General features: G+C 47.9%; 219 protein-coding genes, 3 pseudogenes and 1 riboswitch (2 of these 223 only partly in view). Of the genes and pseudogenes, 201 read left to right on the top strand and 21 right to left on the bottom strand.

Annotated features, from left to right (window positions below):
• The 3 genes from VSQ62_RS15720 to VSQ62_RS15710 all read left to right on the top strand — a co-directional run.
• Window positions 1-300, top strand: the end of a protein-coding gene (locus tag VSQ62_RS15720) for a transposase (protein WP_334633611.1). The gene continues 1,161 nt to the left of window position 1, outside the view; the window shows 300 of its 1,461 coding nt (coding positions 1,162-1,461); its start codon lies off the left edge, out of view; it ends in the stop codon at window positions 298-300.
• A 260-nt stretch (window positions 301-560) separates the two neighbouring features.
• On the top strand, window positions 561-752 hold the full coding sequence (locus VSQ62_RS15715) for a hypothetical protein (RefSeq protein WP_334635760.1): 192 nt from the start codon (window positions 561-563) through the stop codon (window positions 750-752).
• A gap of 461 nt (window positions 753-1,213) precedes the next feature.
• A complete protein-coding gene (locus VSQ62_RS15710) occupies window positions 1,214-2,812 on the top strand; it encodes an AAA-like domain-containing protein (RefSeq protein WP_334635759.1) in 1,599 nt (532 codons plus the stop codon).
• 60 nt (window positions 2,813-2,872) lie between these two features.
• On the opposite strand, the gene VSQ62_RS15705 is transcribed toward VSQ62_RS15710, so the two are convergent.
• The 3 genes from VSQ62_RS15705 to VSQ62_RS15695 form a co-directional block, all read right to left on the bottom strand.
• Window positions 2,873-3,925 carry a PTS sugar transporter subunit IIC gene (locus VSQ62_RS15705; protein ID WP_334635758.1) on the bottom strand — a complete coding sequence of 351 codons (1,053 nt, stop codon included), beginning with the start codon at window positions 3,923-3,925 and terminating at the stop codon, window positions 2,873-2,875.
• Window positions 3,926-4,108: 183 nt separating this feature from the next.
• On the bottom strand, window positions 4,109-4,963 hold the full coding sequence (locus VSQ62_RS15700; protein ID WP_334635757.1) for a response regulator: 855 nt from the start codon (window positions 4,961-4,963) through the stop codon (window positions 4,109-4,111).
• A 41-nt stretch (window positions 4,964-5,004) separates the two neighbouring features.
• Window positions 5,005-6,333, bottom strand: coding sequence for an ATP-binding protein (locus VSQ62_RS15695; RefSeq protein WP_334635756.1), 1,329 nt, complete (start codon window positions 6,331-6,333; stop codon window positions 5,005-5,007).
• A gap of 207 nt (window positions 6,334-6,540) precedes the next feature.
• Here VSQ62_RS15695 and VSQ62_RS15690 point away from each other — a divergent pair, with 207 nt between their 5' ends.
• The 3 genes from VSQ62_RS15690 (at window position 6,541) to VSQ62_RS15680 (ending at window position 11,593) form a co-directional block, all read left to right on the top strand.
• Window positions 6,541-8,127, top strand: a complete 1,587-nt coding sequence (locus tag VSQ62_RS15690) for a sodium:solute symporter family protein (RefSeq protein WP_334635755.1) — start codon at window positions 6,541-6,543, stop codon at window positions 8,125-8,127.
• A gap of 168 nt (window positions 8,128-8,295) precedes the next feature.
• Window positions 8,296-10,284 (top strand): 2-isopropylmalate synthase, encoded by a 1,989-nt coding sequence (locus VSQ62_RS15685; protein WP_334635754.1) that lies wholly within the window; start codon window positions 8,296-8,298, stop codon window positions 10,282-10,284.
• A gap of 70 nt (window positions 10,285-10,354) precedes the next feature.
• Complete coding sequence (locus VSQ62_RS15680; RefSeq protein WP_334635753.1) at window positions 10,355-11,593, top strand: amidohydrolase family protein; 1,239 nt, start codon at window positions 10,355-10,357, stop codon at window positions 11,591-11,593.
• Window positions 11,594-11,731: 138 nt separating this feature from the next.
• Here VSQ62_RS15680 and VSQ62_RS15675 read toward each other — a convergent pair whose 3' ends face one another.
• Together VSQ62_RS15675 and VSQ62_RS15670 are read right to left on the bottom strand one after the other, a co-directional pair.
• Complete coding sequence (locus tag VSQ62_RS15675) at window positions 11,732-11,926, bottom strand: hypothetical protein (protein ID WP_334635752.1); 195 nt, start codon at window positions 11,924-11,926, stop codon at window positions 11,732-11,734.
• A gap of 48 nt (window positions 11,927-11,974) precedes the next feature.
• Window positions 11,975-13,333, bottom strand: coding sequence for an MATE family efflux transporter (locus tag VSQ62_RS15670; protein WP_334635751.1), 1,359 nt, complete (start codon window positions 13,331-13,333; stop codon window positions 11,975-11,977).
• 171 nt (window positions 13,334-13,504) lie between these two features.
• Here VSQ62_RS15670 and VSQ62_RS15665 point away from each other — a divergent pair, with 171 nt between their 5' ends.
• The 3 genes from VSQ62_RS15665 to VSQ62_RS15655 are packed head-to-tail and all read left to right on the top strand — an operon-like array spanning window position 13,505 to window position 18,616.
• Window positions 13,505-15,292, top strand: a complete 1,788-nt coding sequence (locus VSQ62_RS15665) for an aminopeptidase P family N-terminal domain-containing protein (protein ID WP_334635750.1) — start codon at window positions 13,505-13,507, stop codon at window positions 15,290-15,292.
• Window positions 15,293-15,321: 29 nt separating this feature from the next.
• Window positions 15,322-17,841, top strand: coding sequence for an FtsX-like permease family protein (locus tag VSQ62_RS15660; RefSeq protein WP_334635749.1), 2,520 nt, complete (start codon window positions 15,322-15,324; stop codon window positions 17,839-17,841).
• A 4-nt stretch (window positions 17,842-17,845) separates the two neighbouring features.
• Window positions 17,846-18,616 carry an ABC transporter ATP-binding protein gene (locus tag VSQ62_RS15655; protein ID WP_334635748.1) on the top strand — a complete coding sequence of 257 codons (771 nt, stop codon included), beginning with the start codon at window positions 17,846-17,848 and terminating at the stop codon, window positions 18,614-18,616.
• 71 nt (window positions 18,617-18,687) lie between these two features.
• On the opposite strand, the gene VSQ62_RS15650 is transcribed toward VSQ62_RS15655, so the two are convergent.
• Window positions 18,688-20,046: a peptide MFS transporter gene (locus tag VSQ62_RS15650; RefSeq protein ID WP_334635747.1), complete on the bottom strand. Its 1,359-nt coding sequence runs from the start codon at window positions 20,044-20,046 to the stop codon at window positions 18,688-18,690.
• 485 nt (window positions 20,047-20,531) lie between these two features.
• Between VSQ62_RS15650 and VSQ62_RS15645 the strand changes: the two genes are divergently transcribed.
• The 20 genes from VSQ62_RS15645 (at window position 20,532) to VSQ62_RS15550 (ending at window position 39,372) form a co-directional block, all read left to right on the top strand.
• Complete coding sequence (locus VSQ62_RS15645) at window positions 20,532-20,759, top strand: hypothetical protein (RefSeq protein WP_120397181.1); 228 nt, start codon at window positions 20,532-20,534, stop codon at window positions 20,757-20,759.
• Window positions 20,760-20,779: 20 nt separating this feature from the next.
• The gene (locus VSQ62_RS15640; RefSeq protein ID WP_334633801.1) at window positions 20,780-22,498 is read left to right on the top strand and encodes an IS66 family transposase; all 1,719 of its coding nucleotides are present in this window, start codon (window positions 20,780-20,782) and stop codon (window positions 22,496-22,498) included.
• 212 nt (window positions 22,499-22,710) lie between these two features.
• Window positions 22,711-24,150, top strand: coding sequence for an acyl-CoA carboxylase subunit beta (locus VSQ62_RS15635; RefSeq protein ID WP_334635746.1), 1,440 nt, complete (start codon window positions 22,711-22,713; stop codon window positions 24,148-24,150).
• 14 nt (window positions 24,151-24,164) lie between these two features.
• Entirely contained in the window at window positions 24,165-24,956 is a 792-nt protein-coding gene (locus VSQ62_RS15630; RefSeq protein WP_334635745.1) for an OadG family transporter subunit, read from the top strand.
• A 20-nt stretch (window positions 24,957-24,976) separates the two neighbouring features.
• Window positions 24,977-25,342, top strand: coding sequence for a biotin/lipoyl-containing protein (locus tag VSQ62_RS15625; protein ID WP_334635744.1), 366 nt, complete (start codon window positions 24,977-24,979; stop codon window positions 25,340-25,342).
• Between the two features lie 43 nt (window positions 25,343-25,385).
• Window positions 25,386-26,537 (top strand): sodium ion-translocating decarboxylase subunit beta, encoded by a 1,152-nt coding sequence (locus VSQ62_RS15620; protein ID WP_334635743.1) that lies wholly within the window; start codon window positions 25,386-25,388, stop codon window positions 26,535-26,537.
• A gap of 33 nt (window positions 26,538-26,570) precedes the next feature.
• A complete protein-coding gene (locus VSQ62_RS15615; protein ID WP_334635742.1) occupies window positions 26,571-27,980 on the top strand; it encodes an oxaloacetate decarboxylase subunit alpha in 1,410 nt (469 codons plus the stop codon).
• Window positions 27,981-28,106: 126 nt separating this feature from the next.
• The gene (locus VSQ62_RS15610; RefSeq protein WP_334635741.1) at window positions 28,107-29,051 is read left to right on the top strand and encodes a MurR/RpiR family transcriptional regulator; all 945 of its coding nucleotides are present in this window, start codon (window positions 28,107-28,109) and stop codon (window positions 29,049-29,051) included.
• A complete protein-coding gene (locus VSQ62_RS15605) occupies window positions 29,044-30,273 on the top strand; it encodes a BaiN/RdsA family NAD(P)/FAD-dependent oxidoreductase (RefSeq protein ID WP_334635740.1) in 1,230 nt (409 codons plus the stop codon). The genes VSQ62_RS15610 and VSQ62_RS15605 overlap by 8 nt, the downstream gene beginning before the upstream one ends.
• A gap of 21 nt (window positions 30,274-30,294) precedes the next feature.
• Window positions 30,295-30,951: a (d)CMP kinase gene (cmk, locus tag VSQ62_RS15600; protein ID WP_334635739.1), complete on the top strand. Its 657-nt coding sequence runs from the start codon at window positions 30,295-30,297 to the stop codon at window positions 30,949-30,951.
• Window positions 30,952-31,027: 76 nt separating this feature from the next.
• On the top strand, window positions 31,028-31,885 hold the full coding sequence (gene ispH / locus VSQ62_RS15595) for a 4-hydroxy-3-methylbut-2-enyl diphosphate reductase (RefSeq protein ID WP_334635738.1): 858 nt from the start codon (window positions 31,028-31,030) through the stop codon (window positions 31,883-31,885).
• Window positions 31,866-32,972 (top strand): 30S ribosomal protein S1, encoded by a 1,107-nt coding sequence (gene rpsA, locus VSQ62_RS15590; RefSeq protein WP_334635737.1) that lies wholly within the window; start codon window positions 31,866-31,868, stop codon window positions 32,970-32,972. Before ispH ends, rpsA begins: the two co-directional genes overlap by 20 nt.
• Before the next feature lie 188 nt (window positions 32,973-33,160).
• A complete protein-coding gene (rsxC, locus tag VSQ62_RS15585) occupies window positions 33,161-34,480 on the top strand; it encodes an electron transport complex subunit RsxC (RefSeq protein WP_334635736.1) in 1,320 nt (439 codons plus the stop codon).
• 54 nt (window positions 34,481-34,534) lie between these two features.
• Window positions 34,535-35,464 (top strand): RnfABCDGE type electron transport complex subunit D, encoded by a 930-nt coding sequence (locus VSQ62_RS15580; protein ID WP_334637681.1) that lies wholly within the window; start codon window positions 34,535-34,537, stop codon window positions 35,462-35,464.
• Window positions 35,464-36,045: an RnfABCDGE type electron transport complex subunit G gene (locus tag VSQ62_RS15575; protein WP_334635735.1), complete on the top strand. Its 582-nt coding sequence runs from the start codon at window positions 35,464-35,466 to the stop codon at window positions 36,043-36,045. The genes VSQ62_RS15580 and VSQ62_RS15575 overlap by 1 nt, the downstream gene beginning before the upstream one ends.
• 19 nt (window positions 36,046-36,064) lie before the next feature.
• Window positions 36,065-36,790, top strand: coding sequence for an electron transport complex subunit RsxE (gene rsxE / locus VSQ62_RS15570; RefSeq protein WP_334635734.1), 726 nt, complete (start codon window positions 36,065-36,067; stop codon window positions 36,788-36,790).
• A gap of 13 nt (window positions 36,791-36,803) precedes the next feature.
• Window positions 36,804-37,379 (top strand): electron transport complex protein RnfA, encoded by a 576-nt coding sequence (locus VSQ62_RS15565; RefSeq protein ID WP_334635733.1) that lies wholly within the window; start codon window positions 36,804-36,806, stop codon window positions 37,377-37,379.
• 14 nt (window positions 37,380-37,393) lie between these two features.
• A complete protein-coding gene (locus VSQ62_RS15560; RefSeq protein WP_334635732.1) occupies window positions 37,394-38,185 on the top strand; it encodes an RnfABCDGE type electron transport complex subunit B in 792 nt (263 codons plus the stop codon).
• A gap of 9 nt (window positions 38,186-38,194) precedes the next feature.
• Window positions 38,195-38,632, top strand: a complete 438-nt coding sequence (locus VSQ62_RS15555) for a DUF2752 domain-containing protein (protein WP_334635731.1) — start codon at window positions 38,195-38,197, stop codon at window positions 38,630-38,632.
• 128 nt (window positions 38,633-38,760) lie between these two features.
• A complete protein-coding gene (locus VSQ62_RS15550; RefSeq protein WP_334635730.1) occupies window positions 38,761-39,372 on the top strand; it encodes a hypothetical protein in 612 nt (203 codons plus the stop codon).
• 61 nt (window positions 39,373-39,433) lie between these two features.
• Here VSQ62_RS15550 and VSQ62_RS15545 read toward each other — a convergent pair whose 3' ends face one another.
• A complete protein-coding gene (locus VSQ62_RS15545; RefSeq protein ID WP_334637679.1) occupies window positions 39,434-40,426 on the bottom strand; it encodes an FAD:protein FMN transferase in 993 nt (330 codons plus the stop codon).
• A 191-nt stretch (window positions 40,427-40,617) separates the two neighbouring features.
• On the opposite strand from VSQ62_RS15545, the gene VSQ62_RS15540 reads away from it, so the two are divergent.
• The 18 genes and pseudogenes from VSQ62_RS15540 to VSQ62_RS15455 form a co-directional block, all read left to right on the top strand.
• Window positions 40,618-40,989 (top strand): NusG domain II-containing protein, encoded by a 372-nt coding sequence (locus VSQ62_RS15540; RefSeq protein WP_334635729.1) that lies wholly within the window; start codon window positions 40,618-40,620, stop codon window positions 40,987-40,989.
• 4 nt (window positions 40,990-40,993) lie between these two features.
• A complete protein-coding gene (locus tag VSQ62_RS15535; RefSeq protein ID WP_334635728.1) occupies window positions 40,994-41,485 on the top strand; it encodes a Gx transporter family protein in 492 nt (163 codons plus the stop codon).
• Window positions 41,486-41,512: 27 nt separating this feature from the next.
• Window positions 41,513-42,121, top strand: a complete 609-nt coding sequence (gene ruvA, locus VSQ62_RS15530; protein ID WP_334635727.1) for a Holliday junction branch migration protein RuvA — start codon at window positions 41,513-41,515, stop codon at window positions 42,119-42,121.
• Between the two features lie 21 nt (window positions 42,122-42,142).
• Window positions 42,143-43,150 (top strand): Holliday junction branch migration DNA helicase RuvB, encoded by a 1,008-nt coding sequence (gene ruvB, locus VSQ62_RS15525; protein WP_334635726.1) that lies wholly within the window; start codon window positions 42,143-42,145, stop codon window positions 43,148-43,150.
• 64 nt (window positions 43,151-43,214) lie between these two features.
• The gene (locus VSQ62_RS15520; RefSeq protein WP_016219266.1) at window positions 43,215-43,628 is read left to right on the top strand and encodes a cell division protein ZapA; all 414 of its coding nucleotides are present in this window, start codon (window positions 43,215-43,217) and stop codon (window positions 43,626-43,628) included.
• 36 nt (window positions 43,629-43,664) lie between these two features.
• Window positions 43,665-45,884: a peptidase U32 family protein gene (locus tag VSQ62_RS15515; RefSeq protein ID WP_334635725.1), complete on the top strand. Its 2,220-nt coding sequence runs from the start codon at window positions 43,665-43,667 to the stop codon at window positions 45,882-45,884.
• 8 nt (window positions 45,885-45,892) lie between these two features.
• On the top strand, window positions 45,893-47,320 hold the full coding sequence (locus VSQ62_RS15510; RefSeq protein ID WP_334635724.1) for an FtsW/RodA/SpoVE family cell cycle protein: 1,428 nt from the start codon (window positions 45,893-45,895) through the stop codon (window positions 47,318-47,320).
• Window positions 47,253-48,731, top strand: a complete 1,479-nt coding sequence (locus VSQ62_RS15505) for a peptidoglycan D,D-transpeptidase FtsI family protein (protein WP_502957755.1) — start codon at window positions 47,253-47,255, stop codon at window positions 48,729-48,731. Before VSQ62_RS15510 ends, VSQ62_RS15505 begins: the two co-directional genes overlap by 68 nt.
• A 37-nt stretch (window positions 48,732-48,768) precedes the next feature.
• Window positions 48,769-49,089, top strand: coding sequence for a hypothetical protein (locus VSQ62_RS15500; RefSeq protein ID WP_334635723.1), 321 nt, complete (start codon window positions 48,769-48,771; stop codon window positions 49,087-49,089).
• A 1-nt stretch (window position 49,090) separates the two neighbouring features.
• The gene (locus VSQ62_RS15495) at window positions 49,091-50,275 is read left to right on the top strand and encodes a DUF2953 domain-containing protein (RefSeq protein ID WP_334635722.1); all 1,185 of its coding nucleotides are present in this window, start codon (window positions 49,091-49,093) and stop codon (window positions 50,273-50,275) included.
• A gap of 14 nt (window positions 50,276-50,289) precedes the next feature.
• Window positions 50,290-50,694, top strand: a complete 405-nt coding sequence (locus VSQ62_RS15490; RefSeq protein ID WP_334635721.1) for a GerW family sporulation protein — start codon at window positions 50,290-50,292, stop codon at window positions 50,692-50,694.
• Between the two features lie 80 nt (window positions 50,695-50,774).
• Window positions 50,775-50,912 carry a hypothetical protein gene (locus VSQ62_RS15485; protein ID WP_334635720.1) on the top strand — a complete coding sequence of 46 codons (138 nt, stop codon included), beginning with the start codon at window positions 50,775-50,777 and terminating at the stop codon, window positions 50,910-50,912.
• Window positions 50,913-51,109: 197 nt separating this feature from the next.
• The gene (gene rpmB / locus VSQ62_RS15480) at window positions 51,110-51,298 is read left to right on the top strand and encodes a 50S ribosomal protein L28 (protein WP_070089066.1); all 189 of its coding nucleotides are present in this window, start codon (window positions 51,110-51,112) and stop codon (window positions 51,296-51,298) included.
• Between the two features lie 122 nt (window positions 51,299-51,420).
• On the top strand, window positions 51,421-51,780 hold the full coding sequence (locus VSQ62_RS15475; protein WP_334635719.1) for an Asp23/Gls24 family envelope stress response protein: 360 nt from the start codon (window positions 51,421-51,423) through the stop codon (window positions 51,778-51,780).
• Between the two features lie 20 nt (window positions 51,781-51,800).
• Entirely contained in the window at window positions 51,801-53,492 is a 1,692-nt protein-coding gene (locus tag VSQ62_RS15470) for a DAK2 domain-containing protein (RefSeq protein WP_334635718.1), read from the top strand.
• A 2-nt stretch (window positions 53,493-53,494) separates the two neighbouring features.
• The gene (gene recG, locus VSQ62_RS15465) at window positions 53,495-55,525 is read left to right on the top strand and encodes an ATP-dependent DNA helicase RecG (protein WP_334635717.1); all 2,031 of its coding nucleotides are present in this window, start codon (window positions 53,495-53,497) and stop codon (window positions 55,523-55,525) included.
• Window positions 55,526-55,591: 66 nt separating this feature from the next.
• Window positions 55,592-55,798, top strand: coding sequence for an alpha/beta-type small acid-soluble spore protein (locus VSQ62_RS15460; protein ID WP_334637676.1), 207 nt, complete (start codon window positions 55,592-55,594; stop codon window positions 55,796-55,798).
• Window positions 55,799-56,265: 467 nt separating this feature from the next.
• Window positions 56,266-56,820 (top strand): annotated as a pseudogene (locus VSQ62_RS15455) (D-alanyl-D-alanine carboxypeptidase family protein); the annotation flags it as partial.
• A gap of 85 nt (window positions 56,821-56,905) precedes the next feature.
• Here VSQ62_RS15455 and VSQ62_RS15450 read toward each other — a convergent pair.
• Window positions 56,906-60,082 (bottom strand): ATP-binding protein, encoded by a 3,177-nt coding sequence (locus VSQ62_RS15450; protein WP_334635716.1) that lies wholly within the window; start codon window positions 60,080-60,082, stop codon window positions 56,906-56,908.
• Window positions 60,083-60,247: 165 nt separating this feature from the next.
• On the opposite strand from VSQ62_RS15450, the gene VSQ62_RS15445 reads away from it, so the two are divergent.
• The 45 genes and pseudogenes from VSQ62_RS15445 (at window position 60,248) to VSQ62_RS15225 (ending at window position 110,078) form a co-directional block, all read left to right on the top strand.
• Window positions 60,248-60,454 carry a hypothetical protein gene (locus VSQ62_RS15445; protein WP_334635715.1) on the top strand — a complete coding sequence of 69 codons (207 nt, stop codon included), beginning with the start codon at window positions 60,248-60,250 and terminating at the stop codon, window positions 60,452-60,454.
• A 28-nt stretch (window positions 60,455-60,482) separates the two neighbouring features.
• Complete coding sequence (locus VSQ62_RS15440) at window positions 60,483-62,114, top strand: recombinase family protein (protein ID WP_334635714.1); 1,632 nt, start codon at window positions 60,483-60,485, stop codon at window positions 62,112-62,114.
• A gap of 158 nt (window positions 62,115-62,272) precedes the next feature.
• Window positions 62,273-63,097: pseudogene (locus tag VSQ62_RS15435) on the top strand (D-alanyl-D-alanine carboxypeptidase family protein); the annotation flags it as partial.
• A 571-nt stretch (window positions 63,098-63,668) separates the two neighbouring features.
• Window positions 63,669-64,175, top strand: coding sequence for an antiterminator LoaP (gene loaP / locus VSQ62_RS15430; RefSeq protein WP_334635713.1), 507 nt, complete (start codon window positions 63,669-63,671; stop codon window positions 64,173-64,175).
• A gap of 204 nt (window positions 64,176-64,379) precedes the next feature.
• Window positions 64,380-64,919, top strand: coding sequence for an antiterminator LoaP (loaP, locus tag VSQ62_RS15425; RefSeq protein ID WP_334635712.1), 540 nt, complete (start codon window positions 64,380-64,382; stop codon window positions 64,917-64,919).
• Between the two features lie 49 nt (window positions 64,920-64,968).
• Window positions 64,969-66,210, top strand: a complete 1,242-nt coding sequence (locus tag VSQ62_RS15420) for a DegT/DnrJ/EryC1/StrS family aminotransferase (RefSeq protein WP_334635711.1) — start codon at window positions 64,969-64,971, stop codon at window positions 66,208-66,210.
• Window positions 66,200-66,886, top strand: a complete 687-nt coding sequence (locus VSQ62_RS15415) for a sugar transferase (RefSeq protein WP_334635710.1) — start codon at window positions 66,200-66,202, stop codon at window positions 66,884-66,886. The genes VSQ62_RS15420 and VSQ62_RS15415 overlap by 11 nt, the downstream gene beginning before the upstream one ends.
• Window positions 66,887-66,917: 31 nt before the next feature.
• Window positions 66,918-68,231, top strand: a complete 1,314-nt coding sequence (locus VSQ62_RS15410) for a nucleotide sugar dehydrogenase (RefSeq protein WP_334635709.1) — start codon at window positions 66,918-66,920, stop codon at window positions 68,229-68,231.
• 34 nt (window positions 68,232-68,265) lie between these two features.
• Window positions 68,266-69,240: an SDR family oxidoreductase gene (locus VSQ62_RS15405; protein WP_334635708.1), complete on the top strand. Its 975-nt coding sequence runs from the start codon at window positions 68,266-68,268 to the stop codon at window positions 69,238-69,240.
• 19 nt (window positions 69,241-69,259) lie between these two features.
• A complete protein-coding gene (locus tag VSQ62_RS15400; protein WP_334635707.1) occupies window positions 69,260-70,321 on the top strand; it encodes a glycosyltransferase family 2 protein in 1,062 nt (353 codons plus the stop codon).
• Window positions 70,322-70,343: 22 nt separating this feature from the next.
• Window positions 70,344-71,549, top strand: a complete 1,206-nt coding sequence (locus VSQ62_RS15395; protein ID WP_334635706.1) for a TolB family protein — start codon at window positions 70,344-70,346, stop codon at window positions 71,547-71,549.
• Between the two features lie 15 nt (window positions 71,550-71,564).
• Window positions 71,565-72,545, top strand: coding sequence for a glycosyltransferase family 2 protein (locus VSQ62_RS15390; RefSeq protein WP_334635705.1), 981 nt, complete (start codon window positions 71,565-71,567; stop codon window positions 72,543-72,545).
• Between the two features lie 11 nt (window positions 72,546-72,556).
• Window positions 72,557-73,681, top strand: coding sequence for a glycosyltransferase (locus VSQ62_RS15385; RefSeq protein ID WP_334635704.1), 1,125 nt, complete (start codon window positions 72,557-72,559; stop codon window positions 73,679-73,681).
• A gap of 16 nt (window positions 73,682-73,697) precedes the next feature.
• The gene (locus tag VSQ62_RS15380) at window positions 73,698-76,250 is read left to right on the top strand and encodes a glycosyltransferase (protein ID WP_334635703.1); all 2,553 of its coding nucleotides are present in this window, start codon (window positions 73,698-73,700) and stop codon (window positions 76,248-76,250) included.
• Window positions 76,251-76,271: 21 nt separating this feature from the next.
• Entirely contained in the window at window positions 76,272-77,807 is a 1,536-nt protein-coding gene (locus VSQ62_RS15375) for a lipopolysaccharide biosynthesis protein (protein ID WP_334635702.1), read from the top strand.
• A 15-nt stretch (window positions 77,808-77,822) separates the two neighbouring features.
• Window positions 77,823-79,298 (top strand): MBOAT family O-acyltransferase, encoded by a 1,476-nt coding sequence (locus VSQ62_RS15370; protein ID WP_334635701.1) that lies wholly within the window; start codon window positions 77,823-77,825, stop codon window positions 79,296-79,298.
• A gap of 12 nt (window positions 79,299-79,310) precedes the next feature.
• Window positions 79,311-80,366, top strand: a complete 1,056-nt coding sequence (locus VSQ62_RS15365; protein ID WP_334635700.1) for a hypothetical protein — start codon at window positions 79,311-79,313, stop codon at window positions 80,364-80,366.
• A 494-nt stretch (window positions 80,367-80,860) separates the two neighbouring features.
• The gene (gene ltrA / locus VSQ62_RS15360; protein ID WP_334635699.1) at window positions 80,861-82,489 is read left to right on the top strand and encodes a group II intron reverse transcriptase/maturase; all 1,629 of its coding nucleotides are present in this window, start codon (window positions 80,861-80,863) and stop codon (window positions 82,487-82,489) included.
• 494 nt (window positions 82,490-82,983) lie between these two features.
• Window positions 82,984-83,757, top strand: coding sequence for a polyphosphate polymerase domain-containing protein (locus VSQ62_RS15355; protein ID WP_334635698.1), 774 nt, complete (start codon window positions 82,984-82,986; stop codon window positions 83,755-83,757).
• 19 nt (window positions 83,758-83,776) lie between these two features.
• On the top strand, window positions 83,777-84,451 hold the full coding sequence (locus tag VSQ62_RS15350; RefSeq protein ID WP_334635697.1) for a DUF4956 domain-containing protein: 675 nt from the start codon (window positions 83,777-83,779) through the stop codon (window positions 84,449-84,451).
• Between the two features lie 50 nt (window positions 84,452-84,501).
• Window positions 84,502-86,373, top strand: a complete 1,872-nt coding sequence (locus tag VSQ62_RS15345; protein ID WP_334635696.1) for a carbohydrate-binding domain-containing protein — start codon at window positions 84,502-84,504, stop codon at window positions 86,371-86,373.
• A gap of 121 nt (window positions 86,374-86,494) precedes the next feature.
• Window positions 86,495-87,781 carry a 5-bromo-4-chloroindolyl phosphate hydrolysis family protein gene (locus VSQ62_RS15340; RefSeq protein WP_334635695.1) on the top strand — a complete coding sequence of 429 codons (1,287 nt, stop codon included), beginning with the start codon at window positions 86,495-86,497 and terminating at the stop codon, window positions 87,779-87,781.
• Window positions 87,778-88,911 carry a toxic anion resistance protein gene (locus VSQ62_RS15335; RefSeq protein ID WP_334635694.1) on the top strand — a complete coding sequence of 378 codons (1,134 nt, stop codon included), beginning with the start codon at window positions 87,778-87,780 and terminating at the stop codon, window positions 88,909-88,911. Before VSQ62_RS15340 ends, VSQ62_RS15335 begins: the two co-directional genes overlap by 4 nt.
• 134 nt (window positions 88,912-89,045) lie before the next feature.
• Entirely contained in the window at window positions 89,046-89,513 is a 468-nt protein-coding gene (gene rimP / locus VSQ62_RS15330; RefSeq protein WP_334635693.1) for a ribosome maturation factor RimP, read from the top strand.
• 17 nt (window positions 89,514-89,530) lie between these two features.
• Window positions 89,531-90,904: a transcription termination factor NusA gene (nusA, locus tag VSQ62_RS15325; RefSeq protein ID WP_334635692.1), complete on the top strand. Its 1,374-nt coding sequence runs from the start codon at window positions 89,531-89,533 to the stop codon at window positions 90,902-90,904.
• Between the two features lie 32 nt (window positions 90,905-90,936).
• Window positions 90,937-91,191 (top strand): RNase P modulator RnpM, encoded by a 255-nt coding sequence (rnpM, locus tag VSQ62_RS15320; protein ID WP_334637674.1) that lies wholly within the window; start codon window positions 90,937-90,939, stop codon window positions 91,189-91,191.
• A gap of 10 nt (window positions 91,192-91,201) precedes the next feature.
• Window positions 91,202-91,501 carry a L7Ae/L30e/S12e/Gadd45 family ribosomal protein gene (locus VSQ62_RS15315; protein WP_502957820.1) on the top strand — a complete coding sequence of 100 codons (300 nt, stop codon included), beginning with the start codon at window positions 91,202-91,204 and terminating at the stop codon, window positions 91,499-91,501.
• 14 nt (window positions 91,502-91,515) lie between these two features.
• On the top strand, window positions 91,516-94,491 hold the full coding sequence (gene infB / locus VSQ62_RS15310; RefSeq protein ID WP_334635690.1) for a translation initiation factor IF-2: 2,976 nt from the start codon (window positions 91,516-91,518) through the stop codon (window positions 94,489-94,491).
• Between the two features lie 42 nt (window positions 94,492-94,533).
• Window positions 94,534-94,911, top strand: a complete 378-nt coding sequence (gene rbfA, locus VSQ62_RS15305) for a 30S ribosome-binding factor RbfA (protein ID WP_334635689.1) — start codon at window positions 94,534-94,536, stop codon at window positions 94,909-94,911.
• Complete coding sequence (locus VSQ62_RS15300; protein ID WP_334635688.1) at window positions 94,901-95,842, top strand: DHH family phosphoesterase; 942 nt, start codon at window positions 94,901-94,903, stop codon at window positions 95,840-95,842. The genes rbfA and VSQ62_RS15300 overlap by 11 nt, the downstream gene beginning before the upstream one ends.
• A gap of 34 nt (window positions 95,843-95,876) precedes the next feature.
• Window positions 95,877-96,788: a tRNA pseudouridine(55) synthase TruB gene (gene truB, locus VSQ62_RS15295; protein WP_334637672.1), complete on the top strand. Its 912-nt coding sequence runs from the start codon at window positions 95,877-95,879 to the stop codon at window positions 96,786-96,788.
• 33 nt (window positions 96,789-96,821) lie between these two features.
• Window positions 96,822-97,748, top strand: coding sequence for a riboflavin biosynthesis protein RibF (ribF, locus tag VSQ62_RS15290; RefSeq protein ID WP_334635687.1), 927 nt, complete (start codon window positions 96,822-96,824; stop codon window positions 97,746-97,748).
• 12 nt (window positions 97,749-97,760) lie between these two features.
• The gene (locus VSQ62_RS15285; protein ID WP_334635686.1) at window positions 97,761-99,413 is read left to right on the top strand and encodes a Na/Pi cotransporter family protein; all 1,653 of its coding nucleotides are present in this window, start codon (window positions 97,761-97,763) and stop codon (window positions 99,411-99,413) included.
• Between the two features lie 153 nt (window positions 99,414-99,566).
• Entirely contained in the window at window positions 99,567-99,833 is a 267-nt protein-coding gene (gene rpsO, locus VSQ62_RS15280; RefSeq protein ID WP_334635685.1) for a 30S ribosomal protein S15, read from the top strand.
• Between the two features lie 62 nt (window positions 99,834-99,895).
• Window positions 99,896-101,983, top strand: a complete 2,088-nt coding sequence (locus VSQ62_RS15275; protein ID WP_334635684.1) for a polyribonucleotide nucleotidyltransferase — start codon at window positions 99,896-99,898, stop codon at window positions 101,981-101,983.
• 130 nt (window positions 101,984-102,113) lie between these two features.
• A complete protein-coding gene (gene spoIIIAA / locus VSQ62_RS15270) occupies window positions 102,114-103,064 on the top strand; it encodes a stage III sporulation protein AA (RefSeq protein WP_334635683.1) in 951 nt (316 codons plus the stop codon).
• A complete protein-coding gene (locus tag VSQ62_RS15265; RefSeq protein ID WP_334635682.1) occupies window positions 103,055-103,576 on the top strand; it encodes a stage III sporulation protein AB in 522 nt (173 codons plus the stop codon). Before spoIIIAA ends, VSQ62_RS15265 begins: the two co-directional genes overlap by 10 nt.
• Window positions 103,577-103,589: 13 nt before the next feature.
• Window positions 103,590-103,784: a stage III sporulation protein AC gene (gene spoIIIAC, locus VSQ62_RS15260; protein ID WP_334635681.1), complete on the top strand. Its 195-nt coding sequence runs from the start codon at window positions 103,590-103,592 to the stop codon at window positions 103,782-103,784.
• A 15-nt stretch (window positions 103,785-103,799) separates the two neighbouring features.
• Complete coding sequence (gene spoIIIAD / locus VSQ62_RS15255; protein WP_334635680.1) at window positions 103,800-104,186, top strand: stage III sporulation protein AD; 387 nt, start codon at window positions 103,800-103,802, stop codon at window positions 104,184-104,186.
• Complete coding sequence (locus tag VSQ62_RS15250; protein ID WP_334635679.1) at window positions 104,183-105,415, top strand: stage III sporulation protein AE; 1,233 nt, start codon at window positions 104,183-104,185, stop codon at window positions 105,413-105,415. The genes spoIIIAD and VSQ62_RS15250 overlap by 4 nt, the downstream gene beginning before the upstream one ends.
• A 20-nt stretch (window positions 105,416-105,435) precedes the next feature.
• A complete protein-coding gene (locus tag VSQ62_RS15245; protein WP_334635678.1) occupies window positions 105,436-105,774 on the top strand; it encodes a stage III sporulation protein AF in 339 nt (112 codons plus the stop codon).
• 11 nt (window positions 105,775-105,785) lie between these two features.
• On the top strand, window positions 105,786-106,361 hold the full coding sequence (locus tag VSQ62_RS15240) for a SpoIIIAG-related protein (RefSeq protein WP_334635677.1): 576 nt from the start codon (window positions 105,786-105,788) through the stop codon (window positions 106,359-106,361).
• Window positions 106,362-106,385: 24 nt separating this feature from the next.
• A complete protein-coding gene (locus VSQ62_RS15235; RefSeq protein WP_334635676.1) occupies window positions 106,386-107,021 on the top strand; it encodes a SpoIIIAH-like family protein in 636 nt (211 codons plus the stop codon).
• Between the two features lie 82 nt (window positions 107,022-107,103).
• Window positions 107,104-107,295, top strand: a complete 192-nt coding sequence (locus VSQ62_RS15230) for a hypothetical protein (protein ID WP_334635675.1) — start codon at window positions 107,104-107,106, stop codon at window positions 107,293-107,295.
• A gap of 221 nt (window positions 107,296-107,516) precedes the next feature.
• Window positions 107,517-110,078 (top strand): cell division protein FtsA, encoded by a 2,562-nt coding sequence (locus VSQ62_RS15225; RefSeq protein WP_334635674.1) that lies wholly within the window; start codon window positions 107,517-107,519, stop codon window positions 110,076-110,078.
• Window positions 110,079-110,147: 69 nt separating this feature from the next.
• On the opposite strand, the gene VSQ62_RS15220 is transcribed toward VSQ62_RS15225, so the two are convergent.
• Together VSQ62_RS15220 and VSQ62_RS15215 are read right to left on the bottom strand one after the other, a co-directional pair.
• The gene (locus VSQ62_RS15220; RefSeq protein ID WP_334635673.1) at window positions 110,148-110,546 is read right to left on the bottom strand and encodes a type II toxin-antitoxin system HicB family antitoxin; all 399 of its coding nucleotides are present in this window, start codon (window positions 110,544-110,546) and stop codon (window positions 110,148-110,150) included.
• 19 nt (window positions 110,547-110,565) lie between these two features.
• On the bottom strand, window positions 110,566-110,766 hold the full coding sequence (locus VSQ62_RS15215; RefSeq protein ID WP_334635672.1) for a type II toxin-antitoxin system HicA family toxin: 201 nt from the start codon (window positions 110,764-110,766) through the stop codon (window positions 110,566-110,568).
• A gap of 545 nt (window positions 110,767-111,311) precedes the next feature.
• Here VSQ62_RS15215 and VSQ62_RS15210 point away from each other — a divergent pair.
• From VSQ62_RS15210 to VSQ62_RS15145, 14 genes are all read left to right on the top strand, one after another.
• Window positions 111,312-113,639: a Helicase associated domain protein gene (locus VSQ62_RS15210; protein ID WP_334635671.1), complete on the top strand. Its 2,328-nt coding sequence runs from the start codon at window positions 111,312-111,314 to the stop codon at window positions 113,637-113,639.
• 233 nt (window positions 113,640-113,872) lie between these two features.
• Window positions 113,873-115,183 carry a DegT/DnrJ/EryC1/StrS family aminotransferase gene (locus tag VSQ62_RS15205; RefSeq protein WP_334635670.1) on the top strand — a complete coding sequence of 437 codons (1,311 nt, stop codon included), beginning with the start codon at window positions 113,873-113,875 and terminating at the stop codon, window positions 115,181-115,183.
• Window positions 115,090-115,770, top strand: coding sequence for a sugar transferase (locus VSQ62_RS15200; protein WP_334635669.1), 681 nt, complete (start codon window positions 115,090-115,092; stop codon window positions 115,768-115,770). The genes VSQ62_RS15205 and VSQ62_RS15200 overlap by 94 nt, the downstream gene beginning before the upstream one ends.
• Before the next feature lie 13 nt (window positions 115,771-115,783).
• Window positions 115,784-117,004, top strand: coding sequence for a glycosyltransferase family 4 protein (locus VSQ62_RS15195; protein WP_334635668.1), 1,221 nt, complete (start codon window positions 115,784-115,786; stop codon window positions 117,002-117,004).
• 17 nt (window positions 117,005-117,021) lie between these two features.
• Window positions 117,022-118,335, top strand: a complete 1,314-nt coding sequence (locus VSQ62_RS15190) for a nucleotide sugar dehydrogenase (protein ID WP_334635667.1) — start codon at window positions 117,022-117,024, stop codon at window positions 118,333-118,335.
• A 24-nt stretch (window positions 118,336-118,359) separates the two neighbouring features.
• Window positions 118,360-119,463 (top strand): non-hydrolyzing UDP-N-acetylglucosamine 2-epimerase, encoded by a 1,104-nt coding sequence (wecB, locus tag VSQ62_RS15185; RefSeq protein WP_334635666.1) that lies wholly within the window; start codon window positions 118,360-118,362, stop codon window positions 119,461-119,463.
• Complete coding sequence (locus VSQ62_RS15180) at window positions 119,460-120,533, top strand: Gfo/Idh/MocA family protein (RefSeq protein WP_334635665.1); 1,074 nt, start codon at window positions 119,460-119,462, stop codon at window positions 120,531-120,533. Before wecB ends, VSQ62_RS15180 begins: the two co-directional genes overlap by 4 nt.
• Complete coding sequence (locus tag VSQ62_RS15175; RefSeq protein WP_334635664.1) at window positions 120,533-121,039, top strand: acyltransferase; 507 nt, start codon at window positions 120,533-120,535, stop codon at window positions 121,037-121,039. Before VSQ62_RS15180 ends, VSQ62_RS15175 begins: the two co-directional genes overlap by 1 nt.
• Entirely contained in the window at window positions 121,002-122,768 is a 1,767-nt protein-coding gene (locus tag VSQ62_RS15170; RefSeq protein ID WP_334635663.1) for a glycosyltransferase, read from the top strand. The genes VSQ62_RS15175 and VSQ62_RS15170 overlap by 38 nt, the downstream gene beginning before the upstream one ends.
• Before the next feature lie 4 nt (window positions 122,769-122,772).
• The gene (locus tag VSQ62_RS15165) at window positions 122,773-123,750 is read left to right on the top strand and encodes a glycosyltransferase (protein WP_334635662.1); all 978 of its coding nucleotides are present in this window, start codon (window positions 122,773-122,775) and stop codon (window positions 123,748-123,750) included.
• The gene (locus VSQ62_RS15160) at window positions 123,747-124,922 is read left to right on the top strand and encodes a glycosyltransferase family 4 protein (protein ID WP_334635661.1); all 1,176 of its coding nucleotides are present in this window, start codon (window positions 123,747-123,749) and stop codon (window positions 124,920-124,922) included. Before VSQ62_RS15165 ends, VSQ62_RS15160 begins: the two co-directional genes overlap by 4 nt.
• A 40-nt stretch (window positions 124,923-124,962) precedes the next feature.
• On the top strand, window positions 124,963-126,141 hold the full coding sequence (locus tag VSQ62_RS15155; protein ID WP_334635660.1) for a hypothetical protein: 1,179 nt from the start codon (window positions 124,963-124,965) through the stop codon (window positions 126,139-126,141).
• Between the two features lie 14 nt (window positions 126,142-126,155).
• Window positions 126,156-127,649: a murein biosynthesis integral membrane protein MurJ gene (murJ, locus tag VSQ62_RS15150; RefSeq protein WP_334635659.1), complete on the top strand. Its 1,494-nt coding sequence runs from the start codon at window positions 126,156-126,158 to the stop codon at window positions 127,647-127,649.
• A gap of 527 nt (window positions 127,650-128,176) precedes the next feature.
• Complete coding sequence (locus tag VSQ62_RS15145) at window positions 128,177-129,313, top strand: DegT/DnrJ/EryC1/StrS family aminotransferase (RefSeq protein ID WP_334635658.1); 1,137 nt, start codon at window positions 128,177-128,179, stop codon at window positions 129,311-129,313.
• 99 nt (window positions 129,314-129,412) lie between these two features.
• Here the strand turns inward: VSQ62_RS15145 and VSQ62_RS15140 are convergent, their stop codons facing one another.
• Window positions 129,413-129,838 carry a type II toxin-antitoxin system HicB family antitoxin gene (locus VSQ62_RS15140; RefSeq protein ID WP_334635657.1) on the bottom strand — a complete coding sequence of 142 codons (426 nt, stop codon included), beginning with the start codon at window positions 129,836-129,838 and terminating at the stop codon, window positions 129,413-129,415.
• Window positions 129,839-130,167: 329 nt separating this feature from the next.
• On the opposite strand from VSQ62_RS15140, the gene VSQ62_RS15135 reads away from it, so the two are divergent.
• Window positions 130,168-131,859: an AAA family ATPase gene (locus tag VSQ62_RS15135; protein ID WP_334635656.1), complete on the top strand. Its 1,692-nt coding sequence runs from the start codon at window positions 130,168-130,170 to the stop codon at window positions 131,857-131,859.
• Window positions 131,860-132,159: 300 nt separating this feature from the next.
• Here the strand turns inward: VSQ62_RS15135 and VSQ62_RS15130 are convergent, their stop codons facing one another.
• On the bottom strand, window positions 132,160-133,494 hold the full coding sequence (locus tag VSQ62_RS15130; protein ID WP_334633440.1) for an IS110 family RNA-guided transposase: 1,335 nt from the start codon (window positions 133,492-133,494) through the stop codon (window positions 132,160-132,162).
• Window positions 133,495-134,232: 738 nt separating this feature from the next.
• Here VSQ62_RS15130 and VSQ62_RS15125 point away from each other — a divergent pair.
• The 24 genes from VSQ62_RS15125 to VSQ62_RS15010 all read left to right on the top strand — a co-directional run bounded on the left by VSQ62_RS15125 (window position 134,233) and on the right by VSQ62_RS15010 (window position 162,350).
• Window positions 134,233-135,834: a peptide chain release factor 3 gene (locus tag VSQ62_RS15125; RefSeq protein WP_334635655.1), complete on the top strand. Its 1,602-nt coding sequence runs from the start codon at window positions 134,233-134,235 to the stop codon at window positions 135,832-135,834.
• A 159-nt stretch (window positions 135,835-135,993) separates the two neighbouring features.
• Window positions 135,994-136,377, top strand: a complete 384-nt coding sequence (locus VSQ62_RS15120) for an Asp23/Gls24 family envelope stress response protein (protein WP_334635654.1) — start codon at window positions 135,994-135,996, stop codon at window positions 136,375-136,377.
• Window positions 136,378-136,776 (top strand): transcription antitermination factor NusB, encoded by a 399-nt coding sequence (gene nusB, locus VSQ62_RS15115; RefSeq protein WP_334635653.1) that lies wholly within the window; start codon window positions 136,378-136,380, stop codon window positions 136,774-136,776.
• 62 nt (window positions 136,777-136,838) lie between these two features.
• Window positions 136,839-138,044, top strand: coding sequence for an exodeoxyribonuclease VII large subunit (xseA, locus tag VSQ62_RS15110; RefSeq protein ID WP_334635652.1), 1,206 nt, complete (start codon window positions 136,839-136,841; stop codon window positions 138,042-138,044).
• A 48-nt stretch (window positions 138,045-138,092) separates the two neighbouring features.
• Complete coding sequence (gene xseB, locus VSQ62_RS15105; protein WP_334635651.1) at window positions 138,093-138,326, top strand: exodeoxyribonuclease VII small subunit; 234 nt, start codon at window positions 138,093-138,095, stop codon at window positions 138,324-138,326.
• Window positions 138,316-139,227, top strand: coding sequence for a polyprenyl synthetase family protein (locus VSQ62_RS15100; RefSeq protein WP_334635650.1), 912 nt, complete (start codon window positions 138,316-138,318; stop codon window positions 139,225-139,227). Before xseB ends, VSQ62_RS15100 begins: the two co-directional genes overlap by 11 nt.
• A gap of 48 nt (window positions 139,228-139,275) precedes the next feature.
• Window positions 139,276-141,138, top strand: a complete 1,863-nt coding sequence (gene dxs, locus VSQ62_RS15095; RefSeq protein WP_334635649.1) for a 1-deoxy-D-xylulose-5-phosphate synthase — start codon at window positions 139,276-139,278, stop codon at window positions 141,136-141,138.
• Between the two features lie 86 nt (window positions 141,139-141,224).
• Window positions 141,225-142,034, top strand: a complete 810-nt coding sequence (locus VSQ62_RS15090; RefSeq protein ID WP_334635648.1) for a TlyA family RNA methyltransferase — start codon at window positions 141,225-141,227, stop codon at window positions 142,032-142,034.
• A 26-nt stretch (window positions 142,035-142,060) separates the two neighbouring features.
• The gene (locus VSQ62_RS15085) at window positions 142,061-142,906 is read left to right on the top strand and encodes an NAD(+)/NADH kinase (protein ID WP_334637671.1); all 846 of its coding nucleotides are present in this window, start codon (window positions 142,061-142,063) and stop codon (window positions 142,904-142,906) included.
• A gap of 4 nt (window positions 142,907-142,910) precedes the next feature.
• Window positions 142,911-143,360, top strand: coding sequence for an arginine repressor (argR, locus tag VSQ62_RS15080; protein WP_334635647.1), 450 nt, complete (start codon window positions 142,911-142,913; stop codon window positions 143,358-143,360).
• 8 nt (window positions 143,361-143,368) lie between these two features.
• Window positions 143,369-145,051, top strand: a complete 1,683-nt coding sequence (gene recN, locus VSQ62_RS15075) for a DNA repair protein RecN (protein WP_334635646.1) — start codon at window positions 143,369-143,371, stop codon at window positions 145,049-145,051.
• 120 nt (window positions 145,052-145,171) lie between these two features.
• Window positions 145,172-146,239, top strand: a complete 1,068-nt coding sequence (gene spoIVB / locus VSQ62_RS15070; protein ID WP_334635645.1) for a SpoIVB peptidase — start codon at window positions 145,172-145,174, stop codon at window positions 146,237-146,239.
• Window positions 146,240-146,355: 116 nt separating this feature from the next.
• Window positions 146,356-147,147 (top strand): sporulation transcription factor Spo0A, encoded by a 792-nt coding sequence (spo0A, locus tag VSQ62_RS15065; protein ID WP_334635644.1) that lies wholly within the window; start codon window positions 146,356-146,358, stop codon window positions 147,145-147,147.
• Between the two features lie 66 nt (window positions 147,148-147,213).
• Window positions 147,214-148,650 carry a glycogen synthase GlgA gene (glgA, locus tag VSQ62_RS15060; protein ID WP_334635643.1) on the top strand — a complete coding sequence of 479 codons (1,437 nt, stop codon included), beginning with the start codon at window positions 147,214-147,216 and terminating at the stop codon, window positions 148,648-148,650.
• Window positions 148,651-148,686: 36 nt separating this feature from the next.
• The gene (gene metF, locus VSQ62_RS15055; protein ID WP_334635642.1) at window positions 148,687-149,556 is read left to right on the top strand and encodes a methylenetetrahydrofolate reductase [NAD(P)H]; all 870 of its coding nucleotides are present in this window, start codon (window positions 148,687-148,689) and stop codon (window positions 149,554-149,556) included.
• A gap of 25 nt (window positions 149,557-149,581) precedes the next feature.
• Window positions 149,582-150,241, top strand: a complete 660-nt coding sequence (locus tag VSQ62_RS15050; RefSeq protein WP_334635641.1) for a Vitamin B12 dependent methionine synthase activation subunit — start codon at window positions 149,582-149,584, stop codon at window positions 150,239-150,241.
• A complete protein-coding gene (locus tag VSQ62_RS15045; protein WP_334635640.1) occupies window positions 150,238-152,619 on the top strand; it encodes a homocysteine S-methyltransferase family protein in 2,382 nt (793 codons plus the stop codon). Before VSQ62_RS15050 ends, VSQ62_RS15045 begins: the two co-directional genes overlap by 4 nt.
• 38 nt (window positions 152,620-152,657) lie before the next feature.
• On the top strand, window positions 152,658-153,665 hold the full coding sequence (gene asnA, locus VSQ62_RS15040) for an aspartate--ammonia ligase (protein WP_334635639.1): 1,008 nt from the start codon (window positions 152,658-152,660) through the stop codon (window positions 153,663-153,665).
• 119 nt (window positions 153,666-153,784) lie between these two features.
• Window positions 153,785-155,296 (top strand): 4Fe-4S dicluster domain-containing protein, encoded by a 1,512-nt coding sequence (locus tag VSQ62_RS15035; RefSeq protein ID WP_334635638.1) that lies wholly within the window; start codon window positions 153,785-153,787, stop codon window positions 155,294-155,296.
• An 82-nt stretch (window positions 155,297-155,378) separates the two neighbouring features.
• Window positions 155,379-157,145: a flagellar assembly protein A gene (locus VSQ62_RS15030; protein WP_334635637.1), complete on the top strand. Its 1,767-nt coding sequence runs from the start codon at window positions 155,379-155,381 to the stop codon at window positions 157,143-157,145.
• Between the two features lie 113 nt (window positions 157,146-157,258).
• The gene (alaS, locus tag VSQ62_RS15025) at window positions 157,259-159,895 is read left to right on the top strand and encodes an alanine--tRNA ligase (RefSeq protein ID WP_334635636.1); all 2,637 of its coding nucleotides are present in this window, start codon (window positions 157,259-157,261) and stop codon (window positions 159,893-159,895) included.
• Between the two features lie 133 nt (window positions 159,896-160,028).
• Window positions 160,029-160,205, top strand: a complete 177-nt coding sequence (gene rpsU, locus VSQ62_RS15020) for a 30S ribosomal protein S21 (protein WP_004054229.1) — start codon at window positions 160,029-160,031, stop codon at window positions 160,203-160,205.
• 417 nt (window positions 160,206-160,622) lie between these two features.
• Entirely contained in the window at window positions 160,623-161,462 is an 840-nt protein-coding gene (locus VSQ62_RS15015; RefSeq protein WP_334635635.1) for a DUF3114 domain-containing protein, read from the top strand.
• Window positions 161,463-161,513: 51 nt separating this feature from the next.
• Window positions 161,514-162,350, top strand: a complete 837-nt coding sequence (locus VSQ62_RS15010) for a KilA-N domain-containing protein (RefSeq protein ID WP_334635634.1) — start codon at window positions 161,514-161,516, stop codon at window positions 162,348-162,350.
• 88 nt (window positions 162,351-162,438) lie between these two features.
• On the opposite strand, the gene VSQ62_RS15005 is transcribed toward VSQ62_RS15010, so the two are convergent.
• Genes VSQ62_RS15005 through VSQ62_RS14995 form a run of 3 tightly spaced genes read right to left on the bottom strand, consistent with a single transcriptional unit; the run spans window position 162,439 to window position 165,272 of the window.
• Window positions 162,439-163,029 (bottom strand): Maf family protein, encoded by a 591-nt coding sequence (locus VSQ62_RS15005; RefSeq protein ID WP_334635633.1) that lies wholly within the window; start codon window positions 163,027-163,029, stop codon window positions 162,439-162,441.
• Window positions 163,026-163,715: a P-II family nitrogen regulator gene (locus VSQ62_RS15000; RefSeq protein WP_334635632.1), complete on the bottom strand. Its 690-nt coding sequence runs from the start codon at window positions 163,713-163,715 to the stop codon at window positions 163,026-163,028. The genes VSQ62_RS15005 and VSQ62_RS15000 overlap by 4 nt, the downstream gene beginning before the upstream one ends.
• A gap of 18 nt (window positions 163,716-163,733) precedes the next feature.
• Complete coding sequence (locus VSQ62_RS14995; RefSeq protein WP_334635631.1) at window positions 163,734-165,272, bottom strand: DUF1538 domain-containing protein; 1,539 nt, start codon at window positions 165,270-165,272, stop codon at window positions 163,734-163,736.
• Between the two features lie 270 nt (window positions 165,273-165,542).
• On the opposite strand from VSQ62_RS14995, the gene VSQ62_RS14990 reads away from it, so the two are divergent.
• The 5 genes from VSQ62_RS14990 to VSQ62_RS14970 all read left to right on the top strand — a co-directional run bounded on the left by VSQ62_RS14990 (window position 165,543) and on the right by VSQ62_RS14970 (window position 169,587).
• Window positions 165,543-166,079 carry a prolyl-tRNA synthetase associated domain-containing protein gene (locus VSQ62_RS14990; RefSeq protein WP_334635630.1) on the top strand — a complete coding sequence of 179 codons (537 nt, stop codon included), beginning with the start codon at window positions 165,543-165,545 and terminating at the stop codon, window positions 166,077-166,079.
• A 67-nt stretch (window positions 166,080-166,146) separates the two neighbouring features.
• The gene (locus VSQ62_RS14985; protein WP_334635629.1) at window positions 166,147-167,856 is read left to right on the top strand and encodes an ABC-ATPase domain-containing protein; all 1,710 of its coding nucleotides are present in this window, start codon (window positions 166,147-166,149) and stop codon (window positions 167,854-167,856) included.
• A 47-nt stretch (window positions 167,857-167,903) separates the two neighbouring features.
• Window positions 167,904-168,473, top strand: coding sequence for a 16S rRNA (guanine(966)-N(2))-methyltransferase RsmD (gene rsmD / locus VSQ62_RS14980; protein ID WP_334635628.1), 570 nt, complete (start codon window positions 167,904-167,906; stop codon window positions 168,471-168,473).
• On the top strand, window positions 168,467-168,961 hold the full coding sequence (gene coaD / locus VSQ62_RS14975) for a pantetheine-phosphate adenylyltransferase (RefSeq protein ID WP_334635627.1): 495 nt from the start codon (window positions 168,467-168,469) through the stop codon (window positions 168,959-168,961). The genes rsmD and coaD overlap by 7 nt, the downstream gene beginning before the upstream one ends.
• On the top strand, window positions 168,961-169,587 hold the full coding sequence (locus VSQ62_RS14970) for an ATPase (protein WP_334635626.1): 627 nt from the start codon (window positions 168,961-168,963) through the stop codon (window positions 169,585-169,587). The genes coaD and VSQ62_RS14970 overlap by 1 nt, the downstream gene beginning before the upstream one ends.
• Here VSQ62_RS14970 and VSQ62_RS14965 read toward each other — a convergent pair.
• A complete protein-coding gene (locus VSQ62_RS14965) occupies window positions 169,576-170,514 on the bottom strand; it encodes a nucleoside recognition domain-containing protein (RefSeq protein WP_334635625.1) in 939 nt (312 codons plus the stop codon). The two genes, VSQ62_RS14970 and VSQ62_RS14965, sit on opposite strands and share 12 nt — an antisense overlap.
• 122 nt (window positions 170,515-170,636) lie before the next feature.
• Between VSQ62_RS14965 and VSQ62_RS14960 the strand changes: the two genes are divergently transcribed.
• The 30 genes and pseudogenes from VSQ62_RS14960 (at window position 170,637) to VSQ62_RS14815 (ending at window position 197,288) form a co-directional block, all read left to right on the top strand.
• Window positions 170,637-172,085 carry an aminoacyl-histidine dipeptidase gene (locus VSQ62_RS14960; protein WP_334635624.1) on the top strand — a complete coding sequence of 483 codons (1,449 nt, stop codon included), beginning with the start codon at window positions 170,637-170,639 and terminating at the stop codon, window positions 172,083-172,085.
• A 97-nt stretch (window positions 172,086-172,182) separates the two neighbouring features.
• Window positions 172,183-172,899, top strand: a complete 717-nt coding sequence (locus VSQ62_RS14955) for a M23 family metallopeptidase (protein WP_334635623.1) — start codon at window positions 172,183-172,185, stop codon at window positions 172,897-172,899.
• A 68-nt stretch (window positions 172,900-172,967) separates the two neighbouring features.
• Window positions 172,968-174,377 carry an RsmF rRNA methyltransferase first C-terminal domain-containing protein gene (locus VSQ62_RS14950; RefSeq protein ID WP_334635622.1) on the top strand — a complete coding sequence of 470 codons (1,410 nt, stop codon included), beginning with the start codon at window positions 172,968-172,970 and terminating at the stop codon, window positions 174,375-174,377.
• On the top strand, window positions 174,377-175,096 hold the full coding sequence (locus tag VSQ62_RS14945) for a pseudouridine synthase (protein WP_334635621.1): 720 nt from the start codon (window positions 174,377-174,379) through the stop codon (window positions 175,094-175,096). The genes VSQ62_RS14950 and VSQ62_RS14945 overlap by 1 nt, the downstream gene beginning before the upstream one ends.
• Window positions 175,097-175,112: 16 nt before the next feature.
• Window positions 175,113-175,796, top strand: coding sequence for an HAD family hydrolase (locus VSQ62_RS14940; RefSeq protein WP_334635620.1), 684 nt, complete (start codon window positions 175,113-175,115; stop codon window positions 175,794-175,796).
• Window positions 175,797-177,623 carry a YgiQ family radical SAM protein gene (locus VSQ62_RS14935; protein ID WP_334635619.1) on the top strand — a complete coding sequence of 609 codons (1,827 nt, stop codon included), beginning with the start codon at window positions 175,797-175,799 and terminating at the stop codon, window positions 177,621-177,623.
• Window positions 177,624-177,636: 13 nt separating this feature from the next.
• Window positions 177,637-178,401, top strand: coding sequence for an SDR family NAD(P)-dependent oxidoreductase (locus VSQ62_RS14930; RefSeq protein ID WP_334635618.1), 765 nt, complete (start codon window positions 177,637-177,639; stop codon window positions 178,399-178,401).
• A gap of 21 nt (window positions 178,402-178,422) precedes the next feature.
• On the top strand, window positions 178,423-178,998 hold the full coding sequence (locus VSQ62_RS14925) for a hypothetical protein (RefSeq protein ID WP_334635617.1): 576 nt from the start codon (window positions 178,423-178,425) through the stop codon (window positions 178,996-178,998).
• A 42-nt stretch (window positions 178,999-179,040) separates the two neighbouring features.
• Window positions 179,041-180,051, top strand: a complete 1,011-nt coding sequence (locus VSQ62_RS14920) for an RluA family pseudouridine synthase (protein ID WP_334635616.1) — start codon at window positions 179,041-179,043, stop codon at window positions 180,049-180,051.
• On the top strand, window positions 180,009-180,557 hold the full coding sequence (locus VSQ62_RS14915) for a Holliday junction resolvase RecU (RefSeq protein ID WP_334635615.1): 549 nt from the start codon (window positions 180,009-180,011) through the stop codon (window positions 180,555-180,557). Before VSQ62_RS14920 ends, VSQ62_RS14915 begins: the two co-directional genes overlap by 43 nt.
• An 80-nt stretch (window positions 180,558-180,637) precedes the next feature.
• Window positions 180,638-181,897 carry an ATP phosphoribosyltransferase regulatory subunit gene (hisZ, locus tag VSQ62_RS14910; RefSeq protein WP_334635614.1) on the top strand — a complete coding sequence of 420 codons (1,260 nt, stop codon included), beginning with the start codon at window positions 180,638-180,640 and terminating at the stop codon, window positions 181,895-181,897.
• 1 nt (window position 181,898) lies between these two features.
• Window positions 181,899-182,534: an ATP phosphoribosyltransferase gene (hisG, locus tag VSQ62_RS14905; RefSeq protein WP_334635613.1), complete on the top strand. Its 636-nt coding sequence runs from the start codon at window positions 181,899-181,901 to the stop codon at window positions 182,532-182,534.
• Window positions 182,535-182,573: 39 nt separating this feature from the next.
• Window positions 182,574-183,872: a histidinol dehydrogenase gene (gene hisD / locus VSQ62_RS14900; RefSeq protein WP_334635612.1), complete on the top strand. Its 1,299-nt coding sequence runs from the start codon at window positions 182,574-182,576 to the stop codon at window positions 183,870-183,872.
• A 2-nt stretch (window positions 183,873-183,874) separates the two neighbouring features.
• On the top strand, window positions 183,875-184,462 hold the full coding sequence (hisB, locus tag VSQ62_RS14895) for an imidazoleglycerol-phosphate dehydratase HisB (protein ID WP_334635611.1): 588 nt from the start codon (window positions 183,875-183,877) through the stop codon (window positions 184,460-184,462).
• A gap of 13 nt (window positions 184,463-184,475) precedes the next feature.
• Window positions 184,476-185,759: a bifunctional phosphoribosyl-AMP cyclohydrolase/phosphoribosyl-ATP diphosphatase HisIE gene (gene hisIE / locus VSQ62_RS14890; RefSeq protein ID WP_334635610.1), complete on the top strand. Its 1,284-nt coding sequence runs from the start codon at window positions 184,476-184,478 to the stop codon at window positions 185,757-185,759.
• A 54-nt stretch (window positions 185,760-185,813) separates the two neighbouring features.
• Window positions 185,814-186,116, top strand: a complete 303-nt coding sequence (locus VSQ62_RS14885) for a hypothetical protein (protein ID WP_334635609.1) — start codon at window positions 185,814-185,816, stop codon at window positions 186,114-186,116.
• A gap of 118 nt (window positions 186,117-186,234) precedes the next feature.
• Entirely contained in the window at window positions 186,235-186,606 is a 372-nt protein-coding gene (locus VSQ62_RS14880; protein WP_334635608.1) for a GntR family transcriptional regulator, read from the top strand.
• A gap of 45 nt (window positions 186,607-186,651) precedes the next feature.
• Complete coding sequence (locus VSQ62_RS14875) at window positions 186,652-187,497, top strand: ABC transporter ATP-binding protein (protein WP_334635607.1); 846 nt, start codon at window positions 186,652-186,654, stop codon at window positions 187,495-187,497.
• Window positions 187,494-188,153 carry an ABC-2 transporter permease gene (locus VSQ62_RS14870; RefSeq protein ID WP_334635606.1) on the top strand — a complete coding sequence of 220 codons (660 nt, stop codon included), beginning with the start codon at window positions 187,494-187,496 and terminating at the stop codon, window positions 188,151-188,153. The genes VSQ62_RS14875 and VSQ62_RS14870 overlap by 4 nt, the downstream gene beginning before the upstream one ends.
• A gap of 96 nt (window positions 188,154-188,249) precedes the next feature.
• Window positions 188,250-188,390 carry a hypothetical protein gene (locus VSQ62_RS14865; protein WP_334635605.1) on the top strand — a complete coding sequence of 47 codons (141 nt, stop codon included), beginning with the start codon at window positions 188,250-188,252 and terminating at the stop codon, window positions 188,388-188,390.
• Window positions 188,391-188,440: 50 nt separating this feature from the next.
• Window positions 188,441-189,646 (top strand): threonine/serine exporter family protein, encoded by a 1,206-nt coding sequence (locus tag VSQ62_RS14860; RefSeq protein ID WP_334635604.1) that lies wholly within the window; start codon window positions 188,441-188,443, stop codon window positions 189,644-189,646.
• 102 nt (window positions 189,647-189,748) lie between these two features.
• Complete coding sequence (locus tag VSQ62_RS14855; protein ID WP_334635603.1) at window positions 189,749-190,774, top strand: LacI family DNA-binding transcriptional regulator; 1,026 nt, start codon at window positions 189,749-189,751, stop codon at window positions 190,772-190,774.
• Between the two features lie 36 nt (window positions 190,775-190,810).
• Complete coding sequence (locus tag VSQ62_RS14850; RefSeq protein ID WP_334635602.1) at window positions 190,811-192,175, top strand: MATE family efflux transporter; 1,365 nt, start codon at window positions 190,811-190,813, stop codon at window positions 192,173-192,175.
• Window positions 192,176-192,326: 151 nt separating this feature from the next.
• Window positions 192,327-193,550, top strand: coding sequence for an AAA-like domain-containing protein (locus VSQ62_RS14845; RefSeq protein WP_334635601.1), 1,224 nt, complete (start codon window positions 192,327-192,329; stop codon window positions 193,548-193,550).
• A gap of 19 nt (window positions 193,551-193,569) precedes the next feature.
• On the top strand, window positions 193,570-194,058 hold the full coding sequence (locus VSQ62_RS14840; RefSeq protein WP_334635600.1) for a xylulokinase: 489 nt from the start codon (window positions 193,570-193,572) through the stop codon (window positions 194,056-194,058).
• Between the two features lie 13 nt (window positions 194,059-194,071).
• Window positions 194,072-194,644, top strand: a pseudogene (locus VSQ62_RS14835) (1-phosphofructokinase family hexose kinase).
• A gap of 34 nt (window positions 194,645-194,678) precedes the next feature.
• On the top strand, window positions 194,679-195,533 hold the full coding sequence (locus tag VSQ62_RS14830; protein ID WP_334635599.1) for a class II fructose-bisphosphate aldolase: 855 nt from the start codon (window positions 194,679-194,681) through the stop codon (window positions 195,531-195,533).
• A 209-nt stretch (window positions 195,534-195,742) separates the two neighbouring features.
• Window positions 195,743-195,910, top strand: a complete 168-nt coding sequence (locus tag VSQ62_RS14825) for a hypothetical protein (protein ID WP_334635598.1) — start codon at window positions 195,743-195,745, stop codon at window positions 195,908-195,910.
• A gap of 150 nt (window positions 195,911-196,060) precedes the next feature.
• On the top strand, window positions 196,061-196,288 hold the full coding sequence (locus VSQ62_RS14820) for a dihydrofolate reductase family protein (protein WP_334635597.1): 228 nt from the start codon (window positions 196,061-196,063) through the stop codon (window positions 196,286-196,288).
• A gap of 214 nt (window positions 196,289-196,502) precedes the next feature.
• Window positions 196,503-197,288, top strand: a complete 786-nt coding sequence (locus tag VSQ62_RS14815) for a nitroreductase family protein (RefSeq protein ID WP_334635596.1) — start codon at window positions 196,503-196,505, stop codon at window positions 197,286-197,288.
• Between the two features lie 117 nt (window positions 197,289-197,405).
• Here the strand turns inward: VSQ62_RS14815 and VSQ62_RS14810 are convergent, their stop codons facing one another.
• From VSQ62_RS14810 to VSQ62_RS14795, 4 genes are all read right to left on the bottom strand, one after another.
• On the bottom strand, window positions 197,406-198,020 hold the full coding sequence (locus VSQ62_RS14810; RefSeq protein WP_334635595.1) for a DUF3267 domain-containing protein: 615 nt from the start codon (window positions 198,018-198,020) through the stop codon (window positions 197,406-197,408).
• 14 nt (window positions 198,021-198,034) lie between these two features.
• Window positions 198,035-198,307 carry a hypothetical protein gene (locus VSQ62_RS14805; protein WP_334635594.1) on the bottom strand — a complete coding sequence of 91 codons (273 nt, stop codon included), beginning with the start codon at window positions 198,305-198,307 and terminating at the stop codon, window positions 198,035-198,037.
• Between the two features lie 144 nt (window positions 198,308-198,451).
• Window positions 198,452-199,198: a LytR/AlgR family response regulator transcription factor gene (locus VSQ62_RS14800; protein ID WP_016293823.1), complete on the bottom strand. Its 747-nt coding sequence runs from the start codon at window positions 199,196-199,198 to the stop codon at window positions 198,452-198,454.
• 10 nt (window positions 199,199-199,208) lie between these two features.
• On the bottom strand, window positions 199,209-200,582 hold the full coding sequence (locus tag VSQ62_RS14795) for a sensor histidine kinase (RefSeq protein WP_334635593.1): 1,374 nt from the start codon (window positions 200,580-200,582) through the stop codon (window positions 199,209-199,211).
• Between the two features lie 248 nt (window positions 200,583-200,830).
• On the opposite strand from VSQ62_RS14795, the gene VSQ62_RS14790 reads away from it, so the two are divergent.
• Together VSQ62_RS14790 and VSQ62_RS14785 are read left to right on the top strand one after the other, a co-directional pair.
• Window positions 200,831-202,426: an AAA-like domain-containing protein gene (locus VSQ62_RS14790; protein ID WP_334635592.1), complete on the top strand. Its 1,596-nt coding sequence runs from the start codon at window positions 200,831-200,833 to the stop codon at window positions 202,424-202,426.
• Window positions 202,427-202,644: 218 nt separating this feature from the next.
• Window positions 202,645-203,100, top strand: a complete 456-nt coding sequence (locus VSQ62_RS14785) for a GyrI-like domain-containing protein (protein ID WP_334635591.1) — start codon at window positions 202,645-202,647, stop codon at window positions 203,098-203,100.
• Window positions 203,101-203,118: 18 nt separating this feature from the next.
• Here VSQ62_RS14785 and VSQ62_RS14780 read toward each other — a convergent pair whose 3' ends face one another.
• Complete coding sequence (locus tag VSQ62_RS14780) at window positions 203,119-203,709, bottom strand: sugar O-acetyltransferase (RefSeq protein WP_334635590.1); 591 nt, start codon at window positions 203,707-203,709, stop codon at window positions 203,119-203,121.
• Window positions 203,710-204,010: 301 nt separating this feature from the next.
• Between VSQ62_RS14780 and iolC the strand changes: the two genes are divergently transcribed.
• The 33 genes from iolC to obgE form a co-directional block, all read left to right on the top strand.
• The gene (iolC, locus tag VSQ62_RS14775; protein ID WP_016219140.1) at window positions 204,011-205,045 is read left to right on the top strand and encodes a 5-dehydro-2-deoxygluconokinase; all 1,035 of its coding nucleotides are present in this window, start codon (window positions 204,011-204,013) and stop codon (window positions 205,043-205,045) included.
• Window positions 205,046-205,133: 88 nt separating this feature from the next.
• Window positions 205,134-207,065, top strand: a complete 1,932-nt coding sequence (gene iolD, locus VSQ62_RS14770; RefSeq protein ID WP_334635589.1) for a 3D-(3,5/4)-trihydroxycyclohexane-1,2-dione acylhydrolase (decyclizing) — start codon at window positions 205,134-205,136, stop codon at window positions 207,063-207,065.
• 41 nt (window positions 207,066-207,106) lie between these two features.
• Window positions 207,107-207,892 (top strand): 5-deoxy-glucuronate isomerase, encoded by a 786-nt coding sequence (locus VSQ62_RS14765; protein ID WP_334635588.1) that lies wholly within the window; start codon window positions 207,107-207,109, stop codon window positions 207,890-207,892.
• Window positions 207,893-207,956: 64 nt separating this feature from the next.
• On the top strand, window positions 207,957-209,477 hold the full coding sequence (gene mmsA, locus VSQ62_RS14760; RefSeq protein ID WP_016219137.1) for a CoA-acylating methylmalonate-semialdehyde dehydrogenase: 1,521 nt from the start codon (window positions 207,957-207,959) through the stop codon (window positions 209,475-209,477).
• Window positions 209,478-209,638: 161 nt separating this feature from the next.
• Window positions 209,639-209,887 (top strand): hypothetical protein, encoded by a 249-nt coding sequence (locus VSQ62_RS14755; protein ID WP_334635587.1) that lies wholly within the window; start codon window positions 209,639-209,641, stop codon window positions 209,885-209,887.
• On the top strand, window positions 209,844-210,680 hold the full coding sequence (locus VSQ62_RS14750; protein ID WP_334635586.1) for a class II fructose-bisphosphate aldolase: 837 nt from the start codon (window positions 209,844-209,846) through the stop codon (window positions 210,678-210,680). The genes VSQ62_RS14755 and VSQ62_RS14750 overlap by 44 nt, the downstream gene beginning before the upstream one ends.
• Before the next feature lie 111 nt (window positions 210,681-210,791).
• A complete protein-coding gene (locus VSQ62_RS14745; protein ID WP_334635585.1) occupies window positions 210,792-211,502 on the top strand; it encodes a LytR/AlgR family response regulator transcription factor in 711 nt (236 codons plus the stop codon).
• Entirely contained in the window at window positions 211,499-212,797 is a 1,299-nt protein-coding gene (locus VSQ62_RS14740; protein ID WP_334635584.1) for a sensor histidine kinase, read from the top strand. Before VSQ62_RS14745 ends, VSQ62_RS14740 begins: the two co-directional genes overlap by 4 nt.
• A 33-nt stretch (window positions 212,798-212,830) precedes the next feature.
• On the top strand, window positions 212,831-213,013 hold the full coding sequence (locus tag VSQ62_RS14735) for a hypothetical protein (RefSeq protein ID WP_334635583.1): 183 nt from the start codon (window positions 212,831-212,833) through the stop codon (window positions 213,011-213,013).
• A 77-nt stretch (window positions 213,014-213,090) separates the two neighbouring features.
• Window positions 213,091-214,050, top strand: a complete 960-nt coding sequence (locus VSQ62_RS14730; RefSeq protein ID WP_334635582.1) for a hypothetical protein — start codon at window positions 213,091-213,093, stop codon at window positions 214,048-214,050.
• 110 nt (window positions 214,051-214,160) lie between these two features.
• Window positions 214,161-214,274, top strand: a riboswitch (TPP riboswitch).
• 141 nt (window positions 214,275-214,415) lie between these two features.
• Window positions 214,416-214,712 (top strand): thiamine-binding protein, encoded by a 297-nt coding sequence (locus tag VSQ62_RS14725; RefSeq protein WP_334635581.1) that lies wholly within the window; start codon window positions 214,416-214,418, stop codon window positions 214,710-214,712.
• Window positions 214,681-215,448 (top strand): ABC transporter permease, encoded by a 768-nt coding sequence (locus VSQ62_RS14720; protein ID WP_334635580.1) that lies wholly within the window; start codon window positions 214,681-214,683, stop codon window positions 215,446-215,448. Before VSQ62_RS14725 ends, VSQ62_RS14720 begins: the two co-directional genes overlap by 32 nt.
• On the top strand, window positions 215,445-216,485 hold the full coding sequence (locus VSQ62_RS14715; protein ID WP_334635579.1) for an ABC transporter substrate-binding protein: 1,041 nt from the start codon (window positions 215,445-215,447) through the stop codon (window positions 216,483-216,485). Before VSQ62_RS14720 ends, VSQ62_RS14715 begins: the two co-directional genes overlap by 4 nt.
• 5 nt (window positions 216,486-216,490) lie before the next feature.
• The gene (locus VSQ62_RS14710; protein WP_334635578.1) at window positions 216,491-217,225 is read left to right on the top strand and encodes an ABC transporter ATP-binding protein; all 735 of its coding nucleotides are present in this window, start codon (window positions 216,491-216,493) and stop codon (window positions 217,223-217,225) included.
• Between the two features lie 475 nt (window positions 217,226-217,700).
• Window positions 217,701-218,768 carry an anthranilate phosphoribosyltransferase gene (gene trpD, locus VSQ62_RS14705; RefSeq protein ID WP_334635577.1) on the top strand — a complete coding sequence of 356 codons (1,068 nt, stop codon included), beginning with the start codon at window positions 217,701-217,703 and terminating at the stop codon, window positions 218,766-218,768.
• Window positions 218,765-219,559, top strand: coding sequence for an indole-3-glycerol phosphate synthase TrpC (trpC, locus tag VSQ62_RS14700; RefSeq protein ID WP_334635576.1), 795 nt, complete (start codon window positions 218,765-218,767; stop codon window positions 219,557-219,559). Before trpD ends, trpC begins: the two co-directional genes overlap by 4 nt.
• Window positions 219,553-220,161 (top strand): phosphoribosylanthranilate isomerase, encoded by a 609-nt coding sequence (locus tag VSQ62_RS14695; protein WP_334635575.1) that lies wholly within the window; start codon window positions 219,553-219,555, stop codon window positions 220,159-220,161. The genes trpC and VSQ62_RS14695 overlap by 7 nt, the downstream gene beginning before the upstream one ends.
• Window positions 220,158-221,348 (top strand): tryptophan synthase subunit beta, encoded by a 1,191-nt coding sequence (gene trpB / locus VSQ62_RS14690; protein WP_334635574.1) that lies wholly within the window; start codon window positions 220,158-220,160, stop codon window positions 221,346-221,348. Before VSQ62_RS14695 ends, trpB begins: the two co-directional genes overlap by 4 nt.
• Window positions 221,341-222,117, top strand: a complete 777-nt coding sequence (gene trpA / locus VSQ62_RS14685) for a tryptophan synthase subunit alpha (RefSeq protein ID WP_334635573.1) — start codon at window positions 221,341-221,343, stop codon at window positions 222,115-222,117. Before trpB ends, trpA begins: the two co-directional genes overlap by 8 nt.
• A gap of 52 nt (window positions 222,118-222,169) precedes the next feature.
• Window positions 222,170-222,313, top strand: a complete 144-nt coding sequence (locus VSQ62_RS14680; RefSeq protein WP_334635572.1) for a hypothetical protein — start codon at window positions 222,170-222,172, stop codon at window positions 222,311-222,313.
• Window positions 222,313-222,534, top strand: a complete 222-nt coding sequence (locus tag VSQ62_RS14675; protein WP_334635571.1) for a hypothetical protein — start codon at window positions 222,313-222,315, stop codon at window positions 222,532-222,534. Before VSQ62_RS14680 ends, VSQ62_RS14675 begins: the two co-directional genes overlap by 1 nt.
• The gene (locus VSQ62_RS14670; RefSeq protein WP_334635570.1) at window positions 222,531-222,701 is read left to right on the top strand and encodes a hypothetical protein; all 171 of its coding nucleotides are present in this window, start codon (window positions 222,531-222,533) and stop codon (window positions 222,699-222,701) included. The genes VSQ62_RS14675 and VSQ62_RS14670 overlap by 4 nt, the downstream gene beginning before the upstream one ends.
• Before the next feature lie 54 nt (window positions 222,702-222,755).
• Window positions 222,756-224,621: a TIGR03960 family B12-binding radical SAM protein gene (locus tag VSQ62_RS14665; RefSeq protein WP_334635569.1), complete on the top strand. Its 1,866-nt coding sequence runs from the start codon at window positions 222,756-222,758 to the stop codon at window positions 224,619-224,621.
• Window positions 224,605-225,339 carry a TIGR03936 family radical SAM-associated protein gene (locus VSQ62_RS14660; RefSeq protein ID WP_334635568.1) on the top strand — a complete coding sequence of 245 codons (735 nt, stop codon included), beginning with the start codon at window positions 224,605-224,607 and terminating at the stop codon, window positions 225,337-225,339. Before VSQ62_RS14665 ends, VSQ62_RS14660 begins: the two co-directional genes overlap by 17 nt.
• The gene (ybaK, locus tag VSQ62_RS14655; RefSeq protein WP_334635567.1) at window positions 225,336-225,815 is read left to right on the top strand and encodes a Cys-tRNA(Pro) deacylase; all 480 of its coding nucleotides are present in this window, start codon (window positions 225,336-225,338) and stop codon (window positions 225,813-225,815) included. The genes VSQ62_RS14660 and ybaK overlap by 4 nt, the downstream gene beginning before the upstream one ends.
• A 28-nt stretch (window positions 225,816-225,843) precedes the next feature.
• Entirely contained in the window at window positions 225,844-226,428 is a 585-nt protein-coding gene (locus tag VSQ62_RS14650) for an HAD family hydrolase (RefSeq protein WP_334635566.1), read from the top strand.
• A gap of 48 nt (window positions 226,429-226,476) precedes the next feature.
• Window positions 226,477-227,808 carry an aspartate kinase gene (locus tag VSQ62_RS14645; RefSeq protein ID WP_334635565.1) on the top strand — a complete coding sequence of 444 codons (1,332 nt, stop codon included), beginning with the start codon at window positions 226,477-226,479 and terminating at the stop codon, window positions 227,806-227,808.
• A gap of 12 nt (window positions 227,809-227,820) precedes the next feature.
• A complete protein-coding gene (locus VSQ62_RS14640; RefSeq protein ID WP_334635564.1) occupies window positions 227,821-228,231 on the top strand; it encodes a CBS domain-containing protein in 411 nt (136 codons plus the stop codon).
• 1 nt (window position 228,232) lies between these two features.
• A complete protein-coding gene (locus tag VSQ62_RS14635; RefSeq protein ID WP_334635563.1) occupies window positions 228,233-229,027 on the top strand; it encodes an amidohydrolase family protein in 795 nt (264 codons plus the stop codon).
• Window positions 229,028-229,173: 146 nt separating this feature from the next.
• Window positions 229,174-229,482, top strand: coding sequence for a 50S ribosomal protein L21 (gene rplU / locus VSQ62_RS14630; RefSeq protein ID WP_334635562.1), 309 nt, complete (start codon window positions 229,174-229,176; stop codon window positions 229,480-229,482).
• A gap of 15 nt (window positions 229,483-229,497) precedes the next feature.
• Window positions 229,498-229,833, top strand: a complete 336-nt coding sequence (locus VSQ62_RS14625; RefSeq protein ID WP_334635561.1) for a ribosomal-processing cysteine protease Prp — start codon at window positions 229,498-229,500, stop codon at window positions 229,831-229,833.
• 5 nt (window positions 229,834-229,838) lie between these two features.
• Window positions 229,839-230,120 (top strand): 50S ribosomal protein L27, encoded by a 282-nt coding sequence (gene rpmA / locus VSQ62_RS14620; protein ID WP_016219110.1) that lies wholly within the window; start codon window positions 229,839-229,841, stop codon window positions 230,118-230,120.
• 131 nt (window positions 230,121-230,251) lie between these two features.
• On the top strand, window positions 230,252-230,686 hold the beginning of the coding sequence (obgE, locus tag VSQ62_RS14615; protein ID WP_334635560.1) for a GTPase ObgE. The gene runs 849 nt beyond the window's last position; 435 of the gene's 1,284 nt are visible here — the first part of the coding sequence; its start codon is at window positions 230,252-230,254; the stop codon falls past the right edge of the window.

Below are 230,686 nucleotides of genomic sequence, written 5' to 3'. Positions count from 1 at the left end.
GTGGAGCGCGGAAGGATGAGATGGAGAATCGAGAATGATGGGTTTAACGCGCAGAAAAGGCAGGGATACCATCTGGAACACCAGTACAGCAGGAATTATCAGGCACTGAAAAACCATTATTATCTGATCCAGATTGGGCACATGATCAGCCAGATCATGGAGGCTTGGGAAAAAATATGGAAAAAGGTAAAGCAGAGTAGGGAGCAAAAGCACAGGAGGATACTGGAATCCATGAAAGAGACTCCATTGAGAGAATACAAGGAAGAGATCGCTAAAAAGATACAAATACGGTTGATATAGAGGACCATGTGGAAAGGTGGTGAAGGAGCAGATAACAACAAAAGTTAAAAAAGCAGAATACAGGGATTTTATGGCTTAAATAAGATTGCGTTGATAAAGCAAAATGAGAAAATAAAATCCAATGTACTCTGAGAGTGTAAGTATAAATTTAAGCGTCAGAGCTGGGTAAGCGAATAGAGGCTTTACACTCAAATACTCTTTTGCTATAATGAAGATATCACAAGATATTTCATATTCTTCACAGAGGAGGTGGCGGTTTTATGCCGAGTACAGGTGAAGTCATTAGAGATGCTATCAATGATTTTCAGAGGATACAGCATCATATGAAAAATGCGAAGTCAGAAAACGCAGAAAAAACATATGAAGATTTAAAGGCTGACTATAAGTCTTTGAAAGCGATATTAACTTCTTTAGGCGTGAATCTGACAGATATTGATGTGATAAAAGAGTAATTATATTAAAAAATAGTTAGCGTGTAATCAAAAGGTGTAAGTTCTTTCATTCAGTTGTTAAGGGCTTTACACCTTTTTATTTAGTAAATGTTAGATCTGCCGTTTACGATTTAGTAAGCTTATGGGGCGGAGGATATGGATGAGACAGATTTTATATAGGTGTACTAGTAACGGCAATCGGATTCCTGGTTTTTACTTTATTCGTGGGCATGAATTGGTTTCACTCTTTCCATAGAGCGTGTCAGGGGCGCAGCCGTTATTACGCGGTGACAGAAGGATGCCGCATGATGAATCTTCTGGGTGTAGTATTTAATATGTATGGACGAATGAGACCGCCGCTTGTCTTTCGATAGCGATTAAAGTGTAGGAAGGATGCAGAAAAATTCAATTAATGTCATTGTCTGTAGTACTATTTTTTGTTATAGTAAATTTATAAGGAATTTTATCCAAGGAGTGTGCATGTGAGAAAATATTTTAATACAACAGGATTGTGCTATCCGAAAGAGCACTATATGGTAGATATGAAGGAACGCCTGGAAGAGATCAGGACTTTGGTCGATAGAGGGGAATATTTTGCCGTGAACAGGGCGCGTCAGTATGGCAAGACGACGATGCTTCATTTGCTGGCTGAGAAATTAATGCCGGATTATGCTGTATTTTCCATCAGCTTTGAGGGGATAGAAGATGAGACGTATGAATCATCAGAGAGATTCTGCAGAAGATTCTGCCGCCTTCTGTACCGGTATATGGTGTATCATACGGTATCGGGGGTTCCGGAGTCGTTGAAGGATGAGTTGAAACAGTTGGGTTCCAGGGAAATGGATATGGAGGACTTGGCAGATCTTATTTCTGAGATCTGTGCCGGATCGCAGAAGCCGGCGGTCCTTATGATCGATGAGGTGGACCAGGCGGGGAATCATAAGCTGTTTCTCACTTTCCTGGGAATGCTCAGACGCAAATACCTGGCGAGAAAGGCGGAACCGACGTTCCAGTCTGTAATATTGGCAGGAGTTTATGATATTAAGAATCTGAAATTGAAGATCAGACCCCAGGAAGAGCATCAGTATAACAGCCCATGGAACATTGCGGCTGATTTTGCGGTGGATATGAGTTTTTCCAAATCGGATATCGCCGGAATGCTCATGGAGTATGAGTCGGATCAGAATACAGGGATGGATAGATCAGAGATGGCGGATTTGATCTGGGAATATACTTCCGGATATCCGTTTTTGGTGTCGCGGCTTTGTAAGATTATGGATGAAGATATTCCTGACGCAGAGAAAGAGTTAGGATTGACATCTGCGTGGACGAGAGAGGGATTCTTAGAAGCTGTTAAGATGCTGTTGTTGGAATCGAACACATTATTTGACGATATGGTGAAGAAGTTAGCTGATTTTCCGGAACTTAAGCAGGCTTTATACAGCATATTATTCCGAGGTGAACGTGTCCCATATAATGCTTATAATCATGCGATTAATCTTGGGGTTATGTTTGGATTTATAGAAAAAATGAAAGAAAATGGGAGTATTGCGATTTCTAATCGAATATTTGAAACACAGTTGTACAACATGTTTATTTCAGAAGAATTGCTTGAAAGCACAATGTATAAAGCGGCATCCGCGGACAAGGACAGCAATCGTTTTATCCGGGATGGGAAGCTCGACATGGAGCAGGTGTTGGAGCGGTTCGTGGAATCATTTACGGATATATATTATGATGCAGACGAGACGTTCGTGGAGGAGAATGGACGCCGGTTTTTCCTGCTGTATCTGAAACCGATCATCAATGGCGTGGGGAATTTCTATGTGGAAGCCAGGACCAGGAATATGCGGAGGACCGATGTAGTCATTGATTACCGAGGACAGCAGATTGTGTGTGAGTTGAAGATCTGGCATGGGCAGGAATATAATACGCGAGGGGAAGAGCAATTAATGGATTATTTGGATTCGTATCATCTGACGACGGGATACATGCTGAGTTTTAACTTTAATAAAAAGAAGAAGGTAGGGGTGCAGAGGATACAACTGGGAGAGAAATTGCTTATTGAAGCTGTAGTGTAGAGATTGTTGACAGTATATGAGCCTGTGCAGGCGTGATCTGCACAGGCTCATATGATAATCTTAATCTACAGCTTCTGCTCCAAGACCCACAGGCAGGACCGCTTCGGCAGACAGCGCAGGTATTTTCACCCTGCTCTTGAACACAACGCTGCCTGCGAGTCCAGCTGCGGTGCCGCCAATCACGGCGAAGGCGAGCGCAAGCACCACCTTAAGCGGCGGATTGAATGCGAACGGCGCGAGAAGTCCCGGTATAGGAGAGGCGGTTCCGGGAGCATTGTTCACAATGTGGAACACTGCCGCAGAGATACCGGCGAGTCCGCCTCCAAAGAAGTTGGAGCAATAGATCGGGATTGGGTTGGCGGTAATGATATCTGCCTGTGTCAGTGGTTCAAGCATAACAGCGAGGACATTGCTTCTGTCTCCTAATTTTAATTTGGCGAAGATCAGTCCGTTGGTGAAGGAGCCGCCCACGCAGGCGATCGCGGCGATTCCCATGGCGAGTCCGTCGAGCCCAAGCATAGCGGTCAATGCCATAGAGCTTAGCGGCGAGGTGCAGATCATCTTGATGATGCCGCCGAGTAGGAAGCCCATAACGATGGGGGACTGCTCGGTTGCGGCGGAGATGGTATCTCCAATGCGGGTCAGGATGATGTTGACGGCAGGATTGACGGCAACCACGATCAGGTGTGACAGCGGAGCGATGATCAGCGCGCCAAGGATGATATTCAGTCCTTCCGGCAGTTTCTTTTCTACGATCGGAGCGATCAGGCCGATCAGGTATCCGGCGATGAATCCGGGAAGGATACCGTATCCCCCGGCAGCGACTCCCGCGACCACTGCGAATACGGGATTAGCGCCCATACAGATCGGAACCATCATAGCTGCGGCAACACCGCCGAGACTGCCCGAGGTTTCCCCTACGGTCCGGAAGAAATCCATACCCATCAGATCCCCGGTGATGTATTTATGGACTGCTTCTACAAGGAAGGTAGCGATCGCGGCATTAGCCATACCAGACATGGCAAGCTGTCCTTTGGGCATTTTCAGGCTGAACAGAGAAAAACCGGCCAGTGTGATTAGTAATAATCCGACTCCAGATAAAATAGTTAACATAGACATACCTCTCTTTTTCACTTGTTATATTGATAAAATCAATATAAAACGGTGGTTTCAAAAAGTTTCAGAAAGTATCAAGATGGTTAAAAAAAATAACAGTATCAACTGAAATTTGTAGGAATTCACAAAAACAGGTGATTGATACTGTTAAATATGCCTATGACTTTTCACAAGGCGTTTCTATTTACAATGGGCCGTCAGTGCATTCAGAAAGTTTTTGATCTTTACGTTGCCATGTTTGTCACTTTTACCGCGGATGAAGTCCATTTCCTTGCGTACCTGTTCGAAATTATACAGAGTATTGGAATACTCGGTAAATATTTCGTTGGAATAATCCTCGATCCCCAGATGAGCCAGATTCACAAGGCCTGCGGCTGCGGCACGGCGGATCCGCTGCTCCATGGACTTGGGGGAATCGCTGAAACGGCTGCACAGTTCATGCAATGTTGTATCGTCCAGGTGTTCATGATTGGCGATCATGTATTCTGCGACGGTGATGATATCCTTACTTCCAAGTACCCCGATGATCCCAAGCCTTTGCAGGATATTGGAGAGGGCGGGAGAGGACGTATAAGTAGATACGGAAGCAGAGGAAGCGACAGGCGCCGGCTGCCTGGGTGCGTTATCCTCGAGGAAAATATTCTGTATCCGGCTCATGGTGCGGCGCATGGAGAGATTCTCCTTTATTCTGCGTATGACGGATTCCACCTCGATACTGTTGACCGGCTTCTGGATGAAGAATTCGATGCCTGCTTCGTAGGCGGAGGCAACCATATCCTTGGAGGTCACCTGGGATAGCATAATAAATGCCGTGTCGGGAAGAAGCGGGCGCATCTGCCCAACGAGTGTGATCCCGTCTGTATCGGGCATGAGGAGATCGACAATGACGATATCCGGATGAAGGACGGAGATGTCCTCAAGGGCATCCTGTGCATTTCCCGCGTTTCCGCACACGGTTCCAAGCTTCTGTTTTGTGATAATGATCTTCAAAATATTTCTTATATTCTTGTCGTCGTCAATGAGATAAAAATTCATGTGTTCCCTCTTTCTGTTACATCTGCAAAGCCCGTGCTGCATTATGGTTCCGATAGGTCTGCGTATTCACTGCGCTGACTGTGAGAACGTGGTTCAGGCATGAAAAATCTTTCAGGTATCTGTATAGTAAAGGTTGTCCGGCCTGGAACGGAAGTCAATGTGATCCGGCCTTTGAGCTGTGTCTCGATCAGATCCTTCACCAGATTAAGCCCAAGCCCCCGGTTGATCTCACCGGTCGCACAGTTGATCTTAGTGGAGAAGCCGGCTTTGAATATATCGGTTCTGTATTCTTCCGGAATTCCCGGACCGTTGTCAGTGATCGTAAAGACATAGATACTTCCGGCGTCGGACGATTCTGTCCGGGTCTGTGAGATCTGGATGGATACCGGGGATGAGATCCCCGCTTCCAGTGCATTTACAGACAGATTCCGGAAGACGGACAGCAGTGCATAGTGCTGCTCGGTATATAGACTGTCCCGGCAGAAGAAGGAAAAATCAAGGGATTTCTTCTGTTCTGCCGCGGTAAGCCGCAAGAAGTCATGGAGGATCCGGAAAATGTCGTCTAAGTACATCCCGTCAGACTCTAACTCTTGATCGAGCGCCTCGGAAATTCCGCGCATGATCAGAAAGTATTCTTTCTTTATCTCATGGATATCCTTGGCTACGGAGAGCGCCTGGGTGTAGAGCGGATCCTCTGGAAGGAGTTCCTTTAAGGTTCGGTATAACTGGTAGGCGGTGCTCATGGTATCTTCGATCAGGGCGGTATTCTTCTTCATCCAGACGATCTCGCCGTTCAGTCTGGAAATGAGAAGAAGCAGCCGCTTATAGCGTTCTTCGTGTTCCTGCTTTAAGAGGAATAACCGGTACTGCCGGAAGGTCATGAGGATACATCCGATGATGAGTACACGAAACAGGGCAACCAGAAGGATACCGGTCTGTGCCTGAAGATCGGGTACATTTCCCCTAAGCCGCAGAAGCAGTTCACAGAGATTCGCTGCGTAATCGACAAAGAATAGTACGAGGAGCGATTGTCGGATATGATTACGGAAATCAGAATGCAGGCGGATATACAGATATAGGAGCAGTCCATAGCTGATATAGAAAGCAATCTCCGGCATATAGGCAAGCGGCATCTGATCTAAGCGGCCGTTTTTGAACCAGTAGAGCGTAAGACGTATGAGAAAAACACCGGCGGCAGAGCACCCGGCAGCCGGAAGCAGCGGGAAATCCTCTGTCATGAATAATAGGACAGAGAAGCAGATGATTCCCATAGATATCTTAAAATCCGCGATAAACAGGTTCATACTGAACTGAGCGGCAAGGATTGTAAACAGACTGTAAAATAAGGTTTTATGCAGGCAGCTTTTCATAGGCATCTCCTTCAAGATCTTCCATTTTAAATATACGGGAAAATGTGCAGCTTCGCAAGTGGTAAAAGATATTTCTGCCTGCAAAAAGGTGTTGACAGATAGAGTCCGGTATGCTAATATATTCAAGGATAATTTAGCACTTTAAAGCGTAACGCTTTAAAGTGAATGGTTGATGTATCGAAAGTTACAGCTTGGAGGGAATGAGAGATGTCAAAGGAAATATTATGTGTGATCATGTTGGTTGTATTTTTTGCCGTCATGATCTATGTTGGATTTTACTCAAGGAAGCATGCGACGGACGTGGACGGATTCGTGCTGGGAGGCCGGGGAGTCGGTCCGTGGTTGACTGCATTTGCATTCGGTACGTCGTATTTTTCTGCGGTTATTTTCGTGGGGTATGCAGGGCAGTTCGGCTGGAACTTCGGGATGTCTGCCACCTGGGCAGGGCTTGGCAACGCATTTATCGGATCATTACTTGCATGGAATGTTCTTGGAAGAAGGACCCGTGTTATGACCCAGCATTTGGATGCGAAGACGATGCCGGATTTCTTCGGGAAACGGTTTGATTCGGTTCCGCTTAAGGTGGCGGCGTCTATTATCGTATTTATCTTCCTGATTCCGTATACGGCCTCACTGTATAATGGATTATCAAGTCTGTTCGGTCTGGTGTTTGATATTCCTTACTGGGTGGTGATCGCGGTGATGGCGGTGCTGACGGGATTCTATGTGATCTTCGGCGGATACATGGCGACGGCGATCAATGATTTTATCCAGGGAATCATCATGCTGTTCGGGATCTGTGCGGTGATCGGAGCGGTATTGTCGGAGAATGGCGGTCTGCTTGCGGCGACTAAGTCACTTGCATCTATTACGGGAGATGCTGGCTGGGAGGGGGCGTATTCCGCGTTCCTCGGACCGGACCCGCTTGCGCTTCTCTTTGTGGTCGTTCTGACTTCTCTTGGTACCTGGGGACTGCCTCAGATGGTCGGGAAGTTCTACGCCATCAAGAGCGAGAAGGATATACATAAGGGGACCGTGATCTCAACGGTATTTGCGATCATTGTAGCCGGAGGCTGCTATTTTCTTGGAGGATTCGGAAGGCTCTACGGCGACAAGGTAGTGATGAATGAGGCGACAGGGAAGCCCCTGTTCGATACGATCGTACCGACCATGCTTTCTGCATTGCCGTCTATCATTATAGCGGTGGTGATCGTACTGGTGTTATCGGCCTCCATGTCTACCTTGTCTTCTCTGGTTCTGACGTCCAGTTCTACCTTTACATTGGATGTCATCAAGCCGGCGGCAAAACAGGGAATGTCTGAGAAGAAGCAGGTTTCCATTATGAGGTCGTTCATTGTGTTCTTTATCCTGATATCGGCTGTGATCGCGATCTTCAAGGATGCGCATCCGGAAGTGACCTTTATCGCACAGATGATGGGTGTATCCTGGGGAGCGCTGGCAGGAGCATTCCTTGCGCCGTTCATGTATGGCCTGTACTGGAAAGGAATCACCAAGATCTCTGTGGTGGTGTGCTTTGTCTGGGGATGCGGGATCGCGTTGCTGCAGCTTTTTGTGACACTTGGCGGAGTGGATGTCACAGGCTGGGGAGCGGTTCTTGGATATATCTTCAAATCATCCATTAACTCCGGTGTGATCGCTATGGTGGGCGGTCTGGTCATCGTGCCGGTCATCAGTTTATTTACGAAGAAGCAGGATGATGCCAAGCTTCAGGAGATCTTCTCCTGTTATGATGAGACGGTAACTATCACGAAGAGATCTTCTCTTCAGGAATAAAATACATCAAGGAAAGTGATTAAAATTATCACTTTCCTTTTTTTTATATATGTGTTAGGATAAGAAGGTGTTAAAAATGTGCAACATGGTTGATGATTATTATTATACTGGCAGGGCATTTGGCTGATGTCTTGCGGGTAGGAAATATGGAAGGAGAGAATGAAGATTATGAAGAATTGTCAGAAATATGAGAGAACATATTTTATGCCCCCTGAAGTCACCTATGACTGGGTGAAAAAGGAGTATATCGACAAGCCTCCGATCTGGTGCAGCGTCGACTTGCGCGACGGCAATCAGGCGTTGATCGAGCCTATGAGCCTGGAGGAGAAGTTAGAATTCTTCCAGATGTTGGTGGATATCGGTTTTAAGGAGATCGAGGTAGGGTTCCCGGCAGCATCGGAGACGGAGTATCAGTTTATGAGAACGCTGATCGAGAAGAAGATGATTCCGGATGATGTGACGGTGCAGGTGCTGACTCAGGCGAGAGAGCATATAATCAAGAAGACCTTCGAGGCGGTCAAGGGTGCGCCCCATGCGGTGGTGCATCTGTATAATTCGACTTCCGTTGCGCAGCGGGAGCAGGTATTCAGGAAGAGTAAGGAGGAGATCAAACAGATTGCGATTGACGGAGCGAAGCTTTTGTTAGATTTGGCTTCTGAGACGGACGGGAATTTCACTTTCCAGTACAGCCCGGAGAGTTTCCCGGGGACGGAAGTGGATTACGCGGTGGAGGTCTGCAATGCGGTCTTAGACATATGGAAGCCAACGGCAGATAACAAGGCGATCATCAACATCCCTACGACGGTGGAGAACGCTATGCCCCATGTGTTTGCATGTCAGTTGGAGTACGTGAACAAGCATCTGAATTACAGGGACAATGTAATCCTCTGCCTGCATCCGCATAATGACCGCGGCTGCGGTGTGGCGACGGCGGAGCTTGGGATACTTGCGGGGGCAGACCGGATCGAGGGAACGTTATTCGGCAATGGAGAGCGCACCGGTAATGTGGATATCGTGACTATGGGAATGAATATGTATTCTCATGGTGTGGATCCGGGACTTGACTTCTCTGATATGAAGCATATCCGCGAGACCTATGAGCGTCTGACGAGGATGGAAGTGTATGACCGTCAGCCGTATGCGGGCGATCTGGTATTTACCGCATTTTCCGGTTCCCATCAGGATGCTATTGCCAAGGGTATGACCTGGAGGGAGGAGAAGCAGTGCGATACCTGGACGGTTCCGTATCTTCCGATCGATCCTCAGGATGTGGGAAGAAGGTATGACTCTGATGTGATCCGCATCAATAGCCAGTCCGGCAAGGGCGGCGTGAACTATATCCTGAAGCAGAGCCATGGCATCAACCTGCCGCAGAAGATGCGCGAGGAGGTTGGATATCTGGTGAAGGACGTATCCGACAAGGCGCATAAGGAGCTGAATCCGGAGTGGGTATACCAGATTTTCTCAGATCATTATATCAATACCAAACCGGTATTCCATATAGATGAGTGCCATTTCAAACAGGTGGACGGGATCACGGCAGAAGTGACGATCAATCATGGCGGCGAGACCAGGGTGATCACTGCCATGGGAAATGGACGTCTGGATGCGGTGAGCAATGCGATCAAGCAGTATTTTAATATCAGCTATGAGCTTCGGTTCTATGAGGAGCATTCTCTGACCAGAGGTTCCTCATCCAAGGCGGTTGCCTACGTGGGTATCGTGTGCAGCGGCAGGAACTTCTGGGGCGTGGGAATCGATGCAGATATCATCAAGGCTTCCATCGAAGCGCTGACCGTTGCTGTCAATAAGATCGAGGAGATCGGGAGCGCCGACGGATGCAAAGATGAGAGAATGATCGAGATCATGAATTACATCCAGGCGAACTATGTCGATATTACGTTGGATGATTTGGCTGAGAAGTTCTATCTGTCGAAGCCGTATATTTCTAAATATGTGAAGGAGAAATCGGGTCTGACATTCGGGGAGCTGGTTAAGAAGATCCGGATGAAGAAGGCGAAGGCATTGTTAAAGAGCAGTAATATGACGGTGGAGAATATCGCGTTGTCGGTAGGATATCAGAATGTGGAGCATTTCAACCGGATGTTCAAGAAGGCATATAATACAACGCCGATGCAGTTTCGGAATCAGAAGTAGATATATCAAAAGCCGTCTCTGGAAAATATTTAGAATTTACGGCGCAAAAGCATAGGGGGATGAGAGAAAGATGATCATAGCAGCCAGACATTTGATAACGGGGGACGGCAAGACGGTCCTTGAGAACCGCGCCGTACTTGTGGGAACAGACGGCAAGATCCAGAGGATCGGGGAGCCATCGGTTCTTATGAGGGAGTTTCCCCAAGAGGAAGTGAAGGATTACGGGGATGCAACGCTGCTCCCGGGTCTCTGCGACATGCATGTCCACCTGGGATACTGGTATTCTCAGCCGGACAGTTTCAATTATGGTCCGCAGCTTATCATGCTTTATGCCCTGCAGCATGCCCAGGCGGCGTTCGAGCGGGGGATCACATCAGTAAGGGATATGTCGTCGGCACATGGGGTCTGTAAGAATCTGAAGCTTGCGGCCGAGAAGGGATTTGTTACCATTCCGCGGATCACTCACACGGATACAGGGATCTGTATGACCGGAGGGCATGCCTGGGAAGAGGTGGAGCAGGTGGACGGTCCCTGGGAGGTACGTAAGGAGATCCGTAAGCAGATCCGTGACGGGGCGGAATGGGTGAAGGTATTGACGACGCACCGGACCCATACGCCGGAGCTGACCCAGGAAGAATTAGACGCGGCGGTGGATGAATGTCATAGAAGGGGGATCAAATGTGGAGTGCATGCGGGAACCAATCCGGGGATCCAGATGTGTATTGACGCCGGATTTGATACCATAGAGCATGCGACCTTCATGACGTTGGATCATGCGAAGCAGATGGCCGAGAAGGGGATAGCGTGGACACCGACTATTATGGCGTATACACTGCTGTATGATATCTGTAAGGAGAATATTGAGAAGCATGCAGGTGCGCCGGTGAACGATCCGGTCATGCAGAAGGAGATGAAGGATTATCAGTATTTTGAGCCGGCATATAAGGCTTACAGGAATCATTTCAAGGAATTCTATGATACGGGTGTGACGGTGATCGCAGGTACGGATATGGTGATGTATCAGTCGCCGCTTCTGCCGCTTGCCAGGGAACTTCAATATATGGTGGAATACGGGATTACGCCGGTACAGGCGATTGAGACCGCCACCTCGAATCCGGCAAAGGTGCTGGGGGTAGAAGAAGACAGGGGGCTGGTGAAGGAAGGACTGGATGCGGATCTTCTGGTAGTCGGCGGGGATTTGAGTAAGGATATTACGAGACTTAATGATGTGAAGCTGGTTACCCTGGGCGGAAAGAGAGTATTTGAGAATGGAGTCCGGTATGTAGGGACAGGGAATATGAAGATGTAGTTACAGCAGCGCATGGTCAGCACCGGCCGAAGCACAAGCGCAGACCCAATACCCCGCTGTTTAGCAGTGTTACAAGCTTAATGTTCGCTGCTTGTAGCGGGGTATTTGACTGTGTGAAATCATATTGTATTGGCAGCCTTAGGAATTCAGCTTATGCATGATCTTGCAGGTTTTCTTATAGCATGCGATTCCGTAAGAGTGGATTTCCTGAATTCCATGCTGCTTCAGAAGTGAAATATAATCATTGTCTTCAATCTGTCTCATGGCTTCTGCTTTGGTCTGTAATAATCCAAGCAGCAATCTTTCAGGAAGTTTCTTTTTCTCCAGTTCCATGACTTACACCACCTATTAAAAGTTTATATACTCTATGGCATAAAATGCTTATCGCTTCAACAGCCTCTCCATCCTGCGGATCACGGCGAAATAGCTGATCACCAGGATTACTGTCGCCCCGGTCCATGCCATGATCTCCGCGTAGAAGATCCCGTTCTCTCCGACCACCATGGGAAGGAAGATAGCGGTCAGCGCCCGCATCAGGAATTCGGCGATGCCGGATACAAGGGGCAGGATGGTATTGCCCATCCCCTGAATAGCAGACCTTGTGATATGCAGGGTATAGAGGATCGGCAGGCACAGGCTCATGATGGCCAGATAGTAGTAGGCGATCGCCAATGTCTGCGCGAATTCTTCAGGTGTGCCTGAGATGAAACAGCCAAGGATCATCTTTCCGCCGAAGATCATCAGAAGCGCAATGACAAGGGAGGTTGCAAGTGCAATCAGAAGAGCGGACCTCACTCCCCGGCGGATGCGGTCAGTCTGGCCGGCACCCAAGTTCTGCCCGGTGTACGTGACCATAGAATATCCGTAGGAGGTAGCTGCAACTTCCAGTACGCCGTATAGCTTGTTGGTGGCGGTGAAGCCTGCGATAAAGATGACGCCGAATCCGTTGACTACAGACTGCACGATCATGCCGCCAATGGATATGATAGCGTTCTGAAACGCCATGGGGAAGCCCAGCGTCAGCAGCCGGAGGGAGAGATTCTTATCTCTGAGGCTGAAATCCGACGGCTGAAGATTCAAGATCTCAATCTTTCGGATATGATACAGGCAGAACAGGCTTGAGACCAACTGGGCGATCAGCGTTGCGGCGGCGGCTCCGGCAATACCAAGCCCGAAGCCCAGCACGAACAGAAGATCCAGCGCAATATTGGTGACGGCGGCTACGATCATGGCGTTAAGTGGCGTCTTGCCGTCTCCGAGGGAACGGAGGATCGAGGCCAGCAGGTTATATGCCATCACTACCGGAATCCCAAGATACATGATACGCAGGTACAGCAGGGTATCGGGAAGGATCTCGGAAGGCGTCTGCAGGAGATGCAGGACCGGGCGTGCCGCCAGTTGTCCAAGCGCCAGCAGTACGATGGAAGACAGGAAAGCAAGGACCGTGGAGGTACCGATGGATTTCCTCAGGTTATCGTGCCTGCCCGCGCCGAATTCCTGTGCCATCAGGATACCGAAGCCCTGGGTGAAGCCCTGGATGATACCAAGCATCATCCAGTTGAGCCAGTCCGCCGCGCCAAGGGCGGCAAGGGCGCCGACACCTAAGGCTTTGCCTACGACCATGGTGTCTACGACGGTATAAAGCTGTTGAAATACATTGCCGATCATAAGCGGCAGTGCAAATGAGAAAATCAGGGAAACAGGTTTTCCCTGGGTCATGTTTTTAATGTGTGATGCCATAGCGGTACCTCTGTTATTCCGTAATCTGTGATGGAAAAGTTTCTGCCAAATCATAGCATAATATTGAGCGGGCTTCAAGACAAAACAAGACAAAAATTCGGTAAAAAATTGTACTTTGGACGGGTTTATGGTACATTATAGATATAGTATAATTTTAGGAGGTTTATTTTTATGAACATAGCAGAAAGGATTTCCGAACTTCGTACTCGCATGGCGTCTAAGGGGATCGATGCGTATATAGTTCCCACCGCTGATTTTCACCAGAGTGAATATGTAGGGGAACATTTTAAAGCGAGGAAATATATTTCCGGTTTCAGCGGATCTTACGGGACGGTCGTCATAACCAGAGATGATGGGGGGCTCTGGACGGATGGAAGGTATTTCTTCCAGGCAGAGAATGAGCTTGCCGGAAGCGGCATCCGTCTGATGAAGATGTTTGTGGGAGATACGCCGTCAATCACGGAGTATCTGACTGATCGTGTTCCAAGAGGCGGAACGGTTGCGTTTGACGGACGGGTACTTTCCATGGGAGAGGGCCGGGAGTTTGAGGAAGCGCTGGCGGCGAGACAGATCCGGATCCACTATTCCGTCGACCTGGTAGGGGATATCTGGGAAGACCGTCCGCCGCTTTCGGACAAGCCGGCGTTCTTCCTGGAAGAGAAGTATTCTGGTGAGAGCACGGCGTCCAAGCTTAAGCGTGTGCGGGAAGTGATGGAGGAGCATGGGGCGACCGCCCATATCATTGCGTCCCTGGACGATGTATGCTGGCTTTTGAATATCCGGGGGGACGATATTGATTTCTTCCCGCTGCTTCTGTCCTACGCGATCGTGAAGAAGGACGGAGTAGAATTATATGTGGATGATTCCAAGCTTGACGACCGTATCCAGGTAGAGCTGGCTAAGAATCAGGTGACCATCCATCCTTATAATGCAATCTATGATGACGTGAAGGGACTGAGTGGTTCCGAGACGGTGCTGATCGATCCGATGAAGATGAACTATGCGCTGTATAAGAATATTCCATGCAGGATCGTGGAGGCGGCGAATCCAACCATCCTTATGAAAGCGATGAAGAATGAGGTGGAGCTTGCGAATATCAGGGAAGCCCACATCAAGGACGGCGTTGCTGTCACCAAGTTCATGCACTGGATCAAGACACGCTATGACAAGGAGACGATTACGGAGCTTAGTTCTGCCGCAAAGCTGACGGAATTACGCGCTGCACAGGAAGGATATATCCGTGACAGCTTCGAGCCTCTGTGTGCATTTGCGGACCATGCGGCGATGATGCACTATTCGCCAAGCGCAGAGACGGATGTGCCGTTAAGTTCAGGCGCATTCTTCTTGAATGATACTGGCGGCGGTTATTACGAAGGTTCCACCGATATCACCAGAACTTTCGTTCTTGGTTCTGTGGAGGCACAGATGAAGAGGTATTTTACTGCTGTTGTGAGGGCGATGATGCGGCTGTCCCGCGCACGTTTTCTCTATGGATGCTATGGATATAATCTGGATGTGCTGGCGAGAGGGCCGATCTGGGATCTGGATCTGGATTATCAGTGCGGTACCGGGCACGGCGTAGGGTATCTTGCCAATGTCCATGAACCGCCGACCGGATTCCGCTGGTATGTGGTTCCAAGTAAGAACGAGCATCATAAGCTTGAGGAGGGCATGGTCATCACCGACGAACCGGGGATCTATGAGGACGGACAGTTTGGTATCCGTATTGAGAATGAGTTCGTGGTGAGAAAGGGCGTACAGAATAAGTACGGGCAGTTTATGTATTTCGAGACGATCACGTTTGCGCCGATCGACTTAGACGGGATCGACCCGGAGGAGATGAGCCGGGATGAGCGCGAGTGGCTGAACCATTATCATGAACAGGTATATGAGAAGATCGGGCCGCGTCTGACCGAAGAGGAGCGGGAATGGCTTAAGGAGTATACACGGCCGATTTAGCAATGCAGTACAGGCAGCGGAGGAAGACTATGAAGAGATCAGGCAAAATATATCAGATCATATCTGTCCTGATTTATATATTTATCGCTGCGGCTATCTGGCTTCCGTGGATCGCTTATGCCGGGCAGACTTATCATCTGCCCGGCTATATCTCAGAGGCCGGGAAGAACGGGGGCATCGTGGCGATGACGGGCGGGGATCCGGAGCTGGTAGCGTCCTATTATATGTTTTTTCTGTCGATTCTTAGCGCCGTCCTTGCCCTGATCTATGTGATCGGCACTCTTGCGGGGAAGAAGGTAAGGCTTGTCTATCGAATGGTGCAGTGGTGTGAGTTCCTGTATACGGCAGCGGCAGTCATATTCTTCCCCTTGGTTCCTATGGGGTGGACTTACCTGCTTCCTATAATGTGCTTGGCGGAATTCGTGCTGAAGCAGTACGTGGAGCAGCGTGATGAGATCCGAAAAGACGCAAGAGTGCGTGAGGAACGCGACAGGCTTGAGAGGGAAGAGCGGAAGCGGAGACTGTATTTTCCGGGAAGATACAGTTCTTCGTATTACAGGATGATATGGAAGAATGTAAAGTATCATATTCGGAATTATGTGATGCTGATCGCGAGCAGTGTATTTTTGATGCTTTTTTTGTTCCTGGTATTTGCGCTCAGGTCCGCGTTCCTGGGAATCCACAGTGCGGAGGCGGTCACGGGAGGAGGGACGCAGAAGGTCCTTCTGAACGCGGTATGGATGGGACTTCTCCTGAATGCGGTGCTGATGGGGCTTTCCTTCTCTTATTATATCCGCAGTAAGATGCGGGAGGAAAATATACTGGCAGTGCTTGGGATTCGAAGCAGATCTCTGCGCTCTATGATGCTGATGGAATATGCAGGATGTCTGGTATGCTCCGGAATTATCGGGATCATCCTTGGGAATCTGGTCTTTGGGATCATCATGCGGGTGATCGCACGGGAGCTTCCGGTGTCAGTGCAGGGAATGCCGGCCGGGACATATCTTATGGTCTGCGGGATATTTACCGCGGCTGCGCTGATTGCGGCGATGGTGAATTCCCATGTGTATGACCATATGCGCTGGTCTGCGTCGGGGCTTATCGCGCCGAAGAAGAACCATATACCAGGGGTATCAGGCTGGATATGCGGTGTCCTGGGCGTCATATGCATGGCATGGTCTCTGGCACAGATGACGGGAAGAAGCGGAGGAGAGAGCGAAGATGCGCAGGCCGTCTATCTGCTGGGACTGATTCTGGTGCTTCTGTGTGTGCGCTCGGCGCAGATCAGAAGGATCAAGGGAGAAGACGGCAGGTATTATCAGAACATATTCGATAAATTTCCATTTCTCACCGGATTTGGGCAGAATATGAAGAAGGTCTACCTGCTGACAGTGACTGCATTCCTTGTTATGTATACGCTGTCTTCCGCTTATGGGGGAAACGTGTTGGCTCAGGCGCTTGAGGGGCAGTTCCCTTATGACTTTGTCTGTACGGCGGGGAAGGCCGCGGATGAAAAGCTGCAGGAATTAAGCGGGCAGCCAGGACTTAAGGCAGAACGGTATCCGATGACGACTGTATATTCGCTGATGCCGGAGAACATATCACTGGTCAACTCCGTGAAGGATATCTTCGCGTTGGATTATAAATCTGTTGCAGGCGGAAGGCAGGTTATGGCAGAACCGCCGGTTCAGATCGGTATCCCGGAGTCTGCCTATCTTGAGCTTAAGAGAGCAAGATCTGGAGATGAGGGGGAAGCGATTGGCTTGTCCGGGGAGGAAATCGCGGTCATTTATCAGGAAGATGTGTCGGCGAGAGCTCATCTTCTGGACTGGTCGGGGGCGGCGGATACGCTGAACCTGCAGACAGCGGGGCCGGGGGCAGAGCTTTGGAGTTACCGGGCCTATACGCCAAGGAAGGTCGTAAGAGAAGAACGGGCGGTATTGACGGGGATATATAAAGGAGGGAAGGAGCAGAATCTGGTGGTATTCTCTGATGAATTTTTTGAGGAGATCTATCAGGGGGAGCAGTTGTATCTGTTCTGTGCGGCAGGCGGAGATTATGAGTATGTGGAGGACAGCCTCTTCGCGCTGTCGAAGCAGGATGGGGGAATCCGTTATTACAGCAGCAAAGTGATGATGCAGGATACGGCGACGGAGCGTTATCTGAAGCAGGTAGTATGGCTGTTTATGATGATCATGGCAGGCGTATGCGGGATCTATCTGATACTTATTAAGTTCTGTTTTGAGATGGATGAGATCGTGGCAAGATACCGTTTCCTTGATTGTATGGGGATGCATGAGAAGACCATTATGAAAGCGCTTCGTCAGGAGATGCTGCCCTTTTTCCTGATCCCGCTGACAGTGGGCGGCTTGTCGGCGGTTGTATTTACACTGCTCATGTTCAGAGTCAGGATGTATAACGGTGCGGAGATCCTTGGCTATATCCGGTATGTGCTTCCGGTATGGGTAATCTACTGGCTGGCACAGGGGGCGGTTTATCAGGCGTTGAAGAAGGTCCTGACAGGCAAAATCTTTGATACGATGGAGTAATGTGATGGCGGAGATTATAAGAACAGAGAAACTCGTGAAGAACTATTACAGGAATCAGGAGAAGAAGAATCCTGATGCGAAGATAGAGGTGCTGAAAGGCCTTGACCTTACTATAGAAGAGGGGGAATATGTCGCTGTCATGGGAAGCTCGGGAGGCGGCAAGACTACGCTGCTTAAGATCCTGGGAATGATGGAGCCTTTAACAGAAGGGAAGCTTTATTTCAAGGGGAAGGATGCGTCAGAGCTTTGGAAAGATGAGCTTGCGGATATTCGAAGGCGGGAGATCGGATTTGTATTCCAGGATTTCTATCTGATGGACAGTCTGTCTGTGGGGGAGAATATCATGGTTCCCATGATCCTTGACAAAGCACCGGCAGAAGAGATGAAGCAGAAGATGCTGAGCCTGGCGGCAAGATTCGGTGTGGAGAGGCTGATCGGCAAGTCTCCAAGGGAATTGTCCGGCGGAGAGAAGCAGAGAATTGCCATATGCAGGGCGCTGATCAATGATCCGGGTATTATCATGGCGGATGAGCCTACAGGCAACCTGGATGCGAAGTCAAGCAGAAGGCTTATGGATACCTTCGACAATATCAACAAGGAGATGGGGAAGAATATCATTCTTGTGACCCATGACCCCAAGATTGCACGGTGCAGCGATAAGATATTCTTTATCGATGACGGCGTGATCGTGAAGATTCTTGAGAAGAAGGATGAGGATACGTCCGAATTCTATAAGGAGATCTTACGGGAGATGGAGGAGATGGAAGAGGAGTAGAGTAGAAACGATTCAGATAAGATTACAAACGGGCTGTCAGGATCATATACCTGACAGCCCGGATATTTTGGTTAGTCTTCTTTCTCCAGAGCGTCCAGCTTGCCGCTGCATGCCCAGAGGATCAGGCCGAATACGATTACGACCGCGCCAACCACGCCGTATGCGATGAACGGCAGGGTTGCAAGCCAGGAGTATACCTTCGGGTAAATCTGCTGTGCCAGGAATACCGCGATTGGCCAGAAGCCCAATAACAGACCCAGAACCTTAGCTGGAGCCAGCTTAGATACGAAGGAGTTGCCAAGCGGGGAGAATACCATCTCACCTACAGACATCAACAGACATACAAGTGCAAGCCAGAATACGGAGCACTGTCCGTCGCCTCTGATCATGTCGGCGAGAACCATAACGAGATAAGATACACCTACCAGCATGGTACCAAGAGCCGTCTTCTTGAACATGCTCATGTCACCCTTCGGTCTTAACGCCATCTTAGCCCATACACCGGCAAGAACAGGTCCCAGGATGATACAGGTCAGAGCGTTCACAGAGTCGAACCAGGATGTAGGGATCTGGAAGCTTCCAATGTACCAGTTCGCATGGTTCAGGAAATCTGCGCCGTCGCCCCATCCGAAGTAATAGTAAGCCGGCATGTATGCCATATACCATACCATCCAGAAGATTGCGGAGAAGATGGTTACAAGGATGATCGCAACGATCTTCTTCTTGTCGCTTGCGGTAAGCGGAGCAGACTCGGCTGCAGCTTTCTTCTCAGCGGATACGAACTCTCGCTGGTCGTTCTTGAAAGGCTTCTTGCCGGCATCGCCGAGCGCCTTGCCGTTCAGGATGAACCATGCGGCGTCAATGAATAAGAAGATCGCACAGATCAGAAATACGGTGTTGAAACTGCACTTGATCCCGAACAGACCTGTGGTTGCCAGCATGGCAATAAAGGTCGTACCGATGAAGGAACCGATGTTAACAAAAGAATACTGAATAGAGAACGCTGAGTTCAGTTCTTCTTCGTCGTGGAATAACAGTCCGTTCACACCGGACAGATTCCCCTTGAACAATCCGGTACCAACGGATACCAGGATAACCATTGCCCACACCATCCCCATAGAGTGAGCCTGCCAGGTACACAAGTATCCCGCGCCCATCAGGATCATACCCAGAGCCACGCAGAGTCTCGGGCTTAACCAGTAGTCGGCAATGTAACCGCCGAAGATCGGTGTGATGTAGGTCCATGCCACGAAAGAAGCGGACATGGCTGCACCTTCTGCATCTGATAATCCCAGACCGCCGGAAGTAACTTCCGTTGCAAGCCAGATGGCAAGTAAGTATTTTACGGTGTAAAATGCGAGACGCTCAAAGGTAAATCCCATCGCACACACATAAAAGCCAAATGGTCTGCGCTTTTTTGCTGTTTCCATATATTTTACCCTCCATATAGATGTATTTTTCCACCTGTATTACATATGGAAAAATATGTAATATTCAGTGAAAAGCTATTGTAAATATATCATAAAACCGACCAAAGTACAACTGTTATGTTAAGAAAATATTAAGTAATTTTATAAATTGTTACTTTTCACACCCACGCCAGTAATAGGCTTTTTAGAAAGTGTTGGTAAATGTGCTGAAATTGAAAAAATTTTTATCCACAGTAAATGATACGTTTGAGGACAAAATGTTAATAATATTTTGTCCTCAGGTATTTCTTGTGGATAACATTTTCTCCTTTCTGTTTTTCGTCTTAAAATCCCCTTCTCACATCTTTTTCTGCGTGGTTTGATATCCATTTGTCTTGAAAAATCAACGATTTATCCCTGGCAAAATGACGAATACCAGATTTCCTTCATTCGCTTTTTTTCCAGATTTCTGCTATACTTTTTTTATTACAAGTGCGGAGGCAGCAATGAGTAAAGAAACATCACTTATAAAAAAATATGAATTACAGATCTCTAAATTGGAGAATGCTCTTAAAGAAGCAGAAAATGTAATCCGAATCCAGGAAAAATGCATTCGGACTTCGGAAGAGCTTCTTGAACAGAAAGAAGAATATATTTCCATGCTGACATTACAACTGGAAGAGACAATAGAATTAAGCAGAACGATGGCACAGGTATTAGATTCCCGCCCCTAATTCATCAAAGGAGAGTACAGATGAATCCATTTGAATATACAAGTGCATTACAGTACAAAGTGAAATCACTGGCACAGCAGATCGCCGAATTTAAATCCGGCGAGAGATACCGGAAATTAGAAGAAGAATATAAGAGTATTATTCGGAAACTTGAAAAAAATATCCGGGAATTAAAACAAGAATTAGCACAGGCACGTAAGGAGATCCGGTCTGTCCGGAAGCAATGGATGGAAGCAAATGATGATCTTTACCACGAATGCCAGAAAGAACTTGACAGGAAGGACCGTCTCATTGCAAAGCTCAAAAAAGAGAATCTGGAAGTTGTTCGCCAGAGAGATGAAGCATTAGATAAATGCCGTGATATAAGACAGGAATTCTACAGGGTAGGGGCTGAACTGGAGGAAGAAAAAGGCCTGAACCAAAAACTGACTGCGCAGGTCAATATGGATTTTGAGAATTCATCCATCCCCTCTTCCCAGCAGAAACCCGGCAGGAAAAAAATCCCGAACAGCCGGGTAAAAACTGACCGGAAACCAGGCGGACAGCCAGGCCATGCCGGACACCGCAGGAAGCTCCATGCCGTAACAGAGACACATGAAATCCCTGCGCCTGCAAAATACCTGGATAAAGAGAATTATTATGAGACAGGAAAAATCATTCGGAAACAGAAAGTGGTCATCCAGATGTCTGTAGCGGTCATGGAATATACGACAAAGGAATACCGTGACAAAAGAACCGGAGCCCGTGTACATGCTCCATTTCCAGAAGGATATATCAATGAAGTGAACTATGACGGGACGGTGAAGGCACTTGCCTTTCTCCTGAGCAATGAATGCAACGTATCCCATGGAAAAATAAGAAAGCTAATCTCAGAATTGACAAAAGGCGAGATCGAACTGTCCGACGGCATGATCAATGGTCTTACCAGGGAATTTTCAGAGAAAACAGCGGAAGAGAAAAAAGAGATTATAAAGAAACTAATGCAGTCTCCGGTCATGAATGCAGATTTTACAAACGCATCTGTAAATGGGCACAGTGCGCAGGTCCTTATACTTGCATCCCCGATCGCAGATGTGGCACTTTATATAGGCAGGGAGAAAAAAGGGCATAAAGGAATAGAAGGAACGCCGCTTGAGAATTATGTTGGGATTGTCTTGCATGACCATGACAAGACATTTTACCGTTATGGAACAAAACATCAGGAGTGTACCCAGCATGACTGCCGCTATCTGATCGGCAGCGAGCAGAATGAGCCGCAGCTGGAATGGAACAAGGAGATGCACGGATTGTTCCAGGAGATGCTGCATTACCGAAATGGGTTGGGGGAGAAAGAACTTGATCCGATAATTGTTGAGGGATTCGAGAAAAGGTATGATGAAATCCTGAACAAGGCGGAGAAAGAATATCAGGATGAGCCGCCAACTGAGTATTATAGGGAAGGGTATAATCTATTTCTCCGGTTAAGGGAATATAAAGAAAGTGAATTATTGTTCCTGCATGACAAACGGGTTCCAGCCAATAATTCCCTATGTGAAAGATTGGCAAGAGTCTACAAACGAAAACAGAAGCAGGCAATTACTCTGCGGAGCCAAGAAAGTTTAAACGATATTTGTAATGGCTTAAGCATAGTCTATTTGTTACGCTCACAAAATGTAGATGTATATCAGAAGATATCAGAAATATATGAACGGAAACGCCCGCCCAAAATAAAACAGGAAAAGGTTGTTGCTAAAGCTTAACGCCAAAGCAGCAACCTTTTCTTTATTTTGCAGATGGCGTGGGTGTGAAAAGTAACTATAAATTGGATATAACTGGAATGCAGTCTAGTTTTATCCTGGCTTCGGGGAGTCCGTGAGGTGAAAAAAAGTATTGCAGTAAAACATCAAAAGGGATATAATATAATTGGCAAAAATTTGGTTTTGTAATATATAAGAAGATGGAGGGCTTGACTATGGGCAACATGGCAACAGAGAGTGCAGCAAGTATCAGGATTGCGACGTTACTTGATGCAGGAAGCTTTGTTGAGATCGGCGGGGCGGTAACTGCCAGGAGCACAGATTTCAACATGCAGGAAAAAGAGACTCCGGCTGACGGTGTAATCACCGGCTACGGAGTGATTGACGGGAATTTGGTGTACGTGTACAGTCAGGATGCATCGGTTTTGAATGGAGCAGTTGGTGAGATGCATGCGAAGAAGATCGCGAATATCTATGATATGGCGATGAAGATGGGAGCACCGGTAATCGGACTTATAGATTGTGCCGGGATCAGGCTTCAGGAGGCGACGGACGCGCTGAACGCGTTTGGGAATCTTTATCTGAAGCAGACGATGGCTTCAGGAGTGATCCCTCAGATCACGGCAATATTTGGGACATGCGGCGGCGGACTTTCCGTTGTGCCTGCTTTGACGGATTTCACATTTATGGAAGCATCCAAGGCTAAGTTATTTGTGAATTCACCCAATGCCCTTCCAGGCAATAATATTACGAAGCTTGATACTTCCTCTGCGAAGTACCAGAGCGAGAACGCAGGTCTTGTAGACGGGATCGGGACAGAAGACGAGATACTGACGGATATCCGTACTCTGGTCTGCATGCTGCCGGGCAATAACGAGGAGAATGCTTCCTATGACGAGTGTACGGACAGCCTGAACCGTCTGTGCGACGGGATCGAGAATGCGGCGGAAGATACAGCTATCGCGCTGTCTATCATCTCTGACAGCGGTGTATTCTTTGAGACGAAGAAGGATTATGCGAAGGATATGGTGACCGGCTTCATCCGTCTGAACGGTATGACGGTGGGAGCGGTTGCGAACCGTTCCAAGATATATAATGAGAAGTCTGAGGTTACGGCACAGTTTGACGGCTCTCTGTCTTCCGACGGAGCGAAGAAGGCCGCCGGGTTCGTGAACTTCTGCGATGCCTTCAATATCCCGGTTCTTACGCTGACCAATGTAACCGGGTTCAAGGCGTGTGAGTATGACGAGAAGAATCTTGCAGGAGAGACGGCAAAGCTTACGTACGCATTTGCCAATGCCACCGTTCCGAAGGTGAACGTGGTGATCGGCAAGGCATTCGGAAGCGCTTATGTCATGATGAACAGCAAGTCTGTCGGCGCGGATATGGTGTATGCATGGCCGACGGCTGAGATCGGCATGATGGAAGCGGACCTTGCGGCGAAGATCATGTACGCAGGCGCGGATGCCGATACACTGAGAGAGAAAACTGCCCAGTACAGACAACTGCAGTCAAGCCCGTTATCTGCTGCAAGAAGAGGCTATGTGGATACCATCATTGAGCCGGATCAGACGAGAAAATATGTGATCGGCGCATTCGAGATGTTATTCACAAAAAGAGAAGACCGTCCGATGAAAAAGCATGGATCGGTTTAGAGAGGTGAGGCAAAGTGAGGAAAAAAATTAGTTTATTACTCTGTGCTGTCGCTGTAATGCTCTGCTTTACCGCGTGCAAGAGCAGCGAGGAAGCGGTTGAGTATAACACGGCAGCCATTGACCAGACCACAGAATTCATGATCAACTATTGTGCGAATGCCGACGCGGCCATGCTTGAGCAATGGAGGAGCATGAGAGAATTTACCATGGAACTCCAACTGACGCAGGCAGGGATTCCTGTGACGCCGGAGAGTTTCCTTGGCGCGCTTGACGCGTGGGAAGCGGCGATTGATGAGTGCGGAGCCTATGTAAGCCATGGCGATTTCACATCGGAGGAGACGAATGAAGGGCTTAAGGTGTCTGCAGCGGCACAGTTCGCGGACAGGGATGCGACCATCAGTTTCGTGTTTGACGAGAAGTCCTATATGGAGAGCATGACTGTAGACGGGGAGTATTCATTGGGTGAGATCTTAGAGAAGGCAGGGCTTAATACGGTGCTTGGAATGGGAACGGTATTCGCCGTACTGATCTTTATCTCGTTCCTGATCTCTCTGTTTAAGTTTATCCCGGCGCTTACGGGTGCGAATAAGAAGAAGGAAGAGAAGACAAGCACTGCTGCGGCAGCCCCGGCGCCGGTAATGGTTCCTGCAGCCCCAGAGACAGAAGAAGACGATACGGAATTGATAGCGGTTATTGCAGCGGCAATCGCGGCGGCCAGAGAAGAGGCTGGCATGGAAGAAGCGGCTGCGGGCGGATTCTATGTGAGAAGTATCAGACGCCGTCCATCAAATAAATGGAATTCATAATACTAGGAGGATTATTTAAGATGAAAAATTATACGATTACAGTTAATGGAAATGTATACGATGTTACGGTAGAGGAGAATACTTCAGGAGCGCCTCAGGCGGCAGCACCAAGAGCAGCAGCGCCGAAGGCGGCTCCGGCGGCGCCAAAGGCAGCGCCGGCAGCGGGAGTAGGGTCGATCGAAGTGAAGGCAGGCGCGGCAGGCAAGGTATTTAAGATTGAGGCGAATGTAGGCCAGAGTGTGAAGAAAGGCGACGCAGTTGTTATTATTGAGGCGATGAAGATGGAGATCCCGGTTGTGGCGCCGGAAGACGGAACTGTGGCAAGTATCAATGCAGCAGTAGGAGATGCAGTTGAAGCAGGTGCTGTTCTTGCGACATTGAATTAAGATATAATCGCTGTGATTATATGACACGACTGGAGGTTAAAAAATGGAATATATAACAACGACATTGGGAAACCTCGTGCAGCAGACGGCATTTTTCAGTCTTACAGGCGGCAATCTGATCATGATTGCAGTTGCATGTTTTTTCCTATATTTAGCAATCAGACATGAGTTTGAACCTCTGCTCCTGGTACCGATCGCATTTGGTATGCTGCTCGTTAATATCTTCCCGGATATTATGCTGCATGCGGAGGATGCGGCGAACGGGACAGGCGGACTGCTCTATTACTTCTATATGCTGGATGAGTGGTCGATCCTTCCGTCCCTGATCTTCCTTGGAGTAGGAGCAATGACAGACTTCGGACCGTTGATTGCCAATCCTAAGAGCTTCCTTCTGGGTGCGGCGGCGCAGTTCGGTATCTTCGCAGCATATCTCGGAGCCATGGCTATGGGCTTCTCAGATAAGGCGGCGGCGGCAATCTCGATCATCGGCGGTGCGGACGGACCTACTTCTATCTTTCTTGCAGGCAAGCTGTCTCAGACGGCGATCATGGGACCGATCGCGGTGGCGGCATATTCTTATATGTCTCTGGTGCCGATCATCCAGCCTCCGATCATGAAGCTGATGACGACGGAGAAAGAGCGTAAGATCAAGATGGAGCAGTTAAGGCCGGTTACGAAGCTTGAGAGGATCCTCTTCCCGATTATCGTAACGATTGTAGTCTGCGTGATCCTTCCTACGACGGCGCCGCTGGTAGGTATGCTGATGCTGGGTAATCTGTTCCGTGAGTCAGGAGTGGTACGCCAGCTTACAGATACGGCGAGCAACGCTTTGATGTATATCGTAGTTATCCTTCTGGGTACTTCCGTGGGGGCGACCACGAGTGCGGAGGCGTTCCTGAATGCGGATACCCTTAAGATCGTTGCGCTTGGTCTGATCGCCTTCATGTTCGGTACGGCGGCAGGCGTGCTGTTCGGTAAGATCATGTGCGTCGCTACAGGCGGCAAGGTGAATCCTCTGATCGGTTCTGCCGGTGTGTCTGCGGTTCCGATGGCGGCCCGTGTATCTCAGAAGGTGGGCGCGGAGGCAGACCCGACCAACTTCCTGCTGATGCATGCCATGGGTCCGAACGTAGCGGGCGTTATCGGTACGGCAGTTGCTGCGGGAACATTTATGGCGATTTTTGGGGTAATGTAGAATTATAAGAATCATTTTAATGGAGGATAGAAAATGGCTGAGAAAAAACCAATTAAAATAACAGAAACCATTCTGCGTGACGCGCACCAGTCTCTGATCGCCACACGTATGACGACGGAACAGATGCTTCCGATCGTGGAGAAGATGGACAAGGTTGGATACCACTCCGTAGAGTGCTGGGGCGGAGCCACCTTCGATGCGTCCCTTCGTTTCCTGAAGGAAGATCCGTGGGAGAGGCTTCGTAAGTTCCGCGACGGATTCAAGAATACCAAGCTTCAGATGTTGTTCCGCGGACAGAATATCCTGGGGTATCGTCCATATGCGGATGATGTGGTAGAGTATTTCGTACAGAAGTCAGTGTCCAACGGTATCGACGTGATCCGTATTTTCGACTGTCTGAACGATCTCCGTAATCTTCAGACGGCGGTGAGCGCGGCGGTGAAGGAGAAGGCGGACGCCCAGGTTGCGCTGTCTTATACCCTGGGAGACGCTTATACGATGGAATACTGGATCGACATAGCCAAGAGGATTGAGGATATGGGAGCTACATCTATCTGCCTTAAGGATATGGCGGGACTTCTGGTTCCTTATAAGGCGACGGAGATGATCGAGGCGCTGAAAGACGCGACGAGCCTTCCGATCCAGTTACACACGCACTATACGTCCGGCGTGGCGTCTATGACCTATCTGAAGGCAGTAGAAGCCGGGGTGGATGTAATCGATACTGCGATGTCGCCGTTTGCCCTTGGCACTTCACAGCCGGCGACGGAGGTTATGGTGGAGACCTTCAAGGGTACGCCGTATGATACCGGATTTGACCAGAATCTTCTTGCGGAGATCGCTGATTACTTCCGTCCGATCCGTGACGAGGCGCTGGAGAGCGGGCTTCTGAATCCGAAGAATATGGGCGTCAATATCAAGACCCTCCTGTATCAGGTTCCGGGCGGTATGCTGTCCAACCTGACATCCCAGCTCAAGGAGCAGAATGCAGAAGACAAATATTACGACGTTCTGGAAGAGGTTCCAAGAGTGCGAAAAGACCTTGGAGAGCCGCCGCTTGTTACACCTTCCTCTCAGATCGTTGGTACGCAGGCAGTATTTAACGTGCTGATGGGTGAGCGCTATAAGATGGCGACCAAGGAGACCAAGGATATCTTAAGCGGTAAGTACGGCGCGACGGTGAAGCCGTTTGACGAAGAGGTGACGAAGAAGGTTCTCGGCGAGAATGCGGAAGTGATCACCTGCCGTCCGGCAGATCTGATCCCGGATGAGCTGGATACTCTTCGCAAAGAGTGTGAACAGTGGAGCCAGCAGGATGAAGATGTGCTGTCCTATGCATTGTTCCCGCAGGTTGCCACGGACTTCTTCAAGTATAGAGAGGCGCAGCAGACGAAGGTTGACCAGACGGTTGCCGATACGGAGAACGGAAGTTATCCTGTCTAGCAGTGTTTATAAAGATGTTGGAAATCATTGATTTCCGACATCTTTTATGATGAGAAGTCAACTGCGGCCGTCTGACGCTCCAAAGCCGGCAATGAGAGAAGAGAATGTGGAAAAGAGACAGGCAATATGCAAAATAATAATGAATTATTGCAGAAGATTAATGAAGGATATCCCAGATTCAGCAAGGGTCAGAAGAAGCTTGCTGAATTCATCCGGGAGGATTATGACAAGGCGGCGTTTCTGACGGCTGCGAAGATGGGAGAAGAGGTTGGAGTCAGCGAGTCAACGGTGGTCCGGTTTGCCATGGCTCTTGGATATGACGGATACCCGGGATTCCAGAAGGCGCTTGGCGAACTGGTGCGCACGAAGCTCAATTCTATCCAGCGTATGGAGGTGACCTACGGCAGGATCAGTCAGGGAGAGATCCTGGCTTCGGTGCTGCAGTCGGATATCGAGAAGATCAAGCTGACGATGGAGACCATCGACCATGGTGCTTTTGAGATGGCGGTGGATACCATTTTAAAGGCCAGGAAGATCTACGTGGTGGGGATTAGGAGCTGTGCGCCTCTTGCCAGTTTCTTATGCTTCTATCTGAACCTTGTGTGTGATGATGTGACGGCAGTGAATACCAGCAGCCCCAGTGAGATTTTTGAACAGATGCTCAGGATCGGGGAAGAGGATGTGATCATCGGCATCAGCTTTCCCAGATATTCCATGCGTACCCTGAAGGCGCTTGAGTATGCCAGTAACCGCAAGGCGAAGGTCATCACACTGACGGACAGCGTACACTCGCCGATGACGCTGTATTCCTCCTGTAATCTGATCGCAAGAAGCGATATGGCGTCGATCGTGGATTCTCTGGTGGCGCCGCTCAGCGTGGTGAACGCGCTGGTGGTCGCGCTGTGCATGAAGAAGCAGAATGAAGTGATCACGACGCTTACAACACTGGAAGGGATCTGGGATGAATATCAGGTGTACAATAAGGATGAACTGAACATGGTCGGAGAGAAGATGGAACTGTCAGGAGCATCCGAGAATATGAATTGGTCAGGGGAAAGAGAATATGAGTAAAGTTCTGATCGTTGGCGGCGGAGCGGCAGGTATGTTTGCGTCGATCACGGCTGCAAGGAACGGGCATGAGGTATGTCTGTTTGAGAAGAATGAAAAATTAGGAAAGAAGCTTTTTATCACAGGAAAGGGAAGATGCAATATCACAAATGCCTGTGATATGGAGACATTATTTTCGTCGGTGACAAGCAATTCGAAGTTCCTGTACAGCAGTTTTTACGGATGTACCAACGGAGATGTGATACAGTTCTTTGAAGGGCTTGGAGTGCGGACGAAGGTAGAACGGGGAGACAGGGTATTTCCGGCGTCAGACCATTCTTCGGATGTGATCGGTGCGATGGAGAAGGAGATGCGGCGGCTTCATATCGACGTGCATCTAAGTACAGGGGTTTCTCGTGTGAAGGCGGAAGACGGAAGATTTTCCTGTGTCGAGCTGGCGAATGGAAAGAGAGTGTACGGGGATTCCTGTATTATTGCCACCGGAGGACTCTCTTATCCATCCACAGGTTCTACCGGGGACGGTTACAGGTTTGCACGGGAGTGCGGGCATGAGATCACAGCGTGTATGCCGTCGCTTGTGCCTATGGAAGTGAGTGAGCCGTGGGCGGGCCGCCTTATGGGACTCTCTCTTCGCAATGTAACGGTTTCTGTCTCTTCGGATAAGAAGCTGTTATACCGCGAATTCGGGGAAATGCTTTTTACGCATTATGGGGTCAGCGGACCGCTGATCATCAGTGCGAGCAGCCAGGTGGGCGGTATACTGAAGGAACAGAACCTGAAACTTGCCATAGACTTGAAGCCTGCCCTCAGTGAGGAGCAGCTGGACCGGAGAGTACTGAGAGACTTCGAAGAGAATCTCAACAGGCAGTTTAAGAATGCAATTGGAAAATTGTTCCCGTCCAAACTGGTTCCGGTTATGGTAGAATTAAGCGGGGTCGATCCGGAGAAGAAGGTAAATGTCATATCCAGGGAGGAGAGACAAAGGCTGGTACACCTGACGAAGAATCTGGAGATGACGCTTACCGGGCTTCGGGGTTATGATGAGGCGATCATCACCCGCGGCGGTGTGAAGACGAAGGAGATCGATCCGGGAACTATGGAGTCGAGATATGTCGGGGGACTTCATTTTGCCGGAGAGGTGCTGGATCTGGATGCGCTGACCGGAGGATTTAACCTGCAGATTGCCTGGTCTACGGGATATGCCGCCGGCAATGGTGTGCAATGAAAAGTGTAAAGGAGAAGAATAATGGGATATAATGTGGCAATTGACGGACCGGCAGGAGCGGGGAAGAGCACGATCGCGAAGCTGGTTGCAGAGGAGAAGGGATTTATCTACGTGGATACGGGAGCCATGTACAGAGGGCTTGCGATCCATTTCCTTGACAGAGGGATACAGGCGGAGGAGACGGATAAGGTCATCGAGGCGTGTAAGGATGCGGATGTGAAGATCCGGTATGAGGACGGAGTTCAGCAGGTGTTCCTGAATGGTACTAATATTACGGGGCGGCTAAGGGATGAGGCGGTAGGACAGATGACTTCCAAGTGTTCTGTGATCCCGGAGGTCCGCGCGAAGCTTCTGGACCTTCAAAGAGATCTTGCAAGGACTCAGGATGTGATCATGGACGGAAGGGATATCGGCACCTGCGTGCTGCCTGACGCCGATGTGAAGGTCTATCTGACGGCGAGCGTGGAGACGCGCGCGAAGCGGCGTTATGATGAATTGACGGCAAAAGGGGAGGCCTGTGATCTCGATGAGATCGCAAGGGATATCAAGGAGCGCGACGAGCGGGATATGAACCGGGAGACGGCGCCCTTAAGGCAGGCTGAGGATGCGGTGCTGGTGGATAGTTCGGATATGACGATCGAAGAGGTCGTGAAGGAGATCGCGGGGCTTTGTATGTAACAAAGCGGCTTGTCCGAACTGCTACGATATCGCCTGCATGGGCCTGGATATTACGAAGAAAGAGAAGGAACGGAATGTGAAGGTTGAATTAGCGAGGACCGCCGGCTTCTGCTTTGGAGTGAAGCGCGCGGTAGATATGGTCTATGAGCAGGTCCGGCGTTATGAGGGACAGAAGATCTATACATACGGCCCGATCATCCATAATGAGGAAGTGATCAAGGATCTTGCGAAGCAGGGCGTGAAGGTGATCCATTCGGAAGAGGAGCTTGCGCAGATCAAGGAAGGCGTTGTGGTCATCCGTTCTCACGGCGTGGCAAAGAGCGTCTATGACCGCATGGAAGAAAAAGGGATCATCTGTGTTGACGCAACTTGTCCGTTTGTAAAGAAGATTCATGACATTGTGGCAAAAGAAAGTGAGAAAGGGTCACATATTGTAATTATCGGAGACGGCGCACACCCCGAAGTAGAAGGGACCAGAGGATGGGCTGGAGACCGGGCGGACGTCATACAGACGCATGAGGAAGCAAGGCAATTCGTGCACGAAAATAAGAGCCAAAAGCTGTGCATCGTTTCTCAGACGACATTTAATTACAATAAATTCAAAGATTTAGTTGAAATTATCGAAGAAAAGGGTTATGATATAATTGTTTTAAATACGATCTGCAATGCGACGAAGGAGAGACAGGAGGAGGCGCGCCGGATTGCGGGGAGAGTCGACGCTATGGTGGTTATAGGGGACGAGCATAGTTCGAATACTCAGAAGTTATTTGAAATATGTAAGAACGAATGTTTGAATACGTACTATATACAGACACTTGACGATTTGGATATGAATCAATTAAGGTCCGTGGAAACAGTAGGTATTACAGCAGGGGCATCCACGCCCAATATTATAATTGAGGAGGTTCAAAATTATGTCAGAATTAACTTTTGAACAAATGTTGGAGGAGTCTTTCAAGACAATAAGAAATGGAGAGGTTGTAGATGGTACTGTCATCGACGTTAAGCCTGATGAAATCATCTTGAATATAGGATACAAGGCAGACGGTATCATCACAAGAAACGAGTACACGAATGAGACGAACGCAGATCTGACTACGATGGTATCAGTGGGGGATACTATGACTGCGAAGGTCTTGAAGGTTAATGATGGCGAAGGTCAGGTGTTATTAACATATAAGCGTCTTGCTGCCGAGAAGGGTAATGAGAGGCTTAGAGAAGCATATGAGAATCATGAAGTGCTGAAGGCTCCGGTAGCACAGATTCTTGGAGGCGGGTTGAGCGTTGTAATCGAAGAGGCAAGGGTATTTATCCCGGCAAGCCTTGTATCTGATACCTATGAGAAGGATCTGAGCAAGTATCAGGATCAGGAGATCGAGTTCGTGATCAGCGAGTTCAATCCAAGAAGGAACCGTGTGATCGGCGATAGAAGGCAGCTTCTTGTTGCGGAGCGTGCAGAGAAGCAGAAGGAACTGTTTGCGAAGATCCAGGCGGGAGACCGGATGGAAGGTGTTGTTAAGAATGTAACGGATTTCGGTGCATTTATTGACTTGGGAGGAGTTGACGGACTTCTTCATATCTCAGAGATGTCATGGGGACGTGTCGAGAATCCGAAGAAGGTGTTCAAGGTCGGTGAGACAGTAGAAGTGATGATCAAGGAGATTCACGATACCAAGATTGCTCTGAGCCTTAAGTTCCCGGAGAGCAATCCATGGGCGAATGCTGCCGACAGCTATGCAGTAGGAACCGTATTGGACGGCAGAGTTGCCAGAATGACAGATTTTGGCGCGTTTGTTGAACTTGCACCCGGAGTGGATGCATTACTCCACGTTTCACAGATTTCAAGGGCACATGTAGACAAGCCGTCAGATGTATTGTCCGTAGGTCAGGAGATCACTGCCAAGGTAGTAGACCTGAATGTGGCAGAGAAGAAGATCAGCCTTAGCATGAAGGCTTTGGAGTCGGCATCTGATGCACCGGAGAAGGCAGAAGGCGAGAATGAAGCTGCAGAAGAGGTATAAGGTTAAGGCAACGGCAACGGAATACTACATGATTATTGGATAGAGGCCTGTCGGCCTCTATCTTTTATGCGTTAAAAAATCAACAAGTTGTTCACGGAAATATACAAAGAAATCCTCGTATTTACTGGATAATTGGGGAATTTTGATGTATAGTAATAAAGAGTAAAAAGGAAGGAAGGAAAAAAGGGATGGCATTGTTAACTTTTAAGGGTGGTATTCATCCGGATGACGGCAAGAGCCTGGCAAAAGAGAAGGCCATTGTCGAAGTAAAACCCAAAGGGGATCTGGTATATCCGGTATCCCAGCATATCGGCGCTCCGGCCAGTCCGGTAGTGGCGGTAGGCGACCGTGTCCTTAAGGGGCAGATGATAGCGGAAGCCGGAGGCTTCGTCTCCGCGCCGATCTATGCGTCTGTATCCGGTAAGGTTAAGGCGATCGCGCCGCATCTGAATCCGACAGGCGGGACAGTGAACAGTATTGTCATTGAGAATGACGGTGAGTATGAAGAGGTGGAATATCCGGCTGTCAAACCGTTGGACGAGATGACGAAGGAAGAGATCTTGAATACGATCGGCAATGCAGGAATTGTAGGTATGGGCGGTGCGGGATTCCCGACCAGGGTTAAGCTCTCGCCTAAGGAACCGGATAAGATTGATTATATTATTGCGAACTGCGCGGAATGTGAGCCGTATATCACGGCTGACTACAGATGCATGCTGGAGATACCGGAGAAGCTGGTGGGCGGTATGAAGATTATCCTTAAGCTCTTTGACAACGCGAAGGGTATATTTGGGGTAGAGGATAATAAGCCGGATTGTATTGAGAAGCTCAGGGAGCTTACGAAGGATGAACCGCGGATCGAAGTGCTTGCGCTTAAGACGAAGTATCCGCAGGGCGGTGAGCGTCAGCTTATCTACGCGACGACAGGAAGGGCGATCAATTCCGCGATGCTTCCGGCAGACGCGGGATGCGTGGTTGATAACGTAGCGACGATCATCAGTATCTATGAGGCCGTAGCGGAAGGCCGTCCGTCCATGGAGCGCGTGACCACAGTAAGCGGTGACGCCGTGAACGAACCGGGGAACTTCCGGGTTCCGTTCGGGCTTAATCAGGCAGAGCTGATCGAGGCTGCCGGCGGATATAAGAGCGAACCTGAGAAGGTGATCTCGGGCGGACCGATGATGGGATTCTCCATGTTTACTCTGGATGTCCCGATCACGAAGACCTCTTCGTCGATTCTCTGTCTTACGAAGGACGAGGTCGCAAAGTTTGAGCCGACGGCATGTATCAACTGCGGACGCTGCGTGGACGCCTGTCCGAGCCGTCTGATCCCGTCAAGGCTTGCGGACTATGCGGAACATCAGGATGAAGCGGCATTTACGAAGCACGAGGGCTTAGAGTGTATGGAATGCGGTTCCTGCAGTTTTGTGTGTCCGGCGAAACGGCCGCTTAAGCAGGCGATCGGTTCCATGAGAAAGATCGCGCTTGCGAACCGCAAGAAGAAATAAAGAATCTAATAGAAGAGGAAGAGGTGAACAAACGTGAGTGAAAACAAGTTGAAAATGTCATCTTCACCACACATACGTTCCAAAGTTACTTCAGCCAATATCATGCTCTATGTGACGATCGCATTGCTGCCGGCTTCTGCCTTTGGTGTATGGAACTTTGGAGTGTCAGCGCTTGTGATGCTGATCTGTACGACGGCGTCATCTGTCCTGACAGAATACATATATGAGAAATTAATGCACAAGAAGATCACCGTGAATGATTTCAGCGCGGTGGTTACCGGACTATTGCTGGGGCTTAATATGCCTGCATCCGCACCCTGGTGGATGGGCGTGCTGGGCGGCGTCTTTGCGATCCTGATCGTGAAGCAGCTCTTTGGAGGACTGGGACAGAACTTCATGAACCCGGCTCTCGGTGCAAGGTGTTTCCTGCTGATATCATTTACAAGCCAGATGACTACATTTGTCTATGACGGAGTAACAGGACCGACCCCGCTGGCACAGTTAAAGAGCGGTGAAACGGTTGACAGCATGAGCATGCTGCTTGGACGGATTCCGGGAACGATCGGCGAGACGTCGGTGATCGCGATCATCATCGGAGCGATCTTCCTGATCCTTTTGGGCGTCATCGATCTTCGGATCCCTGGAACCTATATTGTGTCATTTGTTATATTTGTCGGTATATTCGGACATTTTGCGAATCCGAATATCGGATTTTTCGATCCGCAGTATATTACCGCGCATCTTTGCGGAGGCGGTCTGATGCTCGGTGCATGGTTTATGGCGACTGATTATGTAACCTCGCCGATCACGAAGAGAGGACAGCTTGTCTACGGCGCGCTTCTCGGTATCCTGACCGGTCTGTTCCGTCTCTTCGGCGGTTCCGCGGAAGGCGTATCTTATGCGATCATCATCAGCAACCTCTTAGTGCCGTTGATCGAGAGAGTTACTCTTCCAAAACCATTCGGTAAAGGAGGAGAGAAATAATGAATAAGATTCTGAAAAACACATTGATCCTGACGGCGATCACTCTGGTTGCCGGCCTTGGCCTTGGTCTTGTGTATGAGATTACGAAGGCTCCGATCGCCCAGGCTCAGGAGACGGCCAAGAAAGAAGCTTGGCAGAAGGTATTCCCGGAAGCGGATATCAATGATTTTGAACAGGTTGAGATTGACCAGGCAGCCGCGGATGCGGCGATCGCCGATATGGGAGTCAACGGGACTGTCGATGAAGCCTGTACCGTGGGCGATATGGGATATGTCGTTACTGCGACGGATAAGGACGGCTTCGGCGGCAGTATTCAGGTGACGGTTGGTATCACCAGCGACGGTACGGTGAACGGCGTATCGATCCTGTCCATCAGTGAGACGGCAGGTCTTGGAATGAAGGCCACGGAGCCCGCTTTCTATGGGCAGTATGAAGGGAAACAGGCAGAGAAGTTTGCAGTATCCAAGGACGGCGGGGATGGAGAACCCATCGACGCGTTAAGCGGTGCGACCATCACGTCCAGATCTGTGACGGGTGCGGTCAATGCGGCGCTAGGATATTATCAGGCTGCATTTCAATAAAGAATAGGAGGTAGTTAAGATGAATAATTGTACCGAAAGAATCTATAACGGTCTGGTCAAAGAGAACCCTACCTTCGTTCTGATGCTGGGTATGTGTCCGACCCTGGCGGTAACGACGTCCGCCATTAACGGCGTAGGTATGGGTCTGTCTACGACGGTCGTACTTGTGCTGTCGAATATGCTGATCTCCATGCTGCGTAAGATCATTCCGGATTCTGTCAGAATGCCGGCGTTCATCGTAGTCGTGGCGTCATTCGTAACGATTGTACAGTTCCTTCTGGAAGGTTTCGTTCCAAGCCTGTATGCTTCGCTTGGACTGTACATTCCGCTAATCGTAGTGAACTGTATCATCCTTGGCCGTGCCGAGAGTTATGCGTCCAAGAACCCGGTTCTTCCGTCCATCTTCGACGGTGTCGGTATGGGGCTTGGATTTACCGTGGGTCTTACCGCGATCGGTATCGTGCGTGAGGTGATCGGTACGGGCGCGATCTTCGGCCAGCAGCTCCTTCCTCTGGCAGACGCTGCCGCAGGTAAGGGCGGTTATGTGCCGGTGACCATCTTCATCCTTCCGCCGGGTGCGTTCCTGGTTCTTGCATTCCTTGTAGCGCTGCAGAACAAGGTAAGGAACAATGCCGCGAAGAAGGGCAAGAAGGTGCCGGAAGCGGCGGGATGCGGCGAAGGATGTGCTTCCTGCGGTAACAGTGCGTGCGGCGGGAAGGTCTTCCCGACAGGAAATGAGGAATAGGAGGAGTACATAGATGAAAGAATTATTGATCATTGCGATAGGCTCGGCTCTTGTGAATAACGTTGTACTCAGCCAGTTCTTGGGAATCTGTCCGTTCCTTGGGGTATCCAAGAAGGTGGATACCGCTGCGGGTATGGGCGGAGCGGTAGTGTTCGTTATCACGATAGCTTCATTGGTAACAAGTTTGATCTACAAGTTTATCCTGATGCCGTTAGGATTTGAATATCTGCAGACCATCGTATTCATCCTGATCATCGCGGCGCTGGTTCAGTTCGTAGAGATGTTCCTTAAGAAGGCGATGCCGCCGTTATACAATGCGCTCGGCGTATATCTGCCGCTGATCACCACGAACTGTGCCGTGCTTGGCGTGGCGCTTACCAACGTTCAGAAGGAATACAGCATCCTTCAGGGTGTGATCAACGGTATCGGAACATCTGTGGGATTCCTGATCGCTATCGTGATCATGGCAGGAATCCGTGAGAAGATCGAATACAACGACATTTCAGAGTCCTTCCAGGGGACGCCGATCGTGCTGGTAACGGCAACACTTATGGCGATCGCGTTCTGCGGATTCTCAGGACTGATATAGGAGGGGGCATAACGATGAGTGTTACAGGTATTATCATTGCTGCTGTGATCGTGGGCGGCACCGGTTTGTTCATTGGTGTGTTCCTTGGTGTGGCAGGCAAGAAATTTGCAGTAGAGGTTGATGAGAGAGAAGAGGCGATCCTTGGCGTGCTTCCGGGCAATAACTGCGGCGGCTGCGGATATGCCGGATGTTCCGGACTTGCGGCGGCTATCGTCAAAGGCGAGGCGGAGATCGGCGGCTGTCCGGTAGGCGGCGCGCCGGTTGCGGAGAAGATCGGCGCGATCATGGGCGTCGAGGCAGGGGCGCAGGCGCGTCAGGTTGCATTCGTCAAATGTGCCGGAACCTGTGATAAGGCTGGCAAGGACTATGAGTATTATGGATTGAACGACTGCGTGATGGTCAACATGATGCAGGCGGGAGGTCCGAAGTCCTGTAATTACGGATGTCTCGGCGAGGGAAGCTGTGTGAAGGCGTGTCCGTTTGACGCGATCCATGTTGTGGATGGCGTTGCCGTTGTGGATAAGGAAGAGTGTAAGGCCTGCGGCAAGTGTATCGCCGCGTGTCCGAAGAAGCTTATAGAGCTTGTACCGTACGACCAGAAGCATCTGGTTGCCTGCAGCTCTCACGACAAGGGCAAGGATGTGATGAAGGCATGCTCCGTTGGATGTATCGGCTGTAAGATGTGTGAGAAGGTCTGTGAATCCGACGCCATCAAGGTTGAAGGCAATGTCGCGCACATTGACCCGGAGAAGTGTACCAATTGCGGCAAATGTGCTGAGAAGTGTCCGAAGAAGGCGATTTTGTAGGGGACGCGGATGAGACGTGCTTTAAAATTATTGTGGAAAGACATAAAAGACATAAAATGGGCGATTATAATAATAATCGCCTATTTTGCGTTGGGGAGATATTTCCTGTACAGCTTATGTCCGATGGTGATGGTGACAGGGCTTCCCTGTCCGGGCTGCGGGCTTACGAGGGCGGGGTTCGCGCTGCTCAGGCTTGACCTTGCCGGCGCGTACCGGATCCATCCCTTTATCTATCCGATCGCAGGGTATATTGCAGTGTTTGGATGGAACCGTTATATCATGGGGCGCCGGATGGGAAAGAAGCTTAAGGCAGGGCTTACTGTGCTCATGGTTCTGGTGATCCTGTTCTATGGGTGGAGGATGTGGATGTATTTCCCGGGAGAGCCGCCAATGAGCTATTATGAGAGGAATTTACTGCGATTTTTGTCCGGACGGATGTTACGGTGATTGAAATTACAAGCTTTCCGTGGTAGAATGAGGAGGAAGGCAAATGCGAAGCATTTTTAAGATGCCTTCCGACGACGTGCCGCCGAACGAAGGTGAGGGGGCGATACCATAAATAGGAGGATATTACGATGGACAATAATTATGATAATACACCGAAGGAGAATGAGACTTCCGGTCAGCCGTCAGGTGATTCGGCGGGGAATGATTCTATGAACCTGAATGCGGGCGCTTCTGATGATCAGAATCAGTATACGGATCCGAATGCGGGACAGCAGACGAATTACCAGCAGTACCAGTATGCGAGCCAGAATCAGAACAGCCAGCAGAGCGCGTATAATTATAACCAGCAGAGCAACGGTTATAATTATGGACAGCAGAACAGCGGTTATAATTACAGCCAGCAGAACCAGAACGGCAGTTATAATTACAATCAGAACAATGGATATAACTATCAGGATAACTATAGTTATAATACCGGGAACAATAATCAGATCTATGAGCCGGGACAGGACACTTCACCGATGACCATGGGAGACTGGCTGCTCACACTGTTGGCGGCGATGATCCCGTGTGTGGGTATCGTGCTGTATTTCGTGTGGGCGTTCAGCAAGACGACGAATGTTAACCGCAGGAACTTCTGCCGTGCCCAGTTGATCATGATGGGCGTGGTTCTTGTGATCTACCTGATCTTTATCGCGATGTTCGGAACCATGATCTTCAGAAGCGGGTTCTACTATTAGAGACAGTGCAATATAAGAGAGACTGCCGATACGGACAGTCTCTCTTATTATCGTTATATAATTATTTCTTGATCTTGTGCTGAAAATTCTTGGAATAGTGGATCTTATTGTCCTTAGTGATGAAGACGGCGTCCACGTTGTCTAACTGGTCGATGAGCTGCATACTCTTGTCAAGTCCGAGCAGAAAGCAGGTAGTGCTCAACGCGTCGGCGGTGAGCGACGAATCGGTGATGACCGTAACGCTGTTAAGGCTGTTCTCACAGGGAAGTCCCGTGTTAGGATCCAGGATGTGGTGATATAGCTTACCGTCTGCTTTGAAGTAGCGCTGGTAGGTTCCTGAGGTCACGACGGACTTGTTGGAGATCCGGACAGAGGTGATCGGTTCTCCCGCATCGTCGAAGGGCTTCTGGATACCGATGTTGTAGTCGGAACCGTCAAGCCGGCTGCCCATTGCAAGAACGTTGCCCCCCAGGTTGATGATGGCGTGCCTGACGTCCTGTTCTTTCAGGTATTCCTTGAGGCGGTCTGCGATATATCCTTTGGCGATGCCGCCCACGTCGATGGAGGCATGAGGATCCTTAAGCTGGATCGTATTGTCCTTCACAATAATATTCTTATAATCAACGTGGCTTGCTGCTTCATTCAAGACCTCCGGCGGAGGAGGAGCCGGCGTCTCTGAATGGAAATCCCATAGCTTGGATACGGGAGCGATGGTAATATCAAAAAGTCCGTTGGAGAAATCACTGTAGTAGAGAGCCTTCTTAATCAGCTTGACCGTCTCGCCGGATACTTCGACCGGGTTGCCGCCTGCGGCGTTGATCCGGGAGATCTCGCTGTCTTCGATCTTATTGGAAAACATGGCGTCATATTTCTTGCAAATCTCTTCGCAGCCTTTTAATACATCATCGTCAACGGAATCAAGGATCTCAATGCGGATCACCGTATCAAAAAGCGTGTCCGTGTAGATCTGGTCCCGCTCTCTTGGAAGCCCGGAACACCCGGACAGAAGAATGGCAATAGATGTAATTGCTGCAGCTAGTCTCTTATGTCTCATGGGATAGTATACCTCGATCATCATTTCTGTTAATTTTGCGCCTGAACTGTAACCATTATAACATAAAAAAGAAGATATGCAATCGAACATGTGGTTGAAGAGATGGATTTCTTGTGTTAAAATGTTTTTTGAGATGTTGCTGTTCGGTGCAGACGAGTTGAGGCAACAGTAAGGCGGAAAGGTGGATAGATATGAAGACTGGTTTGAAGAAGAAGGATTGGGTTTTGATCATGATCATCATCTGCGTAGCATGGCTTACGATCCTTGTCCATATATTTATCGGCGGGAAGGGTGCGAACCGGGTGATCGTTAAGATAGAGGGTGCGATACAGGATACATACAATCTGTCGGAAGAAGGGGAGTATGAGATCAACGGGGGGACGAACGTCCTTCTTATCAGGAACGGGAAGGCTTCTATGCTGGAAGCGGACTGCCCGGACCAACTCTGTGTCCATCAGAAGCCGATCGCCCTGAACCGTGAGAGTATTATCTGCCTCCCCAATAAGGTCGTTGTGGAGATAGAGTCGGGGACAAGCAGAGAATTCGACGCGGTAACGAGGTAGATATATGCGGGGCAGAGTAGCTTATTTTGGTGTTTTTACGGCGCTGGCGCTGATCTTCAGCTATGTTGAGACCCTGATCCCGTTTCATTTCGGTATCCCCGGGATGAAGCTTGGACTTGCAAATATCATCATTGTGCTGGTATTATATAGGCTTGGAGTGAAGGAAGCATACCTGCTGTCTGTGGTGCGGGTGCTGCTCTCCGGTTTTTTGTTCGGCAATTATTTCAGCATCATATACAGCCTAGCAGGCGGTATCTTAAGCCTAAGCGCCATGGCGCTGCTTAAGAGGAACGGCGGGTTCAGCGTGATGGGAGTCAGTATTGCAGGCGGCGTATTCCATAATATCGGTCAGTTAGCTGTGGCGATGCTGGTGGTCGAGACCTTCAGCGTGGTCTATTATGTTCCGGTGCTTCTGGTCGCAGGGATGTTTACAGGGCTGTTGATCGGGATCGCGGCGAATGAGATGCTGAAGAGGCTTGTTAATTTGAATGAGTAATTTGAATGAGTAATAGGAGGAGTATGGATGATTTCTTATCTGAGAGGTACAGTCGCGGCGTTTGAGGAGGATAAGGTGATCGTAGATGTGGGCGGCGTGGGCTATGGCGTCTATATGTCGGGGCAGGCGATGGGGAAGCTTCCGGCCGTCGGCAGGGAAGTGAAGCTGCATACATACTTGAATGTGAAGGAGGATGCGATGCAGTTGTATGGATTCCTTACCAGGGACGATCTGACGGTGTTTAAGCTGCTGATCGGGGTAAATGGGATCGGGCCTAAGGGAGGGCTTGGGGTTCTGGCAGTGTTAAGCCCCGACGATCTTCGGTTCGCAGTTCTGGCCGGCGATGTGAAGGCGATCTGTGCGGCGCCGGGGATCGGGAAGAAGACGGCTGAGAAGCTGATCTTAGAGCTTAGGGACAAGCTTAAGCTTGAGGATGCGCTGGAGCATATCGCGGCCGATCCGGGAGCGGCTGAAGGGGCGGCTTATCACAGTGAAGTGCAGGGTGAGGCGGTGCAGGCTCTGGTGGCGCTTGGATATGGAAGTACAGAGGCATTGAGGGCCGTGAAGCAGGTGGATATCGGCGAGGCCATGGAGGTAGAAGAGGTCTTGAAGCTTGCACTTAAGGGGCTGTCATGATAGGGGGAGAGAGTAAGGAGTATGGGCAGACGAATCATTACGACAGAGAATCTGGAAGAGGATGTTAAGATAGAGAGCCACCTGCGGCCGCAGATGCTTGCGGATTATGTGGGGCAGGAGAAGGCGAAGGAGACTTTGAAGATCTATATCGAGGCGGCGAAGGCAAGGAAAGAATCGCTGGACCATGTGTTGTTCTACGGTCCGCCCGGGCTTGGCAAGACGACGCTTGCCGGTATTATTGCCAATGAGATGGAGGTCAATCTTAAGATCACCTCCGGCCCGGCAATCGAGAAGCCGGGGGAGATGGCTGCGATCCTTAACAACCTGCAGGAGGGAGATGTGCTGTTCGTGGATGAGATCCACCGGCTGAACCGGCAGGTGGAGGAGGTGCTGTATCCGGCGATGGAGGACTATGCCATCGACATTATGATCGGAAAGGGAGCGAGCGCAAGGTCGATCCGTCTGGACCTTCCGAAGTTCACACTGGTGGGAGCGACCACGCGGGCAGGAATGCTCACGGCGCCGTTGAGGGACCGCTTCGGAGTGGTGAACCGTATGGAGTTCTATACGGTGGAGGAACTGGTGACTATCATCCTCCGGTCGGCGAAGGTATTGGAGGTAGGGATCGACAGGAACGGTGCTTACGCGCTCGCAAGGCGGTCACGGGGAACGCCGAGGCTTGCGAACCGGCTTCTTAAGCGTGTCAGGGACTTCGCGCAGGTCAAGTACGAGGGATATATTACAGAAGAGGTGGCGAATTACGCGCTGGATCTTCTGGATGTGGATAAAGAAGGGCTGGACCAGACGGACCGCGGATTACTGCAGGTTATGATCGAGAAGTTCTTAGGAGGCCCGGTAGGTCTAGACACCCTTGCGGCGGCCATCGGGGAGGACGCGGGAACCATTGAGGATGTCTATGAACCGTATCTGCTTATGAATGGATTCATACAGCGGACTCCAAGAGGCAGGATTGTGACAGATCATGCATACCACCATCTTGGAATTTCACGTGAAATTATCGAAAAATAGTTGGTTTTTGTGAAAGTTTAGTTTATAATAGGGACAGAGATTAAGAATTTCGAGGAGGCTTCTCATGGCATCATCAAAAAACTTTACGGAAGTATTAATAGGGGGCAAGGTATTTACCCTGAGTGGGTTTGAGAGCGAAGACTATCTCCAGAAGGTATCTACATATTTGAACCACAAGATTGAGGAGTGCAGCAACAGTGACGGATACCGTAAGCAGAGCGCCGAGACCAGAAGCATTCTGCTGGCGCTGAACATCGCGGATGATTATTTCAAGGCTAAGAAGCAGGGCGGCACGTTGGAGAGTGATATAGAGGCGAAGGACAAGGAGATGTATGATCTGAAGCATGAGCTGATATCGGTGCAGATCAAACTCGAGAATGCGGAGAAATCCATGGACAAGCTTAAGGAAGAGAATAAGGAATTTCAGATGAAGATTGTCCAGTTGGAGACGGAGATAAAGAATAATCGGAAGAAATAGGCTGTCTTTGGACAGCCTTTTTTAAAGAGGAGAGGTATGATGAGAAGAAGAGTTGAGATACTTGCACCGGCAGGCTCCATAGAGAGCCTTCGGGCGGCAGTCTGTGCGGGGGCGGATGCGGTCTATATCGGCGGGACGAGATTCGGGGCAAGGGCATATGCGAAGAACCTGTCTGAAGAGGAGCTTTTGGAGGCGATCGATTATGTTCATATCCATGGGAGGCGAATCTATCTTACGGTCAATACGCTGCTCAAGGATTCGGAGATCGACCAGTTATATGAATATCTTCTGCCCTATTATCTGAGGGGCGCCGACGGCGTGATCGTTCAGGATTTGGGAGTGATCGGGTATCTGAGAAGGTATTTTCCGGATCTGGCGGTTCATGCGAGCACGCAGATGACGGTCACCGGTGCGGACGGAGCGGCACTTCTTAAGGAGAAAGGGATCACCCGGGTGGTTCCGGCAAGGGAGCTGTCCCTTTCTGAGATCCGGAAGATGAAGGAGCAGACGGGGCTTGAGATCGAGTGCTTCGTGCATGGGGCGCTGTGTTATTGCTATTCCGGTCAATGCCTGTTGAGCAGTATGATCGGTGGACGGAGCGGCAACCGGGGACAGTGCGCCCAGCCGTGCCGCCTGCCTTACCGGGCGGACGGAGGGAAAGCGGCAGATCTCTTAAGCCTTAAGGATCTGTGTACGATCGAGATGCTTCCGGAACTTATCGGGGCGGGGATCGATTCATTCAAGATCGAAGGCAGGATGAAGCAGCCGGATTATGTGTATACGGTGGTGCAGATGTATCGGAAGTATGCGGATATCTGTCTGGAGTCGGGAGCCTGCAGCCGGGGAAAGTATACGGTAACGAAAGAGGATAAGGAAGCGCTCCTGAGTGCATACCAGCGCCGGGGATACACGGACGGATATTATATGCGGTACAACGGGAAGGATATGATATCCTGGCAGCGTCCCGCTGCCCTTAAGGAAGAGGAACGGGTTCAGGATTATAAATTACAAGAAAAAATTAATGGTAAATTAATACTTTCTCCCGGCAGCCGTGCTAAACTGTTATTATCCTGCGGGGAATGCCGGGCAGAGTGCGAGGGTGAGACGGTGCAGCAGGCTCTTAAGCAGCCTCTTGAGGCGGCGCGGGTGAAGAAGCAGATGTGTAAGACCGGGAATACACAGTTTACATTTGACAAGCTGGAGGTACAGATCGAAGGACAAGCATTTCTTACCATGCAGGCGTTGAATGAACTGAGAAGGAACGGGACCCGGAAGCTTGCAGAGTGTATACTAGAGAGATATCAGAGAAGTGAACGGAGGATTTTGGACCTTAGTGAATGTGACGGCATGGCAGATCGGCCGTTGGAGAGCGGATCAGGGGGTGTCAGGGTACAGCCGGACGGGGCTTATCGGGAAGGACAGCCAGAGACGGCATATTCCGTGCAGACCCTGGAACAGTTGGAAGAGGCGTACTCTTGCGGATATGCGGATGTGATCTATGTGGATGACCTGCCGGGGACGGGGGATCTGCTGCTGAGGATCCCCAGGCTTAAGGAGGAGCGCCCGGGGTGCAGGATCTATCTTGCGATGCCTTATATCTTCCGGGCGAAAGCTGCCGGGGACTGGGAAGGATTCTATGAGAAGCTTGTGTCCGTATATGACGGTGTGCTGATCCGCAACTTAGAGAGCTATCGGTGGCTTAAGCAGCATGGATATGCGAAGGAGATCCGTTCGGACCATAATCTGTATGTATTTAACAGATACGGCAAGAATTTTATGAGGGAGCTTGGAATCAGCAGGTTTACGGCGCCTTTGGAGCTGAACGCCAGAGAGTTGGGAAGGCTTGATATCAGGGGAGCCGTTTTGAGCGTCTATGGTTATCAGCCGGTGATGATAACGGCGAATTGTATCTGGAAGACAACGGATCAGTGTCTTAAGACGGAGCTTTCAGGCGGCAGACAAGATTCCCAATACCTCTGTATCAGTGACCGTTATAAGAAGCGCTTTGCGGTGCGAAGGTGCTGCAGGTATTGCTATAATGTCATTTATAACAGTGCGCCGCTGTTTCTGGCGGATCAGGCGGAGGAGATCAGGAGGCTTGCCCCGGGAGAGATCAGGCTTGACTTTACTGCGGAGACGAGAGAAGAAGTACGCGGTATTGCAGAGCTTTATGCAGACGCGTTTATCCGCCGCAAGGCGCTGACGCCGCCGGAGAGGGAATATACGAGGGGACATTTTAAACGGGGAGTAAAGTAGGTGAAGATTTGGTAAATATTATTGTAGAAATATCCAAATATCTGATGATCTTGCTGATCACAATGTACACATATCATTGTTTCAGCATCTTCGGATATTATGATCCATATGACCAGAAGCGGATCTTGAGAAGGCAGAATGCGTTGATGTTCATGCTGCATATCGTTGCGTTTATGGTGATGTACTTGCAGAAGGATGATATGAAGATCCTGGCGTTCTATGTGATTCAGACGATTCTTTTCGCGGCGACGATCCTGCTGTATCAGATGTTGTATCCAAAGTCGTCAAGACTGGTGGTCAATAATATGTGCATGCTTCTGTGTATCGGCATGATCATTCTTGCAAGGCTGAACTATGAGAAGGCCGTAAAGCAATATTTGATTGCGGCGGGAGCGGTTGCCATAAGCATGGCGGTTCCGGTGATCATCCGGAAGTTCAAGAAGCTCTCCGAGTGGAGGAATCTGTATGCGGTTGCGGGCATCGCGTCTCTTGCCATCGTCGTTGTGGCGGGGCGGGTGTCATACGGCGCGAAGCTTGGATTCACCATAGGCGGGATCAGTATCCAGCCGTCGGAGCTTGTGAAGATCATCTTCGTATTCTTCGTGGCGTCCAGCTTCAAGCTGTCGATGGAATTCAGGAATATTGTGATCACAACGGCTCTTGCCGCATTCCATGTGCTGATCCTTGTTGTATCCAAGGATCTGGGGGCTGCACTGATCATCTTTGTCGTATATCTGGCGATGCTCTATGTGGCGACCCATCAATTCCTGTATGTGGCTGCCGGGGTGGGCGCGGGGAGTGCAGCGTCTGTTGCGGCGTATTATCTGTTCAACCATGTGAAGACCCGGGTGATCGTATGGAAGGATCCGTTTGCAGCCTACGACAACGGCGGATATCAGGTGGCGCAGTCTTTATTTGCCATTGGGACGGGCGGTTGGTTTGGGATGGGATTGTTCCAGGGGATGCCGGACAGTATACCGGTTGCGGACGAGGATTTTATCTTTTCAGCCATAGCGGAGGAATTAGGGCTGATCTTCGCATTGTGTATGATCCTGATCTGTGTGAGCTGCTATGTGATGTTCCTGAATATTGCCATGCAGCTTCATGATATGTTCTATAAGATGGTGGCTCTGGGGCTTGGAACCTGTTATATATTCCAGGCGTTTCTGAATATCGGCGGTGTGACGAAGTTCATCCCTTCCACAGGGGTGACGCTTCCGCTGGTAAGCTATGGGGGAAGTTCGCTGTTGAGTACCCTGATCATGTTTGCGATCATCCAGGGATTATATATCGTAAGGGAAGATGAGGAAGAAGATATTGAGAGAAGGAAGAGAGAGAGACAGCGGGCAAGGAGAAACAGACAGGCGTATGAAGAGAGATATGGAAAGAGAAGGGATGAGCTGGAGAGAGCGCCGCGCGGCAGGAAAAAGAGATAGGAAGCGGGCCAGGGAAAAGAGGGTCAGGAACAAGGAGTTTGCCAGGGTCACGTATATCTTCGTGGCGCTGTTTCTGGGGATGATGGGGTATATCGTACATTTTCAGGTGGTCAAAAGCCAGGAGCTGATCCAGAGTCCGTATAATGCGAGGAAGGATGCTTATGCGGAGCGGGTGGTCCGGGGGGATATCCTGGACAAGAACGGGGTCGTCCTTGCCACGACCCGAGTAGGGGACGACGGGTCAGAGACGCGGGAATACCCTTACGGCAGTATGTTTGCCCACGTGATCGGGTACAGTGACCACGGCAAGGCGGGGCTGGAATCAAAGATGAATTTTGAGTTGCTTACCTCGAACGCATTTTTTCTAAGCAAGCTTAAGGACGAATTCCAGGATCAGAAGCACAGGGGCGACAGTATTGTGTCGACGCTGGATCTGAATCTGCAGCAGGCCGCTTATCATGCGCTGGGAGACCTTAAGGGGGCGGTCGTGGTGATAGAGCCTTCTACCGGGAAGATCCTGGCGATGGTGTCCAAGCCGGATTTTGATCCCAATGCATTGTCGGCAAACTGGGAATATCTGAATTCCAGCGAAGACAGTGAGCTTCTTAATCGGGCGACGCAGGGACAGTATGCGCCGGGTTCTACCTTCAAGGTGGTGACGGCGCTGGAATATATGCGGGAGAATCCGGCGTATATGGACTACAGCTATCAATGCAGCGGTGTGATCGAGCAGGGCGGAGTTTCCATTCACTGCTACGGGGGGAATGTCCACGGCCAGGTTTCATTTGCGGACAGTATGGCTTATTCGTGCAACACTTCTTTCTGTAATATCGGTTTGGCGCTGGATGCGGAGCGGTTCAAGAGTACGGCAAAGGCGGTACTGTTTGATTCCAAGCTTCCTTCGGACCTTCCATACAGCCAGAGCAGATTTCAGCTGAATGCTTCTTCTGTAGACGGGGAGAAGATGATGACTGCCATGGGGCAGGGACAGACCCAGGTCAGCCCTTACCATATGGCGCTGATCGCCAGCGCCATCGCCAATGGGGGGACGCTGATGCGGCCGTATCTGGTGGATTCGATTACGAATCATTCCGGGCAGGAGGTGGAGAAGAATCTGCCCAAGGAGTACAAGAACCTGATGACGCCGGAGGAGGCCTCCCAGTTGAAGCAGTATATGACGGGTGTTGTGGATTACGGCACGGCGTCGGTATTAAGCGGGCAGAGCTATACGGCAGCGGGGAAGACCGGTACGGCGGAGTACAGCTCTGATAAGGAGAAGGATCATTCCTGGTTCATCGGTATGACCAATGTGGATAATCCGGAGCTTGCTATCAGCGTGATCATTGAATCTGCGGACGGAGCGGCGAAGGCTGTGAATGTGGCGAAGCAGGTGTTTGACGCGTATTACTGATTTTTTTCATATTTTTGGTATACAAAGAGGGTGGAATATGAGATACTATAAACATCTATATCTGGCAAAAGGGATCAGGAAGAAGGATCAAGTGATCCGTAAGCTTGAAGAAAATAAGCTGCAGATGAATATCCATATCATAACGCTTCCCATGAATGGGGAGGACCAGTTGGAGATCTATCATTCGATGGTCTTGCTGCAGCCGGAGTTTCCCCATGATGATTTTTTCGTGGTCGGCATTGCAAAAGGTTATGAAGATGCGGTAGAAATGGTGGGAGAAATCGCTCAGGAAGTGTATAATAAGACAAAAGGGGCAGACATTCGCTCCTTTATATTAGAGAGAGAACAGGAAGAGTAAGATGCTACATATTCTAGTGCTTATCTTGAAGGTCATAGGGATTATATTTGCAGCGATACTGGGGATACTTGTATTGCTGGCTTGTGTTGTTCTCTATGTGCCGGTCAGGTATGACATCAGGGCTTCCTGTGACGGTACGTTTGCGGGGATCCGTGCAGGTGCCAGGGTAACGTGGCTTTTGCACCTGGTGGGGTTCTATGCGTGTTATGAGGAGAAGGAACTGACCTGGCGGATCCGGATCGCATGGAAGAACATAAGGAGCGGCCAGGAAGAGAAAAGTACGATAAGATCAGAGGTGGAAACGTATGACAAAGAAATGGAAGAATTATGGGAAGATGTTGAAGAAGGCGAAGAAGAAAATGCCGGTGAAGATCTGGAAGAAGACGGGAAAGAGAATGCCGAAGCTGTGGAAGAAGAGGGCAAAGAGCCCGGTAATGTTATGGTGGAAGAAACGAGGCGGTGCAGGGAAGAGTCTGGCGAAGCTTTGGAAAGCAAAGAAGACAGGAAAGAACTTGCCGAAGCTGTGGAAGGCGAAGAAGAAAGTGCTGATACCGGTGAGGTTAAAGAGGTCGGGCAGCTCTGTGAAGTTTCTGGGGAAGATGCTGCGAAGAGCGAAGAAGGCTCGTGTGGGGAGCCTTGCGAGGCTTCAGACTGTGGCGCGGGCTGTGAAGAAGAACACAGATCTATATGGCAGAAAATTACAGACCTCTGTCAGAGCATTTGGCAAAAAATAACCGGACTGTATCGGAAGATCGCAGATATTCCCGCGAAGGTGAAGGACAGTATTGAGAATATCAGTGAGAAGATAGAATCGCTTAAGGGTAAGAAGGACAAGATCGTTGACTTCCTGACAGACGAGATCCATAAGAAGGCGTTCGTGAAGGCGAAGGATGAGCTGTGGAGGCTGCTTCGGAAGCTTAGGCCGAAGAGAGTCGCCGCCAGAGTCCGCTATGGGTTTGAAGATCCGTCCCTCACAGGAAGGATTCTGGCAGGGATCAGCGTCATGTATCCGTTCCTGGGTGATGATGTCAGGGTGTATCCGGACTTTGAGCGGAAGGTTCTTGACGGGAATCTGGAGGTCGCAGGGAAGATCAAGGTAAGTTATTTCGTGTGGCTGTTGTGGAAGCTTGTGTGGTGTAAGGACGTGCGTATGACGTACAGGCATGTAAGGAATTTTAAATTATAAAAGGAGTAAAGATTATGGCGGAGAATCAATTTAAAGGAGCAGTAGAGGCCCTGTTTCAAGGTATGAATGGTGTGATCTCATCTAAGACGGTGGTGGGAGAGGCAATCCATATCGGTGATACGATCATCCTTCCTCTGGTGGATGTGTCTTTCGCGGTGGGCGCGGGAGCATTCAACGGGGACAGCAAGGAGAAGGGCGCGGGAGGACTTGGAGGTAAGATGACGCCAAGTGCGGTGCTTGTAATTCAGAACGGACACACGAAGCTCGTGAATGTCAAGAATCAGGATACCATGACGAAGATCCTGGATATGGTGCCGGATGTAATCGACCGGTTTGGGTCTAAGAAGGAAGACAAGATGACGGAGGAGGATGTGGTGGACATCCTGGACCGTGCGGATGATGAGGATTTCGCGGAATAGATCTGATACGGCGCAGGATTTACGCATTTTTACAGGAGTATGCACATATGATATAGAAAACAGAGGCAAGGGTGGCAGGGATGAAGCGGGTAGTAGGATTTGCCCTGTTCTGTGTGGCGGTGGGGATGATATTGGCTCTGATCCTGCCGAACACGTTCGTAGAGGTGCTGTGTATCATATTGTGCATACTGGCGGGATATAATTTGTTTTGTTGCTAATAGTGTTATGAAAGACCAATGGTGGAACCGGGTTAGGGCTTGGAGGGGAAGAATATGTTCACCGAGGTTCTCAGTTAATTTCCAAAAAAACCTGAAAAAGCACAAATAATGCTTGCAATTCTTCTTTCCATCTGTTAAGATACTAGTGTTGTGAGTCTGCTTGTCAGACTATATATGGAGCGTTAGGAGGTGCAGTCATGGCTAAATGTGCTATTTGTGAAAAGGGTGCTCACTTTGGGAACAATGTAAGCCACTCTCATAGAAAGACACCAAAGATGTGGAAATCAAACGTTAAGTCAGTTCGTGTTAAGACGGAGAATGGTGGAACAAAGAAGATGTATGTTTGTACTTCTTGCTTAAAGTCAGGAAAAGTTGAGCGTGCATAGGGAAGATTAAAACTCAGATTTCATTTCGAGATCTGAGTTTTTATTTGTTGTAATATATGGAAAAAAAGGGTATAATATCTCTAGTGTACCATAGTTCAGAAGGATGACAGGAGGTTTCAGATATGAAAGGATGTATGAGTACGGATCTTGGAATCGTTACGATCGATCCGGAAGTGGTAGCGAAGTACGCAGGAACCGTTGCAGTGGAATGTTTTGGTATAGTAGGAATGGCTGCGGTGAATATGAAGGACGGGCTGGTGCATTTGCTTAAGAGAGAGAGCCTGACGAAGGGGATCAAGGTAGCGATATCGGATGAGAACCATATCAGTATCAACTTTCATATTGTTGTCGCATATGGTGTGAGTATTTCAGCCGTGACTGAGAATTTGATCAGCAATGTAAAATATAAAGTAGAAGAATTTTCAGGGATGCCGGTAGATAAGATCAATATCTACATTGAAGGCGTTAAAGTCATCGATTAAGTTAAGGAGGAACATAAGAAGTGGCTACGAAGACGATTAATGTGGATATGCTTGCGAAGATGTTCTTGGCAGGTGCACAGAATATTGAGGCGAAGAAAGAATATATCAATGAACTGAACGTATTCCCGGTACCAGACGGGGATACGGGGACGAATATGTCGCTTACGATCATGGCTGCGGCAAAGGAAGTGACGGCGCTTGAGAAGCCTGATATGAAGGAGCTTGCGAAGGCGGTCTCTTCTGGTTCCCTGCGGGGTGCAAGGGGGAATTCCGGCGTGATCCTGTCACAGCTTCTAAGAGGCTTCACCAAGTCGATCCGCGAGGAGAAGCAGATCGACGTGAGAGGTCTTGCGGCGGCCTGCGCAAGGGCGAGGGATACGGCGTACAAGGCGGTCATGAAGCCGAAGGAAGGGACGATCCTTACGGTGGCAAGCGGTATCGCGGATAAGGCGGCCGAGATGGCGGAGGAGACGGACGATCTGGAGGTATTTCTTCCAGAAGTGATCCGTCATGCCGAGGAGGTGCTTGAGAAGACGCCGGATATGCTTCCGGTACTTAAGGAAGCCGGGGTTGTTGATTCCGGCGGCCAGGGTCTTGTGGAAGTGATCAGGGGAGCTTATGACGCATTCCTTGGGAAAGAGGTGGACTACAGCGCGATCGCTCCGGGAGCGGGAACCGGCGTGAAGATTACGGCTTCTGATGCGGGCGAGGCGGCGGACATCAAGTTCGGATACTGTACGGAGTTCATCATCCTGACGGAGAAGGAATTCACGGACGAGAATGAGCAGGATTTCAAGGAGTATCTGTCTTCGATCGGAGATTCTATCGTCTGTGTCGCGGATGAAGACGTGGTGAAGGTGCATGTGCACACCAACGATCCGGGGCTTGCGATCCAGAGGGCGCTTACGTACGGTCAGCTGTCGCGTATGAAGATCGACAATATGCGTGAGGAGCATCAGGAGAAGCTGATCCGTGACGCCGAGAAGATCGCGGCGCAGGAAGCGGCAAAGAAGGAGTCGGAGAGCCTGGCTAAGAAGAGTGATGAACCAAGGAAGCCGATGGGATTCATCGCGGTGTCCATCGGGGAAGGGATGAACGAGATCTTCAAGGAGCTTGGGGTCGACCATATCATTGAGGGCGGCCAGACCATGAATCCCAGTACGGAGGATATGCTCAATGCCATCGACCAGGTGAACGCGGATTGTGTATTTATCCTTCCGAATAACAAGAATATCGTGCTTGCCGCGAATCAGGCGAAGGCGTTGGTAGAGGATAAGGAGATCGTGGTGATCCCTGCGAAGACGGTTCCTCAGGGCATTACGGCGATCATTAATTTCGTGCCGGAAGCCGGTGTGAAGGAGAATGAGGAAGCGATGCTGGAAGGCATCAAGAATGTGAAGTCCGGTCAGGTTACCTATGCGGTCAGGGATACGCACATTGATGATAAGGAGATCCATGAGGGCGATATCATGGGGATCGGCGATGCGGGGATCCTTGCGGTAGGCAGAAGTGTGGAAGAGACGACGAAGGAACTGCTTGCGCAGCTTGTGGATGAGGATTCTGAACTGATCAGCTTGTATTACGGCGAGGAAGTGAAGGAAGAGGACGCCGAGCGGTTTATCGCACAGATTGAGGAGATCTATCCGGATCTGGATGTGGATGCGCATTTTGGCGGACAGCCGATCTATTATTATGTTCTCGCAGTCGAGTAACTATGATAGATAAGACGAGTATCAAGGAACTGAAAGGAATCGGTGAAAAGACTCAGAGATTGTTCGAGAAAGTCGGCGTCAGTACGGTGGGCGACCTGATCCGGTACTATCCCAGAGGGTATGACGTCTATGAAGAACCGATTCCTGTAAGCGAGTTGGAGGAAGGGCGGACGCAGACGGTTAGCGGCGCGATCTATGGAAGGGTACAGGTGTCGGGCACCGCGAAGATGCAGGTGACGACGCTGTATCTGAAGGATCTCACCGGGACGCTTAAGGTGATCTGGTTCCGTATGCCATTCCTTCGGAGTACATTTGCCAAGGGCGGTTCGCTTACCCTGCGGGGAAGAGTGCTGCGAAGAAGGGACGGCCTGGTGATGGAGCACCCGGAGATGTTCTATCCAAGCGAGAAGTACGCCGACAGGCTGAATACGCTGCAGCCGCTCTACGGCCTGACTTCAGGCCTTACCAATAATGCGGTGATGAAGGCGGTCCGGCAGGCTTTGGACGGGATGGATCTTGCGGCGGACAGCCTGCCCGGCAGACTCCGGCTTAAGTATGGACTGGCAGAATATAATTATGCGGTGCGCGGAATTCATTTCCCGGAGGATAAGGAAGTGTTCTATCACGCCAGAGAGCGTCTGGTATTCGAGGAATTTCTGGCATTCATTCTGTCCATACGCAAGCTTAAGGATAAAAATGAAAAACTTGCGAATGAATATAGAATGGAGATGAAGCCGGAGGTGGAAGCCTTCGTACAAGGCCTTCCTTATCAGTTGACGAATGCGCAGCAGAAGGTCTGGACGGAGATCTTAAGGGATATATCCGGCGATACAGCTATGTCCAGGCTGGTGCAGGGTGACGTGGGCTCCGGCAAGACGATCGTGGCGGTTCTTGCCCTGATGACTGCGGCGCTGAACGGATATCAGGGGGCGATGATGGCGCCTACAGAAGTGCTGGCAAGACAGCATTATGAATCTGTCACGAGTTTATTCGAGACTTACGGTATCAAGATTAAGGTAGTTCTTCTGACCGGGTCCATGACGGCAAAGGAGAAGCGCAGGGCCTATGACCGGATCGAGTGCGGGTATGCGAAGATCATCATCGGTACTCACGCGCTGATCCAGGGTGCGGTGAATTACGACTGTCTGGCTCTTGTGGTGACGGACGAGCAGCACAGATTCGGTGTGAAGCAAAGAGAAGCATTTGCCAGGAAGGGCGGTGTGCCCCACGTATTGGTCATGAGCGCGACGCCCATTCCAAGGACGCTTGCCATTATCTTGTATGGAGATCTTGATATATCCGTGATCGACGAGCTTCCGGCAAACCGTCTGCCCATCAAAAACTGTGTGGTGGACACAGGGTATCGTCAGACGGCATATACATTCATGAAGAAGCAGGTGGCAGAAGGGCGGCAGTGTTATGTGATCTGTCCCATGGTCGAGGAGAGCGAGAGCATAGAGGCGGAGAATGTCATCGACTATGCATCCATGCTACAGAGCGAGATGGGAGACGGAATCTGTGTGGCGTATCTGCACGGGAAGATGCGGCAGACCGAGAAGGACGATATCATGGATCGTTTTGGGAGAAATGAGATTCAGATCCTGGTGTCGACAACTGTCATCGAAGTAGGGATCGACGTGCCTAACGCGGCGGTGATGATGGTCGAAAATGCGGAACGGTTTGGGTTGGCTCAGCTCCATCAGCTTCGCGGAAGGGTCGGAAGAGGAAGTCATCAGTCCTATTGTATCTTCATGAGCGGTTCGAAGTCGAAGGAGACGAAAGAGCGTCTCTCTATTTTAAATAAATCTAACGACGGATTCAAGATTGCCAGTGAAGATCTGAGGCTTCGCGGGCCGGGCGATCTGTTCGGTATCCGACAGAGCGGACTGATGGATTTCCGGCTTGGCGACGTGTATCAGGACGCGAAGATCCTTCAGATGGCCAATGAGGCTGCGGATGAACTTTTAGAAACTGAAAATGACTGGGTGAAGAATCTTCCAGATTATGAAACAACTTCCAGTGTAATAATCTGAATCCTCCATATACTATCGGTGTACCAAAAAGAAAGGTACAATTCAAGTTACAAAAAGGAGGAGACAATTATGACAAGTTCATCAAACAGAGCAGCCGTACCAGAGGCTAAGGGAGCATTAGACAAGTTCAAATATGAGGTGGCAAACGAGTTGGGAGTACCGCTTACAGATGGTTACAACGGCGACCTGACTTCCAGACAGAACGGTTCTGTCGGCGGTTATATGGTTAAGAAGATGATCGAGCAGCAGGAAAAGCAGATGGCTGGCAAATAACAGCGGATCTTTCGGATCACTGCAGGAAGTCTTAACAGGCTTTTGAATGAAATTGGGGCAAATGGGTTTTCGAACCTGTCTGTCCCAAATTTCATGTATGGATCTTGTACTGGATTTGTGGGAGAATATGTAAAAAATTGTCAATATAAGTAGCACGGTTTTTCAATAAAATCAGACAAATTGTTGCGGTATCCGATAAAAAGTGTTATGATATTTACAGAGTTACATGAGAGAATTTTCGAAGAAGAAAAATGCGAATGCTTCTGATGGGGTGTTCTTTCCCATTCATCAAACGGAACTACATAATAAGCATTCCGTTTTCTACATAACCCGGGCAGGGGGACATTTCTATGAGAGCAGGCTGCGACGCCTGTTCTTTTTCAGTTGGGTACACCTCAATTGGTATATTTTACAATGATTCATATTACAATAGTAATAATAATAACAGACTAACAAGGAGCCAGTGTATGAAAAAAATTGTGGCAGTTTTATGCAGCGTCCTGTTATGTGTGCAGCCGGTGTACGCGATGCAGGTGCGGGAGCCGATTCTGTATACGGATACAGGGACGCAGGAACAGGAAGATGCGGATGCGCGGGAAGAAGAGGAAACACAGGGGGAGGCAAACGTACAGGAGGAAGCAGAGACAGGTACGCAGGAGGAAGCGGACGCGCAGGAGGAAACCGGGGAAGCGGAAGAACCAACAGGAGACGGGAGCGCAGGGAGCTTGGCGGTAAGCGCGCCGTCTGCGGTTTTGATGGAAGCCTCTACTGGGCAGGTGATCTATGATAAGGATGCGGATACCAAGCGGCCCCCGGCAAGCGTTACGAAGATTATGACGCTGCTGCTGATCTTCGATGCGCTAAAGGACGGGAAGATCAAGCTGGAGGATCAGGTTACTACGTCAGAGTATGCGGCGTCGATGGGAGGCTCACAGGTGTTTTTAGAGCCGGGGGAGGTGCAGACAGTTGATACGCTTATTAAGTGTATCTCTGTGGCGAGCGCCAATGACGCATGTGCGGCGTATAATAAAAGTAGAATAGAGGATATCAGATATGGGAAAAGTATCTAAGGGGGAATCTGTTGAGATAACAGGTTCCCCCGGTTTCTTATCGTTCTTTCAGCCAATAACCCATGCGCTCGATCAACTGTGGGATATTCAGCGGTTTGGCGATATGCCCGTTCATTCCCGATTCATGGCTTGCCGTCATGTCCTCCACGGAAGCATTGGCGGACAGGGCGATGATAGGGATGGTTGCGGCATCGGCGCGCGGAAGCTTACGGATCGCGCGTGTGGCGTCGAAACCGTTCATTACGGGCATCTGTATATCCATAAGGATCATATCATAATATCCTGCGGGCATCTCCGCGAAGCGCTGAAGGCCTTTTCTGCCGTCTGCGGCACATTCTACCATCGCATCAAGCTCGCCTATCAGTTCCATGGCAATCTCCTGATTAAGTTCGTTGTCTTCCACAAGAAGAATCCTGCGTCCGTAAAAAGAGACGCCGGCAGGTGTGTCGGATGTCTCAGACGGCAGACTGTCGGATATCTCAGACGAAGCCTGGAGCCTTAGGATTACGGTTACGGTAATCTGACTTCCTTCTCCGAATCTGCTCTTCACACTGATCGTTCCGCCCATCATGCGGGCAATGTTCTGGGCGATCGTCATACCCAGGCCGACTCCGTCGATCCGGCTGACATTAGGATCGTCTGCACGGCTGAAAGGTTCGAAAATATGCTGAATGAATTCTTCCTCTATGCCGATCCCGCTGTCACGGAAAACGAAATTGTAAGAGCTGCAGCCATGCTCGTTTGACTCATGCTCGGTTACGGATATCTCAAGTGTGCCGCCGACGAGGGTATAGTTGACTGAATTCCATAATATATTCATGATCATCTGCTGCAGGCGCATCCGGTCTCCGAGAATCTCTTCGTGCACCACCTGCATAGGGTTGACCTTAAGCGTAAGGTTCTTCGCGCGGACGTCGGGGAGAACGGCTTCGCTGATCTCCTGCATCAGATCCGACAGGCAGAATGCTTCGGCTTCCAGCTTAAAATTCCCGGACTCGATCTGGCTGATATCGAGAATCTCATTAAGCGTCGAGAGAAGCTGCTGGCTGGATAAAGACGCCTTGCTGAGACAATCCTGTACCCGGATGTGATCTTCCAGATGGTCAGACGCGATCTTAAGCATGCCGATAATGCCGTTCATCGGAGTCCGTACATTATGGCTCATACAAGAGAGGAAGTTCCGTTTGGATGCATTGGCCTGGTCGGCGGCTTCGCATGCTGCCTGTAGGGCCTGCTGTTCCCGCATCTCCTTGCGCTTACTCTCCGTTACGTCCTGTGCGGCATAGACGATGGAGCGTGCCTTGCCGTCTGCGTCTGTCTGAGACAGTACGGCCGTGCTGCGGATCCAACCGTATTCTTCCGGCCTTGTCACAGGCTGTTCCGGGAGCTTGCGGTATGCAAGGGTTACATAAGGGTTCTTCCGGCTAAGCTTCTTCTTAAGATTCTGAGTGCTGAGAACCTTAAGATATTCTTCGCGGTCGTCTGGATGGACGAAGGCCTCGGCATAGATTCGAAGACCGGTCTCATAGTCGACTTCATTGTCCAGAGCCTTCTTGACTTCAGGAAGCTGCTGTGTTACGCTGCGGAAAAAATCCTGCTCCAGATCCGCATAATAGGTCGCGAAGAACATGCCGCTTAAGGAACGGATAATGTCGGCCTGTTCCTGTTCGCCTTTCAGGCGAATCTCTTCTTCAAGCTTTTCCCGGGTAATGTCCCGACCCAGGATATTGACGGACATCCGATTCCCCTGACGGGCGTAGATCACATGCTGTTCCATCCATCGCAGAGAGGTTCCCAGGATGCGGTATTGACAGATCTCTTCGGAATAGTCTCTAGTATCGGCCGCCTTCTGATACAGATGCTCCGGACTCATGACCTTCTGGAAGATGTGCGCATCCTCGGGATTAACGGTTGTTTCCAGCAGATTATGAAAATACTGATGATAATTGCCGGAAAAACTGTTCTGCATCTTGCTGTCTTCATTGATCCAGACCCGCTCACACTGGCCGTTCTCCAGATAAACGGTAGTCATGACACTGTAACGGGACTTAAGGATCGCCGCAAGCTGCATATCTCTGAGCGTAAGGGTATGTTCCTGGCGCACACGCTTGTCTACATTCTGCAGCGCCAGGATCGTGTAATTCTTGGTGCCGTGGTTCTGGCCGAAGTAAGCGATCACTGCCATATAGCGGTATTCGTGATCTTCTTCTCCGCGCCACTGGCAGAGCATATCCGCTTTCTCAACGGAAGTGTCCTTGGTCTGGCGCAGGCCGTCCAAAGAGAAGCTGTGACAGAATTTGTCCCTGTCTGTGGGATGAATCTGCTTGAGCAGACGGGAACTCATGATCTCGTTCCACTGTACAGTCCAGGATTTCCAGCCGGTATGAGTATGTCCATTCTCACGGACAAGGTTCGCCTCCCCTGTATCCAGATCGATTCCGTATATTCCGAAGTTCTGTTCACCCAGGGTTCGGATGACTTCCTGAACGCGCAGGCTGGCATCATCAAGCTCCAGGCTCTCCTGCAGGATGTCGTGTACATCCTTGACGTATAGGAAAACGAACAGGTCTTCGCTTGCCGGATCGGGGTCTGGAACAACTTCCATCAGATTCCAGCGGTAATCATCGCCGGAGCGTCTGCGGTAACAGCAGCTTAAGGATTTCTTGCCGGACTTTAAGGCGCTTATCATATGCTCCGGGCGGGTAAAGGAGATAAAATTATTCATATCGTCCGGGTGGATGCCGCCATTGTAGATGAACTGACCAAGCCAGCTCGAGAAGATGTCTGTTCCATAACCGAATGCCCGGTCTTCCGGGTTGATCTTCACTACTTCATAGCGGTCTTCTGAGAGATTGACCCGGAGAATCTTGTGATAGGTATTGCTGATGGACTGCGTATGCGGCGCCACCATGATGATAAACGCGGGAATCTTATCCTCCCACAGTGTCCGAACGGCTATGATATCGACCATCTCTCCGAATATATTGTTGTAGTTGATAGTCTGGTTCTCTTGCTTGTCCCCAATAGTCAGGAGCGGGCAGTTCGCGCAGGAGTGGCTGCCGAGCTTCTGGCAGGGCATTCCCTTTTTAATATGGGGAGCCACCTCGCGTACCCGTTCATTATAATGTAATATAGTATGATCGTCCTCACGGATAATGAAGATTCCGGTAGACGGGATCGAGCGCAGTATTTTCTCATATTCTTTGATATTCACGGTTCCACCTTCGTTCTTAGCATTTCTTACATTATAACATATTCTGATGTAATTACCAGATATTCCTGTGGTTTGGTTTGCAGGTTTCTTGACGGAAAAGTAATTAAGGAAGGTGTACTGAGCATAGATTAATAAAAATGGGTTGCTGAGTCAGGAGAGAAGCTGGTGTGCGGCAAAAATGACGCAAAAAAGGATTGCCTGTGCCAAGAGAGAGGTTGGTGTGCGCAAAATGTGCAAAATGTACAAAAAGAGACGGAAAAAGGACCGCAGGAAAAAGGAACAAAGGCGGGAATTGTGAAGACCGCGCGGGTGATATATGGGACGAAGACGCTGGTTTCGTGCATGGAAGCTGTTATGAGGCTGCATGATTAGACCGGCGCGAACGGGAGGGAGAGAGGTTATGGAGGAGAAGACAAAAGCAGCACTGTATCTTCGGCTGTCAAAGGAGGACAAAGATAAGCTGACGAAGGGAGACGACAGCGCCAGCATCCAGAATCAGAGGCTTCTGCTGACAGACTATGCGCTTGCACATGACTGCCAGATCGTAGATGTCTATTCTGATGACGATGAGAGCGGGCTTTTTGACACGAGGCCGGAATTCGAGAGAATGCTGACGGATGCGAAGCTTGGCAGATTCAACGTTGTGATCGCCAAATCGCAGTCCAGATTCTCCCGCAACCTGGAGCATATTGAGAGATATCTGCATCATGATTTTCCCAATCTCGGCATCCGGTTTATCGGGGTGGTTGACGGGGCGGATACCGCCGATTCCAACAATAAGAAATCGCGGCAGATCAATGGGCTGGTGAATGAATGGTACTGTGAGGACTTATCTAAGAATATTAGGAGCGCATTTCGGGCAAAGATGAGAAACGGCCAGTATCTCGGCGCATCCTGTCCGTACGGATATGTGAAGGATCCCAAAGACCGCAACCATCTGGTGGAGGATGCGTACGCGGCAGACGTTGTACGAAGAATCTATAAGCTCTATCTTAAAGGATATGGGAAAGCAAGGATCGCGAAGCTTTTGACAGGGGAGGGCGTGCTGATCCCCACTCTGTATAAGAGGAAGATCCTTGGTATCAACTACCGGAATGCTCATGAGTGCGAGACTACCGGAAGATGGTCGTATCAGACCATACATACCATATTGAACAATGAAGTATATATCGGGAGCGTCGTGCAGAATAAGTATCGGAATATCTCCTACAAGGATAAGAAGCATATCAGACAGCCAAAGGAACAATGGATCAGGGTTGAGGATATGCATGAGGCGATCATCGATCAGGATACGTTCAGAAAGGTACAGGAGAGGCAGAAACTCCGTACGAAGCAGGTAAACGGCGGAGGGGAGATATCGATATTTGCCGGGGTACTGATCTGTGCGGATTGTAAACATGCTATGGTGAAGACATATGAGCGCAGAGGAAGCCGCAGGTTCAAGGGATATTGCTGTAAGACATATAAGACGCAGGGAAAGGACTGCTGCCGAAGCCATGCGGTCAACTATGAAGGGCTGTGCCGCGCCGTGCTGCGTTCCCTTAAGGAGGAAGCAGAAAGGATCCTGACTCCGAAGGATATCACGTATCTGGAGCAGGTAAGAGCTGAGTGTGAAAAAGGAAGTAAAAAGGATTATGAGGCCCGGCTTCAAGGTATGGAAAGAGAGCTAAGGCGCAGGGAAGTATATAAGCGTAAGACCTATCAGAATTATATGGATGAACTGATCTCAAAGGAAGAGTATTTGTCCTATGTCAGAGAATTCGAGAGGGATATTGCCGATCTGAAGGAAAATTACAGAAATATGAAGGAACAGGATTCGGAGCGTAAATGTGCGGATATGAAAGAAGATGACTGGCTTAAGAGGTTTGAAAATTATATTGGAGTGGAGGAGCTTACGAGGGAGATAGTCGTGGAACTGATTGAAAAAATAGAAGTCAATGAGGACGGGTCGGTGAATATATATTACAAATTCCGGCCGCCCAACCGAACCGCTGTCTATGAAAATAAAACAGGCGAGGGCACAAAGTCTTGATTAAAACCAACCAAACAGTGTGCCCTTTTGGGAAGGAGATTTAAATTAATTGTATTATACTATATAATCGGTGTGATGTAAAGCTTATTTGTGTATTTTCTTAAAATTTTTTGATTATTTTATCAATATATTGTATGCGTCTGGTTATTTGTGTGGCGTTAAAAATAGTCGGTCTACTTTATGGAAACGACGCATGTGTGGCAATGGCAGAACATATCTGCGGCAATGAGGAAGAGTTTGTGGCGCAGATGAACCAGAGGGCGCAGGGGCTTGGAATGGCCAATACACAATTTATAAACTGTAACGGGCTGGATGCGGACGGTCATCTGACTACGGCGAGGGATATTGCACTGATGTCAAGGGAGCTGATCACCAAGTATCCGCAGATCCATGATTACTGTACAATCTGGATGGAAAATATCACCCATACGACCAAGAAGGGTTCGTCGGAGTTCGGGCTGTCCAACACGAATAAGCTGATTCGGCAGTATGAATATGCGACAGGGCTTAAGACGGGGTCGACCAGCAAGGCGAAGTTCTGTGTATCGGCAACGGCGAAGAAGGATGATACAGAGCTGATTGCAGTCATTATGGCAGCGGAAGACAGCAAGGCTCGTGTCAGGGATGCGATTGCTCTCTGTAATTATGGTTTCGGGAAATGTAATAAGTACCAGGAGGATGCGGTAAAACCGATAAAACCTGTGAAGATCGCAAGAGGTGTGAAGGGAAATGTCGAAGCGGCGCAGAAGGAGCCATTTACATATATCGACACCACAGGGGCGGATCTGAAAGGAATGAAGCGGAAGGTAGTTATGAAGAAGAAGCTGGAGGCGCCTGTCAAAAAGGGAGATAAGATCGGGGAGGCGATATATTATCTGAACGATTCGGAGGTCGGACGACGGGATGTCGTGGCTGAGGAGTCGGTCGGGAAGATCAGTTACCAGAGCGCGCTGGTGGATGCGGCTGAAGGGTGGATGCTCTGAAAAGTGAGCAGATGAATGATAAGGGAAGACCAGGGGGCTGGGTGCAGACTTCTGGTCTTTAAACTGAAAGTTGATATAGAAAATTCTAATAGCTTAGCAATGTAATGAAGTACTATACTTCATTACAAAATGATAATCGGCCCCTATTTTATAAGGAGTCGATTTTTTTGACTAGAATTTTGACGGCGCATAATTCAATTTCTCAGCAGCAAAATAGCATATCATCTAATAATGAATCCCTCGGAATTTTGACCAGAATTTTGACGGCGATGAAATGAAAATCTCTTTAAATTTTTCTGTTTTGGTTGGACAGGCAATAACTTTATCCCCAATTTGCATATTTTTTTGTGAAAAAACTTCCAGAAATGCTATTAGAAACCTTCGCATAATCCCCCAAATTGTTGACAAATGCTTTTTTGCATGGTAATATAACGTAGAAAAATGAATTTCATACATATTTTTCTTTATAAAAAATGTAATGAAGTATAGTACTTCATTACATTTTTGAAAAGCAATTAAGAGTAAAATTGCAGGCAGTCAACAAGAAGCCGGAAGGATAAGGAGCACAGATATGTGGTGTGTTGTACAGGTCCGACAGGGCGAAGAAGAGAGTGTCCGGCGGCAATGCCAGGAGAAGCTGTCTTCTGACCTGGTCAAGAATTGTTATGTTTTCTACTATGAAGAGAAGAAGCATATTCGGGGAGAGTGGGTTATACAGGAGAAGCCTTTGTTCCCGGGATATGTTTTTATGGTCACGGATGAGGCTGACAGATTGAGCGATGAGCTGGTCCGTATCAAGGGGAGGACGAAGCTTCTGGAAACGGCGGATAAAGCAGTCCCGCTATCGGATTCGGAAGTGGAATTTCTGAAGACTTTTGGCGGAAAAGAACAGACTATAGAAATGTCAGAGGGTGTGATCGAACGGTCAAAAGTAAAGATTTATTCCGGTCCCCTGGTAGGAAAAGAAAGATATATATGTAAGATCGATCGCCATAAGCGTCGAGCATTTTTAGAGTTGCCAATGCTTGGAGAGAGGCGGCGGGTGCAGGTGGGATTGGAGATCGTATCGAAGACTTAGGATTACTATAGAGAAATTCTCGCAGCATGGGCACGAGGGTTTGAGGAAAGTATGACATATCCGGCGTCTGGGAAATGAATGAAAGTACCAGACGGCACTGTGGCAGTGGGGCATTTCCCATGGGCACGGATGGCGAAGCATGCTCTTTTAAGGGGGAATGCTTTTCTTTATGCGCGGATATGCAGATAAAGTTGGAGGATGGCTGTGTATTATGTGATACAGGTTGCATCGGGGATGGAAGAACGGGCGGAGGAACAGATCAATGTGGTGGTTGACCGGAAACTGTATGACCGCTGTTTTCACCCGATGCGTCATATGAAAAAGAAGCTGCGGGGAGAGTGGAGAGAGCTGCATGAGAAGCTGCTCCCCGGGTATGTATTTGTTGTGAGCGATTCCGTTAAGGAGTTGTATCAGGAGCTTAAGCATGTGCCGGCATTTACAAGAATGCTGGGGAAGGATGCTGAGCAGTTCATTCCACTTTCCAAGGAGGAAGTAGAATGGCTGACGCGGATCATGCGGACGGCGGGGGATGGAATGGAAGTGGGTCTGTCCCAGGTGTCAGTATCGGAGGATGATGTGATCACCATACTGTCTGGACCGCTTAAAAGCATGGAAGGATATATCAGGAAGATCGATCTTCACAGGCGGATCGCGAAGGTTGAGGTTGAATTTATGAACCGGAAGACGGTGATACATCTTGGGATTGAGATGGTGGGGAAGAAGAGAGAGACCATGGCGGGATAGCCGTAGGCGGCAACCGCACAGTTGGAAATAGATAGGAGGGAAGCGTGATATGGAGAAGAGAGAGATTCCGTTTTCGCCGCCGGATATTACAGATCTGGAGATAGCGGAAGTGATACGGACGCTCAAAAGCGGATGGATCACCACAGGACCCAGGACGAAGGAATTTGAAAGGAAGATCGCCGCGTATTGCGGGACGAAGCGGGCGGCGGCGCTGAATTCGGCTACGGCATGTATGGAGGCAGTCTTAAGGTTCTTAGGCGTGGGCGAAGGGGATGAAGTTATCACATCCGCCTATACATATACGGCATCGGCAAGCCCGGTATGTCATGTGGGGGCAAGGCTTGTGCTGGTAGATGTGGCGCGCGGCAGCTATGAGATGGACTATGACGCGCTGGAACAGGCGATCACGGAGAAGACGAAGGTGATCATTCCGGTGGATCTCGGAGGGGTGATCTGTGATTATCAGAGGATCTTCGAGATCGTGGAGAGAAAGAGGACGTTGTTCCGTCCAGAAAATGAGATTCAGGAAGCGATAGGACGAATTGTTGTAGCCGCGGATAGTGCGCACGCGTTCGGCTCGAAGAGGAAGATTAACAGAGAGTGGGAAATGTGCGGGAATATCGCAGATTTTACCAGCTTTTCTTTTCATGCGGTAAAGAATCTTACGACTGCCGAGGGCGGGGCGATCACATGGAGAACCATTGATGGAGTGGATGATGACTGGGTCTATCGGGAGTTTATGCTGATGTCGCTTCATGGACAGTCAAAGGACGCGTTGGCGAAGACGAAGCTTGGAGCCTGGGAATATGATATCGTGGAACCGGCTTATAAGTGGAATATGACGGATATCATGGCGGCGATCGGGATAAGGCAGATGCAGAGGTATCCGGAGATATTGGCGAAGAGGAGGAGGATCATCAGACGGTATGATTCGGCGTTCCGACCGTTGGGAGCGAAGGTACTGGAGCATTCTGAAAACGGACAGGCATCATGCGGACATCTGTATTTGATACGGATTCCAGGAATATCGGAAGAGATAAGAAATCGTATGATCCGTGAACTTGCCGGGCAGGGTGTGGCGTCGAATGTGCATTATAAACCGTTGCCGATGATGACGGCTTATAAGAAGATGGGATTCGATATCAAGGATTATCCGAATGCGTTTCGGCAGTATGAGAATGAGATCACGCTGCCGCTGCATACTTGTCTGGAAAATGAAGACGTGGAGTATGTTGTCAGAATGGTGACGAAAGTTTTGAGGGAATGCGAGAACATGAGTTATGCAGTTTAGAGATTGGGATGATATTCCAGAGTTCATGCAGAATGAAGCGGTAAGAAAATATTATGATATTTTGCAGAAAAGACGTTTTAGTTTGGTGCTAAAACGTTTTTTTGATATTGTTTTATCTATTTTTATGATCATTATTTTTATTCCGGTATTTCTGGTCATATCTGTCTGGATCAAGACGGACAGTGAAGGTCCTGTCTTCTACAAGCAGGAGAGGATAACGCAATATGGGAAAATATTCCGTATCTTCAAGTTCAGGACAATGGTAATAAATGCGGATAAGATCGGTACGTTGGTTACCGCACAGAATGATATAAGAATTACAAAAGTAGGCAGAAAGATAAGAAAAATCAGGTTGGATGAGATCCCTCAGTTATTCAATATATTGACCGGTGACATGAGCTTTGTCGGAACCAGGCCGGAGGTAAAAAAATATGTTGACGTGTATACAGATGAAATGAAAGCAACGCTGCTTTTGCCGGCAGGGGTGACATCCATGGCAAGCATAGCATATAAGGATGAAGACAATGTGCTGAAAGCTGCGGTTGATGTAGATGAAGTATACAGAAAAGAAATACTTCCCCAAAAAATGGATTGGAATCTGGATGAGATAAGGAAATTCAGCCTGTTTCATGAGATAAAAATCATGTTAAAGACAGTAATAAGTGTATTTTCGTAAAATTTTAAAGTGATAAAGGAGTACAGACAGCATGGGGTTATATGAACGGATCATCGGAAAAGAAGAAAAAGTTGCATTAGTAGGATTAGGATATGTAGGAATGCCGATCGCAGTTGCATTTGCAAAGAAAATAGACGTAATTGGTTTCGATCTGAATAAGGAAAAAGTTAATTTGTATAAAAATGGCATTGACCCGACAAAGGAAGTGGGAGACAAGGTAATTGGAGACACCACTGTTATGTTTACCAGTGACGAAAATGATCTTGACAAAGCGAAGTTCTTCATTGTTGCCGTACCTACGCCGGTAAATGATGACCATACTCCAGATCTTACGCCGGTAGAGGGAGCAAGTCAGATCGTAGGAAGACACTTGTCTTCTGGAAGCGTCGTAGTATTCGAGTCTACGGTTTATCCGGGCGTAACGGAGGAGATCTGTGTCCCGATCTTGGAGCGGGAGTCAGGGCTTGTCTGCGGAAAAGATTTTAAAGTGGGGTATTCGCCGGAGAGGATCAATCCGGGTGATAAGATTCACAGGTTGGAGACGATCACGAAGATTGTATCGGGAATGGATGATGAGACATTAGATGCGGTTGCGAAGGTCTATGAACTGGTGGTGGACGCAGGAGTACACCGTGCCGAGAGCATCCGGGTAGCGGAAGCGGCTAAGGTCATTGAGAACAGCCAGAGGGATATCAATATTGCATTTATGAATGAATTGTCGATCATCTTCAACAAGATGGGCATTGATACAAAAGCAGTATTAGAGGCAGCCGGTACGAAATGGAATTTCCTGAATTTCCGTCCCGGACTGGTCGGCGGACACTGCATTGGTGTGGATCCGTACTATCTGACTTATAAGGCGGAAGAATTGGGTTATCATAGCCAGATCATATTGAGCGGGCGGCGTATTAATGATGATATGGGGAAATATGTGGCGGAAAATCTGGTAAAGAACCTTATCAGGGCAGACAAGAGAGTCCGGGATGCAAGGGTTGCGCTGTTGGGATTTACATTCAAAGAGAATTGCCCGGATACACGGAATACACGTGTGATCGATATTGTGAATGAGCTGAGGGAATATGGGATCCATCCGCTCATTGCGGATCCGGTAGCTGACGCAGAAGAAGCAAAGCGGGAATATGATATTGCGTTTACTGATTTCGGATCGATCCACGATATGGACGCGGTGATCATTGCAGTGGCGCACGATGAGTTCCTTGGAATGTCTAAGAAAAGCCTTTCAGGATTATATAAAGACGGAGAAAGGAAGGTCTTGTTAGACATCAAGGGAGTGCTGGATAAAAAGGAATATGGAGAAGACGGATATCTGTATTGGAGATTCTAGTACATCAAGAAACATTGAAAAGGAGATAGGAAATATGAGTTATCAGCAGTTAAAATTCCCGGAGGATTCTTTATTCCTTGTCACAGGAGGCGCCGGGTTCATAGGGTCAAACCTCTGTGAGGCGATACTTTCTAAGGGATATCGGGTGCGTTGCCTGGATGATCTCTCTACCGGGAAAGAGAAGAATATCGAGATGTTTATGGATCATCCGAATTATGAATTCATCAAGGGCGATATCAAAGACCTTGAAACTTGCAAAAAAGCGTGCGAAGGGGCAGATTATGTCCTGCATCAGGCGGCTTGGGGAAGTGTCCCGAGAAGTATCGAGATGCCCTTATTTTATGCGGATAACAATATTATAGGTACGGTAAATATGCTGGAGGTTGCTAGATTATCCGATGTAAAGAAATTCGTATACGCTTCTTCAAGTTCTGTGTATGGTGACGAGCCGAATCTGCCTAAGAAAGAAGGAAGAGAAGGAAATCTTCTCTCGCCGTATGCGTTAACAAAGCGTGCGGATGAGGAATTTGCACGTATGTATACAAAATTCTATGGTCTGGAGACTTTTGGAATGAGGTATTTTAATGTATTCGGACGCCGTCAGGATCCAGACGGCGCTTATGCGGCGGTTATCCCTAAGTTTTTGAAATTACTGCTGAATGATAAGGCGCCGACGATTCATGGAGACGGCAGACAGTCAAGGGATTTCACATATATCGATAATGTGATCGAAGCAAATCTAAGGGCTTGCCTTGCACCGAAAAGGGCGGCAGGAGAAGCTTATAATATTGCGTTCGGTGCAAGAGAATATCTCATTGACATTTACTATGGCCTGACTGAAGCATTGGGAAAGGATATAGAACCTGAGTTTGGACCGGAGAGGGCAGGGGATATCCGGCACAGCAACGCTGATATCTCTAAGGCAAGGGAACTTCTGGGTTACGATCCGGAATATAGCTTTGAAGAAGGAATCAAGCTTGCGATCGACTGGTATCGGGAGAATCTATAGACATACAGAGGAGAAAGCCATGAGTCAGGGACAGATACAGCCGTTTGTGACGGCAATGATCGTAGTGCGGAATGAAGAACGCTATATAGGGGCGGCTGTCACATCATTCCTAGAGCAGAACTATCCAAAAGAAAGCTTTGAACTGCTGATCATTGACGGCAATTCCGAAGACGGAACAGTTCAGTCAGCAAAACATGCCGTAGAAATATATGAAAAAGAACATGGGACAGTACAGGTCCGTTATCTTAAGAATCCCAGAAGACTTCTTGCATCAGGGTGGAATATCGGTATAAAAGCTGCCAAAGGAGAGTACGTGGTCCGTATTGACGCCCATGCACAGGCTGCCCCCGATCTGATAAGAAGATGTGTACAGATTCTTAACGATAAGCCCGACGTAGTCTGTGCAGGAGGCCGGATTGCGACAGAAACACTGACGGAAAAGGGGAAGCTGATCGCAGATGTATTGTCCTCGCCTTTTGGAGTCGGGAACGCCAGATTCCGTTATGCGGAAGAATCCGGTTATGTCGATACGGTTGCGTACGGAGTGTATAGGAAATCTATTTTTGAGAAAGCAGGATATTTTAATGAAGAATTCATGCGGAATCAGGATAATGATATGCATGGACGTATTAAAAGATGCGGAGGAAAATTCTATCTGGAAACATCTGTTACGAGCACATACCATGCCCGTGAAAACGTAAAGGGAATGATGAAACAGGCATTCGGTAATGGGAAATGGGGGATCATAGGGTGGAAGAAAAGTGAGAGCAGAGAAGGGATATCTTTGCGTCATATGATTCCGCTCTTTTTTGTATTGGCAAATATTTTTCTGATTGCTGCAGGTGTTTTGTGTGAGGTCTTCCGGTGGATGCTGTTGGCGATGTACTTGCTGTATTTTGGAGCTGCAGTTTATTTTGCCTTGAAAAAAACGAAGAATATAGGGAGAATCTTGAAGACGTGCGGGTGTTATTGGATATTGCATGTTAGTTATGGGGCGGGGGCTTTGGCAGAGATATTCGGTATAAAAGGTAAGGAAATAAGATATGAGTGCGATTCGGTTGTTGGCAAAAAAGCTAACTAGATTTCCCAGGTTAAAACGTACTATGAAGAATGTATATGCATTTACGGGAAATATATTAAGCGATAAAAAAACAGAAATGCCTGGGTTGGTACAGATTAGTTCGAATGGAAGAGATCATAATTTTGGATATTATGACAAATCGCCTTGGAGTAAAGATCAGAAATATATGATTTATCTTGCTCCAGAGAATGCAGGGAAGGAATATGTGTCGCAGAAGAGCACCCCAATTATATTGTATGATCGTATGAGTGGCGAGGAGACGATTTTAGCAAGAACTCATGTCTGGAACTCTCAGCAGGGATGTATGCTCCAATGGCTTGGACCGGACTTTTCATCCAGGATCCTTTTTAATGATTTTCGCGAGGGAAGATATTGCAGTGTTGTTTATAATTTGGAAAACGGAACAGAGACCGTCTTGCAAAGACCAGTCTATACGGTTTCAGCAGATGGGAAGATAGCAATTACTCTTGATTTTTCCAGATTGAATACTTTTCGTCCAGGATATGGATATTCTAACTTAAAAGATTCAACTTCGCATGAGATGTATCCTGATATGCCGTGTATGTGGAAATTAGATATAGAGAATAACACGGTTGAAGAATTACCGTTTACCTATAAGACACTTTCCGAGTGGAAACCGCAGGAGTCAATGAAAAGCGGATATCATAAAGTAAATCATATCATGTTGAATCCTTCTGCAACACGGTTTATGTTTATCCACCGATGGATCGTGGACGGGGTGACGTATCATCGTCTGATAACCTGTGATATTAACGGAAATGAAATGTATCTATTATTAGACGACGGCATGGTATCTCATAATAATTGGAAAAATGATAAAACAATTATTTCTTATTGCTATTCTGTGAATGACGGCGATGCATATCATGTGCTTCATGATATGTCGCAAGAAAGAGAAGTAATAGGAAAGAATATATTAACGATTGATGGACATCCTTCCTATTCTCCAGACGGAAAGTATATCATTACAGATACATATCCCGATTGGAAACGGAAACAACATTTATTTTTAATCAGGGTTTCGGATGGAAGAATTAAGAAGATTGGAAGTATATACTCAAATATTCGATATTTGAATGAAACTCGCTGTGATCTGCATCCTAGATGGAATTATGATTCAAAAGAGATCTGTTTTGATGGAGCAGAGGGAGAATACAGACAGGTATATGTTCTAAAAGTAGATGAAAATTTCTTCAAAAGGTTGTAAAGGAGCAATTGATATATGCAAGAAAAAGTTTCTGTCATTGTACCTATATATAATGTCGAACCTTACTTAAAACGTTGTGTAGATTCATTAATAAAGCAAAAGTATAAGAATATTGAAATTTTATTGATAGATGATTGTTCTGCAGATGGAAGTTCTGTTATAGCAAAGAAGTATGCGAAAGATTATCCTCATATTTGCCGGTTTATTCAACGAGATACAAATGGAGGATTGTCGGCAGCGAGGAATACAGGGATAGAGGCGTCTACGGGGGAATGGCTTGCGTTTGTCGACAGCGATGATTGGGTAACAGACAATTATATATCTCTAATGTATACGGTTGCTATACAGGATTCGTCAGATATAGTGACCTGTGACAGCTTTTATATGGCTTATGAATCAGGAAAAGTGGAGGAAGTGCATTCGATACAAGATATTTCGACAACTTCTTCTCACAGAGAAAAGATTGCATATTTGCGGTTTTTCGCATGCTCACGTTTGATTAAAAAAGAATTATTCATTAAGAAGAAAATAGAGTTTCCAGAAAATATTTGGCGGTGTGAAGATATATCTACGATTATACCTTTGTATACTATGACAGAAAAAATTTCCGTTATTAAATCACCGACTTATTATTATTTTCAAAGGAAAACATCTTTATCAAATCAAAATGGTAAGAATATCGATGTCGGTTTTTATCCAATGACAATCGAACGAATGATAAAATTATCAGCTAGTGGTTTTGAAAAAGAATTAGAATTTCGGGCAATTTCGGAGCTTATGTATGGGATGACAATGATTATGATTCGTTCAGGAAGAAAAAAGAAGGATTTTAGACAACATATAAAATGGTTTAATAAGGAATATCCTGGTTGGTGTGAGAACAAATATTTATCCAAATTGCCAAAGGGGAAGCAAATTTTTATATATTGTGCAAATAAAGATTGGTATTATGCTATTAGGTTGTTGATATATGTGTGGGATAAAATAAGACGATAGAGGTATTTTAAATGAAAACAAAAAGTATTGCTATTGTTAGAAAATATAGTGGTTATGGGGGGATTGAACGTCAAATTGAAAATATAATGTTTGGATTAAATAAAAAGGGATGGAAAGTACTTCTTATATCGGACAAGGTCTCTCCTTTGACCCAAAAATGTGTTGAACAGGGAGTTGAAATAGTAATTATCCATTTGGAAAATACAATTAAAGCTGCAAGAGAGATAATAAAACAGTGTAAAATTAAAGATATTCAGATTATTCAATCGCATATGCTAAAAGAAAGTTTTTTATGCGGTTTTGTGAAATTATTCAATCCTCAAATAAAACACGTATTTAGAGTACATACATATATTGATTGTTCACATATCTCCAGATTAAAGAAGAATGTATACCATGCAGCAGCCAAGATAATAAGTCCATTCATAGATCAATATCTTCCGATAAATGAATATAATGAGAGGGAGATGGCATTTAGGACGCGTCTTTCAAAACAAAAAATTCAAGTAATTCATGATGCTGTCAGATTTCAGATGAAGAATGAATATCCACACTGCGATTTCAAAAATAATAAGATAGCAATGGTTGCCAATTTTGTTGATTTTAAAGGTCATGATGTTTTACTTGACGGTCTTAAAATTTTGCGTGACAAAGGATATAAGATCGAAGCTTATCTGGTGGGAGGTGTTCCTGGAAAGGGCACTGATTCTGAGGATTTTACGAGATTGAATATTGTTCAAGATACTATAAGAAAATATAGATTAGAAAATATGGTGGTAATTTGCGGGTATTCTTCAAATATACCAGAAGCTATAAAAGAATGCGGAATATTAGTTTTGCCGTCTGATGCCGAAGGGACTCCTAATGTTTTGCTAGAAGCAATGATACTAAGAAAAATTGTGGTTGCATCAAAAGTAGGAGGTGTACCAGAATTTGTAAAAGATGGGGAAACAGGGTTTTTACATGAATCTAAAAATGCAGAAGATTTTGCGAATACTATAATACGTGTTTACCATTTTACAGAAAGTCAGTTAGATGCCATTGCAGAAAAAGCAGTGAAACTAGTTGAATCTGAATATTGTTTAGAAGGACTTATTATGAGATTGATAAAAGTATATGAAAGTTTATTATTGTAAAATGAGGTGAAATGATATGGAAGGGAAAATATTTAAGTGTGCAGAAAGATGTACAGCGATATTTTTTTATATCAGCGCTATACAGATGATGATATCGACAGGAGTATCAAATTATTCTTTTTACAATATTCAAATTTTTATTGTTTTGGCAGGAATATTTTGTCTGGGTGTATTCTTATATTTATTATTTACTAAAAAAATATTATTTTATATTCAAAAAGGTTTTATACTATTTTTATTTGCATTATTTTTGTCTATAATTTCTACCGTTAAATATATCGTTTCACTCGCAAAATGTCAGGGAATTACTTTCTTTACGGTATATCAGATAGTCATTTTTTCAATATATGGATTTTGTGTCTATATTTTTATATCAGAAAAGAAGGAACGCCTTGCAACAGTATCATTTTTGATCTGCAGTATTGAATCTATTTTGATCTTGTGTTTTCATAATAAATTTATGCTTGATCTTGGAATATATAGATTTTTAGGAATTTATGATAATCCTAATATTCAAGGGCTTTTTGCTGTAATATGCAGTATGTTATCTATCTATTTGATCTCAATAAATTATGGTTTCAGGATAATATCTATATTAAATTTTTCTTTATACTTATCTGTGATTGTTCTTACATATTCAAGAACATGTATGGCTGCATGGGGCGTTGGCATATGTATATTTGGAATATTCGGATCTGCATATTTAAAAACAAAGAGTTGGAGGAAAAAAGGGTGGAATTTTGTGAGAATTATTTTCTTTTCAATATTACTCTATAATATACTTCTTCCAACTGAAACAGATAAACTTCAGTCTGCTATTATTGGAACTGGAAGGGCAGAAGATCAAGTAAAACAAGAAGCGAAAAATGAACCAAAGGTAAATGAGAAAGATGGTTCAAATGAAGAGAATATAATAACAGAACCGATTGTCCCGAGTGAGACGGATGTGCAGATGGAGGATAGTGAAAAGAAAAAAGAATCATCGACAAGCTTGTCAAATGAGGAAACAAGAAAGGAAATATCTAAGCGTTTTTCGCTTTCAAGTGAAAATGGCAGTTCTATTATTCATAATTTGCGTTTTCAAATCTGGATGGAGTATCTACTTCATGTGTCTGACTACTATTTGTTAGGGACAGATTATACATTAACTGACCGGCCTCAAATAAATGGAGAAATTCGGGATCCGCATAATACGATTTTGTATACATTTTTTCGTTATGGTATTTTGGGTGTGACTTTATTAGTTGTTTTACTTGCAGCAATTGGTGTTAAGTTATTGATTAAAAAGAGTAAAACGGGAAGTCAGGTGGCTTTGTTAAGCTGTTTTTGTTCCATATGTATGATTTCGATATTTAATGATCTGTTAAATACTCCAATTTATTTTTTTGTTTTAGGAATTACTTATCTCATAATGCATGATGAGGAAAAATTAGAACAGAATATGAAACCGCTGCGTGTACTGCAAGTATTTTCCTCTTTGAATAGAGGAGGAGCGGAATCGCGTACGATGGATATTTATAGAAGAATAGAAAAGGATAAAATACAATTTGACTTTGCAGTAACATCTCCTGAAGTAGAAAATCACTTTTTTCATGACGAGATCATAGCGTTAGGCGGGAAAATACATGAGATTAAATCCTGGAAAAAAATTGGAATTGTAGAGTATTTTAAACAATGGAAATATATATTAATAGAAAATAATTACAAAATAGTACATGCACATGTGGGATTAGAAGCGGGTATCATATTGTATTTTTCTTGGTTAAATGATATTGAGAAAAGGATTGCGCATGCCAGAGATTCAGGAGTTTATGATGTTTCACGTAGGAGAAGACATTATCTGTATTTTGCCCGTATATTGACAAATATTTTTTCCACAGTCAAAATCTATTGCAGTACGGAGGCGGCGGATCATGTATTTGGAGAAAGGGTATATAGTAAAAAGAATTCTTACTTTTTACCGAATGCAATAGATTTAGAGTTATATAAATATATGAGCGACAAACATATTTTAGAAAAAAAGAAAGAGTTAAATTTAGATAAATTTACTTATATAATAGGGACTGTTGGGAATGGGAGAACAGTAAAAAACCATATTTTTTTGGTGAAGGTATTTCATAAATTCTTAAAACTTGAATCAAATAGTGCATTGATCATAATAGGAAATGACGAACAAGATACAGAAGCAAAACAATATGTCAGAGAGCAGGGGATCGAAGAAGCCGTATATTTTCTAGGAGTACGGACAGATATCTCAGAGTTATTGCATACGCTGAATGTATTTGTGCTGCCTTCTCTTACGGAAGGAGCTCCAGGAAGTGTGATCGAGGCACAAGCGGCAAATATTCCTTGTATTTTATCAGATACGATCACACGTTCTGTTGATGTAGAGAGTGGACTGGTGAAATACCTTTCGTTGGATGCTCCTTTAGAAGAATGGGCAGAGCAACTATTATATAGTTGCCAAATGAGACGTCCGAATAATGATATGACTATACAAAAATTAACTGATTGTGGATATGATATAAATTATTCAGTAGAAAAGTTAATGAATATATATGGTATTTGAATCTATGTGAGGGAAAAGAAGATGTCAAGGACTTCTAAATCAATTCTAAATATTATTACGGCAATTCTAGGACAAATATTTATTATTCTCATAGGATTTATTTCTAGAAAAATCTTTATATTGTATTTGGATGCAGAATATCTAGGTCTTAATGGACTTTTTTCAAGTATTTTAACGGTTCTTTCACTCACAGAATTAGGGTTAGGACCAGCAATGATTTTTAGCTTGTATAAGCCTCTTGCAGAAAACGATATTTCAATTTGTAAAGCGTTAATGAGATTATATCGAAAAGCATATTTGATCATAGGTTCTATAGTATTAGTAGTTGGATGGTGTATTACACCTTTTATCAAATATCTGATCAAGGATATACCTGAGAATATATCTGGAATCCATTATATATATATCATGTTTGTATTAAATGCAGCAATATCATATTTTTATTCTTATAAGAGGTCGTTGATCACTGCGAGTCAAAATCAGTACCAGATCAATGCTGTTCATACAGCTGTATATTTTTGTATGAATATATTACAGATAATAGTATTGCTGTTAACGCATAATTATTATTGTTTTCTCGGGATTCAGATATTATCTACTTTTGCAGAGAATATAGTTTTATCAGTAAGAGTAGATAAAAGATTTCCATGGATGAAAGATAAGAAAGGGTATAATGAAATACCGGCTCAAACACGAAATGAAATAATACGTAATGTTAAAGCAATGATATTTCATAGATTTGGAGGGATTGTTACAGATGCTATTGATAATATTCTGATTTCAAAATTTTTCGGATTACTTTTTCTGGGTCTCTATTCTAACTATTTAGTGATATTTAGTGCGATCAAAAGTGTTTTACAAACTTTCTTTTCAAGTATTACGGCAAGTGTAGGAGATTTTGGGATACAAAAAAGTTCTGAGGAATCTTATAGCCTATATAGAAAAATTCAGTTTTTCAATTTTTGGTTAGTATCATTCTGTACAATTTGTCTATTTGTTTTGACTAATCCTTTTGTAGAAATCTTTTGGTTGGGAAAGGAATATTTAATATCTGGAGAAATATTAAATGTTGTTCTTCTCAATTTTTATTTTGAAAATATGAGGCGTACGATCTTGACATTTAAAGAGGCATTCGGATTGCCGTGGCATGATCGTTTTAAACCGTTAATAGGTGCAATCGTAAATTTGCTTTTTTCTACTATATTAGCAATAAAGTGGGGAGTAATAGGGGTTTTTATAGGAACAACGATCACATTATTAGGTGTTAATGTATGGATTGAAGCATACGTAGTATTCAAATATGTGTTTCATAAATCTTTTTTGAGCTTCTTAAAGGAGTATGTGTTTCAAGCAATGTTGTTTGGGATAACGCTTTTATGTACTTTGTGGATTTGTAACTTGTTATCTTTTCAACCATTTTTAAATTTTGTTTTTAGAGGAATAATTTGTTTATTTTTTCCTAATGTGATATATTGGATCATATATCGTCAATCGAAAGAGTTTAAGTATATAATTTCATTAGTTAATAAATATTTTATGCCTGCTAAAAGATTGTAATAGAAAGAGGAGTATATGCTATATAATTCTTATGTTTTTATACTTGCATTCTTGCCAATAGTACTAATTGGTTATTATACATTTAATTATTTTCATTATTATAAAAGAGCAACGATGTGGTTATGTTTGGCATCGTTGTTTTTTTATGGTTTTTTCAACTGGTCTTATTTACCGATCATTTTATTAAGTATTGCGATAAATTTTACACTTAGCCGATTGATTTGTCCTAAAAAACGAGTGGGGGGGGGTATTATTTTATCGGACTTTGTGCGTAAAGTTTTAATGATAATTGGTTTGGTGTGTAACTTTGGTGCATTGTTTTACTTCAAATATTACGATTTTTTGGTAAGTAATATTAATAGTTTATTTGGAACGGACTTTGTATTTTTGAATTTGCTTTTACCACTAGGTATTAGTTTTTTTACTTTTCAACAAGTGTCGTATATTTTGGATTGTTATCATGGAGGTGTTCCTTTTTATTCTTTGTCGGAATATGCATTGTTTGTAACGTTTTTTCCACAGCTTATTGCCGGACCTATTGTCTTGCATAATGAAATGATCCCTCAATTTATGGATTTACAAAATCGAAAATTTCAAGCTGATAATTTTGCAAAAGGACTAATGGCATTTGGTTTTGGATTAGCTAAAAAAGTTCTTCTGGCAGATACGTTTGCTAAAGCTGTTGATGTGGGATTTTCTGATGTAGAAGCTTTAGGAACCGTAAATGCTCTAATTGTTATGTTATGTTACACGTTTCAGATATATTTTGATTTTTCAGGCTATTGTGATATGGCGACAGGAATTGGAAAGTTTTTCAATATAGATATACCAATGAATTTTAATTCTCCTTATCGGGCTAAGACAATTACGGAATTTTGGGGTTGTTGGCACATGACGCTGACGCGGTTCTTTACTACATATGTCTATATTCCGCTAGGAGGAAATCGCAAAGGAAAGTTAAGGACATATTTTAACGTTATGATCGTTTTTTTTGTCAGTGGTATCTGGCATGGAGCGAACTGGACATTTATTTTGTGGGGAATCATGCATGGAGCTGCTTCGGTTGTGACACGAATTTTTAAGAAACAAATTGCAGAATGGCATCCGGCTTTTTCGTGGTTATGTACTTTTTCATTTGTGAATGTTGCGTGGATATTTTTCCGAGCAGATAGTATCTCGCAGGCAGTTACTTTTCTGCGGCAGATTTATAATCTGAATATTGTGCCTATAATGGACGGAATTACAGATGTTTTTGTGTTGCCGGAATTCAGATGGCTGTTAGAAATTATAGGAAAAGGCGGATATGACTACTTATTATGGGTAGGTTTCATCATATTTGGACTATTTGCATGTCTGCAAATGAAAAATACAAATGAGCGGCTTGATACCTTCAGAGCTGCAGGTATTACTGCATTTGTGTCAGGATTACTGACAGCTTGGGCAATTATATCGCTATCTGGCGTCAGCGTATTTTTATACTGGAATTTTTAGGAGGAAATGCTGATGAATTCTTCAAAAAAGTTTATTGTTGTTTATGGTTTTACGGTAGGATACGGTATTATTACTGTGGCTTTACTAATATTTTTGATCGATCCTTTTTTTCATTATCATATGCCTTGGTTTGGTCTGCAGCCTGTTGTCAATAATGAGATTTATCAGAACCCAGGATTGGCAGAACACGCTTCTTATGATTCGATTATCATTGGTTCATCTATGACAGAGAATTTTAATACAGAATGGTTTGATGAAGCATATGATATTCATACATTGAAATTAAGCTATGCAGGTGCAAGCGCTGAGAATCTACGAGTTGCTGTTGATTATGCACAGAATGCAAAAGAATCAGAATTGAAGTATGTTTTTGGGTGTCTGGATATGTCGATTCTTAAATCGGATGCTGATACTCCCCGACACCCTTTACCCGATTATTTGTATGATAATCGTTTCTATAAAGATGTTTATTATCTTTTGAATAAAGATGTTCTCTTTCAAAATGTAAGAAGGGTGTTGGAAGAAAATAAAAAAGGAACAATGAAGCCGATCGGTGAAGCTTATAGTTGGTATGGGGAATATAAAAATAGTTTTTCTAAGGAGAATGTATTGCAATTAATAGACATACCGGATAGCTTTTTAGAAGTAGAACAGCAGAAAGCTGTGATATTAGATGAGACAATTTGTTCTGTGAAAAAAGTTAAAGAGTTTATTGAAAAATATCCGGAAACTACTTTTCAGTTTTTCTATTCACCGTATAGTGTTGCATATTGGTACAATAGTTATGTAAGCGGTTCGTTTCTTCAAGATATGGAAAATCTGGAATATTCTATGAAGGAATTATTAAAGTGTGAGAATCTGCAATTATATTTCCCGTCAGATTATGAGATGATAACTGATCTGGAAAGTTATAAAGATTTGCAACATTATGACATGGATATTCAATATCAGATATTTGAAGAGATGAAAAACGAAGAGAATATGTTGACATCAGACAATTACCAAGAGTATATGAATGAATTTCGTGATATGATCATGGAATGTGATTTTGAAAAAATATTTTCTTAGAGGATACAGTGCGTGCTTGGATCATGTTCGGCTGCTTGCTCCTGCACAGATATATGATGATGAGTAAGGAATTCTACAAGAAGATTCCATTGTTTAAAGCGTGCTAACATTAGCACGCTTTATTTTTTGTGGTGCGCCCGGTAGTGGGAAGGATACAGCCAATGGCAAGGGTGTCGAGGGTGACTGCGAATCTGAAGGAAGCCGGAGGCAAAACTCTGGTCTGACGGACAGAAATCATATCAGGCTGTAAATGAGGGCAAGACTGCCACACAAGCCAAAGCCCAATAACTACACGGAATCATTTGCAGTAAATATGGCGGACATAAGAGGAAAAGAACGTGTGAGTACCCGGGGAGGTCTCACGGACGTGGGGAGTTCCTTTTACGAACCACGGTTGAAACAAGATTTATCGTGAGAAGTCAGCATCAGCCGTATTACGATACCCGGCCAGTCGACGGGCTGGGAAAGGGCTGAACCTTAGGAGGTGAGAGTCAATGAATGTTACCAAAACCGAGAGAAAAGAAAGCACAAAACATTGCTGTGGCAGTGGCTGCCGCCAGAGGGATAGTGCGGAACACAAAGAGGAAGGCGGAGCGCTTATCGGTCAGAGGATAACTGAAAATAACGTCACCAACGCTGACAGAAATGTAAATAGTCTCCTGGAAAGAATCGTAAGCCCGGAGAATCTCAACCAGGCGTATAAACGAGTGGTGAGAAACAAAGGGGCAGGCGGAGTCGATGGTATGAAAGTGGGTGAACTCCTGCAATACCTGAAAGACAACGGCGGGGAAAAAAGGGCTGTTCTGGCGGGGAAATATAAGCCAGCTCCGGTACGGAGGGTAGAAATACCCAAAGAGAACGGGAAGAAAAGAATGTTGGGGATACCAACGGCGGTAGACCGGGTAATCCAGCAGGCAATCGCGCAGGTGCTTACCCCAATCTATGAACCGGAGTTTGTAGAAACAAGCTACGGCTTCAGACCGGGGAAAAGTACCCATGACGCAATCCGGAAATGCCAGGAATATCTGAACGAGGGGTATGTATGGGCGGTAGATATGGACTTGGAGAAATTTTTTGATACGGTGAACCAGAGTAAACTAATCGAAATCCTGCCGAGGAAGATAAAAGATGGAAGGGTGATATCGCTCATTCATAAATACCTCCGAGCAGGAGCAGTATACTGCGGAAAATTCGAGGATACAACAATCGGCGTGCCGCAAGGGGGACCACTAAGTCCACTATGTGAGAATATCATGCTGAACGAGTTGGATCACGAATTAAAGAAGCGAGGACACTGTTACGTACGTTACGCGGATGATATGGTGATATTATACCGAAGTAAAGCAAGCGCAAAGCAGACTTTGGAACATATCATACCATACATTGAAAGAAAATTATTCCTCAAGGTAAATCAGGAGAAAACAGTGGTAGCCTATGCCGGGAAGATAAAATTTCTGGGTTATGGATTTTACAAGAACCAGAAAGGATTCCAACTACGGGTACACGAGAAGTCCAAGGGAAAGATGAAGGCGAAAGTCAAAAGACTTACCGGAAGGCGATATGTGTCCGATTATGAAGGATTCTATATTCAGATGGTTTGGCTAAACCATCCCTTACCCTTTGGGTGGACAGGCTCAAAGCCGACCGTGTCCTTGCCGCACTCATTGGCTGCTCTACGGATTCCCTTCCGCTACTCGGTTCTTATTTTGACTTCATGGACATGCTATAACAGTGAACTCAGGACAGACATCCCTCTGATCCTGCATTTTACCAGCGCAAGGCGCCATGATTCCGTCAATTTTCTTGTCGTTTTCCATGAACTGGAAAAACATATGCCGGCTGTTTCCGCCTCGAATATGTGCCTGGATTCTGCAATGGACAATTCCCCCACCTACCGGATCCTTAAAAACAGGGGAATACGGGCCTTCATCGACCTGAACCACAAATGCGGCCAGCCAAAAACATTTGCGTCCGGAGCGCTTTCCATAAAGGCTTACGAGAATGGAGAGTGCGTAGGGCAGGTCAGAATTCCGCCGTCAGCAGGCGTGAATCCTGAATTTTTGAGTGAAGAACAGTGGGGACAGGTACTTGAAAGAGAAGGTAAGCTAAGGGCGGGCAAGTAAGAGAATAGGGAATACGCAAAGGAACAAGTGCCTGTACATTTCCAAAGGCGATAAAGAATTTTGATCTGGTTGCCAGGAGGATGATACAGAGCTGATCGAGGTCATTATGGTATCTTTTGACAGAGATACCTAACAGCCAATATTTAGAACAGCCGGAAATTCTGGAGCAATATCTGCCCTGGTCAGTGACACTGCCCGAGAAATGCAGACTGAAACATGAACGTTAAAAATGCCTCAATAAATGATGATGTTAGTATAGCAAATCTATACCGGGTTTACTAGACGTCATCTTTTGAGGCACTTATATTTCATTTCACCTTTTTTTCACAGTTTTACCATATTTCTCCCACATTTCCTGACTATAATAACTTCACTGCATTTATCTTAGAGACGGTCATCTCCTTCCTGATTCAATTGGCATTGATGACAATACCGAATGCCGACTGTCTCCAAGATAATGCATTAATATATAGAAGATATATAAGGAGCAGGAAATGAGCAGTCAGAACGTATTTGAACGAGTGGAGAAGAAGTATCGGTTGAATCAGAAGCAGTATGAATTGTTTCTGGATGCGGTGTCGGGGAAGATCCATATGGACGAATATGGATTACATACCATCCGCAATATTTATTATGACACATCTGATTATGAGTTGATCCGTCGGTCGCTCGACAAACCCCGATATAAGGAGAAGTTCCGGCTTAGAGGTTATGGTGAGATCCGGGAAGACAGTACGGTATTTCTTGAGATCAAGAAGAAGTATCAGGGGATTGTCTATAAGCGAAGAGCGCCGATGCCCATGAAGCAGGCGAGGAGCTATCTGGAAGCGGGGAAGCGATTAGAGCAGAAGAGTCAGATCATGAATGAGATTGAATATTTTTTCGAGCTCTATCACCCCAGGCCCAAGGTATATCTTGCCTACGACAGAGAGGCTTATGTGGGGAACGAGGATGAGGAATTGCGGATCACAATAGACCAGAACATCCGAAGCCGAAGCCACCGGCTGGAATTATCCTATGACGGGGAATGCCGGTTTTTGAATCTGGAAGAGTATCTTATGGAGATAAAGGCGGCGGGCGCTTATCCTGTCTGGCTTGCAGAGTTGCTGTCCAGGCTGGAGATTTTCCCTGCTTCTTTTTCCAAATATGGAGCGGTATATTGTATGGCTCATAGCACGCAGAAGACAAATAACAGGATATTCTGTCTTCCGCAAAAGCCGCTGAATGTGCAGGCAAGCCCGTTTGGTCCGTTGCCTGCGGGAATATAAAGATACAGGAGTGGTAAATATGTTTACAAGTATATTGAATAATATGGAAGGCAGTCTGACGATCCAGGAGGCGTTGTCGTGCACGGCGGTTTCTCTTGTGCTGGGGCTTATGATCGCGGCTCTCTATGGATATCAGGGGGTGTGCAGTAAGAATTTTATGATGACGATCGTGCTCCTGCCGGTGTTAGTGCAGATGGTGATCATGCTGGTAAACGGCAATCTTGGAACCAGTGTCGCCGTGCTTGGGGCATTCAGCCTGGTTCGGTTCCGGTCGGTTCCGGGGTCATCTAAGGAGATCGCAGTAATCTTCTTTGCCATGGCGGTGGGACTTGCAACAGGAATGGGGTTCCTGGGATTCGCGGCAGCGATGACGGTTGTAGTCGGCGCGGTATTCTTCCTGTTGGAGAAGACGCATTTTGGTGAGTGGAAGCAGGAGCGGAAGGATCTTAGGATTACGATTGCGGAGCATCTGGATTATACGGGGATTTTTGAGGATATTTTTGAGAAATATACCAGCAAATGCAGCCTGCAGAGGGTGAAGACTACGAATCTTGGAAGTATGTATGAGCTGGATTATCATATAACCTTGAAGGATGTAAGTAAGGAGAAGGAGATGATCGATGAGATCCGCTGCAGGAACGGCAATCTTACGATCATCTGCGGGCGCAGGGCAACCGTCCAGGAAGAGCTATAGGAGGAAGGCAGATAGGGTGCGGACAGCAGGAGACGGACGGAAGAACTGCGATGGATGCAGAGGCAGTGTCAGACCGTTCGGAACATGCCAAAGTGTCCGCTGTTGATCTTACGGAAGGGAAGTATAGTGAGGAGAAATTGGATGGCGTCTGGGAAGAGGAGGCTTCGGTACAGATTCAGTTGAATGAAGAAAAGATTACGGTTAAGACTTCTGAGCCAGGAAATGAAGCGGACGGTGCAGATTATAATCCCGGCGTGGATATTTCGGAGGGGCGGGCAGTGATCACTCAGGCGGGGACGTATGTCTTATCAGGGACACTGGAAGACGGACAGATTGTGATTGATGCGGATAAGGAAGAGCTGGTCCGTCTGGTGTTAAATGGTGTGGAACTGAGTTGCAGCAGTTCGGCGCCGATCTACAGCAAAGGCGGGAACGTGGTGATTATCCTTGCGGAAGGTACGGAGAATGTGGTTACAGACGGTATGGAGTATATATATGAAGAAGGAGAGGAAGAACCGAGGGCTGCAATTTTTGCGAAGGATGATCTGACATTTAACGGAACCGGTGTATTAAGCGTTATAGGGAATTATAAGCATGGAATCCAGTGTAAGGATGATCTGAAATTCATTACCGGTACCTATGAGGTCAAGGCGGCGGAAGACGGGATCGTCGGGAAGGACAGTATTACCGTGAGAAACGGGAATTTTACTATTGACAGCGGAGATGACGGGATGAAAGCGACCAATATCGAGGAGACGGATAAGGGGTATGTTCTGATCGAGGACGGTTCTTTTCAGATTACGGCCGGCGGGGACGGGATTCAGGCGGAGACGCTGCTGCGGGTGAATGACGGGAACATGGAGATCACAACAGGCGGGGGAAGCCAGAATGCCGCTGTCAGTGCAGAGAAGCCGATGGACGGAGGAAGGGCTATGCCGAATGGATCAAATGAAGAGATGCAGGGAGGCAGAATGCTGCCGCCGGAAGGAATGACGCCGTCGGAAGGAATGGAAGACGGCTTTGCCGGCGGAGGTCAGCCGCCAAAAGGAGCGCCGCCGGATGAACCAGGAGCAGATGAAGAATCAGCCGCGGCTTCTGACAGCAGCAAAGCCCTGAAATCCTATGTGGAACTGATCATTGGGGGAGGGGAATTCGACTTGGATTCCTGTGATGACGGTATCCACAGCGATCAGAATGTGATTATAAGTAATGGGTCTTTCCGTATTAGTACAGGAGACGACGGAATCCATGCAGATCAGACCTTGACTATAGAAGATGGAGACATAGATATTCAACAGAGTTATGAAGGCATTGAAGGATTTGAAGTGGTAATTGACGGAGGAAATGTGAAGATTCTGGCGTCTGATGACGGAATCAATGCGGCAGGCGAAGCTGATGAGGCAGACTCGGTTGATGATTCGGCAGACGATGGCGGGGAAGCAGAAAAGCCGGATCACGGCAGAGGAAATCCCATGGCAGAGGAAGATCAGGGCGCAACGTTGACCATCAACGGCGGTACGGTATATGTGAACGCCGGCGGGGATGGATTGGACGCCAACGGGGATATTTTCATCAACGGCGGGGATATAACCGTTCACGGACCGGCGGACGGCGGGAACGGAACGCTGGATTATGCATCGTCTTGCAAGATTACCGGGGGTACGTTTGTTGGGGTCGGCAGCGCCGGGATGATCCAGAATCCAAGTGAAGACTCTGCGCAGCCGGTGATCGTCTGGAAGTTAGATGAACCTGTGGAGGCCGGGACGGTGATTGCCGTCAAGGATAAGGAAGGTAAGGTGATCGTGAAGAAAACAACAGAAAAAATGGTGCAGTGGTTAACAGTATCTTCTCCGGAGTTCATAGAAGGGGAAACTTATACGGTCTGTGTGGGTGATAGGGTTAAAGAGGTGAATTTGGAATAAGATTGAAAAGTACAGGCTTTAGCCTGTACTTTTTGCCGTTCGTCTGTCACATTCGGATATTGCTGTCAGGATATGAATGTGTTACAATAGGAACAGCAAAATTGGAGGACAAAAAGACAAGATGATAAACCGGGATTGGGAGAAATTCGGAGATGATATCCGCAGGACCGTTCAAAATGCGATTGATTCACAGGATTTTGGTAAGCTGAATCAGACCATTACGAACACGATCAACGACGCGGTTGACAACATTACAAGTAGTATCAGGAACGTACAGGGGAATCAGGAGAACCGGAAGTTTGGCATGTATCAGAAGGGGCATCCATACCAGGCGCAGACGCGCCAGTCACCTTCATATCAGAAGAAGCTCCCGAAGCTTTTCCGCAAAATGTCTTCCGTGAGTACCGGCGGAGCGTTGATGACGGTCGCGGGAGCAGTATTAGGCGGTGTTGGATTGATTCTGTTCATCCCACTGCTTTTTTCAAGCCTGCTTAGAGGATGCGGTATTCTGGAGATCATGATGATGGCAATCTTCCTGATTCTCTCGGCGGGAGGCTGTGTGCTGTACGGATGCGGGAGCGGCATCCGCGGCAGGGTAAGGAGATTCCGGACCTATATACAGATCCTGGGGCAGCGGGAATACTGCAACGTCCGGGAACTGGCGGACAAGTCTAAGAAGAAGGTAAAATATGTGATAAAGGACCTGGAGTATATGCTTTCGAAGAAGTGGTTCCTGCAGGGGCATCTGGATGAGCGGAAGACCTGCCTGATCGTAAGCGACAGGATGTATCAGCAGTATCTTGAGATAGAGGCGGACAGGAAGGAAAATGAGCTGGAAGAGTTAAGACGCGATACCCGGGAAGAAGCGGTCAGAACCGGGAAGAAAGCAGGCGGAAAGACAGCGGAGCAAAGCAGGGATGGAGGGACTCAGACGGCCGGCCGGTCCGATCTGCCGGCCGAGGTTCAGAGAGTGATCGGCGAGGGAGACGCCTATATCCGGAAGATCCATGCCTGCAATGATGCGATTCCGGGAGATGAGATCTCGGCGAAGATTTCGAGGATGGAGATGCTGGTTGACAAGATCTTCGACCGGGTAGAGCAGGATCCGGAGTCTGTGGATGATATCCGTAAGATGATGGATTACTACCTGCCGACTACGGTGAAGCTTCTGGAGGCGTACCGGGAGCTTAGCGCCCAGCCGGTGGACGGTGAGAATATACGGTCTTCGAAACGGGAGATCGAGGCGACGTTAGATACGCTTAATGTGGCGTTCGAGAGGCTTCTTGACAGCATGTTCCAGGAAACGGCGTGGGATGTATCCTCAGATATATCGGTGCTGCAGACTATGCTCGCCCAGGAGGGCCTTGTGGATGACGGATTGAAGATTGGAGGACAAGACAGAAAATGAATGAATTCGAAGAATTTAACACAGTTCCGGAACTGACATTGGAACCATTTAAGAAGGAAGAACCCAAGATATTGGAGCAGACAGAGAAGAAGGACCCGATGCTTGACGAGAGTATCTTATCGGAGGAAGAGAGACGGGCGGTGGATGCATTTGCCGCACAGATCGACCTGATGAATTCCAATGCGATCCTGCAGTACGGGGCAGGAACCCAGAAGAAGATGGCGGATTTTTCTGAGGCTGCCCTTGAAAATGTGAGGACGAAGGATCTGGGAGAGGTTGGAGAGCTGCTCTCAGGCGTGGTGAAGGAGTTAAAAAGCTTCGATGAAGAGGAGGAGAAGGGCTTCCTGGGAATCTTCAGGAAGACTTCCGGGAAGATCCAGAACATGAAGATCAGATATGCCAGGGCAGAGACGAATATCAATCAGATCTGCAAGGTGCTGGAGTCCCATCAGGTACAGCTTTTGAAGGATATTGCGGTGCTGGATAAGATGTACGGGCTGAATCTGACGTATTTCAAAGAATTATCCATGTATATCATGGCGGGGAAGAAGAAGCTTGCCAAGGTCAGGGGAAGCCAGCTCCCGGAGCTTCTTGAGAAGGCTCAGCGGACGGGGCTTGCAGAAGACGCTCAGGCGGCGAGGGACTTAGATGCCATGTGCAACCGGTTTGAGAAGAAGATCCATGACTTGGAGCTTACCAGGACGATCTCGATGCAGACGGCGCCGCAGATACGCCTGGTACAGGGCAACGATACCCTGATGGTGGAGAAGATCCAGTCTACGGTGGTCAATACGATACCGCTGTGGAAGAGCCAGATGGTATTGGCGCTTGGAGTGGAGCACTCTGCGCAGGCGGCGGCCGCGCACCGGGAAGTGACGGATATGACCAACGAGCTGCTGAGGAAGAATGCGGATACGCTTAAGATGGCGGTAACCGAGACGGCCAGGGAAGCGGAACGGGGCGTTGTGGAGATCGAGACGTTAAAGCACACCAATGAGACGCTGATCTCGACCCTTGATGAGGTGATGCAGATCCAGAGGGAAGGAAGGCAGAAGCGCGCCGAGGCTGAGCAGGAGATGCGGCGGATCGAGATGGAGCTTAAGACGAAGCTTCTGCAGGTACAGGGCTAATTATCCGAACAAATTTTTTGAAAACCCTTGATTTTACAGATATATGGTGCTATACTAGCATACAGTTACATAAGGGAATCGGCAGAAGAGTGGACGGAAGTTCACTCTTCTTTGTTGATAAGGAGGATCAGATATTGACAAAAAGAGAGATGTACGAGAAGAATACCGAAGAGATCCTGCTTCCCATGATGGAGGAGCTGGGATTCGAACTTGTGGACGTGGAATATGTGAAGGAAGGCAGTACCTGGTATCTCCGGGCATATATTGATAAGCCGGGAGGGATCAATATAGACGACTGCGAGACAGTAAGCCGCAGGCTTTCGGATATTCTGGACGAGAAGGATTATATCGACGAGGCGTATATTCTGGAAGTAAGTTCACCCGGACTTGGGCGGCCTCTGAAGAAGGAGAAGGATTATAAGAGGAGTCTTGGAGAGGAAGTGGAGATCCGGACGTACCGCATGATAGACAGACAGAAGGAATTTACCGGGATACTGAAGGAATATGATGAGAAGACGGTGACCATAGAGCCTGACGGCGGAACTTTATTGACGTTTGATAAGAGTGATATAGCACTGATCCGCCTGGCATTTGATTTTTGAGATAGGAGGAGAATAAGATGAATACCGAATTGTTAGAAGCATTGAATATATTAGAAGAGGAGAAGGAGATCAGCAAGGAGACGCTGTTGGATGCCATAGAGAATTCTTTGCTGAATGCCTGCAAGAATCATTTTGGGAAGGCTGATAATATCAGGCTGATCATGGACCGGACCACCTGTGAATATTCTCTTTTTGCGGAGAAGACGGTGGTGGAAGACGTGGAGGATAAGCTGGAGGAGATAAGCCTTGAGGATGCAAGGGAGATCGACGGGAAGTATGAGCTTGGAGATATTGTACAGATCCCGATCGAATCGAAGTCTTTTGGACGTATCGCGACGCAGAATGCGAAGAACCTGATCCTTCAGAAGATCCGCGAGGAAGAACGCAAGGTGGTCTATGAGCAGTATTTTGAGAAGGAGAAGGACATTGTGACGGGTATCGTCCAGCGTTATGTGGGCAGGAATGTGAGCATTAACCTGGGTAAGGCGGACGCCATGCTGACCGAGAATGAACAGGTCAAGGGAGAGGTATTCAAGCCGACCGAGAGGATCAAGCTGTACGTGGTGGAAGTCAAGGATACGACGAAGGGACCTAAGATCCTGGTATCAAGGACGCATCCGGAGCTGGTGAAGCGTCTCTTCGAGGCAGAAGTGACGGAGGTGAAGGACGGTGTCGTTGAGATCAAGAGTATCGCCAGGGAAGCGGGAAGCAGGACGAAGATCGCGGTGTGGTCTAACGACCCGGATGTGGATCCGGTCGGAGCCTGTGTCGGTATGAACGGCGCCCGTGTCAATGCGATCGTCAATGAACTGCGCGGAGAGAAGATCGACATCATCAACTGGAGCGACAACCCGGCAATCCTGATCGAGAATGCGTTAAGTCCGGCCAAGGTTATTTCCGTTATGGCGGATCCGGATGACAAGACGGCAGGCGTTATCGTGCCGGATTACCAATTGTCGCTTGCCATCGGTAAGGAGGGGCAGAACGCCAGACTTGCGGCAAGGCTTACCGGATATAAGATCGATATCAAGAGTGAGACGCAGGCGATCGAGTCAGGCGACCTTCCGGAGAATTATCTGGAGCTTGGCGAAGGAGTATTCGAGGAAGAATACGAGGAGCCGTATGCTGAGGACGGCGAATATGCTGAAGACGGCTATGAGGACGGTGAGTATGCCGGAGACGAGTATGTCGAGGACGGCTATGAAGAAGGCGAGTATGCCGGAGACGGTTATGCCGGGGACGGTTATGAAGAAGGCGAGTATGCCGGAGACGAGTATGCCGGGGATGGATACGAAGACGGCGAGTATGCCGAGGACGGATACTCTGACGGTGAAGATCCGGAAGACGGCTATGCCGAGGACGAGATCATATTTGAAGAAGTAGAGGATTAGGTGATTATTTGGCTGCGAATAGAAAGGTGCCTATGCGCAGATGCGTGGGCTGTCAGGAAATGAAGAGTAAGAAAGAGATGATCCGTGTGATCCGGACGCAGGAAGGCGAGTTCTCGCTGGACGCGACCGGTAAGAAGAACGGGCGGGGGGCATATATCTGTCCGTCTGCAGAGTGCCTGAGGAAGGCTGTCAGGAATAAGGGACTGGAGCGTTCGTTCAAGCAGCCCATTCCGGCACAGGTGTACGAGGCATTGGAAAAGGAGATGGGAATACTTGGGACAGAGTAGAGTGTTGTCGATGATCAGTATGGCTACCAAGGCCGGGAAGACGGCAAGCGGTGAGTTCTGTACAGAGCGTGAGGTCAAATCCGGCGGCGCCGCGCTGGTCATTGTGGCAGGAGATGCGTCTGACAATACGAAGAAGAAATTTAAGAATATGTGTGACTATTATCACGTGCCAATCTGTTTTTATAGAGATAAAGATACCTTAGGGCATGCAATGGGGAAAGAGTTCAGAGCATCCCTTGCAATACTGGATGAGGGATTTGCAAAGGGAATCAGGAAGCATATGGATACAGAAGATGACACAATTGCATAGAGGAGGTAGTTAATATGTCAAAGATCAAGATATACGAATTAGCCAAGGAGCTGAATGTTCCGAGCAGGGAAGTGCTTGAATTCCTGAACGGGAAGAATATAGAAGTTAAGAATCATATGAGCGCGCTTGAGGAGGCGGATGCCGATGTGGTGAGGAAGTCTTTCGTTAAGGCTGAGGCGGCCCCGGCGAAGCCGGAGCAGGAGGCGCCGAAGAAGAAGAATATCGTGCATGTGTTCCGCCCGCAGAATACACAGAACGGCGCGAAGCAGGGAAGAAGGCCCGGAGCCAAGGCAGGACAGCCGCAGGGGAAACCGATGCAGGTGAATAACGGACGTCCGGCAAAGGCGGCGCCTGCACGTCCGGCAGCCCCGGCAGAGAAGGTACAGCAGGCAAAGCGTCCGGCGGCAGAAGCGGCAAAGCGCCCGGCAGCGGCGGAGACAGAAGCGGCAAAGCGTCCGGCAGCTCCGGCGGCAGCGGAAGCAATGAAGCGTCCCGCGTCGGCAGTTGGGAAACCGCAGGGCGGTGCAGGATCGGACAGAGGAGCAGAGCGGTCTTCCGACAGAAGACCGTCACAGAGACGTCCAGAGCGTTCCGACCGTCCTGACAGGAATGGAGAGAGACGTTCGGATTCCAGATCCGGTCAGCAGGGGCAGCGTTCCGACCGTCCTCAGGGAGGACGTTCTGACCGTTTCCAGGGAGACAGAGACAACCGAGACCGCGGCGGCAGATTCGGAGATAGAGACAACCGGGACCGCGGCGGCAGATTCGGAGACAGAGATAACCGGGACAGAGATAATAGAGACCGAGATAATCGGGACCGCGGCGGCAGGTTCGGAGACCGGGATAACCGCGATCGTTTCCAGGGGGACCGTGACAATCGAGACCGGGACGGCAGAGACCGTTTCCAGGGAGACCGGGATAACCGGGACCGCGGCGGCAGATTCGGAGACAGAGACAACCGGGACAGAGATAACCGAGACCGCGGACAGGGGCGTAAACCCGGAGAGAGATCTGACCGCAGGGGCGGCGATAAGAGAGGCAGCGGTTCCGGTATTCCGGCGCCGGCTGTGGAGACACAGAAGCCGCAGCGCAGCAAAGGAAAGGGCAAGGACGACCACAAGAAGAAGGATTACCGCCGCGAGGAGGAAGAAGGAAGGCTTGCCAAGGGCAAGAAGAAGCCTGACCAGAAGCAGCAGCTCCAGAAGCCGCAGAAGGTACAGCAGAAGGTGGAGGAAGAGATCAAGTCAATCGTGATTCCGGAGGTTCTTACCATCAAGGAACTGGCTGATAAGATGAAGATCGTACCTTCCGTCATTGTGAAGAAGCTGTTCATGAAGGGCAAGATCGCGACGGTCAATCAGGAGATCGATTATGAGACCGCAGAAGGCATCGCGCTGGAATTCGATGTTCTCTGCGAGAAGGAAGAAGTCGTAGACGTAATAGAAGAGCTGCTTAAGGAGGAGGAAGAGGACGAGAGCAAGATGAAGAAGCGTCCGCCGGTAGTCTGTGTCATGGGTCACGTTGACCATGGTAAGACATCTCTTCTGGATGCGATCCGCCATACGAACGTGATCGATAAAGAGGCGGGCGGTATCACTCAGCATATCGGCGCATATGTGGTGGATATCAATGGAGAGAAGATCACATTCCTTGATACGCCGGGCCATGAAGCATTTACCGCAATGCGTATGCGAGGGGCAAGCTCCACGGATATCGCGATCCTGGTGGTTGCGGCGGACGACGGCGTGATGCCGCAGACGGTAGAGGCGATCAACCACGCGAAGGCGGCGGGAGTAGAGATTGTTGTTGCGGTCAATAAGATTGATAAGCCAAGCGCGAACATCGAGCGCGTGAAGCAGGAACTTACCGAGTATGAGCTGATCCCTGAGGACTGGGGCGGAAGCACGGTATTTGTACCGGTATCCGCCAAGACAGGGGAAGGTCTTGAAGACCTGATGGAGATGATCGTGCTGACGGCGGAGGTGTTAGAGCTTAAGGCTAACTCCAACCGGCGCGCAAGAGGCCTGGTGCTGGAGGCTCAGTTAGACAAGGGAAGAGGTTCCGTTGCTACCGTTCTTGTACAGAAGGGTACGCTCAGAGTAGGAGATTCCATTGCTGCGGGATCCGCCTATGGTAAGGTAAGAGCGATGATGGACGACAAGGGACGCCGTGTGAAGGAGGCAGGGCCTTCTATGCCGGTGGAGATACTTGGATTAAACGACGTGCCGAACGCAGGTGAGGTGTTTGTCGGATGTGCCAATGACAAAGAAGCAAGAAACTTTGCAGAGACATTTATCTCTCAGAGCAAGGTGAAGCTTCTTGAAGATACAAAATCAAAACTGTCTCTGGATGATCTGTTTAACCAGATTCAGGAAGGTAACTTAAAAGAACTTGGAATCGTCGTGAAGGCGGATGTACAGGGTTCTGTGGAGGCAATGAAGCAGAGTCTTCTGAAGCTTACGAACGAGGAGGTTGTCGTGAAGATCATCCACGGCGGCGTCGGCGCTATCAACGAGTCCGACGTAAGCCTTGCGTCAGCGTCCAATGCGATCATTATCGGATTCAATGTGCGCCCGGACGCAACAGCCAAGGAGACGGCAGACCGCGAAGGCGTGGATATCCGTCTGTACCGCGTCATCTACAATGCGATCGAGGATGTGGAAGCGGCCATGAAGGGAATGCTGGATCCGGTATTCGAGGAGAAGGTACTGGGTCATGCGGAAGTGCGCCAGACATTCAAGGCTTCCGGTGTCGGCACGATTGCCGGGTCCTATGTACTGGACGGTATCTTCGAGAGAGACTGCTCCGTGCGCCTGACAAGAGACGGAATCGTGATCTTCGAAGGACCGCTTGCGTCACTGAGACGATTCAAGGATGATGTGAAGGAAGTAAGAGCGGGATATGAGTGCGGATTTGTGTTCGCCAACTTTAACGATATCAAGGAAGGCGATCTGGTCGAGGCATTCAAGATGGTCGAGATACCAAGATAGGCAGATGATTTATCCCGCGGTATCAGTAAGAAGGAGTAAGAAATGAGAAAGAGAAGTATTAAGAATACCAGAGTCAATACGGAAGTACAGCGGGAGCTAAGTAATATCATAAGAAATATGAAGGATCCCCGTGTCGCGCCATGGACTTCGGTGGTTGCGGCAGAGGTGGCTCCGGACCTTAAGACCTGCAAGGCTTATATCAGCGTGCTGGGAGACGGGAAGGCGCAGGAAGATACCATCAGGGGTCTTGAGAGTGCGGAAGGTTATATCCGGCGGGAGTTGGCGCATACGCTGAATATGCGTAATACGCCGGAGATACGTTTTATATTGGATCAGTCGATCGAATATGGAGTCAATATGTCGAAGAAGATTGATGAAGTGAACAGGAATATGACAGAGGGAGATGCAGATGCTGAATAAAATTCTGAAAGATGCTGTGACTGTTGCCATTGGCGGACACATCCGTCCGGATGGAGACTGTGTGGGTTCGTGCATGGGACTATACCAGTATATCAAGGATAATTATAAGGATAAGAGAGCCGATGTGTATCTGGAAGAGATTCCAGATGCATACAGATGCCTTAAGGGTACGGAAGAGATACGCCATGAGATTCCCAAGGATACGGAATATGACCTTTTTATCTGCCTGGATTGCGGGGATAAGGACCGGCTTGGCTTTTCCGTTCCGTTGTTCGAGCGGGCGAAGCAGACGTATTGCATTGATCATCATATCAGCAACGAAGGATTTGCCGGGGACAGCTATATTGTGCCGGACGCCAGCTCTACTTCGGAGCTTATTTACGATCTGATGGATGAAGAGTGCATTTCCCTTGATACGGCGACTGCGCTTTACCTGGGGATTGTGCACGATACCGGCGTCTTTCAGTATTCCTGTGCGGCTCCTTCCACCTTCCGGGCGGCGGCTAAGCTGCTTGAGAAGGGTGTGGATGCGCCTAAGCTCATTCAGGATACATATTATGAGAAGACCTATGCCCAGAATCAGATCTTGGGAAGGACGCTGCTTGAGAGTATCCTGTTCATGGATAAGGCCTGTATCGCTTCTTATATAACGAAGAAGACGATGGATTTCTATGGTGTGGATGTGAAGGACTTAGACGGGATCGTGAGTCAGTTAAGGACTACGAAGGGCGTGGAGGTTGCGATCTTCATGTATGAGCTGGAGACCAATGTCTATAAGGTAAGTCTAAGGTCCAAGGAGCGGGTGGACGTGAGCCGGATCGCGAAGTATTTTGGCGGCGGCGGACATAAGAAGGCTGCGGGCCTGACCATGAGAGGCACCTATTACGATGTGCTCAACAATCTGTCAGAGCAGATAGAGCTCCAGCTATAGAAGACTACAGAAGGGCAGGACAAAAGTGGACGACATGATACATGGTATTTTAAACGTGTACAAGGAGAAGGGCTATACCTCTCATGATGTGGTGGCGAAGCTTAGAGGAATCACAGGGCAGAGGAAGATCGGCCATACGGGGACGTTAGACCCTGATGCCGAAGGCGTTCTGCCGGTGTGCCTTGGAAGAGGCACGAAGCTCTGTGATCTGTTGACCGACAGGGATAAGACCTATGAGACGGTGCTGCTTCTAGGACGGGTGACAGACACGCAGGACATCAGCGGTACGATGCTTAAGAGCCAGGATATTTCCGGTATCAGCGAGGAGTCCGTAAGGGCGGCGACAGCAGGCTTTGTCGGCGGGTATGAGCAGATACCGCCTATGTATTCGGCGCTTAAGGTCAACGGAAAGAAGCTGTATGAGCTTGCGAGAGAAGGTATAGAGATCGAACGAAAGGCGAGAGCTGTTAAGATCTACGGGATCGATTTTATTTTCATGGAGCTTCCCAGGGTGAAGCTGCGGGTACAGTGTTCCAAGGGTACCTATATACGGACTCTGTGCCACGATATCGGAATGAAGCTTGGCTGCGGAGGGTGTATGGAGGAGCTGACCCGCACCCGCGCAGGGCAGTTTACTCTGGAGACGAGCCTGACGCTCTCCGAGATCGCGCTGAGGAAGCAGGAGGGGCGCCTGATGGACGCGGTGATTCCTGTGGATGCGGTGTTTGAAGATTATCCCAGGCTTACTGTCCGGAAGGACTGGGAGAAGACGGCGAAGAATGGCAATCCGCTGCCAGGGAAGGCGTTTGCCGGTATGGACGGCACAGATCATTGCCGGGGCAATGTAAGAATCTACGATGAGAGCGGGCAGTTTCTCTCGGTCAGCCGCTGGCGGGAGGAAAGAGACGAATATCATATCATAAAGATGTTTTATGTGCCTCAATAAGCTGTTTGAGGATACATGTGAAGAGGGACAATTATGCAATACATCAACAGACTGTCCGACTACGTGGACAGCAGGGAATCAGCAGTGACCTTCGGTAAATTTGACGGCCTGCATAAGGGGCATCAGAAGCTTATTGAGAAGGTGCGGGAATTGAGCGCCGGAGAAGAACTTGCCGGTATTGTGTGTGCATTTGACATGAGACCGCTGTGGGAACGTACAGGGAAGATACCGCAAATGCTGATGACGCCGGAGGAAAAGCAGAGATATCTGGGCGGGAAGGCCGGGACGCTGGTGAACTGTCCCTTTAGCGAGGCTTTTAGGCAGATTGAGGCAGAAGCTTTTATCAGGGATATCATATGCGGAACGTTTCATGCGAGATATGTGGTAGTTGGGACGGATTTTCAGTTTGGTCATCACAAACGGGGGGATATTGGGATGCTTCGCCAATATGCCGGTGAGTACGGATATGAGCCGATTGTGATCGAGAAAGAGAGATACGGAGACCGTATCATCAGCAGCACCTATATCAAGGAGCTTCTAAGTCAGGGAGATATCCGTACGGTATCTGCTCTGCTTGGATATCACTATGGGATTACTGGGACGGTGGAGCATGGCAGGAAGCTTGGAAGAACGCTTGGATTCCCGACGTTCAATGTGGAATGGCCAAGGGAGAAGCTGGCGCCGCCTTGGGGAGTGTACTTGAGTGATATACTGGTCGACGGGCAGTGGTTCCACGGAATCTCTAATGTGGGCGTAAAGCCGACGGTGAGCAGGAAAGAGAGAGTGTTGATCGAAAGTTTTTTGTTTGGCTATCAGGGCGAGGCATACGGTAAAGAAGTTACTGTAAGATTACTTCAATTCCGGCGTGCGGAGCGGGCATTTGCAAGCGTGGAGGAGCTTCGGGCATGTATCGGCCGGGATGTTGAGTACGGGAAGCATTTTTTCGCGAATGAGGAGTAAAGGAGAATACGAATGAGTATCACAACGATTTTTTCGCTGTTGGGCGGGCTTGGCTTCTTCCTGTATGGAATGAAGCTGATGAGCGAGGGGCTTGAGAAGGCGGCCGGAGCCAAGATGCGGAGTATACTGGAGTTTTTTACCAAGAACCGGTTCATTGGAATGGTGGTGGGAATCATTTTCACGGCGATCATTCAGTCTTCCAATGCCACAACGGTAATGGTTGTCAGTTTTGTTAATTCAGGCCTTATGAATCTGATGCAGGCGTCAGGGGTGATCCTGGGCGCTAATATCGGTACGACGGTCACCGGGCAGCTAATCGCGTTCAATCTGTCGGATATCGCGCCTCTAGTGGTGATCATCGGCGTCGTGATGGTAATGTTTTTCAAGGAACAGGGGGTCAAGAAGATCGGTGAAGTAATCCTGGGCTTTGGTGTTCTGTTCATGGGACTGAGCATCATGGGCGACAGTATGGCAGCGGTGAAGGAGTCGCCAAGGATCATAGAGTTCCTGTCGTCTCTTACCAATCCATTTGCGGCGATCCTGACCGGTTTTGCGATTACGGCGATCCTGCAAAGCTCTTCGGCAACGGTAGGCATCATCCTTCTGATGGTATCCCAGAATCTTCTGGATTTTGCTATCTGCCCGTTTATGATCCTGGGGTGCAACATCGGCTCCTGTGTGTCTGCGCTGGTTGCGAGCTTGAGCGGCAAGAAGGATGCGAAGCGGGCGGCCATGATTCATTTCCTGTTTAATGTGATCGGGTCGGCGATCATGTTCGTTGTCCTTCTGCTTGCCCTCAGACCGTTTACGGATATGATGCTCTATATCTCAGGAGGGAATCTGGCGAGGGCTGTTGCCAATGTACATACGCTGATGAAGGTTGTCGAGGTGGCGATGCTGTTCCCGTTCATGGGATGGATCGTGAAGGCGACCTACCGGATCGTTCCCGGGGATGACACGGTTTCTGCGGAAGACGAATATGAGCTGCCGTTTATCGGCGGCGGCAAGATCCTGTCGTCAACTACGGCCGTGGTGAACGGGATCGCCGAAATCGAGCATATGGGAAGAGTCGCCATGCAGAATCTGAAAGTGTCCATGGATGTGCTGTGCAACCCGGATGAGGAGAAGATCAAGGAGGTCTACCGCAGGGAAGCCTACATTGATTATATGAACCGCAAGATTACGGATTATCTGGTGCGCGCCAATGAGCTTGTGCTGCCGATCGCGGATGAGCGGCTGATCGGAGGATTGTTCCATGTGGTGAATGATATCGAGCGTATCGGGGATCATGCGGAGAATTTTGCCGATTCTGCCAAATCCCGGCTGGAGCAGCAGGTGCCTTTCAGCGACAAGGCGAAGCGCCAGCTTCAGGAGCTGAATGCGAAATCCGTGAAGATATTGGAGTATTCTCTTGAGATGTTCAAGAACCGGAACTATAAGCATATGGAGGAGATTCTGCAGTTGGAGGACGAGATCGATGCTATGGAGAAGAAGCTGCAGAATTCTCATGTGAAACGTCTGACGAAGAATAAATGTACCCCGGAAGCGGGCATGATGTTCTCAGATACGATTTCAGGTCTGGAGCGTGTGGGCGACCATGCGACCAACATTGCGTTTGCCATATTAGAGCCGGCTTCTTCGATGGATGACGATGACGAGGATTAAGGGGAAATAAGTCTTTACAGCCGTCGGGTATTGTGCTATACTTGTTAACTGTGAGAGCCGATGTTCGGTAAATGGAAGCTCCAACCATTACTTAATATCAGGCGTATTTTATAAGGACCGGAAGAGGTCTTAAGATTTAAGGAGGATAAAAGCATGATTACAAAGCAGCAGAAAGAGCAGATCGTAGCAGATTACGGAAGGACAGCCGGGGATACAGGTTCACCGGAGGTACAGATTGCGATTCTGACAGCAAGGATCAATGATCTGACAGAGCATTTCAAGAATAACCCGAAGGATCATCATTCAAGAAGGGGTCTTCTTAAGATGGTCGGACAGAGAAGAGGTCTTCTGGCATATCTGAAGAAGACGGATATCGAGAGATACCGTTCTCTGATCGAGAGATTAGGACTTAGAAAATAGGAGTTTGGGGGGCGCGGCAAATGTATTTGCCGCGCCCGTTATGTGAATGTAAGGAGAAGACTATGTATAAAAGTTTTGAGATGGAGTTAGCCGGAAGAAAGCTCTGCGTAGACGTAGGCAGAGTGGCGAAGCAGGCCAACGGCGCGGTGTTGATGCATTATGGGGAGACGACTGTATTGTGTACGGCTACGGCGTCCGAGAAGCCGAGGGAGGGGATTGATTTCTTCCCTCTCAGTGTAGAGTATAATGAGAGATTGTATTCGGTAGGGAAGATTCCGGGAGGATTCAATAAGAGAGAGGGCAAGGCGTCTGAGAACGCGATCCTTACCTGCCGTGTGATCGACCGGCCGATGCGCCCGTTATTCCCCAAGGATTACCGCAATGATGTGACGCTTGAGAATCTGGTCATGTCCGTGGACCAGGATTGTTCTCCGGAGCTTACGGCGATGCTTGGAGCAGCGATTGCGACCAGTATCTCGGATATTCCGTTTGACGGTCCGATCTCTACCACGCAAGTAGGTCTGGTTGAGGATGAATTCGTATTTAACCCGACGGCGGCGCAGAAGGAAGTGTCGGATCTGGCGCTTACGGTTGCGTCCACGAAGGAGAAGGTGATCATGATCGAGGCGGGCGCCAATGAGGTGCCGGAGCAGAAGATGATCGAGGCGATCTTCGCGGCTCATGAGATGAACCAGAAGGTAATCGCATTTATCGATACGATCGTGGCAGAGTGCGGCAGGCAGAAGCATGAGTATGAGAGCTGTGCCGTTCCGGAGGAATTATTCGCGGCAATCCGTGAGATCGTTCCGCCGGAGGCGATGGAAGAGGCAGTGTTCACGGATGAGAAGCAGGTAAGGGAAGAGAATATCCGTGAGATCACGGCGAAGTTAGAGGAAGCATTTGCTGAGAAAGAAGAATGGCTTGCGGTTCTTGGCGAAGCGGTATACCAGTACCAGAAGAAGACGGTCCGCAAGATGATCCTGAAGGACCACAAGCGTCCGGACGGCAGGGCGATCGACGAGATTCGGCCGCTGGATGCGGAGATCGACCTGATCCCGAGAGTCCATGGTTCGGCCATGTTTACCAGAGGACAGACGCAGATCTGTACGATTACCACGCTGGCGCCGCTTGCGGAGGCTCAGAGACTGGACGGGCTTGACGAGGCGGAGACTTCCAAGAGATATATGCATCATTATAATTTCCCATCCTATTCCGTGGGTGAGACGAGGCCGTCCAGAGGTCCGGGACGCCGTGAGATCGGTCATGGTGCACTGGCAGAGCGCGCATTGATTCCGGTGCTTCCAAGCGAGGCGGAATTCCCGTATGCGATCCGCACCGTGTCCGAGACGTTCGAGTCCAACGGTTCCACTTCTCAGGCGAGTATCTGTGCATCTTCTATGTCACTGATGACGGCTGGCGTGCCGATCAAGGCAGCGGTTGCAGGGATTTCCGCGGGACTTGTGACAGGAGAGACGGATGAGGATTATCTGGTGCTCACGGATATCCAGGGGCTTGAGGATTTCTTTGGGGATATGGATTTCAAGGTTGCCGGAACGCATAAGGGTATTACGGCGATCCAGATGGATATCAAGATCCATGGCCTGACAAGACCGATCATCGAGGAGGCGATCGCGGCGACGAAGAAGGCGCGGACTTATATACTTGACGAGGTGATGGCGAAGACGATCGAAGAGCCAAGACCGGAGGTAGGCCCGTATGCGCCGAAGATCATCCAGATGCAGATCGATCCGCAGAAGATCGGCGATGTGGTGGGACAGCGCGGCAAGACGATCAACGCCATTATCGACCAGACCGGCGTGAAGATCGACATTACCGACGATGGTTCTGTGTCTATCTGCGGTACCGATGCGAAGAGCATGGAAGAAGCGCAGAAGATGATCTATATTATTGTTACGGATTTTGAAGCCGGACAGGTATTGGAAGGCAAGGTTGTCAGCATTAAGGAATTCGGCGCGTTCCTTGAATTTGCGCCGGGCAAGGAAGGTATGGTGCATATCTCCAAGATCTCTAAGGGACGGATCAAGCAGGTGGAAGACGTGCTGACCCTGGGGGATGTGGTGAAGGTGGTATGCCTTGGAAAAGACAAGATGGGGCGGATTTCATTCAGTATGAAGGACGTGGCAGAATAAATTACAAATTGGGACGTAGTAAAATTCAATTTTACTACGTCCCAATTTGCTATTTGCGGCGTACCGAAATGAAAAAAATGGTATATTTGTCAGGCTCGTACATATATTGGGATAGAGAGGTGACAGTAAGATGCAAAAAGACAGATTCATGAATGTCTTACCCCGCGGTATCCGCGCGGCAGTCGTAAGAGAGCGGATCCAGTATTCGCGGCTGCAGGAGCTTCGGCTGCGCGCAAAGAGGCCGCTGATACTCATATATGAGGGAAAAGAGCGGATCGTAAGGAATGAGCGGGATGAGCCTTATGTGGTCACGAAAGAGGAAGTAAGGGAGATGCTTGAGTATGTCAGCAATTATTCCTTATATGCGTACGAGCAGGAAATGAAGCAGGGATTTATTACGATTGAAGGAGGGCACAGGGTGGGAATGACGGGTCAGGCGATCATAGAAAACGGGAAGGTGAAAAATCTTAAGTTCATCTCATCCATCAACCTCAGAATGTCCCATGAGGTCTTAGGATGTGCGGATCTGATATTTCCGTATATTATCTATAAGGGAAAGCTCTGTCACACGCTGATCATATCGCCTCCGGGATGCGGAAAGACGACGCTTCTTCGGGATCTGGTGCGCCAGATCTCCGACGGAAATGAATGGATCCGCGGAATGGCAGTGGGAGTGGTGGATGAGCGGTCAGAGATCGGAGGCTGTTATATGGGGATCCCGCAGAACCAGCTTGGCATAAGGACGGATGTCCTGGACGGGTGTCCCAAGGCGGAGGGGATGAGTATGCTGATCCGTTCCATGAGCCCGGAGGTTCTGGCAGTGGATGAGATCGGAACGGCGGAAGATGTACATGCCATTGAGCATGCGATGCACTGCGGCTGCAAGATGATCGCCACAGCACATGCAGATTCCATGGAGGAGTTGAGGAAGAAACCGATTTTTGACCGGATGGTTGCCCAGAGGCAGTTTGACCGGTATGTGGTGCTTAAGAACAGGGAACAGGTGGGACAAGTAGGCAGTCTTTTTGACAGCCGGGGAAGCCTTCTCTATAGGGGGGAGGCGGTGGAAGCATGCTGCTGAGAGCGGCGGGCGGTATCCTTGTTATTACGGCCACCTCTGCCGGCGGTATCCTGGCGGCAGAGAGGATTCGAAACCAGTACGAGCAGCTTAAGTATCTGCAGAAGCTTATCTGTCTCTTAAGGAGTGAGATCCTGTATGCCAGGTCATATCTGGGCGAGGCGTTCGGCCGGATCGGCAGTAAGGCGAGAAGTCCGTACAGGGAGTGGATGTCCGAGCTGTGCAGCCGGATGGAAGAACGGACCGGTACGGCATTTAGCGGGATCTGGGAGAACAGTACCGGGAAATGCCTTAAGGACGCGGGGCTTCCGGGAAATGAGCTGGCGCGCCTTGCGGATCTGGGGAATCAGCTTGGAATCGCGGATGCCGATATGCAGGTGAAGCTTCTGGATCTCTATCTGGATGAGCTCTCAAAGTCTATGGATGAGCTAAGGGAGGGTATGAAGATGAAGATCAGGCTCTGCCGTTGTCTGGGGGTGATGAGCGGTATATTCGTTATGATATTATTGTATTAGAGGAGGAAGGCAAATGAGCGTGAATCTGATATTCAAGATTGCCGCGGTGGGGATCCTGGTGTCTGTGTTAAGCCAGGTACTGAAGCACAGCGGGAGAGAAGAACAGGCATTCCTGACGAGCCTTGCCGGCCTTTTGCTGGTGCTGTTCTGGATCGTGCCGTATATCTATGAGTTGTTTGAATCCATCCAACGGTTGTTTTCATTATAGAAAGAAGGGATTATCTTGGATATGCTGCGAATCGGGATCATGGGGGCGGCGGGAGCGCTGTTGGCGGTGCAGTTTAAGAGCGGGAAGACGGAATATGGGATCTATATCAGCGTCGTGCTGAGCCTGGTCATTTTCTTCAGTATCATGGGGCGTCTGACCATTATCATTGATGCGGTGAAGGGAATCGGAAGATACATCCGCATGGATCAGGCTTACATCGGAACCCTGATCAAGATGATCGGTATTACGTATGTTGCGGAATTCGCTTCGGGAATCTGTAAGGATGCCGGTTACCAGACAATCGCAGCCCAGATAGAGATATTCGGGAAGCTTGCGGTGATGGTGCTGAGTCTGCCGATCCTTCTGACACTGCTAAATACGATCAGGGATTTTCTGTCATGAGGAAGAGAATGGGAAGCGGGCGGTTTGGAATGGCCGGGAAGCTTGCGGCAGTGCTTGCGGCAGCGTTTGCGGCAGTGATAATGCTGACAGGTGTGCAGGCTGCGGCGTCAGAATCTCTGGATCGCGGACAGATGGATAGCGGATGGCCAAGTGAGAAAGAAGACCCGGGGAGCAGCCAGGGAGACTTGGAAGAAAGATTGATCGGGCAGTTTGATTTTGAAGAAGTGGATGACTCCCTTCAGGAGTTATTTCCAAATGAACGGATCGGGTTTGGGGAGACGGTTAGGGGAATCCTGTCCGGCGATCTGGATATGTCGGCCCGGCTTCTCTTCGGGCTTGTGACGGACCAGCTTGGGTATGCGTTCCAGAGCAGCAAGGATAATCTGATACATATGCTGCTGCTTGCGGTCATTGCAGCCGTGTTCAGTAATTTCTCCTGGGTATTTAAGAGCAGGCAGATCTCGGATATCAGTTTCTACGCGTTGTATCTGCTGTTGATCGCGCTGGCTTTAAACTCCTTCGAGACGGTGGTTAACTGGGTCACGGATGGGATATCTTCGCTGACTTCTTTTATGGGAGTGTTCTGCCCTCTGTATTTTCTGGCGGTGTCCGTTGCCAAGGGGAGTGTGACGTCGGTGGCATTCTATAATCTGGTTCTGTTCCTGATCTTCCTTACGGAGGTTCTGATCCTGAATTTGTTGCTGCCGATGATACACATCTATATGATGGTGAAGGTGCTAGACCGTCTGTCTGAGGAGGAATATCTGAGCAGATTTGCCGAGCTGATCGAGATAGCGGTCGCCTGGATCCTTAAGACTCTGATCGCCTGTATTATCGGGTTAAATGTAATACAGGGGCTAATCAGTCCTGCCATTGATTCGGTAAAAAGGAGCGCGCTCACCAGAGGCGCGGAAGCGATTCCGGGACTTGGCGACGTGATCGGAGGGATGGCGGAGGTCGCGATCGGTACGGCCGTCCTGGTGAAAAACGGGATCGGGATGGCGGGAGCCGTCATCTGTGTGGCCTTATGCATCGTCCCATTGGCACAGTCTGCCTGTATTGTACTGGTGTATAAGCTGGCGGCCGCGGTCATACAGCCTGTCTCTGACAAACGGATCGTAGGATGCATAGAGACTGTGGGCGAGGGGTGCCGGATGCTTCTGAGAGTTATATTTACTACCGGGCTTCTGTTCCTTCTGACCATCGCGGTGGTTTCTGCGGTTACGTAAGATCCTAAGCGGGAGGGAATATGTTCGAATATTTGTATGAGTGGATGCAGAATATTGCATTTTATATGATTATGGTAACTTTTATCATGCACGTGATCCCCAATTCGGATTATAAGAGATACATCCGGTTTTTTACCGGCCTTGTTCTGGCGGTGATGTTGGCGGCTCCTGTCCTTAAGCTTTTTGGTATGGGGGACGTCTGGCAGAACCTCTACGGGAATGAGACATATCAGGAACAGGTGAAGAAGCTGGAGGATGCGTCGAAGGATTTTCTGGGAGCGGATCATGAATCAGGAAATGCCCGTCAGGAGGAGGTGAGCGGGAAACGTATCTTCATAGAAGAGATCGAAGTGGATTAGGGAGGCTGTGTATGAGGATTCCAAAGGATTTTTCACTGAAAAAGATAAAGAAGGATCAATTGTTGATTATTTTTCTTGCGGGGATCCTGTTGCTTGTCATATCTCTTCCGGCCGGTAAAAAAGGCGGCAGAAACGGGGAAGAGAGCGGGATACGGGGGAGTACGCCGGACGAAGAGTACAGTCAGGACGAATATTTGTACAATCTGGAGCGGCGTCTGGAAAGCGCCCTGTCCCAGATGGCTGGGGTGGGGGATGTGACGGTCATGATCACCCTGAAATCTTCGGCGGAGAAGGTGGTGGAGAAGGATCTTGATATGGCAAAGGAGGCTGTTACCGAGTCGGACAGCCAGGGCGGCGCCAGGTCAACTCAGAATAACAGCCACAGAGAAACGACCGTATATGCGGATGGAAATACACAGGGAGAGCCTTACGTCAGCAAGGAGATCAGCCCGCAGATAGAGGGGGTAGTGGTGATCGCCGGCGGCGGAGGGGATTCGGTGGTGAAACAAAATATTACTGAGGCAGTTCAGGTATTATTTGGGATAGACACGCATAAAATTAGGATAATGAAGAAGAGTTCAAATTAATGTGGCGAAACAGGAGGAAGAACAGTGAAACAAATAGTGAAGAAGAACCAGATTATTATTGCGGCATTGGCTGTCATGATCGCGGCGGCGGGATACCTGAATTATTCGGGGAAGATCTTCGGCGGCGACAAAGAGACGGAGACGGCAAGCGCGGATCTTGCCAATCAGGAGCTTCTGGATATTTCGGAGGAGGACCTTGCCAGTGCGTCTGAGGATATTGAGAGCCAGGACGGCGGGGAGGGATCTGACGGCAGCGTGGACGGAACGCCCGGTGAGGCGGTGCTGACGAGCGGTGAGACCAGCGCGGTGGTTGCGGAAGCCAAGGTGACGAGAGAGCAGGTCAGGGCGAAGAACAAGGAATCTCTGCTGGAGATCATTGACAATGAGAGCCTGAGTGAGGAACAGAAGCAGGACGCGGTCAACCAGATGGTGGCGATGACGGATCTGGCGGAGAAAGAGGCGGCGGCAGAGACACTTCTTGCATCCAAGGGGTTTGATGAGGTGGTCATAAGCCTTACCGCGGATACAGCGGATGTTGTGGTCAATGCGGCAGACTTAAGCGACGCTAATCGGGCGCAGATCGAGGATATTGTGACGAGGAAAACGGGTGTGGCGGCACAGAATATTGTGATCACTCCGGTGAATGCGGAAGGGAAGTAAAGAAAAGAAAGGCTTTACACCACTTATACAATCCGTTATACTGATATTAGTAAATGGAATAATAAAAGTGAGGTGAAGAGGTATGCCGAATACGATCGAGATTGCGAAAGATGTCGTAGATCAATTCCAAAAAGTCCAGCGGCATATGGAACACGCGAAAGAAGAGAATGCAACGAAAACATATGAAGGATTGAAGCAAGATTATTTATCTTTAAAGGCAATCTTACAAGTAGCAGGGGTAAATCTTACAGATATTGACAGGATCAAGGAGTAGATCAGGTAAACAGCATTTATAAGAAGTGCAAAGTCTTTATTTCATTGCTAAGGGCTTTGTACTTTTTATTGTTTAACAGAGGAATTTTTTATTTACATTGAAATGGAAGTTGACTATAATAATAAATAGTGTAGATATTAATGGAGGTATTTTTGAAGGATCGGCTGTTTACCGGTCAGCATATAATTTGAGATATCTCATAAGATACCAGGAGGATGGGAATGGCGAAGGCACAGGTTAAGAAGGCGCAGGTTCAGGCGGAGAATGCAATATTTGCTCTGGATATCGGGACACGGAGCATTATAGGGATGGTTGGAGTCGTTGAGGACGGCAAGGTCAGGATTATTGCCATTGATAAGGAAGAGCATACGGAGCGGGCGATGATCGACGGCCAGATCGAGAATATAGAGAAGGTAACAACACTGGCTAAGAAAGTGAAAGAGCGGCTGGAGGATAAGGTTCATTTCAAACTGAACCGGGTCTGCGTAGCTGCTGCGGGGCGTGCGTTAAGGACGAAGCGCGCGGAGTATGAGATCGACCTTAAGAGTAAGCAGGTGATCGATGATGAGATCATCAGCCGTCTTGAGGCCGGCGCGATCAACAAGGTGGAGGAGGCGTTTGACGCTGAGAACAGCGTCGCGGACGATATGCGCCGTTTTTATCTGGTGGGTTATACCGTATGCCAGTATTATCTGGATGATTACCGGATCTCAAGCCTTAAGGATCACCGGGGACAGAATGTGAAGGTGGATCTGATCGCCACATTTCTCCCCAGCGAGGTTGTGGAGAGTCTCTATACCACGATGAATAAGATCGGTCTTGAGGTGGTCAGCATCACATTGGAGCCGATCGCAGCGATCAATGCGGCGATTCCTGAGAATCTGCGGCTTCTGAATCTTGTCATGGTGGATATCGGAGCCGGGACGTCGGATATCGCGGCGTGTACCGGCGGCAGCGTGACCGGTTATACCATGGCTACGGTTGCCGGTGATGAGGTGACAGAGACGATCATGCGGGAGTATCTGGTGGATTTCGGAACGGCGGAAGAGATGAAGGCGCAGATCGAGCAGGAGGAAGTGGTTACATTCACCGATATCCTGGGATTCGAGCGGAAGGCTTCCAAGGAAGAGGTGCTCCAGTGTATCCAGAGTACGACAGAGCTTCTGAGCAAGGAGATCGCTCAGAAGGTTCTGGAGGTGAACGGCGGCGCTCCGTCTGCATTGTTCCTTGCGGGAGGAGGAAGCAAGCTTGCGGGACTTAAGGAGGGGATCACGGCGGCTCTTTCGATGGATGCGAACCGCGTGGCGATCGCGGGCAATAATTTCAAGATCAGCGCTTTCTCGGATGAGTATGACTTGAATAATCCGGAATATACGACCCCTCTTGGGATCACGGTTTCTTCCGGGCTGAACCTGATTAACGACAGTTTCCGTGTGACCCTGAACGGGAGGGCGGCGAAGCTTTTCCGAAGCGGAAGCTTTACGGCGCTTAATCTCCTGATGATGAACGGTTATAATTTCCAGGATATCCTGGGACGTCCCGGGACGAGCCTTACGGTCACGGTGAACGGTAAGCGTAAGGTGTTCTATGGTACGGCGGCGATGCCCTCTTCGTTATTCATCAATAAGAAGGAGGGGAAGCTGTCTGCGGTGATCAATGCGGGCGACTGTATTGATTTTGAACCGGCGGTTCCGGGTATCCCTGCCAAAGCTTGCCTGGGGGATATCGAGGGCGCGGATGAGTGTGCGGAGATCACGCTGAACGGTAAGGTGATGCCTCTTGATACACCGCTTAAGTTTGGGGATGTGATCAGGGTCCGGATGCCGAAGAAGGAGACAATAGAGGAAGAGAGTATAAAGGAAGCTGCCAAGGAAGAGACGGTGCAGGAAGAATCCGCGGCGAAAGTGGATATGGTCGGAGAGACGATGCAGGAAGAGTTCGTGACGGAACAGGTTAGGATCGGGGAACCGGTGCGGGAAGAGTCCATGCCGGAAGAGGCTGCAGCGGCAGAGCGAATGGCGAAGGAAGATGACGTAATCGGAGGAACGGCGACAGAAGATGACATAGCCGAGGGAATGGTGAAGGAAGAGGATATAGGCGAAGAAACAGTGAAGGAAGAAGCTGTGGAGGAAGTGTCCATGTCTGACAAAGAACCGGTGCAGGAGATTCCCGGTGCAGGGAATGAAGTTAGAACCGGGCCGGGCGATGTGTCTGGAATGGATGTGGCGGACGGATTAGAGAATTCATTTGCCGCGGAGAATGTGTTTAAGCCGGAAGATTCGCCTGCCTTGGAGAATGTGCTTGAGCCAGACGATTCGATTGCCTTGGAGAATGTGCTTGAGCCGGAGGATGTGTTTGAGGCGGACATAGAGTCCGCAGCGGAGAGTGTGTACAGTGCGGAGGATATTGCCGAAGCGGAGCATGCAGAGTCCGAAGGTTCTAAGTTCGAGGATGTAGAGGCAGTGATCCGGGAGTCAGGGCTTCTGGGATCGCGTGGCAGAAGGTCCGGGAGGGCCGGGGAAGGGCAGATGGTGCTTAATTTCGGACAGGAAGAAAAGAAGGAGCCTGAGATGGTGAGTTTCAGGCTTAATGGTTCTGCGCTTCGTCTGCCGGTAAAGGAGGACGGGAATCCATATTATCTGATGGATATGATTCAGTATTCGGGGATTAATGTGCACAATCCCAAGGGGAAGATCAATCTGGCGGTGAATGGGGAGCCGGGGATGTTCCAGCAGTCTCTTAAGCCGGGGGATGATATTGTGATTGAGGAAGGGGAATTGTGATAAGATGAATGAGGCATAGATAACAATTACTGTATCTATGCCTGTTTATGGTTATTATAACCCTGTATTTTAGAGAATATTCAATTGTTGTTTTAATGCATCTTGGAGAACCTGTGAAAAATTCAATCCGGCAGCAACAGCAGAATCGTTAAGCCAAGAGGGAATGGATAAAGTTTTTTTCACGGCTGTTTTATTCATGAGTCTGCGATATACAGCGGTATCACAGGAAATATATGTTGCAAATTCGTTGCCATTTACGTCTAGTGCATTGATAGAAGAAGCATCGGGAATTTCGCGTTTCAAGTCTTCTAAGTGGGTGAGCATAAGGGACAGAGCATCTTGTGCCATATTCATTCCATCTTCAAGATTATCCCCACATGTATAACATCCATCAAGATCTGGAAAGTTAATTGAAAAATGGCCCCCGTCTTCAGGGGTAAATATTGCCGGGTAGATATATTTAGCCATAGTATTATTTCTCCTTTCTTTATATAGTTTTATAAATTCCTGCAGCCTTTAGAATATTATTTGCTGTTCCTGTCGGAAGTTCTTTGCTGTGATGCCGGGGAATTTGAAATTCTTTTCTGGTATCGGGATTGAACCAGATTTCGTGATTCCTGCCTTCTCGAAGTAAGTAGCAGTTAGTTTGCTTTTTTATTATTCTAATTATCTCCGATACCTTCGCCATGATCGCATTCCTTTCTTAATCTTATTATACTATTATATATGATAAAAATGCACGTATCAAGATTAAATACATAAATGATACGTATAATATAAAATAAAAAATGTAATGAATCATGATACTTCATTACATTTTTTTATATGCAAAATCCTTAAAATCTTCATTTATCTACGTTATATTACCACGCAAAAATCAATTTGTCAACATTTTGGCTGATTGTGCGCTGGATTCTGATGGCATTTCTGCCAATTTCACCTGCAAAAAGCATCTTTTTTTCATTGAACCAGCGAAAATTCAAGAGAAAATCGTTTTATCGCCGTCAAAATTCTAGTCAAATTTTGTTATGTCGGACATTTCAAAAAAAATAATTGAAAGAAACACCAAAATTCAGCTTTTCTGTGTATAGCTTTTTATTTTTCCGCCGTCAAAATTCTGGTCAAAGCAACTGGAAGATATGGAAAACAGGGAAGAATCGGCGCAATGTAATGAAGTATCATGCTTCATTACATTTTGACGGTAATCATTGGACAGGAAAGGAGCCGCGGGGTATGAAAATCGAATTATTTGAACATAATCAGACAGCCTACCGAGCGGCTCTTTCTATGCTGAAAACCGCAGGGAAAGCGGCGGTCATCCATCCGACCGGAACGGGGAAGTCCTTCATAGGGTTCAAGCTGTGTGAAGATTTCCCGGAAGAGAGGGTTGTCTGGCTGTCGCCGTCAGAGTATATCTTCAAGACACAGATGGAGAATCTGAGAAAGAGCGGTGCGAAGGAGCCTGAAAATATCAGCTTCTATACTTATGCGAAGCTTGCGGGGATGCCAAGGGAAGAGCTTCGGATGATCTGCCCGGATTATATCATATTGGATGAATTCCACCGCTGCGGGGCGAGAACCTGGGGACAGGGAGTAGGGAATCTTCTTGCCATGTATCCGGACGCACCGGCGTTGGGGCTGTCGGCAACTGCGATCCGTTATCTGGATAATCAGCGAGATATGTCCGATGAGCTGTTTGACGGGAACGTTGCTTCGGAGATGACATTGGGGGAGGCGATCGTGCGGGGCATCTTAAATCCGCCGAAGTATGTACTATCGGCATTCTCCTATCAGAAGGAGCTTAGACGGTATGAGGAGCGGGTGCAGAGGGCGGGGAGTAAGGCTGTCCGCTGTGAGAGTGAGAAATTATTGGAAGAGCTGCGCCGTGCGCTTCGGCAGGCGGATGGGTTGGAAGAGATCTTCTGTAAGCATATGAGGAATCCTGCGGGGAAATATATTGTCTTTTGTGCCGGTTATGAGCACATGACGGAAATGGTCGGGAAGGCTCAGGAATGGTTTGCGCAGGTAGATGCATCGCCGCATATTTACTCTGTCTATTCCGAGGATCCGGCGGCGGATCGGGCATTTGCGGAATTCAAGACGGATGAGAGCAGTCATTTGAGATTATTGTACTGTATCGACATGCTGAACGAGGGCGTGCATGTGGAGGATGTGGACGGAGTGGTCCTGCTTCGGCCTACCGTGTCGCCAATCATCTACAAGCAGCAGATCGGGCGGGCACTGTCGGCGAGCAAGAAAAGGGATGCGGTCATTTTCGATATTGTGATGAATATAGAGAATCTCTACAGTATCGGCACGATCGAAGAGGAGATGCAGATTGCCGTGTCTTATTATCATTTTCTGGGGCGGGATGAGGAGATTGTAAATGACCGGTTTCGCGTGGAAGATGAGGTAAGGAACTGTATCACGCTTTTTCAGAGGTTAGATGAGACGCTGACGGCAAGCTGGGATCTGATGTATGATTGTGCGAAGCGGTATTATGAGCGGCACGGCAATCTGGAGGTCCCGGTGAAATATCAGACGGAAGAGGGCTATGGTCTTGGCCGGTGGCTTCTGACGCAACGGAGGGTCTATGCCGGTGAGAAATACGGCGTGCTTGGCGCGGACCGTGTTCGCAGACTGAACCAGATCGGTATGGTCTGGGAAAACAGCCGGGATCTTGCATGGGAAAGGTATTTCCGTGAAGCGGAGAAATATTATGTCGAGCATGGGGACCTGAATACGAATGTCCATACGGTGACGGATTCCGGGATACGTCTTGGCGCGTGGATCACTAAGCTTCGAACCTATCGCAAAAGCGGGATTCAGAAAGCATATCTGTCAGAAGAGAGGATTCGTCTGCTTGACGGGATCGGGATGATCTGGGATGTGCCGGACTATCTGTGGGAGGAGAATTTCGCGGAATGTATGGAATATTATCGGGAGCATGGGAATCTTGACATCCCCAATGCCTATTGTTCGCCGAAGGGACTTAAGATCGGCGGGTGGATCAGGCGGCAGAGACTTCTGAGGAATGGAAAGACCAACGGGGCGAAGCTTAGTCAGGAACAGATCACAAAGCTTGATTCTATTGGAATGGTCTGGAAAACGAAGCCGGAGCAGAAGTGGGATAAGGGTTATGCGGAGGCGAAGCTCTACTATGAGGCAAACGGGAATCTGAATGTTTCGGCGTCTTATGTCACTCCAACTGGGTATAAGCTTGGAGGATGGATCGCAGATCAAAGAGAGAAGGGCAAAGAGAAGCATTTGCCAAAGCGGCGGGAGATGCTTGACGCAATCGGAATGGTCTGGGTGAAGCCGGATCCCTGGGAGGTTCGTTATCAGCTTGCGAAAGCCTATTATGAGGAGCATGGGAATCTGAAGATTCCGCTTAAGTACCGAGCGGATGGGGTGTGGCTGGCAAAATGGGTCAATGAGCAGAAACACATATACGCAGGAAACCGGGGCGGGAAGACGCTGCGGGAGGATCAGGTGCGGAGGTTGAATGAGATTGGGATGGACTGGGGGAGTCAAAGGGGAGCTCAGAAAAGTATTGCATAAGGACGAGGAGCGTTCAGCGTGGACTGGGATTGTGTTAAAGAGTGTGCAGCGGATTAGCAGTCTGGTATTTGTAAAAAATATGGATGAATTACCATAATTATTTTATATATTTTTTGTTGATATAAGCGGAGGGTATCCGGAAAACAGTAATTCACCGTGGGATAGAGAACATATAAAAGAATTTAGCACTGAAAAATGTAACAGATTAATTAAGAAAAAGGAGTGGTTCACAGATGGAGGAGAGGCAGATCGCGTTCTCGCCGCCGGATATCACGGATCTGGAGATTACGGAAGTAATCCAAACGCTGAAAAGCGGATGGATCACCACCGGTCCGAGAACGAAATTATTTGAACAGAAAATTGCCGAATACTGCGGGGTGAAGCGGGCGGCTGCTTTGAATTCTGCCACTGCATGCCTGGAAGCAGCTTTAAGATTCTTAGGTATAGGCGAAGGGGATGAAGTGATCACTTCTGTATATACATATACGGCATCCGCTAGCCCGGTATGCCATGTGGGGGCTAAGCTGGTGCTTGTAGATGTGGCAAAAGACAGTTTCGAGATGGATTTTGATGCGTTGGAACGGGCGGTCACGGAGAAGACCAAAGCAATTATCCCGATAGATCTGGGAGGGGTGATGTGCGATTATTCCCGGATATTTGATATTGTGGAGAGGAAACGCGCGCTGTTTCATCCGAAAAATGAGATCCAGGAAGCCATCGGAAGAGTGGCCGTGGTAGCGGACAGCGCTCACGCGTTCGGTGCAAAGCGGAAGGTAAGGGGGAGCTGGAAAAACTGCGGTGTTGCTGCAGATTTTACCAGTTTCTCTTTTCACGCAGTGAAAAACCTGACTACAGCGGAGGGCGGGGCGCTCACCTGGAATCCGATTGAAGGGATCGATGATGATTGGATCTATCAGCAGTTTATGCTGTATTCCCTGCACGGGCAGTCGAAGGATGCATTGGCGAAGACCAGGCTTGGAGCATGGGAGTATGATATTGTATCGCCGGCTTATAAATGTAATATGACAGATATCATGGCGGCAATCGGTTTGAAGCAGTTGGAGCGGTATCCGGGAATCTTGAATAGAAGACAGGAGATTATCAGCAGGTATGATCAGGTTTGCGATGAATTAGGTATTCTTCATATGGAACACTATGGAAATGATTTTGTAAGCTCGGGACATCTGTATCTGGCAAGGCTTCCGGGAATGGATGAGGCCAAGAGAAATGATATGATCCTTCGAATGGCCAAGAGGGGGATTGCATGTAATGTGCATTATAAACCCTTGGCCATGATGAGCGCTTATAAGGCGATGGGGTGGAGGATCGAGGAATTTCCGAATGCTTATGGCTATTATCGGAATGAGGTGACGCTGCCGCTGCATACAAGGCTGACGGAAGGAGACGTGGAGTATGTGGCTGCAGGGCTGCGGGAGGTTATTAGAGAGATATGTGGCGAAATTGGAGCGAACTGCCTGAATGGATGCAGATTCCAGAAGTCAGAGAGTACTATGAGATTCTTTCCAAACGAAAGAAAAGTCTGATAGTTAAACGTGTTTTTGATCTGGTCATTTCATTTATTCTGTTGATTATAGCGGCAGCGCCGATGATAGTGATCGCAGCCGCCATTGCAATCGATTCTCCTGGAGGTATCTTTTACCGGCAGGAGAGAGTAACTGCATATGGGAAAAGATTTATGATACATAAATTCCGAACAATGGTAGTAAATGCAGATACGATAGGAACGCAAGTTACAGCAAGAAATGATAGCAGAGTTACAAAAATAGGAAAGTTTTTACGAAAATATCGTTTGGATGAATTACCACAATTGATTGATATATTGATTGGTGATATGTCATTTGTGGGGACCAGACCGGAAGTGGTTAAATATGTGAAAGCATATACGAAGGAAATGAGGGCGACTTTATTGTTGCCGGCAGGCGTGACTTCAGAAGCCAGTATCCGTTATAAGGATGAGGCGGATCTACTCAGTGGGGCGGAGGATGTTGACAGAATATATATAGAAAAGGTACTGCCTGGAAAGATGGAATATAACCTTGAAAGTATCAGGAGGTTTGGACTCTTCAGGGAATTAAAGACAATGATCAGAACTGTGATTGCAGTAGCTTAGGGACTGAGACGAGATGAATATATTATTGATTAATCATTATGCCGGATCGCCGGAGATGGGAATGGAGTTCCGCCCTTATTATTTTGCCAGGGAGTGGGTGAGAGCGGGGCATCATGTAGATATTGTAGCAGCAGATTACTCACATTTGCGAATTAGGAATCCGAAGGTACAAAAAGATTTTCAGAAAGAAATTATAGATGGGATACATTATCATTGGATTCATACAAACACATATGAAGGAAATGGAATAAGAAGAGCAGTAACTATGTTTCAATTTGTATGGAAACTATGGAAAAATGCAAAAAGGATTGCCTGTATATGGCGACCGGACATTGTGATTACCTCCTCTACTTATCCGTTAGATACTTATGCGGGGCAAAGGATCCGTAGATATTGTAAATGTAAGTTAGTTCATGAAATACATGATATGTGGCCTATTACACCCATTGAAATAAATGGAATGTCAAAATATCATCCATTTATTCTGATGCTCCAATTGGCAGAAAATTCATTTTGTAAAAAAGCAGATTATATAGTCTCATTGCTTCCGTATGCAAAAAAATATTTGATAGAACATGGAATGAAGGCAAAAAAATTTATTGCCATTCCAAATGGTGTAGTTTTGGATGAATGGGAAAGTAAAGAAAAACTTCCTAAAGATATAGATCGGGCACTAGATAAGTTGCGTAAGCGATATGAATTTATTCTTTGCTTTTTTGGAAGTCATACCAAATCGTATGCCCTTAGTTATTTGATTGATGCGGTCAAATATTTTGAAAAACGAGAAATTGCTTTAGTATTTGTCGGAAATGGAAATGAAAAGAAAAATTTACAAGAACGCAGCAGAGAGTATGAAAATATTATGTTTTTTGATCCAATTCCCAAAAAGTGTATTCCTTCTTTGATGGATGCGATAGACGGAGTATATGTAGGAGCAGTTGATAATAAAATGTTTCGTTTTGGAATCTGTATGAATAAACTATTTGATTCTATGATGGGAGGAAAACCAATTTTATATGCGGTTAATGCGCCGAATAATTATATCGAAGAATATAAATGCGGAGTATCTGTACAGCCAGAAAGTACAGGCGCTTTAGTCGATGGAATAAAAGAATTATTATCCAAGTCACCAGATGAACGTAATAGAATGGGAATGAATGGAAAAAAAGCAGTAAAAGAAGTATTTAATTATAGAGCATTAGCAAAAAAATTTGAAGAGATTTTTATATATTGAAATAGTTGGAGGATAAAGTGAAAGGGAAATTATTAAATAAAATAAGGGATAAAGAATTGACGGTTGGCGTAGTTGGCCTTGGATATGTTGGCCTTCCATTGGCAGTTGAAAAAGCAAAGGCAGGATTTAAAACGATAGGGTTTGATGTTCAGGAAGAAAAAGTGAATCTGGTGAATGAGGGACATAACTATATTGGTGATGTGGTTGACAGCGATCTGAAAGGCTTGGTTGAGAACGGGATGTTTAGAGCCACTTCGGATTTTGGATTTATCAAGGATGTGGACTTTGTTGCAATCTGTGTGCCGACACCGCTGGACAAGCATCAGCAGCCGGATATCAGCTATGTACGGTCATCTACAGAAGCCATCTCCAAACATCTGACGAAGGAGACAATGGTGGTCTTAGAATCTACGACTTATCCGGGAACTACAGAAGAGTTGGTAAGGCCGATTTTGGAAAAGGGTTCCGGGCTAAAATGCGGGGAAGACTTTTATCTCGGCTTTTCACCGGAGAGGGTAGATCCGGGAAATTTGATTTATAAGACTAAGAATACGCCGAAAGTAGTCGGCGGGATTGGAAAGGATGCCACAGAAGTAATAGCAGCTATGTACCGAACTGTTTTGGACGGTGATGTTGCGGAAGTATCGTCCCCGGCTATTGCGGAGATGGAAAAGATTCTGGAGAATACATACCGGAATATTAATATTGGTCTGATCAATGAGTTGGCGATTTTGTGTGACCGTATGGGGATCAGTATATGGGAGGTTATTGATGCGGCGAAGACGAAGCCTTATGGTTTCCAGGCTTTTTATCCGGGGCCGGGTCTTGGAGGGCATTGTATTCCGTTAGACCCATATTATCTGTCATGGAAGGCGAGAGAGTATGGATTCCATACATCAATGATCGAAAGCTCCATGATGATAAATGATAAGATGCCGGAGTATTGTGTTGACCGTGCAGCCAGGATCTTAAATAGGTTTGAGAAGTCATTGAAGGGTTCCAAAGTTCTGGTAGTGGGAGTTGCTTATAAGCAGGATATTGATGACTATCGGGAAAGTCCTGCATTAGAGGTGATTGAAGTATTAAAAGGATCCGGAGCTGTCGTAGAGTATTATGATCCGTGGGTGACAGAGTACAAATATCACGGACAGAAGACAAAGGGATTAACAGAGATCACTCCGGAGCAGATAGAGAGCTATGATCTGCTGATGATAACGGCGGCGCATTCAAATGTAGATTATGAAATGCTTCAGAAACATGCGAAGGCTGTATTTGATACAAAGAATGTGATGAAATATGTTATGGAACGGGAGAATATTGAAGTTTTATAAGTAACATAGGAAGAGGAATCCAATATGAAAATAGTAACGGTGGTGGGCGCAAGGCCACAATTTATAAAAGCAGCAGCGGTATCCAGAATAATACGCAAACAACACGAAGAAATATTGATTCATACAGGGCAGCATTATGACAATAATATGTCGGATATATTTTTTGATGAGTTGCGTATTCCTAAGCCGGATAAGAACTTGAACGTAGGCTCAGGAAGCCATGCCAAACAGACGGCAGAGATGATGATAGGCATCGAACAAGCGTTAATAGATGAAAGGCCGGACTGTCTGCTGATTTATGGAGATACCAATTCTACATTGGCCGGAGCTATTGCCGCTTCTAAAGTACATGTTCCGGTAGTCCATGTAGAGGCGGGACTGCGATCTTATAACAAAAATATGCCGGAAGAACAGAATCGTGTGTTGGCAGACCATATCTCTGACTTGTTATTATGCCCTACAGATACAGCGGTAGAGAATCTAAAAAATGAAGGGATTACAGAAGGCGTGTATCAGGTGGGAGATGTAATGTGTGATGCTGTTTTGTACTATTCTAAAATGATGGAATCACATGGCCGGAAGGATTATTTTGCACAGTTTGCCGGATTATTTGGAAATATTCCTGTATTAGACAGTTGGTATATGGCAACGATCCATCGTGCAGAGAATACGGACCGGATCGAGAAGATCCGGGAAATATTAGGTGCATTTGAGGAATTAGATGCGCCGGTGATATTTCCGGTTCATCCCCGCACAAAGGGGATGGTGGAACAATTACACCAGCAATATGCCTATCGGAATGTCATATTTATTGAACCGGTTGGTTATTTGACCATGCTTTATCTTGTAAAACACGCAATGAAAACGATTACGGATTCTGGCGGTTTACAGAAGGAAACCTACATATTAGATACTCCTTGTATAACGGTAAGGGATCAGACAGAATGGGTAGAAACTCTGAGGGGAAACTACAATATTTTGGCGAAACCAGATAAAGAAGATATTTTAAATAAAATATATCAGACACAAACGGATACAAAAGCGAAGGAAGATTATTATGGAGACGGACATGCATCAGAGAAGATATGTGATCTTTTGAGCTATGTAAAGAGAGGTGAAAGAGAATGAAATATGGATTGATTGGCTGTGGCAGGATTGCAACTAACCATGTAAAGGCCGTACTCAATAATAACCTGGAGTTTGTTGCCGCATGTGATATTGAAGAATCACAAATTAATAATTTACTTACAAAGCATGGACTGGATAAAGATACGGCGATCAAGCATTATATAGATTATAAGAAGATGATAGAGCAAAATAAACTGGATCTGGTTGCAATTGCAACAGAGAGTGGGAATCACGCGGAAATTGCTCTATACTGTATCGATCATGGTATTAACTGTATTATTGAAAAGCCAATAGCCATGAGTATTCAGGAGGCAGACCAGATTATCCGACATGCAGAAGAAAAAGGTGTGAAGGTGTCGGCTTGTCATCAAAATCGTTTTAATATAGCAGTACAAGAAATGAGAAAGGCTGTAGAAGCGGGGAGATTTGGGAAACTGTCGCATGGGTCTGTTCATGTACGGTGGAATCGGAATGTTGATTATTATACGCAGGCACCTTGGAGAGGAAAATGGGCATCCGACGGCGGCGCATTGATGAATCAATGTATTCATGGAATTGATCTTCTACGATGGATGATGGGGGATGAGGTAGAAGAAGTTTACGGACAGACACGTCAGCAGTTTCATGATTATCTAGAAGCAGAGGACGTTGGGATGGCGGTAATTAAATTTAAAAATGGAGCTGTTGCAACGATTGAAGGTACAACAAATGTGTATCCGCGTAATCTTGAAGAAACATTGTATCTTTTTGGAGAGAATGGCACAGTTAAGCTGGGAGGAACATCTACCAATAATATTGATGTATGGCAATTTGCAGATGAGACGGAAGCGGACCATAAGAATAAAGGACTGGAAGAAGCAACCAGTAATGTATACGGGAATGGGCATACCAGCCTGTACGCAGATGTTATTGATGCGGTAAAAAATGACAGAAGACCTTATGTGGATGTCGTGGCAGGGCGAAATGCTTTGGAATTGGTATTGGCAATATATAAGAGCCAGAAAGATGGAAAACCGGTGAAGTTGCCGCTTGATGATTTTGCATCGGCTGAAATGGCAGGAGAATTCTAATGGATTATTTTGTACATGAGAGCAGTTATGTAGACGCAGATGTAAAGATAGGAGAAGGAACGAAGATATGGCATTTTTGCCATATTCAAAAAGGTGCTAGAATTGGAAAAAACTGTTCATTCGGGCAGAATGTGAATATTTCTAACAATGTAATTGTTGGAAATGATTGTAAAGTGCAGAACAATGTATCCATCTATGAAGGAGTAGAATTGGAAGACGGAGTATTCTGTGGTCCGTCTTGTGTATTTACGAATGATTTGACTCCGCGTGCCAGATATCCGAAAGGAAGAGATGGATATAAGAAAACATTGATAAGAGAAGGCGCGAGTATTGGAGCGAATGCGACGATTGTCTGCGGGCATATCATCGGTAAATATGCTATGGTAGCGGCGGGAGCAGTTGTGACGAAGGATGTGCCGGATTATGCGCTAGTGGCGGGGGTTCCGGCTAAAGTAATTGGAAGAGTAGATGAAAAAGGAAAATCTATTGCTAAGGGGAATAGGTAGAATGAGAATTTGTTTTCTTGCACCGGCTAATAGTTCACATATTAAGAAATGGTGTAAATGGTTTAATGATCACGATAACAAGACATATGTTGTGTCATTTGTGAAAGATGATATAAAAGGTACATATGTCTATCACATTGATTCTGGTGTTGATGCCAATGCAAGCGATTCCAGTAAGATAAAATATCTATTTAAAGCAAGAAAAGTTAAAAAAATAATTACTCAGATCAATCCAGATATAGTAAATGTGCATTATGCAACAAGTTATGGTACGGTGGCTGCCTTGGCAGGAATAAAAAAATATGTGCTTTCAGTTTGGGGGTCGGATATTTATGATTTTCCAAATAAAAGTATGCTTCATAAAATGATGCTGAAATATAGTTTGAAAAAGGCGACATATCTCTTTTCTACCAGTCAGGCTATGGCTGATGAAGCACATAAATATACAGATAAAAATATTGAAATAACTCCATTTGGGGTTGATTTACAAATGTTTACTCCTGCAAAACGGAATAGACCGTATCATGTGAGTGAGGATGGAAGATTTATTGTAGGAACAGTAAAATCATTATTGCCAAAGTATGGAATTGATTATTTGATTGAAGCTGTTTCCTTAGTAAAAAGAAAGCACCCAGAAATTCCTATTGAATTGAGAATTGCAGGTAAAGGAGAATATGAAAAAGAATATAAAAAGTTGGCTAAAATCAAAGGAATAGATGAAATAACGACATGGTTAGGATTTGTTTCACAGAATGACGCAGCAAAAGAATGGGCAAACATGGATATTGCAATTATTCCTTCCACTTTGGAATCAGAATCATTTGGAGTATCGACAGTGGAAGCACAGGCCTGTGGTACACCTGTTATTATTTCAGATATTCCAGGATTGATGGAAGCAACATCTCCAGGGAAAAGTAGCGTAGTTGTTCCGAGAAATAATGCAGAAGCAATTGCAGAAGCAATTGTTGATTTATTTCAAAATAATGAGAAAAGAATAAAAATGGGACAAGTTGGAAGAGAATATATTTCTGAGAGATATGGAGCAAATTCTTGTTTTGGAAATATAAAAAATAGCTTCGATAAAATAGGGGAGAGGGTGAAAAGCATAGATTTAATAGTCTTTTCTCCAATAAGAAGAACCCGTATTTATAAAAGTATATTTTCAGAAGATTTTATTGTAGGAACGATTAAATCGCTTGAACCTATCTATGGTATCGATTATCTTATTAAGGCTGTAGCTATATTACATAAGGAATATTCAGATATTCCTATTCAGCTTAGAATAGCAGGTAAAGGATCGATGGAGGTGGAATATAAAAAGTTAGCAAAAAAGCTAGGAATTGAAAAGAATACTAAATGGCTTGGTTTTATATCACAAGAAGAGGTAGCAAAAGAATGGGCGAATATGGATATTGCTATTATACCATCGTTGCAGGAGTCGTTTGGAGTTTCAGCAGTTGAAGCACAGGCTTGTGGTACATTAGTTATCATTTCAGATGTTCCAGGTCTAAAAGAAACTACGGTACTAGGTGAAAGTTCAATAGTTGCAAAACAAGATGAAAAAGAAATCTCTGAAGTTATAAAGGATTTCTATTTTTCGCGAGACAAGATAAAAAGAATGGGAATAATAGGACGGGAATATGTAACGGAACATTACGAAATAAACGATTGTTTTAAGCATATATATAGTTTGTTTTTATTTATTAGCAAGGATGTGGAAAAGGGATAAAAAAATGAAGATAAGTGTACTTATTCCAGTATATAATGGGGAAAAATTTATAGAAAATTGTGTTTATAGTGTAATCAATCAAAAATTTAAAGATATTGAAATTATAATTATTAATGATGGATCAAGTGATAATACAGGGTATATATGCAGGGAATTAGAAAAAAAGTATCATAATATTACATATTTAATCCAAAAGAACTTGGGAGTGTCGGCTGCTCGTAATAAAGGAATTCAAAACGCAAAAGGAGAATATTTGTTATTTTTGGATTCTGATGACTATTTGGCAGAAAATTCTTTAGAAAAAATATATATAAAAATGAAAGAAAATGATTTAGATGCTCTTACATTTGATGCAGGAATTTATAATTTAGATGGGAAAAAAGTTAAGAAGATAATTCCTTGCAATTTTAAAGAAAACGAATATATAAGCGGATATGATTATATTAAAACTTATGGGTATAAGGTTCCGGTTGTTGCATGGATGTGGATTCTTAGACATGGGTTTGTTGTAGAAAATAATTTTACTTATATCGAAGGTCGATTTCATGAGGATGTGGAATGGACAGCGAAGTGGTTTCCTTATGCAGAAAGAATTGGATATATAAATGCGGAATTATATTGTCAGGTTTTATCATGTGGATCAATCATGCGTTCGAAAAATCTTAAACGTTCAAAGGATTTGATGTACATTTCAAAGGCAATATATGATAATGTAGAAAAGTTAAAAGATAAGAGGTATGGAGAGATTAAAAGTACATTGATTAAATATGCTTCTGAAGAAGCATTTTCATCAATTCATTCTGCATGTACGATGGGGTATAGAATCAATGAATTAAAAAATGAGGATAAATTTAAGGAAACAATAAGGTTGATTTCGGTTAATAAAAAATATTTGTTTATAGTAATATTATTAAAAATGCAGTGCTATTTTTTGGTTGAAACAATAATTAATATTTATGATCGAGTAAGGAGAAATAGATGATACTAGAGCGGTTAACAGTAATTTTGCCATCGATTCTGACAGTTCCAGCAGTAAAAGGTGGTGCTGTTGAGCAATTATTAGAAAATTTTATAATGCAGAATGAGATTTCACCTCAATATTATTTAGATGTTGTGGCACATTATAAAAAAGAAGCGAAAGAAAAAGCAAAAAAATATAAATATGCAGTTTATCATTATATTAAGCTTCCTGATTTGATTATAAGAGGAAACAGTGTTCTTTATAACAAGCTAAATTTATATGACATTCCAGATATTTGGGAATCAAGTATAATAAGAAAAGTAAGAAAAATAGATAATAAAAAAATATTAATTGAAGGTGGAAATATTGCCATTAAGATGCAAGAGCGATTTCCAGATAAAAAAATTTTTTTTCATATTCATTCTAATTGGAAAATTCCAAGAAAAAAATTGAAGCTAATCAATAGTTCAATGAGCATAATTTGTGTTTCTGATTTTATCAGACAAAAACAAATTGAACAAGGAGTTTTACCAAGTAGAGTAAAAACAGTTTTAAATGGAATTGATGTAGAGCATTTTGAGGTTAATTCAAAAAATAATAAAAAAGCATTAAAAAAGTATGGAGTTCCAGAGGATGCATTTGTTTTATTATATAAAGGACGTCTAGTTAAAGAAAAAGGAATTGTAGAATTGATTCATGCGTTCGAAAAAATGGATAGAGAAAATGTTTATTTGATAATTGCAGGATCATTGAATTTTGGACAAAAGAGGATGAACAAATCAAAGTATGAAAAAGAAATAAATGAACTTGTGCAAAATAATGATAAGATAATTGTTACTGGGCATATTGATTATGATAAAATCATGGAATTACATAGCATATCTACAGTAGCCGTTGTTCCAAGTTTGTGGGAAGAACCTTGCGCATTAGTAGTAATAGAAGCATTAGTGTCGAAAATACCGTTAGTAACAACAAAGAAAGGCGGAATACCTGAATTGTGTAAGAATACTGGAGCTATAGTATTAGAGGTTGATAATAATTTTATTAATAATCTTAAAGATACACTTTGCACATTATATGATAATAGAAATCTTTTAAGCGAAATGATTAATATTAAGAACAGTCAATTGGAATTCTTTTCTAATAAGAGATATTTTACCGATATTTGTCAGGAGATTTCTGAAAATACATAAAAGAGGAATAAGTTGCTGGTAAAGAAAGGCAGATGTGTTTATGTTTGTAAAAGGAAGTAAAAATATTGTAGGAGAATGGATTTTTTATATAAATTGGTTTTTGCCAGTTTACTTAATTCTACTAAAATTTGTATTAGAGGAACGTGCTATATCCTGGATTTCCTATGTATTATATTTAGGATTAACAATCCTTTATATTTTTTTATACAGACCTATAATGAGTAAAAGTGTTTTTGTTTTTTTAGTAATATATTGGATAATGCTAGCTCTTAATATTTTGATTGTGAGTTATAAATCTTACGTAGTTATTGAAGGTGGTACAAATTTTTTGAAATTCATAATTCCAGTATTATTTTTTTCGCAAATATCAACAAGTCAATTAGAGGATTTTTATGTAAATTTTTATCATATCACTCTTAAGCATATGATATTAATATTGCCATATTATTATATGACGCGAAATGAGATAATCGATTATGGAGATTTTTCTGTATTAACGTCACTTTTACTTATAGTGTTAATGATTGGTATTGTAATATTTCAAGATAAAATTTTAATTGGAATAATTGGATTAATAATTACGTTTGTAATGACGACACTTTTTTCGTCTAGAATGCCAGTAATTGCTTTTCTTCTAGTAACTTTTATATTGGTGTTTTTAAAAATAAACAATAGTAGTTTTAGAATTTTTTTTATAAGTGCTACTTTTGTTGTATTAACAGTTTGTTTTATCAATATTGAAGATATTTTATCTTTTATCAACAAACAACTAATAGAATTGGGAATTGAATCAAGGACAATTATTCGTTTTACTAATGATATTGGAGAGAAATCAATCTTAGAAATGGCTGGAAGCTCAAATCGACAATATATTTGGAGTACAACCATAGAGTATTTGAAAGAAAGATATTTTTTTCTTCCTGGTGGGTTTGCTGCTATTAGAGGTATCACAGATGGAAATATTTATTTTTCACATAATCTTTTTCTTGATTTATTTGTAATGTTTGGAATATTTGCTGTTCCAGCAATATTTTTTGTTATTATCAAAATATACAATTTGAGTAAAATAGTTGAAAAAAAAGTATTTCTTTCATTTTGTTCTTTTTTTTTGTTTTGGTTCTTCTGTAGTTTAACCGGCGCTCATTTTTTATCAGATAGTTATGCTATTGTTAGTTGGTCTGTTTTGTTTTTTACTAAAAAGCAAGTAAAAGAAATTTAAACTAAAGGATGAATATGAAAAAAACTATTTATTGGCTTACTATTATTGCAATAATGTCAAAATTTTTAGGATTTATAAGAGAAATTGTAATGTCATATTTTTATGGAGCTGGGGTATACACGGATATATACCAAATGGCATCATCAGCTGCGAATATTTTTGGAGGATGGATTTTAACATTTGCAGTAATTCATACACCATTGTATCAGAAGATAAAGATTAGTAAAAGTGAATATCAGGCTAGGCAATTTACAAATCAAATCTTAATTATAGAAATTGTTTTGATTATATTGCTGATGATATTTGTTATTGGGGGTAATAAGAAAATTATCTCTTGTATTGCTAACGGATTTGATCGTAATCAAATTAATATTACAAGCAAATTTTTCGTATGGAGTGTTTTGGCAATTTCTTTTTCAGCCATAAGTCAGCTTTTTATTTCAGAGTTGAATTGTAATGGAAAGATGGTAATAGCAAATGGATCTAATTTGTTATTATCATTTTCTCAGATTGTGATTATATTTTGGGGGTCATTAGAAAATAATTTTGAGTTACTAAAATTTGCTATGCCGGTTTCTTGTGGGATTCAGTTAATCGTTTTGAGTAGTATTGAGAAAATAAAAATAAAGGAAACTCAGATTTTTCCCATTTCAGATGAAGTGAAAAATTTTTTTGTATTGATCATTCCTGTTTTTGTTGGGTCAATGATGGATGAAATAAATTCTTTCGTAGATAAATCATTTGGATCAAGACTGGAAGAAGGTAGTATTTCAGCATTAAATTATGCGCATTTATTAAAGCAGCTTTGTTTTTATGTGTTTACTACTGCAATTATAACAGTATTGTATCCTAAAATATCAGAACAAATAGCAAAAAGAAATTATAATAAGACTGCCCAAAATATTAATATTGCAATAGATTTCATGATTTTTATTTTTTCATATCTTATGACCTATGTCTGTTTTTTTAGTTTTACAATTGTTAGGTTGATATATAAGAGAGGAGTATTTGATGAAGGGGATGTCGTAATAACAGCTCAAAGTTTGATAATGTATGCGTTAGCATTATTACCTTTAGCAATTAGGGAAGTCCTTATAAGAGCATTTCAAGCATACCAAGATACAAAAACAAATATGCTTATAGCTGTTGTTTCAACAGTATTGAATATTATATTGAATTTTTTGTTAGTAGATCGATTTTACCATATGGGTCTTGCTTTATCAACGAGTATTGTTGCATATATGACAATACCTATTCTTTTATATATTTTTAAGAAAAGAAATAAGTATTTTGATGTAAAACATACTTATATAAGTGTAGGAAGAAGTATCGTCGCCTCTATAATTTCATGTTTTATTAGTTTGTTTATAGTAGAAAAAATTGGCATTAAAGATAATACTGTATTAGAATGTATTGGATTATTATTTGTTGCCTTTGGAGTGAGTATTTTAATATATAGTATAATTATGAAATTCTTGAAAATAAACCTGAAAATAGAAAGTATTTGAAAAATAAGGAATGGACTATATATTGGGTGCTTCTGTTGTGTTCTGATGCGCCATCACAGTTGGCATATAATTGATAACATTCGTTATAGTAAGGACAATTATTTGTGATTACCAATAAGGAAGACGAACTAAAGAATAATTTGATTGCATCTGAAACTGAATGTTTTTTTAGTATAAAAAATGGGACATGGAATGTTGTGTTTATTATTTATACAATTTATGGAAGGAACAGCATTGACTGCAATGTTGATGGTGTTTATTGAGAGATATTTGGGTGAAAAATTAAACGGATCAATTTTAAATGGGCAGTTCAGTATCTTGGAGAAAGTTGTATTAAATTAGAAGAAGCTAAGAATGGAAAGCAGAAAATTTATAAAAATTGAATAGATATTTTTATCGAGATGTATTGTAGCAGATACATTTGCTAGATTGTGTTACGACCAATGATAGATGCCTTTTCGTTGGATTATGGAACATGCCATTAGATTTCAATAAGAATAGTTTTAGTCGATGTGGGAGAATAGAAAATGCAATTCAGAGATTTACAAAAGCAATACAAAATATTAAAAAGTGATATAGATTATGCAATTAAGCAAGTCCTAGACGCAGGAAATTTCATATCCGGATCACAAGTCACAGAATTGGAATCGCAATTGGCTTCCTATGCAGGCGTCAAACACTGTATTACCTGTGCCAACGGAACGGACGCACTGTCATTGGCGCTGATGGCCTGGAACATAGGCGAAGAGGATGCGGTATTTGTACCGGATTTTACCTTTTTTGCATCAGGTGAGACACCTGCATACGAAGGAGCCGTGCCTGTCTTTGTAGATGTGGAAGAAGATACCTTTAATATTTCCGCAGAATCTTTGGAACAGGCGATTCTGCAAGTAAAAGAAGAAGGAAAACTGGTTCCCAAAGTAATTATTACGGTAGATCTGTTCGGACAGCCTGCGGATTACCCTGCGATCAGAAAAATCGCGGACAAATATCATCTTCTGATTTTAGAAGACGGTGCGCAAGGTTTTGGCGGAAAGATAGGGGAGCAGATGGCATGCAGCTTCGGTGATATCTCTACAACTTCCTTTTTCCCGGCAAAACCGTTAGGATGTTATGGAGACGGCGGAGCAGTATTCACCGACAATGATGATTGGGCGGCATTGCTTAGATCATATCGTATACATGGTAAGGGATCGGACAAGTATGATAATGTACGCATTGGGATAAATTCACGGCTGGACACATTGCAGGCTGCAATTCTGCAGGTGAAGTTAAAGGCATTCCGGGAATATGAACTGAGAGACGTGAATCATGCGGCCGAAAGATATAGCTGTCAGCTGGCAGATTATGTGAGAGTCCCTTTTATTAAGGAAGGCTTTTATTCCAGTTGGGCACAATACTCGATTTTACTGGATAGTGAGGAAGAGCGCAATGGTTTACAGGCATATCTTAAGGATAGGGGAATTCCTTCTATGATTTATTATCCTAAGCCGATGAGCAGGCAGACGGCATTTGAGGGGATGGATTGTGTGAAAACGGATTTGTCGGTGACGGAACAATTATGCTGCAGAATATTGGCATTGCCGATTCATCCGTATATGGAGGCTGAGGAGCAGGATATGGTGATAAACTGTATCAAAGATTTTAAATCATGCCGTTCCTAATGAAAATTATCAGTGAGATGAAATAAGTTACCTTATTAATTTCGGATATCTCTGGATACTACCCCAATTTCGTATGAAATTTGGGGTAGCTAATAGGTGTTAGTTCTGAATTTTAGAGAGAAGCGCCTCCTGCAATACTTTTGAAAAATTGATGCATTTTTCTTCACAAAGAGTATTCAGCCACATGGGGATGCTTAAAGTCTTTTTCACTGACTTATCGCTGTGCTGCCTTGCGTATTCGGTCATATCCACCAGTACCATATTGACAAAAGCGCTGTCAGCAGCGGATTCCATTTCAAAATCTTTCAGGATGGCGGTGGGATCGATCTCGCCCAATGCACTGGGAACGGGGAGTGATTCACTGTCACGCAGGGCGGTAAAGAGATACTGACCGCAGGCATCAACCGCCATGCGCATAGCATCCGCCACATTATCCCCAAAGGTTGCGAGATTTCCCAGATCAGGGAAAATGACGGATATCTTCCCTTCTTCTTCATAGAAAACAGCCGGGTACACATAATTCATCAATCAAATGCTCCTTCCTACAATTTACTTCAAGGGCAGGGTCTTATTTCAGCCCCGCCTAATTTCGTATGGATTTATTCTGAATCTCATGTATGTTTCCTCCTTACAAGCACATGATAACACGTATTTTACGTGTTGTAAAGAAAGCCTTTCTCATTTTCACAAATTACCCAAACAGATTATAAAATATTTCTTCCAGAGAGATGTTGAAAGCGTGGGTGTGAAAAGGAACGACGACTGGAAACTGCGTGAAGCAAGGGAAAGTTAGGTATAGGCTTTTGAGGATATCTTTGTTATAATATAGTTAATAGAGAAGGAGTGTGGGTAACATGGGTGAAGAAAAGAAACGCCTTCCGGTGGGAGTAGAAAATTTTGAGCAGATTATTAACGATAACTATTATTATGTGGATAAAACAAAGTTGATTTCAGAATTGTTCCACAATGGCGGAATAGTAAATCTCATTACCAGACCAAGACGCTTTGGAAAAACTTTAAATATGAGTATGCTGGAACACTTTTTTTCCATAGGGGGCGATAAGAATATATTTGATGGCTTGGAAATCTCAAAAGATAAAAAGCTGTGTGAAGATTATATGGGGAAATATCCTGTGATTTCAGTTTCCCTTAAAGGAATCAATGCTGCTGCTTATGAGGATGCATTTGATTTTGCAGTTCAGATTATGAAGAATGTAGCAGGTAGAACCCAGTTCCTTTTGGAAAGCAGGAATTTAAGTGATTTTGATAAGTCAGAATATAAGAAACTTTTAGATAGCAGAATGAGTAAAGCCGTATTTTGCAGTGGATTGAAAATATTATCGGAATTATTGGAGAAACATTATGGAACAAAAGTAATTCTTTTAATTGATGAATATGATGTCCCATTAGCAAAAGCGTTTGAAAATGGGTATTATGATCAAATGGTATTTCTAATCCGTAATCTGCTGGAACAGGCGCTAAAAACAAACAACAGTCTGAAATTTGCAGTAATGACCGGATGTATGCGCATCTCAAAGGAGAGTATCTTTACCGGTCTTAATAATTTTACCACCTTCACGATTACAGATGTTGATTTCGATGAATATTTTGGATTTACAGATCAAGAGGTATGTGACCTTTTAACGTATTATGAATGTACTGATAAGTATGGAAGTATCAAAGAATGGTATGATGGATATCGCTTTGGGAATGTAGAGGTATATTGTCCATGGGATGTGGTTTCTTATCTTCGTAGTCTTCGCACAAATAAAGAAGCTATTCCACAGAATTATTGGGTAAATACGAGCGGTAATGCAGAAGTTAAGGAATTTATCAGACAGTCGAAAAGTGCAACAACAAAGAGAGAGATAGAAGGTTTGATGGCGGGGAAAGAAATCATAAAAACCATTCGTCCGGAATTGACCTATAAAGATATGTATCATTCGATTGAAAATATCTGGAGTGTGCTATTCACAACCGGATATCTAACACAAACGTGTGCATTGGATCCCCAGATGTACAGACTCAAAATTCCAAATCTGGAAATACGGGATATTTTTCAAGCACAGATTATGGAATACTTCAAAGAGAGTGTGAAAAAAGACGGGGATACGCTAAGCCGGTTCTGTGAGGCTCTTAAAAATGGAAAGGAAAAAAATGTAGAGAAGATTTTTGAAAGCTACCTGAAAAAGACCATCAGCATCAGGGATACGTTTGTGAGAAAAGCAAGTAAGGAGAACTTTTATCATGGGATACTGCTTGGAATCTTGGGCGTGAAAGAAGGCTGGGGTGTATTTTCAAATCAGGAAACCGGTGAAGGATATATCGATATCCTCATAGAAACCGAAAACAGTGAAATAGCTATCCTTATTGAAGTCAAGTATGCCAATGACGGTGATCTAGATCAGGCTTGTGAAAGAGCGTTAAAGCAGGTAGAGGAACGGAAGTATGATGAGGAACTCCGGGCAAACGGGGCAGATAAAATTTTAAAATATGGGATTGCGTGCTATATGAAACGCTGCAAAGTGAAACTGGCAGGGGAATAATTTCCTGTTGGCAATGTTTGTGCTTGCAGCCGGCTGTTTTGATTGAGACAAAGGGAAGAAAGCCAAAACCAAAGGGAATACCTGAAGACGTTCATGGAAGACGGACGGCTGCCAATATCAAACTATTTGCTACAGCAAGACGTGCGAGGCTATTTGCGGACACCACCAAAGTCCAGCTAAGAAATGTCAATAGGTAAAATGAAAAATGTTAAAAAAGTTTTTTTCAAGCAGTTGATGTAAAAAAGGGTAACTTTAATAAGCCCACCCATGTGGAAATCTTTAAAATTCATGATAAACCTGTTAGGCTGCGTTCTGTATCTTGTCGGGATGCGCTGCCAGATACCGCTCACAGTGTTCCTGAGGAGTGATGATCTCAAATAGTTTATTATCCCGGAGCATGGCAAAAATGATATTGCAGATTTTATGCATGACAGCCCCGACAGCCACGTTTTTCTTCTTGCTTTTGCATTTGTCGGTATAATAGCCGTGGATAACTGGATTTACTGGTGTTTTTGTCCCTTTATCCACCTTAAGATTATTGATAGCCACCATATGCAGGATACGCCTGGCAAGGCTAGAACCCCTCTTGGACATGTGGACTTTATCCCCATTGAACTTGCCGGATTGCTTCACGGCAGGATCCAAGCCGAAGTAAGCATAAAGCTTCTTTGGGGAAGAAAACAGGTCAAAGGAGCCCATTTCAGCGATCAGGACGGCTGCACTGAGAAAACCGACACCACGTAGGGACTGGAGAAGGAAGATACGGTCATAAACCGGCGTCCCTTCCAGCTTATCAACAGCCTTATGCAGGTCCTCAAGTATATTGTCCAGATGCTCCTGGTATTCCCGGTAGGTTTTGATATACAGTCGGATCCGGAGTGCACTGCTTTGAAGCGCACGTCCGAAAACAGCGGCGTCCTTTGCGGCAGCACGTATGGCATCATATTTGGAAACGGCATATTTTTCACCGAAACGTGCGGTTTTGCGTATGGTTTCCACAAGTATGTCTTTTGGGGCGGCAAGCATGTCTGCGGCAAGGGGGTAAGCTTCCAGAAGCTTTAAGGAAGTTTGGGTAGTGACCTTGCTAAACACCTTCCGGTATGCGGGAAAGGACACTTTCAGTTCCGCCGTGAGCTTCAGGACGACAGCGGACTGCAGGTCTTTGAAGTAATAGTAGTCCCGTACCAGGTTGCGCAGGTCAATGACCTCATCATCTGGTATGATGGAAGTCTTAAGGGAAGCATCCAGGCCGACTTTGGCAGCTTTTTTTGAATCAAATTTATCATTATGCAGTTTCCTTACGTTCATATTTGTGCTATTCTTAGTGATGATAGGATTAATGACTGAGCAGTCAAACCCCTTATCACGAAGGAAGTACAGGAGCGGGATGTGGTAGATCCCGGTGGACTCAAGGAAGCAGCGGCTTTCGAGGGAATACATCTCTTGTGCTTCCTTTATTTTTGCGACAGCAAGCTCACGGGACTGCGGATCAGAATGAATGATCTTAAAAGGTTTCCCGGTGAGAATGCCATTGGGCAGCATGATGGACATCCAGGTGAAGTCTGCACCGACATCAAGCCCGACTGAGAGATAAGGGATGCTTTCAAGCATCATAAGTACTTTTGGGTATTTCATGGTTTTATCCTTTCTGGCAGGCATCCATTTCCAGAGGGCGGATACACAACCTAGCGGTTTATACAGGTATTAGCCTGGGGCTTCCCAACCAGCCAAAACATAAATCACCACCGAATGGACTGACAGACTTTCTAAGAGGTTTCACCAGCCGGAAGGCCGGTTCCCAAGGAGGTGTCGTCAATGATCCTGCCTCCAGTGATTATACCTCTATCTTTTGTCTGGTGCATTAAGGAAACCTCAGACATGGTAAATAATGTTACTTTATAACTTCTGATGGAGGGGGAACTCCTCCTTCCGTTATATCTATATAGATTTATTAGATTGGACTTTGTAACTATTAACCAGTAGTCATTCTTGACTACACCATTATTATACTAGGAGGTCTGAATATCTGAATGCAGATTGAAACATGAACGTGAAAAATGCATCTAGTTAGAAAGGTTAATCGGACACGGAGTTCCGATATACCCTCAGTAAAATTTTAGCTAATTCTAAAAGATAAGCATCCAACTTTCTCAGGGTACGGATGCTTATCTTCTTTTATGATTGTCTATGTAAGACAGAGCCGCAAACAACACAAGTAATAATGTCAAAACTTCAGTTCAAAATGACAGGTATTGTTTTGAATAACCGAATTTGACATATTGAGGAATCCGCCTGCTTATGTTATACTGTTTACCGGCTTAAGGGAAGTAAAAACCGGCCATAATATATCATATCTTAGGAGTGTTGCAATCTATGTCACAGATTACGGATGAAATAAAGAATCAGATCAAGAAGAGGAGAACATTTGCCATCATATCCCACCCGGATGCGGGTAAGACAACACTGACGGAGAAGTTCCTGCTATATGGGGGAGCCATCAACCTGGCCGGAAGCGTGAAGGGGAAGGCTACGGCGAGGCACGCGGTATCCGACTGGATGGAGATCGAGAAGGAGAGAGGTATCTCGGTCACATCTTCGGTGCTGCAGTTTAACTACGGCGGATACTGTATCAATATCCTGGATACTCCGGGGCATCAGGATTTCTCGGAGGATACCTACCGGACGCTGATGGCGGCGGATTCGGCGGTGATGGTGATCGACGCGTCCAAGGGTGTTGAGGCGCAGACGAGGAAGCTTTTTAAGGTGTGCACCATGCGGCATATCCCTATATTTACTTTTATTAATAAGATGGACCGGGAAGCGATGGATACTTTCGAGCTTCTGGATGATATTGAAAATGAACTGGGAATCGCCACCTGCCCGGTCAACTGGCCCATTGGTTCCGGCAAGGAATTCAAGGGGGTCTACGACAGGGAGACGAAGAAGGTGGAGCTGTTCTCAGATACCCACAAGGGAACTACACAGGGAGAAGTCCGCAAGATCGCGGCAGACGACCCGGCTATCAAAGAGTGGGTGACGGACGCACAGCTTGCTCAGTTAATGGAGGAGATCGAGCTGCAGGACGGTGCGGGAGCTGTGTTTGATCAGGAGCAAGTAAGTAAGGGAGAGCTGTCTCCGGTGTTCTTTGGCTCTGCTCTTACAAACTTCGGTGTAGAGACCTTTTTGAAGCATTTCCTTACGATGACGACGCCGCCTCTTCCGCGGATATCGGACAAGGGCGCGGTGAATCCTATGGAGGAAAAGGATTTCTCGGCCTTTGTATTCAAGATTCAGGCTAATATGAACAAGGCGCACAGAGACCGTATCGCGTTTATGCGGATCTGTTCCGGGGAGTTCGAGGCGGGGATGGATGTATTCCACGTACAGGGAGGCCGGAAGGTGCGCTTATCCCAGCCGCAGCAGATGATGGCGAGCGAGCGTAAGATGATCGAGAAGGCTTACGGCGGCGACATTATCGGTGTGTTTGATCCGGGAATCTTCTCAATCGGCGATACGCTCACGGCGTCTGCGGAGCATTTCGCCTATGAGGGAATTCCGACCTTCGCGCCGGAGCATTTTGCAAGGGTGCGGCAGGTAGATACTATGAAGCGGAAGCAGTTTATCAAGGGAATCAACCAGATCGCCCAGGAGGGTGCGATCCAGATCTTCCAGGAGTTCAATACCGGTATGGAGGAGATCATAGTGGGCGTGGTAGGCGTGCTGCAGTTTGACGTGCTGAAATACAGGCTGGAGAATGAATATAATGTAGAGATCCGTCTTGACAGCCTTCCGTATGAGTATATCCGCTGGATCGAGCACACGGAAACTGACCTTGACAAGCTTACCGGAACCTCTGATATGAAGAAGGTCAAGGACCTGAAGGACCGCCCGCTTCTTCTGTTTGTAAATGAGTGGAGCATCCGTATGACTGTAGAGCGAAACGAAGGACTGGTACTGGCTGAATTCGCCAGATAGGACAGGAGCGGCAGCCGTACGGTCGGAAAATCATGTAGCAGGGCGGGCTTGCCTGTACTGTTATAAAATTTTAGACAAAATCAGTATCGCTACTTTGCAAAATAGTATTCATTTGCTATAATAAAAAGAAGTGTATATGAGACAGGAGGTTTCTTAAATATGAGCAAAGAAGAGAGAAATACGTATACGATACAGACAGAAGAGAATCTTGGAGAGGTGAAGATCGCGGACGAGGTGGTAGCGATCATCGCAGGACTTGCGGCGACTGAGGTGGAGGGCGTCTCTTCTATGACAGGGAATGCGACGAGAGAGCTTGTAAGCAAGCTTGGCATGAAGTCTCTCTCTAAGGGTGTGAAGGTGGACGTCCTGGACGGGATCGTGACGGTATCCTTGGTATTGAACCTGAATTACGGATACAGCATCAAGGATACGACGCAGAAGGTTCAGGAGAAAGTGAAGGCGGCGATCGAGAATATGACAGGACTCGAGGTTGCCGACGTCAATATCCGTGTTGCCGGAGTGGATATGCCGGAGGAAGCATAAGTGAAGAGGACAGAATTAAGAGAACATATCTTTAGGGTGCTGTTTGGGATAGAGTTCTGTGAACCGGAGGAACTATCGGAGCAGTTGGAGCTTTATTTCGAGGAGCTTGAGGGTGCCAGAGAGCGGGATCTTAACTATATCCGGGAGAAGACACGGAGAATCGCAGAGGTGAAGGATGAGATCGATACTCTGCTGAATACGCATACTACAGGATGGAAGACAAGCCGTATGAACAAGGCGGATCTGACCATCCTGCGGCTTGCCGTTTATGAGATGAAGTGGGACGAGGATGTTCCTACAGGCGTTGCGATCGACGAGGCGGTAGAATTGGCGAAGAAGTACAGCAGTGACGACGGACCGGCGTTCATCAATGCTGTACTGGCGAAGCTTGCGAAGTGACGGTAACAGTTCAGACAGGGCAGCTTGCCTGAACGGTTACAAGTGATGGGCGGAGAAGGGTTATGGTTCGGAATGTATATACAGTGAAGCAGGTCAATGCTTATATCAAGAATATGTTTACTCAGGATTATATGCTGAACCGTATTTATGTGAAAGGCGAGGTATCCAACTGCAAGTACCATACCTCAGGTCATATCTATTTTTCACTGAAGGATGAGTCCGGAACGATTGCCTGTGTTATGTTTGCCGGGCAGCGGGGCGGGCTCTCTTTTCGTATGTGTGACGGACAGCAGATTGTAGTCTTTGGAGGGGTAAGTATCTATGAGAGGAGCGGTTCTTACCAGCTCTATGCGAAGGAGATCCGTCTGGACGGGGACGGCAGGCTCTATGAGCAGTTTCAGATGCTCAAGAAGGAATTAGAAGAGATGGGGATGTTCGCGCCGGAATACAAGCAGCCGATTCCGGCTTATGCAGGGCGGATCGGTGTCGTGACGGCGCCTACCGGCGCGGCGGTGCGTGATATTATGAATATTGCCGCCCGCAGGAATCCTTTTGTCCAGTTGATCCTGTATCCGGCGCAAGTGCAGGGCGACGGTGCGAAGGAGAGCATTGTCCGGGGGATCCGGATGTTAGAAGAGGCGAAGGTGGACGTGATGATCGTGGGCCGCGGCGGAGGCTCGATCGAGGACTTGTGGGCATTTAACGAGGAGGAGGTTGCCAGGGCGATCTTCCAGTGCCGGGTTCCTGTGATCTCTGCGGTGGGCCATGAGACGGATACGACGATTGCGGATTATGTAGCGGATCTGCGCGCGCCGACTCCGTCTGCGGCGGCGGAGCTTGCGGTATATGATTACCGGCAGCTTCAGGCACATCTGCAGGATAGCCGTGAGCGGCTGTCGCGCCTGCTTATACAGAAGGTGCAGATGAACCGGTTAAGGCTTCGGGAGGATCAGATGCATCTAAGATGCCTGCATCCGCGTTACCGCTTACAGGAGCAGCAGCAGAGACTATCCGAGTTAGAGGATGCTCTGCGTTTGCTGATGGACGGCAGATTGAAGGAGTCCAGGCACAGACTGGCGATCTATATGGAGGTCATGAAGGGTTTGTCTCCTATAAGGAAGCTGAACAAAGGATATTCCTATGTGGCCGGGGAAGACGGGAAAGCGGTCAGAAGTGTCGGGCAGGTCCGGCCGGGAAGCCAACTGGATATCTACGTGACGGACGGCAGGATCCGTGCCGTGGTGGAGGATGCAATCCTGCAATCCTAGTACATCACGGGGAACGAAACGCAGAGTGCACAAGAAAGGAGACGCGGCATGGACGTCAGAATAGAAGAGACAGAGACGCAGGAAGAGTTAAGCCTTGAGGAATTATTTGAACAACTGGAAGATGTGATCCATAAGATGGAGGAGGAAGAAGTATCTCTTGAGGATTCTTTTGGTCTCTATCATAAGGGCATGGAACTGCTTAAGAATTGCAGCGGACGGATCGATGCGGTTGAGAAGAAGATGCTGATCTTAGACGAAGAGGGAGGGACGCATGAATTCTAACAATAATATACAAGATTTTCAGAAGCAGATGAAGCAGAAGGTACAGAAGATCGAGGACATTTTACAGGAATACCTGCCGAAGCAGAGAGGATACCAGAGCGTGATCATGGAAGCTATGGGTTACAGTCTCTTAGCGGGAGGCAAGCGGCTCCGCCCCATGCTGATGCAGGAGACGTTTTGTCTGTATGACGGGACGAGCAAGGCGCTGCGTCCGTTTATGGCGGCGCTTGAGATGATACATACGTACTCTCTGGTGCATGACGACCTGCCGGCGATGGATAATGACGAATACAGGCGGGGGCGCAAGACCACGCACATCGTATATGGAGAGGATATGGGGATCCTTGCGGGGGATGCCCTGCTTAATTATGCGTTTGAGACGGCATTCCGGGCGTTTGTAATCGAGCCGGAGAAAAGCCTGTCGATCGGACGGGCCTTGGCGGTGCTGGGTGAGAAAGCCGGGATCTACGGGATGATCGGCGGTCAGGTCATTGATGTGAAGGAGACCGGGCATACGGTTGCGAAGGATGTGCTGGATACGATCTACCGGCTTAAGACGGCGGCGCTTATTGAGGCGGCTATGATGATCGGGGCGATCCTCGGAGGCGCTTCCGAGGAGGATGTGAAGAAGGTTGAGCGTATCGCTGAATACGTGGGCGTGGCATTCCAGATCCAGGATGATATCCTGGATGTGACCAGTACCAGCGAGGTGCTAGGCAAGCCTGTGCACAGTGATGAGAAGAACGAGAAGACGACCTATGTTACCCTGATGGGGATCGACGAGGCGAAGAAGGAAGTAGAACGTCTGTCCAATGAGGCGATCACGCTTCTGCATCAATTGCCGGGGAAGAACGCATTCCTTGAAGAGCTTCTGCTCCAGTTGAGCCACAGGGATAAGTAGTACAAAACGGATGGGAATATCGGGACAAACAGACAAAGGGGGCGGACTATGTTAGAGAGGATACAGAAGGAGAATGATATCAAAGATCTGCTGCCGGAGGAGTTAGACGGACTGGCAGAAGAGATCCGGGAATTTCTGATCGAGAAGATCAGCAAGAGCGGAGGACATCTGGCGTCCAATCTGGGGGTTGTGGAGCTTACGATCGCGATGCATCTGATCTTCGAACTTCCGAAAGACAAGATCATCTGGGATGTGGGGCATCAGTCTTATACGCATAAGCTTCTTACAGGGCGTAAGGACGGATTTGACGATCTGCGCAAATACGGAGGTATGAGCGGTTTCCCTAAGAGGAAGGAGAGCGCCTGCGATGCATTTGACACGGGGCACAGCTCTACATCCATATCGGCGGGGCTTGGCTATGTTCAGGCACGGGATCTTAAGGGGGAGGATTACAGTGTGATCTCCGTGATCGGGGACGGATCGCTGACCGGCGGCATGGCCTATGAAGCTCTCAACAACGCGTCTGCGTTGGAGACGAACTTTATTATCGTCCTGAATGATAACAATATGTCGATCTCGGAGAATGTGGGAGGAATGTCCAGATATCTTGCCGGGCTTCGGACAGCGGATATCTATACGGGACTTAAGAAGGGGATTACGGAAGCTCTGCACCAGATTCCGGTGGTGGGGGATTCTATGATCAGGAAGATCCGCAAGACCAAGAGCAGTATCAAGCAGTTGGTCGTACCGGGTATGTTCTTTGAAGATATGGGAATTACTTATCTGGGGCCGGTTCCCGGACATCATATTCCGCTTCTGTGCCAGGCGTTCAGAGAGGCCCGGAGGGTAGACGGGCCGGTGCTTCTGCATGTGATAACAGAGAAGGGCAAGGGATATGAACCGGCGGAGAAGCATCCGGACAAGTTTCATGGGATCGGGCCGTTCCAGATCGAGACGGGAGAGCCGGAAGCGCCCAAGAAGAAGGACAGCTGTACCGATGTGTTCGGCAAGGTGCTCTGTGACGAGGCGAAGAACCGCCCGGAGGTGGCGGCGATCACGGCAGCCATGGCTGACGGGACAGGCCTTTCCCGGTTTAGGAAGCTCTATCCCGACCGTTTCTTCGACGTGGGGATTGCCGAGGCACACGGGGTTACCTTTGCGGCGGGATTGGCGGCAGGCGGGATCCACCCGGTATTTGCCGTGTACTCTTCTTTTCTTCAGCGTGCCTATGATCAGCTTATCCATGATGTGGCGCTCCAGAATCTGCCGGTAGTCCTGGCGGTTGACCGGGCGGGGCTGGTGGGAAGCGATGGGGAGACGCACCAGGGGATCTTCGATCTGTCTTATCTGAGCAGTATTCCCAACATGACGGTCATGTCTCCGAAGCATAAGTGGGAATTGGCGGATATGCTCAGGTTCGCCCTTGATTACCAGGGACCGGTTGCCCTCCGTTATCCAAGGGGCGAGGCTTATGACGGATATCAGGAATTCAGGGCGCCGATCGAATACGGGAAGAGTGAGATGCTTTACCGGGAGTCGGGGATTGCGATCCTGTGCGTGGGTCATATGTTTGAACCGGCGGTTCAGGTCAGGGAGCTGCTCAAGAGCAGGGGATATCCCTGTACGTTGGTCAATGTAAGGTTTGTGAAGCCGATCGACGAGGCGATGGTCGCCGGCCTTTGTCAGGACCACACATTGATCGTGACCATAGAGGAGAATGTTCAGACCGGAGGTTTCGGGGAACATGTGATGGAATATATCTGCGGGAAGGACAGGAATGTGCGTATCTTACCGATTGCGCTTCCGGACGACTATGTGGAGCATGGGAGTATTGCGGCCCTCCGCAGGGAGACCGGGCTTGATGTGGAGACTATGGCAGGCAGGATCATGCGTGTATATGATGAACTGTGACCCTTGCGGCAGCCGCCGGATGTGCATGCAGGCATGTTCGACCGGCTCGCCGCCCGCGGGCATAAATTTGACAGACAGAGGTGAATATGAAGGAACGTTTGGATATATTACTGGTGAAAAGGAACCTTGCCCCCTCCCGTGAGAAGGCGAAGGCGATCATTATGTCCGGCAGCGTCTTCGTGGATGGTCAGAGAGAGGATAAGGCAGGAACTACATTTCCGGAGGAGGTCCTGATCGAGGTGCGGGGGCATGTCCTCCCCTATGTGAGCCGGGGAGGGTTGAAGCTTGAGAAAGCCCTTCAGAATTTTGACGTGGATGTGCAGGGCAAAGTGTGCACAGATGTGGGTGCGTCTACAGGGGGATTTACAGACTGTATGCTTAAGAACGGCGCGTTGAGGGTCTATGCCATTGATGTGGGGCGGGGGCAGCTTGACTGGAAGCTTCGTCAGGATGAGCGGGTCGTCTGTATGGAGAAGACCAACATCCGTTATGTGACGCCGGAGGATCTGGGGGAACCCATAGACTTCTCTTCCGTTGATGTCTCGTTCATATCACTGTCGAAGGTGCTTCCGCCGATCCACGCTTATCTTAAGGAGAGCGGAGAGGTAGCCGCCCTGATCAAGCCCCAGTTTGAAGCCGGGCGCGAGAAGGTGGGCAAGAAAGGTGTTGTCCGTGAGAAGAGCACCCATATCGAGGTGATCGAAGCCGTATTCAGGTATGCCGTGGATACGGGATTTGACGTGCTGGACCTTACATTTTCCCCGATCAGGGGACCGGAGGGGAATATTGAATACCTGATGCATCTTGGGAAATGTGAGGGGAAAGGAAGAATTGCCGGTTCGATTGATGTTCCCGGGGTTGCCGGCGAAGCGTTTGCGGCACTGTCGAAGACGTAGGATATTTTATGAGGAACAGGTAAATGATGGATAGGTTTTTGATTGTTACGAATGACGGAAAGGACACAGAGCATGCCGTGACCAGACAGGTGACGGAGCTTCTCTGTGCGGCGGGGAAGCAATGCGTCCTGTGCAAGAAGGATGAGCAGAAGAAGATTATCAGGGATTCCGTGCCTGAGGAGATTGATTGTGCGGTAGTGATCGGAGGAGACGGAAGTCTTATTGAGGTGGCAAGGTTGTTCTGGGATAAGGCTATCCCGATCCTTGGCATTAATATGGGGACCTTAGGGTATCTGACGGAGGTAGAGGTCGGCGGCATCGAAGAGGCGGTCGGACAGGTCATAAGAGGCGATTATGTACTTGAGAGGCGGATGATGCTGGAGGGAATATTCAGAGACGGGAGCGGGAAGGTGCGGTCGGATGTCTCTCTCAATGATATCGTAGTATCCCGGAAAGGGGAGCTGCATATCATTCATTTCCGGCTGTATGTGAACGGAGAACTTCTGAATGATTATGAGGCGGACGGGGTGGTACTGTCTACGCCTACGGGTTCAACGGCGTATAACCTGTCGGCGGGAGGGCCGATCGTGGAGCCTACGGCCTCCCTGATCGTTATCACGCCTATCTGTTCTCATGCCCTGAATACCAGGAGTATCGTCTTGTCCTCGGAGGATGAGATCGAGATAGCCATCGGTCCGGGGCGCAACGGGTCGAAGGAGGAGGTATATGTGGCGTTTGACGGGGCGGACACCATATCGCTTAAGACGGGCGATCGGGTGAAGGTAAGAAGGTCTGACGCGTCCGCTACGATCATGAAGCTAAGTAAGGTCAGCTTCCTGGAGACGCTGCGCAGAAAGATGAAAGGAAATTAGCACCATGAAGGGAAACAGACATGCGAAGATCATTGAACTGATCCAGAAGAATCATATAGAGACTCAGGAAGAACTGGCGGAGTATCTGAACCAGGAGGGATTCAAGGTGACTCAGGCAACGGTTTCCCGTGATATCAGGGACTTAAAGCTTACGAAGGTACCAGATAAGAACGGGAAACAGCGTTATGCCGTACATCAGAATGAAGAAAATAGTATGGGCGAGAAATACATCAGAGTTTTAAGGGACGGTTTCCTTTCCATGGATATGGCCCAGAATATACTGGTCATCAAGACCGTATCCGGTATGGCGATGGCGGTGTGTGCGGCGATCGACGCCATGAGGTGGAACGAGGTGGTGGGCAGTATTGCCGGTGATGATACGATCATGTGTGCGATTCGAAGCGTAGAGGATACGGCGAGGGTGATGGATAAGATTGGCAGAATTGTGTTGTAGGAGGCAGAATGTTACAGAATTTACATGTGAAGAATCTGGCATTGATTGATGAGATAGAGGTGGAATTCGGGGACGGGCTTAACATCCTGACCGGTGAGACCGGAGCGGGCAAGTCCATTATACTTGGTTCTGTGAATCTGGCGCTTGGGGGACGCTATACGAAGGATATCTTGAGGCAGGGTGCGGAATACGGATTCGTGGAGCTGACCTTCCAGGTGGAGAATGAGCATCAGATCCGGGAACTTAGGGAGCTTGACATTTACCCGGAGGACGGGACTGTGGTACTTAGCCGGCGGCTGATGGAGAAGAGGAGCATAAGCAGGATCAACGGTGAGACGGTTCCGATCGCTCTTCTTAAGGAAGCGGCTTCTATACTGATTGATATCCATGGCCAGCATGAGCATCAGTCATTGCTATATAAGAAGAATCATCTTGGAATCGTGGATGCATTTGCAAGAGAGACGGCTTCAGATGTGAAGCAGAAGGTTCTTGAGGCATATAAGGCATATAAGGCGTGTGAAAAGGAATTAGACGAGATGGAGACGGATGAGGCACAGCGGGCAAAGGAGCTGTCGTTTCTGAAGTTCGAGACCGGGGAGATCCGGGAGGCCGACTTAAAGATCGGGGAGGACGAGGATCTCGAGGAGTTGTACCGCCGTATCGTGAACAGCAAGAGGATCGCCGAGTGCGTCAGCGAGGCATATCTCTATACCAGCGAAGGGAATGACAGCGCGAGCGAGAACTTAAGCCGTGCGATCCGTGCGGTCTCGGAGATCGTGGAATATGATGAGAGGGCTTCACAGATGTATGACCAGTTGGTGGAGATAGACAGCCTGCTGAATGATTTCAACAGGGAGCTGGCGGACTATGCGGACGAGTGCGAGTTCTCGGATGAAGAATTCCATGATACGGAGGAACGGCTCAATGAGATCAATCATCTGAAGACCAAGTACGGCAATACCATCGAAGAGATTCTTGCGTATTGCGCTGCACAGGAGAAGCGGCTTGCGGCGCTGGAGGATTATGATAATTATATCGAAGATCTGCGGGCCAAAGCAAAGAAGTCGGAGGAAGAGTTGAGGAAGCAGGCGAAGAAGCTGTCCGCTATCCGCAGGAAGCAGGCGAAGGTGCTTTCAAAGTCCATCGAGGACGGGCTTAAGGATTTGAATTTCGAGAATGTGCAGTTTGAGATCGGCTTTGCGGAGACGAAGGGATATACGGCGGAAGGAATGGACGACGTAGAGTTCATGATCTCTCTGAACCCCGGACAGCCGCTTAAGCCCCTTGCCAGTGTGGCGTCCGGCGGGGAGCTGTCAAGGATCATGCTTGCGATCAAGACTGTGATGGCGAGCCGGGACGAGATCGAGACGCTGATTTTTGACGAAATCGACGTGGGGATCAGCGGGAGGACGGCGCAGAAGGTGTCTGAGAAGATGGCGGTCATAGGGAAGGGACATCAGGTCATCTGTATTACCCATTTGGCGCAGATCGCGGCTATGGCTGACCGGCATTATCTGATCGAGAAGGCGTCCAGCAAAGGGGATACCCGGACGGATATCCGCAGGCTTGATGAGAATGAGTCGGTCCGGGAGCTGGCGAGGATCCTGGGCGGGGCGAAGATCACGGATACGGTGCTTAAGAGCGCGGTTGAGATGAAGGAGCTTGCAAGGCAGACGGTAAAGCAGATATAATTCAATTATTTTTTGAGTAATTTACAGGAAATTATCACATAATAGGATAGATATCCATATCAGAGGGTATCTATCCTTTTTTGTCTGGAAATATGTATTTAAAAGCGGAGGTTTGTGAAGATGAGAAAATACTGGTACAGAAGAATCCTTATCATGATCGTGACATTTCTGATTGCCGTGGGAGGCGGCTATTATCTGACGGAGTATCAGCAGAGCAAACTTAAAGCGGAGGTGAACGCCAGTACAGCCCAGGGCAATATGGTCATTCCCGGAGGAATGCCGATCGGTATCTATATGGAGACCGAGGGCGTGATGGTACTTGGCACGGATTCCATCACGGCGGAGGACGGGATGAATTATGAGCCGGCTGCCAATCTTGTGAAAGAGGGAGATTATATCGTCGCTCTGAATGACCGGGCCATTCACGATAAGTCAGAACTGATCGAGACGGTAAACGGGCTTGGAGACGATGAGGTCATCCTCAGGGTCAGAAGAGCGGAGCAGTATATGAATATCAGGATGAAGCCGGTACGCCAGAATGCCAGGGAATGTAAGCTTGGAATCTGGGTGAGAGATAACGCGCAGGGACTTGGCACGATCACATTTCTGAATACGGACAGTCATTTCGGCGCTCTTGGCCATGGGATTCATGACGTGGATACCAATACGCTGCTGGAGATCAACGAAGGAACCGTATACGAGACCAGCATCAAGGATATCCAGAAAGGGCAGAACGGAACGCCGGGAGGCATGGAGGGGATTATTGTCTATAATAATTATAATGTGCTTGGCAATATAACCAGGAATACCGACTGCGGGATCTTCGGCACCATCGACCGGATCGATGCTTTATTCACGGACCAGACGCCGATTGAGACGGCCTCCAAGGAGGAGATCGTAGAGGGCCCGGCCACCATACGCTGCGCCGTGGAGGGTACGGTGAAGGATTATCATATTCGTGTTACAAAAATCGACAAAAATGCGGATGAGGTAAACAAGGGAATCGTGATCGAAGTGACGGATAAAAACCTGCTTGCGGTGACGGGCGGAATCGTGCAGGGCATGAGCGGAAGCCCGATTATACAGAACGGGAAACTCATCGGCGCGGTCACCCATGTATTTGTCCAAGATGCCGCCAGGGGATACGGCATATTTATAGAAGATATGCTGAAAAATGTCGAATTTTAAAAACATTGACGAAAATAGTCAAAATTTTACGACAGTAATTTCTTGATTTGAATAGTGACAGACTATATAATCAAACTCGACAACTTTTGATGTGGGGAAAGGAGGCATTGCGTAAAATGAAAGAGATAAATGTGGCCATAGCCGACGATAATGAAAGAATTCTGGACTTGCTTGGCGAAATCATAAGCAATGATCAGGAATTAAAGTTGGTCGGAAAGGCTAACAATGGAGAGGACATGTACCAACTGATCAAAGAGAAGCAGCCGGATGTCGTATTATTGGATCTGATCATGCCAAAGATGGACGGTTTGAGTGTAATGGAGATGGTGAGCAATGACAAAGGACTGAAGAAACATCCTGACTTTATTGTTGTGACAGCAGTAGGTCAGGAGCGGATTACAGAAGATGCCTTCAAGAAGGGGGCAAGCTATTACATCATGAAGCCCTTTAACAATGAGATGGTGCTTAACAGAATCAAGCATGCGAATCAGGTCATCCGCCATGAGCTGCGTCCCCAGATGCCGATTGGTTCGGTGATGGATATCCAGCCGGAGCTGAACTTAGAGGGCAGGGTGACAGATATGATCCATGAGATCGGGATACCGGCGCATATCAAGGGATACCATTATCTTAGGGATGCGATCATCATGGCGGTGGAGGATATGGACGTATTGAATGCGATCACGAAGGTCTTATATCCTACGGTAGCCAAGAAACACCAGACGACGGCAAGCCGGGTAGAGCGGGCGATCCGCCATGCCATCGAGGTGGCGTGGAGCAGGGGCAAACTAGACACGCTGGACGATCTGTTCGGATACACGGTAAGCAACGGCAAAGGGAAACCCACTAACTCAGAATTCATCGCCTTGATCGCGGATACGATAAGATTAGAATATAAAAACAGATAAATACTTTTCTTCTGGATAAAATTAGGTTATAATAGGAATATATATGTGAGGTTTGGAGGAAAAGATATGAAGAAAATACTATTTGCAGCTTCAGAATCAGTACCATTTATAAAAACAGGCGGACTTGCGGATGTTGTCGGCTCTTTACCCAAATATTTCGATAAGGGGAAGTATGACGTGCGTGTTATGCTGCCGAAGTACATGTGCATGAAAGAAGAATGGAAGGAAAAGCTTGCCTATCATACGCACTTCTATATGGATTTGAACTGGAGGAAGCAGTATGTGGGCGTACTGACATACGAATATGAAGGAATCACATTCTATTTTATAGATAATGAATACTATTTCAACGGATTTGCCCCGTATGGCGATATGTATGCGGATATTGAGAAGTTCGCATTCTTCTCTAAGGCGGTCTTAAGCGCGCTGCCGGTAATCGATTTCAGGCCGGATATCATTCACTGCCATGACTGGCAGACGGGTCTGATCCCGATCTATCTCGATAATTTCCGGTTCGGGACCGAGTATTACCGCGGGATCAAGACGATCATGACCATACATAACCTGAAGTTCCAGGGCACCTGGGATACGAAGAGGGTCCGTGATATTACAGGGCTGCCGCAGTATTATTTCGTGCCGGACAAGCTGGAGGCTTATAAGGACGCGAACTACCTGAAGGGCGGTATCGTTTACGCCGACAGAGTTACCACGGTGAGCAATTCCTATGCGGAGGAGATCAAGATGCCGTTCTACGGCGAGAAGCTGGACGGCTTGATGAATGCCAAGGCGAACTGCCTGTCCGGTATCGTCAACGGTATTGATTATGATGATTACAACCCGGATACAGACGTACATATTGAGAAGAATTACAACATAGATAATTTCCGCAAGGAGAAGATCAAGAATAAGATCGCTCTGCAGAAAGAGCTGAATCTGACTCAGGATTCCCATACGATGATGATCGGCATCGTATCTAGGCTGACAGACCAGAAAGGATTCGATCTGGTTGCCTATGTGATGGACGAGTTGTGTCAGGATGCGGTACAGATCGTTGTCCTTGGTACCGGCGAAGAACAGTATGAGAATATGTTCCGTCATTTCGAGTGGAAATATCAGGGCAAGGTATCTGCCAATATCTATTATTCAGATCCGCTGTCCCACAGGATCTATGCTTCCTGCGATGCGTTCCTGATGCCGTCCCTGTTTGAGCCTTGCGGGCTGAGCCAGTTGATGAGCCTCCGGTACGGAACACTTCCGATCGTAAGGGAGACAGGCGGACTTAAGGATACGGTAGAACCGTACAATGAATTCGAGAAGACCGGTACCGGATTCAGCTTTTCGAATTACAATGCGCACGAGATGCTGGCTACCGTACGTTATGCGGAGCGCATCTTCTATGATAGGAAGCGCGATTGGAATAAGATGATCGAGCGCGCCATGAGCCAGGATTTCTCATGGGCGAATTCAGCGAAACAATACGAAGCTCTGTATGACGGTATGTAAGACGGCGTAACAGAGCGGTAAGGAAGAAGGAACGGCATGAAGATTCGTGACATACTAAAGAATGAGAAACCTCATATATCCTTCGAGGTATTCCCGCCCAAGACAGACGCGGGATATGACAGCGTCCTGGCCGCGACGGAGAAGATCGCGGCGCTTAGGCCCTCTTTTATCAGCGTGACTTACGGAGCGGGCGGCGGAACAAGTAAGAATACGGTGAGCATCGCCTCGCACATCAAGGATGACTTTGGAGTGACGAGCCTTGCCCATCTGACCTGTGTCTCATCCACGAAGGATGAGGTACATAAGGTGATAGAACAGCTTAAGGAGAAGGGGATCCGGAATATTCTTGCTCTTCGGGGAGACATTCCTGCCGAGAGCGAATTCCCTCTCCCCAACCACTACAGATACGCCAGTGAACTGATCGAGGATATCAGGAGACAGGGGGATTTCTGTATCGGGGCGGCGTGTTATCCGGAAGGGCATGTGGAGACAGAGCATAAGAAGGACGACATACGCAATCTGAAGCATAAGGTAGACTGCGGAGTAGATTTTCTGACAACGCAGATGTTTTTTGACAATAATATTCTGTATAATTTCCTGTACAGGATCCGGGAGAAGGGGATTACGATCCCGGTGCTTCCGGGGATCATGCCGGTTACGAATAAGAAGCAGATCGCGAGGATCGGCGGGATGTCCGGCACGGCTCTTCCGGAGCGGTTCCGTGCTATCGTCGACCGTTTCGGTGATAATCAGGGAGCAATGCAGCAGGCCGGAATCGCCTATGCTACGGATCAGATCATTGATCTGATCGCCAACGGGGTGAATCATATTCATGTGTATTCCATGAACAAGCCGGAGGTTGCGGAGGCGATAATGAACAATCTGTCAGAGATCTTGGAACTGTAGAGGAATAACAGCGTAAGGATAAGGGATGGACACAAGGACGAAAGAGGCGGTTCGTTACCTGGGATATGGAAGCCATGCGATAGATGATGATACGCTTGCCCTGATCGGCAGCTCCTTTGAAGAATTGGAGCGGACAGCGGGCAGAAGAATCATCTATCGCATTTTTGATGTATCTTTCCAGGGGGAGACGGGCCTTAAGATCGGAACAATGGAAGTTGACAGCAGGAATCTTAGAAGGAACCTTGACGGGTGCAGGAATGTGATTGTATTGGGCGCTACGCTGGGTGCGGGAGTGGACATGCTGCTTCGCCGGTATTCGCTTACCGATATGGCAAGAGTCGTGGTGCTGCAGGCCTGCGCGGCGGCGCTTCTGGAGGAGTATCTGGACGAATGCCAGGAGGAACTTAGGCTTGAGCAGGAGGCGCAGGGTCTGTACTTAAGGCCGAGGTTCAGCCCGGGATACGGGGATTTCTCTGTCTTGCATCAGGGGGAGATACTTCGGATGCTGGACGCGCCTAAGAGGATCGGGCTGTCTGTGACAGATGGGAATATGCTTACACCCACGAAGTCGGTGACTGCGGTGATCGGGGTTGGAAGGACGCAATTGTCCTGTCACGTTAAGGGGTGTGAGAACTGCGGGAAGAGTGATTGTGCTTACCGGAGAGATAAAGGAGTGGGCGAATGATATTAGACAGACTTGGGAAAGAATTATTGTATTTTGACGGCGGGATGGGAACACTCCTGCAGGCGAAGGGACTTTTGCCGGGGGAGCTGCCGGAGACATGGAATCTGATCCATCCGGAGGAGATCGTAGATATCCACCGGCAGTACTATGAGGCAGGGAGTGATATAGTACTGACCAATACCTTTGGAGCGAATGCGTTGAAGTTTCATAATTCCAAGTATGGGCTTAAGGAGATCATTGACGCGGCTGTTGCGAATGTGAGGAAGGCTGCGGCGCTTGGGGTTCATGACGGGCGCAAGACTTACGCCGCTTTGGATGTGGGGCCTACGGGGAAGCTTTTGAAGCCTGTGGGAGACCTGGGATTTGCGGAAGCTTATAAAGCATTTCGCGAGGTCGTGCGGTATGGTGAGGAGGCGGGAGCTGATCTGATTCATATCGAGACGATGAGCGATACATACGAGGTGAAGGCTGCGGTGCTGGCGGCGAAGGAGAATACGAAGCTTCCGGTGACGGTCACGATGATATTTGACGAGAAGGGGAAGCTTCTGACGGGAGGAGACGTCCCTTCGGTGGTTGCCATGCTGGAGGGGCTTCGGGTGGATGCGCTTGGGATCAACTGCGGCCTGGGACCAGAGCAGATGCTTCCAATCCTTAAGGAACTTATGGAATATGCGTCTGTTCCGGTGATCGTTAAGCCGAATGCGGGTCTGCCGAAGCAGCGGGACGGAGAAGTGTATTATGACGTGGAGCCGGATCGGTTCGCAGATGCGATGGAGCAGATCCTTGGGATGGGCGCCTGCGTGATCGGCGGCTGCTGCGGGACGACGCCGGATCACATCCGTGCTATGACGAAGATGGCAGGAAGAAGGAAGCCAAAGGCATTGGCGCCCAATGAGGACACTATCGTATCCTCTTATGGAAGGGCTGTGATCTTGAATAAGAAGCCTGTGATCATCGGGGAAAGGATCAACCCCACCGGGAAGAAGAAGTTCAAGCAGGCCCTTAAGGATCATGATATAGATTATATCCTGAAGGAAGGAGTCACCCAACAGGATATGGGGGCGCATATCCTGGATGTGAACGTAGGGCTTCCGGACATTGACGAGGCGGCCATGATGCGGGAGACGGTGACGGAGCTTCAGAGTGTTACGAGTCTGCCGCTTCAGATCGATACGGTGGACATCCGGGCGATGGAGACGGCAATGCGCATCTATAACGGGAAACCGATGATCAATTCCGTGAACGGGAAGCAGGAGTCTATGGACGCCGTATTCCCTCTGGTGCAGAAATACGGCGGTGCGGTGGTTGCCCTGACGCTTGACGAGGAAGGAATTCCGGGGACTGCCAGGGGAAGATGCGAGATTGCCGGAAGGATCATAGAAGAGGCGGCCAGATACGGGATCAAGAAGAAGGACATCGTGGTGGATGTGCTTGCCATGACCATCAGCTCCGAACCGGAAGGGGCGAAGACTACGCTGGAAGCGCTTCGGTTAGTCCGTGAGACATACGGTGTCTGTACGGTTCTGGGGGTATCGAATATCTCCTTTGGACTTCCCTGCCGTCCGGTGATCAATGCCAACTTCTATACTATGGCGCTGCAGAACGGCTTAAGCGCCGGGATCATCAATCCTTCCTCGGAGGATATGATGCGTTCCTATACTTCTTTCTGTGCGCTGATGAACTATGACGAGAATTGTGAGGAATATATCAGAAGGTACGGCGGACAGAACGGGGAAGCCAGGACGGCGCCGTCTGCATCTCTTACATTGAAGGATGCCATCGAAAAGGGGCTTAAGGAAGAGGCGCATCACGCGGCGTCAGAGCTCCTTGGAACGAAAGCGCCGCTTGAGATCATCGACCGGCATCTGATCCCGGCTCTTGACGAGGTGGGCAAGGGCTTCGAGAAAGGAACCGTATTCCTGCCTCAATTGCTGATGAGCGCGGATGCGGCGAAGATTGCGTTTGCGGTGCTTAAGAGTTCGCTGTCAGAGAACGGGCAGGAGGCGCAGAAGAAGGATAAGGTGATACTTGCGACGGTCAGGGGTGATATCCATGATATCGGTAAGAATATCGTGAAGGTACTGCTTGAGAACTACAGCTTTGACGTGATCGACCTTGGGAAGGACGTGCCGCCGGAGACGATCGCGGAATGTGCCGTAAGAGAGGACGTGAAGCTTGTAGGCTTAAGCGCGCTGATGACTACGACGGTGGTGAGTATGGAGGATACCATAAAGCTTCTCAGGAGGGAGAAACCGGACTGTAAGGTCATGGTGGGCGGCGCGGTATTGAATCAGGAATATGCCGATATGATCGGGGCAGATTTCTACGGGAAGGACGCTATGCAGTCCGTATATTACGCGCAGGAACTATTTGGGTAAATAGAATAGAAACAGAAGAATGAGAAAGGAAGAAAACCATGTCATTAATATTACCAGAGAATTATGATCCGAAGCTCGGCATTCGGGAGACGCAGGAAGCGATCAAGTACATCCGCGATACCTTCCAGAAGGAATTCGGCAGGGAGATGAACCTTGAGAGGATCTCGGCGCCGCTGTTTGTGGAGAAGAGCAGCGGTCTCAATGATAACCTGAACGGAGTGGAGCGCCCGGTGCAGTTCGACGTAGCAGGCATTCCGGGTGAGACGGTGGAGGTCGTGCATTCCCTTGCCAAGTGGAAGAGAATGGCTCTCCATGAATATGGATTCAAGCCGGGGGAAGGACTGTATACGAATATGAATGCCATCCGGCGTGACGAGGAGCTTGACAACCTGCATTCCTGTTATGTGGACCAGTGGGACTGGGAGAAGGTCATTACCAGGGAAGAGCGCACCATTGAGACATTGGAGGAGACGGTGCGCAATATCTTCAAGATCATCAAACATATGCAGCATGAGGTGTGGTACAAATTCCCGGACGCCGCCAAGAAGCTTCCGTCGGATGTGACCTTTATCACATCCCAGGAACTGGAAGACCGCTATCCGGATAAGACGCCCAAGGAGCGGGAGAACCTGATCACGAAGGAGCATGGATGTGTATTCCTTATGAAGATCGGGGATAAGCTTAAGAGCGGCAAGCCTCACGACGGACGTGCTCCGGACTATGACGACTGGGAACTGAACGGAGATATCCTGTTCTGGTTCGAGAATCTTGACTGCGCGTTAGAGATCTCCAGCATGGGGATACGCGTGGATGAGAAGTCCTTGGAGGAACAGCTTAAGAAGGCGGGCTGCGAGGACAGAAGAACCCTCCCCTATCACAGGATGCTTCTGAATGGAGAACTGCCCTATACCATCGGCGGCGGAATCGGCCAGTCCAGGCTGTGTATGCTGCTTCTGGACCGCGCCCATATCGGTGAAGTCCAGGCCAGCCTCTGGCCGGAGGAGATGCGGGAAACCTGCCGCAGGAATCGTATCTTCTTACTGTAGGAAGAAGTTCTTGACGATTATTTAACAATCCAGTATATTTATAGTAGGGCAGTGAGATTTTACGTAAGATGCTGTGCCGGACCATAACAAAATCTATTTATTCAGGAGGAGATGTCTTTATGATTAGAGGATTGGACACCACAGTCAGAAGGATCAGAAGAATCGTGTTCGAGGAGGTGGCAAGGCTTGGATTCAAAGCGAATGCCGAGACCCTCCTCGATGATATGGAGACGATTCCGTACAAGATCGTCAACGAAGAGACTATGAAGTACAGAGAGAGCGTCTACCGGGCGCGCGCGATCGTGAGGGAGCGCTTAAGGCTTGCGATGGGACTTTCCTTAAGACCCGAGAATAAGCCTGTCCATCTGACGTCAGGTGTGGAGGCCAGCAATATTTCAGACAAATATTATGAACCGCCGCTTATGCAGGTGATCCCGTCTGCATGTGAGGGCTGTGAGGAGAAGGGCTATGAAGTGAGCAATATGTGCAAGGGATGTCTTGCGCATCCGTGTATGGAGGTATGTCCTAAGGGCGCCATCTCCATGGTGAACGGCCGTTCCTTCATTGATCAGGATAAATGTATCAAGTGCGGCAAATGTAAGGCTGCATGTCCGTATGATGCCATATCCAAGAAAGAGCGCCCGTGCGCGAAAGCCTGCGGGGTGAACGCCATTGAGACGGACAAGCATGGCCGTGCGGTGATCAATACGGACAAATGTGTTTCCTGCGGAATGTGTATGGTAAACTGCCCGTTTGGAGCGATCTCTGATAAATCTCAGGTCTTCCAGCTTGCAAGGGCATTGTCAGAGGGCGATCAGATCATTGCCGAGATCGCGCCTGCATTTGCCGGACAGTTCGGTGACAATATCACTCCAAGGAACTTAAAGGCGGCGCTTCAGGAGCTGGGCTTTTCTGAGTTCTATGAGGTTGCGCTGGGCGCTGATATCGGTGCGGTCGCGGAGGCACACCATTATGTGAATAAGGTGACGACCGGTGAACTGCCGTTCCTTCTGACTTCCTGCTGTCCGTCCTGGGCGATGCTTGCCAAGAAATATTTCCCGGATATGGTGGATCAGGTGTCTCAGGAGCTGACGCCTATGGTGGCGACCGCGCGTACCATTAAGAAAGAGCATCCGAACGCGAAGGTAGTATTTATCGGACCATGTGCGGCGAAGAAATTGGAAGCCATGCGAAGGACAGTCAGAAGTGATGTGGACTTTGTCATCACATTTGAGGAGCTGCAGGCAATGTTTGACGCGAAGGATATCGACCTTACCGAGTACGAGGCGGAATCCTCTTTCCACAACGCTACCGGTGCGGGACGCGGTTACGCATATGCCGGAGGTGTGGCTCAGGCGATCGAGAACTGTGTGAAGGAATATTATCCGGGAGTAGATGTGAAGATCGAACACGCAGAAGGACTTGCGGAGTGTAAGAAGATCCTGTCGCTTGCCAAGGTCGGCAAGATGAACGGCTGCCTGATTGAGGGAATGGGATGTCCGGGAGGCTGTGTTGCCGGAGCGGGCACCAACCTTCAGGTGGATAAGGCGAAGAAAGAGGTACAGAAGCTCGTTGCCGGTTCTACCAGGAAACTACCTCCGAAAGAGTTGGAAGAAATAGAATTAAAATAAACTTGTCAATTTCACCTAGTTCAGCGTATAATAAAAATAACAGCAAAGTATGTTGTCTATATTGAGAGGGAGGTGAAAAGGTATGGAACCTAAGAATCGTTTTTGGGGGTGGCTGTTTGGCACAAGATTAGATGAGGATCTCGAAGATGATGAGATTGATCAGCCAGAGGAGGAACAGCCAGAGCAGGAGGATTGGATGCCGGAGGAACCGCCGGAACCGGAACCGGTCATTAATCAGTTGATTCTGCCATGGGATCATCCGTTTATCCTTTTATATGAACTGTGGGCGGAGCGCGTCAAGGATGCGCCGCTTCCATATCTGCGTTTGGAGAGCAGCGGAATATTATCTGACAGCGAGATGGAACAGGAATTGCAGCGTCTGCGCAAGTTTATTACCGCGGAGGCTATTTCCCGTTGGGATATGATACCTAAGGAGAAGAAGAAGAAGCCGGATGAGGATACAGAAGAGCCGCAGGATACGGCGGAGCCGGACGAAGAACCGGAGCCGCTTAAACTGGATGCGTTTCCTATGGTCTATGTTACATCCAACAGGCTTGGGGCATGGCTTATGATATTCCCGCCTGTCGGGGAGGGGAAGGAGCTTGACCGCGGGATGCTTGACGAGGCTCTTATGAAGAGCGGTGTTGCATTCGGTGTGGATGCGGAGTTGTTAGAGCGCCTGTCCGGTGAGCAGAATCGTTATTTCCACTTATACAGGATTGCTTTGGGGCAGCCGGTGGTGCACGGTGAGGACGGCTATATCGAGGACTTCTTTGAGCGCGATACCAAGCAGAAATTCGTTGAAGATGAGCATGGCAGGGTGGATTATTTCAACCTGAATCTGGTTCAGAATGTGGAGAAGGGCGGCGTGATCTGCCAGGCGGTTCCGCCTAAGGAAGGGGTTCCTGGAAGGACGGTGCTGAATCAGGAGATTCCCTGCAAGACAGGGAAGACAGCGGCGCTTCCAAAAGGGCGTAATACAGAGGCCAGCGAGGACGGTACGAAGCTGCTTGCGATGAAGTCAGGACGGGTGGAATTCAGCGGCAGGGGCTTCATGGTCAAATCAGTACTGGAGATCAACGGCAATGTAGACTTTTCCAGCGGCAATATTAATTTCGTGGGCGATGTGCATATCCATGGGGATGTGAGCAGCGGATTTTCAATAAGGACGATTGGAGACGTTACGATTGACGGAGTGGTGGAAGCTGCTGAGATCGAGGCGGGCGGCGATCTGATCGTTGCCAAGGGTATCCTTGGAGACTCGCGCGCGGTGCTTCACGCACATCATGATATTTACGCTCAGTACATGGAGAATTGTTCGGTTCACTGCCGGGGAGATCTTAAGACAGACTGTATCGTCAACTGTGATATCTATTGTGACGGGGAGGTTCAGGTGCGTACCGGCAGAGGTACGATGATCGGCGGCCGGGTTCGGGCGGCACGCGGGATCAATGCCAAGATCGTCGGCTCGAAGTCGGAGAGTGTTACGACCATATATCTGGGAGGGCAGCCCTGTGCGAACTATGAGCGGGAATTCCTGCAGAAGAGTATCGAGGAACTGGAGGCTGAGCTTGAGAAGCTGGAACGGCAGCCGGAGAGTCCTTCGAAGACCCAGCGTATGGGCAAGGTCCGTCTGGATCTGTCGGTGGGAAGGATGAAGCTTGGCCAGTTCGATAAAGAACTGGAGAAGATAAAGGGGAAACTCGAAGAGCAGGGCGGCTGCCGGCTCAAATGTGATATCGCGTATCCGGGGTTGGTACTGAATATTGAGAACGAGACTCTGCACCTGACCAAGGAGACCAGTTCGGTTGTTGCCAGACTGGTGAATGGAGAGATTCATGTAATGTAGTATTGACTATATTTTTCATAGCTTTTATGCAAGGAAGAAGCAGGCGGGACATTGACAAACCGCCTGCTTCTATTTATAATTAAGTTTTAATATGGGAGAAACAGGAGGATATCATGCGAAAATACGGAGTGAATGAATTAAGGAAGATGTTCCTTGACTTTTTCGAGAGCAAGGGACATCTGAAGATGAAGAGCTTCTCGCTGGTGCCGCATAATGACAAGAGTCTGCTGCTGATCAATTCAGGCATGGCGCCGCTGAAGCCATATTTTACCGGACAGGAGATTCCGCCAAGGAGAAGGGTGGCGACCTGTCAGAAGTGTATCCGTACCGGGGATATTGAGAATGTCGGGAAGACGGCACGCCACGGTACTTTTTTTGAGATGCTTGGGAACTTCTCTTTCGGAGATTATTTCAAGAGAGAATCGATCCACTGGACCTGGGAATTCCTGACAGAGGTGGTCGGGCTTGACCCGGACAGGCTCTATCCGTCCGTCTATCTGGAAGATGACGAGGCATGGGAGATCTGGAATAAGGAGATCGGGATCGCGCCGGAGCGGATATTTAAGTTCGGCAAGGAGGATAATTTCTGGGAGCACGGCTCGGGTCCCTGCGGACCGTGTTCGGAGGTATATTATGACCGCGGTGAGAAATATGGCTGCGGCAGTCCGGACTGTACGGTAGGCTGTGAATGCGACCGTTATATGGAGATCTGGAACAATGTGTTCACCCAGTTCGATAACGACGGCAACAATCACTATACGGAGCTGGAGCAGAAGAATATTGATACCGGTATGGGGTTGGAACGTCTTGCGTGTATCGTCCAGGATGTGGATTCCATGTTCGATATCGACACGATCAAGGCTCTGCGCACCCACGTCTGCGCTCTTGCCGGGGTAGAGTACGGGGCGGGGGCGGATACAGATGTGTCTATCCGCGTGATCACTGACCATATCCGTTCTGTGACGTTCATGATCTCAGACGGGATCATGCCGTCCAACGAGGGGCGTGGTTATGTGCTGCGCCGTCTGCTGCGCCGGGCGTGCCGCCACGGAAGGATCCTGAATATCCCGGGCGAGTTCCTTGTGAAGCTTGCCGGAACGGTGATAGAGGGTTCTAAGGACGGGTATCCGGAATTAGATGAGAAGAAGGAATTCATCTTCAATGTGGTTGCGAAGGAAGAAGAACAGTTCAATAAGACCATTGATCAGGGGCTGTCGATCCTGGCTGAGATGGAGAAGGAGATGGAAGCGAAGCAGGAGAAGGTCCTTGCAGGCGCGAATGCATTCAAGCTCTATGATACTTATGGATTCCCGCTGGATCTGACCAGGGAGATCTTAGAGGAGAAGGGATTGTCTGTTGATGAGGACGGATTTAAGGAGGCCATGGAGATCCAGCGTCAGACGGCGAGAGCTGCACGTGAGGTCACGAATTACATGGGCGCTGACGTGACGGTCTATGAGTCCATTGACCCGTCTGTCACGACGGAATTCGTAGGATACGAGAACCTTGCCTTTGAATCGAAGGTGACGGTACTTACCACAGATACGGAGCTCGTGGATGCACTCTCGGACGGCGAGCGGGGAACCATCTTCGTGGAGAAGACGCCGTTCTATGCCACCAGCGGCGGCCAGGAGGCGGACAGAGGCGTGATCCGTACCGCGGACGGAGAATTCGTGGTTGAGGATGTCGTGAAGCTCTTAGGCGGCAAATTCGGCCATATCGGGCATGTGGCATGCGGCATGATCAAGGTGGGCGATACCGTAAGCCTTGAGGTGGATGCAGAGAAGAGGGCGATGTCTGCCAACAACCACAGTGCGACCCATCTGCTTCATAAGGCTCTGCGCATGGTGCTTGGCAATCATGTAGAGCAGGCAGGATCTCTGGTGAACGAGGACAGGCTTCGGTTTGACTTCACACATTTCTCTGCATTGACGGCCGGTGAGCTTAGGCAGGTAGAGGAGATCGTGAATGCGCAGATCCAGAACGGCCTGGCGGTGAAGGTAGAGAATCTTCCGATCGAAGAGGCAAGGAAGACGGGCGCGGCGGCGTTGTTTGGAGAGAAATACGGCGATATCGTCCGTGTAGTCAGCATGGGGGATTTCTCCATTGAGTTCTGCGGCGGTACGCATGTGGCGAATACGGGAGCTATCACGGCATTCAAGATTCTCTCGGAGACGGGGGTTGCGGCGGGAGTCCGCAGGATCGAGGCGCTGACAGCCAAGGGGCTTATGGGATACTATGACGAGATGGAGCAGAAGCTCCTGGAGACGGCAAAGCTTATGAAGGCAACACCGGACAGCCTGGCAGAGAAGACGGCCCATCTGCTGGCGGAGAACAAGGCTCTGCGCAGTGAGATTGAGAGCCTTAAGAGTAAGCTTGCCAAGGATGCGGCGAAGGATATCATGGATCAGGTGACGGAGATCAAGGGTGTGAAGCTTCTTGCCGCGAAGATCGAGAATGTGGATATGAACGGGCTGCGCGAGCTTGGCGACCAGTTGAAGGAGAAGTTAGGCGAGGGTGTGATCGTCCTTGCATCGGCGGCAGACGGCAAGGTGAGCCTGATGGCCATGGCGACCAAGGAAGCTATGGACCGCGGCGCCCACGCCGGGAATCTGATCAAGGCGGCGGCAGCCTTAGTTGGCGGCGGCGGTGGCGGACGTCCGAACATGGCGCAGGCCGGCGGCAAGAAACCGGAAGGTATCGAGGATGCATTGGCGAAGGCGGCTGAGGTATTAGAGGGGCAGTTATAAATTTATCAAAGATATACTGAAAAAAATATTGACGTAATGGAAATATGTGTTATAATCTTATGTAGTGCAAGAAAAATACCCGAACAGTCGTATAATGCACAATATAGGCTGGAGGGAGGTTAGGTGTGAGACTATGTCAAATGTAATCGTTAAAGAAAACGAGACGTTAGATAGCGCTTTACGCAGATTCAAAAGAAACTGTGCGAAGGCTGGTATCCAGCAGGAGATTCGTAAGAGAGAACACTACGAGAAGCCGAGCGTGAGACGTAAGAAAAAGTCTGAAGCAGCTAGAAAACGTAAGTATAACTAATAATGTGTGCAATGGATAGAGTGCCTGGAAGGGTGCTCTATTTTTTGGATGTTATTTTTCAAGCACTTGACATTATAGAGCAAATGTTTTAAAATAATTTCACAGATGACATTTCGGAGAGATTATCATGATCTCCAAGATTTATTCGGTTTCATCAGTATTAAAAAAAGCATCCCTAATTTCTGGGAAATTACCAAGAGGAAAAACAATAATTTGAATAATCTGTTGAGCACTGAGAAGAGATATGATGAATTGGCGAGGGCGGTCAGGAGTAGAGAATATCAGAAGCAATTATTTAAGGAGTATTGCATCTCGTGGAATTGAGAATAGTAGTCCTAGAAAGGAATAATACTACGCACTCAAAAGCATTTCCTGAATATAGTATGATAGACATAAAAGCAGAGAAGGTGTTTTGGTATGGGAATACAGGCAGAATCTACCGGGATCCTGGATATAATCAGAGGAATGGGCGGATTTATTGATGAGAATGGGATGCTACAGCTTGGGAAGGGATTCTGTGTCGGAGAGAGTATTCCGCCCCACGGAAAGATATTCCAGGACTTTGCGGAATGTGTACAAGAAGCATACGGTGAGACTGGCTTAAGAGAGGTAAGCGAGGCCGAAGCGCGGATGATCCATCAGTTCCGGATGTATATTGACCGGCATAACATCGCGTATATCCGCGGATTATTCAAGGAAGACGGGATGACCGACGAGGAGGCGCTTATGAGCTATGTTCAGGCGGATATTGGACGAGGGGGACTTGGCGGACGCAAGCTCCTTAGAGAACCGGCAAGACTTCACAACAAATATCCAGGCAGTTCGTCTTACCGTGAATACCAGAGAGGGCGTGAAAATAAAAAAAGGCTCACTCCAGATTTTCATTCTGAATTTATCATTGACAGGAATGGTTCGTTTGTAAGTCAGTGGAATGTGTTGGAAGAAGATGCGCATGGAAGAATCATCAGTGATATAGAATATTACCGGCAGAAATATCTTAAGCAGGGCCAAGATGCCTGGGAAGCGGCGCAAAGGCAGATTATGGATACGGAATCTTTCAACTATGCATCTAAGAATGATGAGGTCCATCAAAGATTGGACATTGAGCCGCCAAGGCTCTATGATTCGGATCTGAGGCGGCAGATTGCCGACGGATGGAAGAGCCCCTGCAAGAGAGCAAGGGCTTTAAAAGATTTGAAAAACCGCTATTCCTACCGCTCCGACAGAGGCGATGCGTATTCCGTAAGCAATTCCTGACAGAACCGGCAAAGAGGGAGATAGAAGGGACCGATATACAGGAGGGAAAGAATGTCAAAAAATAAAGTAATTGTGGTACAAAACATTAATATTACTATTTCTGAGGAAAATTTTGATGATTATATCTGTATAACCGATATTGCAAAAGCTAAAGTTGGTGAATCCAGAGGAGCAGACGTTGTAAAAAATTGGATGCGAAATAGATCTACATTGGAGTTTTTGGGTACATGGGAGCAGATATATAATCCTGCATTTAAAGTGGTCGAATTCGACCACTTTAAAAGTGAGGCGGGTTTACATACATTTGTGTTGAGTGTTACAGAATGGATTGAGGAGACAGCGGCTATAGGGTTATTTGTAAAACGCGGAAAATATGGCGGAACATATGCACATAAAGATATTGCATTTGAATTCGCTTCGGCAATTAGTCCGGTCTTCAAATTATATCTGATAAAAGAATTTCAGAGATTGAAAGAAGCTGAGAATGATGCGAGAAAAATAGAATGGAACGCAAAAAGATTTTTATCTAAAAATAATTATCTGATTCAAACAAATGCCATTAAAAATTATTTGATTCCGATAAGAAATTATAAGGAAAATTTAGAATGGCTTGCGTATGCAGAAGAAGCAGATATCTTGAATGTCGCATTATTTGGTTTTACTGCGAAGGCATGGAGGAGTGAAAATCCTGAATTGGCAAAAAAGAATAATGTAAGAGATTTTGCTACGATCAATGAATTGACAGTCCTATCTAACTTGGAAACACATAATGCGCAAATGATTCGTGAGGGTAGGAGTAAGATAGAAAGATTCCACATATTGAAAGAAATTGCAGAGTATCAGTTAAATATTCTTAATACAGCAGAACAGATAAAATTAATTGATTGAACAAATATTAAAATTAATGAGAAGGAATTGGAGAAAAGAGCCCCTGCAAGAGAGCAAGGGCTTTAAAGGATCTGAAAAACCGCTATTCTTACCGCTCCGACAGAGGCGATGTATATTCCGTAAGCAATTCCTGATAGAGCCGGCAGAGCGGAAGTCCTACCACATTGTGATAATCTCCGTGGATACATTTTACATGGACGGCGAAGGGGCCCTGGATCCCGTAAGCCCCTGCTTTATCGAGGGGATCGCCGCTCTCTACATAAGCATGAAGATCTTCCTTGCAGATGGGACAGAAGGTGACGTCGGTCGATTCGCAGAATGTCCGGGTGTGTACCTGTCCCTTTTTGGAAATGACCAGAGATACCCCTGTATAGACCTGGTGTGTCCGGTCGGCAAGCATCGACAGCATATCGTAGGCTTCGGCTTTGTCTGCAGGCTTTCCCAGAATCTCATCCCGGTATACGACGATCGTGTCCGCACCGATCACGACGCAGTCCTGCTGCCCGTGGCGGCGGAAGACATCTTCTGCTTTCTTAGACGCCAGTTCCATCACGATCTCTGACGGTTCTGTCTTTGTGATCGTTTCCTCGACAGCAGAGGGAATGATATCGAAGGTAAATCCCGCCTGTTCTAATAATTCCTTCCTCCTTGGAGAAGAAGATGCAAGTATATATCTCATCGCGCATCCTCCTCCTCAAGCATCCGCAGTCCTGCGGTACTGGTGACCGGGAGAGAGAAAATGATACCTCCTGCGGGGCTTCCGGTCCCGGCCTGTTCCATGATCGCCTTCATAATCGCATTCTTCTGCCGTGTGCGTACGACGATGAACACCATCTCCTTTTCCTCGGCAAGAGAGATCCCAAGGAATCGTTTGGCGTGCTCTGCCCCTGTTCCTTTGGCGTGGATCACGGTGCCGCCCGGCGCGTTGGCGTGCCTTGCTGCATCCATGATCGTCTCGATGTGCCCTGCGTTCGCAATGGTGACCAAGAGTTCATAATCTGTGTTCTGCAATGTGCTCTCCTCCTCTATAGACAATTCCTGACCGACGGTAATATATTGAAGCTGTTTCTTGCCGCCTATGCTGCCAAGCGGTATGAGAAAAGCGATTCCCCGTCCGGGGATATCGATCTTGACCTGGGTGTACAGGTCTTTTTTTAACTGCTTCCAGGTATCCCAGGTGACAAAAGCGAAATACAGGGTCTTGCTGGTCGCCTCCATTCCCAGGTAATCAAGGATCGCGCTGCCCGCGGTTCCTTCTCCTAAGACGGTAAGAGTCACATGGATATTATGCAGTTTGAAAAATTGGATGAATTTATCCCGCATCCCTCTGTTCGTGATGATGCCTAGCATATAGACTGCGTTCATTGAAAATCCCTTCCCTTTCTATAACTCTATGATATCATCATCTGCCAGGATATCAAGATAGGAGACAGAAATAGTTTCTGGTTCGTCCATTTCCTGTTTCCTGGATCTGAATTGGTAAACTGCGCCCTGGATCTGGACAGCGATCAGCGGAGTCATGGCTACCATGGCGACGACCCCAAACGCATCCCTGACGATATTGCCTCCGACCGCCTGACAGGCGCCCATGGCAAAGGGTAACAGAAAAGTGGCGGTCATAGGGCCGGACGCTACGCCGCCGGAGTCGAAAGCTATGGCGGTGAAGATCTTAGGTACCCAGAATGACAGGCAGATGGCGATTACGTATCCCGGAAGGATAAACCAGAAGATAGAGACGCCTGTCAATACGCGGGTGATAGCAAGTCCGACGGAAACCGAGACGCCAAGGGAGAGGCTGACACCCATGGAACGGCCGGAGATAGCGCCCGAGGTGATCTCTTCTACCTGCTCCATCAGTACATAGACGGCAGGTTCTGCCTTGACGATAAAATATCCGATGATCATACCGATCGGTATCAGGATCCAGCGGTAAGGGAGGGCGGCGATCGTCTGTCCCAGATGGTTTCCCGCAGGCATGAAACCCACATTGACCCCGGTCAAGAACAGCACCAGCCCTATGTAGGTGTATGCAATTCCGATGATGATCTTAAGGAGCGTCTTCTTCTTAAGTCTCAGCGATAATATCTGGAATGCCGCGAAGAACAAGGCGATCGGAAGCAGGGATACCATGATCTCCCCCATATATTCCGGGAATCCTCTGGCAAAATGCTGCCACAGTTCTACAGAGTCCTGAAGGACGGGAAGTTCGGAAGGAATATATACGGCGTCGTCAGGATGATACAGGAGTCCAAGGAGCAGCACCGCCAGGATCGGACCGATGGAGCAGAGCGCAACCAGGCCGAAGCTGTCGTCCTCGGCGTGCTTGTCGCTTCGGACTGCGGCAAAGCCCACGCCCATGGACATGATAAACGGAACCGTCATCGGCCCGGTGGTGACGCCGCCGGAGTCAAAGGCGACGGCAAGGAAGTCCTTGGGCACGAAGAATGCCAGGATGAATACGAGAATATAGCATACGATCAGCAAGGACGGCAGCGACCTTGAGAAGAGCATACGCATCATCGCAACCATCAGGAAGAATCCGACGCCGAATGCGACGGCAAGGATCAGGATATGATTGGGTATGGACGGAACCTGCTCGGCAAGCACCTGCAGATCAGGCTCCGAGACGGTGATCAGGCCTCCGAGAAGGAAGCACAGGAACAGAACTACCTGAAGTTTCATGGACCGGGCCATCTTCGTGCCGACCTTCTCGCCCATAGGGGTCATGGCAAGCTCGGCGCCTAATGTAAAGAACATCATACCGATCACAAGCAGCACCGCGCCGAACAAAAAAAGCAGCAGGATACTGGGCGGGATCGGTGCAATGGTAAAACTTAACAGCAGCACAAGCCCTATGATGGGAAGTACCGCTTTGAGCGCTTCTTCTAATTTTTCTGCAAATTTGGTCTGGTAAAAATTCATGAAATGAAGGATCCTTTCTGGAAAATAAACATGTTGAAAACTGACAGATGAAATGAAAATATTAAGTTATCATATACTGTAGCATAAAAGCAAAAGAATACACAAGCCTGTCAACAAGCCTTAACGGTTTCTTAACGCAAGTTTCTTAACACAGATTCTTATCTTGCAAAGACTTCGTGAATTCGGTATAATTATGATACAAGCGTGCGAAGCACAGAGCAATTCGTGTATCATAAGCATGAGAACGCTATAAAGTGGAGGATAAAAGCTATGTATATCAGTGAGATCAGAACCTCGGCGCCGACCGATGAGCGGATGCCGTTAGAGCGGAAGATGTATGAGACATTAGATAAATTAAAGATACCCTATGAACAGGTGGACAATGATCCTGCCGCGTCAATGGAAGAGTGTGCGGCCATCGACAAGGCTATTGGTACCGAGATCCGGAAGAATGTATTCTTGTGCAACCAGAAGAAGACAACCTTCTTTCTGCTCGTGATGCCGGCCGACAAGGCGTTCGATACTGCCGCATTCAGCAAGAAGCTCGGCGTATCCCATATGTCATTCGCGCCGCCGGAGAAGATGATGGAACACCTGGGGACCACGCCCGGGTCTGCCAGCGTGGCAGGGCTTCTGACGGATGAGGACGATTATGTGCAGGTGATCGTGGACAAGGAAGTGGCGGAGGCGGAGTGGTTCGGATGCAATCCGGGGATCAATACCAGCCATTTGAAGTTCAGGACGAAGGATCTGCTGAATAAGTTCCTCCCGGCGATCCACCACAGGGCAAGGATCGTAGCGTTATAACGGCGGGATGATATCGGCAGATATAAGGAAGATAATTTAAGAACAGACAGGGAGTATAAGACAGAATATGAAGACATCAGAAGATTTAAAACAGTTATTAGACCGGATCGACCACAGAGGATATCCGGCTTACAAGGATACGAGGGGCGTATATCAATTTGGCAGATACGTCTTGTCCATTGACCACGTACAGGGAGATCCCTTTGCCGCCCCGTCCAAATTAAGTGTCCGGGTTCCCGGGCGGACGGCAGGTTTTCCGAAAGAATTATTTGACAACAAGCATAAGCGGGTTGCGCTGCAGGACGAGCTGACCCGTAATTTCTGGAATCAGATCCAGCAGTATTCCTTCCAGGCGAAGGGTTCCGGCAAGAGCGGGATCATCAGCGTGACCAGATGTTCCCAGGAGATCCTGGAACGGACGGCGTGTGAGATCAATCCCTCATCCGGAGATGTAACGGTTAGATTCGAAGTGGGGTTTCCTGCCAACGGGCGGACGATCAACGCGCGGGAGCTTAAGAAGATCCTGTATGATTTCCTGCCTTCCTGTGTGGAACGTGCACTCTTTTACGGAAGGCTCGATAAGAAGAAGATCCAGAGGGTAATGGAATTATCGGAGGATCAGGCATATATCCGGGAGCAATTAGAGACTATGGGCCTTGTTGCGTTTGTCGCCAACGGAGCCATTCTCCCCAGAGAGTCCGGCGTGTCCCAGCGTCCTATGAAGGGGGCCGTGCCTTTCGTATCTCCCCAATCCATGGAGGTGACCATGGAGCTTCCCTATAAGGGAGCTTTGAGCGGGATGGGTATCCCAAGGGGCGTGACCCTGATCGTAGGCGGCGGCTATCATGGGAAATCCACGCTTCTGAAGGCGTTGGAGACAGGCGTGTACCCGCATATCGCCGGAGACGGGAGGGAATATGTGGTGACGGATGCCGCTGCCATGAAGATCCGCGCGGAGGACGGGCGCAGCATCAGGCATACGGATATATCTATGTTTATCAATGATCTCCCCAATGGGAAGGACACGGTTGCATTTGATACAGAGGACGCGAGCGGAAGCACATCTCAGGCCGCCAATGTGGTGGAGAGTATGGAGGCGGGAGCGAAGGTGTTCCTGATCGACGAAGATACCAGCGCGACGAACTTCATGGTGAGGGACGAGCTGATGCAGCGGGTCATCCACCGGGATATGGAGCCGATCACCCCGTTTATCGAGCGGGTGCGGGCTCTCTATGAGCAGTTTGGGATCTCGACGGTAATCGTTGCCGGAAGCTCCGGCGCATATTTTCAGGTGGCGGATACCATCGTGCAGATGGACCGGTACGTGCCCAGAGAGATCACGGAGCACGCGAAGACTGCGGCTAGGGATTATCCCAGGCTTGAGCTTCCCAAGGACGGACCAGGAGAGCCGTCCTTCGACCGGAAGATCCGCAGGAATCCGGGACTTAAGAATAAGGGAAGGGTGAAGATCAAGACGCAGGGAAGAGATGGCGTAGTGCTGAATCATGAGACTATCGATCTGAGATATGTGGAACAGTTGATGGACAGCGAACAGCTTACTTCTCTTGGTAATATTGTGAAATATCTTGAGGAGGATGTGTTCGACGGCAGGAAGACTCTTAAGCAGACCATCGAGGAATTATATAAGAAGATGGATGCCCAGGGGCTTGGCGCCGTGTGTGACGGCAGTTATCTTCCGGGGAATCTGGCGATGCCAAGGAAGCAGGAGATCTACGCCTGCCTGAACCGCTACCGCCGCCTTGGAACAACTTCATAACAACAGGCCAGTTTACCGTATGTCAGATAATAAGGGGGGATTGTGGTATGAGAGTGATTGCAGGAAGTGCAAGGAGGATACAACTGAGATCATTGGACGGCATGGATACAAGACCGACGACGGACCGCATCAAAGAGACGTTGTTTAATATGCTTGCACCGTACCTGTACGATTGTGTATTCCTGGATTTGTTTGCCGGGAGCGGCGGGATTGGGATCGAGGCGCTGAGCAGGGGAGCCATGGAGGCGGTATTCGTAGAGAAGAATCCCAAGGCGATGCAGTGCGTACGGGACAACCTCTCGCGTACGCATTTGGAACGCAGAGGGATGACCATGTCCATGGATGTTATGACGGCACTCTATAAGCTGGAGGGAGAGAAGCAGTTTGATTACATTTTCATGGATCCGCCCTACAGGCAGGAGCTGGAGCATAAGGTTCTGTCGTACCTGTCCGGGTCTGAGCTTCTTGCGGAGGACGGGGTGATCATCATTGAGGCGGCCAAGGACACAGAGTTTGACTATGTGGAGGAGATGGGCTTCTCTGTGATCAAGAATAAGATATACAAGACGAACAAACACGTATTTATCGAACCTTCGGGGAGGAAAGGAATATGCTGAGAGGAATTTATCCTGGAAGTTTTGACCCGGTCACCTTCGGTCATGTGGATGTGATCACCCGGTCGGCCGGAAAGGTAGACGAATTAATTGTCGGAGTCTTGAATAATAAAGCAAAAAGTCCGTTGTTTTCCGCAGAAGAACGTGTTAGAATGTTAGAGGAAATAACAAAAGAGATGCCGAATGTCAGAATCTTTCCGTTTGAAGGGCTGTTGGTAGATTTTGCCCGGAAGATGAAGGCGGATCTGGTGATACGCGGACTGCGTGCGATCACAGATTTTGAATATGAGTTACAGATGGCTCAGACGAATCATAAGTTGGAGCCGGAGTTAGAGACGGTATTCCTGACGACAAGTCTTGAGTATTCCTACTTGAGTTCCAGCACGGTGAAGGAAGTGGCAGCCTTTGGCGGAGATATCTCCAGATTTGTGCCGGAGATTGTCGCGGACCGAATTGCAGAGAAGATGAAGAAAAAGGAGAGTGTAGATTAATGAGCAGCCGTATAGAACAGATTATTGAAGAGATAGAAGAGTATATCGACAGTTGTAAATTTCAGCCGTTGTCTACTTCTAAGATTATTGTGAATAAAGACCAGATGGATGAGCTCCTTCGTGAGCTCCGTATGAAGACGCCGGATGAGATCAAGCGTTACCAGAAGATCATTGCCAACAAGGATGCGATCTTGGCGGACGCCCAGTCGAAGGCGGACAGTATGATCGAGGAGGCCCAGATCCACACAAGTGAATTGGTCAGCGAGCATGAGATCATGCAGCAGGCATATTCTCAGGCCAATGAGATCGTGACTGCGGCAACCGAACAGGCACAGGAGATCCTTGACAATGCGACCCGTGATGCCAATGATATCCGGATCGGTGCGATGCAGTATACGGATGATCTGCTGGCGAATGCGGAAAGTATCATCGGACATACTCTGGACAGCTATACGACGAAATACGACGGGTTAGTGAATTCTCTGCAGGAGTGCTTTGATATGGTCCGCAATAACCGTTCGGAGCTTGAGATTCCGGATCAGTCCGCAAGCGGCCTGGAAGCAGAATACGGTACGCCTGAGCCGGAACCGGAATATAGTGTGGAAGAAGAGGAATTAATACAGTAACAGGAATATAGAGACAAGGAGACTGGTTACCAATGCGGCGGCCAGTTTTTCTATTATGTAGGGGAGAAACGGAAGCGGGGCATCGGCTATCATGGCCCTGGTCTGGGCGGCGGCGCACCATCCTCCGAAGGAGGTAAGCGCCAGCGACCGGATGATTCTGGCACTGGCGGCGAGATCGGAGCCGCATATCATATTGATTCCCGTAGTGATCTCCAGGGAGGGGAGCACTACGGAGGACAGGAGGAAGGATTTCAACGGAAATGTCTGTGCAAGGGACAGGATGATGGAAAAAAGCATCATATATCCGCCGATCCTGGTAACCGTCTCGAAACCATTCATCATGCAGCCGTCCAGCATTCCTTCTGACCGGGCGGCTTCGGCGTCAGGCTTTCGGAAATGCTGCGGCGCGGAGACGATCTCTCTTGGAATCCGGTAATACCTGCGGAACAGAAAGCTTAACAGGACAGGGGAGAGCAGAAGGATTGCAAGCAGAGGATATGTAAGCTTACTGCATTGCAGATTCTGCCAGATCACAAAGCTGATCATGAACATCGGGCTTGTATTGTTGCAGAAGGACAATAGATAGCATCCCTCCTGCCGGGTAATGCATCCATTCCTGAGAAGATCCGCCGTCACTTTGCTTCCCATCGGACAGCCGCATAAGAATCCGGTGAGTACGGCGAAGGCTCCGTAGGGAGATACGCGGAAGAAACGGCACAGGACGGGGGAGATTGCCATTGCGATCCAGTCAATGGATCCGCTCTGGATCAGGAGGTTGGACAGGATAAAGAAGGGCAGCAAAGTTGGTAGTACTGTTTGGAACCACAAAATCAGGCCGGCGCTTGCTCCCTGGAAAGCAGCCTGGGGGAAGACCAGCATGAGGATAAATAAAAGGATGATACACAGGGTTGAGACGATTCGTTTCATAGTAGGATTTCTGCGGCAGCCTTTCACCGTATTTCTCTTAATTTTATTCTATGGAACAGGTTGATTTTTTATGAATGGTAGTAGATAATAGAAGATAGAATAAGAAAGAGAGGTATAGAACAATGGCAGTATTAGAAAATCAGGAGCCTCAGAAGGTGTTTCAGTTTTTTGAGGAAATGTGTCAGATTCCCCACGGAACTTTTGACACTAAGCGCATCAGTGATTACTGTGTCGCATTTGCCAAAGACCGCGGACTGGAAGTGATCCAGGATGAGGCGAATAACGTAATTATCAGGAAACCGGGAACAGCCGGGTATGAGGAGAGTGAGCCGGTGATCATCCAGGGACATCTCGACATGGTGTGTGAGAAGACGGCGGATTCCCCGCATGATTTCAAGACGGACGGGCTGGAATTATATGTAGAGGACGGTTATCTCAAGGCAAAGGATACGACTCTTGGCGGTGATGACGGGATCGCGGTCGCGATGGCGATGGCGGTTCTCGACAGCGACGATATCCCGCATCCTCCGATCGAGACGTTATTCACCGTTGATGAGGAGGACGGTATGGGCGGCGCCCACGCCATCGACCTGACCTTATTGAAGGGGAGGAAACTGATCAATCTGGACTCGGAAGAAGAAGGGATTCTGACCACCGGGTGTGCCGGCGGCATCCAGTATGTGACCGAGATCCCTGTTCAGAGAGAAGAGCGGGACGGCCAGCTTGTGAAGATCCGGATCCATGGGCTTCTTGGCGGACATTCCGGTGCGGAGATCCACAAGCAGCGCGGCAATTCCCACAAGATGATGGGACGCCTCCTGTACCATATCGCGCGTGAGATTCCGTTCCATCTGGCCTGTGTGGGCGGCGGTTCCAAGGACAACGTGATCGCACTGGATACGGAGGCCAGGATTCTGATCGATGCCGATAAAGAAGAAGCCGTTCTTACTATAATAAGGGAGATGGCCGCAACCTGGAAGGACGAGTTCATGGGAGAAGAGCCGGGTCTTACGGTGGATACGGAGGTCTCCAAAGTATCCGGATATAAGGTTTTCGATGCGGCATCCACAAAGAATGTGATCACCTACCTGGAGCTTTGCCCCAACGGTCTGCAGGAGTACAGCCGTAAGCTTAAGGGCATTACGGAGACTTCGCTGAACACCGGTGTCGTTGAGACTACGGAGGCATGTGTAAGGACGGTGTGTATGATCCGAAGCTCTGTTGAGAGCAGAAAGCATCAGCTGAAGGAACAGATGGAGCTGTGCGCGAAGGCTGCGGGAGGAACAGGACGTCTGGTGGGTGAATATCCGGCCTGGCAGTATGATCCGGATTCAGAGCTTCGCAGGATCATGGTCGATACATATAAGGATCTCTATGGCAGGGAGCCGGTTGTATCCGTGATTCACGCGGGACTGGAATGCGGTCTGTTCCTTGGCAAACGTTCGGATCTTGACTGCGTATCCTGCGGACCGAACGTGACGGATGTACATTCGGTAAATGAACAGTTGGAGATCGCGTCTACGCAGAGGACCTGGGAGTATTTGAAGGCGGTTCTTAAGAATTGTAAATAGAATAAATGGATTTACAGGTAAAAGACCTGCTTCCGGAATAGGAAGCAGGTCTTTTTCATATAGTGGGAGAGAAGAGTGGCTTGGGAAGGTGTATTCTATGCAGAGATGGAAGGTTAAAAATCTTTTTATAGCTATTTTTTTAATTGCTTTTTTTGTCGTGTTGGGGACCAACCATATGCGGGATGTGGGGCGGGGATATGAGCTTTCCCGGAAGACGATTGAGGATCCAGAATTTAGGAGGGATTTTTTCTCGGATTCTATGCGCGGGAATCGGGAGGGATTATCTGAAGAGTGTAAAACTTTCCTCACAAATGTGGAAAACGATGTGATTTATCACCCAATTCCAGAATCCATTGTGGATAAGTCGTTGAAAATCTCCTATGAAGACGGGTGGATGGTAGAGCGGAAGTACAAGGGAACCAGCGGCCATGAAGGTACGGATATCATGGCAAGCGTGAATAAACGGGGCGTTTATCCGGTTATAAGCATGACAGACGGGGTTATTACCAACCTTGGATGGTTGGAAAAGGGCGGATACCGGGTAGGGATCACCTCAAATAGTGGTATCTATTATTACTACGCTCATCTGGACTCCTATGCGAACCTTAAGAACGGTCAAAAAGTAAAGGCGGGAGAGCTTCTGGGGATGATGGGGGACTCCGGCTACGGCCCGGAGGGAACGAAGGGTCAGTTCGCCGTCCACCTCCACGTGGGGATCTATTCCTTCGAAGGAGGCAGGGAGATCAGTGTGAACCCTTATTATGTTCTTCTCTCACTGGAAAACAGCAGACTGGAATATGAATTTTCAGAGTAATACTTCTGGAGATATACCTGAGGATGTGTTATACTATTCTCAGTATGTTTGAATCAGGAGGTGGAACCATGAATCTGCCGTCTGCATTTGAGGAGAAGATGCAAGGGCTTCTTGGGGAAGAGATGGACGCATATCTGGCGTGTTATGAGGAACCCAGATATTACGGGCTGCGTGTGAATACGGCTAAGATCTCCGTGGAGGAATTCAGGAAGATCTGTCCGTTTGAGATCACGCCGATCCCGTGGATCGAGAATGGATTTTATTATGACGGGGAACGATTGTCCCCGGCAAAGCATCCTTATTATTTTGCAGGGCTTTATTATCTTCAGGAACCAAGCGCCATGACTCCGGCAAGCCGTCTTCCCATCGAACCCGGCGACCGGGTATTGGACTTATGCGCCGCGCCCGGAGGCAAGGCGACGGAGCTTGGAGCGAAGCTTCTTGATACGGGGCTTCTCGCGGCGAATGATATCAGCAGTTCAAGGGCCAAAGGACTGCTTAAGAATATAGAAGTGTTCGGAATCGGCAATGTGCTGGTGCTGAGCGAAGAGCCGGGGAAGCTTGTGCAGTATTTCCCGGAATATTTTGATAAGATCCTGATCGACGCACCCTGTTCGGGAGAGGGGATGTTCAGGAAGGATAAGAAGATGGTGAAGGCGTGGGATGAGCACGGGCCGGAGTATTTCTGCAATATCCAGAAGAGCATCATCCTTCAGGCGGCGCAGATGTTAAGGCCCGGGGGGATGCTCTTATATTCCACCTGTACCTTCGACGGCCGGGAGAATGAACGGGTGATCGGATACTTAAGAGAACATGAGCCGGAATTCCAGATTCTTGATATCGCACCCTATGAGGGGTTCTGCCAGGGGATCCCTGAGATGCTTGAGGAGCCGGACGGGGAGCTTCGCAGAACGGTCCGTATATTTCCGCATAAGATGCAGGGGGAAGGACACTATCTTGCGCTTCTTAGAAAGGGTGATCTGAGTACTGCCAGAGGACAGGCTGCATCAGACCGTGCTTTGGCAGCCGGAGAGAGAACCGCGGCAAAAGCCGGGAAGATCCCTGAGCCGCTGGCCGAGTTCTTCCGGGATATCACCTTCGGGCTTGACGCCGCGAGGCTTGATATCCGGGGGGAGCGCGTCTATTATATGCCAAAGGGACTGCCGGACCTTCGGGGCGTCAGGTTCCTTCGGACAGGGCTTCTGCTTGGCGAGCTTAAGAAGAACCGGTTCGAGCCAAGCCAGGCGCTTGCCATGTATCTCAAGAAGGAAGAATACAGACATTGCATTAATTTTCCGGCAGAGGATGAGAGAGTCCTTAAGTATCTCAAGGGTGAGACTCTGGATGTAGAAGAGCTGGCTTCGGCGAAGGAGAAGGGCTGGAGGCTTGTCTGCGTAGACGGCTATCCCCTTGGATTCGGGAAGCTTTCAGGCGGAGCCCTCAAGAACAAATACCTGCCGGGCTGGAGGCTGTGCTGATGATCCGATTAGATAAATATCTGGCTGATATGGGAGTTGGAACCCGACAGGAGGTAAAGCGGTATATTAGAAAGGGTTCCGTCTCGGTGGACGGTAAGACCGTAAAGGCCCCGGAGCAGAAGATCGACGGGGAGACGCAGCGGGTCGCCGTGGACGGACAGGAGATCGGGTATGCTGCTTATGAGTATTATATGCTGAATAAGCCGGCGGGCGTCATCTCTGCCACAGAGGATCAAAGAGACAGGACGGTTATCGACTTGATCGGGGATAGGAAGCGCAAGGACCTGTTTCCCGCAGGAAGGCTCGATAAGGATACGGAGGGCCTTCTGCTGATCACCAACGACGGACAATTGGCGCACCGTCTGCTGTCTCCGCGCCGTCATGTGGACAAGACCTATTACGCCAGAATCAGAGGGCGTGTGACGGAAGAAGACGTCGGAAGCTTTGCGCATGGCGTGAACATCGGTTCCGGAGAAGCGCAAGAATGGACGGCTCCCGGAGTTCTTGAGATTATAGCGGGCGGGGAGGAGTCCGAGATCCTGCTTACGATACAGGAAGGGAAATACCATCAGGTAAAGCGGATGTTTGAGGCCGTGGGCAAGGAAGTGGCCTATCTTCGGCGGGAGCGGATGGGGACATTGACGCTCGACAGAGACTTGAAGCCGGGAGAATACCGGCCGCTTACGGCGGAAGAATTAGCGCTGCTTAAGGCATTGTAGGAGAAGGAGTTTAAGGATGTTAGAGACGAAGATGCTTAAGGATATAGATGCGGTTATATTTGATATGGACGGGACACTGGTAGATTCTATGTGGATCTGGCCGTCTATCGACAGGGATTTCTATGCCAAATATGGTCTGACTGCGCCTGAGAGCTTTCCGGATGATATGGAAGGGATGAGTTTTACGGAGGTTGCGCAGTTCTTCCTGGATTCGTTCCCGACGCTTTCGCATACGCGGGAAGAGATCATGGAGGAGTGGACAGAGATGGCGCATGAGAGGTACATAAGCCAGGCTCCGCTCAAAGATGGTGTATATGATTTTATCGTGGAGATGAAGCGGCAGGGCAAGAAGATCGGTATTGCCACCAGCAACGGCAGGAAATTAGTCGACGATACCCTGGAGGCGCTTAAGGTGGTGGCGTATTTTGATGTGGTAAGGACGGCCTGTGAAGTTGCCAAGGGTAAGCCCGCCCCGGATGTGTACCTTCTGGTGGCAAAGGAGTTGGGCGTTGAGCCGGCGCGCTGTCTTGTATTCGAAGACGTACCCATGGGGATTCTTGCCGGGAAGAACGCTGGGATGAAGGTCTGTGCGGTGGATGATGAGTGCTCCAGGCCGCAGGAAGGCAGAAAAAGGGAGCTTGCAGATTATTATATTTACCAGTATGATGATATCAGAAATGAGACGTATGAGGTGTTGTAGATGAGCACAGGATTTTTGCCTGTCTGTAGGAAGGATATGGAAGAGCGGGGATGGGATGCTGTGGATTTTGTCTATGTATCGGGCGACGCCTATGTCGACCATCCTTCCTTTGGCCATGCCATTATCACCAGAGTCCTGGAGGCCCACGGATACCGTGTGGGGATCATCGCCCAGCCGGACTGGAAGGATCCGGCAAGCATCGCGGAATTCGGCGAACCAAGGCTTGGATTCCTGGTGTCGGCGGGGAATATGGATTCCATGGTGAACCATTATTCCGTGTCGAAGAAGCGCAGGAAGACAGATGCATATACCCCGGGAGGTGTGATGGGCAGGAGGCCGGATCATGCGGCCGTCGTCTACGGCAACCTGATCCGGCAGACTTACAAACGGACGCCGGTGATCCTTGGCGGGATCGAGGCAAGCCTTCGGAGGCTTGCGCACTATGATTACTGGTCGGACAGCCTGAAACGATCCATACTCCTGGATTCGGGGGCGGATCTGGTCTCTTACGGGATGGGAGAGCGTTCAATCGTGGAGATCGCGGAAGCGCTGGAGAGCGGGATCGCTGTCTGTGATCTGACATTTATCCAGGGAACGGTCTATAAGACAAAAGATCTGGCCAGTGTCTATGACGGGATCATGCTGCCCGGGTACGAGGATATGAGAAGCGATAAGCTTCTGTATGCCAGTAGCTTCTATACGCAGTATTGCAATACGGATCCATTTGCGGGGAAGAGGCTTATCGAGCCTTACGGAGAGCATCTGTACGTGGTGCAGAATCCGCCGTCGCAGCCTCTCAGTCAGATGGAGATGGATGATATCTACCGTTATCCTTATATGCGGACGTACCATCCGTCCTATGAGAAGGCGGGCGGCGTCCCTGCCATAGCGGAAGTGAAGTTCAGTCTTATCAGCAGCCGGGGATGCTTTGGGGGATGTAATTTCTGTGCGCTTACCTTTCATCAGGGGAGGATCCTGCAGGCCAGAAGCCATGAATCCCTGATCGAAGAAGCCAGAGGTTTCTTGGAGGATAAGGAGTTCAAGGGATATATCCATGATGTGGGCGGGCCTACGGCGAATTTCAGACAGCCTTCCTGTAAGAAGCAGTTATCCAAGGGTGTGTGCAGGGAGAAGCAGTGCTTGTTTCCCAAGCCCTGTAAGAACCTGACCGCGGACCACAGGGATTACGTCTCACTGCTTCGCCGTCTGCGGAGTCTTCCGGGAGTGAAGAAGGTGTTCATCCGTTCCGGTATCCGGTTCGATTATTGTATGGCAGACAAGGATGATACCTTTTTCCGGGAACTGTGCCGGTATCATGTGAGCGGGCAGTTGAAAGTCGCGCCGGAGCATGTGTCGGACACCGTGCTTGAGAAGATGGGAAAGCCCGGGAATCATGTCTATCAGGCTTTTGTGAAGAAATACGAAGCCATCAACCGGCAGATCGGCAGGAAGCAGTATCTTGTGCCTTACCTGATGTCCTCTCATCCGGGTTCGTCGCTTAAGGAAGCTATTGAGCTGGCAGAATATCTGCGGGATCTGGGGCATATGCCGGAACAGGTACAGGATTTCTACCCGACGCCTTCGACCATCTCTACCTGTATGTACTATACCGGTGTGGATCCAAGGGATATGAAACCGGTGTATGTACCAAGGAATCCCCATGAGAAGGCGTTGCAGCGGGCGCTGATCCAGTATCGGGATCCGAAGAACTATGACCTGGTCCTTGAGGCGTTAAGGAAGGGCGGCAGGATGGATCTGGTGGGATATGGAAGCCGCTGCCTGATCCGTCCGCGCAGGCCGGGATCACGAAATAAATCAGTCAAATAAGGGGGATAATACTATGAAAATCGCATTGGTAACAGGGGCGTCTTCCGGTATCGGAAGAGAATTCGCCGTCCAGATTCCAAGGCTCTATAAGAATCTCGACGAGTTGTGGGTGGTTGCAAGAAGAACGGACCGGCTGACCGAACTGCAGGAACAGATCCATATTCCGATCAGGGTCTTTGACGGAGATCTGATGAGGGATTACATTTTCGAGCGGATCGAGAGGGAGCTGTCCAGACAGGGCGCCGAGGTCCGTATGCTTGTCAATGCGGCAGGATATGGGAAGGCGGGGGCTTTTGATGAGATTGATTCCAGGGAACAGCTTGGGATGATCGATTTGAATTGCCGGGCGCTGACCAAGATGATCTGGACATGCATGCCTTATCTTACGAAAGGAAGCAGAATCGTTAATATTGCATCATCAGCGGCATTTGCCCCGCAGCCGGGGTTCGCGGTCTACGCAGCTTCCAAATCCTACGTCTACAGTCTTGCGCAGGCGCTTGCGGCTGAGCTTGAACCAAAGGGGATCTCTGTGACGGCTGTGTGTCCGGGCCCGGTTGATACAGAGTTCTTCCGGCATTCCGGTGTGCTTCCCAATGCGTTCAAGGAATCGGCGATGGCGGATCCAAGGCTCGTGGTACGGCAGGCGCTCAAGGATTCTGTGGACAGGAAGCGCGTGTCCGTATACGGGATGCCGATGAAAGGGGCAAGGATCGCGGCAAAGCTTCTTCCCTACACCCTGATCGCCGATATATTGAGATGGGCCAATAAGATGGAATAGGTTGAGGAGGAGAGCGGGCAGATGAAGATTGAGAAAGGACAGCCCGGATATCTGAGAGTACAGAAGACCAGGTATCTGCTGTGGGCTGTGGTGGAATTTGCGGTCGTGGCGGCAGTTTTCATCCTTGGGTATGTTCAGACAGGGAAGAAGGAGAATCTATTCACGGTCGTTGCAATTGTGGGCTGTCTTCCGGCGGCAAAGATGCTGGTGGAATTTATCACCATGTATCCCCATCAGGGGATCGAGCCTTCGAAATATCGTGAGATCGAAGAGAAGGCGCCGCTTGTCACACGGGTGTATGACCTGCTCATCACAAGCACGGGAAAAGGAATGCCGGTAGAGGCATTCGTCATATACGGGCATGTGCTGTGCGGCTATACCAGGAGCCCTAAGACGGATGACGCGGTTCTTGCCGGAGCGATCAAGAAGACGCTCTTAGACCAGCGGTATGATAAGATGACGGTTAAGATCTTCCATGATTATTCCATGTTTCTTGCCAGAGCCGAGGGGCTGAATAACATTGCCGCGGTGGAGCGGCAGGAGAGTGACCGGAACGAACAGAATATCAAGAGGATTCTGACTGGTATTTCTATGTAAAAAGGAGAGTGTTTCTTAAAGGAACTACCAAGTGCAGCGTTTATGAAAGAGATTATCGTTACGAAGAACGAAGCCGGACAGAGGCTTGACAAATTATTGAAAAAATATATGAATAATGCACCGGACAGCTTCTTCTACAAGATGCTCCGCAAGAAGAATATCGTCCTGAACGGAAAGAAGGCGGCCGGGCGGGAAAAGCTTACAGAGGGAGATTGTATCAAGCTGTTCTTGTCGGACGAGACTATTGGGAAATTTACCGCCAAGAAGAGCAGGGGTGTACCTGGGAGTCCGCCGTCCAGGAGAACGGCTCTTGACGTGATCTATGAGGATCCGGATATTCTTCTTATTAATAAGCCGGCCGGGATGCTGTCGCAGAAAGCCGGTAAGGACGATGTGTCGGCGGTGGAGCATGTGATCTCATATCTGCTTCGGACGGGAGCGGTAACAGAAGAAGAACTTCGGCTTTTCAGGCCCTCGGTGTGCAACCGCTTAGACCGCAATACCAGCGGTCTGATCATTGCGGGAAAGAGCCTCCCTGGTTCACAGACTATGGGGGAGCTTCTTAAGAATCGGACGCTTCAGAAGTATTATCTGTGCGCGGTGAAGGGAAGGATCACCGAATCGAAGCGTCTTCATGGATTCCTTCAGAAGGATGAGGCGAATAACACGGTAACCGTCAGCGGCAGCGGCGGGGTCCGGATCGAGACCGAGTATTTCCCGCTGGCGTGGACTAAAGAGCTTACGCTTCTTAAGGTTCATCTGATCACCGGGAAAACCCATCAGATCCGAGCGCATCTGGCGTCGGTGGGCCATCCGCTTCTGGGGGACGGCAAATATGGAGATCCGGTCTTTAACGAGGCTTACAGGAAACGATATCAGATCTGCCATCAGCTCCTTCACGCTTACCAGGTCGTATTTCCTGTTATGGAAGGGAATTGCCGGGAAGTTTCCGGAAAGACATTTACAGCGAAGGTGCCGGCCGTGTTCTGGCATTTGATAAAGGAGACAGCATGGGAACATGGAACTCAAGAGGCCTTAGAGGTTCAACATTAGAGGATATGGTCAACCGGACCAACGAGTGGTATCTGGAGAAGGGGCTTGCCCTGATCCAGAAGATACCTACGCCGATCACTCCGGTGAAGATGGATAAGGAGCACAGGCATATCACCTTGGCGTATTTCGACCAGAGGAGTACCATCGATTATATCGGCGCGGTCCAGGGGATTCCCATTTGCTTTGACGCCAAGGAATGTGTCGCCGAGACATTTCCGCTGCAGAATATCCACGATCATCAGGTCAGTTTCATGGAAGCGTTCGAACGCCAGGGCGGCATTGCATTTATTCTCATCTATTATTCTTCGAAGAATATACTTTATTATATGAGATTCGAAGAATTGTGCGGTTTCTGGAACCGGGCAAAGGAGGGCGGACGCAAAAGCTTCCGGTTCGAGGAATTGGATGAGCGGTTTTTCATGGAGTTCATGCGGGGATGTTACGTGCCCTACTTAGATGCCATGAATCTGGATCTGGAAATCAGGGATGAACTTGACAAAGAGTGAGAAAATGCTTATAATTCTATACGATTTCATTCAATTCAATATGGTAGTAGACTAAAGCAGAGATCATGAATGGAGGTACTATGAAGAGAGTTTTACATACTCCGGAAGGAGTCAGGGACATATATAATGTAGAATGTGGAAAAAAGCTTGCGCTTGAAGGACGCTTGAAGAAGATCTTTCATCTGTATGGTTATCATGATATTGAACCGCCTACATTTGAGTATTTTGATGTGTTCAGGAAAGAGATCGGTACGATTCCTTCAAAAGATCTGTACAAATTTTTTGACAAGGACGGGAATACCCTGGCGCTTCGTCCGGATATCACGCCGTCCATAGCAAGGGTTTCCGCGACTTTATTTAAAGACGAGACGCTGCCTGTCAGGCTGTGCTACACGGGCAGCACGTTTATCAATCATTCGAATTATCAGGGACGGCTTCGCGAGACGACACAGATGGGAGCCGAGCTGATGGGCGATGATTCTGTGGAGGCGGATGCGGAGATGATCGCGCTGGTGGTCGAGTGTCTGTCGACCATTGGGCTTAAGGAATTCCAGTTAAGTCTGGGAAATGTTGATTTTATACAGAGCTTGATCGAGGATGCAAGCCTTAATGAGGAAGCCCAGGAGCGTGTGCGGGAGCTTATCAACAACCGGAATTTCTTCGGTGTGGAGGAATTTCTCGAGAGCATCCAGGTGAAGAGAAGCTCCAAGGAAGCATTCGCGGCGCTTAATGATCTGGTAGGCGGGATCGCGACTCTGGCCCAGGCGAAGAATATCGCGCCTAATTCCAAAGGGGTCAAGGCAATCCGGCGTCTGGAGAAGATCTATGATACTCTGAAGCTCTACGGGGCAGAGAAGTTTGTTACTTTTGATTTCAGTATGAGTGGTACTTATGGATACTACTCCGGGATCATCTTCCGGGTCTATACTTTTGGTACCGGTGACGCCATCGTGAAGGGAGGCAGATATGACCATTTGACCGAGAAGTTTGGAAAGCAGTCCCCGGCCATAGGGTTTGCCATCGTGGTGGATGAGCTGATGAACGCGCTGGTTCGTCAGAAGGTCCGGATCAACTATACCAGGAAGAATACCATTGTGCTGTATGATGAAGACCGCAGACGGGAAGCTCTGTCTCTTGCACGGGATTTCCGGAGGAAGGGCAAGGATACGGAGCTTCTTGGCAGACGCGGGGATAAAACGCTGAAGGACTACATAGAATACGGCAATGAATATTACGCCGGTAATATGATCTATCTTCAGCAGACAGGGGAGATCACCATGATCAATCTGATCACCGGAGAACAGAAGACATTAAACAGCAGTTCGGATAGGAGTTCATAAGATGAGATATCTAACATTTGCGTTGGGGAAGGGGCGTCTGGCAGAGCAGACGCTGAAATTATTCGAGAAGATAGGGATTACATGTGAAGAAATGAAGGATAAGGGGTCACGTAAGCTGATCTTTGTGAATGAGCCGTTGAAGCTTAAGTTCTTCCTGGCAAAAGGACCAGATATACCGACTTATGTAGAATACGGCGCCGCGGATATCGGAGTGGCCGGAAAGGATACGATCCTGGAAGAAGGGCGCAAGGTCCACGAGGTGCTGGACCTTGGATATGGCAGTTGTAAGATGTGCGTGTGCGGGAAGGAAGAATCCAGGCCCCTGTTAAGGCACCACGAGCTGATCCGGGTTGCCACCAAGTATCCGAATATCACCAAGGATTATTTCTATAATACGAAGCATCAGACCGTGGAGATCATCAAGCTTAACGGTTCTATAGAACTGGCACCGATCGTTGGGCTTGCCGAGGTGATCGTGGATATCGTGGAGACCGGGACAACGCTTAAGGAGAATGGACTTGAGGTGCTCGAGGAGGTCTGTCCATTATCTGCGCGGATGATCGTGAATCCGGTGAGTATGCGGATGGAAAGTACGCGGATCAAGAATCTGCTGACACAGCTTCGGACGCAGATATAGGGAGTTCTTTGAGCGACAATAGAGAAAGAAGGATGTAGTATGAAGATCATGCATTTGGACAGGGATACGAGACAGAATATTCTGGAGAAGCTTCTGAAGCGCAGCCCGAATCAGTATGGTGAATATGAGAGTGCGGTTTCCGAGATATTGGAACGTGTGAAGTCAAAAGGAGACCAGGCGCTTTTCGAATATACAGAGAAGTTTGACAAAGCGAAGATATGCGCGGATACGGTCAGAGTGACGAAAGAAGAGATCGAGGAAGCTTATGAGCTTGTAGAGCCGGGGCTTGTGGAAGTCATCCGTAAGGCGCTTCATAATATCGAAGATTACCATACCAAGCAGAAGCAATACAGTTGGTTTGACAGTAAGCCGGACGGGACGATGCTGGGGCAGAAGGTAACGCCCCTTCAGAGAGTCGGCGTCTATGTGCCGGGAGGGAAGGCGGCCTACCCTTCCTCCGTATTGATGAATATCATACCTGCGAAGGTAGCAGGGGTGGAAGAGATTGTGATGGTGACTCCGCCCGGAAGAGACGGGAAGGTGGCAAGCCATACGCTGGTTGCCGCCAATGAGGCGGGCGCGGATGTGATCTACAAGGTCGGCGGCGCGCAGGCAGTCGCGGCGTTGGCTTACGGTACGAAGAGCATTCCCAAGGTGGATAAGATCGTAGGGCCGGGGAATATCTATGTGGCGTTGGCGAAGAGAGCAGTATATGGGCATGTCAGCATTGACGCCGTCGCCGGGCCCAGCGAGATCCTGGTGATCGCGGATGAGACGGCCAATCCGAGATATGTTGCGGCCGACTTGTTATCCCAGGCGGAGCATGACGAACTGGCGTCCGCAATCCTTGTCACGACCAGCGAGACGCTTGCCCGGCAGGTGTCTGAGCAGGCAGATGCTTTTGTAGAGGAGTTATCAAGAAGCGAGATCATCCGAAAATCCCTGGATAATTATGGATATATCCTGACAGCGGATACCATGGAGGATGCCATAGCAATCGCGAATGATATCGCTTCGGAGCATGTGGAGATCCAGACGAGGAATCCTTTTGACGTGATGACGAAGGTCCGCAATGCGGGCGCGATCTTTATCGGAGATTATTCCAGCGAACCTTTGGGAGATTATTTTGCAGGTCCGAACCATGTACTTCCTACCAACGGGACGGCCAGGTTCTTTTCCCCGCTGTCGGTGGATGATTTCATCAAGAAATCCAGTATCATCGCATATTCCCGCGAGGCATTGGAGGCAGTGCACGAAGACATCGAACGGTTCGCGAAGGCAGAGCAGTTGACGGCTCATGCCAATTCCGTCTATGTGAGATTCGAGAAGGAAGGTTAATTATGGAGAGAACGGCAAGTATTAGAAGAACAACGAAGGAAACCGACGTCAGGCTTACGCTGAACCTGGACGGGACAGGGAAGAATGCGATCCATACAGGGATCGGCTTCTTTGACCATATGCTTAACGGGTTTGCAAGGCACGGGCTGTTTGATCTTGAGGCAGAGGTGAACGGCGACCTTGAGGTGGACTGCCACCATACGGTTGAAGATACCGGGATCGTTCTTGGGCAGGCGATTCTTAAGGCGGTAGGTGACAAAGCCGGGATCAGGAGATACGGACATTTTATCCTTCCGATGGACGAGACGCTTGTCTTATGTGCGGTGGATCTCTCGGGAAGACCGTATCTTAAGTTTGACTCTGCATTTACCGCGGAACGCCTTGGAGGGCTGGATACAGAGATGGTAAAGGATTTCTTCTATGCCGTGTCCTACAGCGCGATGATGAATATCCATCTTCGAGTCCTTGACGGAGATAATAATCATCATATGGCGGAGGCATTGTTCAAGAGTTTTGGAAAAGCGCTGGATATGGCGGTGCAAAAAGAGCCGCGGATCGAAGAGGCCTGGACTACGAAGGGAAGTTTATAAAGGAGATGAAGCAATGAGTTATAAGAGATTGATCCCCTGTATTTTCATCGCAGAGGGAAAGGCGGTAAGCTGGTTTGACGACCGTACCGTCATTGCAGAGGATGCAATTGAGCTGGCGAAGCGCTATAGTGATAACGGGGCGGATGAACTGATCGTGTTCGATTTGTCGGATTATGCAAATGAGCATGACGAGGCGATCGATCTGATGAAACGAATGAACCGCATCATCCGGATTCCGATGGTTGCCGGCGGGAATGTAAAACGCCAGGAGGATATTAAGAAGATCCTCTATGCAGGCTCTAAGCGGGCGATCCTGAATTTTTCAAAACAGGACAGTGTGAAGCTGATTGAAGATGCTGCCAGGCGCTTTGGGAAAGAGAAGCTTGCAGTATCTCTGAATGATTTTGACGCATTGTTCAAGCATCAGCATGTAATCAGAGAATGCTGCAGTGAGATTATCTTTATGCACAGGCTGGATCTGAATTCTGTGGCAAATATTACGGATATTCCCTGCGTGATCGTGACGGATACCATGGAGAGCCCGGAGCTCTTCAAGATTCTTGAATCGCCGGGCGTCAAGGGACTCTCAGGACGGTTTGTCAGCCAGCCGGATATGGACTTTGCCGCGTTCAAGGATCAATGCGAGCAGAGGCATATACGAATGACCTCCTATGAAAGTATGATGGAATTCTCGCAGTTTCAGACCAATGAACAGGGATTGCTTCCGGTTATCGTACAGCATTACAAGACCCAGGAGGTATTGATGCTGGCATACATGAATGAAGAGGCGTTCTATCATACCATCAAGACCGGCCGGATGACGTATTACAGCAGAAGCAGACAGCAATTGTGGGTCAAGGGAGAGACCAGCGGCCATTACCAGTATGTCAAATCCCTGACCATAGATTGTGACAACGATACGCTGCTTGCCAAGGTGGATCAGGTGGGTGCGGCGTGCCATACGGGGAATCCGACCTGTTTCTTCCGGCATATTGCGGGGAACGACTATGACGAGACGAATCCGCTGCGGGTATTTGAATCGGTATATGAGACGATCCTTGACCGTATGGAGCATCCCAAGGAAGGGTCCTATACGAATTATCTGTTTGAGAAGGGAATCGATAAGATCTTAAAGAAGGTAGGGGAAGAGGCGACGGAAGTCGTGATTGCAGCGAAGAATCCTAATCCGGAGGAAGTGAAATATGAGCTGTCGGATTTCCTGTACCATGCCATGGTTTTGATGGCGCTCAAAGGGATTACGTGGGATGATATCATAAAGGAGCTGGCGGACCGGTAAACAAGAATCATACTTTGGACAGAAGACGCATATGCTGTTGTGAGGTGATGTGTGATGAATGATTCTGAGAAGAGAAGGCGGCAGTTGCTGGAGCAGACCAGGGATCTGTATAGTGAGAGGAGAACAGCGCCGGCGGTGCATCCAAGGTATAAGGCGGCTTACCAGCAGATCTATGAGGATGGGCAAAGTAATCCTGCCGGGACGTTTGGGATTCGGCTGTTTTTGTGTCTGGTGCTGTTTGCGGCGTTTGTTTCGATGGATAAGAACGGGCGCGAGGTGTGGCAGGTGGACAGCAGCCGCATTATGAATGAGATCACGTCGGATGTGGATATCGCGGAGGTTTGGAAGGAGCTTTGAATTCTATACCATAGTTCACGAATTGTTGTGGACTATGGTTTTTTTATTACAAACAGTATATAACAGTTGACAACAGATATAAACTGTTATATACTGTTTGTAACGAAGGAGGGATGAAATGAAATTAATCATTAATCATTCTTCCATGCAGCCAATCTACGAACAGATTGTGGAGCAGATTAAGAACAAGGTGATGCATGGAGAACTTAAGGAGGATACGATGCTCCCGTCGGTACGGACGCTGGCGAAGGAGCTGAAGGTCAGTGCACTGACCGTGAAGAAGTCTTATGATGTGCTGGAGGAAGAAGGTTTCGTGAACACGGTTCACGGGAAGGGAAGCTTCGTAGCCTTTGCCAATCAGGGACTCCTGCTTGAGGAGAAGAAGAAGGAAGTGGAAGCCGATCTGGAGAAGGCCATCCGGAAGGGCAGAAGCTGCGGATTGACGGATTCGGAGATCCGGACATTATTCGAGATCATTCTGGAGGATTGATGTTCCGGCAGAATGGAAGACGGGTGATATTGGAGGATGAATGAGATGCTGAGACTGAATAAAGTGAAGAAAAACTATAAAGGATTTCAATTAGATTGTACCTTGGAGGTACAGGAAGGATGCGTGACAGGGCTGATCGGCAAGAACGGGGCCGGGAAGAGTACCACGTTCAAGGCGATTCTGGGGCTGCTCCATACAGACGGCGGCAGTATCGAGATCTTTGGGAAACCGATTACCAAGATTGGAGTCCGGGAGAAGGAAGATATCGGAGTTGTGATGTCAGATTCCGGGTTCAGCGGGTATCTGACTGTTCAAGACCTGATTCCGATGTTAAGAAACATGTACCCGCGTTTTCAGGAAGCGGAATTCTTAAGGGAATGTAATGAGCAGAAGCTTCCCCTGAATAAGAAGATCAAGGAATTTTCCACCGGGATGAAGCGCAGATTACAGGTATTGGCGGCGATCACTCATGGGGCGAAGCTTCTGCTCCTGGATGAGCCAACGGCGGGGCTTGATGTGATCGCAAGAGACGAGCTTCTGGATATGCTGCGGACATACATGGAGCAGGACGGACGGGCAATCCTGGTAAGCTCCCACATTTCCAGCGACCTGGAAGGGCTGTGCGACGATATTTACATGATCGATAACGGGAAGATCGTGCTCTACGAGGAGACGGATGTCCTGCTTGATACCTACGGTGTTCTGAAGGTGACAAAAGAGCAGTATGAGAAGCTGGATCATACTCATATCCTGCGCCATAAGAAGGAGGAATTCGGGTATAGCTGCCTGACAGACCAGCGGCAGTTCTATCAGGAGAATTACCCTGAGATTGCCATTGAGAAGGGAACGATTGACGAATTAATCATGATGATGATACGAGGTGAGAGATGATGAAGGGATTATTTATTAAGGATTTAAGATTGATGAAGGCACAGAAGCATTTCTTTGGGGTTGTTCTGATGATGATGGTGATATTCCTGACGGTTTATACGGATTTTTCATTTGTGATCGCATATATCACGGTGATGTTTGGTTTTCTGACAGTGTCGACGATAAGCTTTGACGAACAGGATAACGGTCTGGGATATCTTCTCGCCCTGCCGGTCAGCCGTAGAGACTATGTGAAAGAGAAGTATCTGTTCAGCATTGCAACGGCGATTCCGGGTCTTCTGATCGTATCCGTTCTTGCGTTTGCGGTATCCAGAATCCGGGGAATAGATTTCGTTGTGGAAGAATGGGTGATGACAACAGCGGTAAGTCTTCTGATCGTTGGGGTAATGCTGAGTGTGGTAATACCTGTGCAGTTAAAATTCGGGGCAGATAAGAGCCGTGTTGTAATGCTGATATTATTCGGCGGCGGCTCCCTGACGATATATGCGGGGGTTAAGATCTGTGATACCTTCGGGATCGACTATATGCCGATGCTTAATTGGCTTGCCGGGATTCGTCCAACGATAACCCTGGCGGGTGTTGCTTTGGTCTGCACGGTTTTGATGGGAGTTTCTTATCTGATTTCCCGCAGCTTCATTGAGGCAAGAGAGTTTTGAGGAGGGAGGCAAATGCGAAGCATTTCTGGAATGCCGACCGACGACTTGCCCTTGAACGAAGGTGAGGGGGCATTACATAAAGGAGGGAGATAGTATATGTGGATAGGATGGTATATTCTTTTCAGGATAGGTGAAATTATAGGGATATGCAGGCTGATCTATTTCTTTGCGGTGGAGAGAAACCGGGATATGAAACGGGAAATGAATGATAAAAGTTCTGGAAATGCATCCACTTAATTGTTATAATAGAACCGTCAGTCATTGAAGTGAAAAGGCGGGGGTATGACGTGGATTACGAATTATTGTTAAATGAGATCATCAATATCGGCAAGGAGATGATAAAAAGCGGAGCAGAGACTGACCGGGCGGAGGACAGCATGTACCGGATGCTTGAGAGCTATGAGCTGGAACAGTGCAGCGTCTTTGCGATCCAGAGCGATATCCAGGCGACGATACGGCCTAAGGACGGGCATTTTATCACGCAGATCAGACGGGTCCATAGTACGGGCTTCAACTATGACCGGCTGGATTATCTCAACAATCTGTCCAGATATATCTGCAAGGAAAAACCTTCCGTAGAAGAGATCCATGAGAAATATCTGGAAGTGTTAAACCGTAAGCCCCAGCCCCGGTATCTGCAGTATGTGGCGGCTGTTTTAGGCGGCGTGGGGTTCGGTGTGTATTTTGGGTGCGACTGGCTGGATGCTCTTGTGGCGATTGTGATCTGTGCGGTTGTGGAGGTGTATCTGGGCAATATCCTGGATCAGAAGGAACACAGCCTTGTAGTGTATAATCTTGTGATCGCGTTCCTGTCTTCCGCAGCGGTATTTCTGGCCGGGAAAGCAGGGCTTGGGCACCATCCGGACCGGATCGTGCTGGGGCTTAATATGGTTCTGATCAGCGGACTTGGGGTTGCCAATGGGATCCGGGATGTACTGAACCGTGCATATTTGTCCGGAATCATCAATATCATGAATGCCTGCCTGGGCGCGATCGCCATCGCCTGCGGGACAGGACTTGCCATGCTGCTTTTCAAGGGAGACATGTATGAGATGTACATAGCCCCAAATATTGCGGTGCAGCTGATCTCCTGCGGGGTGGCGAGTATGGGCTTCGCCCTGGTATTCAAGGCTGCGGTTCTGCAGTCTTTCTATGCCGGGATTGGAGGAGCGGTCAACTGTGCCTGTTACGTGCTGGTACTGAACCTTCACGGGAATGATTTTATGGCGGTGATGGCGGGAGCGGCTTTCGTGGCGGCTTACGCGTATCGGATGTCCAGGATCCACCGTGCTCCGGCAACCATATTCTTGACGACATCCATTATGCCGGTGATTCCCGGGGCGACGCTGTTCTATCTGATGCATGGATTGGTCCAGTCTGATTACGCGCTGGCGTCCGGGCAGACGATTCTGCTGGCGCAGACCTGCCTGGCGGTTGCATTTGGATTCTTGATCGTGGAGATTGCAATGCGGTATGTGGGAGAGAAGAGATAGGGCAGGAAACATTTATTAAAAGCACGCAAAATATTGCGTGCTTTTATGTTTTGTGGTACGATATATCAGTAGTAAATGTACCAAAAAGCAAGGAGAATGATTATGGCAGTAACAATACAGCAGATAGCGGAAGCGGCCGGCGTATCAAGAGGAACTGTAGACAGGGCGCTGAATAACCGGGGGCGGATCAATCCTGAGGTGGCAAAGCAGATCAGACAGATCGCAGAGGAGATGGGGTATGTTCCTAAGAACAGGAAACGCTCTGCGGCCTCGAAAGGGAAGATCCGGATCGGCGTTGTCACACAGCTTGCCAGATCTTCCTTCATGTTGGAGGTGAACCGTGGGATCCGGCAAGCAGCAGAAGAGCTTAAGGAGAAAGGGATCGAGCTTCTTGTAAGGGAGGGCTTATCCGTAGATGAAGAGGAGCAGTTAAGCGCCATAGATGCGTTGGTCAAAACGGGAATCCAAGGCCTGGCGGTGATGCCTGTGGATTGTGAGAGCATCCGCATGAAGCTGAACTGGCTGATCGAAGAGAAGGGAATCCCTGTCGTGACCTTTAATTCGGACATTGTCGGAACCAAAAGGAGCTGCTATGTAGGAATGGATAACCGCAAGAGCGGACGCACTGCGGCGGGACTTCTGGGAATGCTGACCGGAGGAGCCGGCAAAGTTCTGGTGATCACGGGATTCTTCAGCAATCATGTGAATAATGAGCGTGTGGACGGCTTCGTGGAGGAATTGAAGAACGCCTATCCGGATCTTGAACTGGCAGGCGTGCAGGGGAGCTTTGACGACTCGGAAGAGGTAGATAAGATCATCAGGAATACGTTACTGAACATGCCGGGGATCAACGGGATCTTTGTCGCTTCCGGCGGGCAGGAAGGAATCGCGAGGGCTTACGAGGAGCTGAAGCTTGAGAGACGTCCGTTTACAGTCATCTATGACCTTACGCCCAATAACCGGAAAGCGCTTGCGGATGATGTGGCAGATTTCCTGATCGATCAGGAGGCGTATGTACAAGGCTATCAGCCGCCGCTTGTATTGGCGGATATCCTGCTGAAGGACAAGAAGGTAGAAGAAGAATTCCAGTATACGGATATCAATATCAAGACCAAATATAATATTTGACATTTACAGAAGGATACAAAAGGGAGGACAGTTCACTTGGAAACTACAGAATCAATAACAGAGAAGAAAGCGGCGGGGATTGATTTCCTGAATGACGGGATCTTCCTGCCGATGCTGCGTTTTACGGTTCCGATCTTATTTTCCGTGGTGTTTCAGCAGCTATATAATACCGTCGATACTTTGATCGTTGGGCACACGCTGGGAGAGAAGGCGCTTGCGGCGATCGGCGCCGCCGTACCGATCTATGATCTGCTGATCGGATTTGCCCTGGGGTTTGGCAATGGATTGTCGATTGTGACAGCCAGGTGCTACGGCGCCGATAACAGACAGATGCTGAAGAATTCGGTTGCGGCGTCCATAGTGATCGGCATGGCGGTCGTGGCAGTGCTTACCATTCTGTCGCAGGTCATTATGATTCCGCTGCTTCGTCTGTTACATACGCCCCCTGAGATCCTGGGGGAAGCATACCGTTATATCTCGATCATCACATTATTTACCCTGGTGATGTTCGCATATAACCTATGCGCCGGAATCCTTCGGGCAGTAGGGAACAGCATCATGCCTTTGGTATTTCTGATCATTTCCTCTCTGGCCAATATCCTGCTGGATTATGTGTTTATTGCCATGCTTGGGAGAGGTCTTGGAGGCGCTGCAGAAGCGACGGTGCTCGCCCAAGGGATCTCTGTTTTGCTGTGCCTGGTATATATTAAGAAAAGAGTTCCCATGCTGATTCCAGGCAGGGAGAACTTCAAGGCGGACGGGGCGCTGTATAAGGAGATGACGGCGCAAGGATTGTCCATGGGCTTCATGAGCTGCTTCGTCTCGGCGGGAAGCGTGATCCTCCAGTCTGGGATCAACGGCCTGGGGTATCTGTATATTGCGGCGCATACGGCCGCAAGGAGACTCTATCAGTTCTGCATGATCCCGTTTATCGCTATGACCCAGACGATCAATACATTTGTCTCCCAGAATTATGGGGCGCGAAAGCCGGGGAGGATCCGCAAGGCGGTGAAGTATTCCTATCTGTACGCGGCGGCAATGGCTGTCCTGGTCACGGTTCTGGTCTGGCAATTTGCACCGGCGCTGATCCGGTGGATCTCAGGCTCTAACGAAGAGCTGGTCCTAAGCAACGGTACCTTGTATCTGCGGGTGGTGATGCCCTGTTACGCGATCCTTGGCGTGCTTAACTACAGCCGGACGGCGCTGCAGGCGATCGGACAGAAGCTGCTGCCCATACTGTCAAGTGTGATCGAGCTGGTGGGGAAGATATTATTTACCATGATATTTATCCCCCGGTTACACTATATGGCGGTCATCGTGTGCGAGCCTGTGATATGGTGTTTTATGGTCGCGGAGCTTCTGATCGCATTCTGGAGGAATCCATTTATCAGAGATATTTGATATCTTTATTCGTATATTATTATGATATTGATTTCAGCAAGAAATATATGTTGCCAAAACAGCACGGTAGATTTATCATAAAAGAAGAAAGTACGGATGTTTATTCATTGTGGAGGAAGGCAGGGGAAGAAGACGGGAAAAGGGAAAATTGGTGAAGAAAAGATTCAATACGGCGGGAACTTGTATTCCTGAGAAGCATTATATGGCTGATACAACAGAGAAAGTTGACCAGATCATCCGGCTGATCGAACAGGATTCTTATTTTACAATCAATCGTGCCCGCCAGTATGGGAAGACGACGACGCTTCTGTTATTGTGGCGGCGATTGAAAGATTCATATATTGTAATCAATATCAGTTTTGAAGGAATGGGAACCGACGCATTCAGATCGGAAGATTCATTTGTCAGAAGTTTCTGCAGCAGGGTGGAGAAGGATCTTAAACTTTCCGGATATGACGAAGAGAAGCAGCAGATGTGGAGATGCCGGGATTCCGGGGTGAGTCTGGAAACCTTAAGAGACAGGAACATTGATTTTTGTGATAATGCCAAAGAAGTTCTGTTATTTATCGACGAGGTAGATAAAAGTTCTGATAATCAGATGTTTTTAAATTTCCTTGGGATACTGAGAGAATTATATCTGGAACGTGCCAGGGGACGGATCACATTCAAAAGTGTGATTCTATCCGGCGTATATGATGTAAAAAATCTGAAGCTTAAATTGCGGCCAGATGAGGAAAGAAAATATAATTCGCCATGGAATATAGCTGTAGATTTTCCGATAGATATGAGCCTGTCTGTTGCCGAAATCTCAGGAATGCTTAAGGATTATGATGCGGCACAGGATTTTACAATGGATACAGACTGTGTGGCACAGGAAATATATCGTTTTACATCCGGTTATCCGTTTCTTGTCAGTTTAATCTGTCAGTGGATCGATGAGAGATTGCCGAAAGATATTTCAACAGACGAGTATTGGACACCATGGGGAGTGCGCGCGGCAGTACGCGAGATACTGAAGCATACGAATACTTTGTTCGATGATATGATAAAGAATCTGGAGAATTATCCGGTCTTTCGGAAATTCATAGAAGGTATTCTTTTTGAAGGCATTCAAGTTCCTTACAAACGATCAAATCCAGAGATCAATATGGGTGTAACTTTTGGTATAGTAGGAGAGGAAGCGGGGCTTTGCAGGATTACTAATATTATATTTGAGACGTATCTATATGATCATTTTATTACGGACAAAACCATTCAGAAGCAAGTCCTATTATCATCCAGGGCACAATTTATTAGGAATGATGGTCTGTTAGATATGGATATTGTTCTGGAAAAATTTCAGGGCGACCCAAGGAAAATGCGGAGGAGTATGTAGGATTTCAGAAGAGTATTTGTTGGGAATTGATATCGGAACCAGTGCATGCAAGACTGCATTATTTGCGAAAGACGGAAAGGTGAAGGCATCTTCCTCCCGGGACTATCCGGTATATTATCCCAAACCCGGCTGGGCGGAACAGAACCCGGACGAATGGTGGGAGGCAGTGTGTGATTCGATCAAGAAAGTGCTCGCTTCAGGCGGGGTAAGACCGGCGCAGATCGCGGGTATCGGAATTGACGGACAGAGCTGGGCGGCGATCGCGGTAGATAAGGACGGAGAGGTTCTTGCCAATACACCCATCTGGATGGATACGAGGGCGCAGTCCGTCTGTGACAGGGTCAATAGAGAGATCGGCGCAGATGAGATATTCGGGCTGTGCGGCAATATGCTGCGGCCGTCCGTTTGTCCATATAGCGGGAGAGACCAGATGCTGCATCAATATCCTGGATCAGGAGTACGGCTCTACGGAATATCTGGAGCCGGGGTGCGAGGTATCGTCCGATGAGGAACAGCAATTTATGCAGAGGTATCCTGATATTATCCGGGACAGCGATGTGGTCACCATATCGGGAAGCCTTCCCCGGGGGATGAGTAAGGATATCTATGGCAGAATGACTGCCATTGCGAAAGATATGGGGAAAGCCGTGATCCTGGATACCAGCGGCGAGCCGTTGAAGCAGGGGATCAAGTCTCATCCTACCATGGTGAAGCCAAACCAGGATGAGATCGAACAGCTCTTTGGCATCAAAATACATAATATGCAGGAAGTGATCCGGTATGCCGGGAAACTCTGAGATATGGGAATCCCGTATGTGGTGATCTCATTAGGGAAGGACGGAGCGCTGCTTGTCAGCGGGGACGGGATCTTCCGCGGCAGGCCGCCGGAAGTAGAAGCGGTAAACACAGTTGGATGCGGAGATTCCATGGTCGGTGCATTCGCCGCAGCTCTGGAGAGAAGGTATGAGGCGAAGGAAGCTTTGCGGTATGCGGTGTCGGTCGCTTCGGCGAATGCCATGTCACCCAATACCGGCGACTTCGATCCAAAGAATATAGAGAGATTGACAGCGCAGGCAACAGTGGAGAAGTTATAGCATACAGATATCAGAAGGGAGAGAAAGAAGAACTATGGCATTAGTGACATCAAGACAATTATTATCAGATGCACAGAAGGAAGGATATGCAGTAGGGGCCTTCAATGTGGAGAACATGGAGATGGTACAGGCAGTCGCGGCGGCAGCGGAGGAATTACAGGCGCCTGTTATCATGCAGACGACACCGTCAACGGTCAAATATGCGGATTTTGCGTATTTCTACGCAAATGCGAAGGCGGCGGCAGAGAGTGTATCGGTTCCTGTGGTGATTCATTTAGACCACGGCAACAGCTTTGAGCTCGCCATGCGGGCGCTGCGCACCGGCTATACCTCCGTTATGATCGACGGTTCCCACGGAACTTTTGAAGAAAATATTGCGGTAAGCAAGGCTGTGGCGGATGCCTGTCATCCTTCCGGCGTGCCGGTGGAAGCAGAGCTTGGCAAGGTGGGCGGTAAGGAGGACGACTTAGAAGGCGGAGAAGGGAATCCATATACGGATCCTGAGGAGGCCGGGATATTTGTGGAAAAGACGGGGGTTGATTCGCTGGCAGTTGCGATCGGCACGGCGCACGGCGTCTACAAAGGAATCCCCAGGCTTGATGTCAAGCGCTTAAGTGAGATACGGGAAGTGGTAACGATTCCTCTGGTCCTCCACGGGACATCCGGCGTGCCGGATGACGCGGTGAGAGAATGTATCCGCAGAGGCATCTGCAAGGTGAACTATGCGACGGACTTAAGGATTGCATTTTCCAGGGGAGTAAAGGCATATCTGAAGGAGAATCCGGACGTTTTCGATCCGAAGAAGTACGGAGCGGCAGGCAGAGAAGAAGTGAAACAGTATGTGATGGACAAAATACGTGTCTGCCAAAGCGTAGGGAAAGCAAAATAGACGATGTATTTATAATTATAGCATCTTATCGGACGATGGAATCCCGCATTCGTCAGATCAAAGCGTAGGGTATGGATGCGGAGATTAAAGTTTTTGACGGCCTTTCCCATGGATTAGGGTTAGGAGAGGGAACCGTTGCTGAAGGATGGCTTGACCGCGTGGTCAGTTTCTGGGAAAGGAATCAGTAAAGAAAGAGAGAAGGAAAGATCATGAAAAATCAAGAGAAACCATATATCATCTTCCATATCCTGACATCTATAAACGGAAAGATCACAGGGTCTTTCTTTGGCAGGCAGGAGACGAAGGCGGGAGGTAAATTCTATCAGGTAATGCACATTACGGGATCAAGGCAGACCGTAAAGATCATGCGGCGGTGACAGACAGTTCTTACTATCTGGTATCTGTTGATCCGATGGGCGACCTTTTTTTAGGACGGCCCGGTTGTAAGCAGGAGAGGTCCTGGTTACGACGGAGCGCATATCATAGAAGTCCTGACAGAAGAGGTAAGGGATGAGTATCTTGCATATTTGAAAAAGAATAGGATTTCTTATATCTTTGCAGGGAAAGACCGGATAGACGCCAAGACTGCTGCCGAGAAGCTGTTCCGGATATTCGGAATACGTAAGATGCTTCGGCAGGGCGGCGGAATCACCAACGGGACATTTTCAGAACTGATCGATGAGCTGAGTATCGTTGTTGTGCCCGTTACGGAATGCAAAGGCCAGAATCCGCTGCAATGTAGCGCCGATTCTTAATTATCATAGAAAATCAACTCCTCACATTTTAGTTCTATACATAAAATACAAATTATATTTTACACCAGCGATATTAGAAAAACAAGAGGTACTCCGCCGCCGCACAAGATTTATGGAAAATATTGAGACAGATATTAAAGATTATGATACAATAGGTAAATCTGGAAGAAATGCCTGATATATATAATCGATCAGAGGAAAAGGAGTTGATAGTATGGTTAAGATCAATTGCGAAAAATGTGTCGGATGCGGTCTGTGCGCAGAAGACTGTATTGCCCAGAACATAAAGGTAGGCGAAAAAGCGGCCGTGAAGGGAGAGTGCCTGCAGTGCGGCCATTGCGTTGCGGTCTGTCCGAAGAACGCGGTCTCGATCCCGGATTATGATATGGATGACGTGGAAGAATATCAGGAGGACAGTTTTAAACTGGATCCGAATAACGTGCTGCATGCGATCAAATTCCGGCGCAGCATCCGAAGCTATCAGGAGGAGAAGGTGTCCCGCAGGAAGCTTGAACTCCTTGCCCAGGCAGGACGCTATACGGCTACGGCGGTGAATAACCAGGGCAGTTATTTCGTATTTGTCCAGGATGAACTGGATGAATTAAAAGACAGGGTGTGGAGATATATTGACGGAATAGAGGAAAGAGATGGAGTTAAGGACGCTGCACTGGCACCTTATATCCGGTTTAACCGGCGAAGGAAGGAGAATCTGGCGGACGACTTTCTCTTTCGCAATGCTCCGGCAGTTCTTTTTATCACTTCCGACTGGCCTTTAGATGCTGGGCTGGCCGCGCAGAATATAGAGAGTATGGCTGTTTCCCTGGGAATGGGAGTTCTGTATAACGGTTATCTTGCCCGGATCGCAGAAGCAGATGAAGATGTGAAGAAATGGCTTGGAATTGAAGGAAAACCTGTAAAAGCCTGTATGCTGCTGGGTTATCCGGCAAGGACTTATGTAAGAACGGCGCCCAGAAAAGAGCCGAATGTGATCTGGAAATAAGTCAAAGCCCCGGATATTATAGAAGCCAATCCTAAATCGGATTGGCTTACTCTTGATTTCCCGGTACAATGCTATTTTCCCTGAGCATCCGGATCGTCATCAAACTCATGGACGGACTCATAAGCAGGTTTTCCCATCGTGAGGAGCCCGATATAAGTGGATATAACCAGCTTCTGTGGGATGGTCCGCAATGAGACCGTCCCGTTCCTTCAGCACCTGAGATGCGATCATCAGATCCGCTCCGGCAGAAATAAAATTGACCATCATCGTCAATAATGACACCGTACCGGGATATATATAAATAAAAAGCACACTGCCGAACCCCAATACGATAAAAGGTGTCAGAACGCCGGCCAGATATGCTCTTTTTGCTAATACTGCTTTACAGGCACAGCTCGGCATCATTGCATTGATGTTAAACTGAACGACATTCCAGCCTTTCCCGCTGGCAACTGCCCATCCTATCCCATGTAATAATTCATGTATGACAACAGAAACCGCAATAATCGCTATAAACATAACGTAAAAAGCGATCCCGCTTACCTCCAGTAAAAATGCTCTATCAATCAGCAAAAAACGATACAATAATCCGAAGACGATTACAAACGGCAGCGCGCAAAGAGTTCCGAAAACCATGGCCTTCCCGGACGTGATCGTAACGTCTTTTTCTTGATAGCCTTTTTCATGTAAATCTGCTTTCATCCTTTCAAAATCTTCACTGTGATGATCCATCAGTGTATCCTCCTCTATAAGAAGAGCTGTGCAATAATGATCACAAACCAGACAACCAGCAAAAGACCATTGAGACGTGCCAGCAGACGAAGGACTTTGTTTTCCGGCAGCTCGCCTCCGAAGATAGGGTTTACGGAATACAGACAGCTTGCAGCTATGATCAGTCCGGAATAATTAGAAGCACTATTCATATTTCCTCTGTAAATAGAAAGGAAATATCCCATAAAGGCCAGGAAAAGAGCCATCAGCATTACCACGTGGTTGGATAAGATTGATTTTGTTTTCATAATGAATACCTCCTGTTGTTTTGTTATCTTGAAATCACTATAACAGACAGAAGGTCAAATTATTCATTTTTTACGCGAATTGTCCGTTTGGTTTCACGAACGGTGATTGATCAGGGTGCAGCTGCAGCTTGAACGGTCACACTCTTATTTTGCGTCCCGTTTTCTCTGTGCATTGTATTCTGTTTTGGCTCTTCTGGACAGGGGGCATTCCGTTCCATTGTCCAAAATGACCGCCTGGCATTTCAGGTCCACAGTCCGGATCCGGCTGCGGTTTACCAGAAATCCTCTGTGACACCGCCAGAAATCCTCACCCAATTCTTCCGCGAAATGCTCCAGACTGCTGTTAAATTCCAGCAGTTCGTTATCCAGATGAAGGCAGAGCGTGTGCTTAAATCCCAGAGCCTCGAAATAAAGGATCGTTTCTACCGGGATGTGCCGGATGGTATCAAACAACCGGATCGTACAATATCTGCCATGTTTGGGCTGTTCACTGGCAAGCCGCTGCTGTATGCTTGTCAGACATTCTCTCACCCGGACGGCCATTGCGTTATAGTCGCCTTTTACGATATAATCCAGAGCTTCCAGCCGCAGCCGGAAGGTTTCAAAAGCCAGATCATGATGCGCCGTGATAAATACAATGAACCCCCGCGGATCGTGGAGTCTCAGCTTCTGCGCCAGCTCCAGCCCGCTCATCCTGCCCGGAAAATCAATGTCAAGGAAATATACCGCCGGTATGGTATCCTTTGTCTGCAGGTCCAATAATCTTTCCGGCGTATCCGCCTCGCGGACAGGCCCCATATCTCCGTTCAATATGGTAATCTGATTCGAAATGATGTGTTCCAGCCGGTCGGCCACCGGCTTTTCATCATCACATATATAAATCGGAATCATTTGTCTCCTCCTACGCCGCCGGAAGTCTCAACTCTTGCACAAAATAGCCGTCCTTTAAGTAGGTTCTCGCAACACAACCCTTACACCTGGACACGATCCGCCGATAACTCGTAAGCCCTGTCCCCCGGCCTTTCCCCTTTGTGGTATAGCCCTTTCGGGAAAGTGCGGACAGCTCCGGCGCTCTGTCATAATTATTGGAAACTGCGATATATAGTTCTTTTTCTTCCTGAAGCAGAACGATCCGCACCGTTCCGGCCATTTGAGGCGCGGCCTCCATCGCGTTGTCGATCAGGATTCCAAGGCTTCGGAGCAGATCTTCCGTTTCCATCATAACCTTGCTGTCCACCGGATAGAGTACCTCAAGCGCTGAATGGATCTCTCTTTTCCGCATATCCGCCAGCTTTGCGGTCAACAGGCTGCGCAAAGGATAGAGCGTGATATGATTCAGACCGTCCATTTGCTGGATCTCCTGCCCCAGCTTTTCATCGAAATAGCTGCTGGTCTTTCTCATAAACTCCTGAATCCCCGCAAGATCACCTTCCTGCGCCTGCAGGGTCAGGCCGGAAAACAGATTGGTAAAATCATGGCGGAAAGCGCGTATCTCCTGCTGCAGCTCCTCCAAAAGCTCCATATGCGCCTGATTCTGTGCGATCGTTTCCTCCTGCGCCCGAATCTTATCCTGTCCTGCGGCATACATGGCCAGGAACTGCACCCAGAACAGGGCGGCTACAATGAGCGCGAAAAAGAATATGCTATAACCCACGCCCGGCTCAGTATCTGGATACAGCCAGTTCAATACCTGCCAGACACACATCAGCAGGAAGCTGAAAAGCAGCGTTCCCGCTGCCCATGATCTTCTGGAAAACAAATGTGAAAAATATCGGTAGAAGCTGCTTTTTCTCAGTATCCACACAACAATTGCAGCGATTGGCAGCACTGCCAGGTACGGAATAAAAATCGTAATAAATGTATACAGATACATTCCGCCGAATATTGGGCTGTAATAAGATGCCGCTTCCTGAAGGACAGAATTTGCCGTATAGGCAATAAAATTTCCCAGAAAAGAGGCAGCCAGCCCCTGCCAGAAATCCGTCCCCAAAAAACGGCGCAATACAAGCGCCAGCACGGCCGAATGCAGCAGATTCCCAATCGTGCCATTCAAAAGATTGAATACATTTTCATACTCGTATGCGTCAGCCTGCGCATAAGCTCCGACCATACCTGCGAGTATCAAAGCATTTCCCAGCAGATAATAGACGGTATAGATCAGACAGGGAAGTATTTTCATCTTTTTCCCTAAAATCCCGGATGCCAGAGCATACAGCCCCACGCCAAAACAAACAAGTGAAAAACCCACTGAAAACAACCGAAACGAAAGCGGCATAACCAAATCCTCCTGCTTGTATAATCTACACACATCATTATATATGATACTTTCGTCCGGTGCAACACTGAAAGTTAGTATGTGTTTGGGTATGTTTACTCATATGGGATATTATAGACAGACGGGTGGATAATATTAAGAAATATGTTGTCAAAACGGTGTGTCTAATTTATAGTTATGGTATAAACATTACTTAATATTGGGTATAAAGATGAGGCTGAATAAGAATGACTTTAGGAGGTGAGACATTGAAGAAATGTTTTAATGTAAACGGACCATGTTATTCGGATGAAAATTATATGGTCAATCTGGATGAACGTATGATAAGAATAAAGGAACTGGTTGATAAGCAGAAGTATTTTGTGATAAACCGTGCCAGACAATATGGGAAAACAACAACGCTATGGGCATTGAGACAGTATCTAAAAGAGGAATATAATGTTCTTTCTACGAATTTTCAGCGAATGAGTTCGGCTGTTTTTTATGATGAACATACTTTTTCCAGAGAGTTTGCAAATATGATCGTCCGGATCATTAAAAATAAAAATCAGGAAATTTCCGGTTTTGCTAAAGAGGATATCCAGGCGTTGGAGAAAGCGGCCGCCGATCATAGGATAAATATGGCGGATTTATTTTATTTACTCAGCAATCTTTGCGAAACATCCAGGAAGCCTGTAGTATTGATCATCGACGAAGTAGACAGTGCTTCGAATAACCAGGTTTTTCTTGATTTTCTGGGGCTGCTTCGAGGCTATTATCTGGAGAGAAAGCAAACTGCAATTTTTCATTCGGTTATTTTGGCCGGCGTATATGATATAAAGAATTTAAAACAAAAACTTCGTCCTGATGAAGTACAAAGATATAATAGTCCCTGGAATATTGCGGCTGATTTTGATATTGATATGAGCTTTTCTGTGAAAGATATTGAAGGGATGTTGTCGGAATATGAGAAGGATCATCAGACAGGAATGAATATCGAAAGAATGTCGGAAGCGATTTATGATTATACTTCTGGTTATCCGTACCTGGTATCGAGAATCTGTTTGCTGTTGGATGAACAGATTGCAGGGAAAGCGGGATTTGAATCAACAAAATATATCTGGTCTGATGCAGGAATTGCGGAGGCTGTAAAGATTTTGTTGAATGAATCTAATACTTTATTTGATGATATGCGAAAGCAGATTGCCGGTTATCCGCAATTGAAGAAAATGCTGTATGCAATCTTGTTCTACGGGCAGAGTTTTGCCTACAATCCTGACAATTATGCGATTGATATCGGAAGAATGTTTGGATTTCTCGGAGAATGCAATGGACAGGCTGTCGTTGCAAATCGTGTATTTGAGACAAGAATCTATAATCTTTTCCTGTCTGAGGAATTATTGGATAATAAATCTTATATAGCAGCGTCCGAGATTAAGAATCAGTTTATCCGGGAAGGTTATTTGAACATGGATGTGGTCATGGCAAAATTTATGCAGCATTTTACAGAAGTTTATGCAGATAGTTCAGATACGTTTAAAGAAGAAAACGGGCGACGTCTTTTCTTGCTTTATTTAAAACCAATTATTAATGGAAAAGGAAATTATTATATAGAGGCGCAGACCAGAAATCAGCGCCGGACAGATGTAGTTATTGACTATCTCGGACAGCAGCATGTTGTAGAAATGAAAATATGGAGAGGGGAAGAGTATAATCGAAGAGGGGAAGAACAGTTGTTTGATTATCTCGAATATTATCATTTAGATAAAGGATACTTGCTGAGCTTTAATTTCAATAAAAAGAAACAGGCTGGCATAAAAGAAATTAACCATAAAGGAAAACGGATTTTAGAAGTTGTGGTATAGTATTCCATCCGGTCAGAACCGATATTTTTTACCTGCAAAATGACGGGACAAATGCTGAGGTTTATATTACACTGACTATAGACGGCACAGTAAGGCTGCATTTAAGAATATTTGACAAAGGCGGTGGAGATATGGATTGGACAGAGCGTATGAACTAGGTAAAGCTGACATTTTACTGCCGTCTGCATTTTGAGATTGTGATGAAGGGAGTCGAGAAGATGGAATATACGATCATGGAACGGGAGGCTTTCAAGGTTCTGGGGATACGAAGGATTACACCTTACGGCGGCGGTACATGGGCTGTCGTGAAAGGCGACGGAAGCAACGGCAGAATCCAGGAATTAAGCGGTCGTTTTTTTGACTTAGGTCTTTGCTTTGGGTTTGGAGAGGACGGAAGCAATGATTATATGTGCGCGGTAGAGTGGGAGGGTGACGAGGCGGAAGGCTTCGAAATCTTTTCATTTCCGCCGGCTGTGTGGCTTATCTTTGAGGCGAAGGGCAGAATATCCGATCATGTGCTTGGAAATGTATGGAAACGCATTAATCAGGAATTTCTGCCCAACAGCAAGTACGTTAAATGTATGGCGACGATTGAGAAATATGTGATCTGGAACGAGGCGGAAGATTATTGCCACGTAGAGATCCAGATTCCGGTCAAGCTCAAAAAATCTTAGAATCTTACAATATTACTATTACTTATCGCCGTTGATCTTCCGGATCACACGGCATGGATTGCCTACAGCCAGTGAATTCTCGGGGATATCCTTTGTGACAACGCTTCCGGCTCCGATCACGGAGCCGTCGCCGATGGTTACGCCCGGCAGGACAATGACGCCGCCGCCCAGCCAGCATCCGTTTCCGATTTTGATCGGCAGTGCATAGGTCTGGAATTTTTCCGATTGGGAATCCTGGTCCGGGATGTATCTTTCGGCAAATTCTACCGGATGCGTTGCCGTATAGAGCTGAACGTTTGATGCGATCAGCACGTTGTTGCCGATGGTGATCTCGTTACAGTCGACAAAGGTACAGTTCATATTCACAGATACATGATCTCCGATGTAAATATTCCGCCCGTAATCACAGATAAAGGGCGATCCGACAGTCACATTTGCGCCGATTCCTCCGAATAATTGCTTCAGGATGTTGTATTTTTCTTCTTTCTGCTCATATGCAAGAGCATTGTACTCTTTCAAAAGCTTTCTTGCATGACCTTTGAAGCCCAAAAAGATGGGATCATGACAATCATAATATTCTCCTGCCATACATTTCTCTAATTCATTCATAGGCTCACCTCCATGATTGATTTGATTATATCCTAATTTACTCCTATTTGACAAGAGCACGCTTAATAGAAAATCCAAAGTGTTTGCTTTTAAATGCGTGCTATTTGCGTGCTATAGATTGTGTGTGTTTGTAGGAAATATACAAATAAAAACCACAATATTTGTATATAATATGGGAATTTCAAAATCTTGAAAATAATACTTGAAATTTTTGTACACGCGTGCTATTGTATAGACATCAAATAAACACGCAATAAAGCACGCAAATGAAAATAGCACGCAGAGAATGGAGGAAGCAAAGATGAAATATGTAGAGTTCGATTCATCCAGACCGATGGATCTGGTATTGTTGGGAAGGGTGGCAATTGATTTCAACCCGGCTTACAACGACCAGGTGAAGGAAGAGTTCAAGCCATTGAAGAAGGTACATATGTTTGAGAAGTTTGTGGGAGGTTCACCGGCGAATATTGCAGTAGGCGTTACCCGCCACGGCATGAAGGCAGGCTTCCTTGGCAAGGTATCCGACGATCAGTTCGGAGATTATGTAGTGGATTATTTTGACGAGCAGGGAATCGACACTTCACACATCACCAGATGCACCAACGGCGAGAAGTTAGGGCTTACATTTACCGAGATGTTATCTCCGAAGGAGAGCAGTATCCTGATGTACCGCAACTGCATCGCTGACTTACAGCTCCATGTGGACGACATCGACGAAGAGTACATCAAGAATGCGAAGGCTATCCTGATCTCCGGTACGGCTCTTTCGGAGAGTCCGTCAAGGGAGGCGGCGATCAAGGCGGTGATGCTGGCGAAGAAGAATGACACGAAGGTGATCTTCGATATCGACTACAGGGAATACAATTGGAAGAACAGTGATGAGATCTCTATCTACTATTCTATCGTAGCGAAGGAAGCGGACATCATCATGGGCTCCAGAGAAGAGTTTGACCTGACGGAGAAATTAATCAAACCAGGCATGACAGACGAGGAGAGCGCGGCGCTGTGGCAGGGTTACAATGCGAAGATCGTTGTGATCAAGCATGGTATGAAGGGATCGACGGCATACACCTGCGACGGACAGAAGTTCAGCATCAAACCGTTCCCGGTAACGGCGAGAAAAGGCTTTGGCGGCGGCGACGGATATGGTTCTGGTTTCTTATATGGATTGTATCAGGGATGGGAGATCATCGACTGTCTGGAATTCGGTTCTGCGGAAGCATCTATGATGGTAAGAAGCAACAATTGTTCCGATTCCCTTCCGGGACCGGATGCGGTGCACGCATTTATTAAGGAAGAGAAAGAACAGTTCGGCGAGATGATCGCAAGAGTATAGATAGAGCAGATTAATATATGTAGAACAAATCAGAGTTTAGGACAGATTAATATTTGGAATAGAAAGAGATAGAAGGAGAGGAAAAGAGATGGTTAAAACAGTAAGAATGACCGTAGCACAGGCAATTGTGAAGTTCCTGGATAACCAGTATGTTTCCATGGACGGCAAGGAGACAAAGTTTGTAGAAGGATTCTTCACCATATTCGGGCATGGTATCGCAGTAGGATTAGGAGAAGCGCTCGACTCAAATCCGGGGAACTTAAGAGTTCTCCAGGGAAGGAATGAGCAGGGCATGTGCCATGTGGCAACAGCATTTGCGAAGCAGAGCAACCGCAGAAGGATCATCCCTTGCGCATCTTCTGTAGGCCCCGGCGCGGCGAATATGGTAACGGCATGTGCCACCGCAACGGTAAATAACATTCCGCTTCTGGTGTTCCCGGCGGATACCTTTGCATCACGCCAGCCAGATCCGGTGCTTCAGCAGTTAGAGCAGAGCAACAGCCTTGCAACGACTACCAACGACGCGTTCAAGCCAGTGTGCAAATACTGGGATAGGATCACAAGACCGGAGATGATCATGACGGCGCTCATCAATGCCATGCGTGTCCTGACGGATCCGGCGGAGACGGGAGCCTGCTGTATCGGTCTTTGCCAGGATGTAGAGGGCGAGTCCTATGATTTCCCGGAATATTTCTTTGAGAAGAGAGTGCACAGGATCACAAGACCGGCAGCGGTAGAAGAGGAGTTAGAAGACATTGCAAAGATCATTGCGGGAGCGAAGAAGCCGCTGGTGATCGTAGGAGGCGGAGTACGCTTCTCAGAGGCGGGAGAGGTCGTAGAGCAGTTCTGTGAGGAATTCAAGATTCCGTTCGGCGAGAGCCAGGGAGGAAAGAGCGCATGTAAGTCAAGCCATCCATACTGCCTGGGCGGAATCGGTGTGACCGGTACATATGCATCCAACGTGATCGCAAAGGACGCGGACGTAGTGATCGCCATCGGTTCCAGACTGTCTGATTTTACGACCAGCTCCAAGTGGCTGTTTAAAGATGAGAATGTGAAATTCGTTACTATTAATAATTCCAGATACCACGCATATAAGATGGATGCTGTGAAGGCTGTGGGCGACGCGAAGGCGACGGTAACGGCGCTGTCAGAGAAGCTTCGCGCCAGAGGTTATGTATCTGCTTACTCAGGAGAGATCGAGGAAGCGAAGGGCGCATGGGATAAGGAGATGGCAAGGCTTGGCGCCATCGAGTACACCGGGGATGATTTCGAGCCGATGATCAAGGCAAGAGATCCAAGGACGATCCCGGAATTCGTGAAGCTTACAGACGGAAAGATCACACAGACGGCTGCGCTTGCGGCGATCCGCAGAGTCATCGACGAGGATGCGACGATCATCACGGCAGGCGGTTCTCTCCCAAGCTGTATGCAGAGGGTATGGACCACAGATAAGCGCGGCGGTTATCATGCAGAATACGGTTATTCCTGTATGGGATACGAGGTGGCGGCAACTCTCGGCGTGAAGTTTGCGGAGCCGGATAATGAAGTTTATTGTGTAGTGGGAGATTCCAGTTTCCAGATGCTCCACAGCGAGATCATGACCATCATGCAGGAGCGGAAGAAGGTAAATATCCTGGTATTTGATAACTGTGGATTCGGATGTATCAACAATCTGGAGATGAACCACGGAATCGGAAGCCTTGCGACAGAGTTCCGTTACACGGACGGCAAGAAGCCTTGCGGCGACTTGATTCCGGTTGACTATGCTAAGGTTGCAGAAGGTTACGGCCTTAAGTCCTATACCTGTAAGACCATCGCTGAACTGGAAGCGGCGCTTGAAGATGCGAAGAAGCAGGAAATCGCTTGTCTCTTCGATCTGAAGGTCATTCCAAAGACCATGACGGACGGATATGAGTCCTGGTGGAATGTAGGTCTTGCGGATGTATCGGAGAAGGAGTCTGTCAGAGCAGCGTGGGAGGGTGTTAAGACAGGCAGAGAAGCAGCCAGAGATTATTAAGATCAGCAGGCAGGAAAATATAGAAGGAGGCATGGCATCAGATGAGCAAAGTATTTGGCTATCCGGAGTTTGATGATAAGGGCGAGATGATCCTTACCACTTATGACAATGAATATAAAGCAATGATGATGGATATCCGTGTATATCGGATGAAAGCGGGCGAAGTAAGGAAGTTTCAAAGAGACGGAGAAGAGACTGCGGTCCTTCTCCTGTCAGGAGATCTTAACTTCGCATGGGAAGATAAGAAGGAGACCGTTACCAGAAAGGACGTATTTACAGAAGGACCATGGTGCGTTCATGTAAGTACGGGCGTGGAAGTGGAAGTGACAGCCAACGCCGAAACCGAGATCCTGGTACAGTGCACGCACAACGACAAGACATTTGCAAGCCGGCTGTATGCCCCAAAGGATGCTCCGTGGGGATACTCAAGCGTAGGCAAATTCGGCAACGTGGCAAAGCGCCGCGTGAATACCATCTTTGACCATGACATTTCACCGGAATCCAACATGGTACTTGGCGAGGTCTTGAATGACAGAGGAAACTGGTCGGGGTATCTTCCGCACAGACATCCGCAGCCGGAGACGTACCTGTTCAAATTCGACCGGCCGGAAGGTTTCGGAGCAAGCTTCGTGGGCGACCAGGTGTTTAAGAGCGTGAACAACAGCTTTTCTGCGATACCGGGCGGAGAGCTTCATCCGCAGGCTGTTGCGCCGGGATTCCAGATGTATACCTGCTGGATGATCCGCCATATCGACGGTAATCCGTGGCTTCAGACGGACCGCTGCGAGGATGAGAGATATACATGGATGCATGACGCGAATTTCTGATGTAAGTATCAAATAGCATCCAAAAAAGTATAAAAATAAAAATATCATATAAAGGAGAACAAGCATGGAAAAATTAAAAGTATTTATCAACGGCGAATTTGTTGAATCCAAGACAGACGTGTGGTATGACCTCCACAATCCGTCTACCGGAGAGATCACCGGACAGGCTCCCTGCTGTACGACAGAAGAGGTAGAGGCTGCGGTTCAGGCTGCAAAGGCTGCATTCCCGGGATGGAGCGGCACTCCTGCGATCAAGAGAGCGCAGATCATGTACAAGATCCGCGAACTGATCATCCGCGACTATGAGGAACTGACCTACACGGTAGCAGAAGAGAACGGCAAGACCTGGGGCGAGGCTGACGGCGACGTTGCAAAGGCGAAGGAAGGAACAGAGCTTGCAACACAGGTTACGTCTCTGATGATGGGCGAATCCATGATGGATGCTTCCCGCGGATACGACACTGTAAAATACCGCGAGCCGCTCGGCGTATTTGCAGGGATCGCACCTGTAAACTTCCCGGCTATGATCCCGTTTGGATGGATGGCTCCTACCTGTATCGCAACCGGTAATACTATGGTGCTTAAGGCGGCTTCCCTGACACCAAGGACGGCGCTTAAGCTTGCCGCGATCTACAAGGAAGCAGGCGTGCCGGACGGCGTTATCAACGTGATTACCTGCTCAAGGAACGAGGTTGACCTGCTCCTGAACCATAAGGACATCAGAGGAATTTCTTTCGTAGGTTCTACTCCGGTAGGCAAGTCCGTTTACCAGAGAGGCGCGGCGAACGGCAAACGTGTGCAGGCTCTCTGCCAGGCTAAGAATCACGCGCTGGTAATGGCAGACTGTGCGCTTGAAAGAACCGTTGCAGGCGTGATCAACTCTGCATTTGGATGTGCAGGACAGAGATGTATGGCGCTTAGCTGTATCGTCGTTGAGGAAGCGATCGCAGACAAATTTGTTGAAGAGCTTGTAAGACAGGCAAAACAGGTGATCCCGACCAAGGCTTATGACAGATCCCACGCAAAGGGCGTGAAGACCATCGGACCGATCACGTATGAGAAGCATTATCAGGAAGTGCTCCGCGATATCCAGAAGGGAATCGACGAAGGCGCGAAGCTGGTACTTGACGGACGCAACCCGGAATTGCCGGAAGATATGAAGAACGGTTACTTTGTGGCTCCGACGATCTTCGATCACGTGACACAGGAGATGAGCATCGGACGCGAGGAGATCTTTGCTCCGGTCCTTACTGTAAAACGCTGCAAAGACTTTGAAGAAGGTCTTGCTATGATGAATGAGAATCCATATGCAAATGGTTCCGTGATCTATACGCAGAGCGGATACTTTGCACGTCAGTTCACGAGATATACGGACGGCGGTATGGTCGGCGTAAACGTAGGCGTTCCGGTTCCGATCGGATTCTTCCCATTCTCCGGCCACAAGGATTCCTTCTTCGGAGATCTTCACTGTCTGGGCAAGGATGCTTACCGCTTCTTTACCGAGTCAAAGACCGTGACCACACACTGGTTCGACGAGGAAGAGAAGAAGACCATCGAAGTATCCACATGGGACGGAACGATCTAACAGTACGTTTGTTATAAGAATACAGCCGGTCCGGTCTATATAAGGCCGGGCCGGTATTCATTATCAGGCGGTTTATAACGGAAAAAGAAATGAAATAGGATTGGAATGAAAGACATGATACTTACAGGAACACAGAAGAAAAAGAGAATTTTAATGATGTCATGTTCGGAATCGTGATCGCAACCTTCGGCGCGCCTGTGATCACAGGCGTGGTTACCGGGAAAGGCTACGGGATGCAGGCAGTATTTGCGATCGGAGCGGCATTCGCAGCGCTTGCACTGATCTGCATGGTGCTTCTTGGAAGGGAATTAAATCAGTCAAAACATAAAAGAGTAATTGTCAACAGTTATAAGGAGGAGAAGAAAAATGGCTTTGGTAACAATGAAAAAACTGTTAGAGCAGGCAAGTAAGGAACGCAGAGGCGTCGGCGCATTCAGTGTGGGAAATATGGAGATGGTCAAAGGCGCCGTTCAGGCGGCAGAAGAGATGAATACTCCGATCATCCTTCAGATCGCAGAGGTACGGCTTCCTCATTCGCCCCTTGCGCTGATGGGTCCGATGATGGTTCAGGCTGCAAAGGAAGCGAAGGTGGATGTAGCGGTCCATCTGGATCACGGTCTCACCGTCGAAACGGTGAAAAAGGCACTGGAACTTGGATTTACCTCCGTCATGTTCGACAGCTCGAACTATTCTTTCGAGGAGAATATCGAGCGTACGAAGGAGGTAGCGGAGATTGCGAAGGGATACGGCGCTACCGTGGAGGCGGAGCTTGGCCTGGTAGGCGGGAGCGAAGACGGAAGTGAAGACCACGGAATCCGCTGTACGGATCCTGAAGACGCGAAGGTATTCTGTGAGCGCACCGGAATCGATGCGCTGGCGGTAGCGATCGGGAATGCCCATGGGAATTATCCGGTAGCGCCCACGCTTGCGTTCGACGTGTTGAAAGAAATCGAGAAAAGGACGGAAGTACCTCTCGTCCTGCACGGCGGAAGCGGGATCACAGACGATGATTTCAGACGCGCAATCTCTCTTGGAATCGTGAAGGTCAATATTGCGACGGCCAGTTTCAATCAGCTGACGAAGAGGGCCGAAGAGTATTTCCAGACGGAAGGAGCGCATAATTACTTCAAGCTGAACGAGGCTATGGTGCAGGGAACATACGAGAATGTGCGGCATCATATAGAAGTATTTAACTGCAGATAAGCGATCCGTTCACATCAAAAAACAGACCATTTAGTCAATACCCTTGTATCCGCGGCAGCTTTTCACTATAATAGAAGCTATTACAGCGGGCAGGAAAGGGAGTAAATTAACGTGATTCGGATTGCGGTCTGCGAAGATGAGCAGATTCTTTTGGAACAGCTAACAGGCCATATAAAAAATATATTGAACAAGCATTCTGTTATATTCAGCATCGAGGCATATACAAATGGAAACGTACTCCTTTCGCGCGGAACGTTCGATATCGTATTTCTTGATATTGCCATGAAGCCCCTTAACGGGCTTACACTGGCAAAGAAGCTGCGTGCAAGAGGAGATAAGAGCAAACTGATCTTTATTACGGCGCACCGGCAATATGCCATCGATGCATATGATGTTCAGGCATTTCATTATCTGGTAAAACCTGTGGATATAAAAAAGCTGGAAACCATACTCTGGCAGCTCTGTTCTTCTCTTACGGGGGAATACGAACATACGCTTGCCATCCGCCAGGGAACGGCGGTGATAAGGATTCCTTTCGGACAGATCTTGTATCTGGAGGCCATGAACAGGAAAATCCATCTGCATAAGAATGGAGAGTTCCTTCCGTATTATGGGAAATTAGATGAATTAGAACCGACGCTGCCGGATACATTTTTCCGCTGCCACCGGAGTTATATTGTTAATTTTGACCATGTGCAGCACTATAAAAAAGAGGAAATCTGGTTAGACAATGAAGTGGTTCTGCCCTTATCCAGACGCAGGTATCAGGCATTCGGCCTGGCATTTATGTATTATTTGAAAAACCGGGGGGATGTCTTTTGATCAGTTTGGCGGTATGGACAACGAGCCTTGGAAGTATTCTTGTTGTTTATCAATATCTCTTTTTAAAGGAAATGCTTGGAACGAAGTACCGTTATACTTTTCTGTGGTATTATCTGGGAACCTGGCTGTACGGACACATCAATGTATGGTACGGTATTGCCGGAACCGTGTGGGGCAATATGATCTATCTGTGCGCCTGCGCGCTTGCACTGAATACGCTGCTGTTCCATGGAAGCGCAATAAAAAGGAGCTTTTTTACTCTTTGGATATATGGGATTCATGAAGTGGCAAGCGCCGTATTATTTCCGCTTTTCCAGTCGATAGCAATTCTGAACGGGCAGGAGATCAATTTTGACTTCATAATGAGATCGGTCGATCTGGCATCATGCATTGCGTCTATATTTATGATGGAAATCTTAAAAAGAAAGCTCCATCTGCTTAAGCGCGATTTTGAGGACCGCGACGGTATCTACCTTGTATGTATCGTTACATTTATCTGTGTGACGGTCAGCATGACGGCTATGACATTTTTCCAGGTGAACGATTGGGACACAGAATATGTGTGTATAGTCGCCGTCCCTCATAGCCTGATCGCACTAGGCGGCGAGGTCCTTAACGTCTGCTGCATTATTATGCTGGAACGGCGGCTGGTAGAGAGACTGGCAAAACAGCAGCACCAGATGCTAAGACAGCAGCTCGAGACCTCAAAAGAACAATATGAGCAGCTTATAAAGATCCGGCATGATATGAGAAATCACAGCTTATGTCTTGCGCAGCTCTTAACAAATGAGAACATAGAAGAAGCCAGACATTATCTGGAACAGTGGAATGTCAGCATAGAAGAAGGGGAGTCTGTCATACAGACAGGCTCTATTTTTGCTGACGCTCTGTTAAATCCCAAATACAGACAGGCAAAAAAGCTGGGAATCGACATATCGATACAAATGAGGGTTCCGGGGGAGGAGAAGATTGCGCCTGTCGATCTTTGCTGTCTGTTGGCAAATGCACTGGACAATGCGATAGAAGCCTGCCAACGGGGTACTGCGGCCGGATATCCGCCCGGACGGATACGAATGAGATCACAGATACACCCTAATTACTGGGTATTTGAAATCATAAACAGCGCCTATCTGCCGGTTAAACGGCACGGGGGCAGATTCTTATCTTCCAAACAGATCCCTGTGAGCGGCATCGGCCTGCAGAATATCCGAACGATCGTTGAACGGTATGAAGGAGTGCTTGATCTTCAGAGCGGAACAGATTTTACACTAAATGCCATGTTTCCGTTGTCATAGATAAAACCATTTACGCCAGAAAATAAACCATAGATGCGTCAGATCGCGGCGCAGCGTGCCGGAATGGAGATATCAGAAGCTTATGATGACACGGAGAGAATGGCTGAGAGGATAAAGGGCAGTCTGCTGTCATCAGAGGAAAATACGGAAAAGTTCAACATCTTCGAATTGCTTATGGAAGCACGTAAAAACTGGCTGAATGCCAAATTACCTTAACTATGAGGGATAACCGGCCGATATACTATATATAGAATATTCAACGTTTTGATATATGACAGAAGGAGGCCGTATCTATGAGTAAATGCACTTGTTTTCATTCGGGGGGATTGCAGCCGATCACACCGTGGAAGGATATGATTACTTCTGCTCAGTTAGAGCAGATCAGGAAGAATTTTGCATCAGTAAAACCAATGAATGAAAAACCGCTTGCGCTCCCCAAGAGCGATTCGGCTGCGGCGCCGGCGAAACCGTCCGCCGTGGTGATCGAACGCGGGCCGGTAAGACCGTTTCATACAGGATATGCAAGAATAGACAATGCGATTACGGACGCCCTAAGGGGCAAGAGCCAGGAGTTGAAAGACAGCGTCTATGATATTATATGGAGTGATTTCCTGCCGAATAATGTCCATGGCGTGGAAGAGACGGACCGGCTGGCGCGGATCAGTCTTGGAGTCGAGAAGGCAGCGTATCTTGCGGACCAGTTCATGGATGAGGGGACCAAAGCATCCTTCATGGACGCTATGCGCTCCATTGCGCGGATCGGCATGGAAGGAGAGCGGGTCGGTTCCTGTCATATGAAGTACCATGTAAAGAATGTGATCGGTCTGGACGGCAACGGTTATGTGCATGAGGACAGCAGAGGGGAGATTCGGTATGCGATGGAGAAGTATTCTCCTGAGACTTATGCAGAGTATCAGAAGATGCTGAACGCTTCCGGGGAGGATACGACGGAGTCCGCACTGTTTTCGCTGAAATGGGCCATCGGGAATCTTGACCTGGTTGCCGCCGGCAGACCCGGGTATCAGAAGTATCAGGATGAGCAGTATGAGAAGCTTTACCAGGTAGAGCTGGACCATACATTTTCCGGTTCGGATACCAGCAGCAAGGAGAAGTTTCTTGAATCGATTAAGGCAAAGCTTCAGGCGAACCGTGACTTGCAGATCAACCTCTTTATGGAGCAGATCGCGCAGATGTCCAAAGCGCCGGGAGGATATCTGGTCGGCAGAAGGATGGTCCTGTCTGGACGGGCATAGGACGGCATAGGATCGAGACAAATAATCCAATTCGTGCTTGACATTTTCACCCAGGGAGTATAGACTTAAGCATGTAGAGAGAGATCTGTATGAAAGCCTTGAAAACTGAATGAAGAAGAGAGAGGGGCTGGCGGCAAGCCGGCTGAGATAAAGAATGGAGTGTTTCTTTGACTCTTATACCTGATCTGGATAATGCCAGCGTAGGAACTTAGAGATAACTTATGCCTTATGCATAGTGGAATAAAAGCCTTGTCGGAGTTCCGGCAGGGCTTTTTCTGTGATATAGACTGTTCTGATATGCACAGTTTCCAAAGATACAGGCTTTTGACGCTCTCATAATAATATGATAACAGGAGGAAGGAAAAATGAACGCAAGTGTAGCTATTCAGTCATTGCCAGAAGCAGCAAACGATGAGGAATTGATCAGGATCGTAGACGAGGTGATCGATTATATCAAGAGTACAGGTCTGAATTATTATGTAGGCCCTTTTGAGACGGCAATTGAAGGAGATTATGATGAATTGATGGATATTGTAAAGGAATGTCAGCACATCGCCGTCAGGGCGGGGGCGCCTTCGGTTGCGGCTTACATCAAGGTTACCTACAGACCGGAAGGAGACGTGCTGACCATTGAAAAGAAAGTTACCAAACATCACCAGTAAGCTACTGCCGGTTACGGCCGTTTTCCTGCTTCTGATGATTTGGCAGACTGCCAGTTCGGCTGGGATGATTCCCAGGTTTTTGCTGCCGTCTCCGCTTGAGGTGGCGATGGCTTTTGCAGAGGATTTCCCGTTACTTATGGACAATGCGCGCGTGACGCTTCTGGAGGCTTTTATCGGACTGGCGGCGGGGATCTTGATCGGGTTTGTAACGGCAGTGCTGATGGACTGCTTTGAGTGGTTATACAGAACCGTTTACCCGCTGATCGTGCTGACCCAGACAGTACCCACGGTAGCCATAGCCCCCCTTTTGGTATTATGGTTTGGATATGAGATGCTCCCAAAAGTAATTCTGATCGTAATCGTTACGTTCTTTCCGATTACGGTGAGTCTTCTGGACGGATTCCGTGCATCGGACAAGGATACCATCAGCCTTCTGCGTTCCATGGGGGCTTCGAAAGCGCAGATCTTCCGGTATGTAAAGTTTCCGGGAGCTCTTGGGGCATTTTTCGCAAGTCTGCGGATCTCGGTGTCCTATGCAGTTGTGGGAGCCGTGATTTCAGAGTGGCTGGGCGGATTTAGCGGATTAGGAGTTTATATGACAAGAGTGAAAAAGGCATTTTCCTTTGATAAGATGTTTGCAGTGATCTTTCTGATTTCTGCGATCAGTCTGATTTTGATGTGGGGCGTAAATGTGCTCCAGAAGGTATGTATGCCGTGGGAGGAGGAAGACAGATGAGACAGAAATTACTGGTAGTATTGTTGGTGGCAGTTCTTACAGGAGCTCTGGCAGGATGTGCGGCGAATAAGGAAGAGAAAACAGGGCAGGGCGGTGCCGGGAATCAGGAGTCCGGTGAGAACGGTTCAGGGGATTCACAGAAGATCACGGTGGTTCTTGACTGGACGCCGAATACGAATCATACAGGGCTGTATGTGGCCGAGGCAGAGGGGTATTTCCGGGATGCAGGTCTTGAGGTGGAGATCGTTCAGCCTCCGGAAGACGGCGCAGTGGCGCTGGTAGCTTCGGGGAAAGCCCAGTTCGGTATCTCTTTTCAGGATAGTATGATGCCGGCAGTGACAGGAGAGGACGCGCTTCCGATTGAAGCCGTCGCGGCAGTTCTCCAACATAATACCTCCGGGATCGTGTCGCGCAAAGGGGATGGGATAGATACACCAAAAGGACTGGAAGGGAAGAAATATGCCACCTGGGATCTGGACATTGAAAAGGCGACGCTTAAGCAGGTGGTAGAGAAAGACGGCGGGGATTTCAACAAGGTGGAATTAATCCCAAGCACAGTGACGGATGAGGTGTCGGCGCTGAAGAGTAAATCAGTGGACGCAATCTGGATCTTCTATGGATGGGCAGGAATTGCGACGGAGGTTGCCGGTCTTGAGACAGATTATTTCGCATTCCGGGATATTGATCCTGTATTTGACTACTATACTCCTGTGATCATCGGGAATCAGAACTGGCTTAAGGAAAATAAAGAGACGGCCAAAACATTTCTTGGAGCAGTGAAGAAAGGATATGAATTTGCCATAGATAATGTGGATGAAGCCGCAGATATCTTATGCCAGGCAGCGCCGGAGCTAGATAAGGAAATGGTCCTGGCAAGCCAGGAATACATGGCCGGTCAGTATCAGGCAGAGGCAGACCAATGGGGGTACATTGATCCGGAAAGATGGAATGCATTCTACGGCTGGATCAGTGAGAAAGGATTATCGGAAGAAGAGATTCCGGAGGATACCGGATTCACGAATGAATATTTGGAGTAGGAATGATGGCGGAACTAAAAGTATCAGGGATTACTTTTACATACGAGGAGGCGCCTGTCCTTGAGGATGTGAATATAGAACTGCATGAGCATGAACTGGTGAGTATTCTCGGAGCCAGCGGGTGCGGAAAGACGACGCTGTTCCATATCATCTCCGGACTTCATAAGCCGCAGCAGGGAAAGGTGACATTAAACGGGAAGGACATCACAGGCTGCCCTGGTCAGATCAGCTATATGATGCAGAAGGATCTGCTATTGCCTTACCGGACCATAGAGGACAATGTGAGCTTGCCGCTTATGCTTAAGGGAGAGCCGAAAAGGAAGGCCAGGGAGAAGGTGTCGCTTTATTTTGAAGAATTCGGACTAGAGGGAACACAGAAAAAATACCCGCGTCAGCTGTCCGGAGGTATGCGGCAAAGGGCGGCGCTGCTTCGAACCTATATGTTCTCCAGGGATGTAGCTTTGCTGGACGAGCCGTTCAGCGCTCTTGATACCCTTACAAAGAGCGAGATGCACAGATGGTATCTGGATGTCATGGATAAGATCCATTTGTCCACCCTCTTTATTACCCATGATATTGACGAGGCGATTCTTCTGTCAGACCGGATTTATCTTCTGACGGGGAAGCCTGGACGGGTGACAGAGGAAATTATAATAAAAGAGCCGAAACCCAGAAAAAGAGAGTTTAATCTGACGGAAGAGTTTTTAGAATATAAACGCCGGATTCTGGAACGGCTTTAGACAAAGTATTTGCTAGCCGACTGATTGTGCAAACTAGTAGGAAATCTTAACTTTCCTGTTGACTTCCCGTATATATTGTGCTACAATCAGAAACGATTTAAGAATTTAATACTTCAAACCGTTGAAGCGGAGATAACGGCAACGATGCCTTTACAGAGAGTCTGGGATGCTGAGAACCGGATGAGAAACAAGTTGTCAAATGGACCGCTGAGGGCGCAGTCAAATGGGTTTTCCCAGAGTATTCTGCGACGTTGCAGGCAGACGTCATATGCCGGGGATATGTTGGTATCCTGCTAAGCGCACGGGTCATGCCGTGAATCAAGGTGGCACCGCGGATAGTGTTGTATATTCGTCCTTGACAGATTCTATATTTCTGTCAAGGACTTTTTTGTGTGATACAGGAAATCCTGTTCTCCGAACTCCTTTGACAGAAATTAAGTCAGAAGAGTTTTTTATTTTTTAAGGAGGCAGACAGATGATCAAAGAAGCTATCGTAAAAATCGTAAACAAAGAAGACCTGACTTACAACGAGGCCTATACCGTCATGAATGAGATCATGAACGGTGAGACGACGCCTACACAGAACGCTGCTTTTCTTGCGGCTCTCTCCACCAAGAGCGCCAGAGCCGAGACGACGGATGAGATTGCGGGCTGTGCCGCTGCAATGCGGGCACATGCTACGAAAGTGGAGACGGATATGGAGCTGTTCGAGATCGTGGGCACCGGCGGTGACAATGCGCACAGCTTCAATATCTCCACGACCTCCGCGCTTGTTGCGGCGGCAGGCGGCATGAAGGTAGCCAAACACGGCAACCGCGCCGCATCGTCTAATTGCGGAACGGCGGACTGCTTAGAAGCCCTTGGGGTAAATATCCTGCAGAGTCCCGCTAAATGTATCAAGCTTCTTAGAGAAGCCGGCATGTGTTTCTTCTTTGCCCAGAAGTACCATACCTCCATGAAGTACGTGGGTGCCATCCGTAAGGAGCTTGGCTTCCGCACCGTGTTCAATATCCTGGGTCCCCTGACCAATCCCGGCACGCCGTCTATGCAGCTTCTCGGGGTATATGACGACTATCTTGTGGAGCCGCTTGCGCAGGTGCTAATCAATCTGGGGATCAAGCGGGGCATGGTGGTGTATGGGCAGGATAAGCTAGATGAGATCTCTATGAGCGCACCGACTACCGTTTGTGAGATCCGTGACGGATGGTATAAATCCTCCGTGATCACGCCGGAGGATTTCGGCTTTACCCGCTGTGCAAAAGAAGAGTTAAGAGGCGGTACGCCGGGAGAGAATGCGAAGATCACCCTTGCGGTCTTAAACGGAGAGAGGGGTCCTAAGAGAAATGCCGTGCTGATGAATGCCGGCGCCGCCCTCTATATCGGCGGGAAGGCGGCCAGTATGAAGGACGGCATCACCCTTGCGGCAGAGATCATCGATTCGGGAAAGGCGCTTGCTACACTCCGCCGGCTCATCGAAGTCAGTAACCGTCCGATCAATTATCCGGAAACATCTTCCCCTAATCAGCCGGAGGTGCGGTTATGACAATCTTAGACCAGCTTGCCGGGTATGCCAGAGAGCGAGTGGCCAGGGCCGGGAAGGAGCTGCCCCTTGAAGAACTTAAGAAACAGGCCGTGTCACTGACAGCCTCGGCAGAAGAAAACTTTGCATTTGAAAATGCACTGAAAAAACCCGGAATATCCTTTATCTGCGAGTGTAAAAAGGCGTCCCCCTCCAAAGGGCTGATCGCTACTGATTTTCCGTATATGCAGATTGCAAGGGAATACGAAGAGGCAGGGGCAGAGTGCATCTCCGTCCTTACTGAGCCGAAATGGTTTCTTGGAAGCGACAGGTATCTTCGTGAAATTACAGATACCGTGAAGATTCCCTGCCTTCGCAAAGACTTTATGGTGGATGCGTATATGATCTATGAGGCGAAGGTGCTCGGCGCGTCGGCGGTGCTCCTGATCTGTGCGATTCTGGATGAAGAGCAGATGAAGGAGTATATCGGCATCTGTGACGAACTGGGCTTATCCGCCCTTGTAGAGGCGCATGACGAGGTTGAGGTTAGGTCAGCTCTTCGGGCAGGCGCCCGGATGATCGGGGTCAATAACCGGAATCTTAGAGACTTTACCGTGGATACCGATAACAGCAGAAGACTTCGGGAGCTGATTCCAAGGGATGTATTGTTCGTCTCCGAAAGCGGAATCCGTGATGCGGATGATGTGGAGGCGTTAAGCAAGATCGGCGCCGATGCGGTACTGGTCGGAGAGACGCTGATGAGAGCGGCGGATAAGAAAGCGAGACTGCGGAAACTGCGGGGGATCATATGGTAAAGATAAAATTATGCGGGCTTTCCCTTGCCTGTGATATCAGGGCAGCAAATGAGCTGAAGCCAGAATATATCGGATTCGTATTCACGCCGAAAAGCAGCCGTTATGTCTCATACGAACAGGCAGCAGAACTAAAAGAGATGCTTGCGCCAGGTATCAGAGCAGTCGGCGTATTCACAGACGAGGCTCCTGAAAGAATCGCGGAACTCTTAGATAATGGCGTGATTGATATTGCCCAGCTTCACGGCAGGGAAGATGAAGATTATATAGAGACGCTTCGGGGTCTTACCAATCGACCGTTCATTAAGGCTTACCGTATCAGAACGGCGGAAGATCTTGAAGCTGCGAAGCAGAGCACGGCAGACTATATCTTACTGGATTCCGGGGCAGGCACGGGAAGGGTATTTGACTGGAGGCTGATACGGGATATCGGGAGGCCATATTTCCTTGCGGGAGGGCTTTCCCCTGACAATGTAGAGGATGCGATAACATACCTGCATCCCTATGCTGTGGATGTAAGCTCCAGTATCGAGACCAATGGAAGAAAAGATAAAATCAAAATGGCGGCGTTTGCGGCCGCTGTCAGAAAGGAAGAAAGATCATGACCAATCCAAACGGACGCTTCGGCGTTCACGGCGGGCAGTATATTCCTGAAACGCTGATGAATGCGGTGATCGAACTGGAAGAAGCGTATGATTATTATAAGAATGATGCTGAATTTAACAGGGAGCTTACGGACTTATTCAACGAATACGCCGGAAGGCCTTCTCGGCTCTACTATGCCGGGAAGATGACAGAAGACTTAGGCGGCGCAAAGATCTATCTCAAACGGGAGGACCTCAATCACACAGGCGCGCACAAGATCAACAATGTGCTTGGGCAGGCGCTGCTTGCCAGGAAGATGGGCAAGACCCGCCTGATTGCCGAGACGGGAGCCGGCCAGCACGGCGTGGCGACTGCGACCGCCGCTGCCCTGATGGGGATGGAATGTAAGGTCTTCATGGGAGAGGAGGATACCATCCGCCAGGCGCTCAATGTGTACCGCATGCGGCTTCTCGGCGCTAAGGTCGTCCCGGTTACGACCGGCACAGCGACCCTCAAGGACGCTGTCTCTGAGGCCATGCGTGAATGGACCTCCCGGATCAGCGACACCCATTACTGCCTGGGCTCGGTCATGGGCCCCCATCCGTTCCCGACCATCGTCCGTGATTTTCAGGCGGTGATCTCTAAGGAGATCAAAGAACAGCTTAAGGAAAAAGAAGGAAGGCTGCCCGATGCCGTGATCGCCTGCGTAGGAGGCGGCTCCAATGCCATCGGAAGCTTCTATCATTTTATTGAAGAGAAGGAGGTACGGCTGATCGGCTGTGAGGCGGCGGGCAGAGGCACCGATACGTTTGAGACGGCGGCAACCATCGCCACCGGAAGGCTTGGGATCTTCCATGGTATGAAGTCTTATTTCTGCCAGGACCGGTTCGGACAGATCGCCCCTGTCTACTCTATCTCTGCGGGGCTTGATTATCCGGGGATTGGCCCGGAGCATGCGCACCTTTACGATACCGGCAGAGCCGAGTATGTTCCTGTGACGGACGAGGAAGCGGTCTGCGCCTTTGAATATCTGGCGAGAACAGAAGGGATCATTCCTGCGATCGAATCGGCCCATGCCGTTGCCTATGCCATGAAGCTCGCACCGGCAATGGAAAAAGACAGAATCATCGTGATCACAATATCTGGCAGAGGAGACAAGGACTGTGCCGCGATCGCACGCTACAGAGGGGAGGATATCCATGAGTAATATCAGAAAAGCTTTTGAAAACGGGAAAGCATTCATTCCATTTATCACCTGCGGCGATCCGGATCTTGGGACTACCGCCGCCGCCGTCCGCGCGGCTGTAAGAAACGGCGCCGATCTCATCGAGCTTGGGATCCCCTTCTCGGATCCTACGGCGGAAGGTCCGGTTATTCAGGGTGCGAATCTCCGGGCGCTTACGGGGGGAGTGACGACGGATCAGATCTTCGAACTTGTCCGTGAGATCCGCCGGGATGTGGCGATCCCGATGGTATTTATGACCTATGCAAATGTGGTCTTCTCTTACGGAGCGGAAGACTTCCTGTCAACCTGTAAGGAGATCCGGATTGACGGGGTAATCTTGCCGGATTTGCCCTTTGAAGAGAAGGAAGAATTCTTACCGCTCTGTCATAAGTATGGCGTTGATCTGATCTCGCTGATTGCGCCCACATCTCAAAACCGTATCGCAATGATTGCAAGAGAAGCGGAAGGTTTTCTCTATATCGTATCCAGCCTTGGCGTGACCGGAACAAGGAGTGAGATCAAGACCGACCTTGCATCGATCATTCAGATAGTGCGGGAGAACACGAATATCCCCTGCGCCGTTGGTTTTGGTATCTCGACACCGGAGCAGGCGAGGAAGATGGCCGATATCTCCGACGGCGCGATCGTCGGATCTGCGATCATCCAATTGCTTGAGACATACGGCAGCGAAGCACCTGCGCTGATCGGCGAATATGTACGGAACATGAAAAATGCGATCATAAATATCTAAAAAATGTAGGACGCCCCGCCGATATACTATATATAGGAAATATATCGTTGCTGTGAGCGCCGTCCTTCCTAACAATGTTCACGGAGTGGAAGAGACGGAAGATGATACGGAGCTGAGAGAAGGTTTATCCTTCTCTTTTTCCGGTGACGGATATGATGTGACAGAGACGGGGACGAAGATCATTGAGTTGCCTTAATGGACGGACAGGGGAATTATTACTTCTATGGAAAGAAGCCTGGGGATACGATTCGCGTGCGTGTTCCTCAAAAGGACAACTATATAGATGAGCTGTTGAAGTTTCAAAGCGGCAGTGAAAATTATATTGAGAAAGAATTCGAGATCGCGGCGATCGTAAGCCGTCCTTTGGCGTGGGAACAGGGGGTTCTGCAAGAGGGGCTTGCCGGGATGCTCTTATGACCGGTCTGATCATGACGAATGAACAGATGGAAGAAAACTCTGGGATCATTGACTATAGTTTTATAAATATATGGAGTGCTGGCGGATGTGCTGCAGTTTTTGCATGCATAGCAGCATTTAAAAAGTCATATCGAATCGAGGGATATTTGCTTGAAGTTCTTCCTTAAAATGTATATAATATTGACAATTAAGTTCAAATCAATATTTACGAAAGGAAAACCATGAGAAAATTAGCCTTAAATGATGAAATATTACTCAAAATCGAGAAACCTGCCCGCTACATCGGCAATGAAGTGAACTCTGTCATGAAGGACAAATCTAAGATAGATATCCGTTTCGCCATGTGCTTTCCGGACGTCTACGAGATCGGCATGTCCCACCTTGGAATCCAGATCCTCTACGATATGTTCAACCGCCGAGAAGACGTCTGGTGCGAACGGGTCTATTCCCCATGGACAGACTTAGATCAGATCATGCGAAAAGAGCAGATTCCCTTATTCGCACTGGAATCCCAGGATCCCATCAGGGAATTCGATTTTCTTGGGATCACGATTCAGTACGAGATGTGCTATACGAACATCCTGCAGGTCATAGACTTAAGCGGCATCCCTCTGAACGCCTGCGACAGATCGGAATCCGATCCCATTGTGATCGGAGGCGGACCCTGCACCTATAACCCGGAACCTCTGGCAGAATTCTTCGACCTGTTCTATATCGGAGACGGAGAGACGGTCTATGACCAGCTCTTAGACGCTTATAAAGAGAATAAGAAGAACAGTGGTTCCAGAAAGGACTACCTGCAGAAGGCGGCCGGGATCGAAGGAATCTATGTCCCGCAGTTTTACGAGACTGAGTATAAGGAAGACGGAACCATCGCTTCATTTAAGCCCACGGATCCTCATGCCAAGCCTGTGATCCAGAAGCAGATGGTATCGAACCTTACAGACACCTATTACCCTATGGCTCCTGTGGTTCCGTTTATCAAGGTCACTCAGGACCGTGTTGTATTAGAGATCCAGAGAGGGTGTATCCGAGGCTGCCGTTTCTGCCAGGCGGGTATGCTCTACCGGCCCACCAGGGAACGGAAGGTAGAGACGCTTAAGCGATACGCCTACACGATGCTTAAGAATACAGGCCATGAGGAGATCTCCCTAAGTTCCTTAAGCTCCAGTGATTACAGCCAGCTAAAAGAGTTGGTCACATTTCTGATCGAAGAATTCAAGGACGAAGGGATCAATATCTCCCTTCCGTCCCTGCGGATCGACGCCTTCTCGCTGGATGTGATGGGGAAGGTTCAGGATATCCGAAAGAGCAGCTTAACCTTCGCGCCGGAAGCAGGCTCCCAGCGGATGCGGGATGTGATCAACAAGGGGCTGACCGAAGAGATCATCTTAGACGGCGCAGGCCAGGCCTTTGAGGGCGGATGGAATAAGGTGAAGCTGTACTTTATGCTGGGGCTTCCGACTGAGACCGTAGAGGATATGAAAGCGATCCCAAGACTTGCGGACAAGATCGCAAGACGGTATTACGAGATTCCCAAGGATAAGCGCAACGGTAAATGCCAGATCACGACAAGCACCTCTTTCTTTATTCCCAAGCCGTTCACTCCGTTTCAGTGGGCGAAGATGTATGATAAGGAAGAATATGTTGCAAGGGCGGCAGTTGTCAAGCATGAATTCCAGGAGCAGCTCAACCGCAAGAGTCTTAAGTACCACTGGCATGAAGCAGATGTGACGGTGTTGGAGGGCGTGTTCGCCAGAGGCGACCGCAGACTTTCCAAGGTTATCCTGGAAGCATACCGTCTGGGATGTCTCTATGACTCCTGGACTGAGACCTTCGACAATGAGAAATGGATGCAGGCATTTGAGAATACCGGTGTGGATATAGGATTCTATAATCTTAGAGAAAGGGACCCAGGCGAGATCTTCCCGTGGGATTTCATTGATATCGGTGTAACGAAGGAATTCCTGTATCAGGAGTGGGAGAGGGCGCTGAAGGGTGAAGTAACGCCCAACTGCCGGGTGAGATGTTCCGGCTGCGGCGTCATGAAGTATAAAGGAGGTGTCTGCGTTGAAAGCAAGAATTAAGTTCCGCAAATACGGCGTGATGCGGTTTATCGGGCATCTGGATGTGATGCGGTTTTTCCAGAAATCCATGCGGCGTGCCGGGATCCCCATTGCGTTTACCGGCGGCTACAGCCCGCATATGATCATGTCGTTCGCTCAGCCCTTAGGAGTGGGAGTGACCAGCGACGGGGAATACCTGGATATCGAATTGAAGGAAGAGATCGATCCGCAGGAAGCGGTCCGGCGTCTGAATAAAGTGATGGTAGAAGGGATCGAAGTCGTGAATTTCTGCCGGATACCGGATGATAAGAAGTGCAGCGGCATGACCATTGTTGCGGCGGCAAGCTACAAAGCAATACTTCTGGAATCCGCCAGATCTGCAGACGTTCCCAGGGCATTTCCGGAATCATGGAGCGGGAAAGCAGACGAATTCCTGCGGCAGGAAAGTATAGTGGTCCTGAAAAAGACTAAGCGAAGCGAAACACAGACAGACATCAAACCGATGATCTATCAGATGAAGCTTGAAGAAGACGGAATCTATCTGTTCCTGGCCGCCGGGAGCGAGCAGAACCTGAAACCAGACCTTGTAATCCGGGCTTTTCTGGAATTCATCGGAGAAGATCCTGATAATGTTCCCTTTCACTACCACCGCATTGACGTGTATGCCAGGAATGTGCCGGAGCCAAAGAATTCCCATAAGTTTATCCCATTAGATTCTGTTAGGAGTATCCAAATATGAGCAAAAAAGAAGTGAAGACCAATGCCATGCGCATTCTGGACCGTCAGAAGATTCCCTATGAGTATGAGGAATACGAGTGTAAAGAATTCATGGACGGTATACAGGTCGCAGACCAATTGGGTTACGACCATTCGCTGGTATACAAGACATTGGTCACGACAGGGAAGACGGGGCAGCACTATGTGTTTGTGATCCCCATCGAAGAAGAGATTGATTTCAAGAAAGCAGCGAAGGTAGTGGGGGAGAAGTCTCTGGAGATGCTGCACTTAAAAAACCTGACCTCCGTGACCGGCTACATCCGCGGCGGATGCACCGCCATTGGAATGAAGAAGCAGTATCCGACGGTCATCCACGAAGCTGCCGAAGAGTTGGAATACATGTATGTCAGCGGCGGCAAATTAGGGATGCAGCTAAAGCTTCGGCCGGCAGACCTCAAGAAAGCCTCCCACGCATATTTCGCAGATGTGATCCGATGAAATTTTCATTATAAAAAAGGAGCAAAATATGAATACAGTGATATTTGATGTAGGTAATGTACTGGCGGGTTATGACTGGGAGAGTTATCTTAAGACCTTCCGCTATCCGGCAGACGTCTATGAACGGGTGGCGGACGCAGTATTCCGTAATGCGGACTGGGAGGAGGGCGACCGGGGCAAGATCTCTGCTAAAGAATGGCTTCATCTCTTCATAGCCAATGCGCCGGACTTAGAGACAGAGATCCGGGAAGTGTTCGCGGGCTTTGAAGGTACGATCGTTCCGCTTGATTACTCAACAGATTGGCTTGCATATTTCCGCAGGCAGAACTATAAGCTCTATTATCTGTCTAACTATTCCTGTGAATTGTATCATCGAACCAGGGACAAGCTTCGGTTCCTTGAAGATTTCGACGGCGGAATCTTCTCCTTCGAGGTGAAATGCATCAAGCCGGAGGAAGAGATCTACCGTCTGCTTCTTGACCGGTATCAGATCCGTCCGGAAGATGCCGTATTCTATGACGACCGCCCGGAGAATGTGGAAGCTGCAAGAAGACTTGGGATGAACGGCGTCGTATTTCATGAAGATATTCCATTGCAGATGATGCGAAAATAGTGTATACTGAGCGTCAGTATGAATACAGTTTGGAGGATTACAGGAAAGATGAATAAGGTTGTAAAATTTGGTGGAAGCTCACTCGCGAATGCAGAACAGTTTAAGAAGGTCGCAAGGATCATCCAGAAGGATGAGTCTAGAAGGTATATCATTCCGTCCGCACCGGGGAAACGTACGCCAGATGATACAAAGGTAACAGATATGTTATACGGCTGTTATAATCTTGCCATCATGGAAGACGAGTATGAGGAAGAGTTTGAAGAGCAGTTGTCCGCGATCCGGGCGCGTTATGACGATATCATAGAGGGACTGGGGCTTGCTGTTGACCTGACCGAAGAATTCAAGACCATCCGCACGAATTTCACCAGGAAGGCGGGAAGAGACTATGCCGCTTCAAGAGGAGAGTACCTGAACGGAATCCTGATGGCGGCTTATCTTGGATATGAATTCATTGACGCAGCGGACGTGATCTTCTTTGATGCGGCGGGGAATTTTGACGGGGAGAAGACGAACGCCGTATTGTCCGCGAAGCTTGATGAGACCGAGCGGGCGGTGATTCCCGGATTCTACGGTTCGATGCCGGATCAGAAGGTCAAGACATTTTCAAGAGGCGGATCCGATATCACCGGATCCATCGTTGCCAGGGCCATCAAGGCGGATATGTATGAGAACTGGACCGATGTGTCGGGATTTCTGATCGCAGATCCGCGTGTAGTTAAGAATCCCAAGGCAATTGATGTGATCACTTACCGTGAGCTTCGGGAATTATCCTACATGGGCGCGACGGTCCTCCATGAGGATGCCATTTTCCCGGTAAGAAGGGAAGGAATCCCCATCAATATCCGCAATACTAACTCGCCGGAAGACAAGGGGACTCTGATTGTGGAAGGGACATGCAGGAAGCCGAGATTCGTGATCACCGGAATCGCCGGCAAGAAGGATTTTGCCTCCATCACAGTGGAGAAGGCTATGATGAATTCTGAAGTCGGATTCTGCAAGAAGGTGTTGGAGGTATTCGAGAAGAACGAGATCTCCATTGAACATATGCCGTCCGGAATTGATACCATGACTATCTTCGTACATCAGGATGAATTCGAAGAGAAGGAACAGAAGGTGATCGCGGGGATCCACCGGATGGTGGAACCGGATTTCCTGGAACTGGAATCAGATCTTGCCCTGATCGCCGTCGTAGGGCGCGGAATGCGGGCTACCCGCGGCACATCAGGACGAATCTTCTCTGCCCTGGCTCATGCGAATGTCAATGTGAAGATGATCGATCAGGGTTCCAGCGAATTAAACATCATCATCGGTGTCAGGAATCATGACTTTGATGACGCGATCAATGCAATCTACGATATATTTGTCAAGACTATGATCTAGGAAGGAGCCGCAATGAATATTTTATTTTTCCTGAAGCCCAAAAGCGAGCTGGCCTACATCAACGATTACCATACGCTCCGTCAGGCTTTGGAGATCATGGAATACCACAAGTATTCTTCGGTGCCCATTCTGAACAAGGAAGGGAAATATGTCGGTTCCATCACGGAAGGCGATCTCCTGTGGTCTTTGAAGCGCTGGAACCTTCTGAACCTTAAGGATGCGGAGGATATCAGCGTCATGAAGGTAGAACGCCGGCTTGATTACCAGTGCGTGACGGCCAAGTCCAAGATGGAGGACCTGATCGGACGTGCCATGGAGCAGAACTTTGTGCCGGTGGTGGACGATGAGGGACATTTTATCGGAATGATCACCCGGCGTGACATCATCGAATACTGTTATACTAGGATGAAAGGCGGTAAGTGAGATGATCATTGATTTTCACACACATATGTTCCCGGACAAGATTGCGAAGGGGACGTTGGATTATCTGGAAGGGATATGTAATACCCGGCCTTTTACAGACGGCACCTATGCCGGGCTTGCAAGTTCAACGGCCGAAGCAGGGATCGATCTATCGGTAGCGCTTCCGGCCGTCACGAAGGTCTCCCAGGTGGATTCCATCAACCGGTTTGCCGCACAGTATCAGGAGGGCCCGATCATTTCTTTCGGCGGGATCCATCCGGAATGCGGCAACTACAAAGAGATCCTGCGTCATGTGAAAGATCTGGGTATGAAGGGGATCAAGCTGCACCCGGATTATCAGGACATGTATTTCAACGACATCCGTTATAAGAGGCTGGTAGCATACGCATCAGAGCTTGACCTGATCATCACCGTCCATGCAGGCGTCGATCCCAAATCTCCCAACGACGTCCACTGTACGACGCAGATGATACTGGAACTGGTCAGAGAGGTGCAGCCCGGGAAATTAGTGCTGGCTCACTTAGGGGCCAATCAGCTCTGGGATGAGGTGGAAGCGTATCTTGTCGGTCTGGATGTCTATTTTGACACGGCGGTTGTGTTAGACCAGATGCCCAAGGAACAGTTTATCCGCATCGTACGCGCTCACGGCGCGGATAAGATTCTCTTTGCGACCGATTCTCCCTGGGCGGGGCAGAAGGAATTCGTTCAGATTCTTTCTGACATGCCGCTTACACAGGAAGAGAAGGAGCTGATCTTCGCTAAGAATGCATGCAGGCTGCTTGGTATGGAAGGTTAAGTTTGGAAAATTAATGCATTTCAGGCTTGAATTTTTCCTAATCATGTGTTATGATATACCAGTATGCCGCACAATGAGGTTTTCAAGTATCCTGTGAATCTTCAGGATCACCGTAATTGGCGAGTAATGATAATAGGAGGTGCCATATGTACGCGATTATAGCAACAGGTGGTAAACAGTACAAAGTAGCCGAAGGCGATATCATTAGAGTAGAGAAGCTTGGTGTAGAAGCTGGCGAGACTTATACTTTCGACCAGGTGCTTGCAGTAAGTGACAGCGAATTAAAGGTAGGGAATCCGACTGTTGCAGGAGCAACTGTAGAAGCTTCTGTAGTAGAGAACGGAAAAGCCAGGAAAGTCATTGTTTACAAGTATAAGAGAAAAACTGGATACCATAAGAAGAATGGTCACAGACAGCAGTATACTGCAGTAAAGATTGACAAGATCAACGCTTAATTCGGGAGTGATTCTATGATTCATGTAACCATTTACCGGAATGATAAGGAAGAGTGTGTGGGGTTTCTGACAGACGGACATGCCGGATACAATGAAGAAGGCCATGACATCGTATGTGCTGCGGCATCTGTGCTGATCATCAATACGATGAATGCGATTGAGTTATATGCACAGGATACCTGTTCTCTCGTTACGAACGAGGAGACTGGAATGATTTCCTATCACCTGACAAGCGGTCATCCGTCGAAGAATGCAGAATTGCTGCTTAAGACTATGATCCTTGGATTGGAAGAGATGGTTGCTGATGAGAACTATGCAGAATATATTGATTTAACATTCGAGGAGGTGTAACAACCATGATGAAATTAAACCTTCAGTTTTTCGCTCATAAGAAAGGTGTCGGCTCTACTAAGAACGGAAGAGATTCCGAGTCTAAGAGACTTGGCGCTAAGAGAGCGGACGGACAGTTTGTAAAAGCCGGCAATATCCTTTACAGACAGCGCGGAACAAAGATTCATCCAGGCGTTAATGTTGGGCGCGGCGGTGACGATACATTGTTCGCACTTGTGGATGGTGTTGTAAGATTCGAGAGAAAAGGAAGAGACAAGAAGCAGGTTTCTATCTATCCGGTAGCTTAAGATAGCGAAGATGCGTAAGTCTAAGGGAGTGTTGCAGGATAACTGATATCAGTTAGAGAGCGGCACTCTTTTTTAACATATGTACTGACCGGCCCGAACCGGGAGAATATTCATAGATTGGGAGGACATTCATGTTTGCAGACAGAGCAAAGATATTGATAAGATCAGGAAAAGGCGGCGACGGACATGTCAGTTTCCGCAGAGAACTGTATGTACCCAACGGCGGCCCCGACGGCGGCGACGGCGGGCGGGGCGGCGACGTGATCTTCGAAGTTGACGAGGGGCTGAACACATTGCAGGATTACCGCCACAAGAGAAAATATGCGGCCAGAGACGGGGAAGCCGGCGGCAAAAGGCGGTGTCACGGAGCGGATGCCGAAGATATCATTTTAAAAGTACCGGAAGGAACGGTCGTCAAAGAAGCGGAGTCCGGCAAGGTGATCGCGGATATGTCGGGGGACAACCGCCGGCAGATTATATTGAAGGGCGGCAGGGGCGGACTAGGGAACCAACACTACGCAACTGCCACCATGCAGGTTCCCAAGTATGCGCAGCCGGGACAGCCG

The organism is Sporofaciens sp. JLR.KK001 (assembly GCF_036941055.1).
Taxonomy (GTDB): domain Bacteria; phylum Bacillota; class Clostridia; order Lachnospirales; family Lachnospiraceae; genus Sporofaciens.
The sequence above is the reverse complement of the archived record's forward strand: the minus strand, read 5'-3'. Positions and strand labels throughout refer to the sequence as shown.

What these genes read in the sequence shown, in the direction of transcription:
- spoIIIAC (WP_334635681.1), top strand. Translation starts at nt 103,590, where the DNA reads ATGAGCGTGAATCTGATATTCAAGATTGCCGCGGTGGGGATCCTGGTG.
- VSQ62_RS15660 (WP_334635749.1), top strand. Translation starts at nt 15,322, where the DNA reads ATGAAGAGATCAGGCAAAATATATCAGATCATATCTGTCCTGATTTAT.
- VSQ62_RS15370 (WP_334635701.1), top strand. Translation starts at nt 77,823, where the DNA reads ATGCTATATAATTCTTATGTTTTTATACTTGCATTCTTGCCAATAGTA.
- VSQ62_RS14695 (WP_334635575.1), top strand. Translation starts at nt 219,553, where the DNA reads ATGGTAAAGATAAAATTATGCGGGCTTTCCCTTGCCTGTGATATCAGG.
- VSQ62_RS15240 (WP_334635677.1), top strand. Translation starts at nt 105,786, where the DNA reads ATGAGGATTCCAAAGGATTTTTCACTGAAAAAGATAAAGAAGGATCAA.
- VSQ62_RS15140 (WP_334635657.1), bottom strand. Translation starts at nt 129,838, where the DNA reads ATGAATTATGTGTACCCGGCTGTTTTCTATGAAGAAGAAGGGAAGATA.
- coaD (WP_334635627.1), top strand. Translation starts at nt 168,467, where the DNA reads ATGCTGAGAGGAATTTATCCTGGAAGTTTTGACCCGGTCACCTTCGGT.
- VSQ62_RS15705 (WP_334635758.1), bottom strand. Translation starts at nt 3,925, where the DNA reads ATGTTAACTATTTTATCTGGAGTCGGATTATTACTAATCACACTGGCC.
- VSQ62_RS15495 (WP_334635722.1), top strand. Translation starts at nt 49,091, where the DNA reads ATGCTACATATTCTAGTGCTTATCTTGAAGGTCATAGGGATTATATTT.
- iolC (WP_016219140.1), top strand. Translation starts at nt 204,011, where the DNA reads ATGAAATATGTAGAGTTCGATTCATCCAGACCGATGGATCTGGTATTG.
- VSQ62_RS15410 (WP_334635709.1), top strand. Translation starts at nt 66,918, where the DNA reads ATGGGGTTATATGAACGGATCATCGGAAAAGAAGAAAAAGTTGCATTA.
- ruvB (WP_334635726.1), top strand. Translation starts at nt 42,143, where the DNA reads ATGGGCAGACGAATCATTACGACAGAGAATCTGGAAGAGGATGTTAAG.
- VSQ62_RS15300 (WP_334635688.1), top strand. Translation starts at nt 94,901, where the DNA reads ATGCTGAATAAAATTCTGAAAGATGCTGTGACTGTTGCCATTGGCGGA.
- VSQ62_RS14645 (WP_334635565.1), top strand. Translation starts at nt 226,477, where the DNA reads ATGAATAAGGTTGTAAAATTTGGTGGAAGCTCACTCGCGAATGCAGAA.
- rpmA (WP_016219110.1), top strand. Translation starts at nt 229,839, where the DNA reads ATGATGAAATTAAACCTTCAGTTTTTCGCTCATAAGAAAGGTGTCGGC.
- VSQ62_RS14995 (WP_334635631.1), bottom strand. Translation starts at nt 165,272, where the DNA reads ATGAATTTTTACCAGACCAAATTTGCAGAAAAATTAGAAGAAGCGCTC.
- VSQ62_RS15440 (WP_334635714.1), top strand. Translation starts at nt 60,483, where the DNA reads ATGGAGGAGAAGACAAAAGCAGCACTGTATCTTCGGCTGTCAAAGGAG.
- VSQ62_RS14625 (WP_334635561.1), top strand. Translation starts at nt 229,498, where the DNA reads ATGATTCATGTAACCATTTACCGGAATGATAAGGAAGAGTGTGTGGGG.
- VSQ62_RS15610 (WP_334635741.1), top strand. Translation starts at nt 28,107, where the DNA reads ATGCAAAATAATAATGAATTATTGCAGAAGATTAATGAAGGATATCCC.
- VSQ62_RS14795 (WP_334635593.1), bottom strand. Translation starts at nt 200,582, where the DNA reads ATGCCGCTTTCGTTTCGGTTGTTTTCAGTGGGTTTTTCACTTGTTTGT.
- VSQ62_RS14640 (WP_334635564.1), top strand. Translation starts at nt 227,821, where the DNA reads ATGAATATTTTATTTTTCCTGAAGCCCAAAAGCGAGCTGGCCTACATC.
- VSQ62_RS14715 (WP_334635579.1), top strand. Translation starts at nt 215,445, where the DNA reads ATGAGACAGAAATTACTGGTAGTATTGTTGGTGGCAGTTCTTACAGGA.
- VSQ62_RS14935 (WP_334635619.1), top strand. Translation starts at nt 175,797, where the DNA reads ATGAGCACAGGATTTTTGCCTGTCTGTAGGAAGGATATGGAAGAGCGG.
- VSQ62_RS15520 (WP_016219266.1), top strand. Translation starts at nt 43,215, where the DNA reads ATGGCATCATCAAAAAACTTTACGGAAGTATTAATAGGGGGCAAGGTA.
- VSQ62_RS14800 (WP_016293823.1), bottom strand. Translation starts at nt 199,198, where the DNA reads ATGATTCCGATTTATATATGTGATGATGAAAAGCCGGTGGCCGACCGG.
- VSQ62_RS14865 (WP_334635605.1), top strand. Translation starts at nt 188,250, where the DNA reads ATGTGGATAGGATGGTATATTCTTTTCAGGATAGGTGAAATTATAGGG.
- VSQ62_RS14920 (WP_334635616.1), top strand. Translation starts at nt 179,041, where the DNA reads ATGAAAGAGATTATCGTTACGAAGAACGAAGCCGGACAGAGGCTTGAC.
- hisZ (WP_334635614.1), top strand. Translation starts at nt 180,638, where the DNA reads ATGAAGAGAGTTTTACATACTCCGGAAGGAGTCAGGGACATATATAAT.
- VSQ62_RS15655 (WP_334635748.1), top strand. Translation starts at nt 17,846, where the DNA reads ATGGCGGAGATTATAAGAACAGAGAAACTCGTGAAGAACTATTACAGG.
- wecB (WP_334635666.1), top strand. Translation starts at nt 118,360, where the DNA reads ATGAAAATAGTAACGGTGGTGGGCGCAAGGCCACAATTTATAAAAGCA.
- asnA (WP_334635639.1), top strand. Translation starts at nt 152,658, where the DNA reads ATGTCATTAATATTACCAGAGAATTATGATCCGAAGCTCGGCATTCGG.
- VSQ62_RS14780 (WP_334635590.1), bottom strand. Translation starts at nt 203,709, where the DNA reads ATGAATGAATTAGAGAAATGTATGGCAGGAGAATATTATGATTGTCAT.
- VSQ62_RS15560 (WP_334635732.1), top strand. Translation starts at nt 37,394, where the DNA reads ATGAGTGTTACAGGTATTATCATTGCTGCTGTGATCGTGGGCGGCACC.
- VSQ62_RS15375 (WP_334635702.1), top strand. Translation starts at nt 76,272, where the DNA reads ATGTCAAGGACTTCTAAATCAATTCTAAATATTATTACGGCAATTCTA.
- VSQ62_RS15170 (WP_334635663.1), top strand. Translation starts at nt 121,002, where the DNA reads ATGAAAAAGGAAAATCTATTGCTAAGGGGAATAGGTAGAATGAGAATT.
- glgA (WP_334635643.1), top strand. Translation starts at nt 147,214, where the DNA reads ATGAAGAAAATACTATTTGCAGCTTCAGAATCAGTACCATTTATAAAA.
- VSQ62_RS15045 (WP_334635640.1), top strand. Translation starts at nt 150,238, where the DNA reads ATGATATTAGACAGACTTGGGAAAGAATTATTGTATTTTGACGGCGGG.
- VSQ62_RS15160 (WP_334635661.1), top strand. Translation starts at nt 123,747, where the DNA reads ATGATACTAGAGCGGTTAACAGTAATTTTGCCATCGATTCTGACAGTT.
- VSQ62_RS15615 (WP_334635742.1), top strand. Translation starts at nt 26,571, where the DNA reads ATGGCTGAGAAAAAACCAATTAAAATAACAGAAACCATTCTGCGTGAC.
- VSQ62_RS14870 (WP_334635606.1), top strand. Translation starts at nt 187,494, where the DNA reads ATGATGAAGGGATTATTTATTAAGGATTTAAGATTGATGAAGGCACAG.
- VSQ62_RS14815 (WP_334635596.1), top strand. Translation starts at nt 196,503, where the DNA reads ATGGTTAAGATCAATTGCGAAAAATGTGTCGGATGCGGTCTGTGCGCA.
- VSQ62_RS15575 (WP_334635735.1), top strand. Translation starts at nt 35,464, where the DNA reads ATGAATAAGATTCTGAAAAACACATTGATCCTGACGGCGATCACTCTG.
- VSQ62_RS14970 (WP_334635626.1), top strand. Translation starts at nt 168,961, where the DNA reads ATGAGCAGCCGTATAGAACAGATTATTGAAGAGATAGAAGAGTATATC.
- VSQ62_RS15365 (WP_334635700.1), top strand. Translation starts at nt 79,311, where the DNA reads ATGAATTCTTCAAAAAAGTTTATTGTTGTTTATGGTTTTACGGTAGGA.
- VSQ62_RS15315 (WP_502957820.1), top strand. Translation starts at nt 91,202, where the DNA reads ATGATCAGTATGGCTACCAAGGCCGGGAAGACGGCAAGCGGTGAGTTC.
- hisD (WP_334635612.1), top strand. Translation starts at nt 182,574, where the DNA reads ATGAAGATCATGCATTTGGACAGGGATACGAGACAGAATATTCTGGAG.
- VSQ62_RS15395 (WP_334635706.1), top strand. Translation starts at nt 70,344, where the DNA reads ATGAAGAATGTATATGCATTTACGGGAAATATATTAAGCGATAAAAAA.
- VSQ62_RS15035 (WP_334635638.1), top strand. Translation starts at nt 153,785, where the DNA reads ATGATTAGAGGATTGGACACCACAGTCAGAAGGATCAGAAGAATCGTG.
- spoIVB (WP_334635645.1), top strand. Translation starts at nt 145,172, where the DNA reads ATGAGAAAATACTGGTACAGAAGAATCCTTATCATGATCGTGACATTT.
- VSQ62_RS15620 (WP_334635743.1), top strand. Translation starts at nt 25,386, where the DNA reads ATGGAATATATAACAACGACATTGGGAAACCTCGTGCAGCAGACGGCA.
- VSQ62_RS15015 (WP_334635635.1), top strand. Translation starts at nt 160,623, where the DNA reads ATGGGAATACAGGCAGAATCTACCGGGATCCTGGATATAATCAGAGGA.
- VSQ62_RS15130 (WP_334633440.1), bottom strand. Translation starts at nt 133,494, where the DNA reads ATGAAATACCCAAAAGTACTTATGATGCTTGAAAGCATCCCTTATCTC.
- mmsA (WP_016219137.1), top strand. Translation starts at nt 207,957, where the DNA reads ATGGAAAAATTAAAAGTATTTATCAACGGCGAATTTGTTGAATCCAAG.
- VSQ62_RS15205 (WP_334635670.1), top strand. Translation starts at nt 113,873, where the DNA reads ATGGAGGAGAGGCAGATCGCGTTCTCGCCGCCGGATATCACGGATCTG.
- VSQ62_RS14880 (WP_334635608.1), top strand. Translation starts at nt 186,235, where the DNA reads ATGAAATTAATCATTAATCATTCTTCCATGCAGCCAATCTACGAACAG.
- VSQ62_RS15500 (WP_334635723.1), top strand. Translation starts at nt 48,769, where the DNA reads ATGAGATACTATAAACATCTATATCTGGCAAAAGGGATCAGGAAGAAG.
- VSQ62_RS15200 (WP_334635669.1), top strand. Translation starts at nt 115,090, where the DNA reads ATGTGGCGAAATTGGAGCGAACTGCCTGAATGGATGCAGATTCCAGAA.
- ltrA (WP_334635699.1), top strand. Translation starts at nt 80,861, where the DNA reads ATGAATGTTACCAAAACCGAGAGAAAAGAAAGCACAAAACATTGCTGT.
- iolD (WP_334635589.1), top strand. Translation starts at nt 205,134, where the DNA reads ATGGTTAAAACAGTAAGAATGACCGTAGCACAGGCAATTGTGAAGTTC.
- spo0A (WP_334635644.1), top strand. Translation starts at nt 146,356, where the DNA reads ATGAAAGAGATAAATGTGGCCATAGCCGACGATAATGAAAGAATTCTG.
- VSQ62_RS15120 (WP_334635654.1), top strand. Translation starts at nt 135,994, where the DNA reads ATGAGCAAAGAAGAGAGAAATACGTATACGATACAGACAGAAGAGAAT.
- VSQ62_RS15715 (WP_334635760.1), top strand. Translation starts at nt 561, where the DNA reads ATGCCGAGTACAGGTGAAGTCATTAGAGATGCTATCAATGATTTTCAG.
- VSQ62_RS15505 (WP_502957755.1), top strand. Translation starts at nt 47,253, where the DNA reads ATGAAGAGAGATATGGAAAGAGAAGGGATGAGCTGGAGAGAGCGCCGC.
- xseA (WP_334635652.1), top strand. Translation starts at nt 136,839, where the DNA reads ATGGTTCGGAATGTATATACAGTGAAGCAGGTCAATGCTTATATCAAG.
- hisB (WP_334635611.1), top strand. Translation starts at nt 183,875, where the DNA reads ATGGAGAGAACGGCAAGTATTAGAAGAACAACGAAGGAAACCGACGTC.
- VSQ62_RS15180 (WP_334635665.1), top strand. Translation starts at nt 119,460, where the DNA reads ATGAAATATGGATTGATTGGCTGTGGCAGGATTGCAACTAACCATGTA.
- VSQ62_RS15535 (WP_334635728.1), top strand. Translation starts at nt 40,994, where the DNA reads ATGCGGGGCAGAGTAGCTTATTTTGGTGTTTTTACGGCGCTGGCGCTG.
- recG (WP_334635717.1), top strand. Translation starts at nt 53,495, where the DNA reads ATGATAGATAAGACGAGTATCAAGGAACTGAAAGGAATCGGTGAAAAG.
- VSQ62_RS14940 (WP_334635620.1), top strand. Translation starts at nt 175,113, where the DNA reads ATGTTAGAGACGAAGATGCTTAAGGATATAGATGCGGTTATATTTGAT.
- VSQ62_RS15100 (WP_334635650.1), top strand. Translation starts at nt 138,316, where the DNA reads ATGAATTCTAACAATAATATACAAGATTTTCAGAAGCAGATGAAGCAG.
- loaP (WP_334635713.1), top strand. Translation starts at nt 63,669, where the DNA reads ATGTGGTGTGTTGTACAGGTCCGACAGGGCGAAGAAGAGAGTGTCCGG.
- VSQ62_RS15220 (WP_334635673.1), bottom strand. Translation starts at nt 110,546, where the DNA reads ATGGCTAAATATATCTACCCGGCAATATTTACCCCTGAAGACGGGGGC.
- VSQ62_RS15555 (WP_334635731.1), top strand. Translation starts at nt 38,195, where the DNA reads ATGAGACGTGCTTTAAAATTATTGTGGAAAGACATAAAAGACATAAAA.
- cmk (WP_334635739.1), top strand. Translation starts at nt 30,295, where the DNA reads ATGGGATATAATGTGGCAATTGACGGACCGGCAGGAGCGGGGAAGAGC.
- VSQ62_RS15540 (WP_334635729.1), top strand. Translation starts at nt 40,618, where the DNA reads ATGAAGACTGGTTTGAAGAAGAAGGATTGGGTTTTGATCATGATCATC.
- VSQ62_RS14950 (WP_334635622.1), top strand. Translation starts at nt 172,968, where the DNA reads ATGAATCTGCCGTCTGCATTTGAGGAGAAGATGCAAGGGCTTCTTGGG.
- VSQ62_RS15490 (WP_334635721.1), top strand. Translation starts at nt 50,290, where the DNA reads ATGGCGGAGAATCAATTTAAAGGAGCAGTAGAGGCCCTGTTTCAAGGT.
- VSQ62_RS15645 (WP_120397181.1), top strand. Translation starts at nt 20,532, where the DNA reads ATGAGTAAAGAAACATCACTTATAAAAAAATATGAATTACAGATCTCT.
- murJ (WP_334635659.1), top strand. Translation starts at nt 126,156, where the DNA reads ATGAAAAAAACTATTTATTGGCTTACTATTATTGCAATAATGTCAAAA.
- VSQ62_RS14855 (WP_334635603.1), top strand. Translation starts at nt 189,749, where the DNA reads ATGGCAGTAACAATACAGCAGATAGCGGAAGCGGCCGGCGTATCAAGA.
- VSQ62_RS15085 (WP_334637671.1), top strand. Translation starts at nt 142,061, where the DNA reads ATGGATAGGTTTTTGATTGTTACGAATGACGGAAAGGACACAGAGCAT.
- ruvA (WP_334635727.1), top strand. Translation starts at nt 41,513, where the DNA reads ATGATTTCTTATCTGAGAGGTACAGTCGCGGCGTTTGAGGAGGATAAG.
- VSQ62_RS15275 (WP_334635684.1), top strand. Translation starts at nt 99,896, where the DNA reads ATGTATAAAAGTTTTGAGATGGAGTTAGCCGGAAGAAAGCTCTGCGTA.
- VSQ62_RS15030 (WP_334635637.1), top strand. Translation starts at nt 155,379, where the DNA reads ATGGAACCTAAGAATCGTTTTTGGGGGTGGCTGTTTGGCACAAGATTA.
- rpsA (WP_334635737.1), top strand. Translation starts at nt 31,866, where the DNA reads ATGTCAGAATTAACTTTTGAACAAATGTTGGAGGAGTCTTTCAAGACA.
- VSQ62_RS14830 (WP_334635599.1), top strand. Translation starts at nt 194,679, where the DNA reads ATGGCATTAGTGACATCAAGACAATTATTATCAGATGCACAGAAGGAA.
- VSQ62_RS15400 (WP_334635707.1), top strand. Translation starts at nt 69,260, where the DNA reads ATGAGTCAGGGACAGATACAGCCGTTTGTGACGGCAATGATCGTAGTG.
- VSQ62_RS14990 (WP_334635630.1), top strand. Translation starts at nt 165,543, where the DNA reads ATGTATATCAGTGAGATCAGAACCTCGGCGCCGACCGATGAGCGGATG.
- VSQ62_RS15155 (WP_334635660.1), top strand. Translation starts at nt 124,963, where the DNA reads ATGTTTGTAAAAGGAAGTAAAAATATTGTAGGAGAATGGATTTTTTAT.
- VSQ62_RS14785 (WP_334635591.1), top strand. Translation starts at nt 202,645, where the DNA reads ATGGAATATACGATCATGGAACGGGAGGCTTTCAAGGTTCTGGGGATA.
- VSQ62_RS14925 (WP_334635617.1), top strand. Translation starts at nt 178,423, where the DNA reads ATGAAGATTGAGAAAGGACAGCCCGGATATCTGAGAGTACAGAAGACC.
- VSQ62_RS15135 (WP_334635656.1), top strand. Translation starts at nt 130,168, where the DNA reads ATGGGTGAAGAAAAGAAACGCCTTCCGGTGGGAGTAGAAAATTTTGAG.
- rplU (WP_334635562.1), top strand. Translation starts at nt 229,174, where the DNA reads ATGTACGCGATTATAGCAACAGGTGGTAAACAGTACAAAGTAGCCGAA.
- VSQ62_RS15690 (WP_334635755.1), top strand. Translation starts at nt 6,541, where the DNA reads ATGTCAAAGGAAATATTATGTGTGATCATGTTGGTTGTATTTTTTGCC.
- VSQ62_RS15385 (WP_334635704.1), top strand. Translation starts at nt 72,557, where the DNA reads ATGAAAACAAAAAGTATTGCTATTGTTAGAAAATATAGTGGTTATGGG.
- VSQ62_RS14955 (WP_334635623.1), top strand. Translation starts at nt 172,183, where the DNA reads ATGCAGAGATGGAAGGTTAAAAATCTTTTTATAGCTATTTTTTTAATT.
- VSQ62_RS15000 (WP_334635632.1), bottom strand. Translation starts at nt 163,715, where the DNA reads ATGAACGCAGTCTATATGCTAGGCATCATCACGAACAGAGGGATGCGG.
- VSQ62_RS15605 (WP_334635740.1), top strand. Translation starts at nt 29,044, where the DNA reads ATGAGTAAAGTTCTGATCGTTGGCGGCGGAGCGGCAGGTATGTTTGCG.
- VSQ62_RS15390 (WP_334635705.1), top strand. Translation starts at nt 71,565, where the DNA reads ATGCAAGAAAAAGTTTCTGTCATTGTACCTATATATAATGTCGAACCT.
- VSQ62_RS15010 (WP_334635634.1), top strand. Translation starts at nt 161,514, where the DNA reads ATGTCAAAAAATAAAGTAATTGTGGTACAAAACATTAATATTACTATT.
- VSQ62_RS15420 (WP_334635711.1), top strand. Translation starts at nt 64,969, where the DNA reads ATGGAGAAGAGAGAGATTCCGTTTTCGCCGCCGGATATTACAGATCTG.
- rbfA (WP_334635689.1), top strand. Translation starts at nt 94,534, where the DNA reads ATGAGAAAGAGAAGTATTAAGAATACCAGAGTCAATACGGAAGTACAG.
- VSQ62_RS15485 (WP_334635720.1), top strand. Translation starts at nt 50,775, where the DNA reads ATGAAGCGGGTAGTAGGATTTGCCCTGTTCTGTGTGGCGGTGGGGATG.
- VSQ62_RS15475 (WP_334635719.1), top strand. Translation starts at nt 51,421, where the DNA reads ATGAAAGGATGTATGAGTACGGATCTTGGAATCGTTACGATCGATCCG.
- VSQ62_RS15250 (WP_334635679.1), top strand. Translation starts at nt 104,183, where the DNA reads ATGAGGAAGAGAATGGGAAGCGGGCGGTTTGGAATGGCCGGGAAGCTT.
- trpD (WP_334635577.1), top strand. Translation starts at nt 217,701, where the DNA reads ATGATCAAAGAAGCTATCGTAAAAATCGTAAACAAAGAAGACCTGACT.
- VSQ62_RS14825 (WP_334635598.1), top strand. Translation starts at nt 195,743, where the DNA reads ATGAAAAATCAAGAGAAACCATATATCATCTTCCATATCCTGACATCT.
- VSQ62_RS15005 (WP_334635633.1), bottom strand. Translation starts at nt 163,029, where the DNA reads ATGAGATATATACTTGCATCTTCTTCTCCAAGGAGGAAGGAATTATTA.
- VSQ62_RS15695 (WP_334635756.1), bottom strand. Translation starts at nt 6,333, where the DNA reads ATGAAAAGCTGCCTGCATAAAACCTTATTTTACAGTCTGTTTACAATC.
- VSQ62_RS15625 (WP_334635744.1), top strand. Translation starts at nt 24,977, where the DNA reads ATGAAAAATTATACGATTACAGTTAATGGAAATGTATACGATGTTACG.
- argR (WP_334635647.1), top strand. Translation starts at nt 142,911, where the DNA reads ATGAAGGGAAACAGACATGCGAAGATCATTGAACTGATCCAGAAGAAT.
- VSQ62_RS15335 (WP_334635694.1), top strand. Translation starts at nt 87,778, where the DNA reads ATGAATGAATTCGAAGAATTTAACACAGTTCCGGAACTGACATTGGAA.
- VSQ62_RS14945 (WP_334635621.1), top strand. Translation starts at nt 174,377, where the DNA reads ATGATCCGATTAGATAAATATCTGGCTGATATGGGAGTTGGAACCCGA.
- hisIE (WP_334635610.1), top strand. Translation starts at nt 184,476, where the DNA reads ATGAGTTATAAGAGATTGATCCCCTGTATTTTCATCGCAGAGGGAAAG.
- VSQ62_RS15355 (WP_334635698.1), top strand. Translation starts at nt 82,984, where the DNA reads ATGAGCAGTCAGAACGTATTTGAACGAGTGGAGAAGAAGTATCGGTTG.
- VSQ62_RS15380 (WP_334635703.1), top strand. Translation starts at nt 73,698, where the DNA reads ATGGAAGGGAAAATATTTAAGTGTGCAGAAAGATGTACAGCGATATTT.
- VSQ62_RS14750 (WP_334635586.1), top strand. Translation starts at nt 209,844, where the DNA reads ATGGCTTTGGTAACAATGAAAAAACTGTTAGAGCAGGCAAGTAAGGAA.
- metF (WP_334635642.1), top strand. Translation starts at nt 148,687, where the DNA reads ATGAAGATTCGTGACATACTAAAGAATGAGAAACCTCATATATCCTTC.
- VSQ62_RS14635 (WP_334635563.1), top strand. Translation starts at nt 228,233, where the DNA reads ATGATCATTGATTTTCACACACATATGTTCCCGGACAAGATTGCGAAG.
- infB (WP_334635690.1), top strand. Translation starts at nt 91,516, where the DNA reads ATGTCAAAGATCAAGATATACGAATTAGCCAAGGAGCTGAATGTTCCG.
- VSQ62_RS14665 (WP_334635569.1), top strand. Translation starts at nt 222,756, where the DNA reads ATGAGAAAATTAGCCTTAAATGATGAAATATTACTCAAAATCGAGAAA.
- ribF (WP_334635687.1), top strand. Translation starts at nt 96,822, where the DNA reads ATGCAATACATCAACAGACTGTCCGACTACGTGGACAGCAGGGAATCA.
- VSQ62_RS15145 (WP_334635658.1), top strand. Translation starts at nt 128,177, where the DNA reads ATGCAATTCAGAGATTTACAAAAGCAATACAAAATATTAAAAAGTGAT.
- VSQ62_RS15050 (WP_334635641.1), top strand. Translation starts at nt 149,582, where the DNA reads ATGGACACAAGGACGAAAGAGGCGGTTCGTTACCTGGGATATGGAAGC.
- VSQ62_RS15405 (WP_334635708.1), top strand. Translation starts at nt 68,266, where the DNA reads ATGAGTTATCAGCAGTTAAAATTCCCGGAGGATTCTTTATTCCTTGTC.
- truB (WP_334637672.1), top strand. Translation starts at nt 95,877, where the DNA reads ATGATACATGGTATTTTAAACGTGTACAAGGAGAAGGGCTATACCTCT.
- spoIIIAA (WP_334635683.1), top strand. Translation starts at nt 102,114, where the DNA reads ATGCAAAAAGACAGATTCATGAATGTCTTACCCCGCGGTATCCGCGCG.
- rsxC (WP_334635736.1), top strand. Translation starts at nt 33,161, where the DNA reads ATGGCATTGTTAACTTTTAAGGGTGGTATTCATCCGGATGACGGCAAG.
- VSQ62_RS15665 (WP_334635750.1), top strand. Translation starts at nt 13,505, where the DNA reads ATGAACATAGCAGAAAGGATTTCCGAACTTCGTACTCGCATGGCGTCT.
- VSQ62_RS15635 (WP_334635746.1), top strand. Translation starts at nt 22,711, where the DNA reads ATGGGCAACATGGCAACAGAGAGTGCAGCAAGTATCAGGATTGCGACG.
- VSQ62_RS15565 (WP_334635733.1), top strand. Translation starts at nt 36,804, where the DNA reads ATGAAAGAATTATTGATCATTGCGATAGGCTCGGCTCTTGTGAATAAC.
- VSQ62_RS14915 (WP_334635615.1), top strand. Translation starts at nt 180,009, where the DNA reads ATGGGAACATGGAACTCAAGAGGCCTTAGAGGTTCAACATTAGAGGAT.
- VSQ62_RS15350 (WP_334635697.1), top strand. Translation starts at nt 83,777, where the DNA reads ATGTTTACAAGTATATTGAATAATATGGAAGGCAGTCTGACGATCCAG.
- rpsO (WP_334635685.1), top strand. Translation starts at nt 99,567, where the DNA reads ATGATTACAAAGCAGCAGAAAGAGCAGATCGTAGCAGATTACGGAAGG.
- rsmD (WP_334635628.1), top strand. Translation starts at nt 167,904, where the DNA reads ATGAGAGTGATTGCAGGAAGTGCAAGGAGGATACAACTGAGATCATTG.
- VSQ62_RS15550 (WP_334635730.1), top strand. Translation starts at nt 38,761, where the DNA reads ATGGACAATAATTATGATAATACACCGAAGGAGAATGAGACTTCCGGT.
- VSQ62_RS15245 (WP_334635678.1), top strand. Translation starts at nt 105,436, where the DNA reads ATGTTCGAATATTTGTATGAGTGGATGCAGAATATTGCATTTTATATG.
- VSQ62_RS14675 (WP_334635571.1), top strand. Translation starts at nt 222,313, where the DNA reads ATGGACGGACAGGGGAATTATTACTTCTATGGAAAGAAGCCTGGGGAT.
- VSQ62_RS15265 (WP_334635682.1), top strand. Translation starts at nt 103,055, where the DNA reads ATGCTGCTGAGAGCGGCGGGCGGTATCCTTGTTATTACGGCCACCTCT.
- VSQ62_RS14670 (WP_334635570.1), top strand. Translation starts at nt 222,531, where the DNA reads ATGACCGGTCTGATCATGACGAATGAACAGATGGAAGAAAACTCTGGG.
- VSQ62_RS15675 (WP_334635752.1), bottom strand. Translation starts at nt 11,926, where the DNA reads ATGGAACTGGAGAAAAAGAAACTTCCTGAAAGATTGCTGCTTGGATTA.
- VSQ62_RS14965 (WP_334635625.1), bottom strand. Translation starts at nt 170,514, where the DNA reads ATGAAACGAATCGTCTCAACCCTGTGTATCATCCTTTTATTTATCCTC.
- recN (WP_334635646.1), top strand. Translation starts at nt 143,369, where the DNA reads ATGTTACAGAATTTACATGTGAAGAATCTGGCATTGATTGATGAGATA.
- VSQ62_RS15515 (WP_334635725.1), top strand. Translation starts at nt 43,665, where the DNA reads ATGATGAGAAGAAGAGTTGAGATACTTGCACCGGCAGGCTCCATAGAG.
- dxs (WP_334635649.1), top strand. Translation starts at nt 139,276, where the DNA reads ATGTTAGAGAGGATACAGAAGGAGAATGATATCAAAGATCTGCTGCCG.
- VSQ62_RS15640 (WP_334633801.1), top strand. Translation starts at nt 20,780, where the DNA reads ATGAATCCATTTGAATATACAAGTGCATTACAGTACAAAGTGAAATCA.
- trpC (WP_334635576.1), top strand. Translation starts at nt 218,765, where the DNA reads ATGACAATCTTAGACCAGCTTGCCGGGTATGCCAGAGAGCGAGTGGCC.
- VSQ62_RS14730 (WP_334635582.1), top strand. Translation starts at nt 213,091, where the DNA reads ATGAGTAAATGCACTTGTTTTCATTCGGGGGGATTGCAGCCGATCACA.
- VSQ62_RS15175 (WP_334635664.1), top strand. Translation starts at nt 120,533, where the DNA reads ATGGATTATTTTGTACATGAGAGCAGTTATGTAGACGCAGATGTAAAG.
- VSQ62_RS15345 (WP_334635696.1), top strand. Translation starts at nt 84,502, where the DNA reads ATGGATGCAGAGGCAGTGTCAGACCGTTCGGAACATGCCAAAGTGTCC.
- VSQ62_RS14875 (WP_334635607.1), top strand. Translation starts at nt 186,652, where the DNA reads ATGCTGAGACTGAATAAAGTGAAGAAAAACTATAAAGGATTTCAATTA.
- VSQ62_RS15685 (WP_334635754.1), top strand. Translation starts at nt 8,296, where the DNA reads ATGAAGAATTGTCAGAAATATGAGAGAACATATTTTATGCCCCCTGAA.
- nusA (WP_334635692.1), top strand. Translation starts at nt 89,531, where the DNA reads ATGAATACCGAATTGTTAGAAGCATTGAATATATTAGAAGAGGAGAAG.
- VSQ62_RS15650 (WP_334635747.1), bottom strand. Translation starts at nt 20,046, where the DNA reads ATGGAAACAGCAAAAAAGCGCAGACCATTTGGCTTTTATGTGTGTGCG.
- VSQ62_RS14885 (WP_334635609.1), top strand. Translation starts at nt 185,814, where the DNA reads ATGAATGATTCTGAGAAGAGAAGGCGGCAGTTGCTGGAGCAGACCAGG.
- VSQ62_RS15285 (WP_334635686.1), top strand. Translation starts at nt 97,761, where the DNA reads ATGAGTATCACAACGATTTTTTCGCTGTTGGGCGGGCTTGGCTTCTTC.
- VSQ62_RS15125 (WP_334635655.1), top strand. Translation starts at nt 134,233, where the DNA reads ATGTCACAGATTACGGATGAAATAAAGAATCAGATCAAGAAGAGGAGA.
- hisG (WP_334635613.1), top strand. Translation starts at nt 181,899, where the DNA reads ATGAGATATCTAACATTTGCGTTGGGGAAGGGGCGTCTGGCAGAGCAG.
- VSQ62_RS14650 (WP_334635566.1), top strand. Translation starts at nt 225,844, where the DNA reads ATGAATACAGTGATATTTGATGTAGGTAATGTACTGGCGGGTTATGAC.
- VSQ62_RS14985 (WP_334635629.1), top strand. Translation starts at nt 166,147, where the DNA reads ATGAAGACATCAGAAGATTTAAAACAGTTATTAGACCGGATCGACCAC.
- VSQ62_RS14805 (WP_334635594.1), bottom strand. Translation starts at nt 198,307, where the DNA reads ATGAAAACAAAATCAATCTTATCCAACCACGTGGTAATGCTGATGGCT.
- VSQ62_RS15210 (WP_334635671.1), top strand. Translation starts at nt 111,312, where the DNA reads ATGAAAATCGAATTATTTGAACATAATCAGACAGCCTACCGAGCGGCT.
- VSQ62_RS14755 (WP_334635587.1), top strand. Translation starts at nt 209,639, where the DNA reads ATGTTCGGAATCGTGATCGCAACCTTCGGCGCGCCTGTGATCACAGGC.
- VSQ62_RS14930 (WP_334635618.1), top strand. Translation starts at nt 177,637, where the DNA reads ATGAAAATCGCATTGGTAACAGGGGCGTCTTCCGGTATCGGAAGAGAA.
- VSQ62_RS15090 (WP_334635648.1), top strand. Translation starts at nt 141,225, where the DNA reads ATGAAGGAACGTTTGGATATATTACTGGTGAAAAGGAACCTTGCCCCC.
- alaS (WP_334635636.1), top strand. Translation starts at nt 157,259, where the DNA reads ATGCGAAAATACGGAGTGAATGAATTAAGGAAGATGTTCCTTGACTTT.
- rpsU (WP_004054229.1), top strand. Translation starts at nt 160,029, where the DNA reads ATGTCAAATGTAATCGTTAAAGAAAACGAGACGTTAGATAGCGCTTTA.
- xseB (WP_334635651.1), top strand. Translation starts at nt 138,093, where the DNA reads ATGGACGTCAGAATAGAAGAGACAGAGACGCAGGAAGAGTTAAGCCTT.
- ybaK (WP_334635567.1), top strand. Translation starts at nt 225,336, where the DNA reads ATGAGCAAAAAAGAAGTGAAGACCAATGCCATGCGCATTCTGGACCGT.
- trpA (WP_334635573.1), top strand. Translation starts at nt 221,341, where the DNA reads ATGAGTAATATCAGAAAAGCTTTTGAAAACGGGAAAGCATTCATTCCA.
- VSQ62_RS15700 (WP_334635757.1), bottom strand. Translation starts at nt 4,963, where the DNA reads ATGAATTTTTATCTCATTGACGACGACAAGAATATAAGAAATATTTTG.
- VSQ62_RS15225 (WP_334635674.1), top strand. Translation starts at nt 107,517, where the DNA reads ATGGCGAAGGCACAGGTTAAGAAGGCGCAGGTTCAGGCGGAGAATGCA.
- VSQ62_RS15545 (WP_334637679.1), bottom strand. Translation starts at nt 40,426, where the DNA reads ATGAGACATAAGAGACTAGCTGCAGCAATTACATCTATTGCCATTCTT.
- VSQ62_RS14725 (WP_334635581.1), top strand. Translation starts at nt 214,416, where the DNA reads ATGAACGCAAGTGTAGCTATTCAGTCATTGCCAGAAGCAGCAAACGAT.
- VSQ62_RS14765 (WP_334635588.1), top strand. Translation starts at nt 207,107, where the DNA reads ATGAGCAAAGTATTTGGCTATCCGGAGTTTGATGATAAGGGCGAGATG.
- VSQ62_RS14710 (WP_334635578.1), top strand. Translation starts at nt 216,491, where the DNA reads ATGGCGGAACTAAAAGTATCAGGGATTACTTTTACATACGAGGAGGCG.
- VSQ62_RS14735 (WP_334635583.1), top strand. Translation starts at nt 212,831, where the DNA reads ATGCGTCAGATCGCGGCGCAGCGTGCCGGAATGGAGATATCAGAAGCT.
- VSQ62_RS15340 (WP_334635695.1), top strand. Translation starts at nt 86,495, where the DNA reads ATGATAAACCGGGATTGGGAGAAATTCGGAGATGATATCCGCAGGACC.
- trpB (WP_334635574.1), top strand. Translation starts at nt 220,158, where the DNA reads ATGACCAATCCAAACGGACGCTTCGGCGTTCACGGCGGGCAGTATATT.
- VSQ62_RS15195 (WP_334635668.1), top strand. Translation starts at nt 115,784, where the DNA reads ATGAATATATTATTGATTAATCATTATGCCGGATCGCCGGAGATGGGA.
- VSQ62_RS15415 (WP_334635710.1), top strand. Translation starts at nt 66,200, where the DNA reads ATGCAGTTTAGAGATTGGGATGATATTCCAGAGTTCATGCAGAATGAA.
- rsxE (WP_334635734.1), top strand. Translation starts at nt 36,065, where the DNA reads ATGAATAATTGTACCGAAAGAATCTATAACGGTCTGGTCAAAGAGAAC.
- rnpM (WP_334637674.1), top strand. Translation starts at nt 90,937, where the DNA reads ATGCGCAGATGCGTGGGCTGTCAGGAAATGAAGAGTAAGAAAGAGATG.
- VSQ62_RS15215 (WP_334635672.1), bottom strand. Translation starts at nt 110,766, where the DNA reads ATGGCGAAGGTATCGGAGATAATTAGAATAATAAAAAAGCAAACTAAC.
- rpmB (WP_070089066.1), top strand. Translation starts at nt 51,110, where the DNA reads ATGGCTAAATGTGCTATTTGTGAAAAGGGTGCTCACTTTGGGAACAAT.
- VSQ62_RS15580 (WP_334637681.1), top strand. Translation starts at nt 34,535, where the DNA reads ATGTCATCTTCACCACACATACGTTCCAAAGTTACTTCAGCCAATATC.
- VSQ62_RS15680 (WP_334635753.1), top strand. Translation starts at nt 10,355, where the DNA reads ATGATCATAGCAGCCAGACATTTGATAACGGGGGACGGCAAGACGGTC.
- VSQ62_RS15670 (WP_334635751.1), bottom strand. Translation starts at nt 13,333, where the DNA reads ATGGCATCACACATTAAAAACATGACCCAGGGAAAACCTGTTTCCCTG.
- VSQ62_RS15165 (WP_334635662.1), top strand. Translation starts at nt 122,773, where the DNA reads ATGAAGATAAGTGTACTTATTCCAGTATATAATGGGGAAAAATTTATA.
- VSQ62_RS14960 (WP_334635624.1), top strand. Translation starts at nt 170,637, where the DNA reads ATGGCAGTATTAGAAAATCAGGAGCCTCAGAAGGTGTTTCAGTTTTTT.
- VSQ62_RS14810 (WP_334635595.1), bottom strand. Translation starts at nt 198,020, where the DNA reads ATGGATCATCACAGTGAAGATTTTGAAAGGATGAAAGCAGATTTACAT.
- VSQ62_RS15230 (WP_334635675.1), top strand. Translation starts at nt 107,104, where the DNA reads ATGCCGAATACGATCGAGATTGCGAAAGATGTCGTAGATCAATTCCAA.